The following is a 227,862-nucleotide window of genomic DNA, read 5'->3' as shown; positions in this document are numbered from 1 at the left end:
CGGGGGATCAGGCAAGCGATGATGCCTTGTCGGTTTGTTTTGACAGCGCGCCGTTACAGGCTCCGCTGGAGCTGCTGGGTCGCGCAAAACTGAAGTTTCAGTTTTCGGTGGATCGGCCTGTTGCCCAGCTTGTCGCGCGCTTGTGTGATGTTTCGCCCGACGGCGTTTCGCAACGCATCAGCTATCGGTCGCTGAATCTGTGCCATTACCGAAGCCACGAGACACCCGAAGCGCTACAACCCGGTGAGATTTACGAGGCCGAGATTGCCCTGAATGAATGTGCGCACCATTTGCGCGAGGGCCATGTGTTGCGGCTGGCTTTGTCGACGTCTTACTGGCCGATCGTTTGGCCGGGACCGAATTCTGCCGAAGTGACATTGTGCTTGCAAAACTGCGCCCTGTGTTTGCCAGTGCGCGAAGTCACGCACGAAATTCAAGCCTCCGAACCCGGTCCGGCGCAGGCGTATCCAGTTCTCGCAGTTGAGCAATTGCGCCCACCTTCAGCACAATCAGAACGCTGCGTGACCGATGATGGTCAGGTGGTTCTGGAGACATTTGATGATTACGGCAAAACCCGTGACCCCTACCATGATCTGATTGTCGGCAGCGACGTGCGAATGCACTATGGCATTCACCCTGATGATCCGGCCACTGCAAATTACAAGACCGAATGGAATTTCACCTTTGAGCGGGAGGATTGGCATGTCGCCATATCAACCGAGTGCCGCATGACCTGCGACGCTCAGAATTTCTACCTTTACCGCAAACTGCGCGCCACTGAAGGCGCAGATGAAATTGAAGTTCTGACAAAGGAATGGTCCGAAACTGTTCCGCGTGGGCTTCTCTGATTAAATCCAAGGGAGGATAACAAGAAGATTCAATGGACATAGGCCAATGTTGGTCGGCGGAGGTTTCTGAAAGGCGCAACCGCGCTGGGGGCCGTTACAGCGCTTCCGATGGGGCGGGCGAACCGCGCGTTTGCGGTAGATGATGGTGTTTTGAGGGTGCCCGCTTATCCACTGACAATATGCCCAATGCGCTGATTTGAGTATCACTACCACAGGAACTGTAAGTGGAGGGATCGACGGTATCTATGCCCGAAACGCTGATAGCGGTCTAACATCGGTTTCTGTATCGGGTGCGGTGAAAGGTGGCACCGGAGCCGGTATCGCCACGGAAACCAATGCTGGCGGTTTGACGGTGATCACCCTCAATAGCGGCGCATAGGTTTCGGCCACATCCGGTGATGCGATTACCAACAACGATGGTAACAACCAGGTCGCATTGGCGCCGGGAAATGAAACTGACATTATCATTGCGGATGGGCTGACCACGTGCATCTACGATATCCGCGGCAGCTTTGCAGATAATTTCGAGACCGAAGACTTTGGATTGAACTTGTATGAATTGGATGAATACACGTTCACCGACTACTGAATGATGAAGCAAGGAGACACCCGTGTCAGTGAAAGCTCCATAAAGTCGGAGCTTTCCAACCCAAGCTTGTTACTGCATACGCTCGCCAGACGGCTATTCCGCGAAACCAGGAACGTTCACACTGGCCGTGGTTATTGAATGATAAGTCACATAAAGCGTTTTCATAGTATTCCCACAGTTTTTCGAAAACATGGATGACAGTAGATTACAATTTGAAATAAACAGGACAAAGGCCTTGCGGATGCGCATTTCTGCCGGAAATTTCTTACTTATCAACATTCTTTTGACGGGTGCCTTTTACGTATTCAGCTTCGTCGCGCTTGGTAGCACCGTTCCAAACATCGAATCCACTGGGGCAGAAATCGCTGCGTGGTTCTCGGAGAATGGGTCCAATGCGCGAACATATGCGTGGGCTTCGACCTTCGTGTCTCTCGGCCTGATGATTTTTGCGGGTCAGGTCTCAGTCCTTCTTCCTGCGCCCCATCGTTATGTGTTCTTTGCAGGTGTCCTTGGATTTGCACTGACGGCTCAGGTGCAGGCGTGGATTTGGGCCGGGTTGGCCTATGACCCGAGCGGTTTATCCGAAGGAACAGCACAGATGATATTCGCCATTGCGGCGTTTTGGGGGCCGATTGTGAACGCATCTACGACCGCCATGGCCGGCGCGATTGCTGTGTTGGGCTTTGGCGAACATAGAATAGTTCCACACTGGCTGGCATGGCTTAGTCTGGCTTTTGGAATCGAACAGGCGATTGAAACAATTACGGTTTTTGGGCAATCTGGATTTATTGCACCCGGTGGGACGATGAACATATATCTCGGCGGCGTGTTTGGCTTCATCTGGGTGGGTGGCGTCGTCCGCTGGTCGATGCAAAAACTCAAACGCACGTAAAAGAAGGCGTTTGCCCATCAAGCGGATATGGCGATGTTATGTTCCTAAGCACCGTATGCGGAGGCACGAATATGCCGCGGATCGACACACACATTCACCTATGGGACAACATGCGTTTTGACTACCCTTGGCGTCAGAGCGGTTCATTTACCGAACTGCCTGATACCTATCAGTTGGGTGACGCGATATCCGAGTATTCGCACGCTGAAACCGCATTCATAGCTGTTCAAGCTGAAGTAAATCATACGAATGATCCTGTTGATGAGACCGCATGGATTCAGAACATGGTTGATGAGCATCCGAATGGCAATCGGACCTCGGGGTTTGTAGCCTATGCAAATCTTGCTGACACAATCATAGCACTCACTCTTGAACGGCATTAGCGACACGCAATATGCAAGGGTGTCCGACAAGAGTTCTGGTGGGAAGAATTTCCCTCGCGCCCGGATATCCTCGAAGAGGATATGCTGGCAAGCTCTGCTTGGCGCCGTGGTTTTGGTGCGTTGGCTGACGTCAATGTTTCGTTTGATCTGACGTGCAGGCACACTCAACTCAGCCCATTTGCGAAGTTCCTTTCTAAACATCCTGATATACCTGTCATCGTCGACCATTTGGGATCACCGGTCTTAGGTGACGGCCACGTGCAGGAGGTGTGGCTGGATGGGATCCAGGCGCTCGCCGCACTTCCCAATACGTTCATGAAGATATCGGGCTTGTCCCAAGCGGGATCACATTGGAGTACCAGCAGCATCAGGCCATTGGTCGATCAGGTGCTGGGAGCGTTTGGTTCTGAACGATGCATGCTGGGCAGTAATTTCACAGTCGAGAAGCTGACATCCTCCTACAATGCGGTTTGGATGGCATATTAGGATCTGTTCGCTGACTTGCCTTCGGAACAAAGAAAAACCTGTATAGCGAAACGGCGAAGAGGGCTTATCAGCTTACTACTTAAATCCGTTGTGGCAGTTCAAAAAAAACGAGCGAATGACAGAACCTTACCATCTTCGCCTCATTTCCTTCATCCAGAGCCCAAACCTATTTGATTGATCCCGGCCTCCTTTTGGAAAAATCTGGGGTGAATTGCAGATCAGACACCGAATGCGCCTGTTTTTTGCTGATCTGCCACGTGGTGAATGCGAATGCCCCATGTTTTCGGGGACCACTTCCTACGCCAACACGCGGCAACTTCCAACGAAGTGATGGATCTGAAACGGGATGCCCGTGATCTAAAGGAAGTTATTGCCCAACAGGCCCTGGAATTGCGTTTGCTTAATAAAGAATGGTCGCGGATGGGGATGACAAGGAATGAGATTTCCTGTTCCAAGAAGCTTGAGATCATCCGACTGGTGAAGGGCTCGCATCTCCCAAACATACGTACGCTGGACTGTCCGTCCTCAAGGATGCGCCCAGCTTCGCCTTGTTCATTTTCGCGCAGAGCTGCAATGCATAGGCCAGACCATTTCCAAAATTAGTTATGGACCGTCCAAATGGGGCTGCCCAATAGTTGGTTTCAGAAGCGCAACATAAGTGAGGCAGGGGGGCTTAGAGCCCGGCAACGCCGGACAGTGTCAGATCGCTGACAAGGGCAGCATAATTGCCACGTGCTTCGGCGTCGGCATCGGCGTTCCACATGTAGAACCAATTCAGCATCCCAAAGACAGACATCGTTGTCGCACGCAGCTTGGTCGCGTCCTCGCGGAACGTCTCGGGGGCGACATCTGCAATGATCTCGCTAAGGAACACCACCAAGTCTCGCTGATAACCGCGCAGCAGTTTCTGCTGTTCTTCAGGCAGTGCGGACATGCCACTGGTCTGTACCCGGTGTTCGTCATCGACGCCCTGATAGGCCATCAGAATTTCGTGCACGACCTGATGCAGACGCTCGGCGGGGCTGAGGTCCTGCAGGTTCAAGCCGCAGATTTGATCGCGCAAATGCCGCAGATAGCTGTCGAGCATGTCGAACAGAATGGCATCCTTGCTGTCGTAGTAGTGGTAGATATTGGCTTTTGATATTCCGCATTCGCGCGCCAATTGCGACATCGAGGCCCGATCGAATCCTTCCCGTGCAAACACACGCGCTGCCGATTTCAGGATGCGGGCGCGCTTGTGGTCATGGTCTTTTGCTATTGTACGGGCCAAACCCTTGCTCTCCGTTCTGCCTTACGCGTTTCGATTGTCGATCACTCGGCGGGCCTTGCCCTGACTGCGTTCGACTTCTCCGGGGTCGCCTATATTGATCTCGGTCGAGATGCCAACAACCTCTTTTATCCGGCGCGACAACATCCGCACGGCAGCGGTTTTGCTAAGCTCATCTGCCGCGTCTGGCGTTGCTTCAACGTGAATCCGCATCGCATCCATACGACCCGAGCGATACAGTTCGATCTGGTAGTAGGGCGCAAGGCCGCCAGTGGCCAGAACCTGTTCTTCGATCTGGCTGGGAAAGACATTCACGCCCCGCAAAATGATCATGTCATCCGACCGGCCGGTGATCTTCTCCATCCGCCGCATCGAACGCGCAGTACCCGGCAACAGGCGAGTCAGATCACGGGTGCGATATCGGATCATCGGCAGACCTTCTTTGGTCAGCGTGGTAAAGACGAGCTCTCCCATCTCACCATCAGGCAAAACCTCTCCTGTTACGGGGTCGATGATTTCGGGGTAGAAATGATCCTCCCAGATGACCGGGCCGTCTTTGGTTTCGACGCATTCGTTGGCCACACCGGGCCCCATGATTTCGGACAGGCCGTAAATATCGACCGCGTGCATATCGAAGGCTTGTTCGACTTCGGCTCGCATCGAATCCGTCCAGGGTTCGGCCCCAAAAACACCAACAGAAAGGGAGCATTCGCGCGGATCGAGACCAACCTTATTATACTGCTCGAGAATATTGAGCATATATGATGGCGTAACCATGATCCCGTCGGGTTTGAAGTCGGTAATCAGATCGACCTGCTTTGCCGTCTGTCCGCCGCTCATCGGTACAACCGTCGCCCCCAGACGCTCGATCCCGTAATGCGCGCCCAGCCCACCGGTAAAGAGGCCATAGCCATAGGCATTGTGCACCATGTCTCCGCGCCGCAACCCGCTGGCGCGCAAGGATCGGGCCACCAGATCGGCCCAGGTGTCAATATCGCCTTGCGTGTAGCCAACAACAGTTGGCTTGCCAGTGGTTCCTGACGAGGCATGAACGCGCACGATCTGATCGCGCGATACTGCAAAAAGGCCAAACGGGTAATTGTCGCGCAGGTCGTTTTTGTAGGTGAAGGGGAACCGGGCAAGATCACCGAGGTTTCGAAGATCATCCGGGTGCACGCCCGCCTCATCGCAGCGCTGGCGATACATTGGCACATTGTCATAGGCGTGACGCAGTGACCATTTCAACCGGTCCAGCTGGAGCGCCCGAATTTCATCGATCGAGGCGATTTCGATCGGATCAAGATCCGCCTTGTTCGGAGTAAGATCCTTCATGCTATCCCCCTCGTATCAGGTCTCATCAAAAACCGGGCCTTTGACCGCGCGGGAAAACCCACGAAACTCGGCAATCTTTTGGCCGGTCTGATTGGTTATTGTGACATCATATATGCCGCTGCGACCGGTCAGACTTTGCTCTGTCGCGCGCGCCGTCAGCAGATCGCCGGGCTGGGCGGGGGCAATGAAACTGATCACATTGTGCTGTGCGACTGTGGACTGATTGCGGCTGTTGCAGGCAAAGGCAAAGGCGCTGTCGGCCAGCATGAAGGTGACACCTCCGTGGCAGATGCCATGTCCGTTGCAATGGTGGTCGGCGACCTGCAAGGCAAGCGTCGCGGCCCCCTCGTTCACCTCTATCAGTTCCATGCCCGCCCATTTCGAGGCATTGTCCCGCCCCCACATTGCGGTAGCTGCCTTTTCGGCGCGATCCTTCGGTGTCATCTCATTCACCTCGGAAAACGGGCGCGCGCTTTTCCAGAAATGCGGTCACGCCTTCCGCATAATCTGCGCTTTGCCCGCAGGTTTTCATCGCATCCGCTTCAACCTCCAGATGGTCAGTCAAGGTATTCACGGCAGCGGTCTGAATGGTCTGTTTGGTAAGCCCCAGTCCCAGCGTTGGCCCGCTGGCAAATTTTTGCGTCAGCGCACGGGCGTCGGCCATCAGATCAGCATCGGGGACGGCTTTCCAGATCAGCCCCCAATCTGCGGCCTGTTGCGCGGGCAGGGGTTGCCCGGTCAGGGCAAGGCCTTTGGCGCGTGCTTCGCCCAATAGACGCGGCAAGTGCCAGCTTCCACCCGTATCGGGAATCAGACCGACCTTCGAAAACGACTGGATGAACCTAGAGGATTCGGCTGCGAGCACCACGTCACACGCCAGTGCAATATTCGCGCCAGCTCCTGCAGCGACACCGTTTACGGCGCATACGACCGGAAAGTTCAGAGAGCGTATCAAGCGAACCAAAGGGGCATAGAACGTGCGGACCGTATGACCCAGATCGGGTGGTCCCTCCATCGTGGCGGGATTGCGGTCACCCAAATCCTGCCCCGCACAAAACCCTCGCCCGGCGCCGGTCAACAGCACAGCTCGGGCGCCTTCATCGCGCGCCGACTCAAGCGCAGACCGCAGGGCAAGGTGCATCTCGTCGGTAAAGCTGTTCAAACGATCCGGACGGTTCAGTGTGATTTCCACCCATTGACCATGATTGTGTGAAATAATCGTATCAGACATACCCGGTTCGCTTTGCATAAGTTACAATAAATACCTTGCATAAACCGAACGGTTGGTCAATAAATTCTGTAGCTCATTGTGACTCGGCGATCAGATAAGCGCTTTAGCAGGCAAACTGCTCAGCTTTTCTCGTCGTTGATAGTTACAAAACGCACCGTTAACATGTTCACGACTTGCGCTTTTGAGGAGGAGATCCGGTCATGAAATTCACCAAGCTCACCACGCTATTGGCTTCTGCAACGCTGGCGGTGTCCGGCACCGTCGCTTTTGCGGCCGACTACACGCTGACGATTTCCAGCTGGGCACCGCCCACCCATGGCATCAACGCGAAGATGTGGCCCAAATTCGTCGAGATGGTGGAAAAGGCCACCGATGGACAGGTCACTGCGGAACTGAAGCTGGGTATCGCCCCGCCACCCGCACAGATGGACCTGATCATGGACGGCGCTGCCGATGCCTCGATCATCTTCCACGGCTACCAGCCGGGCCGCTTTGTCACCACCAAACTGATCGAGCTACCGGGTTATGAAGGCTCGGCCGAGGACGCCTCGGTGGCATACTGGCGCGCATACGACCAGCACCTCAAAGCGGCTGACGAACATCGCGGTGTAAAGGTCATTGCTTTGCACACCCATGGTCCCGCACAACTGCATTCCAGTACACCCGTAACCTCTCTGGAGGAGGTATCGGGTCTGAAGGTGCGTATCCCCGGCGGTGTAGGCGGTGACGTTGGCGCGGCACTTGGCGCAACCGGCATTCAGGTGCCTGCTCCGAAAGTCTATGAAACGCTGGCGTCCAAAGCTGCCGACGGCGTTGTCATGCCGCTGGAGTCCCGCAAAGGTTTCAAGCTGACTGAAGTGGCGCAGAACGTCTATGAAATGCCCGGTGGGCTCTATCGTGGTTCGTTTGCGTTCATCATGAACGAAGACACCTTTGCCGATCTGCCCCCAGAACTGCAGGCAGCGCTGGAGGAAAATGTGTTTGGCGAACCGCTAAGCCGAGAGATCGGTAAAATCTGGGATGAGATCGACGCTACTGGCCGCGAAGCCACTGAAGCTGCCGAAGGCAATGCCATCAACGCCGCCAGCGACGCGGATAAAGAGAAATTCTCGGCCATCGCCGAAGACATTCGTGGCAAGGTCATTGCCGAGGTTGATGCCGCAGGCGTCGATGCACAGGCCGCCTACGACATGATCAAATCGGAAATGTCCTCGAACTGATCTAATGCGGGGCGGCCACACACGCCGCCCTGACTTACCTTGCGTGAGTTTCCCATGACCCCGATAATTCAGCTTGTGCGACGCGCCAGTGCCCTTCCCGTGATCGTGGCGTGCATCGCTCTGTTCATCCTGATGGCAATGACCTTTTGCGATGTGATCCTGCGCTCGGTCTTCAACGCACCCATTGAGGCAGCGACAGAGTTAACGCGTATTCTTATGGCCATTCTGGTGTTTTCGGTTCTGCCGATTGTCTCCACGACCAACGGTCACATTGCTGTCGATCTCACGGACGGTTTTTTCAATCGCTTACACCTGTCTCATGCACGAGACGTCGTGATCTATGTGCTCAGCGGCATCATGTTGTTCTGGCCGGTTCAACGCGTCTTGGTATTGGCCGAGCGTGCGCGGGATTACGGGGATGTGACCGAGTATCTCGCGATCCCCACCTACCTGATCGGCTGGTTCATCGCACTGTCCGTCGCCATCACCGCGCTGGTGATGATCGCCACTGGGCTACTGAAAGCGTTCGCCCCCAACACCCTCTCGGAGCCCCTGCAATGACCGCTGCGCTGATTGGATTTGCGATTGTCTTGATCCTGGTGCTGGTGCGCCTTCCCATTGTCTTTGCGATGGGGCTGGTCGGCACATTGGGTTTCGCATATGAACGCGGCGGCTCGATCCTGTCCGAGCGCGGGCTGAAGGCTGCCATGTCCATGGTCGGTCGCCAGATCACCGACACCGCACAAGATTATGGTCTGTCCGTTATTCCACTGTTCATCCTGATGGGTCTGTTCGTGAATAAGGGTGGTATGGCGCGTGAGCTCTATGCGGTATCTAACGCCTTTCTGGGGCATATGCGCGGTGGCATCGCGATGGCAACCGTTGCGGCCTGCGGTGGGTTCTCTGCCATTTGCGGATCGTCACTGGCGACTGCCGCCACCATGTCCAAGGTCGCGATGCCGCAGATGCGGCGCTATGGCTATTCTGATGAACTGTCGACCGCTTCAATTGCAGCAGGTGGTACGCTGGGCATTCTGATCCCACCATCAGTCATTCTGGTCATCTACGGGCTACTGACGGAAACTTCGATCGGAAAACTGTTCATGGCGGGCATCATTCCCGGCATCCTTGGCATCCTGTTCTACCTCTTTGCTGTGCGCTGGACGGTTTGGCGCAACCCTGAGGCCGGTCCGGCAGGGGAACGCGCCACTTGGTCTGAACGCATCCGTGCGCTTGGTTCGGTCTGGGCCGTGTTGCTGCTGTTCTTTCTGGTGATTGGTGGGCTTTACGGAGCCTTCGATTTTGAGCCTCTGAACGTGACCTTCTCACCCACCGAGGCTGCAGGCATGGGTGCTGCAGGAGCCTTCCTGATCGCCCTGTTTCGCGGTGGCCTTACAGTTGGCTCAACCTTTGAGGTGTTGAAAGAGACCTGCTTTACGGCATCTGCTCTGTTTGCCGTATTGATTGGCGCGCAGATTTTCTCGAATTTCATCAACTTGGCCGGATTGCCCGAAGCATTGATCGCGATGGTCACGGCCTATGATGTGGCGCCGTTTGTTGTGATCCTGATGATCCTTGGCATCTACATCATTCTGGGCTGCGTATTCGAATCCCTCTCGATGTTGTTGCTGACTGTCCCGATCTTTTTTCCTCTGGTCACATCATTGGGATATGACCCGATCTGGTTTGGCATCGTCGTTGTGGTTGTCACCGAAATCTCTCTGATCACTCCGCCTGTTGGACTGAACGTCTTTATCCTGAAAGGCGTAGTTGGCGACGTTTCGACTGGCACCATTTTCCGCGGCGTCACACCGTTCTGGATCGCCGATATCTTCCGCCTCGCGCTAATCGTGCTGGTGCCCATCGTGGTTCTATACCTGCCGCAGCAAATGGGCGCGTTGGGGCACTAAGCCCCGCCTCATCAAACAGGAGAACACCATGTCCCTGCTTCAGATATCCAGCTTTGCCGCTGGCAATTGGGTCGCGCCCGGAGAGGGCGCACGCATCATCGCGTCCGCCATTACTGGTGCGCCGTTTGCCACCGCAGGAAACGCAACGCTTGATGTTCAGGCTATGCTGGATTACGCGCGCACCACCGGCGGTCCCGCCCTACGCAAGCTTACGTTTCATGACCGTGCGAGGATGCTCAAAGCGCTGTCACAAGAGCTCTCGACGCATAAACAAGCACTCTACGACCTGAGTTTCGAGACCGGAGCCACTCAGAAAGACCACCTGATCGACATCGACGGTGGCATCGGCACAATGTTCGTCTTTGCCTCTAAGGGTAGGCGCGAGATGCCGGACGCTCAGGTCTATCTGGACGGAGACACCGAGCAGCTCTCGCGCAATGGCACCTTTCTTGGGCAGCACATCTGCACCCCATTGCAAGGCGTGGCGGTCCATATAAACGCATTCAACTTCCCGGTCTGGGGGATGCTGGAAAAGCTGGCTCCGACCTTGTTGGCGGGCGTTCCGGCCATCGTGAAACCGGCCACCAACAGCTGCTATGTCACCGAACTGGCGGTGCGCATCATGCTGGACAGCGGCATTCTACCTGCAGGTGCGCTACAGCTGGTCTCGGGCGGGTTGGGGAACATGCTGGATCATCTGGGTTGCCAGGATGTGGTTAGCTTCACCGGCTCTTCTAGTACCGCGCTGATGCTGCGCCAGACGCCCGCAATCCTGCAGAACTCGGTCCGCTTCGTGGCGGAACAGGACAGCTTGAACGCCTCGATTCTTGGCCCGGATGCGGTTTCAGGAACACCTGAATTCGATCTGTTCGTCAAAGAGATCACTCGCGAGATGACCACCAAGGCCGGTCAGAAATGCACAGCCATCCGACGCATCATCGCACCCGATGGTCAGGTCGATGCGGTGATCACCGCGCTCTCGGGTCGGTTGGCGAAGATCACCATCGGTGACCCTCGAGCAGAGACCACGCGCATGGGGGCGCTTGTGTCGAACGGTCAAAAAGCCGACGTGTTGGAAAAAGCCGCTCTGATCGGGCAAGAGGCCGAACGAGTGTTCGGCAATCCCGACGCATTCGAACTGCATGGCCCCGAATCCGGCGCCTACGTTCCGCCAATGCTGTTTCACTGCGCTGATCCCGACAACGCGCAGCGGATCCACGATACCGAGGCGTTCGGCCCGCTCTCAACCCTCATGGGCTACCGCGATCTGGATCATGCGGTGGCGTTGGCCAATCGCGGGCAGGGGTCTCTGGTCACATCTCTGATTACCCACAACAGTGATGTTGCGCGCGACGTAGTGATGGGGGCCGCAGCCTACAATGGGCGGATTTACATCAACGACCGCGACTCGATGGCGGAATCGACCGGCCATGGCTCGCCGCTGCCGCATATGGTGCATGGCGGGCCGGGTCGCGCGGGCGGCGGCGAGGAATTGGGCGGTGTGCGCGGTGTGAAACACTATATGCAGCGCACCGCGATACAAGCCTCACCACGTATTTTGACCGAGGTTGGTTCCAAATGGGTGCCCGGTGCACCTGAAATCAAAGGCCCTGCACATCCCTTTACTCGTAAGTTCGGCGAGCTGCGATTAGGAGAGACGCTGCACACCGCCTCACGCACGATCACTCTGGAGGATATCGAACACTTCGCCAGTTTCACCGGCGATACGTTCTATGCCCACATGGACGAAGACGCGGCGGCGCGAAATCCCTTTTTCCCCGGTCGCGTAGCGCATGGCTATCTGTTGCTCAGCTTCGCGGCAGGCTTGTTCGTTGAACCGAATGAAGGGCCGGTGCTTGCCAATACCGGTCTGGATGGGTTGCGGTTCATGAAGCCTGTTGTTGCGGGCGATGACATCAAAGTTCGTCTAACGGTTAAAAACAAGACCCTGCGGAATGACGAATATGGCGAAGTGCGCTGGCACGTGACCTTGACCAATCAGGATGATGAGCCGGTAGCGGAATATAAGCTGTTGACTATGAACGCCTGCTGAGCGCTTGCATATACCTGTTTTTCTTATTGGAACTGGCAGGTTAAACTGGCCTTATGACCAAACAAACCTCGTGGTTCGAAACAGCCGTGACCGAACTGGCGGACCCGCAGGATCAGCGGGTATGGTCCATCATCGTGTCTCTGTTCGGTGATATGGCACAGGACCCAGGTGCGCAGATTTCCGGCAGCGCGTTGACGCGGATTATCGAACCGATGGGCATTAAACCTGAAGCCATCCGCGTTGCCCTGCACCGTCTGCGAAAGGATGGTTGGATTGACAGCAACCGGATCGGCCGCGTCTCGCGTCATGTGTTGAGCGAATTCGGGCGAACCCAATCGGCGGCTGTTACTCCTCGTATTTACGCCCGCGGATCAACACCCGCCGGGCGCTGGCACCTGTTGATCGCCGAAGATGGCAAGACGCAAGTGCTTGAGGACGTCATGCTGAACCACGATTACACCCCGATCAGTCGGGGGGCGGCACTGGGGCCAGGGTCTGCCCCGGATCAGTGGGATGGGCTTCTAGCACTTGATATTGCACCTCGGGCGGCGCCGGCCTGGCTGAAGGATCGTTTGTGTCCGCAAGATCTGCGTACGTCCTGTCAAGCGCTGCTGGATGCAGTAGAAAATGCCACGCGAACCCGGCCGGACGGATGGTCGCCTACACCACTTCAAAGCGCGACGCTGCGCACGTTGTTGGTGCATCGATGGCGAAGGGTAGTGCTCCGCCAACCCGACCTGCCCGAGGTCTTTTATCCGCCGGATTGGGTTGGTCCTGCGTGCCGGGATCGTGTCTTCGATCTTCTCGATGTTCTTCCGCGTCCCCCGGCCGAAACGCTCAGCGGCAGCGGTTGACTCGTAGGCAACCTGTTCAGAACATAGCTCGGTCCTGTATCATATCGGGTTAACACCCCAACGATGAATTGCGGGAGGATCTGGAACAGGTATGGCAACAAAGACCGATATGCTCATCATCGGTGCGGGATTTTCCGGGCTTACAATGGCGCTGGAGGCCTGCAGACGTGGCATCTCGGATATTGTGATACTGGAAAAGGCCGGCGACATCGGCGGCACATGGCGCGAAAACACCTATCCCGGAGTCGCCTGCGATATCCCCTCGCACCTCTATTCGATGGCAACGCATCTGAATCCGCATTGGAGCAGGGCCTATGCCGGTGGTGCAGAAATCCAGTCCTATCTACAACAGGTTGCCCGCAGCGAGCGGCTGTATGATCTGTGCAAATTCCATCAAGAGCTGAGATTGGCCCGTTGGGATGGTGCGCGTTGGCAGGTTGAAACGGTCGACGGTCATCGCTGGTCCGCCCGGTTTCTGGTTTCAGCTATTGGCGCTCTGCACATTCCCCGGATACCGGATATTCCAGGGGCTGACAGCTTTCCGGGCCCCAGCTTTCATTCGGCTGAATGGGATCACAGCATAGCGCATGACGGCAAACGGATCGCCGTTGTCGGAACCGGGGCATCAGCTGTGCAATTCGTGCCTGAGATAGCGAAATCGGCCCAGCATATCACCATCTTTCAGCGCAGCGCGCCCTATGTTCTGCCTCGCCCGGACGGGCCGATCGCGCCCTGGGTGCGACGCCTGTATCAACGCGTGTCTCTACTGCCCCGCATCCGCCGTCATCTGATATATCTGTTGTTCGAATTTCGACATCGTGTTTTTCGCGGAGAGCCTCGCGCAGTTGCGTTCGCCATGAAGATGTGGCGGCAAGCGATGGACGGCGCAATCTCCGACCCGGAGCTAAGAGCCGCTCTGACCCCGGATTACGCGATCGGCTGTAAACGTATTCTCAGTTCGAATGACTGGTACCCAGCGTTGGTGCGCGACAACGTTGAGGTTGTTCCCCATGGCGTTGCCTCGATCAATCAGGGTGAGATCACCGCAGCCGATGGCACCAAAAGCAAGGCTGACATTCTGATCTGGGGCACCGGTTTTCAGGTCACAAACGCGGTTGAGCGCTTGAACATCATTGGCGTGAATGGTCTGACGATAAAACAGGCCTGGACCGGTGGTATGGAGGCTAATCTGGGCACTGCAATTGCCGGATTTCCGAACCTGTTCATGTTATTGGGGCCACATACCGGGTTGGGCCACAACTCGGTCGTGCTGATGATCGAGGCGCAGGTCGCCCATATCGGGCGTGTTCTGGCCGCCATGAGCAGACAAGGTGTTCGTATCGTCGAGCCCGATGCTGACAAACAAGCCAGATTCACGCAAGAAATGCAGGATCGTCATGCCAGCAGTATCTGGCAAGCCGGGGGGTGTACCTCGTGGTATCAGGACGCCAATGGGCGCAACACGACGCTGTGGCCCGGGACCGTAGCCGAATTCCGAAAGCGCATGGCGCGATCAGGGTTGGAACAATACCAGCTGATCTCTGAAATGGGTGGTGATATCAAATGACAATAACACTGACGATTGCCGCTGTTCTGGCGGGTTTCCTGCTGGCCATGGCGTACTGGACACACCGCCTTACCCGTCAGGGTGTCAAAATGGTGCCGCAACTGGGTCAGATCGTTCCCGTCAAAGGAGGCAGCATCCATTACGTTGAAAAGGGCGACCCGGCCGATCCAACACTTGTCATGATTCATGGGCTGTCGGGGCAACTGCAGCATTTCACCTACGCGCTCGTGGATGACCTAGCCAGTGATTTTCACGTCCTTGCCGTGGATCGTCCAGGGTGTGGTTATTCCAGTCGCGATAACGCCGAGCTTGCAGCGCTGCCCGAGCAGGCCCGCATGATCCACGAATTCCTCGAACTCAAAGGTATCGCGAATGCTACTCTGATCGGACATTCGCTTGGCGGCGCCGTTGCTCTGGCCATGGCGTTGGACTATCCCGACCAAACCCATGCTCTGGCGCTGCTGTCGCCGCTCACTCAGGAAATGCCCGGAGCGCCCGCCGTCTTCAAGCCGCTTGAGATTCGCACCCAGTGGTTGCGAAATCTGATCGGCTACACGATCGCTGTGCCGCTGGCGCGCAAAACTGCGCCTCTGGTATTGCGTGACGTTTTCTCGCCAGAACCAGCGCCAGCAGATTTTCTGTATCGCGCGGGTGGCGCCCTCGGATTGCGCCCTTCGGCTTTCATCACCGCCTCGCAAGACGTGATCGGCGTCGAGACGAGCATAGGCGCGCTTTGCCGGCGATACAAAGACTTGCAAGTAGGCGGAGGTATCCTGTTCGGTGCCGCCGATCCGGTTTTGGCAGCGGACATACACGGCGTGAACATGACGCAATACGGGTTGGCATTGGACATCCTGAACGATCGCGGGCACATGATCCTGATCACGGCACCCGATATTTGTGCGGATTTCATCCGTCGGGTCGCGGGTAAATCTGCTGATGAGGCGACGAAAATCGACGCCTGAGCAAGTTTCTCCAAAGATTCCTTGCAGGCGTGTTTTCCCTCTTGACCCTTCCCGACCTCTCGCTTAAATCGCCTGACACTTATGGCGGAGTAGCTCAGTTGGTTAGAGCAGCGGAATCATAATCCGCGTGTCGGGGGTTCAAGTCCCTCCTCCGCTACCAAATTCCCACACAGATAAAACACCAATAAATCAAAGGCTTTATCCAACCCGGACCGCCGTCTAATGCAGGTTGGCACTGGACATTTTAGCATGTCAAAATCGTCGAAATTTTGGGTTTTCGCACATGTAGGAGTGGAAAATGAGTGGAAAATCGGACGGCTAAATGGTGGCAAAGCGACTCAGTGAGTACCCGCGTTAGTGGGATTGAGTGTCGTCACCTTCATTTCGCTCTTCTTCTGCTTCACGGTTTTCCTCTTTGTCCAAGCCACGCCGCCTGCGGATTTCATCAATCAGCGGCTTGTGGAGTCCCGTTGGGTGCGGGCGACCTTTGTAAACGTAGGTCATGTCTTTCCTCTCAATTAGTCGATCTGCGATGCCGCACGCCGTCCGCTACGGGCTGCATCGGCTGCGATCTGCTTTTGACTACGGCGGAAGCTGTCTGCATCCTTCGTCTGGATATTAAAGGTCTGCGGTTGATTGATCACGGTACCGCCGCCGCTCGTGCCACCAGCCATTTCGACGGGAATTTTGCGCCCCTTGCTGAGCGGAATTACCGCTTCATTCGGGTGCAAAACCGCTGGGATTCCTGAGGTGTTGGACGTGCCTTCGGAGAAGTGAGGCGCATGGCGGAACGCGGCTGGTGAAACCATCGGCCCGGTATTTACGGCGACAGGGCTGCTGGTCAAACCCCCTTCGGCAGCGAAGAACGAACCGATGAGCGCGCCGAAGTTGAAGCCGCCGCCACCCCCGCCCGCGACGTTGCCGCCAAGCATGCCAATCAGTTCTTTTACCGCCATGTCTGCGATAATCCGGGTAGCGGTTGAAAGGATGGACTGGCCCAGTGCCTCAAAGTCCATCTTCCCGGTCATAGCGAAGTTTGCGATGGCATCAGAAAGGGACCCAAAGACCTGCGTTTCGATCTTTTGTCCGGCTTCCGTCCAAGACGGTACGGACGCTATCCAGTCCTTTACGGGATCGCGAGCGAGACGCCGCAACTCTTCGTTCAAGACCTGCGCCGCTTCAAACTGCCGGATCATTGCGGACGTCTGACCATCAATGGCACCACCGCCCAACGACATTGCCGCTGCCATCAATTCGGCAGATTCACGTGTAGTGGCCTGCCCGGTAGCCAGAAGGTCCAGAGCCGCGTTTTCCTGACCAAGCTTGAAGATGCGGTCATTGACCTGTTTGGACAGTTTTTCGAGTTGGCGGGACTCGTCGCCCAGAGCTTCGATACGTCCACCTCCGCCTTTTCGGTCGGGCTTGTTCTGGTCACGAAGCTGCTTTTGTAGCGCCGATTGTTGTTTTGCGGCTGCTTCCAAAGCCGCAATCTCAGCCGATGCGTTGGCGATCTGGTCAAAGCTGACGCCACCACCGCTCTGAGCCGCGTTGACCATGTCCTGCAACTGCACTGTACGGTTCGCAGCAGCGGCGCTCAGACCTTCGGAAATCTGCAATTCAAGGCTGCGGTTGGTGGCGGCAATACTTGCAAGCTGACCCGTCACGCTGCCCTGCAATGTGCTGAGCGCTGAAGGCACTGAACCAAGATTGGCGAGCAAATCGGCGGCGGCATCGGCAGCGGCTCCCAACTCTGCAGACAATGTGCTTGCCGCACTGCTGCTACTGCGAGTGGCGTCGGTGTTTCCGTTGTTCGCTGCCAAGAGGCGCAGAGCTGCATCTTCGGCCTGAACAAGCTGAGCCAGTACACCCCGCGCGCCGCCTTCTGCACGGTCCAAACCGCCCGTTGTATCTTCCACGGCCTTGCGCAGCTTTGATACAGCTTCTGCCTGTTGTTCGAAAGTTCGGGCACTTTCTACTCCGCGCATGAGTTCAAGGAAGATACGCGCGCGGTCATTTGTGGTATCGAAGGCGCGACGGATGGCATCGATATCCGTGGTAAAGAGATTGCCGTCACTGGTCAGGGCATCGCGGAGGCTTGCCACCATGTCGCTGTTGGCAGTCGCCGCATTCAATTCCGCAACCTTGTGCAAGCGTTCAAGATGGGCATCCAATTCGCTGTTGAGCGCACCGTATTCCCGGCGAAGCTGACGGATGTTCCCGCCTGACATGTTGGACGTCGCACGCTGCAAATCTGAGATACGCGAATTGGCGTCAGACAGTGCGTCAGAGAATGACTTGGTTTCTTCACCGGCAGCAAAGAACCATTTCGCAATCGCGGTTCCTACGGCCACAGCGCCGACAGTCAGCAAGGTGAGAGGTGACAGGAGCGACGTAAAACCTGAAAGCAGCGTGCGGAAAACGCTACCCCCCGATGCCTTGAGCGCCGCGAACTGACTAGCGAGCTGTGAACCCTGCATGAGGGAAATTTGCCCTACGCTAGCAAATCCCATTTGAGCTTGGACAAGTACATCAGACACTTGATGCCCAACCATGATGCCCTGTTGTGTCGTGGAAGCGGAACGCTTCATGGAAGCGGTATGTTTATCGACTGCGGCGGTATTGCCTGCAAGCTGTTGCGCAGCGCGCTGACGCGCGTCACCTGCAAGCTGGGCAGAGATTGCCCCCTCACGCTCAGCAAGGGCAATCTCTTCCAGTGCATTCTCGTATTGCTTTGATGCTGAATAAAGTGGGTTGTACTTAGCCCGCAGCCGATCCAGAGACTCGGCCTTGGTCGAAGCGGCACGTGCTGCCTCTTCGGTTTGGCGCGCGAGTTGTGCTTGTTCGCCGCGCAAATGCTCGGCGGCGACGGTGTTTTGCAGCAGGCTGCTGCGCAAATCGTCAAACTGAGACTTTGCAGAGCGAACATCCAAGGTGCTTGTGGCGTTCACGAGATTGGACTGCATGCGCGTGAGCGCGGCGTCTATCTGCGCAATGCCCCGTGCATCACCGAGATCATCCATACGCAATGCAAGGCGCTGTGCGGCTTGCTCAGAGGTGCGGAGGGCCGATGCGGATGCAAGGGCGGTGCGCTGGATCGTGGCGGCGGCTTTATCGGAGGCAGTGCTGAGCTTTTCAGTTTCTGTACGTGCCCGCGTTAGCGGGGTCACATCATACTCGGGCCTGATGTTCTTGAGCTTGGTGAATGCCCCCGTCGTATCTCGCTCAAGATCGCGTACCGCCTTCTTGATCGTCGCGATTGCACCTGTGAATTCGCGGGCACCGTTCTTTGCGGCACCAGCATCAATCTTCAACCGAAGTTCGTGGGTCTCAGCCATTTAGGTTCATCTTTCTGTGTGGAAAAAGCGGCGAGGTACTTTGCACGCCCCACACGGGTGCAAAGTACCTCACCGAAGTTGGCAACATCGAAGGAGTGGGAACCCCTTTTCGACAGCCCCATTTTACCACAGAAGGGCACAAGCTCCTAAAATCGCAAACAAAAACGGGTCACAAACTTAACAGATTTTGTTAAGTCGATTTCGGGAATTTTGAAAATTTTCTGAGGCCGATTTGTGAATCAAAGATGGGGGGGGTCGGTTGCTGGTGGGTCCCTCCGGGTGCAACCTCGGGCGCTGATGTAAACTTAGTTGCTTAATAGGTTGTACAACTAGGTGCCCACAGGTACTGCAGCCCCATAATCGGGAAAGACACCCCATATATTGGGTCCCTCCGATGATTTTATACTATATATAGCACCTCATGCCGCTGACGCGGACGTTTTCCAAGTCTCATCGTCAGGTGAGACATGATGTTAACCAATCAGCACCCTAGATGTTGTCGATTCAGGTGGAATCCGACAAGATTTGGTAGCGTTTCTGGATGTTAGTGTGGCCCGCGTTAGCGGGTCGGTGTTATCCCCTGTTGCCCATGCTATACTGGCCTTCCGAGGTGCGGTGGCTAAGTCGCAGAATCTCCATTATGTTAAATATCATATTTTTTAATTTCAATAACTTAGATGAAATTGACGTGCTTTCCGCAAAGCGCACAAGATTGTTTCTCAATCGACACCATCGTAACTCGTTGTAATTGCTTTACTTTAGCGATTCTCACGGATTTCCGTAGGTGATCTGGTGCGTCCGCGTCAGCGGTTCGGCTGCGCAGTCAATCCGGTTGGTTTTGTATATACATTGGATGTGCAAATTTGAGAGTTTACACGTGCCGCGTCAGCGGCGACTGATTGGCCATAAACAATTTAGATCGGGTCAGTTACCTTTCATAAAACCAACTGCTCCCGAGACCCCGTTCCCCATAGTTTCTAGGTCTTTTTCTTCGAACTTCCTGAAGGCTCCAACGAACAATGCAACCGTTATCGTAGTGATCGAAGTGATCGGGGCCACCACCATCGCAACCGAGAAAGCCGGACTGGCGAACAGAAACGGGCCCCAAAATGCGCTGTGCACAAGATGCCAAAGGATTGCCGCCATGCCTACGATAACCACCACGCCAGAAACAACAGCAATCCACTTAATGGCGTACCTTTGGCCTATTTCACGCCTAGCGAGTTTGCTGATTGCTGCCTCGGCCTCTAGAAGCTCGTACTCTAGTTCCTCGCGGCGATTTTCACGCGAAGGTCCTTCTGGCTCCAAATCTGGGTCAATTGGCGGGATTTCATCAGACATTCGCGGCTTGCCTGTCAGCCTCCGCTCTCTTCATTACGTAGTGCTGCTTGATCAATTCGTCAGGGATGACCGCATGATACCCGCCTGATTTTGTTGCAATATCCCAAGGTCCACCGGACACATGCGTCAGATCAGAAAGCTGAAATGGCTGCAACCTTCCGTACACGTTGTACACTTGATCAAGTAGATACTCGTCACTCGGAGTGAATTGAGCATTTGGCACCTGAACGGGGCCGGTGACGTGAATTCCTTGCCGCCTGAATGCGCCATAGACGTCAGGAATCACCGGGCCATATTGCCAAGCTTCAATCCGGTTGGAAAAGAGCGGTGAGTTCTGGGTCTCAAGATGCCAACCATGGGCGATATAGGTGAGCTTGAGAAGAGACATGATGGACAGAGTTTTCCCTTCCCGCTGAGCGCGGGTCACAAACCAGTTTGCAACTTGTCGGGCGTCATAGATCATGTGTCTGAATTGGTTCCTCTCACTATCTATATACACATTTGTGGATAAGTTGTGAATAAGTTGCGGGTTAATCGAGACGATAGGGCGCATGATATAAGAAGGTTTTCAAGAAAATTCTACCCTTGCAGCGTCATTACTGGAACAAAACATGAATAGATGCTATATGTTGAGTCCCCAGACGATTCAGAGAGCAGATATGGGACTACACAAGCCAATCGAACTCGAGAACCTAGTCATTTCTAAGCCGGACCTACAACCGAGTCTAACCGACGTTATTCCGCCCGGAGAAATACCGTCTCACTATATCAATCGATATCAAGCAGAGTACAAAGTCAGATGTGCGTTCTGCGACAGCCATATGCCACACAACAGGGGCTTTACAGTACGTATGGAAGACGGGCGCACAGCCCTTTGTGGCAAAGACTGCGCCACCAAATATTTTGGCAAACAGATCGCAGATAATCACGAGCAAGAGCTTGAGAAGCAGATCAGACGTGCGACCAAGCGCAAGATAATCCAGAGGACTTTAGAAGGTGTACCTGCAGCGCTAGCACTGTTGTCTGATGATTGGATTGAAATGGAAGAGAGGGCGCTCGAAGCTTCTCACGCTTTACACATTGAGTTCAGATACAGCGGCATCCAATCCGAAATCTCGGAGCAAGGCCGATACGAGCATAAGGAATCACGTCGCAGATGGGTCGAACGTGACGACGAGTTTGGAAGGTCTAGGCGAGTCCCGATCGATGAAGAACGGGTCATCCTTAGCATTGCGGGGGCAGCAATATTGAGAGGCGGTGAGACGCGTCCACCAGTGAGATTGAGGCGCGTAAAAGAAAACCTTGAAAAATTATTAGGCGTTAACACCGAAGGAGAGCTCAGCGACTTAGTGGTCGAACGCATGTCCGAGACCCGGAGCCACTTGATCTCAGACATTCGTAACGCCGCCCGCTTTCTCAATCTATGCGCCCAGTTTTACACTAAGGAGAATATTAAGGCGTTGTCGCGCCTAACCAAGCACGTAAAGTCTACGGCGGGACAGATCGCTTTACATAAACGCCCTTATGGTTTTGATCTGATAATCACGCCCATAGATTATTCTGGAGAGGATGAAATCTTCAACTATGGTCGCGAACAAGAGACCTACCCGTTACCTGACTTTACAACCAAACCCCAAGTAGAGTCATTGCTAGCAGAACTGAAGGATGAATATGTATAGGCGCGAACCGCAGTTTAGCCGAGGTCAAGAAGTCACTTTCGGTAAACTCGGTCCTTTGCTGTTAGTCATAAGCATCGATGAAGATAGGGTGCTATGCGTTGACCCTGATTCAGGGAAAACGATGACCTGCAATGCTCGGCAGCTTTGCAAGGCTTCCTGAGATGATGTGGCTAGAAGATGCCAAATTTCGTGGACAGCTTGCAAAACTGCAAAAGGACAAACGTAAAGTAGGCGACTACTATGATCCAAAGATAGCGGCAGCGCGCGAGGCCAAGCAATGGGAACAAGAACAAATGCACTCGTCCGAAATGTTCCATGAATTGGACATGGTGGAGGCAGAAATTCGATGGCTTCAGCACAGATATGTCACTCGTCAAGCAGAAAGATTGTTGGTTCCGATCCCGAAGTTCGGCACGAAGTCCGATAGTTGGCTGCAATCCGATCACGACGGAAGGTGGCGGCTGAACGATGACGTTCTAGACGTGGTCGGTCAACGTGTCCGGCAGGAGCGCCGAGAACGCATAGAACTCTTGTTCCTTTGGCCTTCAGCGTTCATTGGTTTTATCGGCGGAGTGACCGGCATCGTATCAGCATTGTTCTTTTAAGATGCACAGCGATTGGTGCACTTCTTCAAAAAGGTGCGTGTGTAGACCCATTCGTCTACACGGGGTCTACACACGCACCTTCACGTCGTTGTTTCTGTTATAAAGCAACGACTTAAGGGGTGAGGTCGTGCGATATGTGTAGTGATGTAGACCCCGGCGGCCTTCGCCCCACAGAACAACATACGCGACGAATAGCGAGGGGTATTTGTTGAATCGTATGGAATTGGTGGTGGGGTCTACATCACTACACAGATTCAAGAAATTTTTCTTCAACACCTTGATAATAAATGGATAATGTCGCGTGTAGATGACCGTGTAGACCCTGTGTAGACGAAAGGGTCTACACGCTTTTCGCACGTTTCTCGAACTCGACGGGACCATACGCCAGAAAAGGAAAGGCCCGCTAACGCGGGCCATTATCCTTGCATCGTCGATCAGATAGCCAGTCATGCACGCTTGGCTTCAATGTCGATGACATCGGCACTGACCTTGTTTTCGCTATCTGGCGCAACAGCATTTACTTGCTGCATAGACCATTTGTAACCGTGCCTCGTGCGCGCGTCAGCGCGGGACAATTCGACCTCAATCCCGACTTCATCGTCGAGCTTGAAAATACGATCCTTATATCCAGCCAACCACTTGCCAAACGCAGCCGGGTCGTACGAAGTGGGATCATCGCGATCAATGCGCTTGATAGGCAGATAAATATTGTAGGCCTGTACGACGGACAACAACCCCGGCTTTGTATTTGGACTGTCGCCAATATCCCTAACGTACATCCCGTGCTTTTCATCCAACGAGTTGCCACGTACGTCGCTAGCCTCACTCCACCATGCAGACAAAACTTCCTGAATTGCATCATCCTCGCCAGACTCGACAACCTCAGTCTTACGATTGGCCTGCCAAGTGGTCCAGTTTCGCGCTGCTGCACCGATGATGCCACCGATAACCTTTACATAGGCTTCGTAGCCACCCCAATGGATCGCATCTGGGATTGAGGCAACATCTGGACCACCTCGCCAACTCGTAGGCGTCACAGGCTCAGGGCATCCCTTTTCGATCCAATTTTGGATCAGTACCAACGCAGCCCAAACCAGTTCGCCTCGATTTTCGCTTACCCATGCCAACAGTTCGGGATGCCGGAACCCGTTTCGCGCGCCGGGGTCGGCGCAACGAGCATCCAACCTAATACGCCCAATACGTTCTGAAAGCTCACGACTAAAAGACGGATTGTTGCCGGTCAAGGCGTGGGAACAGGTGACAGGAAGCGCACGCATTTCACTCTTTCCAAGCGTCCGACCGACATAAACCCTATCGGTCCAAAACTTCGCGAGTGTCCCACCCGAAATCTCTCCTGATACGTTGTCGAACAGATTGATAGCTGTGCCCGACATGAGAATAGCAGTGGCCCGTTTATCTCGTTCCTCTTCACTGTCCGGAAGTGTTTGGGTGCCCGAAACGCCCGAAACAACCAACTGGACGGCATTCACCAGCATGGTAGCTCCAGTGCGCGGCGATGGTTTGTGAAAAAGTGAAACCGGCAGGGGCCCATCAATCATTGGGCGTGCAAATTGCTCCAAGAGAAAACCTATAGCGTTGAGGAGAGAAGGCGGTGGTGGGTTAGTAGTACTCCCGTAACAAGCGGCTGACACAATCTCTGCTCGCGTCCACCCATCAAACGGGAAGTCACCCATGAGCTCTTCCACGATCAATCTGCGTGCCTTGCTCAAAGCCCCGCGTCCTACACGGTCGGGCAATGCCCGAATATTCAGGTCATTTGGCGGTTGATAATAGACCCAGCCGTTGGCGTTGTATCCGCGCTTGTTGATCAAAGTCTTGTCCGCTCCGTAAATCGGAACACGGATCAGAGATGCAAGATACGGCAAGTCGCGGATATTGGTATTGAACAGGTGCTTAATGGCCTCAGGCGGAGCATGCGTAGCAAAGTCGTCTCCGTCACCCGTTACATCATAGAAGCGAACACATTGCTGAACAGCAGTCTGGAATTGGTCCTTATTCAATACACCGATTTCAGTTTGACCGATTTCATCTATATGGTGGACCGCCGCAAAATTCATCCCATGCCGAAACAAAGTAGGCTCTTTTGAATGTGCGTTGATCAGCAGCTTCTGGGTGACTTCTAGCTGAGTATCGAAACCAACACCGACATTGACACCGCTGGGCAACCTATCCAAACGCTGAGTATGCAGCAGTTGGTCGACCGCCATCACAAGACCCGTCCACCATCGATCAGGCATCTTCGCGCCAATCTGCTTCATTTCCTCGAGCACGCCAGCTATCCGCAGCATGTCTTCGCCATTCTTTTTCATACCTGCGATGATTTCCGCGAATTCAACGGCGGAAGGGTCTTTCAGCTTTTTGACGGCTACTGACGCCGACACGCTTACAAGCTTCTTCGCTGATTTGATTTTCTTTTGATCCGACTCCTTGAAGGACTTCAGAATCTTCTTGGCTTCTGCCTTGCTCACGCTAGATACTCCTTGAATTTGGTGTTGTGGGGCCGCTGACGCGGCCCACAGTTAATGCGCTGTCGCGGCCTGCTTCGGATTACTTTCCTGACCCTGCGTGTCTTCACTGGCACTGCACTCGACGGGTTTCCGGTCACGCAGGATGAAGTGGTCCAATGCTTCGCGTATGTGGACCATCACGCTTTCAGGGGAAGTTTCGGGCGACAGGTAGAAGCCTGCATTGGCCAGTCGAGAAACAGCCGCTGACACATCCGAAAAGATTTCTCCAAGTGGAACGTTCGCCCAACCGTCGGCTTTGGTTCCGTTGTCCTTCAAGCTTCTCGCAGTCACGAACTGAATACGGACAAGCTTCTTTCCGGCACTGTTCGAGCAAAACTTTTCGATCATGAAGGCTGAACAAGCGCAGGTCTCGCGATCATTCCCTTCGTCGTCTTTGTCGTAAAACGCGAGTATCCCGCCAAAGTTGGAAGAATTGTCAAGCCACCATTCAAACGGGTGGCATTTGGCGCACAAACACTGCATTACGCCACCTCCGAAATAAGCGAATTCAATTCATCGCAAAGAGCCAGCAAATCCCCTTTATTGGCGACAACTTTCATATCCAGTTCAGCCGCTTCCTTAATTCTCTGACCAAGCACACAAATACGTGCCTCTTGCTGCCCATTCATTAGCTTTTCTCCTGTGTTCAATTTTCAAGTTAGTTCGATTTTCTGCGAACACGAGAGAGTTAGAGGTGAAGCTAAATTCAAGTCAACAGCCTGAAAATGTGCCATTTTCCGCGTCTATATTCACTGTTCTGGAACGGGAAACGATTTAATAGACCTTTTGTAACTTCAAGTGAGATTTCTTATGACTTGAAGTTACATTTCGACCATTCAATTACCCTGTATTCTAGGTTTTATTGCGTCATTGTTTCGAATTGGAATGGCCAAATGTGCTAAAACTTTTTTTGATATCTTTTCAGTTTTCGGTACATTTCGAAAAACATACTACTTGAAGTTATATTTCTAATGCTACGGAAGCTCGCGCCAGTCTCCAAGATCGCCGATTTTGATGACATGATTCGAATCGCCGTTACTGAAAACACCGCTTCGGGTCTCTCTCGAACCAAGCAGTTCGAGAGCGTATCGGGCTTCCGTCAGGTCGGTATCTGCGGCCTCACGCACCTCTTGCACTGACACAGCAAAGTTAACGCTATGCCCCTGTTCAATCAAACGCGTGTCGATTGCATCGGCCAAAATCAGGGCTGACGCGTAGTCGTCTTGGTCCAGATGCGTAGACAACCAAGCGCGGCGTTCAAGCATCCGGTCGCGGTTCGATTCCGGTTCGTTGGGAATGTTCAGGGCATCGATTTGGGCAAGGTACATCCGTGCCTTTTCAACATCGGTGAGCTCGATGGTCATTCTAGTTCTCGCTGTATGGAAGTGGTGTAGTGCGCCTGCCCGGTCTCGACCGGGCAGGCAACGTGCACATATCTAGGAGCGACTACGTGCTTCGGGGAAACTCAGTTTCGAGCTGCGCACTTATGGCCCGCTCGATTGCACCGATGTTTTCGCGGAACGCCTCATAGGAGCCGCTGGCCAAGCGTGCTGCGTTCCAAAGGGACAAACGCCGGTAAAAGCGGGCGTTAGCCCTACGCAGCGCACTGGCGGGCGACAAGGATCGCTTCGGCTTCGGCTTGCAACCTACGCTCTTCATCCAGTTTATCCTGTTTTGACATACTCAATCTGACCACCTCAGCCCGCTGCCATTTGGCGTCTCGCAGGCGCATTCTTTCTTCCTGTTCGGCGGTGAGTTTTGGCGGCAACGGACCGCCGCCGAAAAGGGAATGCTCAGCGGGGATCATGCTGATTTCTCCGCTCTGTCAGCCTTCCAACGAAGTTGGTTAATTCGTCGCTCTTCTTCCGTCAGGTAGCTACCATTGCCAGCACCAAAGCGACATTTGATTTCCGCATAGTCTTTATCGGTGAGCTTGTGGCCAGTTGGCAAAAACTGATGTTCGCCACCAACGATATGAAACAGCATGAACCACGCGCCGCCGTACTCGCGGCGGATAGTGTTTTCAAGTTGGTCTATAGTCATTTGATCAGCCCCCATGCTCGCCCTTTTGCGATGCGCTCGCTAGGGGACAATGTGAGCAGCCTGCGCAGCAACGTGGCTTCGTCTGCGATGCTAGATGGCTCTGCCATTGGCGTTCCACCAGTGAGACCAAGCTCCCTAGCCTTGCTCATGCGCTCTGTCGGTGACAATCTAGCAAGCTCAGCATGAGCCTGTTCTTCACCGGCTTCCAAAGCTTCACGCACTTCGTTCTTGCGTACTTGCTCTTGAGCGGCTTCGAGCTGCTTTATTTCGTCCAAATAGGATTCAGAAAGCGCCGCATCTGTAAGAGTTGCAATACGCGCTGAGGGCATCGCCACGACATCTTCGCGGCTCAGTTCTACGCCCAGCAAGCGCGAGGAGTCAGCCATTATCTTGCTGCTGACAGCCTCCCATCGGGCCTTCAGTTTGTCGTCATTGGCCACAATGGACCGGAAATTTTCGCCGTCATCCATTACGCGGCCTCCTTCTCTTCAAAGTTCAAATTCTCATATCGGGCGTTCGTAATTGCGTACGGCACAGCCCAGTGTTCAAAGGGTGGCAACGCATCCGCATCGCCAAGCACCGTCCATTTCAAAACCGGGTCCGTCAGGATCAATTTCAGGCGCAGGGCCTCAAGGTGCTCAAAGAGCACTGAGGACTGCACAGACGCGGCAAGAGCGTTGGTGAAGGTCACTCTCGCACCAAAGGCACGTTCAAGCTGTTCGCTCCTCAACCAAGCTTCGATACGGCGAGCGCGGGGCACGGCATTATCACCTGCCCAAAGCTCTTCACCGTCGTCAGCGGCCAGCTCAAAGAGCGCTGGAACGTGTTGCCGGTCCTTTGGTTTGATTGTCGGCAAAACGTCCGCCAGCCGATAACGACGCGCACCGTTTTGCCCGTGGGAATATTCGAGTCCACGCACTCGGGTAATGACTGTGTTTTGAGACCGCCCGAGTGCGTTGACCATGTCGGATTGACATACAGTCAGCACTTGTTAACCTACTCATAAATAGATATTATTTTTCTTTCGGCATTTCTGCCCTTGTAATAAGAACATAGCAGATTTCTGCGATTTCGTCAAAAATCACCGCAAAAACGGGTCACGGAATTGGGGGTAAAGAAAAAGCCCGCTATCGCGGGGCTTTGTGAAATCTAAAGCAAGTTTGATATCGTCAATACCGCGTCTATTCAGAACTCTCGCTAAACGAAAGAACGTATTCTCGTACATAGTCGATTGGACTAGACCCGAATCCCTTCGCAGCTTCTGGCTTGTCCGCAGTCCATTTATGACTGGTCCACTCCCATGATTTTGAACCTTCATACTCTTGGAAAGTACCCCACCCAGTTCGGGGTTCTATCGAATTGCAGGTCAACATGAGACATTCCGTCAGACGAGGCAGGAATACGACCTCTGAAAACAACCTACTAAGCGCCATGAATTTAGGCTCAAAGTATATACCAACATGAACGGACTTTAAATCACACCGGTTGTAGAGGGAAAAGGTCTCGTCATATTCATCCGGACCAGCCAACGCGCTCCAAGCGCCGATAGTGAGCGCCCCAAAAGGTGTTCTCCTCTTGGTTCGCTCGACATTGCTCTCGACAAACCTGTCGGAACCGCCACGCCGGTTTAGGAGATTGATTACGGAACGCTTGTTCTGAACGTTGTCAAAATTATCATATTTGACGATCCTCGTTTCGAAGAACTCACTCACCTCTGGCGTCAAGTTTGCCATCGCTACCGTTGCTTCAAACATTGAATCAACAAATGACTGGGCCTCGTCTTTGCTTGGTACTTGATCCTCGATTCCTTCGATCACTGACTTTGCCGCTGCAAATGAATCTTTAGTTGGTTTAAGTTCCTTGCCGTCAATGCCAGCAGTGTCACCAGTTACAAGATATACGTTGCGAAAGCCCGATAAGCGGTTTGCATCGTCACAAAACTTCTCTTGGGCTGTACCCTGCCTGATAAAGTGAGGCGTCTGATTGGGATTGTTCAAAAATGCATCTCTGAGCGCACTTTCAACATCAGAGTAGTAGACTGGCCCGTTGGTTTTCTGAAGACACGCTTTGATGAATTCATCTGAAAAAGCGCTGATTTCTTCACCAGCCAATGAAAACTGTGCCTCGGTGCAAGACGCTATTTGGACAAAGTTTGTGAAACCAGACTTTATTGCTCGAGCGAGTGGCGGAGTATCAGTCTTGATTAGATTTCGCCCCGCCTCACAAGCATCTATCACGACGACAGAAAGATCGGAATTAAACAGTCTTAGAAGCTCGAACGCTTCAGATCGAGATAGCCCGGTAGTGTTTGGAGAAGTTTCTTTGAAACCCTGAAAGCACATAAAAAAGTCGTCGGAGTTGGAAAGCCCGTGCCCCGTAAAGAACAGAAATATTTCATCGCATTCATCGTTTTCCTCGGCTAGCTTGCGTATCCTGTCTTTGACCGACGATACCGGTTGATCCACAAAGTCTACAATTTGACTGAACTTCTGCGTGCCACTCAAGAGCTCGTGCATCTGTTCTACGTCGTTCTTGCAGCAACCTAATGTAGACATGCTGTCGTATTGTGTATTCCCAATCAATAATGCGATGTTTTGGCTCAATGTTCCGCCCGCCTGTAGTTTTGCAAGTTTGCTGCCAAACTGGTCATTATACTGTGTGAAACGCAACCATGATTTTGCAGTCCAGCGAACCAACCCATGTTACAGGCGGACGTCCAGCTTGACCGCAGCACCGAACATCAAGCAAGCGAATCGGGTTTGGCTCATGAATCCCTTTCCGAACCGAAGTTTCGAATAAACCAACAAACCCACTTGCTTTTTCCAAACTAAACAGAAACATTTTGTAGACATGCGGAATCAGGGGTGGAAAATGAGCCACATCACTACAAAAATGGTGAAGTCCAAGGGAGACACAAAGCGCAAAGTCTACGTTGCACGATGGAAAGAAGGCTCCAAGAAGAAAGAAAAGATTTTCGAGCGCAAGCGAGATGCATCAAAGTTCCTTGAGACCGCAGGAGAAGACTCAAAACGTGAATTGGACCTATTCGGCAGCGACAAGACCTATATTGAAATATCACGCGAATACCGACTTAGTCTTGTCGAACCGACTGATGGCAGCGACCCCATCGGCGAACAAACCCATCGTACGTATAAACGCTACCTCACCTATCCGGCTTTTGTTTTACAGCATCACAAGATTGGCGAAGTGGATGACGAATGGATGCGCGATGTGCGTGACTACTGCGTCAAGAATACAAATTCGACCCGCGCCGCCTCTGAGGCGTTCCGGCTATGCAAAGCGGTCATGAGTTATGCAGAAGCACAAGGCTATATAGAACGCGCTCCGGGTCTAAAGTTGAATGTCGCTGTAAGCCGCTCAGACAGGATGCAAGAACGCATAAGGAAGACCGACCAAGTATTCACGACCGACGAAGTACGAACATTGTTGCGCGCGGCTGACGCACTGGCGCAGGACAAGCAGAAACAACGGCAGAAGGCATGGCTGTCGTACCGCGCGCTTGCCTACTTCCTTGCGTATACAGGCGCGCGGATTTCGGAAGCGCGGGGCTTCCCTCGCGTTGGATTCTTGCACAACCAAAACCTAATCAGCATACGTCAAAAGGCTACTGAGGGTGGAGAAATCGAGTATCCGAAAACACGGGACGGCATCCGCGACATTCCCCTCGTGCCCGAACTGGTAGCGCCCATGCAGGAGGCGATGCAAGCACACGACCGCGACCTCGTATTCTCAACTCGCAACGGCGATCCGCTTGAACTTCGGAACCTCTATAACCGAATGTGGAAGCCACTCATTGCCAAAGCCAATGAGATGGCGGCAGACGAAGAAAATGAGCTTTCGCCAGTACGAAAACTAGGCTTCCACGCTCTTCGCCACAGCTACGCATCACGCCTCATTGCTGCCAACGTGGACCTAAAGAGATTGCAGGTTTGGATGGGCCACCATGACCCTGCCTACACGGTCAAACAGTATGGGCACCTAGTGGAAGATAGGGCCGCTGACGCGGCGTTGATGGAAAAAATCGCCGTATAGGAGTGGAAAATAGAGTGGAAAATGAATATCGCACATCACCTAATACCTTAATAATAAATGACAATACCTCACTTTGATATGCGCTATCATAATCCGCGTGTCGGGGGTTCAAGTCCCTCCTCCGCTACCAAGCTTCCCAGACAATTCGTAAAGGTTGCAACCGCGTTTAATGAGCGACGTGTCATCTGTTCACTCACGACATGGGGGCAAATTTAGTGACGCTTGGTGCCTAAAAAAATTTATAGCTGTGGTAAGGCCCCATGTGAACAGAGCCGGATTAGCTCGTGTTCCGGCCTGCGCAAACAGACCAATCCACCTGAGACAAAACTGAAGATCACGGATGGGTGCGATCTCTGACGCCTTCGCTATGTCCGTTCGCATGTACCATAGGCTTTTGGGTGGCAATAAAAACCGAACGATTGGTCGATTATTTGGTTGAATACCAAAGCAGAGCAGTTCACTCTCCGGAAACACGGCATCAGAGAATTTGTGAAATCTCGGCTGGCACCGCAATTCGTCTGAGGAGGTAGGGTTGATGTCCCAAGTCATCGAATATGAAAAAGAGGGCGATATCGCGGTATTGTCGGCGAATAACCCTCCGGTCAACGCGCTGGGTGTCGAGGTGCGCCGGGGCCTAATGGACGGGATCGAACGTGCCGAAACCGAAGGTGTAAGGGCAGTTCTTATCTACGGGCGGGGACGAACCTATTTTGCTGGCGCTGACATTCGCGAGTTCGGCAAGCCACCGCAGGATCCATGGCTGCCCGCGATCTGTGACAGGATTGAAGCATCGCCGCTATTGGTGGTTTCAGCTTTGCACGGCACGGCCCTGGGAGGCGGTTTGGAAGTCGCCCTATCTTGTCACTACCGCATTGCGGTTCCATCCACGAAAATCGGGTTGCCCGAGGTCAATCTGGGCATCATTCCCGGCGCTGGTGGAACCCAGCGCCTGCCGCGTGTCGCCGGTGTCACAGCGGCGTTGGACGTGATCACTACCGGGCGGCATGTTCAGGCACCCGAAGCGCTTGAGATGGGAGTGCTTGACAAGGTTCAGGACGGTGACCCGCGCGAGATTGGTTTGGCTTATGCGCGCGAATTGCTAGCAGTCAAAGCGCCGCGCCGACCGATCTGTGACATGGCCAAACCGACTCCGATCGATTTTGATGCGGCCTATGACGCTGTGCTAAGAAAAGGGCGGGGCCAACTTTCTCCTGCCATTGCGGTGCGTGCGGTGCAAGCCAGCTGCGAGGCCGACGACTTCACGGCCGGACAGGCGCGTGAGCGCGAATTGTTCACTCAGTTGATGGCCTCGGATCAGCGCAAAGGATTGATCCACGCCTTCTTTGCGGAGCGCGCGGTTTCAAAACTGCCGGAATTGCAGGGGGTAAGACCACGAGACCTTCATCAGATTGGCGTCATCGGAGGGGGCACGATGGGGGCAGGGATCGCCACTTCTGCTCTGCTTGCAGGGCTTCCGGTGCTGCTGCTTGAGATGTCGTCCGAGGCAGCCAGTGCTGCCCAGGACCGGATCGCGTCGAATCTGGCCGGTGCCGTGAAACGTGGCAAGCTGAGCCCGGATGATCAGGCGGATATTCTGCGGAACAAGTTGTCTCTGGCCGTTGACTATGATGCGCTGAGCGGCGTCGATCTGGTGATCGAGGCTGTTTTTGAGAATATGGAGGTCAAAAAGCAGGTTTTTGCGCGGCTGGATGCGGTCTGCAAAAAAGGGGCAATATTGGCAACAAATACCTCTTATCTTGATATCAACGAAATTGCGCAGTCAGTCAGCAGGCCTCACGATGTGGTTGGTCTGCACTTCTTCTCGCCCGCCCATGTAATGAAGCTGCTCGAGATCGTGGTAGCGGATCACACCTCGCCCGAGGTTGTGGCGACTGGGTTTGCGCTGGGCAAGCGGCTGGGGAAGGTGTCGGTTCGGGCGGGCGTCTGCGACGGGTTTATCGGAAACCGGATTCTCAGCGCCTACCGAACCTGCGCGGATCACATGGTTCTGGACGGGGCGAGCCCTTTTCAGATCGATGTTGCATTGACCAGATTTGGCTTTGCGATGGGGCCCTTTGCAATGTCCGACCTAGCCGGTCTGGATATCGGGTGGGCGGCGCGAAAACGCAAACGGGCTGCGGGTCAGGACCCGCGCGCACGCGATAGCATTTATGCGGACAAGTTGTGCGAGGCGGGGCATTTTGGTCAGAAAACCGGTAGGGGCTATTACGTTTATGAAAAGGGTAAGCGCGGTGGACAGCCGAACCCCGACGTTTTGCCTCTGATCGAAGCGGATCGCGCAGCGCAGGGTATTTCGCCCCGCACGTTTTCGGATGAGGAAATTGTCCGTCGCTATATGGTCGCGATGGTGAACGAGGCGGCGAGGGTCGTTGGCGACGGAGTGGCGCGCAGGCCACTGGATGTGGACGTCACTCTGCTCTACGGTTACGGCTTTCCGCGCTACATGGGTGGTCCGCTGAAATGGTCTGATCTGCAGGGTTTGCCGAACGTGCTGGATGACATCCGTAAGTGGTCTGAGCAAGATGCATATTTCTGGCAGCCTGCGCCGCTGCTTGTAAAGCTGGAAGCCGAAGATCGCTGCTTTGATGATCTCAACAAAGAACGCTGAAGGCTTAAGTTAATCGCTCCCGCGCCCGCGCAACATTGGCAGTGCCAATGTTGATGCCAGGCCCAACAGGAGGAGGTGTTACGCAAGGAACGTCGACGACTGGCGGGAGCGCGCGATCAACTTAATGCGCTTTCGGCAGCCGCGCGTACCGCGTGAATGTTTTCGCCATAGACCGACGGATTGGACACCGACCCACCCTTGAATACAGCTGACCCGGCAACCAGGACGTCTGCGCCTGCGGCAGCAACCAGGGGCGCTGTTTTGGGGTCAACCCCACCATCAATCTCGATATGTACCGGGCGGTCCCCGATCATCTCACGCAGGCGTCGTATTTTTGCGCTCATGTCGATGAATTTCTGCCCCCCGAAACCGGGGTTTACAGTCATGACGCACACCAGATCGGTCAGGTCCAGCAGATGCTCGACCGCCTCGGCCGGTGTGCCGGGGTTCAAGGCAATACCAGCTTTCATCCCCGCCGCCCGGATGGCTTGCAGCGTGCGGTGCGCATGTGGTCCGGCTTCGATATGCGCAGTCAGAATATCGGCACCCGCATCTGCGTAAGCCTGAATATAAGGATCGACTGGTGTGATCATCAGATGCACGTCCATGACCGTCTTCACGTGTGGGCGAAACGCATTGACTGCCGGGGGGCCAAAGGTGAGGTTTGGAACGAAGTGCCCATCCATCACGTCCACATGAACCCAATCTGCCCCTTGCGCTTCGATGGCTTGAATTTCCTGCCCAAAATTGGCGAAATCGGCGGACAGGATCGAAGGAGCGATCTTGATGGAACGGTCAAAGCTCATGACGGACCTCATTTGGATGTACGGTTGCGAGGGCGTATATCTGCGATAGGCGCTGAGCGGTAGACCTGAGATGATGAATTCGAGCCTTGCGCCCGCATCAAGTGAACCTTACGCCGCGCTGAAGCAAAGAGCGGGATTGAGATTCGCCGGCAACTTGCCAGGCCGAGCAACAGTTACTTTGGTGCCCGCCTTTCATTAACCCTGAGGCCTGTCAGTGTAATTCTGATAACCTGTTAGGCTTGCCGGGGGCTCAGCGATGTTGCTGGAGTTTCCATCAATTGATTGCCACAGCCCCAAAGGATCACGCTGAATAGCGTGTTTGCGTTTGCGGGAATGGCGACGGTGCCAGAGCACATAGGCCAAGATGATTAGACAAAACACTGCTAATACAGCAGAATCAATAAACATAATATAAAACAACAAGATACAAAACAAAATATCTTCTACTCTTGCATAACCCAACACTGTTTCCAAGCAATTGATGCACCACAATTCCCATTTTTGGGCTTTGTGGTGCTGTGTGACCGCAGGCTTGGAATCCCCGGCTCCATTTGTGGATCAGCAGAAAGACCTGCGCACCGCGATGATAAAAAAATCAGCAGATCGTCCGAGAATTCATACTGTCGGCGCGCTCACAGTTTTCTGTCCAGCAGCATCTGGATGTGTCCCGCTTTGACGAACCAGCGGCGACCACATCAGGCCCTGTAAAACAGATACCGGTCTGGCGCGATTGTATCGGGCCCTTTGATTTGCTTGAAACCTACCAAGGGTTGTCCTGAGATCAACAACCCTCCCGGGTGCATCACTTGTTCAATCAGGGGGCTTAGTCGGGCTGCTTCTGCAATGTCTTCGCTTTTGATTCCACGTCCGAAATCATAATGGGCCAGCGCGATCATCCGGCCTGCCTCGGCCAGCTTCTGCAGCATTGGCTCTGCCTCGCCTTGCAAAAAATCCCTGGCCGGTGGTGTGCTGTCAGGGTGGCATTGCAAGACGCGATCCATAACCCAGATCCGGCGAGAGGGCAGGGTCTCGCGCAAATGGTCGTAGGTGCGCCCATTCCCCAGACCCATGTCCAGAACGTCCCCGTCCGTGTCGTTGATCTGTGCCGCTGCCCAGTTCAGACCGTCGCGTTGCGCGGTCAGGCGGCGCAGCATGGAATCCAGTCGACTCATTCGGGCTCTCCTCGTCCGTTCAGTTGCGCGGCGCGGTCCAGGGCACGCCCGGTCCATCAAGCAGCCTGTGCAACAACTCCTGTGTAAAAGTCCAGATGTCCTGATCATGGACCAGATGGTGCGTCAACACCCCGAATGCTTCGGCATTGTCCGCGCGCCCTGCGCGGCGGTCCTGCAACAGTCGCACCGTTTGCGCGATCAGCTTGCCGGGTTCAATCAGGTTTCGCGTTCCGCGCCAGTCGATTGGATCGAGGTGTGTGTTGACCTGCGCGATCCCTGATGCTGCCTTTCGTGGTGTTGCCGTTGACAGAATCCGGTAGCCCAGCCCAGGAAGGAGCGCCGTAACTTTCGGGTCGATCCGATTCCACGGGGGAACAAACATCGGGCGCAACTGATTGCCGAACAAATCCCTCAGCCGGGTCAAACCGGCGCCTGCGTCTGATGCCAAGGCATCGATCGGACGGTGCAGGCGGAACTCGGCTTTCTTTTCTCCATTGGGCGCGTGATTCTGGTGCGCCCAGCCGTGAACAACAGGGATCAATTCGGGATGGTCTGATACACAACCCACCAGCGCCGCATCAGCATCCCGAGGGATGACCGCCAGATGAACGGGCAGTCCGAGCTCTGCCGACATTGAAGCTAACCGTTCAAGCTGCGGTGTCACCGTGATTGCATCGTCATCACGCCACCATAACGGCAAGGTAAATCCGGCGTCCTGCCAGCATTGCAACTCATTCTGCAGAGGGTGCCAATCGGGGCTCATCGGTTGGCCTCGAACAAGGCTGTCGCAATCTCGATCGATCGGTGCGCGCCATCGAATCCTTCAGTCATAGGGGGGCGTCTGGAATCGGATATGACTCGGTTCAACGCGTCGGCTAATGACTGTCCCGATAGATCGGAACTGTTTAACACCTCAATTCCAGTTAGCTGCGCGAGGGACCGAGCGCGTAAACCCTGTTCGACTTCTTTGCCGTCATCGAACGGGATCAGAATCGCCGAGGCGCCGCTTTGGAGCAGATCCATGGCGGTGTTGTATCCACACATGCTGACCGAGGCACCAACAAGGGGCAGCATCTGGCGAAAATCGGGGCGTACGGTTTCCAGCAGAACCGACGTCCCCTCGGCCAGATGCGAGAGTTCTGCGATACGCGCCTCGGCATCCTGTCCGCCCACCAACAGGCGCCAACGCCTGTTGGGCATCTTTCGGGCGGCCTCGATGGCCGCGCGAAATATCGGCTGGCCAACAGATCCGCCGCCTGCACTGACCACGATCTCGCCCCGGCCCGTGCCTTCAGGATGGCTTGACGCGGCCTCTGGGGCGACGAACCCGGTATAGTGCAATCGTGATGCCAATTGCCCGGAGACGGGCCAACTGCTGTCCAGCGGTGTGATCGCCGGGTCAGAGTGGACCAGAACGCCGTCATAAAATTCTGCAATAACCACATCTGTTCGCGCTGCCTTCGCAGGTTTCGAGGGAGGTGCGAGAATATCCCGGATCGAGCTCAGGATAACAGGTGGTTGAGGCAGCTCGCGCGCGGCCTCCAATCCGGAAAGGAACTCCGCAGCCAGAGAGCGGCGGCCAAACGGATAAAGCTCGGTGATCAGAACCTGCGGTTTGAAACTGTTTATCGCCTGTGTCAGTCCGGTCGCCCGGGCAAGGAAATACGCTGGGTTCGCTACCACTCCGTCCTGATCGAGCAGACGGGTGAAATCGGTGCCGTCAGACCGCAATGGCGGCAAACCCAGTAAAGAAAGACCGCGCGTATCTAGCTGAGGCGCAGGCATCCCGCCCGAAACCACAAGGACCTCATGGCCTTGCTCTGCGAATGCACGCCCGAGGGTGAGCGCCCGGCTCAGATGTCCGGTGCCCAGCAGATGCGTAACGACGATCATCACCTTCATATTCAGACCTCGCTTATGCTCAGTCGAACCGGTTCGGGTTCGGCCCGCATCGTGTCCAGTTCTATCACATAAAGCCTGTTGCGTTTGATCCGGAACGGTGCCGGACCCGCAAAGTTCCAACCCCAGGCCTTGGCCAGTATCACGCGCATGATGCCGATGTGGCAGACCGCGAGGTTGTCGCCGCTCAAACCCTCCAGCCAGGGCTTGATCCGTGACCAGAGCTCGGCCGGGCTTTCACCGCGTGGAGGACGATAGTTCCAGCCCCATTCTTCAATATGGCGATAACCGCTGTCGGGGATTTCGATCAGTTCAGCACCGCGCTGACCCTCCCAGTCGCCCCAGTTCATCTCGGTCAAGGCCGCGGATGTTTTGGGTATTTTACCCGAAACCAACTGCGCCGTCTCAGCGGCCCGGCTGAGCGGGCTGGACCAGATTGATGCCGTGTCCCAGGGCGGCGGCAGACAGTAACCTGCAAGTTCGGCGCGCGCATCTGCGTCCAGCGGTATGTCGCTGCGCCCCTGAATCCGACCCGCACGGTTCCAGTCCGTGTGCCCATGGCGCAGCAGGGCCAGACGGTTCATGTTCTTTTCTCCAACAGGGGGTGAACGGCAGACCAGAACCGTTCGGTGGCCGACGGGATCAGGTGGCGATATTCGATATAACTCCGCGCTTGTTCGCCTTCGGAGCAACGCAGGCCAGGGTTATCCAGAAGCATCTGAATGCGAACTGCCAGTCCCTTGGCCCCCGATGCGACGGCGGGATGATCAGCAGGCATCAGGACATCGCGCACGCCGGGGCGATCCTGCGCGACAACAGGAACACCGCTGGCCTGTGCCTCAAGATAGACCATGCCGTAAGCTTCGTTTACACCCGGCCAGACCAGCATTGACGCCTGAAGGTAATGCGTCTGCAATGGGCTTCGATCCAGCTGTCCCAGAAACCGGACCCGGGTTCCAAATCGCTTCATCAGTGCCTCGACTTGCGGGCGGGCGGGGCCGTCGCCCACGATGTTCAGCGCCCAATCTCCTGTGAGATGATCCAGAGTGTCGGCCAATATGGTGTAAGAGGCCAGCTTGTCCCCCGGGCGCATCATGCCCACTGTCAGCATCGGGCCATCTCGGGTCGAGGCAGGGGGGAGTTCAGCAATGGGCAGAAAGGGCGGCAGTTCCACCAATGCCTGAGCACCGAACCGTTCGCGCTCTAGCGTAATCAGATCGTTGGCGGTGTGATAGAATATCACCTGCGCGGTGTCGCAGGCGTGATGGGCCGCGTGGGCGAAATCAGCCCATGGCCCGGCCAGCCGGCTGGTGGCACGCGTGCTTTCCAACTGCACATAGGGGATACCTCTTGCGCTGCAAACCATGGGGCCCAGCAGGTCAGGGGCCTTGTAGTAGTTGTGATAGGTCACCCACAGGTCGGTATCTGCAGGCATCTCTTTGATCAGTCGTGCGGCCTCGGCCTTAGCTTTCCGTCGCAACTCATCCTGTAAGGATTGGTCGCCTGTTTTGTCATAGATCCGCATTTGCGAGGCCAATTGAATCTTGTCGCCATGCGCTCCGATCGCCGTCATCAGATTGCGGGCCATTTCGCGGTCGCCCGACGGGTTCGGGCTGTCGGGAGATTTCATCGGCGCGTAAAAGGCAACGCGCGCCATCACAGGCCGTCCATACACAAGGCACTCAGCCGCCGGGAAAGTCGGCGGATGCCAGGGTCCATGCGAAAGTCGGCGATCAACCTGTCATATGCCGCAGTCGCCATCCGTACGGTCGCCTCCGGGTTCAGCGCCAGATCGCAAATGGCCGAGGCCAGTGAGGCCGGGTCATCCGTGGACAAAACCCCGTGGACGCCACTTTCAATGAATTCCGGAATTGCGGAAACAGGTGTCGAGAGGATCGGAAGCTTTTGAGAGGCCGCTTCCATCAGCACATTGGGCAAGCCGTCCCGGTCGCCGTCAGCGGCGATCCGGCTGGGTAAGACGAACAGATCAGTGCGGCGCATCTCGGCGATGACTTCGGGTTGATCGCACGCCCCCATCCATGTGATCCGACCGGAAATCCCGGCGACATCGGCCTGCGCTTTCAGTTCTTCACTCAGGGTTCCGCCGCCGATATGGGTCCAGTGCCAGTCCAGTGTTTCAGGAAGTAACGAAAGCGCCCTGATAAGCCGGTCGAAACCCTTCTTCTCGACCAGACGCCCGACTGAAAGCATGTGGAAGGGTTCATCTGTTGCACGTACGCGCTGCTCGGGCGGTGCAGGAAAGCGGTTCAGATCCAGACCGTGATAGATCAGTTCGACCCGCGCGGGATCATCAGCGAGTTCGCGCAGATGCGCAGCGCCAATGGCGGTGCAGGTTGCCCCGAAGGCTGCACCGTGTGTCGCCATCTGCAGCTTTTCCCGCTTTTCCCAATCGGGCGAGGTCCAAATGTCCTTGGCATGTGCCGAGAAACTCCATGGCAGGCCACGCATTATGGCGGCATAGCGCGCAACTGATGAGGGCGTGTGCATGAAATGCGCATAGAGCGCGCGCGTTTGGTCCGGCAGTTCTGCCGCCAGAACGCAGGCCTGTCCAAACCGGCGAATGCGGTTGTGACTCGGGTCACGACGCAGGTCCTGCCGCCAGACCTGATAGGCTTGGCTGTATCCCGGCAGGCCCGAGGCAATTTTGCGCGCCGCCGTCAGCCGCTCTGGTTCGTCATAGAGGTATTCCGGAAGATATCGCACTTGCCCGTCAAAGCGATCATGCAACGGGTGTCGTTTGGAATCTGTCGGATGGCGCAGCGACCAGATGTCAAAGCGATGCCCGGCCTCCTGCAGAGCTACGAGTTCCTGTGCAATGAATGTTTCAGACAGGCGTGGCCAACCTTTGACCAGCACCGCCAGTGCGGGGGCCTGTTTGGTCATCCGGTTGCGCGCTCTTGTTCCGCGCCCAGCAGCGTGTTGATGCGATGGGTGACATAGCCCAGACCGTCCAGCAATCCGGCGCGGATGGCCTGCGACGGTACCGGCTGATGGGGCAGATTGCGGATTGCCCGGATCATTGCGTCCGCCGTCAGACCGTCGCGGTTTTCATCCAGCATCCGTACAAGTCCCAAATCCTCGGCCCGGGATGCGCGAATCCATTGCTCCAGCCGGGGTGTCGTGCGCGGAACGATGACGGCGCGTTTGTCAAAAGACAGAACCTCGCAAAAGGTGTTGTAACCGCCCATGCAGACCACGCCGGCGGCTCCGGCGAACAGCGTTTCGATCTGGGATTCAAAGCCAACAGCTGTCACCCGGCCATCGAGTGCGGCGACACGGGTTTCGAAATCCTCGCGCAGTTCTCCTGACAGGAAAGGCCCGTAGACCAACACGGCGCGTGGTGACAGATCCGGATCTTTCTCATAAGCGGACAGCACCAGATTGACCATCGCCTTGCCATCGCCACCACCACCGGGGGTGATCAGGATATAGGGTTGCTCCGGCGGATCACCGACCGGGCCCAGATCGCGCCGCAGATACCCTGTCCAATGAATGCGTTGCTGCGTTGCCGGGCTGAGTGGAAGACCCTGCGTCGGATCGTAGACCGAGCGCAAGCCATATACCCAGATCTCATCATAGAATCGTTCAGTAGCCGAGATCGCGTCTTTGCGGTTCCATTCGGTGGCCAGAACTTCGGGCTCGTCCAAAACGTCACGCAGCCCCAGAATCAGCTTGGTGGTGCGCGCGCGTTCAAGGTGTTCGAGCGTTGGCAGTAGCTCGCCACGAAACCCGGTTGGCTCTTTGTCGACGATCAGGACATCGGGCTCGAACTGTTCGACCGAAGTCTGGATCAGGCTTGAGCGCAATTCGGTCACATCGTCGATGCCCATGCCGATGGTCTGCGAGGCATAAGATCCATCAGCACGTTTGGTAACGCCGGGCAAACGAACATGGTCGACCCGCCGCGGAAAGGTAAATCGCCCAGCAATGGGCGAGCCGGTCAGAATAAGGGCCGAAGCCCTCTGATCGGCTTGTGTAATAGCAGCAGCCAAAGCCCGCGATCGGCGCAGGTGACCCAGGCCGAACGTGTCATGGCTGTATAGCAGGATGCGCGGTGCGCGGCCGTGATTTTTGTTTTTGATACCTAGGCTCATGCCTTCGCCTGTTTCGGTTCCGGTGCAACTCCGCGCGTCTGCACCTGATTAACGTATTTCATCTGCGCCTGCTTGCCAAAGGCGAAGGTTTCTTCGCCCAAATGCGCCAAACATTGCGATTTGGCAACAGCACAAAGGTCCACCAACCATCAGTGCGCCATGTCTGACGCAGGACGTCGGTTCCGAATGGACGAGACAACCAGTACGCTTATCGCCTCAGGCGGTCATATTCAATTTTTGTTGACTTGAAAATACTTTATCCCGCCAGTGCGCAGGGAACACTGGCGCTCACGATGTTGATATTGTCCGCGTTGAAGATTTGTACAGCCCCCAGAGGTTCTGTAGTCTTGGCCGTAACTGTGAATTGGATGTGAAATACAATGAAAATGAATGTTCTGGCCGGACTGGGTATGTTGCTTTGGGCTATGGTTCTGGCCTGTGCGACCAGCGCCGCAGCGCAGACGTCGCTTATTCCGGGATACCCCACGGGGTCATCCGACAAAGCCGGCACGACCTCATCCGCCACAGATAGCGATCTGGCGACCGCCATCCGTTCAGCCACCGAAGCGGGGGCAAGCGTCATCGTCATAGACAGCGCCGGTCAAGTGGTGTCTGCGGCCGGAGACAACGGCGGTGCGACACCCGAGGCCAAGGGCTCGGATCCGATGGCCGAAAGCTCTCAGCTCATGAAGACGCAGGAACGGTTTTCCAAGTTCATGGATTCGGTCCGCTCGCGCTTGGAAGCCCTGCCATATTCGGTGTTCGAGGTGCAGTATATCCTCAGACAAACCAGCCCGGACGGGCGCATTCAGACCTATGCCGAGGTCTTGGGCTGGAACATTCTGTTCCTCTTGCTGGGACGCTGGCTGTCGATCGAGATCTACGGCAAGCGTTTTGCAAAACGATGGGTGGTGGCGCGAATCAAAGAGAACCCGGAGGGCTATCGTGAAAAAATGCCTTTCCTGGTCTATCGGTTCATTATGGGCATTGGTGGCACGGTCTTTGCCATGGTTCTTGCCCTTATCGTTGGTTATTTGTTCTTTGGAGAAGCCGAGGACATATCGATCCAGTTCACCGTTACGGCGATCTTCACCGCATATTTTCTGTCGCGCACGGCCTCGGACCTGTGGCGGATGGTACTGTCGCCTTACCTCAGCCAGTATCGTTTGCCGCCATTTTCGGATCGAGATGCCAAGCGTCTTTATTTCTGGGCCTCCGCACTTGCGACCTATGATATCTCGGTCGTTCTGTTCTCGATCTGGGTGGCGGATTTCGGTCTGAACTATAACGTCTATGCGATGGTCTATGGCAGCCTGACGCTGGTTGGGGCGCTGGGCAACGTGCTGATGATCCTGTTCAACGCGCGTGCGATTTCTAACGCCATCCGCGGTGGGCGCACGCCGGATCAGGTGTCTTGGATCTTGCGATTCATCTCTTTCGCCTGGGCACCGGTTCTGGTGGTTTACATGGTATTCAGCTGGTTCAAACTGGCCGTTGATCTGGTGCTTGAGGTTCAGGATTCGATCCCGATCGTGGCCAGCAGCTATGCGATCTTTATGTCGGTTGTCGTGGCCTATGGCGCGATGAACTATCTGCTTGAGCGGTATTTTGATCGCAATCGCAAGATTGAGGCGCTGAACGCGGATACCCAGAATCCGGAGTCAAGCGAAGAGGAAGCAGCAGCCGCGACGCCTGAGGCAGAGCAGCGCAAACATACGATCCTGACCTATGAAGATCTCGCCCGCCGAGTAGCGGGTATTTTGGCTTTTGTCGTGGGTCTCTATGCGCTGGTTGTCATCTGGAATCCGCAGGCAAACTGGAGCGAGGATCTGCCGATCGGGCGGGCGCTCGACGTGATAGTGATCCTGTTCATTGGCTATATCCTGTTTCATTTCTTCCGCGTGTGGATCGACAGCAAGATCGCCGAAGAGGTTGATGATGGCGCCGCCGATGCCGAGTTAGGTGATGAGGGTGGTGAAGGCGGTCAGAGCCGTCTGGCAACTCTGCTGCCATTGTTTCGAGGGGCTATTCTGGCCGTCGTTGTTGTCACCATTGCGTTGATCGCTCTGATGGAGCTGGGCATCAACGTAAGCCCTCTGTTCGCGGGCGCCGGTGTGGTTGGTCTGGCCGTTGGATTCGGGTCTCAGACCCTGGTGCGCGATATTTTTTCTGGTGCATTCTTCCTGATGGATGATGCGTTTCGCAAGGGCGAGTATATCGACATCGGGGATGTGAAGGGGACAGTCGAAAAGATCTCGATCCGGTCCTTTCAGCTTCGCCACCATCTGGGTGCGCTGAATACGATTCCCTTTGGTGAGATCAAAGTGCTGACCAACTACTCTCGTGATTGGGTAATCATGAAGCTGCCGCTGCGGGTGACCTATGACACGGATGTCGAAAAGGTTCGGAAGCTGATCAAGAAGTTGGGTCAGGAATTGCTGAACGATCCGGTGATCGGAGATAACTTTATTCAGCCGCTGAAATCTCAGGGCGTGATTGAGATGCAGGATTCGGCGATGATCATCCGGGTCAAGTTTATGACTAAACCGGGCGATCAGTGGCTGGTGCGTAAGAAAGTGTATCAGGATATTCGCGAGTTGTTCGCCCGTGAAGGCATCCGTTTCGCGCATCGGGAAGTCACCGTAAGGTTGGCTGACGGCAAAGAAACGGAGGACCTGACGCCAAAACAGCGTGAGGCGGTCACAGGAGCCGTTCAGGCCGCGATTGATGAAGACTATCTGGACGACATTGGCCCTGGCGGCGATGATCGCTAGGGCGGCTCCCGCCCCTTTGACTTGCGTCTCTGACGAGACGCCATCCAAAGCGTTGGGCCGGGCCGCGCGTTCCGCGCGGCGGAGGCTCAGGTGGCGAGCGATGGCCAGATTGGTTGTGACGTGCCCAGTTTCGGGGCGGGCAGAGACCAGCGCATCTTAGCGGACCCCACAGTCAGGGCCGGTTTCAGGCGATAGCCGCTACCCCAGCTGGATTGTTCGAGCGCATCTGCAAAATCGGCGTCTGTCGCCCCGGTGATATCTTCGTCAGTATCCCTCTTGGCGAGGGTAGCGAGCAGTTCGGCAGTGCGTGCAAGCGAAAGCCGAGCATCCATGATCGCGTGGCCGGATGCAGCCTCGGCCAAAGCCGACAATACAGTGGCGGCCATCAGGTACCCGGTCGCGTGATCCAGTGCCTGCACTGGCAGCGGGAGTGGTTTGTCAGCCTCAGCCCAATCCATACCTGCATGTGCGATCCCGGCGCTCATCTGCACAAGGCTGTCGAACCCGCGGCGCGGCGCCCATGGCCCTTGCCAGCCATAGGCGTCAAGCGTGACCTCAAACCGGTTCGGCGCAAGTTGGTCGCGCTTGGCCTTGTTCAACCCAAGTGCATCCAGAGCGCCGGGGCGATACCCATGGACAAGCACATCTGCCTGGGTCAGCAACTCTTGCAACTGCTGTATACCGTGGGACGATTTTAGGTCCAGATATGCGCAGTGTTTGCCCAGCGAAATGTCGGGAATGATGCCGGGTTCATCCCAGCCGGGCGGATCGATCCGCAGCACCTCGGCCCCGAAACCGGCAAGCGTTCTTGTGGCCACCGGCCCGGCCAGGATTCGGGTCAGATCAAGCACGCGCAATCCGGCCAGAGGCCGCTTGGTGGTTGCCTGGGGTCGGTCGCGCAGCTTGATATTGCGTGGGCCATACCACCCGATCAACGGCTCGCGGGCCAGTATGCGACCCTGCGGATGGTCCTGCCAGTCTGCGCGGCTGCGCATGGCGGCGGCGACGCCACCTTCGGCGACAATCGCGACTTCCAGCGCGGCGATTGTCCAGCCTCGGATCGCGCGCGATACCTGCGTCCGGTCGGCTTTGACCTGCAAGACCTTCAGGGCGGCGGCGCGGTGATGAGGCAGATTGGTGTGCAATCTGATCCAGCCGTCAGAGGCCTGATAGTCGCCTGCAATCGCGTCCCACAGGCTGGGCATGTCCCACCCGTCAGGCTTGAACGAGTAGCCATACCATAATGAAGCCAACCGATGATCCACAGAAACCTCTGGCGGCTCTGGCGACAGGTTAAGGGCAGTCACAACACGCGACATTTCCTGACCAACTGAGGCAAAACTGGCCGTCGCCAGTTCCGAGACCGCAAAGGCGCTGGGCCGCGCGCCCACCCCGTCGACCCGATATGTGCCAGGTGAGGGGAGGGCGGACAGCAAGCTCATTGCTGGTAGGGGTCCAGACTGTCGCGCAGCCCGTCGCCAAGGAAGTTGAAGGCCAGCACGATGACGATGATCGGCAGCATCGGGATAGCAGTCCAGGGATAGATTTCGATCGACGCGAGGTTCTGCGCGTCGTTCAACATCACTCCCCAGCTGACCGCCGGAGCCCTCAGGCCGAGGCCAAGAAAACTAAGCGCTGTCTCACCGAGGATCATCGCGGGTATCGACAGCGTGGCCGAAGCAATCAGGTGGGACATGAAGTTGGGCAGCAGGTGCTTGCGGATTACGCGGCCTGAACTTGCGCCCATCATCTCGGCTGCTCGGACATATTCCTCTTCCCGCAGTGACAGGAATTTTGCGCGCACCGATCGGGCAAGGCCAGGCCAGTCGAGTATGCCGAGGATGATCGAGATGATGAAGAACACCGCAACGGGGCTCCAGTTCGAGGGCACGGCGGCAGACAGAGCCAACCACAAAGGCAGCTCTGGCAGGGACCGCAGGATTTCGATCACACGGTTAATTACCCAGTCGATTTTGCCGCCGAAATACCCGGCGATTGACCCGAACAGGATACCCAGAAAGAACGACACCGAAATGCCGATCAGGCCCACCGTCAGCGACAGTTGTGCGCCATAAAGGATGCGGCTGAAGACGTCCCGGCCCAGGCGATCCGAGCCCCAAAGGAACAAAGTGGCGCCCTCGGGGGCACAGAACAGGTGGGTGTCAGATTTGATCAGGCCGGCCAGCTTGTATTCTGATCCTTCGCACAAGAACCGGATTGGGCGCGGATCTTCCGTATCAGGTTCGAATTTCCATTGGAATGTCTCAAGATCTGCTTCTGCGACGATGGGATAGACATATGGACCGATGAATTCCCCTTTGTGGAACCAGTTGACCGATTGAGGTGGGGCATACAGATGCTCTCCGTTCCGGTCATTTGGGCCATAGGGCGCGATAAAGCCTGCGAAGGGCAGCATCAGGTAACACAATAGCAGGAACATACCCGAAATCAGGCCCAGTTTGTGTGTTCTGAACTTGCGCCAGACCAACAACCAGTTGGGGGCATCGAGATCAGCCCGCTCAAGCTGTTGGATCGACGCTTGCGGGTCAAAGGGGGCTTCGTCGACATAGCGACCATCAGAACGTCTGTTCATGCTTCACGCCCCTCATACCGGATGCGTGGGTCGAGCATGACCAGCAGGATATCAGAAATCATCGTACCGATTAAAGTCAGCAGGGCCACAAACATCAGGATGAACGCCGACAGGAACTGATCCTGCGTTTTTAAGGCGGTCAACAGGGTCGGGCCAATGGTTTGCAGGCCCAGAACGACCGAGACCAGAACCGAACCCGAGACCATCGAAGGCAGCAGGTTGCCAATATCGGCAACGAACGGGTTGAACGCCACGCGCAGCGGGTATTTCGTCAACATCCGCGACGGGGCCATCCCCTTGGCGATGGCGGTTTCCACATAGGGTTTGCCCAATTCATCCAGCATATTGGCCCGCAGGCGCTGCATCATGGCTGATGCGCCCGATGTGCCGATTACAAAGGTCGGCACGATCAAATGCACTAGAATGGATTTCAGCTTTTCCCAACTCATTGGTAGCCCTTCGAAGGAAGGGTCCATCAACCCGCCGATAGGCAAATTGAAGTAGCGGTGGCCATAGTAGAACAGGATAAGCGCCAACAGGAAGTTTGGCGTCGCCAGACCCAGATAACCGACGAAAGCTGAAGTGTAGTCGATCCATGTTCGCGATTTAGCTGCCGCTAGAACGCCCAGCGGCAGGGCAACCGCATAAACGAACAAAATAGCTGCGAGATTGACAACGACGGTTAGCCATAGTGTGTCACCGACGATTTCTCGGACGGGGCGGTCAAATTCGAAGGACCATCCATAGTTGCCTTGCAACAGACCTTCGAACCCGTGCGGCCCGGGCCAGAATCCTATCCAGATCAGGTACTGTTCGGGCAAGGAACGATCCAGCGAGTATTCCTTGCGCAGAAACTCGGCCTTGGCCACACCAGCGGATTGACCTGAGGCCTGCAATTCGGCGATCTGGTTGCTCAGATAGTCGCCGGGCGGAAGGTTGATGATCACGAAGATCAAAATCGACACCACCCACAACGTCAGAAGCATCGTGAAAAAGCGATACACCGCATAGCGCAGCATGACCATTTAGCTGCTCCTGATCAGTCGGCGAAGAAGAACTCGTCGGGACGGTGAATGCCGAAATGCGCGCCAGGTTCCCACGCCCACATTGCCTGTTCGGGCACGTTGCGCAGGCGGTTCGACACGACGATGGGTTGCGGTGCGCCGTTTAAGATGCCGATGGCAAAAAGTTGGTCGGCGTGGATTTTCAGCATCTCGGACCAGATTGCGCTGCGTTTTTCATCAGTGGTGGCGGCCTCCCAATCCTGCGCAAGTGTCATGAGCTGTTCGGCCTCGGGCATGTCTGGTGGCTCACCTGATCCTCCTGCGGTCTGATAATACTGGCCCCATTTGGGCCAGGCCAGAAAGACCTGATCGGTGGGTGCTAGATAGGCGGGCGAGGTATGCATCTGCGGGATGCCGTCATCCCAGCCGAACCAGACCGAGGCCATCGTATTACCTGAAAACACCCGGTTGCGCAGGATGTCACGATCCAGCGGGCGCATCACAAGATCGACACCGATATCGCGCCAGGTATCCGTAACGATCTGCAGCGCGTTTTCAACCTCTTGCCGCTCGCCGGCGGTTTCGATGATCAGCTCCATCGGGCGTCCGTCAGGCAAGAGTCGAATGCCGTTTTTGTCACGTTCGATCAACCCGGCCTCATCTAACAGAGCATTCGCCATTTCGACATCATACTGTGCCCAGGCTTTCGCATTTGCTTCGTCGTAGAAAGGCGATGCGGGCAGAACCGACATGGCTCCGGGATGAGCAAGCTTGAAATAGAGCGCCTGATTGATTGTTTTGCGATCAATCGCCAGCGACAGCGCCCGGCGTACCCGAACGTCGCGCAGGGTTTCGCGCCAGACAGCATCAGTGAAATTCAGATTGGGATAGATCGCGATCTGCGAGGCAACGCCGGTTTTCCACAAAAGCGTTTTGTACCCGCCCTCAGCCTCACCCTTTTTCAGGATCGAGGCGTCGCGGAAAGCCAATCCCCGGCCTTGCAGGTCGGCCTCACCTGCGTTTGCCTTGGCCGCAACCAGCCCTGGCGCGACGATTTCCATCTCAACCACATCGATATAGGGCAGTTGCACCCCGTTTGAATCCACCCGGTGGTAGTAAGGATTACGGACGAAATTATGCCGGATTTTCTTGCCCGAGCTTGCATTGAGCCAAGGCTGCAACGTAGGCAATTCGTGATTGTCGTATTTGTAGAGATTGTCGAGCTTGTTGTGCAGCGCTGCCCAGCTTTTGACCCGGGCATCTTCAACCTGAAATGCCAGATCTTCCGCGTCGGCGAACTTCTCGTGGTATTTCTTGAGAAACTCAGAAGGGCGATAGATGAAGGGTGGACGCGCCTGCGCAAGTGATTGCAGAAAATCCGGGTTCGGGCCGTCCCACTCGAACACAACTGTAGCTTCATCGGGGAAGGTCACGGTGGGCGGATTGCCATCAACCAGCAAAAAATCAGGCGGTCCCGAGGGGCTGAGAAACTCGTTATTGGCCACGTCTTCCCACCAATAGCGGAAATCTTCAGACGTGAATGGCGTACCGTCGGACCACTTGTGGCCGGGGCGCAGGTTCAGCGTGAATTTGTGATTGTCTTCGCTTTCGACCGAGGCCAGCAGATCGGGAACGATGTTGTATTCGTGATCGAACCCGACAAGCCTTGCATAGCCATAGACTACCATCTGCCGTATGTCTTTGGACCGGGTAACCATCGTGCGTAGCGTCCCGCCGGGGGCACCGAATTCACGCCCCTTTGCAGCCAGATCAACGATCAGTGGGTCCTGAGGTATGCGTTCGGCAACCGGTGGCAGGTTACCACTGTCGACTTCGGTCTTCCAGAAAGTGCCTTCCTGAAGATTTGCGGGAATTTCTGCCGTGGCGGGCAGCATCCCTGTGACAGCCAGAAAGGCCGCCAGAAACGAACGATGAGTGGTCTTAAACATGGCAACGTACCTTATGGCCGGGCTCCAACTCTACCAACGAGGGTATCACGGTGTCGGAAAATCGAAAGGCGTCATCCCAACTGTCTGGTGAACCCGCACCCAAAGCAACCAGTTTCAAGTCAATCGGTCGATTGATATCAGGTTCAGGCTGAGCAGCGATCAATGCCTTGGTGTAGGGATGGCGTGGATTGTAAAACAGGGTTTCGGGCGGGGCTTGTTCGACCACCAGACCCCGGCGCATCACGGCCACTTCGTCGGCAATGCGCGCCACGACGGCCAGATCATGCGAGATGAACAAGTAAGACAGGTTCAGGCTGTCCTGCAGATTTTCGAGCAGCGTCAGAATCTGCTCTTGCACCGACACATCCAGCGCCGAGGTCGGTTCGTCACACACGATCAAGGCAGGGTCCAGCATCATCGCGCGGGCAATCGACAGGCGCTGTCGCTGGCCGCCCGAAAATGCATGGGGATAGCGTTTGAGCATATCTGAGTTCAGCCCGACCCGCTGCAACATCTCGGCGGCCTTGTCTCGCTGTTCGGCCGAGTTTCCGATGCGATGAATTTCGAGCGGCTCGGTCATCGCATCCTGAATGCGCATTCGCGGGCTGAGAGAACTGTAGGGGTCCTGAAACACCATCTGCGCCTTGCGCTGGAACGCTGTACGTTCGGCCCGTGTCATACTATGAACCGTTATGGGATCAGCGTCTTGGGTGGTGCGGAACAACACTTCACCACCGGGATCGGGTAATTCAGCACCCAATGCGATTCGCGCCGCTGTGGTTTTGCCCGACCCGCTTTCCCCAACAATCGCGAGCGTCTTGCCGCGCGCAAGTTTCATATCGACCCCGCGACAGGCATGGATCAGTTTGTTGGCACTCCAACCTTTGCTGGAGCGCATCGTGTAGGTCTTCGAGACCCCGGTCATTTGCAGGATCAGGTCTTCGTCGGGCATCGGCAGGCCCACCGCTTCCTGATCGGGAATCTCAGGGGCTGCATCGAACAGTTGCTGCGTGTAAGGGTGCGCAGGATTGTTGAGAATAGGTTCGGCGGGACCGGCCTCCATCACGCGGCCTTTGTGCATGACAACGACCTGCTCGGCCATGTTCGCAACCACACCCAGATCATGGGTGACCAGAATCAACGCCATGCCGGTCTCGCGCTGCAACTCTTTGATCAGGCCCAGAACCTGCGCCTGTGTCGTCACATCAAGCGCCGTTGTTGGTTCATCTGCGATCAACAGTTCCGGCTTTGACACCATTGCCATGGCGATCATTGCCCGCTGACGCATTCCGCCGGACATTTCGAACGGATAGCTGTCATAGGCGCGGGCCGGATCGGGAAAGCCCACCCGTTCGAACTGGCCAAGAACTTCTTTGCGGGCCTCAGACTCAGAAGCCCCGCGGTGGAGCCACAGAACTTCGCTGACTTGGTTTCCAATTTTGTGCAGCGGCGAAAGCGATCGCATCGGTTCCTGAAAAATCATCGAAATCCGGTTGCCACGAATGCCGCGCATCTGGCGTTCGCTGAGCTCGGTCAGATTGGCAGTACCTTTGGAATCGTTCAGAGTGATCGTGCCGCTGCGAATCTGTGCGGTGCGTGGCAGAATACGCAGCGCAGCCCGGCATGAAATCGTTTTGCCAGATCCGGATTCACCAACCAATGCAAGTGTTTGCCCCGGCTCGACATCGAAGCTGACGCCGCTGACGACGGAAGGGCCCGAGCCGAAACCGATGCTGAGATCCCGAACGGACAACAACGCACTCATGCGGGTTTTCCACCCGGCTGGCCGCTTGGTAACATCGGCTTTGTGAACTCCCTGTCTTTTTTGCACAGTTTCGCGCGGTTAGGGCGGCCTAGTCAAACACCTTCTTCACTTGAATTGTGGCGGTTTCGCGAATCTCAGGCGTTGTGACTACACAAAGTCTTGAGATTTTGTCATCAAAGGCGCAATCGGCACCCCATTCGTGTCGAACGACCAAAAAAATGAGGTTCCCCGTGTCCGAGCATCAAAGCCGTCTGGATCTGTTCATTGACCGTATGGTCTCGCAGCGCGCCTGTCTGGATTATGCGATTGCCCGGACCGCAGGTCAGTCCGGTCCGGTTTTTGAATTGGGGCTGGGCAACGGGCGCACCTATCATCACATGGTTCACCACGTTCAGGATCGCCCGGTTTATGTTTTCGAACGTGCCGTGGCTTCACATCCGGACTCGACCCCGCCCAATGATTTGGTGATATTGGGCGATGTCCGCGAGACATTGCCCGCGTCGGTTGCCCGCTTTGGCGCGTCGGCTAGCCTGGTTCACGCCGATCTGGGTGGCCACAACCGGGAAAAGAACGACGTGTTCGCCCGTCTTGTCTCTCCCTTGATTGAGCCGCTTCTGGCACCGGGCGGGCTGATGGTTTCCAGTGATCGCATGTATTTCGATACATTGACCGAGTTGTCGTTGCCTGATGGTGCCGTTGAAGGGCGCTGTTTCATCTATCAGCGCTGATCTGCCGTTGGGTCACATTGTGATCCGACTCGCTCTGTCAGGTAAGGGCGGTCTAACTTCTGAGGCGTGAAGTTTCAGGAGGGACTACCCCGATGCTGTTCTACGATTGCTCAACCGCGCCAAGCCCGCGCCGCGCCCGCATGTTCATCGCGGAAAAGGGGCTGGAGATTGAAACCCGTGAAATCTCAATCGCGAAAGGCGAACAACTAAGCGACTCGTTTCGTGGGGTGAGCCCTGCTGCAACGATACCGGTGCTGATCACGGATGAAGGCACCACTCTTACCGAGAATCTCGGCATTGCGGCCTATCTTGAGGCGCGTTTCCCCGAGCCTCCGCTGTTGGGTCGAACCGCTGAAGACAAGGGCGAAGTTCTGATGTGGAACGCCATTGCTGAACAGCAAGGCGGTGCGCCAATTGCGGAAACTCTGCGTAACACCCATCCTTCGTTCAAAGACCGCGCGATTACCGGTCCTGCGAGCTATGCCCAAATCCCGGAACTGGCACAGCGAGGGATTAAGCGGGTAGACGCCTTCTTCGATCTGCTCGAAACCCGACTGAGTGATCGCGAGTTCATCGCTGGAAACACGTTTTCTCTGGCTGATATCACCACTTATGTTTTTGTCGACTTCGCCCGTGTCATCAAGAAACGCATTCCTACAGGAAACACAGCGACACTAGCTTGGTTTGACACCATTCAAGCCCGCCCAAGTGCACAAATCTGACACCGTAAATTGTATGAATCTCGAACTGTACAGAAATGTCTAGACAGAAGTGAACAGTGCATCTAGCGTTCAAGCCGGATCACTCAGCGGAGGGCGGGATGAAATCTCAGTATCGGGTCGTAGTCATCGGTGGCGGCGTTGTGGGCGCCTCGGTTCTGTATCATCTTGCCAAGTTCGGCTGGTCCGATGTGGTCATGCTCGAACGGCGGCGTCTGGCCTCGGGGTCTTCGTGGCACGCAGCGGGAGGCATCCATGCATTGAACGCCGATCCAAACATGGCGTCACTGCAGGCCTATACCATCGATCTGCTGAGCGAGATCGAGAAGGAGTCGGGCCAGAATATCGGTCTGCACATGACCGGAGGTTTGACTTTGGCGGGCACACCCGAACGGTGGGAATGGCTGCAGTCCAATTACCGCATTTTTCAATCCATCGGCATTGATGACTGCGAGTTGCTGACCCCGGAAGAGGCTCAGAGACGTTGCCCAATCATGTCGACCGATGGCGTTCTAGGGGCTATGTGGGCTGATCGAGAAGGCTATATCGACACCACTGGCACAGTGCAGGCCTATGCAACCGCTGCAAAGAAGCGGGGCGCCGAGTATTACGAAGAAACCAAGGTCGAAGAGCTGACCCAGACCGGTGAAGGCTGGCAGGTGGTGACCGACAAGGGCACAATCACATGTGAGCATGTGGTCAATGCGGCGGGGCTATGGGCCAAGCAGGTGGGACGCATGGCAGGCGTGGAACTGCCAGTTTCACCATTGAAGCACCATTATCTAATCACCGATACCGTTCCGGAAGTGGCTGATGCTGATTTTGAGATGCCGATGACCGTGGATCTCGAAGGTTTCACCTATATGCGGCAGGACCAAAAGGGTGTGCTGGTCGGTATCTATGAGGTCGACCACGAACATTGGGCCATGGACGGAGCGCCTTGGAATTACGGCGAGGAGCTGTTTCAGGAACAGCTCGATCGGATTGAGAATGAGGTGACGCTGGGTTTTGGACGCTATCCTTCGATCCAGAACGTCGGGATCAAGACTTGGGTGAACGGCGCGTTTACCTTCTCACCTGATGGTAACCCTTTGGTCGGACCGGTGCCCGGTAAGCGTGGATACTGGTCTGCCTGTGCGGTTATGGCGGGTTTTCTGCAGGGCGGCGGCGTCGGCAAGACACTGGCCGAATGGATGATCCATGGTGAACCCGAGGCCGACGCGTGGCCTATGGACGTCGCACGTTATGGCGATTTCGCGCAGAACAAGCGGTACATCCGCGAGACAACAGGCCAGTTCTATTCCCGTCGTTTCGTGATGACCTATCCAAACGAACAACTACCCGCAGGTCGTCCGCTGAAAATTGCCCCGGCGCATGACGCGATGACAGAAGCGGGCTGCAAATGGGGTGTGAGTTGGGACCTTGAGGTACCGCTCTATTTCGCGCCGAAAGGATTCGAGGAAACGCCGACGCTGAAGCGTTCGAATGCGCATGACATCGTGGCCGAAGAATGCAGGACAATCCGCGAGGGCGTAGGCCTGCTGGATATTTCGGGCTTTTCGCGTTTTGAAGTCTGCGGACCAAATGCCGAGGCTTGGCTGGACAAGGTGATGGCCTCAAAACTACCTGCGCCAGGGCGTGCCAGGCTGGCTCCGATGTTGGGGGAGAACGGGCGACTAAAGGGCGATCTGACAGTCTTGAACTGGGGTGATGGCACTTGGTGGATCATGGGTAGCTACTACCTGCGCGCGTGGCACATGCGCTGGTTCGATGATCACATGATGGATGGTGTGACCCTACGCGATCTGGGCGAGGAATACTGCGGCTTTGCCGTCGTCGGCCCCAAGTCGCAGGCGGTGATCAAGAAGCTGGCTGAACAGGATATTTCGGGCCTGAATTTCATGGGTTGTGGGGATTTCGACATTGGCCTGGTTCGCGCTCGTGTGGCGCGTATGTCGGTGACTGGTGAAAGGGGCTATGAAATCAACTGCCGTTACGGCGATCACATCAAACTGCGCCGGATGCTTCTGGAGGCCGGAATAGATGAAGGTATCCGAGAATGTGGATTCAACGCGATGCTGTCGACGCGGCTTGAGAAAAGTTTTGGTATCTGGTCGGCAGAATTCACGCAGCTCTACACACCCGGTATGACGGGCATGGATAGGTGGATTGACTGGGACAAGGATTTTGTTGGTAAAGAGGCCGCAGTTGCCGAACGTGATGGGAATGGTCCTGCTCAGGTACAGGTGACACTGGAAATCGACGCGCTGGATGCGGATGCCAGCGGGTATGAACCCATTTGGGTCGGCAAAGAGCGTGTAGGCTTTGTTACCTCAGGTGGTTACGGTCACTATACCGGCAAGTCGCTGGCAATGGCTCTGGTCGATCGCCCCAAATCTGTGCCGGGGACCGAAGTGCGCGTGCATATCGTGGGCGTCGAACGCGTGGCCCGGATCATTGCCCCGTCACCTTACGACCCACAGGGCAAAGCGATGCGAGGCTGATCATGACAACACGGGACCGAGGAGGCCGACGGCGGGGCCGCAATCCGGACGCTTCACTGCAACCCAGTCGCGAGGTGAATTACCGCCAGTTGCGAAATCCGTTTCCCATGATGGAGGTTTTTCCGACCGACCAGATCGCGGATATGCACGAAACCGCGTTGCGTACGCTGGAAGATCTTGGGGTCAAGGTTCTGCTGCCTGAAGCGCGCCGTATCTTCGCCGAAGGCGGCGCACGGGTGGATGAGGGCAGCGAAATGGTCTTTATCGGGCGTGATATCGTCGATGCGGCGATTGCGTCAGCTCCGAAATCCATTGCTTGCCGCGCCGGGGCGCGGCGGCGGGATTTTACGCTGGAACTTGGCAGCCTGGTGTTTCAGCCCGGGGCAGGGGCGCCAAACGCCACCGATCTGGAACGCGGGCGCCGCCCGGCGACCGGACAGGACTATCTCGAGTTCCTGAAGCTGACCCATCATTTCGATGTGTTTCAGATGATCTCGCCCCAGGTCGAGCCACAGGATGTGCCGACCAACCTGCGCCACTATTTCACGACCAAGGCGCAGATGGAACTGACGGACAAATTCCCGTTTTTCTTCTCGCGCGGTACGCCGCAGGTGATGGACTGTTTCGAGATGCTCTCGACCACACGGGGGCTATCTGACGAGGAGTTCCGCGCCAACGCGCATTGCTATACCATCATCAACACCAACAGCCCGCGCACGCTGGATATCCCGATGGCGCAGGGTCTGATCGATTTTGCCCGTCACGGGCAGATGTCGATCATCACACCCTTCACACTGATGGGGGCGATGGCACCGATTACCGTGGCCGGAGCAATCACCCTGTCTCATGCCGAGGTACTGGCGGCTTTGACACTGACGCAGCTGACCAATCCTGGTGCACCTGTCTGCTATGGAACGTTCACCAGCAATGTTGACATGAAGTCAGGCGCGCCCGCCTTTGGAACGCCCTCACATTTTCAGGCTTCGCTGGCAGCCGGACAACTGGCGCGCCACCTTGGCCTGCCTTGGCGGTCAGCGGCGGGATCGGCCTCGAATATAAACGACGTACAGGCCGCAAATGAAAACCAGTTTGGCCTGTGGGGCTGTTTAATGGCCGGGGCGACCGTGATCATCCATTCGGCGGGTTGGCTCGAGGGGGGCTTAACCGTGTCATTTGAGAAAATGATCTGTGACGCCGAAGTGCTGAACATGGTGGCCGAACTCTGTGCCGGAGCACAGGCGGGCGCAGCTGAAATCGGGTTTGACACCGCCCTTCGCGAGGTCGAACCAAGCGGTCATTTCTTCGCCACCAGTCAAACGATGGAGCGTTACAGTACCGCGTTCTATGAACCACATGTGCATGACTACGCCAACTTCGGAACCTGGGCCGAGCGCGGTTCCGTAGATGCCAATCACCGCGCCACGGGGGTGTGGAAAGACATCCTGGCGAATTTCGAAGCTCCGCCTCAGGATGCGAACCGGATTGGCGCATTGCAGGATTTCATCGCGCGCCGTACGGAAGAAGGCGGCGCTCCTCCGGAGAGTTGAATGAACACAAAACCCATCCTTCACAGGGACGATCCCGAAGCTGAACCATTGGTCGGCAACATCAAGGTCACACGCGATGATTGGCTGAACGTGGCCATGGACGTGTTGATCTCGGACGGGGTTGAACAGGTCAAAGTGATGAATCTTGCCGAGAGGATGGCTGTTTCCCGGTCATCGTTCTACTGGTACTTCAAGTCCCGGCAGGAGCTGCTGGACGCCTTGCTGGCGCGATGGCAGGCGACCAATACTGTGGCATTGATCGCGCAGTCCGAATTGCCTGCCGGGACAATCACAGCGGCTGTTTGCAATGTTCAGCGCTGCGTCGTGAACACGGAACTTTTTGACACGGCACTGGATTTCGCTGTCCGGGACTGGGCGCGACGGTCAGGGAAAGTGCGGAGGATGCTGGATCAGTCCGATGCACGACGGCTGGCTGCGTTGCGCGAGATGTTCATCCGTTTCGATTATGATGAGACCGAGGCCGAGACGCGTGCCCGCGTGCTGTATTACATGCAGATCGGCTATGATTTGGCGCAGTTGAACGAACCGATGGCGATCCGCTTGTCGATGGTTCCACACTATCTTTATGTATTTACGGGGGTCGAGCCACGACCCGAAGAAATCACCGAATTCAGCGCCTATGCGAAACGCTTCTGGGAGGGGGCAGGACATGAGCCCGCCTGATGCATCATTATCAAAACCGGAGTGATAGGGGCTGCCATCGCCTTTGAGCCGCCCCATATCGGGCGACAAATCGACACCCTATTTTACGCGCGCAAGCGCCCGGTCAATACGGACAGCAGTTTCTCGGTTCTCGGTTAGGAGGTCAGCGTGCGCGCTTGTTCAAAGCTTGCGGCGCGTACCGGACCGAAACCACGTATCTGGTTCGCAGTTGCGAGCGCGTCCAACCACTGAGCTTCGGACCGGACAGATGGGGAGGTGAGGTACGCCTCCAACAGCGCTTCGTACCATGTCAGGATATCACAGTGCAGCCGCGCCTCGGCGTGGTAACCGAACGGGTTCAGGAGTTTGCCGCGCAACCACTTCGCCCGTGCAAGACAGCGCAGCAGGGGGCGCATCCAGGGGCCGAACGCGTGTTTGACTGGACGTCCTCGCCCATCCTTGCGCCAGTTGAACAGCGGCGGGGCGAAATGGTATCGGATCTTGAAATCCCCTTCGAAGGTTTGCGCCAACTCGTCTGCGAAGCTGTCGGCGATGTGCAGCCTTGCGACCTCATATTCATCTTTGTAGGCCATGAAGCGGTACAGGTTGCGGGCTATGGTTCGAATGACGGCATCGTCGCCATCAGAATGAGCTGATCGGATCGCCGCAATTCGGCAGGTGTAGCGATCGGCATAGGCGTCGTTTTGATAGCTGCGCAGGAATGCAGCGCGGCGGGTGATCATCTGATCCAGCGTTTCTTCGGTTGTTTGGGGGTCGCTGTAGCCGCTTACGCGAGAGGGGTCGGCGGCCAGAGCGCGACCAATGGCCAGTGCCAGCCGGTTTTTGCTGGCAGCAATCCCGTTAAGCAGGATCGCCTGCCCCAGCGCGCTGAGCGATACCGGCACCAGCCCCTTCTGCCACGCATAACCCAGCAGGATGACGTTGGCGAATACTGTATCCCCCAATAGGGTTTCGGACGCGGCATTTGCATTAAAGCCAGACAGATTTTCTGCACCGACCACTTCCCGGATGGCCTGTTCACGGGCTGGCACTTTCAGCTGTGCATCGCGTCGCAGCACCAAATCACCGGTCGGCATTTCAGCGAGGTTCAGGACCATTTGCGTTCCGTTCCGGTAATGGGCCGAGGCCTTGGGTGCAGAACTGACAACGACATCGCAGCCGATCACTGCGTCGGCCGCGCTTTGGTCGATGCGGACCTGATTCAATGCCTCTGGCTCTGATCCAAGCCTGATATAGCTGAGAACCGTGCCAAATTTCTGCGCAAACCCGGTGAAATCCAGAACTGACGCGCCCTTGCCCTCAATATGCGCGGCCATGGTGATCAGAGCGCCGACGGTGACGACTCCGGTACCGCCGACACCTGTTACGAGAAGATCGAATGGCGTATCAAGCGAGGGTAGCCGAGGGACCGGTAGACCCGATTCAAGCGTAGCCACATCAAGATCGGCGACACGTTTCCTACGGGTTGCGCCATCAATGGTGACGAAGCTGGGGCAAAACCCGTCCAGACAGGAGAAATCCTTGTTGCAAGAGCTGAGGTTGATCTTGCGTTTACGGCCCAGCGGCGTGTTACGGGGTTCGATGCTCAGGCAATTCGATGCGACCGAGCAATCGCCGCACCCTTCGCACACCAGATCGTTTATCCAGACAAAGCGATCCGGGTCCTGCAGCGTGCCACGCTTGCGGCGGCGACGCTTTTCGGTGGCGCAGGTCTGTTCGTAGATCAAAATCGTGACACCGGGAATGTCGCGTAAATCGCGTTGCAGAATGTCCATCTCGGCGCGGTCGTGAAACGTGGTGCCAGCCGGGAAATCAGTGCGGCTGAATTTGGTGATGTCATCCGAGACCAGCGCGATCCGCTCAACTCCCTCGGCGCGGCAGGTTTGCGCGATACCCGCGACACTGACGGGGCCGTCCACCGGCTGCCCGCCGGTCATCGCGACCGCATCATTGTAGAGGATTTTGTAGGTGATGTTCGTCCCCGCTGCGACCGCCTGACGAATCGCGAGAGAGCCCGAGTGATACCACGTTCCTTCCCCCAGATTTTGGAAGATATGCTTGCCACCATTAAACTGCGAGGCCACGACATGCGGCACGCCCTCGCCACCCATCTGCGCATAACCCACTGTTTCGCGATCCATCCACGAAGCCATGACATGGCAGCCGATCCCGCTTGCAGCCGTCGACCCCTCGGGCACTTTGGTCGAGGTGTTGTGCGGACAGCCCGAACAGAAATACGGCGTCCGCGTCGCGTCGGGCACGTTGATCACCGGCACAGGAGTTTCGGTCAGAGCGCGCGCACGAGCGGGCAGGTGTTCTTCGGGGAAGAACGTATCCAGACGTGCAGCCACGATGGGGACTAGCATCAGCGGGCTGAGTTCACCGGTCCACGGGATCAACGGCTCGCCATGGCTGTCATATTTTCCGACCATCTTGTGTGGCTTGTCGCCGGGCCAGTCATAGAAGTACTCCTTGAACTGGCTTTCGATGATGCCGCGCTTTTCCTCGACCACCAGCACCTCGGCTTTGCCCTTAACAAAGCGCAAAGCGTTGCGGCGGGCCAGCGGCCAGACCATGCCGACCTTGTAAATGTCTATACCCAGACGGCGGCAGGCGGCTTCGTCCAATCCCAGTAGACGCAGCGCCTCCATCAGATCAAGATGACCCTTGCCGGTGGTCACGAAACCGAATTTTGCGTTGTCGATGTCATAGATGCGCCGGTCGATTGGGTTATTCTCGGCAAAGGTTCGCACTGCACGCAGTTTGTACTGGATGCGGCTTTCGATCTCGGGCGAGGGCAGGTCAGCGGTCCGTACATGAAGACCGCGTTCGGGCAGATCGATTTCGGGCAGGGTAAAGCTGCGGTCGGGATGCAGCTCGACCGAGCGTGCACTTTCAACGGTTTCCGAAATCGCCTTGAACCCGACCCAAGTGCCCGAGAACCGGGATAATGCGAACCCGTATTCGCCGAATTCCAGATACTCTTCGACCGAAGCCGGGTTCAATGTCGGCATGAACCACGCCATGAAAGCCACATCCGACTGGTGCGGCATCGAGGAACTGACACAGCCATGGTCATCACCGGCCACCACCAGCACCCCGCCCTTGGGCGCAGAGCCATAGGCGTTGCCGTGTTTCAGCGCGTCCCCCGACCGGTCGACGCCGGGGCCCTTGCCATACCACATTGAAAAGATGCCTTCGACCTCGCAATGCGGGTCCAGTGTTGCTTGTTGTGCGCCCAGAACTGCAGTCGCGCCAAGATCTTCATTCACCGCAGGCATGAACGTGATGCGGTCACTCTTCAGCCTTTCCTTGGCACGCCAAAGCTCTTGGTCCAACCCGCCCAGAGGCGATCCCCGATAGCCCGAGACAAAGCCTGCCGTGTTCAGCCCCGCCTGCCGGTCGCGTCGGGCCTGATCCATCAAGACTCGCGCAAGCGCCTGTGTGCCGGTCAAAAAGACTCGCCCCCGGGTTGAGTCATACCGGTCTTCAAGCTGATAGGTGCGGGGGACGGGATCGTGATGGCTCATTATGAAGGTTCCATGGGTATCTGCCTTTGGTGTTCGGTGATTTTAACCTATGGATGCTGGATAACCATGCCAGAGTGTGTCAGCTTTCGACAAAATAAGAAAACCTCATTCGGAAAAATCAGAAAAATCGGATAAATGTGCCAACATGATTAATCTTGATGACAGAGATCGCCGCATTCTGATGCTGCTGCAGAATGACAGCCGGATGTCAAATGCCGAACTGGCAGAGGCGGTCGGGATGTCGGCCTCGGCACTCTGGCGCAGGGTGCGTGCACTGGAAGATGCGGGGGTGATAGAACGCTACGGTGCGTTGGTGCATCCACCTGCGATGGGTTTGACGTTCGAAGCGATCGTGCATGTTCACCTGACGCGTCATGACCCGGACAAGATTGTTGATTTCATCCGGGCTGTGGAAATAAGCCCCGAGGTTCAGGAATGTTATGCCACCACTGGGCAGGCGGATTATCATCTGCGCGTCCTGTGCCGGGATCTTGCGGCCTACAATACTTTTCTGGAAGATTTTCTGTTTCGCCTGCCAGCAGTCGCCAGCGCCCAAACGAACGTGGTGCTGCGCACGATCAAGCGGAACCGGCCGGTTGTCCCCTAGGATTCAGGCCGCAAACGTCACCCAAGCCCAGGCCATACCGATATAGGTCAAGTTGTGAAGCAATTGGTCGAGGCCGGCAGCCCGCCAAAAGGCAGCCTGATTGGGATGCAGCTGTTTGCGATCAGAGTAACTGGCTTTGGCAAAATCGATATGGAAATGTACGATCCACTCCAAAGCGGCAATGATCAGGATGAATTCAATCGGCGCCCGAAACAGCGCAAAAATGATGACCGAACCCACAACATGCACAGCTGCATGTTGCGCGCGTCCCACGTGGAAATACGTGCCACGCCCTGAAAGCATCTTGGGCGTCTGCAAATAATAGTCGGCGAACATGTGTTTGACCTGAAGCAGGCAGAGCAACAGAAACACCGCGCCAAAGCTGGCAGGCAAATGAATCCTCCCGATATCGTCCTGAATCAGGAGATTAGGGGGTAATGGTGTGGGGCGCAAATGAACTTGTTCACACAACGCGAAATAGGCGCATATCGGAAATTCATTTGCGTCTTAGGACACGATTGCGGTAAATTCGGGCCGTTGTATTCACATCAAAATCAGTGATTTGAGTAACGGATCAAAAGCAGGGGCGGGTTCTATAGAACGAACGATTTTTCGGTTCATTTGGAAATACTCGAAACGCGAACAGCTGATCTTGCTGGCCGTGACCACGACGCTGTTTCCATTGCTCTATCTGACGCTGGAATTGCCCAAACGCATTATCAATGACGCGATTGGTGCCACTAGTCAGATTGTTGATGTTTGGGGCTACAGCCTGTCGCAGACCTCATTCCTGATGATCCTGTGCTTTGCTTTCCTGGCGGCGGTTCTTGCGCACGGGTTGATGAAGATGCGGATCAACACCATGAAAGGTGTGCTGAGTGAGCGGATGCTGCGCCGCTTGCGTTATCAGTTGATCAACCGCGCATTGCGATTTCCGCAGCCCTATTTCGAGAGGGTGAGCCAAGGCGAGATGGTGTCGATGATCACCGCCGAAAGCGAGCCGATGGGCGGGTTGATGGGGGATGCGATCAGTCAGCCTGTATTGCAGGCCGGGCAGATGATCACCATCCTGTCGTTCCTGTTTCTGCAAAGCGTCTGGTTCGGCCTGGCGGCTGTTGCGTTGATCCCTCTGCAGGCCTGGCTGATCCCTCGGTTGCAGCGTCAAATCAATCTGTTGAACAAGCAGCGCATTCAGGAAGTGCGCGTGTTGGCCGCCCAGATTGGCGAGAATGCTGCGGGGGCTTCAACCCTGCGGGCCAATGGCGGCTGGCGGTATCGTCGGGCGATGATCTCGGACCAGTTAGGACGGCTATTTGGCATCCGGTTCGAAATCTACCAGAAAAAGTTCTTTATGAAGTTTATCAACAACTTCATCTCACAACTTACGCCTTTCATGTTTTACATGATTGGCGGTCTTCTGGTGCTGCAGGGTTCGGTCTCGTTGGGGGCGCTGGTGGCGGCGCTGGCGGCGTATAAGGACCTGAGCTCGCCTTGGAAGGAACTGCTGACCTATTACAACCAAACGCAGGACATGTCGCTGCGATGGGACGTGGTGGTCGAACGTTTCGCCCCGGACGGCATGATTGATGAAAACCTGTTTGACGGCGAACTGGTTGAGCTTCCGCAGCTTAACGGAGATATAGTGCTGAATCAGGTTTCAGTTCGCGATATCGACGGCAATCAGGTGTTGGACGATCTGAACCTGACCTTCCCAGCGGGCAAGACAATCGGTATTTCGGCCACCAGCGAAGAGGACCGCCACGCGCTGACCGAATTGTTGACCCGCGAGATCCTGCCGACCTCGGGTCGGATCGAAATCGGCGGTATTAATCTGGCGGGCCTGCATCAGAGCGTTGTTGCCGCGCGTATTGGTCTGGCAACATCACGCCCGGTCATGTTTCAGGGAACGCTGGGCGAGAACGTGATGATGCCGATGCGGTCTCGTCCCTCCATCAAGTCGACCGACGATCCTGGGTTCCTCGAAACGCAGCGGGCAGGCAACAGTGTTGATCCCTATCACGTTGATTGGCTGGACCCGGAATTAGCCGGTTTCAACGATACCGCGCTGTTGCGTGACTGGTGGCTGCAACTGATCGACGGTATGGGATCAGGTGCGGCGCTGTTTCAGCGCGGTGCCGAGCAGGTGCTTGATCCCAATGAACACCCGGAACTGGCCGCAAAGCTGATCAAATTACGGCCTTTGGTGCAAAATGCGGTACGTGAGGCTGGTCTGGGTGATCAGGCGCTGGTGTTTGACCGGTCCAGATACAACCCGGCGCTACCGGTCGCCGAGAACCTGCTGTTCGCAACCCCCTGCGTGCCGGTCACTCAGCAGCTCATGGCACAGCAGACCGTGTTTCTCGGTCAGCTGCGAGAGCTGGAACTGGATGAAACCCTGATCAGTCTGACCCGCGATGTGATTGAAATGCTGCGCCAGATCTTTGGGCTGGATGGCACCGATCACCCGCTGTTTCGCAAACTGGGGCTTGAAGCCAAAATCTACGAGGCCGCAGTCGAGCTTGTCGAGCAAACGCGCAAGGAAGGCGCGCGGGCACTGGATGACGAGCAATTGGCGAGTTTGCTGTCGGTGCCGTTCGTGATCTCGGCAGAGCAGATCGGACCCGCCTTTTCGGATGAGTTGAAGAATCGTATTCTCGAACTGCGCCACAGCCACTCGGACAGGTTGCTTGAGCCGCTGCATGACGTTTTTGTGCCGCTGGATGAGGGGGCCTTTGCGCCCGGTCTAACCGTGATGGAGAACGCGCTGTTCGGCAAGGTCAGCCAGATCGGGGGTGCCCGTACCGATGAGGCCCGCAAGCTGATTGTCGACGTGCTGGCTGAAAACGGTGCCCGTCCCATGGTGGTTGAATTGATCTACGACGTGCCGGTCTCACTGGGCGGTCAGAACTTGCCTGCGGTGTTTGCCGAGCCTCTGGCCTTTACTCGCGCGACGATTAAAAAGCCCGATATTCTGATCCTGGAAACTGCGCTTGCCAGCTATGATATGGAGACACAGGTCGCGGTTTATAAAAATCTGCGTGAGCTGTTGCCCGAAACTACAGTAATCTACCTGAATGATGCTTTTGAGAATCCGGATGTCTTCGACATGTATGTCGAAATCCGTCAGGGCCGGGTGGTGACGGGGGAAGGTCCCACCGATGTTGAAGGCGACGGTGCGGCGTCGGCCGATCTGGTGCGCAAGCTGCGCGCGTTGGAGCAGACGCCATTGTTTTCGGGTCTGGATCGCCGACAGCTCCGCCTGCTGGCCTTTGGTGCGCGTTGGTTCGAGGCCAAACCGGGTCAGGTGGTGTTTCTCAAAGATGATCAACCGACCGATGGCGCTTATGTCATCCTCGAGGGCGAAGCAGGTCTGTACCTGCCGCGTTCGGGTGAGACTGATCAGTTGATTACTACAGTTGGTGCCGGTGCGCTGGTGGGGGAGTTGGGTCTGATCCGCAAAGAGCCTCGGGCGCTGAGCATGGTAGCTGAAACGGACTTGTCTTGCCTGCGCATCGGTGAAGAAGAATTCCTGGCCGTTGTCGAGAACGACGCGGCCACAGCCTTCAAACTGCTTCAGGTGATTGCGGGATATGTCTCAAGCTGACCGGCTTTCCTTTCGGGTCGGGAGAGCGGGGCATAAGGTTCTGTGTCGCCTTCGTGCGCCTGTCAATTCGGGTATGTGGCCATCGGTACTGTGAATTCCCTGAGCTCTGCAGAGTGTTATCCTTTAGTTGCGGGCGCACCGCCCTGAAATGCATTTCCGTTTGCATAATCACAAGGCGCTTCCTGCATTTGCAGGTGCAGATCGCGACCCTTGTAGGGATGGGCGCGTGCAAGGTTTTCATCAACCGTGATGCCAAGGCCGGGTTCGGTCGGAGGTGTGACGAAACCGTTTTCAACACGGATGCTTCCCTTGATCAACTGGTCATGGAACGGGGTCTCGATACTTTCGAGAAGCAGCAGGTTCGGGATTGAAGTTGCCAGGTGGATGTTGGCGGCCCACTCGATCGGGCCTGCATAAAGATGGGGCGCCATCTGCGCGTTGAATACTTCGGCCATGGCCGCGATCTTCTTCATCTCCCATATGCCACCCGCACGGCCAAGCGCGGGTTGTAGAATCTCGGCCGCTCCGGCGCGCAAGACCGCGCCAAATTCCGCTTTGGTCGTCAATCGTTCGCCCGTTGCAACCGGGATACGGACATTGCGCGCGACTCGAGCCATATCTTCGACCATATCGGGGGGCGTGGGTTCTTCGAACCAAAGCGGGGAGTAGGGCTCCAACGCTTGCCCAAGACGAATGGCACCGGCTGTGTTGAACTGGCCGTGCGTGCCGAACAGCATGTCAGCTTTGTCGCTGACGGCCTCACGAATGGCCTTGCAGAACGCCACTGACAACGAAATGTCAGACATCGCGGGCATGTGCCCGCCGCGAATTGTATAGGGTCCAGCCGGGTCAAACTTAACCGCCGTGTAGCCGCGCCGCACCATTTCAGCCGCGCAATCTGCGGCCAGCTCCGGAGAGGTCCAGAAATCCGTCAAGTTATGCCGGGGCAGGGGGTAAAGATAAGTATAGGCTCGGATGCGGTCATTCATCCGTCCGCCCAACAACGCATAAACCGGGCGGTCGCGGTCTTTGCCGAGGATATCCCAACAGGCGATTTCGAGCCCCGAAAAAGCCCCCATGACCGTCAGGTCTGGTCGCTGTGTAAACCCGCTGGAATAGACCCGGCGGAACATCAACTCGATGTTCTCGGGGGTCTCGCCCAGCATGTGGCGTTCGAATACATCGCGGATGACGTGTTTCATAGCGTCGGGGCCGATGGATGAGGCATAGCATTCCCCCCAACCGGTCACGCCCGTATCGGTGGTGAGTTTTACCAATATCCAATAACGCCCGCCCCAGCCCGGCGCCGGAGGGGCAGTAACGATGATATCGAGGTCTTGCAGTTTCATCGGGCGTTCCTTTCCACGGGCTTAGTCGTGATTGAACAGGATTACATTGCGTTTCGCGGCACCGGTCTTGGTGTCTTCGATGGCCTCATTGATCTGCGACAGCGCCCAACGGCCCGAGATCAGCTCATCCAGTTTCAGCCGCCCTTGCTCATAGAGGTCGATCATCCACGGGATGTCGCGCTGGATAACCACATCTCCCATTTTTGAACCGATCAGGCCCTGGCCCAGTGCGGCCAGCACGACGGGTTCATAGCTGGACATATCACCGGAATGCGGCATTCCGATCATGATGGCTTTGCCGCCGCTGCCCAGATAGCGAGGCGCCTGATCATAGGCCCGAATTGCTCCCACAGTGATCAGAACCGCATCCGCACCGCGCCCGCCGAGCGCTTTGTATGCCGCTTTCCACGGCTGCTTCAGACTGGCAAGAACGCCATGTGTTGCGCCGAACTCCATTGCGATGTCCAGTTTGTCTTCGGTCATGTCGACAGCGACGATGCGGCGGGCTCCGGCGATGCGCGCGCCCTGAATGGCGTTCAACCCTACCCCCCCGGCACCGATCACAACGACATCCTGCCCGGGGCGCAGTTCGGCCGCGTTGACCGCGGCGCCAACGCCGGTAATCACGCCGCAGGACAGCAGGCTGGCAAGGTCTTTGGGCAGCGTTTCGGGAATGCGGACGATCTGTCGGTGGCTGACCACGACCTTCTCGGCGAAGGCGCCGCATGCCATGGCTTGTTCAAGTGGCCCGCCATCAACGGTCCGCAGCGGACCGTTGATCGTGTCATAGGGTGTCTCGCAAACGGTTGGCTTGCCTCCGGCACAGGACGGGCAGGACCCGCAGGCGCGGATCAACGTGACTACAACGTGATCGCCGATCCTGAAATCTCCGGCACCGTCACCGACCGCCGAAATTATCCCGGCCGCTTCGTGGCCGTATACGGCGGGCAAATGGCCGCCCCAGGCACCGCTTGCGAACGATATGTCTGAATGGCAGATCGCCACTGCGTCCAGCGTGACCTCGACCTCGCCCATTCCGGGCGGTGCTATCAGGATATCTTCGATGACCAGAGGTTCGCCGAATGCCCGGCACACGGCTGCTTTGATAGATTGCATGTCTTTTCCCGCTCTCAGTTGAGGTCACGGTGGCCCGTCGCAGCCCGGCCTGCAAGGCGGAATCCGCCAGATATGTGTCGTTGTTATGCCAATGCGGGTCGGAGGCGCAGAAAATGCAATGGCCTGAGCATCATATGAACCGACGCCCGCAAAAACGGTGCACCGGACGGATAGACCAGTGCGCTCTGGCCGGCAAAACGCGCCAGACTCTGGTCATGAGCGGTGGCGCATTGACCGTGCGACAGCGCATTGAGCGATGTGGGGGCGCCCCGCAGTTTTCTCCGCAGTCCACCATCAACAGACTCGGTACGAAACCCTTACTGAAGCTTAGCTTTCTGCGGCCTGTTTACATCCGCTGCGAGATTTGGTGCATCAATCCGGCCAGATGCTCAGGGTGTGAGAAAAACGGCGAATGAGAACTGTCGATGGTCAGGCTCATTTCGGGGGCCGCACAGCGGGCCATCTCGGCCTGATATTCGGTTGGAACGGTGCGGTCGTCGGTTGTTCTAATGTACCCTTTCGGAATGCGCGCAAAGTTCTCGCCGGTATCCAGAGGCGTGTTTTGTGGCGCGATGGCCTGCGGACAGAGGCGGCCGAGCGCATAGTTCACCACATCGCGTGGACAATCGTGATAGAACAGGTCGTGCACCCGTTCAGGCAAAACACTGTACGACAATCCATCGGCAGATTTCTCGACCGCATCACCGATCAGCTGGCGTGGTGCACGTTTGCGCATCTCAACCATCGAAAGTCCTGATTGCGGAACATAGGCACTGATGTAGATAAGGCCCCGCATTGCGTCTGGGGTGGTCTCGGCGGCGGCGCTGACGGGGTACCCGCCCCATGAGTGCCCGACAATGATTGTTTGCGGGGTCGAGGCTTTCAGAACCACATCCCTGCAGGACGCGAGCGTGACATCCCGAACAAGTGTCGGGTCTGAACCGTGGCTGGGCAGATCAATGGCGCGGGCTGTGTGTCCGAATGTAGTTAGTTCCGGGATCATGTCACGCCAGCACCAGGCACCGTGGCATGACCCGTGAACAAGCAAGAAATCCGCCAACATATTGCTCCTTCAAATATGTCCGGTTTCGGTCAGGAAACGGCCAAGCTGTTCGGCATAGTCCCCAGGGCGCTCAACGCAGGGCAAATGACCTGCCTTCCGAATCAACGCAAAGCGTGAACCCGGGATCAGATTCACCGTTTCCCGCACCAGATCGGGCGGGGTAGAGCCATCTTCGCTACCTGCAATTCCAAGGGTCGGCAGGCGCAAACCGCTGGTCGGCGTATAAAAATCCGTCCCCGAGATTGCGGCACAGCAGCCGATATAGCCCTCGACCGGTTGACGGGTCATCATGTTACGCCACAGGGCCACCTCGGGATTGGCGCGGAAAGCGCGGGAAAACCACCGGTCCATTGTAGCATCTGCCAACGCCTCTATTCCGCCGGTGCGGACAGCAGCGATGCGGTCCTGCCAGATATTGGCCGTACCGATCTTGGCAGCGGTATTCGACAGCACCAAAGCGCGGATTTGGTCCATGCGTTTCACCGCCAGACCTTGTGCAATCATGCCACCGATGGACAGTCCAACAAAAATGCTGTCTTTGACATTGAGATAATCCAGCAATTGTTCGGCATCACGCACCAAGCTCCCCATCGAGTATGGCCCCGTCGGTCGAGACGACAATCCGTGCCCGCGCTTGTCATATCTTATGACGCGCAAGCCTTTGGGCAGTATCGGAAGAACCGGGTCCCACAGACGCATATCCGTACCCAACGCATTGGCGAACACAATCGGTGCGCCATCTGCTTCGCCGTCAATTCGGTAATGTATCCTCACGTCTTTGAGGTCAGCAATGTGCATGTGTACGGTTCCCGTCTCCCCAGGGCGCAAGTCTGAGACTGCATTCGGATTTAGCACTGGTCGCTATCGATTGTCAGGTCAGGAATTCCAACGCCTGTTCGAATACCTGCGGGTCCACGTTGCCGCCCGAGGCTACGACGATCACGGCATCGCCTTTGATCTGGTCCTTACGGAACAGGGCTGCGGCCAACGCGACCGCGCCTCCTGGTTCCAGCACGATCTTGAGGCGCAGAAAGGCCAGTGCCATGGCGTGCAGGGCGTCCTGTTCCGAAACCGACAGGCCAGGACCACAGAGACGCTGCAGGATCGGAAAGGTAATCTGCCCGGGTCGTGGCGTCAGGATGGCATCGCAGATGTTCCCGGATGAGGCATCGTTGCCTTGGACGTCGCCGGTTGCCAGCGATCGTTTCACATCGTCAAACCCCTCGGGCTCGCAAGGGCGGGCGCGCAGACCGGGTGCGTGACGGTCCAGTGCCAGAGCGATGCCGGATGTCAGCCCACCGCCGCCGCAGCAGACCAGAACATCGCCTTCGGTCACACCCAATTCCCGCGCTTGACGGGCCAGCTCCAACCCTGTCGTGCCCTGGCCTGCGATCACTTGCGGCTCGTCATAGGGCCGGATCAATGTCAAACCACGCTGGGCAGCTAGCGCCTCGCCGATATCTTCACGGCTTTCGCTGGAACGATCATACAGAACAACCTCGCCTCCTAAAGCGCGGGTGTTCTCGATCTTCAGTTTAGGCGCGTCTGATGGCATGACGATGACCGAAGATATTCCATGTTGCGCCGCTGCATAGGCTACTCCCTGTGCATGATTGCCCGAGGAATAGGCGATCACGCCCCGGCACCGCGCCGCGTCATCCAGTGCTGAAATGGCCGACCAAGCGCCGCGAAATTTGAAGCTGCCGGTATGTTGCAGGCACTCCGGCTTTATCAGCACCCGGCGACCCGCGAATTCATCCAGGAAGGGCGATGATAAAAGTGGTGTCGCGCGCGCGTGACCTTTCAGTCGTTCGGCTGCTGCTTCGATCAATTCAATGCTGCTCATGTGGCGTCCAGTATCTTGCGGATCAGATCAATGGATTGCGGTTCGTTCAGGAAAGGGACGTGACCCCGGTTCGGCACTTCGGTTGAAACAAGCTCGGCGTGGCGGGAGTGCATGTTCCGTAGGGTGGCTGCACTCAACAGATCAGAGTTTGCGCCTCGGATAACGCCCGTTGGTATATCGCGCAGCGCATCAAACAGAGGCCACAGGTCCGGCGTCGGCATGACAGCAGCCTGTTCGATCAATGCCTGCCGCAATGCCGGGTCATAGCGCAGGTCCAGCCCGGTATCGGTCTGGATGTACTGGTTCTCGACTTGCTGTCTCCATATATCCAACGAGACGCCTGGAAACTGCGGCTCCATCATGGCGCTCATGACTTGTGCTGCTTCATCGTATGTTTGAAAGACAGGGCTGATACCAACATAATCCATGATCTTGGCGATACCGCCGGGCTCGATCACGGGTCCGACGTCGTTCAGAACAACCCCGGCTTGACGCTCAGGATGGCTCATGGCCAGCGCCATCGCAATCAGCCCTCCGCGCGACGTGCCCAACAGGGTCACTTTCTCCAAGCCCAGATGGTTCAGCAGCTCGATCGCATCCTGCCCCTCGCGCAGAATATTGTAGTTCATATATTCCGCATCGAAGTCGGATTTCCCACGCCCGCGATAATCCATCGTGATCATGCGAAGATCGGTCATATGAGGGACAAGATATGAAAAATCTCGGCTATTGCGGGTCAACCCGGCAAGACAAAGCAGAGGGTGGCCCGTGCCTGAATCCTCATAGAACAGACGTTTGCCGTCAGAGGTCGTAAAATAGGCCATCAAAGTCCTGCCAGTTGCGGGATCGTGGTGAGATCAGACAGGACATGCGCGGGTTTCCATGGCAGTCGATCCATCGGTTCGCCTGCGCGATTCACCCAGGCGGTCACAAAACCGTAACCGCTGGCCCCGGCTGCGTCCCAACCATTTGAACTGACGAACAATACCTCATCGCGTGCGCAGCCGAACCGGCTTGGCACCAGATCATAAACGTGGACATGGGGCTTGAAGACCCCAACGCTTTCGACGGACAGTACACCATCAAGCACATCTCCGATCCCGGCCGACTGCACCGCCCCGTTCAGCATCGGAGGTGAGCCGTTGGACAGGATGGCTGTCCGCATTCCGCCCGAATTCAGCGTTTTTAGCATCTCGGGGACTTCGGGGTAGGCTTGCAACTCCCAATAGAGATCAAGAAGGCGTTGTCGCAGTGCGGGATGTCCTTGCAGACCAGAGGCTTCGAGCGCCCAATCTAGCCCGTCCTGGGTGACATCCCAAAAGTCGCAATGCGCATCAGCCACAGCCCGCAGCCAGGTGTATTGTAGCTGCTTCAGTCGCCAGTGACCCGCCAGTTCCGGCCACGTGTTGGCCAACGCTTCGAATCCCGGTTCCGCTGCGGCTTGTCTGGCTGCAGCTGCCACATCGAATAGAGTGCCGTAAGCGTCGAATACACATGTGGTGATAGCCATCCGATCCTCCCCTGATCGGGCGCAGGTAAACACAACCACCCAGAGTGTTAAAGAGGGCAGGGTTTACAATGTCGTGGCAGACTCTAGGGTGCGCGGTTCATTCCTTTTCAGATCAGAGGCCAAGATGACCGCAATCAAAGAAGGCGACACGGTTCGCATCCACTACACCGGAACTCTGCTGGACGGCAAAGTCTTTGATAGTTCCGAGGGACGCGACCCGCTTGAGTTTGCGGTCGGATCGGGGCAGATCATACCTGGGCTGGATGCGGCGCTGCCGGGCATGGAAATTGGCGAGAAAAAGCGTGTCGAGATCGAATGCACCGATGCCTATGGGCCGATCAATCCGGGTATGCGTCAGGAAATCCCGCGTGAGGGAATTCCAGACGACATCCCACTGGAACCCGGCACACAATTGCAGATGCAGACACCTGATGGTCAGGCCCTACCGGTGACTGTTGTCGAAGTAAATGAGGCGACGGTGACCCTGGACGCCAATCATCCGCTGGCTGGCCAGGACCTGATCTTTGATATCGAGATTGTGGCGATCAACTGACCCGGTTTGGGTCAAAGACCTGGTATCTGTGACAACAAGGGTTCGACCGCCTCGCGCACGGGCGGTTGAGTCAGGAACACAAAGGCAATCAGCAGCGAAGTGAGGAGCAGCATCAAAAGACGTGCACGTCCACTCACTGATTTGCGTTTGAAAACTGGCGAACGCGCGTTGCTCGCAAGGATCTGTTCAAGTTTGCTCATGTAGCCATCCCTGCAGGGTAAAGATGGTCAAATCTTGGCGCCCGCGGGGAAAGATATGGTCACATTGCCTCGGGCTGAGGCATACCCAGAATATGATACCCGCCATCGACGCGGATGATCTCGCCCGAGGTATAGCTTCCGGCGTCAGAAGCCAGATAAACGGCCGTACCGCCAACAGCTTCCAATGTCGCATTCGAACGCATCGGCGCATTCTGGTCGCAGAACTTGTAGGTCTTGCGTGCACCGCCGATGGCGGCTCCGGCCAGCGTTTTCATCGGGCCGGGTGAGATGGCGTTCACGCGGATGCCCTCGGGACCCAGATCATTGGCCAGATAGCGGGTCGCCGATTCCAGCGCCGCTTTGGCCACGCCCATGACATTGTAGTTCGGCACCACCTTGTTCGAGCCCTGATAGGTCAGAGTCAGCAATGTGCCCCCACTGTCCTTCATCAGCGGATAGGCGCGCCGAGCGACTTCGATGAACGAATAAGCCGAGACGTCCAGCGAATGTTTGAAATTTGCCCGCGTGGTGTTCAGGAACCGCCCCGTCAACTCGGATTTGTCCGAATAGGCGATGGCATGAACCACAAAATCGATGGTTGGCCAGCGTGCAGCCAACTCGTCGAACGCGCGATCCAATGAGGCGTCATCGGTGACGTCCGCATCCACCATGAAATCGCTGCCGAGGCTCTGCGCCAGTGGCTCAAGCCGTTTGCCGAAAGCCTCGCCCTGATAGGTGAATGCCAGCTCCGCGCCCGCCTCATGCATGGCTTTGGCGATGCCCCACGCGATCGAACGGTCATTTGCCACGCCCATGATCAGGCCGCGTTTACCCTTTAGAATATCCGACATCTTGTTCACCCGTTATACTTCGACAGAATCATGGACCCGTTGGTGCCGCCAAAGCCGAAGCTGTTGGTCATCACGCTGTCCAAGCCTGCGTTTTCAACTACTTGAGTTGCAATTTCACCGGGCAGGATGCCTTCGGCTAGTGTGTCGACATTGATCGACGGAGTAATGAAATCATTGTCCAGCATCAGTAGGCAGAAGATCGCCTCGAGCGCGCCCGCCGCGCCCTGTGCGTGGCCAGTCATCGACTTGGTTGATGAGATCGGCGGCACGTTGCCTTCGCCAAAGATACGGCGCACTGCCTCGACCTCTCCGACGTCACCGACCGGGGTCGAAGTGCCATGCGCATTGATGTAGCCGACCTTGCGGCCTTCGGGCATGGTTGACAGGGCCAATCGCATCGCGCGCTCTCCGCCTTCGCCGGAGGGGGCCACCATGTCATGTCCGTCCGAGGTAGCGGCATAGCCGGTAACTTCGGCATAAATCTTGGCGCCACGGGCCACGGCGTGGTCGAGGTCTTCAAGAACCACGATGCCGCCGCCACCGGAGATCACGAACCCGTCGCGGTTCTGATCGAATGCGCGGGATGCTTTCTCGGGGGTGTCGTTGAATTTCGAGGACATTGCACCCATGGCGTCGAACAGGCAGGACAGGGTCCAGTCCAGTTCCTCGCCACCGCCTGCGAACATCACGTCCTGTTTGCCGAGCATGATCTGTTCGGCGGCATTACCAATGCAATGCAGCGAGGTCGAACAGGCCGATGTGATCGAATAGTTGATGCCTTTGATCTTGTATGCGGTCGCCAGGTTTGCGGAAATCGTCGAGCACATGCATTTAGGCACTGCAAACGGGCCAATCCGCTTGGTTGCGCCAGATTTCAGAACAGTCTGATGCGCCGTCAGCATAGCACTGGTCGACGGGCCACCCGATCCGGCCACCAGACCGGTGCGCGGATTGACAACCTGATCTTCGGTCAACCCGGAATCAGCGATTGCCTGGCTCATCGCGATATGAGCATAGGCAGCGCCCGGACCCATGAAGCGCAGTGTCCGTTTTTCCACATGCTCGGCCACGTCGATCTTCAGCGATCCGGCAATCTGACTGCGAAAGCCATGCTCGACCATCTGTTCGCTCGCCACGATGCCGGATTTGCCTGTTTTGAGAGAGGCGAGTACCTCTTCGGCATTGTTGCCGATCGAGGAAACAACCCCCAGACCGGTGACGACTACTCGACGCATGTGCGTACTCCTTGTTGCGGCCGGTCAGGCTCAGGCGTCTGACAGAACGACCTTCATGTCTTTGACGTCGTAAATCAATTCGCCATCGGCTTCGACGATGCCATCTGCCACACCCATCGTCAGGCGGCGGGTCTGGATCGCCTTTTTGAAATCAATCTTGTAGGTCAGCACCTTGCGGTCGGGGCGCACCATGCCGGTCAATTTGACCTCTCCAACACCGACTGCCATGCCGCGACCCTGCCAGCCGCGCCAACCAAGGTTAAAGCCGGTCAGCTGCCACAATCCGTCCAGACCCAGACAGCCGGGCATGATCGGATTGCCGGGAAAGTGGCATTCAAAGAACCAAAGGTCGGGCGTGATATCAAATTCAGCTAACACATGGCCTTTGCCATGCGCGCCGCCATCACCCGAAATCTCGGTGATCCGGTCCATCATCAGCATCGGCGGAGCAGGTAACTGCGCGTTGCCGGGGCCGAATAGTTCGCCTCGGGCGCATTTCAGCAGATCGTCCTTGTCAAAACTGCTCGGGAATTGGGCCATTCTGCCGCCTCTCCTGCCAGGGTCCGTTCATTACATCAGGCCTCGTCTATCACCCGTATGCAAGGTCCTGCAAGACCGGCGCGTCATATCTTGTTGTGACCACGATATTCTTTGCGAATGAAATTCATTTGAAATTGCAGGGCGGGCGCACTTATATTAAGGGCAGCAAAACACAGGTATCGGATTCATGACACCGCAGAGCCGTGACATCGCTACAACTTGGTTGGTCGACGCAGGGTTGCGGCCAACACGTCAAAGGGTTGCTTTGGCCGAACTGCTCGTGGGTGACGGGTTGCATCGTCATGTGACGGCCGAAAGCCTGTTTGATTCCGCCAAAACCAACGGAGACGCGGTATCTCTGGCGACTGTCTACAACACGCTGCGAGCCTTTTGTGAAGCCGGTGTGTTGCAGGAAATCACGGTTGACGGTTCGAAAAGCTATTTCGACACGAATACACATGATCACCCGCATTTCTTCTGGGAAGATGAAAGCCGTCTGAGTGACGCACCTTCCGAACAGTTAGTGATCCAACAGTTGCCTGAAGCGCCCGATGGCGTCGAGATCGCCTCGGTCGACGTGGTGATCCGCCTGCGTCGGAAGAAATAGCTAGGTCTTCTGTAGCCCCTTAATCAACGCGTGTTCTGCCGCCGTAATAAGAGAGTCGGTTGGCCCAGTCCCATGTCGCGCTAGCACGACGGCTTCAGTGGCTTCGGTGTCAGTAATCGGCAGGCTAACAATGTCCATCTGATCATAGCTGTATCTGTTTGTAGGGCTGGCATAGCTTATTCCGACACCTTCACCATGGGCAGCCAGACTACGCTGCAGCTCCAGCGATTCCGCCCGGTGTGAGATCGTGGGGTTCAGCCCCTTGCGTCTGCAAAGCGCAAGGACGTGTTGGGCAGACAGCCCCTCTTTGGATAGAATCAGTGGAAAGTCCGCAAGCTCAGCAAGCGTCACTTGCTGAGATTCGGCAAGCGGATGATCAACAGAAAGCAGCGCGCGCGGTGTGCTGTCGAATAGTTTTTCACATGTGAAACCAGCGTCCATACCCAGGTCATAGGTAAGCGCGCAGTCAAATCTGCCATCTATGAGGCCTGAGATCAGCCCCTCGAACGTTTCAACGCCGTGAGTCAGAACAACGTCAGGCAGGGCCTGCCGCAATTTGTGCAGAGATTGCGCCAGAAGAAACGGTGCCAGATCGATAAAGCATCCCAGCCGCAATCGACGTTCGCCGACAACGGGATGCTTTGAATTTTCCAGCAACGCCGCCCGGTTCAATAGGGCTTCGGCCTCTTCGATGAATTTGCGCCCCTGTGGGGTCAATGCCATCGCCGCGCCCCGTCTTCGTGAAAAAAGCGGATACCCCAAATGTGATTCGACCCGGGTTAGTGCATTCGACAAAGCCGGTTGCGACACGTTTACGCGCAACGCTGCTGCGGAAAGGCTGCCATGTCGACCAATCGCGCAAACATATTCGTATTGGCGGAGCGTAAGGTATAACATTATGTTAACACCTAGATCGAAAGATATGATTTGAACAGGGGTCTCATTCATGCGCAGATCAGGCGACAAATCCAAGGAGACCGCCATGACTCACCCTCTTGTTTCGCAGGCAATGATCGACGACTACCAGACGGATGGCGTTGTTCTTGTAAAAGGTCTGTTCACCGATCATGTCGAAACCCTGAGGGCCGGGGTAGCCGCAAACATGGCAGAGCCGGGGCCGTATGCTTCGGAGAACAAGAAAGAAGGTGAGACTGGTCGGTTCTTCGACGACTATTGTAATTGGTCGCGCATCCCGCAGTTTCGTGAAGTTATTGAGGCGTCTCCTGCTGCCGAAGTTGCAGCGGACCTCATGAAATCGCAATCCGTGCAGATGTTTCACGATCATGTTCTGGTAAAAGAGCCCGGAACTTCGATGGCAACGCCATGGCACCAGGATGGGCCGTATTACTTTGTTGAAGGTCAGCAGAATATCAGCTTCTGGTCGCCGCTAGATCCGGTGAAACAGGCTACTTTGCGTTGCGTTGCCGGTTCGCATCGTTGGGAAAAAGAGGTTCTGCCCACCCGCTGGGTATCCGAAGAGGGGTTCTTTGCCGATGAGGGCCAATACATGCCGATCCCTGACCCGGATGCCGAAGGGATGAAGGTTGTCGAGTTTGAGATGGAGCCGGGCGATGCCGTTGCGTTCAACTACCGCACGTTACACGGTGCACGGGGTAACACCTCTGATAGTCGGCGCCGGGCCTTCTCGCTACGCTTGGTCGGTGATGATGCGCGATATGTCGAGCGGCCGGGTCGAACCTCACCTCCATTCCCAGGACATGACATGAAGCAGGGGCAGCGCCTGCGTGAAGATTGGTTCCCGGTCCTGTTGCAGCGGTAGTGCCTAGAACCACTGGCCTGATTCAATCAGACCCAATTCCAGCAGTTGTCGCGAATCCCACTCGAAGGGAACTGAATTGCTCCAACTGAAATCGGAGATATCAAAGGTTGATCCGGCGTTGGTTTTCAACGCTTTGGCCGCCCGAAACGAACAGATCGCGGCGGTCAGATTATTGTGCCATGGGCAAGCATAGGTGTTGTATTCCGCCTCGTTGAATGTGTGATCCGGCAGCAGTTCGAGATCGGGTTTAGCTTTGAACAGCGAAATCCGATCGATGCGGCGCCGTTCATAGGGAATGTGATCCTCAAACCGCCAGCGCAGACCGCCGGACATGTCCAATTGCCGCTCCAATGGTTTGCCGGACGCATCGTGGCGGGTGTGGGCGTAGTATCCGGTCTTGTCCAACAATGCGTGATCGGGGGCCACTCCGTTTGAAAAGGCGGCCAGATCATCGGCATACAGGTCGATCACATGGATCAGCATCGCCTTGCGCCGCTCTTCTGAATGAAAGGCGAGCAATTCTCCAACCGTTCGCGTCTCGCAGAATGGGTAGAATAGGTATTCTGCATTGTAACAGTAATATACCCAGACGCCTTGAGCGGCTTGGGTGATCCGGTTGATGGCGTCAAATACGACAGTTCTGGGTGCGCAGCTCATCGCCACCCGGTGAACCCTCGCGCTCAGACCATCATCCAGCGCGAATTCCTGCGGCAGAAACGCAATCACCGATTTGAAGCCCAGTTTCAGGTGGTGATGCAACGTACTTTCTAACTCGACATCATCCTCGGCGAAGATCAGGGCGATGGGGCCTTTGTTCAGGACCTCGCTGCCGGAATTCAAAAGGTGATCAAGGGAATCGTACTGCATCGTTGGCTTTGTTTCTGCCTTGCTGGAAATTCCCGCCAAATTCGGGTAATTGCGCCAGCATTGCAAGCGGCGTTCGATACGTATAGACGACGCCGACCCAGCGAACACAAAGGCCGACCCATGTCTGAACCGAAAAAGCTGTTTATCAAGACTTATGGCTGTCAGATGAACGTCTATGACAGTGAGCGCATGGCCGAAGCGCTGGGCGGACAAGGCTATGTCGAGACCAAATCGCCCGATGATGCGGATATGATCCTGCTCAACACCTGCCACATCCGCGAGAAGGCAGCCGAGAAAGTTTATTCTGAGCTGGGCCGCTTCAAGGGGCTGAAAGCAGACAAGCCAGACCTCAAAATCGGTGTTGCAGGCTGTGTTGCACAGGCCGAAGGCGAAGAGATCATGCGCCGTCAGCCGCTGGTCGATCTGGTGGTCGGCCCGCAAAGCTATCATCGCCTGCCCGAGATGGAAGCGAAAACGCGCGAAGGTGAAAAGGCGCTGGACACTGACTTCCCCGAAGAGGACAAATTCGAAAAGCTCAAGAACCGCCCCAAGGCCAAGCGCGGGCCGACAGCGTTCCTGACAGTGCAAGAAGGGTGCGATAAGTTCTGTGCCTTTTGCGTGGTGCCTTATACCCGCGGAGCCGAAGTCAGCCGCCCGGCGGATCGCATCATTCGTGAGGCACAGGATCTGGTTGAGCGAGGCGTACGCGAGATCACGCTGCTGGGTCAAAACGTCAATGCCTATCACGGGGCCGGACCGAACGGGGACATGACCCTTGCCGGTTTGATTTGGGAGCTGAACAAGGTCGACGGGCTGGAACGCATTCGTTTTACCACGTCGCACCCCAACGACATGGACGATGCGCTGATCGAAGCGCATGGAACGTGTGACAAGCTGATGCCCTATCTACATCTGCCGGTGCAGTCTGGATCGGACAAAATCCTGAAACGGATGAACCGCAGCCATACGGCCGAAAGCTATCTGCGACTGATCGAACGTATCCGCGACGCACGCCCCGATATCCTGATGTCCGGCGACTTCATCGTGGGCTTTCCGGAAGAAACGGATGAGGATTTTCAGGCCACTCTGGATTTGGTGGAAGAGGTTAAATACGGCTACGCCTACTCTTTCAAGTATTCCACGCGCCCGGGCACCCCTGCGGCAGAACGGCCACAGGTCGATGCCGAAGTGGCTGATGAGCGTCTGCAACGTCTGCAAGCCATGATCACACGCCATCAGCGCGAGATTCAGGATTCAATGGTCGGCCAGACTGTCAGTGTTCTATTTGAAAAGCCGGGGCGGCAAACAGGCCAGATGGTTGGAAAATCCGAGTATCTTCACGCGGTTCACGTCTCGGATGCAGATGTTCTGAGTGGGGACTTACATAGGGTAAGGATAAAATCATCCGGTGCCAATTCACTGGGCGGTGAACTGGTCTGATCCATCAGGCCCGCGCGGCGAGGGTTCCCAGCCACGAAATTTAACCCTTGATTTATGGCTCGGAACTATGTTCCGAGGAGAGCCAGATTTTTCGAGGCAGGTTTTCGGGTATTGATCTGCGCATTGACCCGAACTGGCAATCCACCTTGGCGGAGGGTACGAGTAGTGAACCGGATACGTTTTCCAAGACTGGAGTTCTCCCGTTTTTTGACAGCGGTTGCAGTGCTGCTCTCGTGTTCCGCACCAACTTTGGCCGGGGATGTGGTCGGGGATGTTACCGAACCAGACGTCATCTCCGCAGGGCGCCTCGGGCGTGATGTCAATGCGTTTTATCTTGGGCTGAGTGCCGGGCACGCATCAGGGCGCGCGGATGAGTTCGGCCTGCGCGTCAATGGCGGCACTACGTTTGGCGCGGGGGAGCTCAAACCCAGCGGCAACTATGCCGGGCTGCGCGGTGGATGGCGCGGTATTCTGCCAGCCCGAGGTGGGCGCGACTATGTATACGGCCTCGAAGTCGGATACGACTTTGGCACGCTCGACGACAGCACGACCTCACGGACCGGTGGAACCGAGGTCAGTGGTAGATCTGCTATCTCTGACGTGTTGTCTATTCGCCTGCGGAACGGCCTGACCAACCGCAGCGGCAGCGTCCTTTATTTCGTAACTGTGGGATATATCTGCGGTGATATCACCACATCAGGCTCACTCTCGGATGCAAGCGGGACAAGTCGGTTTGAGAGTGAAGATCGGCGACAGGGTTTCTCGGCCAGCCTGGGCGCCGAACACAAGTTGAACGACAATTGGTCCATCACCGGTGAGATCGAGTATCTGCAGTTCGAATCAAAGTCAGTTGAACTGGGTCCAAATTTCACAACCAAGTCGACGCCCAGCTACCGCGGTCTGCGGATCGGGCTGAACTATACGTTCTGAGACCCGCATCATATATGTCCGGCAGGCTTTAGTTGCACTGATAATCGGCGCTTTTGTCATGCGCCGAACAAAAATTGAAACTGCCGCTTGCGTCCACCTTGGGATGTTGTCTACGCTCAAGGTGAAACGCCAAGACAGGAGAACGGATTGGCCATCGGTGCCCTGACCCCACCGCAAGATGACATGCCCCAGCGTGAGGCGCTTGTTGAATTCCCTGACAACAGACTATTGATCGATTTGTGCGGTGAGTATGACCGCAACCTGACCGATATCGAACAGAAGCTCTCGGTCCAGATCGTACGGCGCGGCAACCAATTGGTCGTGTTGGGCGACGAGGATGGGCAAAAGCAGGCTGTCGAGGTGCTGCAGGCGCTCTACACCAGGCTTGAAGGCGGGCGAGATGTCGTGTCTGCGGATGTTGACCGCGAGTTGCGCATGGGCAATTCCGAGGTCGGAACCGGCACGCGTGATGGCGATCAGCTTGAGATGTTCAAAGGCGGCACAGTCGAGATCAAGACACGCAAAAAGCTGGTCGAGCCGCGCACCGACGCGCAAAAGGCGTATGTGCAATCGCTGTTTAACAACGAACTGGCCTTCGGGATCGGCCCCGCAGGGACGGGCAAGACCTATCTGGCTGTTGCGGCGGGTGTCTCGATGTTCATCGGCGGGCATGTGGACCGGATCATTCTCAGCCGCCCGGCGGTCGAGGCCGGGGAAAAACTGGGCTACCTGCCCGGTGACATGAAGGACAAGGTAGATCCCTACATGCAGCCGCTGTATGACGCGCTGAACGACTTCCTTCCGGGCAAGCAGCTGGCCAAGCTGATCGAGGAAAAGCGGATCGAGATTGCCCCGCTTGCCTTCATGCGGGGTCGAACGTTGGCGAATGCTTTTGTGGTGCTGGATGAAGCGCAGAATGCCACGACCATGCAGATGAAAATGTTCCTGACGCGGCTTGGCGAGGGCAGCCGGATGGTCATCACCGGCGACCGGTCGCAGGTCGATCTGCCGCGTGGCGTCCAATCGGGACTGGCGGATGCTGAGCGGATGTTGAAGACGATCCCGAATATCAGCTTCAACTATTTCACCTCGAAAGACGTCGTACGTCATCCGCTTGTCGCCGCCATTATTGAGGCGTATGAGGCCGACGAGGGCCGCAAAACCGGATAGTTTTCACGGCCCCAAGCGTATCGGAGCCGTGGATTGTTGGTATGAATCTGGAAATCACCCTCGAGGATGACCGCTGGTGTGCGCTGGAGCCGTTGGCCACCCGCGCAATTGCCGCTGTATTGGATCATTGCGAACTGGATGCAGATATGTGCGAGATCAGCGTTCTGGGTTGTGGCGACGTTCGAATTGCCGAACTGAACGCCGAGTTTCGCGAAAAGCCAACTGCAACCAATGTGCTGAGCTGGCCAGCCGATGATCTGGCCGCAGATCAGGCCGGAGGTATCCCGCTGACCCCAGAGCCAGACTTTACCGGTGAAATCGCGCTGGGCGATGTTGCGATCTCATATGATACCTGCGCCCGTGAGGCGGGTGACGCCGGAAAGAATATGGACGATCACGTGACGCATCTGATCATTCACGGTACACTGCATTTGCTGGGTTACGATCACATTCGTGACCTGGACGCCACTTTGATGGAAGAGGTTGAGGTCGAGATACTTGGCAAACTGGGTATAGATGACCCATATAATGTATGACATGGGCAGCTTTGCCCGATCATTTGGAACAGGATAATGGGCGAAACAGACGGCAGTTCTAGGGCGGCGCAGGGCGCGCATTCCCAGAACAGCGACAATGACAGCGACGACAGAGGAGGGCTCTTTTCCCGACTGCTCGACGCATTTTCTTCTCATGGCGATGAGACCGGCCAAGTAAACGGTGCTGAGGTCACAAGCGCCCAGCCGAGGGGCATGATAAACCTGCGCAGAATGCGGGTTGAAGATGTTGCAATCCCGACGGCCGAGATCATTTCGGTTCCTTCGACGACCCCCAAGGACGAGTTGGCGCAGATATTCCGTGACAGCGGGTTGTCGCGAATCCCGGTTTATGACGGTACGCTGGATACGCCATTGGGATTTGTGCACCTCAAGGACTTTGCGCTGACCCATGGTTTCAATGGCAATTCGGCTGAGTTCGATCTGAAGTCGATGTTGCGGACTTTGCTATTCGTACCTCCCTCGATGCCGATTGGGGTGCTGTTGACCAAGATGCAGACCGAACGTCGCCACATGGCGCTGGTCATCGATGAGTATGGCGGGGTCGATGGGTTGCTGACCATCGAAGACCTGATCGAACAGGTTGTGGGTGAGATTGCCGATGAGCATGACGCCGATGAGGATCAGCTATGGATACAGGAGAAGCCCGGCTGCTATGTGGTGCAGGCCCGTGTCCCGCTTGAGGATTTCGAAGCCGAGATTGGCCGTTCTTTGACCAGCCACGAGGATGTCGATGAAGAAGAAATCGATACTTTGGGCGGCCTGGTCTTCATGCTTTCCGGTCGGGTGCCGACGCGGGGCGAAGTTGTGTGCCACCCCGAAGGACCCGAGTTCGAAGTTATTGACGCCGACCCGCGCCGCATCAAACGGTTGCGCGTCATGTTGCCGGATACTGCTGCATGAATCCTGCCCTTGGGTGGCCCCGCTGGCTGCGGTTGGTACTGGCGGCGCTGTTAGGCGTCGCCGCGGCCGCTGGTCTGGCCCCTTTGGGATACTGGCCAGCGACCTTGCTTGCTCTGACCTTTTTGGCGGGCTTGAATATGGCTTCGAAAACACCTCGCAGCGCAGCCTTGCTAGGATGGGTGTTCGCAACGGGATACTTCGCCCATGCGTTGAGCTGGATAATCGAGCCATTCCTGGTAGATGCGAAACGCCATGCCTGGATGGCACCTTTTGCGCTGATCCTTCTATCGGGCGGATTGGCCCTGTTCTGGGCTCTGGCCTTTGGGGTCGTAAGACGGATCGGGGGTGCGCCAATAGGGCAGGGGATGCTGCTTGCCGTGGTGCTGACACTGGCAGAATTTGCACGAGGATATTTGCTGACCGGTTTCCCTTGGGCCAGCATCGCGCAGGTTTGGGTAGACACCCCTTTCGCGCAACTGCTGTCACTCATAGGACCCTATGGATTGGGGGCGTTGACCTTGTTTGCCACCCTGCCGCTGGGTGCGGCATTGTTCAGCGAACAAGCGCGCCGCGATCTGGCGATACCGGTAGTAGTGACCGCGGTCTGCGCCGCATTGGCTTTGGTCTATGCTGCGACCCGGCCGCGAGTTGAATACTCTGGCAATGTTGTACGTCTGATTCAGCCTAATGCTCCACAACATCAGAAGTGGGACCCGGACTATGCTCCTTTGTTCTTTGCGCGTCAGCTTGAGTTCACGGCTACCGGGCCCAGACCAGACCTGATCGTCTGGCCGGAAACCTCGGTACCGGCATGGCTGGGCAGTGCACAGCCATATCTTGCAGCGATTGGAGAGGCGGCTCAGGGCACTCCAGTTTTTCTTGGCATCCAGCGCGCCGAAGGCCAGCGGATATTCAACTCGATGATCTATCTGAATGAGGATGGTCAGCAGGACGGGCTATACGACAAGCATCACTTGGCACCATTTGGGGAATATGTACCATTTGGCGATCTTATGGCCCGGTTTGGTATTTACGGGATGGCGACGACTACAGGCAATGGGTTCAGTGCCGGACCGGGTGCTGCGTTGATGGATGCAGGGATGTTGGGGAAGGCTCTGCCGCTAATCTGCTATGAAGCGGTTTTTCCGCAGGATGTTCTGGCGGCGCCGGATCGGGCAGACTTTCTGCTGCAGGTTACCAACGATGCATGGTTCGGCACACGGTCCGGGCCGTATCAGCATCTTGCCCAGGCACAGATGCGCGCAATTGAACAGGGGCTGCCGATGCTGCGCTCGGCCAATACCGGGGTCTCGGCGATGATTGACCCATTGGGGCGGGTCATCGAATCTTTGGCGCTGGGGCAAGCTGGGTTTATCGACGCAGATTTGCCGCGCCCTCAATCGCGCACTGTATATTTTCGGATCGGGGACAAACCGGTGTTCTTAGCCATTTTAGCCCTGTTCGCGCTGCTATGGCGCCACACACGACAGAGACCGAACTGATTACCGATTGACCCCACTTATCTGTGGCCGTATTGGATCGGACGCTCGTCACAACGGCTTCCTGACGTGATGGGGAAATCTTAATGGAGCACTTTTATGTCCCGACAGAATTTTACATTTACTTCGGAGTCCGTTTCCGAAGGTCACCCTGACAAGGTTTGCGACCGTATTTCCGACGCGGTGCTTGACGCTTTCCTGCGCGAAGAACCCGAAGCCCGCGTGGCGTGCGAGACCTTTGCCACGACTGACCGCGTGGTTATCGGTGGCGAAGTGGGGCTGTCGGATCAGGAAAAACTGCATGATTACATGGCGCATATCGATGATATTGCGCGCGCCTGTATCAAAGATATCGGGTACGAGCAGGATAAGTTTCACCACGAAACGGTCGAAGTGACTAACCTGCTGCACGAACAGTCGGCCCATATCGCTCAGGGCGTGGATGCAGCCGACAACAAGGACGAGGGCGCAGGCGATCAGGGCATCATGTTCGGTTATGCCACCACCGAGACACCAGCGCTGATGCCCGCACCGATCCAGTATTCCCATGCTATTCTTCGCCGTTTGGCTGAAGTTCGCAAAAATGGTACTGAGCCTGCACTCGGTCCGGACGCGAAATCGCAGCTTTCAGTCGTCTACCGTGACGGCAAGCCTGTCGGTGTCAGCTCAATCGTGTTGTCGACACAGCATCTGGATGAGGCGCTAACCTCGGATGATATCCGCCAGATTGTCGAACCATACATTCGCGAATCCCTGCCCGACGGCTGGCTAACCGCTAAGACCGAGTGGCATGTGAACCCCACCGGCAAGTTTGTTATCGGCGGGCCGGATGGCGATGCGGGCCTGACCGGGCGCAAGATCATCGTGGACACTTACGGTGGCGCCGCTCCGCATGGCGGCGGCGCGTTTTCGGGTAAAGACCCGACCAAAGTGGACCGCTCGGCTGCCTATGCAGCGCGCTATCTGGCCAAGAACGTCGTGGCGGCTGGCATGGCGGATCGTTGCACCATTCAGCTGAGCTATGCGATTGGCGTGTCCAAACCGCTGTCGATTTATGCAGACACGCATGGTACCGGCACTGTTGCGGATGCACAGATCGAAAAGGCGATTGATCAGGTTATGGACCTGACACCTCGCGGCATTCGTCAGCATCTGGAGCTGAACAAACCTATCTATCAACGCACTGCCGCATATGGCCATTTTGGGCGCGAGCCCGATGCGGATGGTGGATTTAGCTGGGAACGCACCGATCTGGCCGATGCTTTGAAAAAAGCGGTCTGATCAATGAACGTAGAAACGCGCCGGTTTCGGCGCGTTTTTGCATGTGGCCGACCTCTTGCAACAGCTTCAGCCCCGCAGTATGGGCTGCGCCATGAGTACACAGACCCCAAAACGCCCTCGCAGAAACTTTTATGGCCGCTTCAAGGGCAAAACCCTGAAGCCCAGCCAAAAGACCTATCTGTCCGAAGATCTGTCTGCCCTGTCTCCAGGTGACGTGGATTGGGAAGCCAATCCGGAACGCAAGGCTCTTGATCTGAATGGGTTGTTCGGCGGCAAACCGATCTGGCTGGAGATCGGGTTTGGCGGCGGCGAACATCTGGTGCACCAGGCACAACAGAATCCGGATATCGGTATCATCGGGGCTGAGCCCTATATCAACGGCGTGGCCATGCTCTTGGGCAAAATCCGTCGTGCGGGGGTCGGTAATCTTGCGGTGCATCCCGGTGATGCGCGCGACCTGTTTGATGTTCTGCCCGAGGCCAGCATCTCGCGTGCATTTCTGCTCTACCCTGATCCTTGGCCAAAAACCCGCCATCACCGCCGTAGGTTTGTGACCCCTGAACATCTGGAGCCATTGGCGCGCGCTTTGAAACCTGGTTCAGTTTTCCGCGTTGCGACCGACATTCCCGACTATGTGCGCCAAACCCTCGAAGAAGTGCCTCGCGCGGGTTTCGAGTGGTTGGCGGAGCGCCCCTCTGACTGGCGTGAACCATGGGATGACTGGATATCTACCCGCTATGAACAGAAGGCCCTGCGCGAGGGTCGTACCCCGCATTACCTGACCTTCCGACGCAAAAACTGATTGCCGCTGGACCAAACGGCCCCAATTCGCTAATCGGCCTGAGTACTGATAGCGAAAACAGGAGCCCTCATGTCCGGACACGGCACGCCCATCCCGATGACGTCACATCCCTGCGGCCCGCTGACCGGCACTGCAGAGGTGCCCGGCGACAAGTCAATCTCGCACCGGTCCCTAATTCTGGGAGCTATGGCCGTGGGAGAGACCAGAATATCGGGTCTGCTGGAAGGCGAGGATGTGCTCGACACGGCGAAGGCTATGCGTGCTTTCGGGGCGGAGGTCACAGATCATGGCGGCGGAGAATGGTCTGTGCATGGCGTAGGTGTCGGCGGCTTTGCTGAGCCCGATCAGGTGATCGACTGCGGCAATTCCGGCACCGGTGTGCGCCTGATCATGGGGGCGATGGCCACGTCGCCAATCACAGCGACCTTCACTGGCGATGCCAGCCTGAACAAACGCCCGATGGCGCGGGTGACCGATCCGCTGGCTCTGTTCGGGACGCAATCGGTGGGCCGCGAAGGCGGACGCTTGCCGATGACAATTGTTGGTGCGGCTGATCCCGTCCCGGTGCATTACAAAGTGCCCGTGCCATCGGCGCAGGTTAAATCTGCGGTGTTGTTGGCCGGTCTGAATGCACCCGGCCAGACCGTTGTGGTCGAGAAAGAGGCCACCCGCGATCATTCCGAGCGAATGCTGACGGGTTTTGGCGCTGAAATCACGGTTGAGGATACGGACGAGGGCCGTGTTATTACTCTGACCGGTCGCCCAGAGCTGAAACCCCAGGTTATCGCCGTGCCTCGCGATCCGTCGAGCGCGGCCTTCCCGGTCTGTGCGGCGCTGATCACACCGGGTTCGGACGTGTTGGTTCCGGGCATCGGCTTGAATCCCACCCGTGCGGGGCTATTTACCACGCTGCGCGAGATGGGCGCTGACTTGACCTATGAGAACGAGCGCGAAGAAGGTGGTGAGCCGGTTGCAGATCTGCGGGCAAAATACTCGCCCAACATGAAGGGGATCAGTGTTCCGGCAGAACGCGCGGCCTCGATGATTGATGAATATCCGGTGCTGTCCGTGGTGGCGGCCAATGCCGCTGGCACCACGATGATGGGCGGTGTGAAAGAACTGCGGGTCAAGGAAAGCGATCGGATCGATGCCATGGCTCGTGGCTTGCGCGCCAATGGTGTGACGGTGGATGAGGGTGATGATTGGTGGTCTGTCGAAGGTCTCGGCATTGGTGGCGTACCGGGCGGAGGGACGTGTGAGAGTTTCCTTGATCACCGCATTGCAATGTCCTTCATGGTCATGGGGATGGGCGCAACAACACCTGTCTCGGTAGATGATGGCGGACCAATCGCGACGTCTTTCCCGATCTTTGAGCCGTTGATGGCCGCATTGGGCGCGAGGGTCGAGCGTACATGAGGTTCACTGTCGCGATCGACGGCCCGGCGGCTGCCGGAAAGGGCACTATCTCGAAAGCGGTTGCCGCGCATTTCGGGTTTGCCCATCTGGATACCGGTTTGCTTTATCGCGCCGTTGGACGGCGTATGCTGCAAGGGGAAGAACCCGTGGACGCTGCGCAATCCCTGACGGCGGAAGAGTTGGAGCAGGGTGATCTGCGTACCGCAGAGATCGCGCAGGCGGCCTCGAAAGTTGCGGTTATTCCCGAAGTCCGCAGCGCGCTGATCGATTTTCAGCGTGCATTTGCCCGACGTGCCGGAGGGGCCGTGCTGGATGGGCGCGACATTGGAACCGTGATCTGCCCGGGCGCTGAGGTCAAACTGTTCGTCACTGCCAGTCCCGAAGTGCGGGCGGAACGGCGGTACCTCGAACTTGCGGCCAAAGGCGGGACCGTCACACGTGATCGGGTATTGGCGGATGTCAAAGAACGCGACGCCCGGGACGCTGAACGCAGCACAGCACCGATGAAACCCGCCGAGTATGCCGTGCAACTTGATACCTCGGATCTGAGTATCGAGGCCGCGCTTGCGCGTGCGCTCGAAATCATTGAACAGAACCTGCCCGCGACCTGAAACAGCCACGGGCAGATCGGGTCATTGAGCTTACAGCTCGCCAACGGCGATACTCTTGATGTTTGCCCACTGATCGTCAGCAGTTTTTGCGGTGCCGGTGATGTCTTTCAGGAACTCACCACGTGTGGTTGCGTTCAGGAACAGATACAACTTGCCATCTGCAATCAGATACTGGTCCGGGTCACCGTCAAACTTTTTGCCGACCGAAACACCAAACGAGCAATAGCCGCCGTGCTGCGGCAGGTAATCCGCCGGATTGGCCTCGAATGCTTCGAGGTTTTCGGCACTGGTGAAGTAGTAAGAGGCACCGTCATACGTGGCCGAGTGATTGGCAAAGCCCTCAACGGGATTTCCGCTGGTAACCATGGCCACAAGATCCACCCCATGCACCGCCAGCGGAGCACCTGCGGCTGAGATACCTTTTGAGACGTTGATCTCATCGGCGGCAAATGCAGGGACGGACAGGGCCATCGTGACGGCAAGAGCCGTAAGGGTAAGGGATTTCATTTGATTTTCCTTTCAGTCAGGGTGAGGCCGGAGTGATTGCCGACCGATGTGAACAAGTTAGGAAAAGTAATGCGGACGTGTAATAACCGTTAGGCCGGCAAACATTGCAGATCGTCCGGAAACATGCATGAATTGCGAATTAGATTCACTTACTCTTATGTGATTGACCAAGCGCCACCACAGTCAAAAATACCTGCGTTTCGATCAAAACGTGCGGGGGAGAAACGGGCTGTTCCACTTTACTGTGCAGATATTCAATGCCGTCACTCCACAATATTTGCAACAGTGCGGGCAGGTTACCGAACGAGTCACAAACGCGCCCCTAGCTGGACATAAGAAAGCTGCTATAGTCCCCGCACAAGCCAGAAGGGACAGCTGCAAAAAACCCAGAAAAGGGAAGCAGCGGTGAAATCCCTCAAGTCAACAGGGACCAAAATATGAATAATCGTCTAAGCAAGATCACCATAGTTGGTGGTGGAACAGCAGGATGGATGACTGCGCTGCTCCTCGACATGGTGTTTTCTCGCACCTCGGCGCCCAAGGATCGCCCTCGGCTCTGCCTGATCGAGAGCCCCAACATTTCCACTGTGGGCGTGGGTGAGGCGACGGTGCCGCGTATGCCGGTCACGATCCGCCAGGCCGGCATCTCTGAGCGGGAATTCTTCCGCGAGACCAATGCTTCGTTCAAACTGGGTGTGAAGTTTTGCAACTGGAACAAGGACGCCAAGGGTAATCGCATCGACTATGTGAACCCTTTTGCCCATGGTCAGATGCTGTATGGGTTGGAGGCCGCTGAATACTTCTTGCGTTTTGGCAATGGGGATCGGGATTTTACCCAGTCCATCTCTCCGCACGATCATCTGGGCCGCCTGTGCAAAGGGGCCCGGCAGTTGGGTCAGCCTGAGTTTGAGCAGCGATTTGGCTATGCCTATCATCTGGACGCTGTGAAGTTTGCTGGGATGCTCGCCAAAGTCTGTACCAAGCGCGGTGTTGAGCATATTCAGGACGAGGTGCAGTCGGTCGAGCTGGATGAGCAGGGTAATGTCAGCCATCTGATGTTAGAGCGTGCAGGCCGCCATGACATTGAGATGGTCGTGGATTGTACCGGGTTCCGCGGGTTGATTATCAACAAGGCCCTGGGCGAGCCGTTTATGGATTATTCCGATTATCTGCCCAACGATCGCGCCATGGCGTTGCAGATCGACCACCCCGACCCGGATAAGATCGAAAGCCTCACTCGGTCTACCGCGCTGGGCGCGGGATGGACTTGGCGGGTGCCGCTCTACAACCGTGTGGGCACGGGCTATGTGTTCTCATCCGCGCATCGTACAGACGATCAGGCGGCTGATGAATATCTCGAATGGCTGGGTGACAGTGGCAAGGGTGCGACGCCGCGCATAATTCCAATGCGCATCGGGCGTGTGCGCAATGCTTGGGTCAAGAATTGTGTGGCCATTGGCCTGTCTGGCGGGTTCATCGAACCTTTGGAGAGCACAGCGATCCATATGATTGATCATGCCGTGCGCTGGTTGGCCGAGCATTTGCCCACACGAGACATCGAGCCTTCGCTGCGGACACGGTACAATCGGCAGATGAACAAGCTCTATAACGAAGTTCTGGAGTTCATCTGTCTGCATTATCGGCTGGGCAACCGTACGGATGATCAATACTGGATTGATGCACGCACCGAATTGAAGTTGCCGGATCGGTTGGCCGAGAATCTGGAACTGTGGCAACATCGGCTGCCGCTGAATCACGATACCGAATTCACCACGCTGTTTGACCATCGCGTTTATCAAACGGTTCTCTTGGGTAAACAGGTTTATGATACGGGCTATGGCGCTGGCATCCGCGATCGTCTGCGACCGTTGAAGAAACCAATCTGGTTTCAGGGCATGAAGCGCGCGAAGGTGGACCTTGCGCAGATCGTCAAATCGATGCCGGATCACAAAACGCTGCTGCGCGATATCCGTGGAGAGCTTGAGCAACCAGCTTTTGGCATGGCGGCGGCGATGAAACCTACTGTGGCTATGCCGGGTGCGGAACCGGCATCTGCGACGATTCAGAACATGCCCGACCTCGCCGAAATCCAAAGCGGCACAAAGGATTTGCAACTGTTCTAGAAACTCCCTGCGCGCTGCGTCGAGGCTTTTTCTGAGCCTATGAGAGGCGGAGCTCGTAATCTCGATGCAGCGATTTCATGGCTGAATGCCATCGAACATGCGATGCTGAAGAAAGAGGTCGGAATCTGGAGCGCCAGAGTATACCCGGGCAGGTAGCAGATTTGCCCAAACCCTTGCGGAATTGGCTTTCTGCTTGCGCCTTTCGTTAAATCCGCCTATACGCGCGCTGTCGATACAAGGGCGGTCAACGTCCGGATGACGTTTCTGAGCAGGGCCGGGTTAACTCGGCCCTTTGTGTTTGTTTGCTCGGGAACGCACCGGATCACGCCCAAAGACATCATGAAACAAGACCGGCGGAGACAACCGCTCGGCCAGCAAAAATGTATGTAAAGGAAAACAACGCCAGATGGCTGATACAACTATGGAGGAATTCGAAGCCCTCCTGAACGAAAGCTTCGAAATGGACACGCCCGAAGAGGGTTCTGTTGTCAAAGGTAAGGTACTGGCAATCGAAGCCGGCCAAGCCATCATCGACGTAGGCTACAAAATGGAAGGCCGCGTTGATCTGAAAGAATTCGCAAATCCCGGCGAAGCCCCTGAGATCACTGTAGGTGACGAGGTAGAAGTTTACCTGCGCGCCGCAGAAAACGCCCGCGGCGAAGCCGTCATCTCACGCGAGATGGCCCGCCGTGAAGAGGCATGGGACCGTCTGGAAAAAGCATATGCCGACGACCAGCGTGTCGAAGGTGCAATCTTTGGTCGCGTCAAAGGTGGCTTCACCGTCGATCTGGGCGGCGCAGTTGCGTTCCTGCCCGGCTCGCAGGTTGACGTGCGCCCCGTGCGCGACGCTGGCCCGCTGATGGGTCTGAAGCAGCCGTTCCAGATTCTGAAAATGGACCGTCGCCGTGGCAACATCGTTGTTTCGCGTCGCGCAATCCTGGAAGAATCGCGTGCCGAACAGCGTGCCGAAGTTATCGGCAACCTGACCGAAGGTCAGACCGTCGAGGGTGTCGTCAAGAACATCACCGAATACGGTGCATTTGTTGACCTGGGCGGCGTTGACGGCCTGTTGCACGTCACCGACATGGCATGGCGCCGTGTGAACCACCCGTCCGAGATCCTGACGATTGGCGAGACTATCAACGTCCAAGTCATCAAGATCAACAAAGAGACCCACCGCATCAGCCTGGGCATGAAGCAGCTGCAGGACGATCCCTGGGATCTGGTTGCGGCCAAGTACCCGCTGAACTCGGTTCATCAGGGTCGCGTCACCAACATCACCGACTACGGCGCGTTCGTCGAGCTGGAAGCCGGTGTCGAAGGTCTGGTGCACGTATCCGAGATGTCCTGGACCAAGAAAAACGTCCACCCTGGCAAGATCGTTTCGACCAGCCAGGAAGTCGAGGTTATGGTTCTGGAAATCGACGGCGCCAAGCGTCGCGTGTCTCTGGGCCTGAAGCAGACCATGCGCAACCCGTGGGAAGTGTTTGCAGAAACGCACCCCGAGGGCACCGAGGTCGAAGGCGAAGTCAAGAACATCACCGAATTCGGTCTGTTCATTGGCCTCGAAGGCGACATCGATGGCATGGTTCACCTGTCCGACCTGTCATGGGACGAGCGTGGCGAAGATGCGATCCAGAACTACCGCAAAGGCGACGTCGTTCAGGCGGTTGTCTCGGAAGTTGACGTGGACAAAGAGCGTATCTCGCTGTCGATCAAAGCCCTGGGTGGTGACAAGTTCGCCGAAGCCGTGGGCGGCGTGAAGCGTGGTTCGATCGTAACCGTTGAAGTGACCGCAATCGAAGATGGCGGCATCGAGGTCGAGTACGAAGGCATGAAGTCCTTCATCCGCCGTTCCGACCTGAGCCGTGACCGCGCCGAACAGCGCCCCGAGCGTTTCTCGGTCGGTAACAAGGTCGACGTTCGCGTCACCAATGTCGACAGCAAAACCCGCCGTCTGGGCCTGTCGATCAAGGCACGCGAAATCGCCGAAGAGAAAGAGGCCGTGGAACAGTACGGTTCTTCCGACTCGGGCGCCTCGTTGGGCGATATCCTGGGTGCAGCGCTGAAATCCGGCGACTGATCCAGGGCGACCGTCCAAGCAAGAATTTCGGCCCCGTGCAAACGCACGGGGCCGTTATTGTTGCGAATCAATATGTTCCAATTATCCGAGTTATTTCCGGTGTTGTTCGCTCAATAGGTGTGGAAATCGGGCCTGTGTGCTAAAAATCGCGTTAGAATGTGGCAAAATAAAGCCAAACTGGGCAGAGTATGCGTTCCCCCGTTCCGGGTTTTTTCCTATACTGTCAAATCAGTAGACCAGACACACCGGACGCCTGGGAGGGTATTGCGCATGATCCGTTCAGAACTGATTCAAAAAATTGCCGACGAGAACCCGCATCTTTATCAGCGCGACGTCGAACGGATTGTGAATACTGTCTTCGAGGAAGTGACCGATGCCATGTCGCGTGGTGACCGTGTTGAGCTGCGTGGCTTTGGTGCGTTTTCGGTCAAGAAACGCGATGCCCGTGTCGGGCGGAATCCGCGCACCGGAGACACCGTCCAGGTCGAGGAAAAATGTGTTCCGTTTTTCAAGACTGGCAAGTTGCTAAGGGATCGTTTGAACGGTAAAGCGTAGTCTCATGATACGCTACATTCGTTATGCCTTTCTAGCGGCTCTGGGGATCATATTGGTCTCGGTTTCGCTGGCAAACCGTCAGATGGTTGAACTGAAGCTCATGCCGGATGCTCTGGCAGAGCTGCTGGGCTTTAACCTATCGGCTTCGCTGCCACTATTTCTTGTGGTCCTCGGTGGTGTGGTGGCCGGACTGGTCATCGGGTTCCTGTGGGAATGGCTGCGCGAGTACAAGCACCGCAAAGACGCGACCGTGAAAAAAGGCGAAGTGCGCAAGCTTGAGCGTGAGGTCAAAAAGCTCAAGACTAAGCAGAACGAAGGACAAGATGATGTTCTCGCTCTGTTGGATGAGGCAAGCTGAGGCCGATCCATGCCCACAGAGATCAGCGTTAAAATCTGCGGCCTGACCGCTCCTGAACATGTGCGCGATGCGGCGGATGCGGGTGCGCGCTATCTCGGCTTCAACTTCTTTGCTAGATCGCCGCGCTATGTTTCTCCGGAACAGGCGGCGACGTTGGTGCAATCCGTTCCCATCGGAGTGGCCAAGGTTGCTTTGGTTGTGAATGCGCCGGATGAATTTCTGGATAAGATTACCGCATCAGCACCGTTTGACATGCTGCAATTGCACGGCGGCGAAAGCGCCGAACGTGTGAGCGAAATCAAAGCACGGTATGGATTGCCAGTGATGAAGGTCATTGGCGTGGCTGATGCCGAAGATCTGGCTGCCATAGACCTTTACAATGATGTTGCCGATCAGATTTTGATTGATGCCAAGCCGCCCAAAAATGCGGTTTTGCCTGGTGGCAACGGGTTGGCGTTCGACTGGCGGTTGTTGGCCGGACGTAAGTACTGGCGCAAGCCGTGGATGCTGGCGGGTGGCCTGAAGCCCGAAAACGTTGCCGAGGCGATCCGCACGACCGGTGCACGTCAAGTGGATGTGGCCTCGGGTGTTGAGAGCGAACCGGGCGTCAAAGATTCGGCTTTGATCCGGGCCTTCATCGACGCAACCCGGTGATCTGACGCCCACGCCGGAAGGCAGGTTCAAAAGCGCGTTTTGCCATGGCAAATCTTGTCTCCACCTCCTATGAACAACGGGTACGACGAGGGAGACACCCATGGCCAACGATCTTTTCAATTCCTTCATGTCCGGTCCGGATGAGCAGGGCCGCTTTGGCATCTTTGGCGGACGCTTCGTCAGCGAGACGCTGATGCCGCTGATCCTGTCGCTGGAAGAGGAATACGACAAAGCCAAGGATGACCCCACCTTTTGGGCCGAGATGAATGATCTGTGGGCGAATTATGTGGGCCGCCCGTCGCCGCTGTATTATGCGGAGCGCCTGACGCAGCATCTGGGCGGCGCGAAGATTTACCTCAAACGCGATGAGTTGAACCACACCGGCGCGCATAAGATCAACAATGTGCTTGGTCAGATCATTCTGGCCCGTCGCATGGGCAAGACCCGCATTATCGCCGAGACCGGGGCAGGGCAGCATGGTGTGGCCACCGCCACGGTTTGCGCCAAGTTTGGTCTGAAATGCATCGTTTACATGGGCGCGCATGACGTTCAGCGTCAGGCTCCCAATGTCTTCCGTATGCGCCTGCTGGGGGCTGAGGTGATTCCGGTAACGTCTGGCCGTGGTACACTTAAAGACGCCATGAACGACGCTCTGCGCGATTGGGTGACCAATGTGCGCGACACGTTCTATTGTATCGGCACCGTGGCTGGTCCGCATCCGTATCCGGCGATGGTCCGCGACTTCCAGTCAATCATTGGCAAAGAAGCCAAAGAGCAGATGCAAAAGGCCGAAGGCCGTCTGCCAGATACGATCATTGCTGCCATCGGCGGAGGCTCGAACGCGATGGGCCTGTTCTATCCGTTCCTCGATGACAAGTCGGTCAACATCATCGGCGTAGAAGCGGGTGGAAAAGGCGTAAACGAGAAGATGGAGCACTGTGCTTCGCTGACCGGTGGTCGTCCGGGCGTGTTGCATGGCAACCGCACTTATCTTCTGCAGGATGATGACGGGCAGATTTTGGAAGGCTACTCGATCTCGGCCGGTCTGGACTATCCGGGTATCGGACCCGAACATTCATGGCTGCATGAAATCGGCCGCGCCAAGTATGTGTCGATCACAGACAAAGAGGCGCTGGAGGCGTTCCAGCTGTGCTGTTCCACCGAAGGCATCATCCCCGCGCTGGAACCCTGTCACGCGCTGGCGCATGTGATGAAAATCGCACCCGACCTGCCCGAAGATCACCTGATCTGCATGAACATGTGTGGTCGCGGTGACAAGGATGTGCAGACCGTGGCGAAGTATTTGAATTTCGATATGTCGGATACCGAAGGCCGCACGGCGGGCTAGTCTCTGGGCTATGCAGCCAATTTGAATTGTGTCAGGTTGCGCACATGCGCAACCAATCCCAACCAATTACTTCTGAGCGGCTTGGTCAAAAATATGATGCCGCAGCGCCCGGTTGGGCGGACAAGATGCGTTTGCTTGGATATTTTGATGCTTACCTGGGTTTTCTTTCGGCTGATCCTGTCGTGCATCACGGGCAGAACGCTTTGGATGTTGGATGCGGGACAGGCGCATTTGCAGAGGCCCGTGCGGTCGTTCAACCAAACGGTTCTGTAACTCTGCTAGAACCTTCGGAAAAGATGTTGCATCAGGCGAAAAGCGCCTTGGCCAGACGGGGCGTGGATGCGGTTATCGAGCAGTCGCGGCTGGAAGATTTCAGTGCAGGATTCCCCTATGACTGTATCCTGGCTGCTCATGTGCTTGAACACTGCCCGAAACCGGTTGATGCATTGCGTCGGATGCGCGAACTGGCGACTCCGGGCACTGATTTGTGGTTGGTTGTAAGTAAGCCGCATTGGTGCAACGCAATCATTTGGTTCCAGTGGCGGCACCGAACCTACCGACCAGAGGTCGTGGCGGATATGCTGGCGCGTTCGGGATGGGATCTGCGAACTGAGCACAGCTTTCCAACAGGCCCTCCCTCGCGTACATCGCGAGGATATAAAGCCGTCGCAATCTAGTTTTTGTCTTCGGCTCTTTGTGTCTGCAAAACACGCAGAGGAACTATATCCAGCGCCCTTTGGTGGGTGGCTTGAAGATGAACCATTGGCGCGCACCCCTCGTCAAAGGCCTGCAGGAAACGTGACGCACACAAGCACCAGCTATCACCCGGCTTAAGACCGGCAAAATCGAATTCCGGCCGTGGTGTGCTCAGATCATTGCCGACGTATTTCGAGTAGGCTAGGAATTCAGCCGTCATCACAGCGCACACCGTATGGCTACCCTGATCCTCGGGGCAGGTGTTGCAGGCCCCATCGCGAAAGAAGCCCGTCAGCGGATCGCGCGAGCAGTGTTCAAGCACTCCGCCCAATACATTGGTGCTGTCTTGCTTTTGCATGGCCCGATCTTACAGGCTTTGAGCGATTTTGCGGAACATTTCTACGTTCTGGTCGCTGACGCCGGGCTCACGGAATTTCCGGTCAGCGCCTGTTGTGGCAATCAATATACCGCGAGGCTGATCGAAATAAAGATACTGACCGTATATGCCGCGCGCCATGAATTCGCCCTCATGGGCGCCAACCGGGACCCACCATTGATACCCATAGCCAATCTTGCCGGTTTTGGTTGGTGCGCTGGGCCATGTGGATTCTCTGAGCCATTCAGCGGGCACCACCTGATCCCCGTCACGCGCGCCGTCCTGCAAGATCAATTGCCCGAACCGAGCGAAATCTCTGGTTGTGAAATTGAGCCCCCCAAGCACAAACGCCACGCCTGCACCATCTGTGATGTAGTAACCATCCCGCTCTAACCCCAGCGGCTGGATGATCTTTTCGCTCAGCAGTTCCGCTACGTTCCGCCCTGTCGCGCCACGGATAACCATCCCGATTACATGGGTGTCGATCGATACATATTGCCATGTCTCGCCGGGCGTTGTGAAACTGTCCTGCAATGAGGCCGCGAAGTCGTCCATTTCTCCGCCCAGTGCCAGGACACGACCCATCTGGTTGATATCCGAGTTATAGTCCAGATAGTCCTCGTCAAAGGTCACGCCGCTGGCCATGTTCAGTACGTTTCGGATCGTTGCGGTTTCATAGGCGCTGCCGGTCAGTTCGGGGGCATAGTTCACGACCGGATCATCCAGCGATGAAATTACACCTTCAGCCATCAGAATGCCGAACAGGGCAGACAGATAGCTTTTGGCGACAGACCATGAGATCCGTCGGTCATCGGGGCCGGTGCCCAGATAATACTCTTCAAAGCGAATCTCGCCGCCCTGCATCACCAGCAACGATGTCACAGCGCGATCCTCGATCCACTGATCCAACCCTTGCGGCAGATCGAAACCTGGGCCGTATGGCAGTTCCCATGTCGGGCCGCTACCGCGTGGCAAGCTAACGGTCAGAAACGCTTCGTCCATATGCGAGAAATTATGCACGATGTTCTCTTCCGAGAATAAAGAGTTCACCGCCATCAGTCGCTGGATTTCTTCGCGTTTCCAGATGCCTACGACCAGCACTGCCAATGCCAGAGCCAGCACAATGCGCAACAGCCATTTGAGCATGGTTTTCATGTGGCACCTCCCTTTATCCGGTATTGGACCCCGACCCGATGCATTCCGCAATCGCAACGTTACGGAACGTTTATCTGAACTTGTCCATCAGTTTCTGCATTGCCGATCGGTCATCTGGTGCCGCTTCGGCTTGGGTGGGTTTCTTCGGCTGCGTTTCCTGAGGGGGTGGCGTCTTCGAAGATCTGGGCGGCGAGGTGCGCAGCGCCACGGCATTCATGAACTTCCCGCTCTCGCCGTCGGCAAGATAAGCGGCGCCGTCCGAGACGCCACGCAGGACCTCATCCAGCCAGTCGGCATCAGCCTTCGCAAAATCGCTCAGAACATAGGGCGAGACCATCTCTTTCCGGCCCGGGTGCCCGATCCCCAGCCGCACGCGGTCATAGGCAGGGCTAATATGCTCGTGGATCGAGCGCAGCCCGTTATGACCCGCATGACCCCCACCAGCTTTCGCGCGCACTTTTCCGGGGGCCAGATCCAGCTCATCGTGGAATACGGTCACGTCGGTCGAGTCGAGCTTGTAGAACCGCATCGCCTCACCCACCGATTGACCAGACCGGTTCATGAAAGTCTGGGGCTTAAGTAGCAGCACTTTGCGCCCACCCAGGCGCCCTTCGGAAATTTCGGCCTGAAACTTAGATTTCCACGGGCCAAATCCGTGATCTCCGGCAATCTGTTCCAACGCCATGAAGCCGATATTGTGCCTGTTGCGAGCGTATTTTGATCCCGGATTACCCAAACCGACAAACAGTTTCATCGCTTTGTCCCTTACAGTCTCGCGTCGTTTCTTCATCGCATGGATCACCGGACGTTTTCCAGCCCCGTGCGGTCAAAAGAAAACGGGGTCCCAAAAGGAACCCCGCTTCAAAACCCGAAATGATCCGGATTTATTCTTCTTCCTGGCCGATGACTTCAACTTCATCTGCGGCCACGTCTTCATCTTCACCCTCATCGTCGTCGCTGGTGGACAGACCGGTGGGTGCCGAGACGTTGGCGATCACAAAGTCACGATCAATGGTCGGCTTGGTGCCGGCAGGCAGATCAACCGACGAGATGGTGACAACGTCGTTGATTTCCATTCCGGCCAGATCAACGGTGATCTTCTCAGGAATGTCGCCGGCGGTGCACAGCAGTTCCACCTCAGGGCGGACAACAGTCAGAACGCCGCCCTTCTTGATACCGGGTGCCTCTTCTTCGTTGATGAAGTCAACCGGGATGAACAGCGCGATCTTGGTGGTCCGGCGCAGGCGCATCAGGTCCAGGTGGGTCGGCAGATCTTTGACAACATCACGCTGAACGTCGCGGCAGATGACACGTACGTCTTCGTGGCCTTCAACCTTCAGGTTCCACAGAGTCGACTTGAACCGGCCTGCTTTCAGACGCTTGAACAGGACGTTGAACGGGATCTGGATCGGCAGCGGTTCTTTATCGCCACCAAAAACAATGCCCGGAACCATGCCGTCGCGGCGTGCTTGACGAGCGGCGCCCTTGCCTGTCCCCGTCCGTTCCAGAGCTTCGAGATCAGGAATCTCTCCAGCCATGATAATTCTCCAATGTTAGGGCGGGCATCCTCCAAGGCTGTATGCCCGCGTGAAGCCGCGTCCTTAGCTTGATTCACCTACTTTGGAAAGGACTTTTTGTGAGGTTGGCCTTTCGCGAACCTCTGTCTCGCGCGCCGGAGTATTTGAGGCCAGATGAAGCGCAAGCCCGTTCATTCATCTGGCCAAAAACCATGGGGTAAGCGCCCAAAGAGCAACGGTGGCAGAGCGCCTAAGTCCGCTGAGACTTTCGTCAGTTTTGCCAGCGGCCTTCAAAATCCTCTGGTATCAGCAAATTATGCCGCCCGAGGTTGGCAACACCGCGTTCACCGCACAAGGCCATAGTGGTATCGAGCTCTTTTTGAATAACCTCAAGCGCCGTGGTCACGCCCTTTTGGCCCATGGCGCCCAGGCCATAGACAAATGCTCGGCCGATGTAAGTGCCCTTAGCCCCCAAGGCCAGCGCCTTCAACACGTCCTGACCCGAGCGGATTCCGCTGTCCAGATGAACCTCGACATCGCCACCGACCGCATCCATGATCTCGGGCAGGACGCGGATCGAACTGAGCGCACCGTCCAGTTGTCGGCCGCCGTGGTTCGACACGACGATGGCGTCCGCACCCAGTTTGGCGGCCATCTTGGCGTCCTCTGCGTCCAGAATTCCCTTCAGAATCACTTTGCCGCCCCATTGTTCCATCAGCTTTTCGACTTTCTTCCAGTCGAGGCTGGGGTCGAATTGTTCGGCCGTCCATGTCCCCAGCGAAGACGTGTCTGTGATGCTGTCGACATGACCCACGATATTGCCGAATTCACGTCGTTTGGCGCCAAGCATTTCAATGCCCCAGGCCCACTTTGTCATCAGGTTTGCGATGGTTTTGGCAGTAAGCTTAGGTGGTGCCGACAATCCGTTCTTCAGATCCTTGTGCCGTTGCCCGAGAATCTGCAAGTCAAGCGTGATGACCAGAGCCGAACAACTCGCGTCCTTGGCTCGCTGAATCAGACGTCTGATGTAATCCTCATCTTTCATGGTATACAGCTGAAACCAGAATGGTGCGTTGGAGTGTTCGGCGACATCTTCGATCGAATTGATCGACATCGTAGACAAGGTGAACGGCACCCCGAATTCTTCTGCGGCTTTTGCCGCCTTCATCTCACCATCAGCGTGCTGCATTCCTGTCAGGCCGACTGGGGCAAGCGCGACCGGCATGGATACATCCTGTCCGATCATCTGTGATGCGGTTGATCGCCCGGTCATGTCCACGGCAACCCGCTGACGCAAACGAATGTCTTCAAAATCCGAGGAGTTTTCACGGAACGTCTGTTCGGTCCAGCTACCGCTTTCTGCATAGTCAAAAAACATACGCGGAACACGGCGCTCATAGATCCGTTTCAGGTCTTCGATATTCGTAATGACAGGCATTGATCAGGCTTTCGAAGGATTGGTTAAGTTTCTTTACCAATTTTTACAGCGCTCTGCAACGCCTGCTTGCTGCGGTGGGTTGCCGCGTGGCAATGCATAAAAAAATCGCAGCAAACGGAGCGCTTGCTGCGGTTGGGGGTAGACCTGAAATGGGACGATGTCGTCAGGCAGAGTGTGCGCCATCCGCCAGCGATTTAACAAAGTCGAGCACCTCGGTCGCCGGTTTTCCAGCGCCGATCTGGCTGACAATTGCTGATCCGACGACAGCTCCGTCCGATATGCTGGCGATATTGCGGGACTTTTCGGGTGTATTGATCCCGAATCCGACAATCACGGGCAAATCGGTTGCGGCTTTAATCCGTGCGACCTCGGGGCCGACATCGGTTGCCTGCGCCTCAGCGGCGCCTGTGATGCCGGTGATCGATACATAGTACACAAAGCCTGATGTGTTCTGCAGCACACGGGGTAGGCGGTTATCGTCGGTGGTCGGTGTCGCCAGGCGGATAAAGTTCAATCCAGCAGCCTGCGCGGGCAGGCAGAGTTCTTCATCTTCTTCCGGCGGCAGGTCGACGACGATCAGCCCATCGATTCCAGCAGCTTTCGCGTCGGTCAGAAAGGATTCAACCCCGCGGCTATAGATGGGATTGTAATACCCCATGAGGACGATCGGCGTGGCGTCATCGGTTTCACGGAACGCGCGGGCCAGATCCAGCGTACGCTGCAATGTCATTCCACTTTCCAACGCCCGCTGGCCGGCGGCCTGAATGGTTGGACCATCCGCCATCGGATCGGTAAAGGGCAGGCCCAGTTCGATCACGTCGACGCCTGCGCCGGGCAAGCCCCTTACGACCTCAAGCGATGTGTCATAGTCGGGATCTCCGGCCATGACATAAGCTACAAATGCCTTTTTGCCCTGTTCTTTCAAAGCGGCGAATTTGGCGTCGATACGGGTCATCGGAGATCCTTGCACTCGGGTTTGGACCTGATGTGCAGAAACTTTCGCTGAAAATCAATCCCGCTTGGTGGAATGGTGATCAGAACGCGTGGTGATACCGCAGTAGCAGGGCATTCACGCCTGGGTTATCCTCTTGCGTGCTGGCATTGGATTTATGCGTGATAGCGATCGACAGCTTATTGCCGCTGTTCAGAGTATATCCCAAGCCAAGCAGGCTGCGAATTTGAAAGCTGCCGCCGAGATCATTCCCCTCGTTGGAATCACTGTAGTATCCGGGCATTACGCTGCCTTCGACGAACCAGCGGTCAGCAAAGCTGTAAAGCCCGATCAGGCCGGCGCCGACATGTGTGTCACCGTCTGTGTCAACTGACAACGCGGCCCCCCATGTGGCGCTGAAGCGGGTAGCTTCGTAAAAGGATCGATGCTGGTACTCGAGCGAAAAGATGGCCTGATCTTCACCGTCACTGCTGGAATAATCTGCATAACCCGCGCCAAAAACAATGGATTGGGCCTGTGCCGCAGTTGCGGCCATCAGTGTGAAGGCAAGAATAACAAGGGATTTCATCGTATCTACTATGTCCGTCGTTCGTTGGTGTTTATTTTTATTGGTGACTGTAATTGCATGTTTTCTATGGGCGCAAGAACACAATGTGATGTCGATATCGTGATGTGGCAGAATAGACTCGCGGAGGTGTTCCAGCGCTATGCCTTGCGCATTGCGCCGGACCTGCCTAGAAGCGGCGTTCGAATGGTATCAGGAGGCCGTCATGGGCTTTAAAATGGGAATTGTGGGTCTGCCGAATGTGGGCAAGTCGACCCTCTTTAACGCGCTGACCAAAACCGCAGCTGCACAGGCGGCGAATTTCCCGTTTTGCACGATTGAACCCAATGTCGGTGATGTTGCGGTGCCTGATGACCGTCTGGACAAACTGGCGGCGATTGCGGGCTCGAAACAGATCATTCCGACGCGGATGACATTTGTTGATATCGCCGGTCTGGTCAAAGGGGCCTCAAAGGGCGAAGGGCTGGGCAACCAGTTTTTGGCAAATATTCGCGAGACCGATGCGATTGCCCATGTGCTGCGCTGTTTCGAAGATGGCGATGTGACCCATGTGGATGGTCGTGTGGATCCCGTCGCGGACGCCGACACGATCGAGACCGAACTGATGCTGGCCGATCTGGAAAGCATCGAAAAACGCCGTGCCAATCTGGTGCGCAAGCTTAAGGGTAACGACAAAGAGGCACAGCAGCAGGAACGCTTGCTGGCTGTGGCGCAGGCGATGCTGGAAAACGGCAAGCCCGCGCGTCTGGTCGAAGTGTCCGACGAAGACGCCAAGGCCTGGAAGATGCTGCAATTGCTGACCACCAAGCCGGTGCTTTATGTCTGCAACGTGTCCGAAGAAGAAGCCGCTGAAGGCAACGAATATTCAGCCCGTGTGGCTGAGATGGCAGCGGCGCAGGGCAATTCCCATGTCATCATCAGCGCCAAGATCGAAGAAGAGATCAGCCTTCTGGAAGCAGACGAAGCGCAGATGTTCCTCGAGGAAATGGGGCTGGAAGAGCCCGGTCTCGACCGTCTGATCCGCGCGGGTTACGACCTGCTCAAGTTGGAAACCTATTTCACGGTAGGGCCGAAAGAGGCCCGCGCCTGGACCATCCGCACCGGCACTGCCGCACCGCAGGCGGCAGGTGTGATCCATGGCGATTTTGAAAAAGGTTTCATCCGCGCCGAAACCATCGCCTATGACGATTTCATCGCCGCCAATGGCGAGCAGGGCGCGAAAGAAGCGGGCAAGATGCGGGCCGAGGGCAAGGGGTACATCGTCAAAGATGGCGATGTATTGCACTTTTTGTTCAACACCTGAGACAGCGTTGACCCTGCGCGTAGCGAACCGGTCGGATGCGTCCAGCATTGCGGCAATTTCAATTGAGGTGTGGGTCGGTACCTACCTCAAACACGGGGTTAGCGGTTTTTTCGCGGACTACGCGCTGGCCGAGTTCACGCCATCGCGTTTCGCCGACCTGATCAACGATCCAGAGGAGTTCATTCTGGTGTCGGAAAATGCGCAGGGGATCGACGGGTTCATTCGCGTCTCTCCGCTCTGCAATGCCCCTGTCGCGGGATGGTCGGGCATGGAGATTTCCACGTTCTATGTTCAGCCGCGTCATCATGGCAGAGGGATCGGCACACGCCTTCTTGCGGCAGCGTTGGCGCATTGCCGAAAGCAACGGGCAGATACCGTCTGGTTAACAACCAATGCTGAAAACGATCCGGCCATTGCCTTCTATCTGGCAAATGGGTTTGAGCATATCGGCGAGACGCAGTTCCGGATTGCGGATCAGGGCTATTTGAACAATGTATATGCATTGCGTCTGACCTGAACGCTTCGCTTCCCCTCAGCGCAAAAACGGCTAATCTGGGTTTTTGTCCTTACCTCGGAAATCCGGCAAATGATCGAAATCCGCGACCTGCAATTGCTCAGCGCCTTGGCACGGCATCGGCATTTTGCCAAAGCGGCCGCTGAATGTGGGATTTCTCAACCGGCCTTCTCAATGCGTATCCGCAATCTTGAGGACCGGTTGGGCGTTTCCATCGTGCGTCGCGCCAACCGGTTTCAGGGCCTGACCGAAGAGGGCGAGATGATCGTCCAGCGGGCGCGTCGCATTCTCGACGATACCAAGGCGCTGGAACAACAGGTGCTGGCCGCAAAGGGCGAGATCACCGGCACCCTGATCCTGGGCGTAATCCCGACGGCAATTGCCTTCACTGGGCGGCTGATCAAACGTCTTCAGCAAGCCCATCCGCGGATTCTGTCGCGGATCGAAACCATGTCGGCCTCGGCCATACAGCATCGGCTGGACGAAGGTAGTCTGGACGCAGGAATCACTTATGGCGACAGTATCGGAACCGATCTTCGACAAGTGCAGTCCCTGTACGAAGAAACCTATGTGCTGCTGGTCCCATCGCACATGACCGATGAAACCGGTCCCATTCCGTGGGCGCAGGTGGCTGAGTTTCCGATCAGCCTGCTAGAACCGCAAATGCAGAACCGTCGTATTCTGGATCGAATATTCGCAGAACAGGGGTTACACCCGCATGTGGTTGCAGAAACCAGTGGGTTTACCGCCTCAATGGTCATGGCGCGTGAGGGGCTGGCGGCTACTGTTGTGCCCCGCGTTCTGGTGCGCGCGCTGGGCGATCTGAAAGGGACGAAAATTCTGCCTCTGATCGATCCGGTTGTCAGCAAACCGATTTGTCTGGCAACCCTGACCCGAGACCCCGAATTGCCGACGGTCGAGGCTTTGCGTGCTGTGGTGACGTCTTTACGGTGATAAGGTGTCGTTATCGTGCGATTGAAATTGGCGATTTGACGATATGTTATTCTGATGAGACACGGAGCCTTAATCGGAGGGCATCATGGCACCATTAGATACCAAGCCATCAGGCGCGCCAAAGGGCGTCTGGAAGTCAGGTAAAGGCAAGGGGCGGCACACTCCCAAAGGCCGTCAGTTCACGGATGAAGCACAGGTCGAGATTGCGCGCCTGTTGGGCGACTGCCCGCGCCGCCGGGACCTGCTGATCGAATTCCTGCATTTGATCCAAGATGAGCACGGTCATATCAGTGCGGATCACATCGCCGCACTGGCGGTTGAGATGCGGATCGGTCAGGCTGAAATTTACGAAACCGCAACCTTTTATGCTCATTTCGACGTGGTGAAAGAAGATGAAACGCCCCCTCCGGCGTTGACCATCCGCGTCTGTGATTCCCTGTCCTGCGAGATGGCAGGGGCTCAGCAGCTGCAAAAGGCTCTTGAAGACGGGCTGGACGCGTCCGAGGTTCGTGTGGTGCGTGCACCTTGTATGGGTCGCTGTGACACTGCCCCAGTGTTGGAGATTGGTCACAACCATATCGACAATGCGACACCGGAAAAGGTGCAGGCCGCAATTGCTGCTGGTGACACCCACGCGCATCTACCTGATTACGAGACATTTGCGGCTTATGAGGTGAATGGTGGCTATGCCAAGCTGAAAGAACTGCGCGACAACGGCGATTGGGAGCAGGTGCAAGACGATATCCTGTCTTCAGGTCTGCGGGGCCTGGGTGGCGCTGGTTTCCCATCGGGCAAGAAATGGGGCTTTGTTCGCATGAACGAAGGTACCCGCTATCTGGCCGTGAACGGTGATGAAGGCGAGCCCGGAACGTTCAAAGACCGCTACTATCTGGAACGTACACCGCATGTCTTCCTAGAGGGCATGCTGATCGCCGCATGGGCGGTCGAGGCCGAGACTTGCTTTATCTACATGCGCGATGAATATCCGGCGGTGCTGGAAATTCTGGCGACCGAAATCGCCGCGTTGGAAAACGCCGGGATCGTCGAGGAAGGCTATATCGATCTGCGCCGGGGTGCTGGCGCCTATATCTGCGGCGAAGAATCCGCGATGATCGAGTCGATCGAAGGCAAGAAAGGCCTGCCGCGTCACCGTCCTCCGTTTGTGGCGCAGGTTGGGGTCTTTAACCGTCCGACCTTGGTGCACAATGTCGAGACGCTGTATTGGGTCACCAAAGTTTGCCGCGAAGGGCCGGAATGCCTTAACAGCACCGAAAAGAATGGTCGCAAGGGCCTGCGCAGCTATTCGGTCTCGGGTCGGGTGGCGAAGCCCGGTGTTTACCTGCTGCCCGCAGGTTCAACCATTCTGGACGTGATCGAAGCCGCTGGAGGCATGGCCGAAGGGCAAGCCTTCAAGGCGTATCAGCCCGGCGGCCCGTCTTCTGGTCTGTTACCTGCGTCAATGGACGACATCCCGCTGGATTTTGACACCCTACAACCACATGGCACCTTCATTGGTTCTGCCGCCGTGGTGGTTCTGTCTGATCAGGACACTGCCCGTGATGCGGCGCTCAACATGCTACGCTTCTTCGAGGATGAAAGCTGTGGTCAGTGCACTCCTTGCCGGGCGGGCTGCGAAAAGGCGGTGAAGCTGATGCAGGCCGACAAGTGGGATCAGGATTTGTTGGAAGACCTATGTCAGGTCATGGGCGACGCCTCGATCTGCGGTCTGGGGCAGGCGGCCCCGAACCCGATCCGCCTGGTCATGAAACATTTCGCTGACGAAATCTGAGGGAGACAGAGCCATGCTTGATGCAAGCCCAAACAAGACCGTCACCTTCAACCTGAACGGCGAGGACGTCACCGTGCCTGAAGGCTGGACCATCTGGGAAGCCGCCAAGGGGCAGGGGTTCACCATTCCGCACCTGTGTCACAAACCGCAGCCGGGCTACAAACCGGATGGCAACTGCCGTGCCTGTATGGTTGAGGTGGAAGGCGAGCGCACGCTGATCGCCTCGTGCATCCGCCCTGCTGCGGACGGCATGGTGGTCAAGACCGACAGTGATCGTGCCGAGAAATCGCGCGCCATGGTCATGGAATTGCTGGTGGCTGACCAACCCAAGGAAGCCCACGACACATCCAGCCATTTCTGGGACATGGCCAAGCTGAACCATGTCAGCGACAGCCGTTTTCCGGCGAAAGAAGCCGAGAAAATCCCGCTGCTGGATGACAGTCATGTCGCGATGCGTGTCAATCTGGACGCCTGCATCAACTGCAACCTTTGCGTTCGCGCCTGCCGCGACGTGCAGGTGAATGACGTGATCGGGATGGCCGGGCGTGGGCATACCGCGCAAGTGGTGTTCGACCAGAACGACCCAATGGGTGCATCGACCTGTGTGGCCTGCGGCGAATGCGTTCAGGCCTGCCCGACAGGTGCGCTGATGCCTGCCACAGTGCTGGACGATCAGCAGCAGGGCGACAGCAAGGATTATGACAGCGAGACCGAAAGCGTCTGCCCGTTCTGCGGCGTCGGCTGTAAGGTATCGCTGAAGGTCAAGGAGGGCAAAGTCAAATATGTCGAGGGAATCAATGGCCCCGCAAATGAAGGCCGCCTGTGCGTTAAAGGCCGGTTCGGCTTTGACTATATCCACCACCCGCACCGCCTGACCAAGCCGCTGATCCGGCGTGAAGATGCGCCGGCAAAGGGGCTGAACGTCGATCCGGGCAACCTGTCGACCCATTTCCGCGAAGCGACATGGGAAGAGGCGATGGATCTGGCGGCTACCAAGTTGAAAGCGCTGCGCGAGGACGATCCGCGCAACGTTGCAGGTTTTGGTTCGGCCAAATGCACAAACGAAGAGGCCTATCTGTTCCAGAAGTTCATTCGACAGGGGTTCAAGCACAACAACGTCGACCACTGCACACGCCTGTGCCACGCCTCTTCGGTGGCGGCTCTGATCGAGAACGTGGGCTCGGGTGCCGTGACCGCGACCTTCAACGAGGTGGAGAATTCGGATGTGGTTATCATCATCGGGGCCAACCCGATTGAAAACCATCCAGTCGCCGCGACATATTTCAAACAGTTCACCAAACGTGGTGGCAAGCTGATCGTGATGGACCCACGTGGCGTTGGTATGCGCAAGTTTGCTGATGAAATGCTGCAATTCCGGCCAGGCGCCGATGTCTCGATGCTTAATGCGATCATGAACGTGATCGTAGAGGAAGAGCTGTATGACAGTCAGTACATCCACCGCTGGACCGAGAACTGGGAGGCTGAGAAAGAACACCTGCGCGCCTTCACCCCCGAAGCGATGGCGCCGATCTGCGGCATTGAACCGGATCAGCTCCGCCGAGTCGCGCGCATCTTTGCGCAAGCCAAGGCCGGCCTGATCTTCTGGGGTATGGGGGTCAGCCAGCACATCCACGGCACCGACAACTCACGCTGCCTGATCTCGCTGGCCTTGATGACCGGCAATGTCGGCAAACCGGGTGCAGGTCTGCACCCGCTACGCGGTCAGAACAACGTGCAGGGCGCGTCCGACGCGGGTCTGATTCCGATGTTCCTGCCGGATTACCAGTCGGTGGCCGATGACAGCATCCGGGCCAAGTTCAACAATGTCTGGAACTCGGACGACTTCTCGAACGAGAAGGGTCTGACCGTCACCGAAATTATCGATCAAATTTACGTTGGCAACATCAAGGGTATGTACATTCAGGGTGAAAATCCGGCCATGTCCGACCCTGATGTCGGCCACGCGCGTGAGGCGCTGGCGAAACTGGAACTGATGATCGTGCAGGACATCTTCCTGACCGAGACAGCAAACTATGCTGACATTATCCTGCCCGCCTCGGCGCTTTATGAGAAGAACGGCACCGTCTCGAACACCAACCGTCAGGTGCAGCGCGTGCGCCCCGCCGTAACTCCTCCGGGTGAGGCGCGTGAGGACTGGAAGATCACAGTCGAGCTGGCTCAGCGGATCGGGTTGAATTGGGATTACACGGATGTGTCTGAGGTATTCAACGAGATGAAGTTGACGATGAATTCGCTCAACAACATTACGTGGGAACGTCTGAATACTGAGACAATCACTTATCCCTCACTCAGCGAGACCGACCCCGGGCAGGCTATCGTATTCGGCGACGGCTTCCCGCGTGCTGACGGCAAGGCACGGTTCACTCCGGCGAGCGTTATCCCACCGGATGAGGCCCCGGATGACGAATATCCGATGATCGCCACCACAGGACGTCAGCTGGAACACTGGCACACCGGGTCGATGACCCGACGGTCCAACGTTCTGGATGCGGTGGAGCCGGAAGCCAACTGTTCGCTGAACCCACGGACCCTCAAGCTGATGGGTATTGAGCCGGGTGAGATGATCCGCCTGACCACCCGCCGCGGTTCCATCGAGATCATGGCACGGGCTGACCGGGCGATTGCCGAGGATATGGTGTTCATCCCGTTCGCCTATGTCGAGGCGGCGGCGAATATTCTGACCAATTCGGCCATCGACCCCTATGGTAAAATCCCCGAGTTCAAGTTTTCGGCCATTCGTGTCGAAAAGATCGCGGATGCGGTCGCAGCAGAATAGGCTTTAGTGATTAGGAAACGGGCGGCTCTTCGGGGTCGCCCTTTTTCGTGATCAGTAATCGCGCTCGAAAAAGATACCCAGACCCGTTTCGCCTCGGCCATCCACGGTGCCGCGAACCGTGAAGCTGTCAGTGACGTCCAGATTCAAGTTCACCTCGGTGTCGCCTTCGGTGTTTACGGTGAAATCGGTATAGAGGTTGTCGCTCAGATAAGCGCCCGCACCCAGGCTGCCACCGCCGCCTTCCGTAGCACCAACGTCCACGGTATCAAGCCCCGTAGCCTCACGCACACCTTTGGTTGCATCCCCTCCCGCACCACTGAGCTGGGCAAGTGAAGCTGCCATCTGGGCGATGACGAAAGGCGACAACTCAGAGAAACGGTTGCCAAATAGCAGCATGGCCAACGCTTCTTCGGTCGGGCGTTCAGGGTCAGAGAACACGTCGACTTCGGGCGAATCCAGTGGTCCCGCGATTTCAATAGTGGCGGTGCCGTCCGAAGTGCTGGTCGCAGATTCAAACTCGATATAGGGTGTCAGGTCACCTTGCAGGGTGACCACTCCTTTTGTCAGCGCCAGGCGTCGGCCCAGAATGTCGATGTTACCTCGGATGAGTTCAATCTGGCCCGAGGGGACGACGGATGCGGTGGTGCCACTGATCTGAATGCGTCCTCCCAACTCGGCATTGACACCTCGGCCCCGAACAAACACGGCCTTAGGGGCGAGCAACCCGATATCCAATGACATGCGCGAGCTGCTTTTGGCCTTGTCTTCGGTTTCGACCAGATTGGCGCGTTCCCGCGTCACGAAACCGGCACGGCTTTCATTGAGATGGTCAATCGTCGGGATCGGCGCCGCACCAACAGCACCTGCCGCCGCGGCGAGGTTTATGTTGGTTTCGCCAAAATTGATTTGCCCGGCCAGAGCACTGTTTCCAGCCAATGCCCCGGTCAAAGCGATCTGGCCGTTCAATGTGGTCTCATACAACAGCTTATCGGTCAGGACGAGATTACTGAGCTTCGTGGTGATCTGGGCGTTGAAGGGCGGGGTCAGATCGACCGGGCCGTTGACGGTGAAACTGCCACCCGCGCGCAGGCCACCCTGCAGTGCAATCGTAGCGCGGCTTTGCGCGATGTTAACCGAGCCACCGATACCGGTGATCGTTTGCCCCACATCGGGCAGCGCCATCGATGCGCCGGATGTGGAAATGGTTCCGCTAAGCGCATCCAGTGCGGGTGCCCCTTTCAGGGCCAGATCAAACTTCGCAGTGCCCGCCAGATTATTGGGTGAAATAAACGCGTTGGCGATGCCGATATTGACACCACCTTGCATCTTCAGATCCGCCTCACCGCTGCCTTCGTCAAAAGTGCCAATGACGGTGCTGTTGATCTGGGCTGGACCCTCTGCCTTTGCGTCGATGGTCCACACCCCGGCATTGCGGCGGGCGTTTCCGGTGGCAGAGATGGTACCGGGAAACTCGGGTAAAAAGCGTTCAGTCCGGTTTAGGCTGGCGTCAAAGTCGAAATCGGCGGTGCCGCTGGTATCAACCGTTCCTGTAAGACTGGCGTAAGAGCTGTCTGGCCCTTGCAGGCGGGCATTGCCCTCCAATCCCGATCCTGTGGGGGCGACGTTGCCTGCCAGCTTGAGCGGGCCGGACAGCGTTGATGACAGACGACCGATATCGTCCAGCATTGCCGAGAAATCAAGACCGCCGGCTTCGCGGTCCAACCGACCCGATGCATCTGCAGTCAACGCGGTTCCGTTCAGGCTGAACGTGCGGATATTGAACCCTTCTTCATCGTTGGCAGCATCAACGTTCAACGTCGTTCGCCCCTGAACCAACGCATCGACGGCCTCGATCCCAGTGGCAAGGTCATCCGCGCTCAGGTTGCCTTTGACGTCAAATGTCTTGCTGTCTTGCGCCGCTCGGCCTGTGACATCGGCCTTGATCGCTCCGGCCAGATCAAGCCCGGCGAGGTTCGAGAACAATGACAGGTCCGGCGCGCTCAGCTTAGCACTTCCATCCACCGCGATGTTGCCGGTCGGATCATCAATGGTAGCGCCGATTTCGGCGGTCAGCGCTGGGCTTTTGACCGTAGCGCTGCGAATTACGATTTGATCGCCAGAATGTGCGCCGTCCAGATTGATTGATGTCCGCCCTTTCAGCAGCGGATCGATATCGCTTATCCCGGTTTCGATATCGGTCGCGATCACACTGGCCTGGCCGTCAAACTCCAATGTCTGCACGGTACCTTTGCCATCCAGCCGGGCCTGCACAGCACCAGCAAGGTCTCGTTTGGCGATGCCTGAGAACACCGCCAGATCAGGGGCGTTTACACTGGCTTGTCCGTCGATCGTCAGATTGCCATTCGGGGTCGTGACCGTGCCGCTGGCTTGGGCGGTCAGCGCGTCGCCATTGATGGTGAATGTGCGGATGGTCACGCCGTCGGTGCCACGTTTGCCATCCAGTACGATCTCGGTCTCACCTTTGATCATCGGATCGATGTCATCGCGCCCAGTCACCAGATCGCGCCCGTTCACCGTTACTTTGCCGTCAAAGCTGCGTTCCAGCGGTGAGCCTTTGCCCGCAACCTGGATCGAGGCTTCACCGCCAAGCTGAAGCTGGGCCAAGGCAGAGAACCGCGATAGATCGGTCGCCTGCAGCATCGCCTCGCCATCAACCTGCAATCCGGTCGCAAGCCCGCTGATAACGGCATCGGTCCCAAGGGTGTAATCGCTGCCGACCAATTCGAACCCGGACAATTGCAGAGTCTGGTCGCTGCCATATTCGAACTGCCCATCCAGCGTGATCTGATCACCGACCGCGGTGTTGAGGGCGGCGTCCGTAAGGTCGATGCCATCCAGTACCGCCTGCAGATCGCCATCCATCGACAAACCAGAGGACTGGTCCAATGTGCCTTGCCCGGTGATCCTCGCGTGATCGAGGTTCAGGTTGGATGTTTCGACGGTGTTTGTCGTCAGGCTCAGGTCCCAGAGATTGCCGTTTTCAGCATTGAACAAGGCTGAAATCTGAGCAGCACCAATGGACGTATCGCCTCCGCTGATCGGCAGCACGACCTTGTTGCCGTTAGGCGGCGTGATGCGCCCCTGCAGCGCGACCAGTTGCAGAACACCGCCCGAGGCAAGGCTCACTTCGCTTTTCAGCTCCAGCGCCTCTGAGGTGATTTCGATATCAGAAATATCCAGTGCGCCATCGGAATGGGTGCGCCCGTCGACGAATAGCCGTGTGTCAGTGCCAAAGAACGTGTCCATCTCTTCGGCCAGAAACGGAGTCAGGTCGCCGCCGACATCGGCGGTAAAGGCGATGCCGTCGGATGCGGTTCCATTCTCTTCGGCTGTCCGCAGCCGGACTTGGCCAGTCACCCGAAGCTGCTGATCACTGCTCAGCCCGATGTCTGCATTAAAGTCTGTTACCGGCCCGGAGCCTTTTGCGGTCAGCTCTATGGGAGGTGCATCGGGGATGGATAAGGCCGTTGCAATCAGCCCGCCAGAGGCTTCGGCGACAGTCAGGTCCAGATCGATCTGGCGGCTATCGTTCTGAAATCCTGCTTTTAGGTCAATCGTGTCTCCTGCGCGGTCCAGCCGGTCGATCTCCAGCGTGGTATCCAAGGTTCCGTCCGCCAATGAAAGGTTACCATTCACCGCGAGATCCGCAGCGACACCTATCAGTGGCTCACCCAAAGACAGGTCAACCACCCGCAGTTCTCCGATTTCGATGGATACCGGAAGTTCAGGCAACTGGAAGGCTTGGGTTTCGGCTGCAGCGGGCGGCGTGTCCTTGGTGGTTGTGCCCGGCGCGCGCGCGATGTCGATTTCCTGCGCCGACAGTGTGTTGACCGAGAACCGACCCCGCAGCAGCGCCAGCCGGTTCCAATCAAGTTCAGCGTCCTTGATGGTCAGCCAGACACCTTCGTCATCGGCGACGGTGATTTCTTGAATCGTCGCGCGGGAACTCAAAGCACCTTGCAGCCCGACCACCCGGACATTCTGATCATCGCCCGACAGGGTATCTTGCAGGAACTGCTCGATCATGCTGCCGCCCTCGTCCTGAGCGGCCGTTACGACTGGGACGGTGATTGCTGCTGAACTCAGCAAAAGGGGATATACGATGCGGCGCATCAAAAGGCCTGCCCGATCCCGAGGTAGAATTGCAACCCGTCGCCCGTGTTACCTTGAACTGGTACGGCAAGGTCAAAGCGCAAGGGCCCGAAACCACCCAGATCATAGCGGATTCCAAGCCCCGCGCCAGAATGCTCTTCCGCGCCGCTGCCGATGAATGAAGATGTGTCGACGACGCCATAGTCGTAGAAGCCGACCAATGAGATTGTGTCGGTGACTTTGCCGCGAACCTCAGCTGACAATCCCAAAAAGGATTTGCCCCCGGCGACACCATCACCGACAGGGATGCCGAGGCTTTCGTAAGGTTGACCACGTACCGTCCCGGCACCGCCCGAGAAGAACAGGAAATCCGGGGTCACGCCATCCGCTGGCGGCCCAAGGACAGATCCCAGTTGAACACGCCCCGCCAGCACCAGCCGGCCACCTGTGCCCAGATCGTTATAGGCCCGTCCGTCGAAGAACATCCTAAGGCCAGTGTCGGACCCGGAGAACCCGAGAAAGGGCATCACCTGCGAGTCCAGATAATAACCTCGTGTGGCGCTGACCTTGCTGTCCCGCTCATCCCATTCTGATCGGAAGGGCAGGATAAAGTAACGAAACTTGCGCCCGTCGCCATAAGCGTCATCTGCATCCGACCATTGGAAACCAGCTGATGCTTCGGCATACAAACGGTCCGAGAATGTGCGGCGCGCACCATAGGCAAGCGAGGCGACCGAGACGTTGTAGTTCTCGGTATTGCGCCGTTCCAGCAGCGCGCTCCAGAAAGTACTGTCATCAGGACCCAACCGGTCTGGTTGATCCAGACGCAAACCGATGCGCCCGTCGATATCTTCGGCCCCACCGATGTTTCGGATCGCGGCCTCGAACCGCAGCCGCTGGGCCCGCCGGAATACGTTTCGATGGGTCCAGGTGGCGGTGACGTCAACACCGTCGCGCGAGGCAATCTCGGCCCCGAAAGTCAGGCGTCGCGGTGGCAGGTCTTCGAACGTGGCGTCGAAATCCAGTGTTCCATCCGGGTTCGGCTCATCATGTTCTTTAAGAGAGACCGTACTGAACGTGCCGGTACGTCGCAGGCGGGTGCCAACTTTTTGCACCTGTTCTGGCGAGTAAACTTCACCAGAAGGAAATCCTGAGATTTTTTCGATCGACCGATGGCGGACATCTGTATCGCCCTGGATGATCATTTTGCCAAATCGCAGCCTCGGCCCCGGCGCCAGATCAATCGTGGCGTCCAGCCGTGCCTGCGCATGGCGCGCGATCACCTTTTGATCCGACACTTCTGCCTTTGCATGGCCCGTATTGCGCCAGCCTTGTACACCAGCCGAGGTTGCCTGTTGGATCGCTCCGGTGGTCGCGGTTTTTCCCCTGGCGAACTCTTCAGGCAGTTCTGTTCCGGGTGCTACAGGTTGCACGACCGCGGTGCCAAATTTGAATTTCCGGCCCGGGGTGACAAGTATCGCCGCCCGTTTGAATTGGGCAGGAACATTCAGCGAGTTGATGTTTGCGGCTTCCTGCCCGTCCAACTTGATGCTGACGACAGGGCTGAAATAACCTTCGTCATACATAATCTGAACGATGGTGCGGTAGTCTGACAGGGCCGCTGACAGGATCTCCAGTGACGTATCCAGCCCGCGCGATTCTGAGGTGAAAACAGATGAGGTCTCTTCCAGTCGGTCAACCAGATCTTCGGATGCGCCGGGGGCGGACAGGGTGGTTTCCAGCGCGGATGCAAGATTGGGAATCAAGGCCACAAGCGCGCCAAAAAGCAAACGTCTCAGATCGCCACGCGGTCTGCTCCCTGTCATTGTCTGGCTCCAACTGCCCCAAGTCGAAATCACTGTGGCCGCGAAATAGAAAGGATGCGGCTTGTTGAATTCATTTAGAGCATTTGGCGACGCCAAGGGGAAGAACTAAACCAAGTTCTATTGTTATTATTGGATCACCCGCGTTTCAATTCGCTACAGATTGGCATTTCGGAACCACCTAATGATCGCATCGCGATCTTCGGGTTCCATATAAGTGACGTTCGCGGGGGGCATGGCGTGGGTGACGCCGGATTGCATATAAATCTGCTGTGCGTTCTGCGCAATGTCGGCCTCGGTTTCCAGCAGAACACCTTTGGGTGCCCATAAGATGCCTTCCCAGACAGGCTCACGCGCGTGGCACATGGAACAGCGCCCCAGAACAATGTCATGCGCTTCTTCAAAGCCATCCGCTGATGCGAATTTCTGTTCATAAGGGGTTAGCTGCTGCGCTTCAGCCTCTTCCAACGGGTCATGCATCGCGGCGGTCGACAACCACATGATTGTAAGGAACAACAGAGCGGTCACGGCCCATGTCCAGGTTGGATTGCCGGCGCGCGCGTGGCGGGTGTTGAAATAGTGCCGGATGGTGACACCCATCAGGAAGACCAGCGCGGCAATGATCCAGTTGTATTGGGTCGCGAAGGCCAGCGGGTAATGGTTCGACAGCATCAGGAACACGACCGGTAAAGTCAGATAGTTGTTATGAGTCGAGCGCAGCTTGGCGATCTTGCCATATTTCGGATCAGGCGTACGCCCATTTTTAAGGTCATCCACCACGATGCGCTGGTTTGGCATGATGATAAAGAACACATTCGCCGTCATGATCGTGGCCGTGAACGCGCCCAGATGCAGCATCATCGCGCGGCCGGTGAAAATCTGGTTATAGCCCCAGCCCATTGCCACCAGCAGAACAAACAGCAAAACCATCAGCAATGTCGGGCGTTCGCCGAGGCCGGATTTGCATAGGAAATCATAGGCCAGCCAACCAATGGTCAGCGAGGCGGCCGAGATCAGGATACCCTGCCACAGCGCCAGATCGGCCTTATGGGCGTCGATCAGATACAGCTCGCCTCCGACCCAATAGACGATCATCAAAAGCGCAGCGCCGCTGAGCCATGTGGCATAGCTTTCCCATTTGAACCAGGTCAGATGGTCCGGCATCCGTTCCGGAGCGACCAGATATTTCTGGATGTGATAAAAACCACCGCCATGGACCTGCCATTCTTCACCGTCAGCGGGGCCGGGGATATCGCGGTTCAGGCCAAGGTCCAGCGCGATAAAATAGAAGGATGATCCGATCCAGGCGATCGCAGTGATAACGTGCAACCAGCGCACGCCAAAACCAATCCAATCCCAGAACACGGCGAAGTCGTACATGCTAATGTCTCCGATTGCGTTGTGCCACACTAGGCAAGCGGGCTTTTCTTCGGTATTCCCGTATATTGTCAAACTGTATCAAAAAAAACGATAAGATGTCCTATCTCGACAATATTCGCACCTTCGTCCGGGTTTATGATCTCGGCAGCATGTCTGCCGCAGGTCGTGATATGCGGATATCCCCTGCGGTGACCTCGGCACGGATTTCGCAACTTGAAGATCATCTGGGGGTACGCCTGTTTCAGCGGACGACGCGTAACCTGACGCCGACCGAACAGGGACGGGCGTTCTACCCCGGTGCGGTCGCGGTTCTGGATGCGGTTGATGAGGCTGAAGCGCAAGTAACGCATCTGACAGAAGCGCCGCGCGGATCGCTGTTTGTGGCCGCGCCTCTGGGGGTGGGGCGCCGGTTGCTGGCACCCCATGTACCTGATTTTCTGGCAAAATACCCTGAAATCGATGTGCGGTTGAGGTTGACAGACCGCTCGGTTGATCTGACCACTGAAGGGTTGGATCTGGCCTTTTTCATCGGCCAGCCTGAAGACAGCACATTGCGCATCCGCAAGATCGCAGATTGCCAACGCGTGTCATGCGCGGCCCCTGAATACGTGAACCGATGCGGTATGCCGGAATCTGGAACTGATCTGATTTCAGGCAAGCATGAGTGTTTAAACCTGCGCTTCCCCGGCGCGTCGGAGTTTCAGTGGATGTTGGAAACACCCGATGGTCCAAAACGGTTCGCTGTCTCAGGCCGCTATGAGTGCGACGATGGCGATGTGCTGACCGACTGGGCGTTGTCCGGTCAGGGGATCGCTATGAAGCCCGTCTTTGAAGTGTCCGAACACCTAAAGGCAGGACGGTTGATCCCGGTTGCGGTGCAAACCCCCCCGGTTCCAGTGCAGATGGCCTGTCTATATACCCATCGACGCCATCAGGATCCCAAGGCGCGGCTGTTCATGGATTTCATGATTGACCGGATCAGCAAGGTGGTCCGCAGCGTTGAAACCTGAAACTAGCTGCCCCGGTAGGTTGAATACCCGAAGGGCGACAGAAGCAGGGGCACATGGTAATGTGCATCCGGATCGGACATGCCAAAGCGGATTGGAACCTGATCCAGGAACAGCGGATCATCCTCGTCTTGACCCGTCGTCCGCAGGTAATCTCCGGCGAAGAAAATCAGTTCATACGTGCCGGTCTTGAAGTCGTCTTGCGGCAGGATCGGACTGTTGGTGCGACCATCCGCGTTGGTCTCCATCTCAACCAGTTTGCGATGAGAATTTCCCGACACTTGATAAAGTGCGATTTTCAAACCCTCAGCAGGGCAGCCGCGTGCCGTATCCAGAACGTGGGTCGTAAGATAGCCAGCCAAAGGTCTCTCCTATGCGTTTCTTTTGATGTGCCACAGTTTGGGCCAAACCACAAAACGGTTGAAATGCCGAAAGAACCGGAAACAGTGTTCGGATTGATTTGATAATCTATGGGCCGTATCTGGGGTAATGCTGTCAAAACACCTAATCGGACTGGAAGACCCTATGCAGCCGCCTCGTTACCCCCGCGATATGATCGGATACGGAGCCAACCCGCCTGACGCCGCATGGCCCGGCGGGGCAAAACTGGCTGTGCAGATCGTATTGAACTACGAAGAGGGCGGCGAAAACTGTGTTCTGCATGGGGATGCGGCATCCGAGGCGTTCTTGTCCGAGATTGTTGGGGCGGCGCAGTGGACGGGCCAGCGTCATTGGAACATGGAATCGATCTATGAATACGGCTCGCGGGCCGGGTTCTGGCGTCTGCATCGCCTGATGAAAGACTTGCCGATTACCGTTTATGGCGTGGCCACAGCTCTGGCGCGTTCGCCGGATCAAGTCGCAGCAATGAAATCCGCAGGGTGGGAGATCGCCAGCCATGGCCTGAAATGGGTCGAGCACAAGGACATGCCCGAAGATGAAGAGCGCGCCCAGATCGCTGAGGCGATCCGCCTGCATACCGAAGTCGTAGGGGATCGCCCTCGCGGTTGGTATACTGGGCGTTGTTCGGAAAACACCGTGCGTCTGGTCGCCGAAGAAGCTGGCTTTGCCTATGTCGCGGATACCTACGCAGACGATCTACCCTATTGGATGCGGTCCAGCGGGCGGGATCAACTGATTGTCCCATATACGCTGGACTGCAACGATATGCGTTTTGCCACGCCGCAAGGGTTCAACGCAGGGGATCAATTCTATTCCTACCTGAAAGACAGTTTCGATGCGCTTTATGCAGAAGGCGAAGCAGGCGCACCCAAGATGCTGTCGATCGGCCTGCACTGTCGCCTGATTGGGCGTCCGGGACGGGTCGTGGCGCTGAAACGGTTTCTGGATTATGCGCGCGGGTTCTCGGACGTGTGGTTCGCAACGCGGCTGCAGATTGCGGAACACTGGGCTGAAACGCACCCATCGGTTGAGCGCGCATCGCCTTCACAGATGGGGCGTGACGAATTCGTTTCTGCTTATGGTGGTATCTTTGAGCATTCAGCGTGGATCGCCGAACGGGCATATGTTCTGGAATTGGGCGCGGCGCATGATACTGCTGGCGGATTGCACAATGCACTGGCGCGCATGTTCCGATCTGCCTCACCCGAGGAGCGGTTGGGCGTTCTGACGGCCCACCCCGATCTTGCGGGAAAGCTGGCGCAGGCCAAGCGGCTGACACAGGAAAGCACGTCCGAGCAGGCCTCGGCTGGGCTTGATGCGCTGACGGATAACGAGCGCACCGCGTTCACCGAATTGAACCAACGCTACATCGACAAATTTGGCTTTCCGTTCATCATCGCAGTTCGTGACCACACCAAGGCCTCGATCCTGCGCGCGTTTGAGCGGCGGATCGAACAGGATCGCGAAACCGAGTTCGCCGAGGCCTGCCGACAGGTTGAACGGATCGCCGAGTTCCGTCTGTGTGATGTGCTGCCTTCATGAAACGGATTGTCGCTGAACCGATCTCGGCCGAAGCTTTCGCATCGTTTGGCGATCTGATCGATATCGCAGGCGCGCCTGACAAGATTATCAATCAAGGCCAGTGTGAGCGCTATCACGACCGAGCTAATTTGGATTTTGGTGATGCGCGCGCCGGTATCAGCCTGTTCAATGCCAACCCACGCGAAATGCCTTACCTGCTGGAGATGGTCGAGCGTCATCCCGACGGCAGTCAGGCATTCATCCCGATGACCCACCAGTCATTTCTGGTGATAGTCGCCCCCGATGAGGGAGGTCAACCGGGTCAGCCACGTGCCTTTATCACGTATCCCGGACAGGCTGTGAACTATCATCGAGGCACCTGGCATGGGGTCCTGACACCATTGCATGGGCCCGGGCTGTTCGCGGTCGTCGATCGGATCGGAGAGAGCCCGAATTTGGAAGAATACTGGTTCAGCACACCTTACGAGGTGGTCGAGCGCTGAAACCAGAACCGAAGCCGCCAGAGAAGCGGCAAGAACCCCATTGGATCTTAGGGAGGACAATGAGATCATGGCCGAAACTTCAATAGGGACGCCCGAGCAGCTTCGGGACCCGAACTACACACCCGCCTTACACAAGGCGATACCGCTGGGCATTCAGCACGTTCTGGCGATGTTCGTCTCAAACGTTACCCCGGCCATTATCGTGGCCGGAGCCGCCGGGTTTGGATTTGGTTCAAATTCCCCAGATTTTCCCGAACTGCTCTACCTGATCCAGATGTCGATGCTGTTCGCGGGCCTGGCGACCCTGCTGCAAACCGTAACGATTGGCCCGGTTGGAGCGGCTTTGCCAATTGTTCAGGGAACAAGCTTTGCGTTCCTTCCCATCATGATCCCGCTTGTCGCCGGAAAAGGCGTGGATGCATTGGCGGCACTGTTTGGTGGCGTCCTGATCGGTGGCCTGTTTCACGCCTTTCTCGGCCTGTTCATCGGCAAGATACGATTTGCACTACCGCCGTTGGTGACCGGGCTGGTCGTGACAATGATCGGTTTGGCGCTGGTCAAGGTCGGCATTCAGTATTCTGCGGGTGGTGTGCCTGCGATTGGTACGCCGGAATACGGATCGCTGCTCAACTGGTCGGCGGCGCTGGTCGTGGTTGTCGTGACGCTGGGGCTTAAGTTCTTTGCGCGCGGTATGCTGTCGGTGTCTGCTGTACTGGCCGGATTGGCCGTTGGGTATGTCTATGCCCTGATGGTGGGAATGGTGACGTTCGAGGCCATTGGCACAAGCTGGTCGCGGGCCTCGGCTTTCGCACTGCCGGTCCCTTTCAAATATGGTTTTGAGTTCTCGTTGGCCGCCGTGATCGGGTTTGCTCTGATGTCCTTCGTCTCTGCCATTGAGACCGTCGGTGACGTATCGGGGATCACCAAGGGTGGCGCGGGTCGAGAAGCAACCGACAAGGAAATCGCGGGTGCGACCTACGCTGATGGCGTTGGAACTGCGCTTGCTGGTATGTTCGGCGGGTTTCCGAATACATCGTTCAGCCAGAATGTCGGGTTGATCGCGATGACAGGCGTCATGAGCCGCCACGTTGTGACCTGCGGCGCCCTGTTCCTGATCTTGTGTGGCCTTATTCCAAAGGTCGGCGCCATCATCCGGACCATTCCGATCGAAGTTCTGGGCGGCGGTGTGATCGTCATGTTTGGCATGGTCGTCGCGGCAGGCATCTCGATGCTGTCCGACGTGGATTGGAACCGCCGCAACATGGTGATTTTTGCGATTTCGCTGTCGATTGGCCTTGGTCTGCAACTGGAACCGGGTGCGGTTCAGCACTTGCCGGACACACTCCGCATTCTAATGACCAGCGGTCTGTTGCCAGCAGCCCTGATTGCTATCGTGCTGAACCTGATCCTGCCAGAAGAATTGGCCGAGGAATCGACTGAAGAGGTTTCGGGTGGAATGGCCGGTCACGGGTCCGGCAGTTTGCCCCACGATTGAGGCTTGTAAACAACCCCGCAGCGCGGTTAAGCGCTGCGGGTTATCCCGCTTGGGCCATCAGGCGTGCAACATCCAGCATGCGGGCGGAGAACCCCCATTCATTGTCATACCAGCCAAAGACCCTGATCTGATGCTCTCCGATCATGCGCGTCTCGGGTCCGGCCAGAACAAGTGACTCGGGGCGGGACCGCAAATCGGATGAAACCAGAGGCAGTTCGGTCCAGCCCAACACGGCTGAAGCGGCGATCGCCTTGCGAAGCGCCTGTTCGAATTGGTCCGCGTTCATGCCGCGTTCAAGCGTGGCGATGAGATCGACGGCAGAGACGCTGGCGGTTGGGACACGCACGGCGGCCCCTGAAATGCGTCCGGCCAGTTCAGGCAGGACAACATCAATCAGATGCGTCGCACTGGAGGTCGTAGGCACCATCGACAGCGCTCCTGCGCGTGAGCGGGCGAGATCACCACGCGGCGCATCAACCATTGGTTGGCTGTTGGTGTAGCAGTGGATTGTGGTCATGTGCCCGCAGACAAGCCCGCCGATTTCATTGATCAGCTTGACCAGCGGAGCGAGCCCATTGGTGGTGCATGACGCATTCGATACGATCCGTGCGTTGCCCAATTGATCTTCGTTTGCCCCCAGCACAACCGTGACCTCGGCCGCGGGCGAGGGGCCGGAAATCAGCACTTTGCCCGCGCCAGCGGTCAACCCCCGGCTGGCCACATCCGATGTGCGCGCGATGCCGGTGCAATCCAGTATGACATCAACGCCGGACAGATCGACCTGCGCCAAATCCGCGCTGTGGGACATTGGAACAAACCGGCCATCGATGTTCAGAACAGCATCTTCAGCTGCCACTGATCCCGGATAGGGACCAAACGTGCTGTCGTATTTGAACAGATATGCGCAGGTTTCAAGCGGTGCGATGTCGTTGATCAGCACCAGTTCGATATCCGAATGCTGCGACAGGCCCAGGATCTGACGCAGGATGGTGCGGCCGATACGGCCGAATCCGTTGATCGCGATTTTCATGGGCAAGCTATGGCAGGCAGATCAGGTGATCTCAATAAAAGTATTGTACCAATTTCAGTTGCAGCTGACCTGCGAGAAAAACTGGCCCGAGATGTTCTGGTACATGCTGGTATAGATCGCCTTGCATCCGGTTGCCTGTTGTATAGCGGCCATTGCCTGGATGGTGCGTAGACGCGGCGGGGGCCCAAATGGGTTCAAATTGTTGTTGTCCCGGGTCGCCCGATAGACCACTGGCGCGTCCGAAACCTGTGTCACCGCCCAGGTGCGGCTCATGACAAAAACGGACTTGGTTTCTTCCTTGGCTGCGACCGGGGCAGCATTAAACGCCGAAAGGCCTAGGGTGGCAACCAGTGCAATCATCGTTCCGCGCAGTAACATCGAACAATCTCCAGTGCTGAAATCTCATGTGATTTCATCAGATTCCAGCGATTTTGTGAACCCCTCAAGGGAAATTTGATCGATGATACGGCAACCACTTGTCAGCGAGACGCAAGGGACAGCGGCATATGGCGGTTCACATCCTTATAGAGCAGATAGCGAAACCGTCCCGGTCCGCCAGCGTAACACGCTTGCGGGCAGAACGCGCGCAACCACATATAGTCACCCGCCTCGACCTCGACCCAGTCCTGATTGAGTCGATAGACCGCTTTGCCCTCAAGCACATAAAGCCCGTGCTCCATCACGTGGGTTTCTGCGAAGGGGATTACGCCGCCGGGTTCGAAATTGACAATGTTGACATGCATATCGTGACGCAGATCTTGGGGATCGGTAAAGCGGGTGGTGGACCAGCGGCCTTGGGTGCCGGGCATCTCGGTTGGAATCACGTCGCGTTCATTGGTGATGATCGGATTAGGGGCAGGCAGGCCCGACACAGCCTGATAGGCTTTGCGCACCCAGTGGAACCGGGCCACGGCATCGGCGCGGTTATGTAGTGCCCAGTCACTGTCGGGTGGAATATATGCATATCCGCCTTCCTCCAGCACATGTTCCGCATCGTTCAAGGTCAGGGTAACGACCCCTTCGACCACAAAGATCACACCTTGCGCGATTGGATCGGTTTCCGGCGTGTCACTACCGCCACCGGGCTGCACCTCCATGATGTATTGCGAGAATGTCTCGGCAAATCCACTCAGAGGCCGCGACAGGACCCAAAGGCGCGTGCCCTCCCAAAATGGCAGAAAGCTGGTAACGATGTCGCGCATCGTGCCTTTTGGGATCACCGCATAGGCGTCTGTGAACATGGCGCGGTCGGTCAATAGCTGCTCTTGCCCCGGGTGCCCGCCTGTGGGTGCGTAATACTTGGGATGTGTCATCAAATGCCTCTGGTTCGTCTTGGGACAATATGAGGCGAACAGGCGGGCGGACCTAGCACCTGCGTTGCAAAAGGTTTGTTCGGGATAATTTGAAGGTGGCCAAGTGGGGCTTGGCCGCACACGCATAGAGGTATATCTATGGGCGTGAAATCTATTCAGATCGGCGAGGCCCGTCCATGAAAGCCTATGTTTATACAGCGCTGGTTGCTGCTCTGTCTTTTGGGACAGGGGGAATCGCTCAGGCCAAATCACTTTCCCGAATCATTGCCGAAATGGGATTGAGCCCTGCCGATTTCGAGGTGCTAAGCGCCACCTCAAACGCGTTGCTGTCATCTGGCTCACCTTCCATCGGGCAAGAAAGGGCGTGGCTCAATCAGGATACCGGATCAAAAGGGACGGTCCGGGTGCAGAATGTTCAGGATAATTGTGTGATCCTTCAGCATGTTGTGCAGCCCGAAGGCGCCGAGCAGACCCGCGACATCAGAACCCGCCGCTGCAAGACCGCTGATGGCAACTGGATACTGACGCCCTAATTGGCGTCTTTGCAGCAGTCGGCTGGTTTCGCGCCGCGACGATGCTGAAGGCCGGGGCCAATAGTCTGAATGACGTTCCGTCACCCAACTGGACAGCAGTGCGGCCGCTGAGCCATCCTCGTAGCAAAGCCAAGAGCGCGCTGTGCTACTGAGAGGGATACACATGGCCATGACATTCGGTATGCGCGAAGAGAACCGCGCCCTGTTACAACGGGTCGTCGACATGATCCGCGATGAGGTCATGCCGCTTGAACAGGAATATCAGGCCGAGATCAGCAAGGGCGATCGCTGGCAATATACTGAGCGTCAGGCCGACATCCTTGAAGGCCTCAAATCAAGGGCCAAGGCCGCAGGGCTCTGGAACTTCTGGTTGACCGACAGCGACAAGGGCTTTGGTCTCAGCACGGTTGAATACGCTTTTTTCGCCGAAGAAATGGGCAAAACCCCTTTGGGGGCCGAAGTATTCAACTGCTCGGCGCCTGATACCGGGAATATGGAAGTTTTCGAACGTTACGGCACTGACGCGATGAAAGAACAATGGCTTAAGCCGTTACTCGACGGGCAGATCAGATCGGCCTATCTGATGACCGAACCGGATGTCGCCTCGTCTGATGCCACCAATATCTCGATGTCCTGCGTGCGCGACGGGAATGATTATGTCCTTAATGGTGAGAAATGGTGGTCGTCAGGCGCCGGCGATCCGCGCTGCAGGGTCTATATCGTGATGGTGAAAACCGGCGGAGACGATCTGCCCAAACACCAGCGCCAGTCGATGATCGTGGTGCCGGCTGACGTGCCCGGGATCGAGGTGCTGCGCCCGATGGAGGTCTATGGTCACGACGATGCCCCTCATGGGCACATGCATATCCGGTTCACTGATGTTCGCGTGCCGGCCGAAAATATCCTGCTGGGCGAAGGGCGCGGGTTCGAGATTGCGCAGGGCCGTCTGGGACCGGGCCGTATTCACCACTGTATGCGCGCCATTGGTCAGGCCGAAATGGCGCTGGAACAGATGTGCAAGCGGTCGCTGCAGCGCGAGGCCTTCGGGAAGAAACTGGCCCAGCTGGGTGCAAACTATGACATCATTGCCGAATGTCGGATGGAGGTCGAAATGGCCCGTTTGTTGTGCCTCAAAACGGCGTGGTATATGGATCAGGGTGATGCGCGGGAGGCGGCGCCTTGGATCAGCCAGATTAAGGTTGTGGCACCCAGAGTTGCGCTGAAAGTGATTGATGAAGCCGTGCAGATGTTCGGTGCGCAGGGGATAAGTCAGGATGTACCTCTGGCCAATGCCTGGACCCATGTGCGTACCCTTCGCTTGGCTGACGGGCCGGATGCGGTGCACCGCCGTCAGGTCGCGCGGGCTGAATTGAAGAAATACACGCAGGAAAAAATCTGAGGCGACCGTAATAAGATGACATTGGATAGGCTGGGGCAGGCGTATTTTCACCAAAATGCGCAGGGTGTGTTTGTGGGCAATGATCCGGCGCGCGGGCCCTGGTCTGCGGATCACTGCCATGCCGGGCCCGTCAGCGGCCTTATCGTGCGCGCAGCCGAAGCCGAGGTCGGCCCCGCGAAGATGTTGACCCGGCTGACTGTTGATCTGTTGCGCCCATTGCCTCTGGCCGGGCTTAGTGTGACAGCCGAGACCATGCGCCACACCAAAACGCTCGCGACTACCCGGGTCACGGTGCATGATCTCGACGAAACGCTTTGTGCCACCGCGACGACCATGCACATGATGCGCAGGGATCTCGGGGCTGTGCCTAATGTCGACCTGCCTGCACTGCGTTTTGATGACGTGGTTGGCGGGCCGTTCCCAATTGGTGAAATGCGCCATGATCTGCCCGGTTTCGCCCATCATTCGCAGATCGCCTATCCCGAAGGCGGCAATCAGAGCGCAGGCCCCAAAACTGTCTGGATGCGCACGCCCCCCATACTAGAGGGGGAAGACCCGTCGCCGATTCAGGCGCTGTGTCCGCTGGCCGATTGTGGCAATGGCATTTCCTGGAATGCGCCCACCACCGAGATGGGGTTCATGAACACCGACCTGACCGTACAGATTCACCGGGAACCGGTGTCGGAATGGCTGGCTTCAGATTCGGTTTCGCATTGGCAGCCTTCGGGGATCGGCATGTCTCAGTCCGTGCTGTTTGACACGCAGGGGCCGATTGGGACCGCGCTGCAGACGCTGGTCCTGTTTCCACCCGGCTGAAGCGGCAGCTTTTTGCTCCATTGAATACAACCGGATTGCCGATACCGGCCCGGCACCCTATCTTCGCGCCATGCGTTGGCTTGCCACTTTTCTGACCTGCTGCCTGCCGTTTCCGGCCTTGGCTCACCCGCATGTCTTCATCGACACCGGGTTGGAGTTCGTGGTCGATGAGGCAGGCAAACTGACCCATGTGCAGGTTACATGGGCCTATGACGAGTTCTACTCGCTGTTGGTGCTGGAAGATATGCGTCTGGATCAGGATGGCGACGGCGTGCTGACTGCCTCCGAAGAACAGCTTCTGAGTGGTTTCGATGCCCAATGGGTCGAAGGCTACAATGGCGATCTGGTCATCCGCATGGGGGATAATTTGGTCCCCCTTTCTGGTCCGCTGGAGCCGCAAGCCACGACCGAGGATGCCCGCATCGTGACCACCCATCTGCGCGCGGTCGAGGGCGCACCGGTACCTGCCAGCGCCCTGTCGATCAAAGCCTTTGATGAGAGCTTTTACACCGCCTACGAAATGTCCCGCCCTGTGACCGTCTCGGGGCCTGTTGTCTGCCAGATCGAACGTACAGACCCTGATATCGACGCAGAGCTGGCGCAGATGCAGGCGTTCTTGCGGACGCTGGACGCCGATTATGACCTTGAGGAAAACGATATCCCCCTGGTTGGTGAGAAATTCGCAACCGAGATCAGGCTTTCATGTCCCGCTACCTGATTGTTCCCGTCGCCATTGCCTGCGGGTTGCTTCTATGGTTCTGGGGCAGCGGTGGCTTTGACCATCTGGCTGCCTGGGCCGCCGGAGAGCAGCGGGATTTCCAGAACCAGATCGCCCGCGCCTTGCGCGCTGCACGCGCCGAACAGCCTGAAGCCATCGCTACGCTACTGACCGTCTGTTTTGCCTATGGGTTTTTCCATGCCATCGGGCCGGGTCATGGCAAGGTTCTGATCGGAGGTTATGGGTTGGGCCGTCGGGTCGCGTTCTGGCGCCTGTCCGCTATCAGTGTCCTGTCGAGCCTTGGTCAAGCCGTCACTGCTGTTGCGCTGGTTTATGCGGGCGCGCTGGTGTTCGAGATGTCGCGCGAATCGCTGGTGGATACCACTGAACAGGTCATGGCGCCGTTCAGCTATGGCGCTATTGCTGCGATTGGTTTGTGGCTGATCTTTCGCGCGCTCCGCAGCTTTGTTCGACGCCACAAAGGTCAGGCTGCACACAGCCACGACCACCATCATCACGTGCATGATCATGACCATGATCACGAACATGGGGTCTGCTCGGATTGCGGCCACCGCCATGGCCCAACTGCTGAAGAGGTCGCTCAGGTTGGTAACCTGCGCGAGGCATTGGTTTTGATCGCAGGCATCGCTGCACGCCCCTGTACCGGGGCGTTATTTGTGCTGATCCTGACATGGCAGATGGGTATCGCGATGGTTGGTATCGCCGGAGCGTTCGCCATGGCGCTGGGCACCGCAATGGTCACCACGCTGGTCGGTTGGACGTCGTTCGGATTGCGTGGTGGGTTGCTAGCCTCGGCCTCGGCCACACGATTTGCGTCAGTACTGGCACCGACCATCGAACTGGTGGCAGGCCTCATCATTGCTGTGATCGCAAGCGGCTTGCTTCTTCGAGCCTTGTAACTTCAGCTAAACACCGGTTCAGGATACCCGACCCGTGCCAGATAGAGCCCCTGTGGCGGACAAACTGGCCCGCAGGCGGCACGGTCGACTGCCTCAAGAGCATTGCGTACGTCGTCGGGTGACCAAGACCCGGCTCCCACACGTTCCAGCGTTCCAACGAAGCTGCGCACCTGATTGTGCAGGAACGATCGGGCGCGAACGTGAAAATGGATTTCAGGACCCGAGAAACCCTGCACCTGCTCGACTCGCAACTCATCCAGCGTTTTGACCGGGCTGGCCGCCTGACAGATGGTGGATCGGAAAGTGGTGAAATCATGCCGCCCAATTAGCATATCCGCCCCAGCCTGCATCGCTGCGACATCCAGCTCATGACTAATCTGCCAAACCTGCCCCCGTTCATGGGTTGCAGGCGCACGGCGCATCAAGATGCGGAACAGATACTGCCGTTCCAGCGCTGAAAAGCGCGCGTGCCAGTCGTCATCAACCCGCGCGGCCCTGACGATGGCGACTGGCTGCGGTTTGAGGTGATAGTTCAACGCCTCGGACAAGCGGAACGGATCCCACTCTTTGACCAGATCGCAATGGGCTATTTGGCCCAGCGCATGAACGCCCGCATCCGTGCGACCAGCGGCGGCGATTGTGTGTTCACCAGGTTCGATCCGTGAAAGCGCAGCCTCGATTGCCCCCTGAACCGTGGGCAGCTCTTTCTGCCGCTGCCATCCGGCGAACGGTTTCCCTTGGTATTCGACTTTCAACGCGTATCTGGGCATAGGGCGCTGGTATCGCGCCTTGTGCGGACGAGCAAGAGGAGGCGAAAGCTCTGGCAAGTGCTGCAACCGCTACCTATCTTGGAAAAAACGATAATTGCGAGGCGACAGCTTGGTCATCTCATCATTGGCAGACAGTATTGTGCGCGGCGTCGAATCTGTGGGCGATCGCGTGTCCGAGACATTCTTCGAGCCAGTCATAAGGTTGGGCGTCACCGGATTGGCACGCTCTGGCAAGACCGTGTTTATCACATCCCTGGTCGCCAACCTGCTGGATCGAGGCCGCATGACTGGCCTTGTGGCGAAGCAAGAAGGGCGGATTACCGCCAGCTATCTGCAGCCGCAACCCGACGATACTGTGCCCCGGTTCGATTTTGAATCCCACCTGTCAGCGCTCACCGGCCCGACACCCCACTGGCCGGACAGCACGCGTGCCGTGTCAGAATTGCGCCTGTCTTTCAAAGTTCAGCCCGCAGGTTTGTTGTCCGGGCTGCAGGGGCCGCGTACTCTGCACTTGGACATCGTGGACTATCCGGGTGAATGGCTACTGGATCTGGCCCTGTTGGACAAATCATACGAGGATTGGTCGCGGGATACGCTGGAGCATATTGCCAATCGTCCACAGGCCGAAGCCTTTCTGGCAAAAGCTCGGGTGATCGACCCAACCGCATCGCATGATGAGCCTCTGGCGCAGGAGCTTGCTCACAGATTCACCGATTACCTGAATGCCGCGCGTGAGGCTGGGTTCTATGATTGCACCCCTGGTCGGTTTCTTTTGCCTGGGGATCTCGCCGGGTCGCCGGTGTTGACCTTTGCGCCTTTGCCTGTGTCCGGTGCATCACGACGTCGCTCGCTGCACCGCGAGATGGAGCGGCGGTATGAGGCCTATAAGGCAAGTGTGGTCAAGCCGTTCTTTCGCGATCACTTCGCCCGGATCGACCGTCAGATCGTTCTGGTCGACGCGTTGGGGGCGATTCACAAAGGCCCTCAGGCGGTCGAAGATATGCGCCGTGCGATGGCGGATATCCTGTCGACCTTCCGCCCTGGCCGTAATGCATGGCTGAACAGGTTGCTGCTGGGCAAACGCGTCGAGCGAATTCTGTTCGCCGCCACCAAGGCCGATCATCTGCACCATCTGCAGCACCCGCGCCTGACCGCGATCATCGAGGCTCTGACCCGTGACGCCCGTGATCGCGCCAGCTTTGCCGGGGCCGAGACAGCAGCCCTGTCTCTGGCCTCGCTTCGGACCACGACGGAAGAGATGCGCCACCACAACGGTGACGAATTGCCCTGCGTGCGCGGTACCGTGTTGGACAGCGGCAAGCAGGCAGCCTTTTACCCCGGCGATCTGCCAGAAGATCCGTCCCATTTGCTGGGACCCGCGCGTAAAGGCGCCGAGGGATGGCTGGGCGAAGATTATGGCAATATGGTCTTTGCACCTGCGCATCTGACGCTGAACCCTGGCGATGGTCCACCGCATATTCGGCTTGACCGGGCCGCGCAGTTTCTGATCGGAGACCGGTTGTGACTGTGAACCTCCGCCCCGCCCGCAGCCTTGATGCCGGTGCCACCGGCGAAATCCTGCACGGGTTCGCCCGTGAAAACGACTGGATGCCGGACCTGCATTCCAAAGCGGAAACCATCGCCTTTTGCGGCCGGATGATTGATCTGGGTTGGGTCACCGTGGCCATGCAGCAGGATAAGGTAGTCGGCTTTCTGGCGCTTAACGAGGCCGAGATTCATTCACTTTATCTTGCGATCCCGGCGCGCGGGCAGGGGATCGGACGGCAGTTGCTGGATCACGCCAAGTCGAAACGATCCGAACTTAGCCTATTCGCTTTTCAGGCCAATCACCCTGCGCGCCGATTCTATGAACGCAATGGCTTTGCCGAGGTCGCGCGCAGCGACGGGGCGGACAATGACGAAAACCTGCCGGATATCAAATATATCTGGAAACGTGAGGCAGAACGCGATGGCTAAGGGACCGGTACTGATCGACCTTGAGGATGACGTGCCGGTTGCCGATGTCGCGAACGCTCCTCCGGTGCCAGATGTTGCCCCACCGCAGGGGCAGGCGATGCAAGCGGCAGTGCGATTTGCGGCTCGTAGACCCTCGGCGCTGGCTAAATGGTTCTGGGGACTCGCACTTGCAGTCGTGGGTGCGGTGATTTCGGTTGCGGCTTGGGATTTCGCCCTCTCTCTGCTGGACCGTGCGCCGGTCTTGGGGTGGATTGTCACGGGATTGATTGCTGCGCTCTTGTTCGTCGTGGCGATCATATCTCTGCGCGAACTGGCCGCGATCAGTCGCCTTTCGCGCGTGGACGATATGCGCCGCGCTGCCGATACCGCACTGACCGAGGATGACCTGACGCAAGCCCGCGCGGTCACCAACCGCCTGATTGCATTTTACAAAGGGCGCGACGAAACCCGTTGGGGCCGTGACCGACTGTCGGAACGCATGGGCGAGCAGTTCGATGCGGAAACCCTGCTGGCGCTGGCCGAAGACGAAGTTCTGGCCACGCTCGATGCCGCTGCCAGCCGAGAGGTCGAGGCTGCTGCGCGTCAGGTGGCGATGGTGACGGCGCTGGTGCCTCTGGCGCTGGCGGATGTCGTGGCGGCATTGGCAAGCTCACTGCGGATGATCCGGCGAATTGCCGAAATTTACGGCGGGCGTGCGGGGTTCTTGGGCAGCTGGCGCCTGACCCGGGCTGTATTTGTCCATCTGATTGCGACCGGAGCTGTGGCGATCGGGGATGATCTGCTTGAACCTGTCCTGGGGGGCTCGGTCCTTAGCAAGCTGTCCCGCCGGTTCGGTGAGGGCCTTGTCAACGGTGCGCTCAGTGCCCGCGTCGGGGTTGCCGCAATGGAGGTTTGTCGCCCTTTGCCATTTTCGGCACGCCACAAACCCTCGACCAGAGGTATGATCAAACGCGCGCTCAGCGGTTTGTTCTCGAAGACTTGATCTGACGCAAAGCCTCGGTCGCTTGCGCCCTGCATAAACAGGACGGAGCAAGCCATGACCGATCACGGCCACAGCCAGCAAGAGATCATTGAACGCATCAACGCTCCGCCGGGGCGCGGGGTGCTGCGGGATGTTATCTATGGTGGCATCGATGGATCGGTGACAACCTTTGCAATTGTCGCTGGCGTTGCAGGTGCCGGGCTTTCCCCATTTGTCATCGTCGCACTCGGGTTGGCCAATGTGCTGGCTGATGGATTTTCCATGGCGGCGGGCAATTATTCCGGCACCAAGGCCGAGCTTGATAACATCCGCCGCATCCGTGCCATCGAAGAACGGCATATCTCGCTCTATCCCGGTGGTGAACGGCGCGAGGTTCGGGAAATCCTTGCTCAGAAAGGTTTGTCGGGACGAGTTCTAGACCAGGCGACGGATGAGATCACGTCCGATCAGGACAACTGGATCAACCTGATGATCGAAAGCGAATACGGCCTGGGCAGCGTTGACCCGAACCCGATCAAAGCGGCGATGGCAACCTTCCTGGCCTTTCTTGTTGCCGGTCTGATCCCGTTATTGCCATTCCTGCTATCGGTCGAGCACGCCTTTGCCACCTCGGCTTGGATGACCGGGGGCATGTTCTTTGCCATCGGAGCGATCAAAAGCAGGTGGTCGCTTGCGCCGTGGTGGCGATCAGGAGGGGAAACATTGCTGATCGGTGGTCTGGCAGCCGGGATCGCCTATTGGGTCGGTTCTCTGTTTCACCCCTGAGTGGTCCAGATTTCAACGTTATTAACAATACGCCAAGTATAAGGGTGCAGATCAGCCCCGGGATTCTACCAGCTTTCCGTCACGCAGTTCGAGCGTATCCGGTGCCAGTGCCTGACGAAACGAAGGGGTGTGGCTGACAAGCAGAATTGCCTGTGGCAAATCTTTCAAAATCTCCAGCAGGCGCGACTCATTCTTGGTATCAAGTGCATTGGTGGGCTCATCCAACAGCAGCGCTTCGGGCTCCATTGCCAATACGGTTGCCAGCGTCACAAGCCGCTTTTCGCCGCCGGACAACTTGTGCGTAATCCGATCACGCAGGTGCATCAGTTCCAGATCGGTCAGGGTTCTATCAACGATGGCCAGCGCTTCGTCTTTACTGCGCCCAAGGTTGAGCGGGCCAAAGGCGATATCCTCGGCCACGGTCGGGCAAAACAATTGGTCATCGGGGTCCTGGAACACCAACCCGATCCTGCGGCGTACGTCGTGAAAATCAGCCTCGACGCGACGTTCCTTGCCGAAGACGATCACGCGCCCGGAGGATGGCGTCTGAAGGCCAAGCGCAATGCGAAGGAGAGTGGACTTGCCCGAACCATTTGGCCCCGCAATCGACAGGCGCTGCCCGGGTTCAAGCTGGAACGATGCACCTTCCAACACCGGAGCGTGGCCCGGATAGGCGAAACATATCTCTTCAAGCGCGAGGATCGTCATAGAAGATCCAGTAACAAAAGACCAAGGCAAATCGCAGATAACATGGCGGCAAACATCACGTCTCGACGGGTCAGATTGAAGCTTTGCAGTAACACAAGCCGTCCGGAAAATCCCCGGCATTTCATCGCATCCAGAATACGCTCGGACCGTTCGATGGCACGTACCAGCATCATGCCAACAAGATACCCAAAGCTGCGGTAGGTGTGCCAGTTGGTACCCGGGCGGAAACCGCGGATTTTCATGGCGCCGCGCAGGCGAAGGTATTCCTCACGCAGCACTTCGATATATCGGATGGTAAACATCAAAAGATGCACCAACCCTTCGGGGCAACGCAATTTGTGCAGCGCGTGGCCCAGTGTAACGGGCTCGAGCGTTCCGACCAGAACCATCAGGGTCAAAATCACCGCATTGGCGGTCAGTGCGATCTCGATGGCTTTCCAGAGACCCTGCCAACTGGCCGGAAAGCCAAAGACGGTAAACATCGCATCTCCGGGCATGGAAAAAGGTAAGAGCACCAGCATGAAAATGATAAAGCTGTCCATCATCGCCATACGTTTCAGAGAGCGGCGGATCGGCAATCGTGACATCAGTAAAAGTCCGATTGATACAGCGAGGGCCACGGTCAGCGCCGGAATGGTGCTTAGGGCAACGGTGATAATGGCAAACACACAGGCCATCACGATGCGCATTCGGGGATCATAGTCGTTGATCAATCCGAAGGACGCTTCTCCACCAGCCTCGGCCAGCGTCTTGGCGTGGGGTTCCAGCGCATGAGCCATCAGGCGGCCATCTTGTTGCGCGCAGCAAAGTAAAAGCCGAGACCGAATAGGCCGGCGATATAGCCGAGGCCACCCAATATGCTCTGCAGGTCGTTGTGTTCGCGGTAGGCGGCGATCTCGCGGCGCAGTGGCCGGGTTTCGTCACGCACCACCTTGGCGATTGCAGCGCGTTCTTCGTCCGAGAGAGAGGCGACCGTTACGGTTGCGGAACCGTCGACCGGCGCTGCCGGAGCGGTCATTTTCACAACCTCGGCGGCAACCCCCATGATCTGCGCCACTTCTTCGGCGGGCATGACGATTTCCGCCACATGGCCTGCGCCAAGGTCGGCTTTGAACGTGTGTGCCACGGGTTTTGTGGGGCTGTAGAGGAAAAAGCCATCAGCGTCGGTTACGGTCCGGCCCAGCTCGGCACCGTCTGGGCTGTAGACGATGACCTCGTGATCTGTGGCCATGTCGCCATTTGAGAAACCCAGTTCGCCCTCAATCGCATTCCCTGCGGGAAAAACACCGGCAATCACCTTATGGGCCAGCGCTGGAAGCGGGGCCAGCATCAACGACAGAACGAGGAACAGCTGTTTCATGTGGAAGCGACCTTTGGAAAGAGTTCCGGTTTAACCTTGCGCGCCAGCAAAACGGCAAAGCCAGTGAGCACGGCTTCGATGACCATGACCGGGATATGGGCAAAGAGCACAAGCTTGGCGGCGGGCAGAAACTCGTCACCAGACAGTGCAAGAGAAAAAGCGACAAAGGCGGTTGTAGCCGCTATGGAAAAGGCACCACCCACACCACCCCAGATTGCCCCCTGAAAGGGAGAGCCGCGTGCGATCAGGCGGCCGAAAATCATCCAGGTCAGCGCCGCCGGAAGGGCAATGTTGACCGTGTTGATCCCCAGCACGGTCAACCCGCCGAAACCGAAGAACACGGCCTGAAGCAGTAAACCGACAAACAGGGCGGGAAAGGCGGCCCAGCCGAGCAGAAGCCCGGCCAAACCGTTCAGGATCAGATGAACAGAAGACGGGCCAATCGGCACATGGATCAACGAGGCGACAAAGAAACTGGCCGAGAGAACACCCGCAGTGGGAATGCGATCAAGGTCCAGCGATTTCAGCCCCAGGGCGATCCCGCCTGCCGCGGCGACTGCGCCGCCGATCACGACAGGGTTGGCAAGGGCTCCGTCTACGATGTGCATATGGGCTTACTCCAGATCCCAGGCGCGGATCCAGATCACCGCATCCTGGCTCAGTTCTTTCCCCTCATGCTCGGTCTTCGGGCCAGAGCCCAGAGCAGCAAAGCCCCAGTAGCCTGCTTTGGGTACGCCAAAGCTAAAATAGCCGTTGTCGTCCGAGATCGTGACCAGCGCCCCCCCCGGCAGAGGCGACACAGTTGCCTCATGTGCGCCGGTGCCAGTCATGTCAGGCGCTGCGGCGATGTATTCGATTTCGATTTCTGCGCCAGCAACAGGCTTGCCTTCGCTCAGCACTCGACCGGAAAAAGTTGAACCTGCGATAATGTTGTAAGGCTTGTTCAGTGGCAGAATTTCAGTGACCAGACCTTGCGGCTGATCCCAGTCAGTGGGCAGTCCGTTGCGGTTCAGATAGGCCTTGGTGATCTGCTGGATGTAGATATCCTCGGACTCTTCGTGGTAGGGCGCAGGCACTGTCACCACAACGTAATCACCCGAGCGTTTCACCGGTACCGAACCCAGGAAGGCTTTGGCGCTGTTGTCCGGGCCTTCAAATGAGGTTTCTTGCAGCGTGTCCATCAGATCGGTCTTTTCGCCGTTGTGGATCACAAAGAACTCTTCCGGCTTTTCCAGGGCCATCACGTGACCGGCTTCAAACGGGTGCCAGAACACCAGTTTCACCGGAACGTCTCCGGGGCGTTCAATGATAGTGTCAGTGGTGTATTCCAGCAGAAAGTGCGCTTGTGCCATAATTGGCATCGTCAGAGCAGCCGTCGCTGCCAAGAGCAGTTTTTTCATCAAATCAGTCCTTTTCACATCGCGCTTTCCCCGGCGCATATTTGTTTTGACTTAGGGGAACGCGATGCCGCTTGTCCGAAATGACAAACGGATACGGCGCGCACCCCGTCGCCGATGATGAACACCCCTTCCGAGGGCGCATGTCCGGCAGGTTTCCTGACTTGCGGGTCAAAGCGCTCAACTGGCCTTCCCGGGATGTCCCAGTGGCATTGTCAGCCGCGCTCGCCGCCTACAGTTGCGGGGGCAGTTGCAGAGTTGGCCCTTAATGTGCCGCACTGCATTCCCTATTGCTTCCGGGGGTGCCCCCGGAACCGAACATGGCGCGTTCATGCCAGAACATATGTAACGCGGTCAACTACGATTGCGGCATCGAATGGGTCATTTGCGAAAGCAGGAAACTTGCCCGCAAGAGCACACTTCAGAGCTTTGCCTCGCTGGCCTTGCATCGGTAAAGAAGGACAGCTTCGGCAAGTAACCACTGGGACGAGGATTCCGGCAAAGTTCTGATACCGGACACCAAAGGAAACGCAGGGAGGTGAGCTGCCCGCCCGCATACAGGCGCATTTTAACCGATGCGAAACCACCGGGGTGCCATCGTGGTGCTACCTGCACGGGGACGGAAAATACCGTCTGGCAAGGATGCCACTGAACAAAGGCGCCGCGAGCTATGCGATGGGTGGCAATTCCGCCGCGCGCCGCTGGCTGGGCCGGTCACCTTCTGCTGAGGTGGGATGGATTTCGAATGTCCAGTTGCCAACCAAGCAAGCCTTCAACGGATCGAGCGAATGCGAGTGCAAACCTGCTATCGAAGGCCTTGAGGTCTCAAAGTGACTTTGTTCTTCAGCAACATTTATGTGATTGCTGCAATTCGGTCTCTTTTCTGCCCATTTTTTCGTTGATACACAGGCTTGGTAATGGTGGGATGAGTAACAGTGCGGGCGGACAGATGAGAACCGGTTGTAACGGTCAGATAGCGATATTTTGGACTCAGACGGAAATCGACGGGCTTGAGGCGGCGCCTCTTGCCCATTTGGGCGTCGGGAGAACCTGGTCCTGGAGAGGGCGTGGAATACAGTTGACAGCTGAGGCCGAGCAGATGGCTCGACTAGCTGATCACGACAGCGTGGCAGCGGTTTTGGCTGCCAGAGCGAATATGGCCATCAATGGGGAAATCATCAGCGAACGCGCCAGAATCGAGTTTTCAAATGGCGCACAGACGTTTGCTGCCGAATTGGTTCGGGTTGTGGGTGAAACTTCGCTGATGCTGGTGTTTGAAAACGGATGCCCTGAGCCGGGCCACGAGTTCTGGATCAGCGCAGCCGATCAGCAAATCGAACCCCTTGAGATTGATCGCGCCGATAACAACAAGGTTGTCGCGTTTCCTGTAGCACAGGCAGGTACGCGGTCAGCGCTTGTTGATCTGCCAAAGATCGCCAGTTGGGCCGCTGAGTAACGTCTCTTTTCGGAAAGCTCCCAAGCATCAGTGAAAATCATATTGGATTGATGCAGCGGCGTGTTGACTCTGGAAACAGCAAGGATATAAGCGCGGCTTCATTGGTGTTGGTGGCCCCCGCAAGGGGATACCTGTCATGGGGGAAACCTCAAGAGGACAACGCCCTTCATAGTGGCCTGCATGGCCTCGACCTAACGAAGGAGATCAGCCGTGACCAAACGCACGTCTGCCAAGTACAAAATTGACCGCCGGATGGGCGAAAACATCTGGGGTCGTCCGAAATCCCCGGTCAACCGTCGCGAATACGGCCCCGGCCAACACGGTCAGCGCCGTAAGGGCAAACTGTCTGACTTTGGTCTGCAGCTGCGCGCCAAGCAGAAGCTGAAAGGCTACTATGGCGATCTGACCGAGAAACAGTTCCGCCGCATCTACGCGGAAGCTGTGCGTGTAAACGGCGACACGGGTGAAAACCTGGTTGGTCTGCTGGAGCGCCGCCTGGACGCGGTTGTTTACCGCGCCAAGTTTGTTGCGACTGTCTTTGCTGCACGTCAGTTCGTGAATCACGGCCATGTCAAAGTGAACGGCAAGCGGGTCAACATCCCAAGCTACCGTGTCAAAGAAGGCGACGTGATCGAAGTGCGTGACAAGTCCAAGCAATTGGCTGTTGTTCTCGAGGCCGCGGCTCTGGCCGAGCGTGATGTGCCTGATTACATCGACGCAGACCACTCGAAAATGACCGCGACTTTCGTGCGCGCACCGGGTCTGGGCGATGTGCCTTATCCGGTCGTCATGGAACCGAACCTGGTCGTCGAATTCTACGCGAAGAACTAATCTTCGCTGCCATCGAATTCCAAAGGCCGCGCTTTCAGCGCGGTCTTTTTTTGTTTGTAAGGGGCTCTGAGCCCATCGCTTTGCGACACCCCTGGCATAGTTTTACCAGATGAAGGGGCGGATCAAAGGGGAAGGGGCCGCCCTTCGGCGATGGCTTCCATGGCGAAGTACGATGTGACGCTGTCGAGTTCGACTTTTTCGATGAGGCGCTGATAGACCTTATCGTAAGAGGTCATATCCTGCGTCACGACCTTGAGCTGATAATCGTAATCTCCGCCGATGCGATGAAAATCAACCACTTCAGGAATCGTCAGGACATGGCTGCGAAAGGCCTGCAGCCACTCGGCAGAATGGTGACGGGTACGCAGCATGACGAAGACCACGAGGTTCAGCCCCAGCTTCTCACGAGCGATGCGTGCAGTTGAACCCTGCAGTACACCCTCGTCGTTCAGGGCTTTCAGTCTCCGCCAACAGGCGTTTTGGGACAAGCCGACCCGATCAGCCAACTCACGCTGGGACAGCGTGGCTTCTTTTTGCAGCTCCTTCAAGAGCAGTGTATCAATTCGATCTAATTTCTTCGCCATATCAAATCATATGACACAAAAATTAACTTAGAAAGAATAAAATAGAGAAGGTTTCCACGCCTTGCATCAATCATATTGAACTTACCAATATGGAGCCTGTGTTATGACCTTGTCCAACTTTCGCGCAGAAATACGATCTGCAGCTCACGGAAATACTCTGCGCGATGGACTGATCGGTGAGGGGGTGCTCATCCCGGGTCTGCACGGGGACGTGCCGCTTGTGTATGCGGATTACGTTGCTTCGGGCCGCGCGTTGCGGCAGGTCGAGGATTTTGTGGCTGCGCATGTGTTGCCGTTTTATGCTAACAGCCACACCGAAGCTTCCTATTGCGGCTCATACATGACCCGTCTGCGCCGCGAGGCGCGGGCCGAGATTGCCCGCATCGTTGGCGCCGGGGAAGAAGACGCGGTGATCTTCACCGGGTCCGGTGCCACGGCGGGGCTCAACCGATTGGTCAGTCTGCTGGGTGTGCAAGAAGCCGATCAGCCGGTCGTTTTGATCGGGCCGTACGAGCATCATTCGAATATTCTGCCATGGCGTGAAAGCAAGGCGCAGGTGATCGAGATTCCCGAGGCCACAGATGGTGGACCGGATATGCAGGCGTTGAAGGCTGCGCTGATTGATCACGCAGGTTCCGATCTTGTGATCGGGTCTTTTTCAGCAGCGTCAAACGTCACCGGCATTATCACCGACCCCGACCCGGTGACCCAGATGCTGAAAGACCATGGTGCGTTTGCGGTTTGGGATTATGCAGGTGGTGGGCCTTATCTGCCAATGGATATGGGACCGGAGAATGCGCGTAAGGACGCTATTGTTGTCTCCCCGCACAAATTTCCCGGCGGGCCGGGGGCCTCAGGCGTTCTGGTGGTCAACCAGTGTGCAGTAAAGCGAACCTGCCCAAGTTGGCCCGGCGGAGGGACGGTCAGCTTTGTTTCACCGTGGCGGCACGATTATAGCGCCGATCTGGCAACCCGCGAGGAGGCTGGTACGCCGAATGTGATCGGCGATATTCGTGCCGCTTTGGCTTTCATCGTGAAAGACGAGGTCGGAACGGACGAGATTGCAAAGCGTGAGGCGCTCTATAACCGTATGGCGTTCGATGGATGGTCCAACAATCCGCATCTGACATTGCTTGGAGCCGAGAATGCACATCGCTTGCCGATTTTCTCGTTCCTTGTGCGGGATCGGGATGGGCAACCGGTGCACCAACAACTGTTTACCCGAATGCTCAGCGACATCTATGGTATTCAAGCGCGTGGCGGGTGTGCTTGTGCCGGGCCTTATGCGCACCGTTTGCTGGAAATTGACCGTGAAACCTCAGAAGAATTGCACGCGGCCTTGTCCGCAGGCGAAGAGATGAAGAAACCCGGCTGGGTGCGGCTGAACTTCTCGTATCTCATGAGTGAAGAGACCGTTCAGTTCATCATCGACAGCGTCAATGATCTGTCGCGCCGGACCGAGGAGTTCGTGTCATTCTACGATGCCGACCCGGCGACGGCGCGTTTCAAGGCGGCCTGAGAGAATTGCCGCTTTTCTCAACCCGTTGAGACAGGTATGAGGGGCCAAGTTAAGGGAGCCCCTCATGACCCAAATTACCCCACAACCCGGCATCATGGACATCGCGCTGTATCAGGGCGGGCAGTCTCATGTCGCCGGGGTGGCGGACGTCATCAAGCTGAGTTCTAACGAAAACCCTTTTGGGCCTAGTCCCAAAGCGATCGAAGCGGTTCGCGATAGCGCCGCTGCTCTGCATCGATACCCAAGTACCGACCATGCGGGCCTGCGCAGCGCGATTGCTGGGCGTCATGATCTGGATGCAGACCGTATTATCTGTGGTGTCGGCAGTGATGAAGTGTTGCAGTTTGTGGCGCAAGCCTACGCCGGGCCAGGGGATCAGGTCATCTATACCGAACATGGATTTTCCATGTATCCCATCATCGCGCGGATGGCTGGGGCGACACCGGTCATGGTGCCTGAGCGGGATCGCCGCGTCGACGTGGATATTATCCTTGCTGCGGTCACCGAACAGACGAAGATCGTCTTTGTGACCAATCCGGGCAACCCGACTTCAACCATGATCTCTGAGGGTGAATTAGAACGGTTGGCCCAGGGTTTGCCGGGGGATTGTCTGTTGGTGCTGGATGGTGCTTATGCCGAATTCGTGGAGGGTTTCGATGGTGGGGCAGGGTTGGTGGATCGGTTCAGCAACGTCATCATGACGCGGACCTTCTCAAAGGTATTTGGCCTTGGTGGAATGCGGGTTGGCTGGGGCTATGCTGCCAGCGAAATCATCGATGTTCTGAACCGTGTCCGGCAACCGTTCAACCTGTCTTCGACGGCACTGACAGCCGCCGAAGCCGCCATACAGGATGAGGAATATCTGCGTTTCTGTCAGTCCGAGAACGCGCGCCTTCGCACCTGGTTGTCAGAAGAACTGGCGAAGGTGGGCGTGGCGTCCGACGCGTCCTGCACCAATTTCATCCTTGCTCGCTTTGCCGACCAAACCGAGGCAGAGGCATGTGATGATTATCTGAAGACGCAGGGTTTGATCGTTCGTAAGGTTGCAGGCTACAACTTGCCAAACGCCCTGCGGATCACCGTAGGCGATGAAGAGGCCTGTCGCCGGGTGGTTGCAGCCATCACCGCGTTTAAAGGGGGCAATACATGAGCCAGATTTACGACCGGGTCGCGCTGATCGGGCTGGGCCTGATTGCCTCGTCTATGTACTGGGCTGTTAAACGGGCGGGGCTTGCGGGTGAGGTCACAGGTTTTGCACGATCTGAAACCACCCGCGAGACTGCGCGTCGTATCGGTTTGTGCGATCGGGTTTGCGATACGGTTCAAGAGGCAGTTGAAGGCGCTGACCTGGTGGTCCTTTGTGTCCCCGTCGGAGCAATGGAAGGCGTGGCGCAGCAGATCGCTCCGGTTCTGAAACCGGGGGCAACGGTTTCGGATGTAGGCTCGGTCAAGCGTCATGTGATCGAAGCCGTTTCGGCCCATATCCCTGAGGGCGTTCATTTTATTCCCGCTCACCCGTTGGCCGGGACTGAGCATTCGGGACCGGAATCCGGTTTTGCCGAGTTGTTTGACAACCGCTGGTGTCTGCTGGTGCCGGTCGAAGGCTCGGACGTTGACGCCATCTCCGGTTTGCGTGCGTTATGGGAAGGGATGGGATCGAATGTCGATGAAATGGACGCCGATCACCATGATCTGGTACTGGCTGTCACCTCGCACGCGCCACACCTGATTGCGTACACGATGGTGGGTGTCGCGGATGATTTGCGGCGTGTGACGGATACCGAAGTCATCAAGTACTCGGCTGCGGGTTTCCGGGATTTCACCCGGATTGCAGCCTCTGACCCGACGATGTGGCGGGATGTATTCCTGACCAACAAAGATGCGACGCTGGAAATACTGGGCCGTTTCACCGAAGAATTGTTTGCGCTGCAACGCGCCATTCGTACAGGTGACGGAGAGCAGCTATTCGACTACTTTACGCGCACAAGGGCGATCCGCCGCGGAATCATCGACGCGGGGCAGGATACGGACGCACCTGACTTTGGACGGGGGAAAACCTAGGCATGACAGGATTCGGACGTTGCTTTTGGATGTGCCTTGCTGTGTGGGTGGCAACAACGGCAAATGCAGCAGCACCTGAATCTTCGCTAGTTCCGCTGACACGCCCAGGAAATTACGAGGTGGTCGCGGCAATACCAACCCCAAAGATACGCCCGGTCCTGCGGCCGGCTTCACCGCAAGTTACAGCTGCGGCGATCCGCCCGACTGAGTTACCGCTTCTGGGGCCTGAAAACTCGATCCGGCCATTTCTGCGCCCGGAAGAACTTGAGCAGCAGATCTTTTTCAAGAAACGCAAACTCCGCAAGACCTCGGTCTGTGGCGATATCGACATTCAGGGCAAACCCGTCGGGCAAGTAAAAGGCAAGATCAAAGCCTGCGGGATCAAGGACGCGGTGCAGATCACCTCGGTATCGGGGGTCAGGCTCAGCCGACCTTCGACTATGGATTGCGGCACGGCGCAGGCGCTGAACAAGTGGGTCGACAAGACCGTTATACCGACATTCAAGCGGCGTGGCCCCGTGGTCGAGCTTCAGGTTGCCGCGCATTACGCCTGTCGCACCCGGAACAACCGCAAAGGCGCGCGAATATCCGAGCATGGAAAGGGACGCGCCATCGATATCTCGGGCTTCAAGATGGCTGATGGCGAAGTGGTGATGGTGCTGAATGGCTGGCGCAAGAATCCATCTAAGAAGCAGCTGACCAAAATCTGGCGCGGAGCCTGCGGGCCGTTTGGCACGGTTTTAGGGCCAAACTCAGACCGCTATCATCGGGATCATTTCCACCTTGATACCGCACGCTATCGCAGCGGTGCCTATTGCCGCTAGCGCAGGACCAGCCGTGGCGCGGGGCCAAGTGGTAACGGCCCCAAGGCAACGAACCCGTCACGGAAATTCAGTTGCAGATCCAGCGCATTGGGGTTGCCGCCCAGACCGGCCATGAAGCCCAAGGCGCGCGTCACAGGATCAACCGCCTGATCGGGCAGCGCGCCTGCGGCATTCGCCATGGCAATCATGTCACGCCAGTTTTCAGCCTTCATCGCGATCTCACCGGTTGGAATGCCCTGTTCGTCAACATCCAGCTCTCCGGCGGCGAATAGGCGAAGCTCACCCCATTTCATCTCGGCCAGACGCAGATCTATTGCGACGGGCTGGGGGCGGCGTTGCTCAAGCGCGGTGCGGTCCCACGGTTTGTCAAACGTGACAAACATGTCCATTTCCAGCGTTTCAAATGCTTGCGGCAAGGTCGAGGCCGAGCGCATCAGATGCCGCAGGTCCTCGCCGGGTGTGAACCCGTCGATCCTGGCCGCAATCCCATAGCTTTCGGGCGCGCCGGATTGCTCCATCACTAGGCTCAGCGTCTTGCCACCCGCCTGAGGGTCACCCTCGGTCGTCAGCAACCAGCGTTCAGACGTCAGTGCCATTTTCTCAAGAACCAGGGCAACGCCGGGTTGCAGGTGCAGTTCGGCCTGTAACTCTTCGGCCTGAATGGTGGTTGTCTGATCGAAATAGGACAGGCGCTGCGGTGTGCTGGCAAAGCGCAGCATCTGGCGACCGGGCCAGATCGCAGGGCTTTGGAATTCGATCCAGTCTGCGCTCCACGCGGTTCCGTTGACCGGATCGGCCAGCGCGGGATTGTCCAGGCGGGTGGTGTGTTGAAACGGATAGCCCGCAGTTGCAACACCCGAAAAATCGGCCTGCCAGCCAAGTTCCTGTTGCCTGTCGAACCAGCCGGTCAGGGCATTGCGTAGCCCGTAACCGGCGATAAACCAGTACGCGCTCCACGCAAGTGCGACGAATACAAAAACGCGTATCAGACGGCGCATGATGAATGGCCCTTTTTCCTGCCTCGGATTTGATGTTTATAGGGCCAAACGGGCAAGGACCAGTGCAATGACGATGTGGGTATTCGGATATGGATCGCTGCTGTGGAATCCGGGCTTTCCGGTGGCCCGCAGCGAACGTGCGACATTGCACGGATATGCGCGGTCGTTCTGTATGCACTCGATCCACCATCGCGGCACCGAAAAAGAACCCGGCCTGGTCCTGGCACTGGACGAGCAACCCGACGCACTTTGCACCGGGCTGGCGCTTGCAGTTGAGGCAGGGCACGAAGAGCGTACGTTGGCGGAACTGCGCGAACGCGAACTGATTTCATCGGCGTATCTGGAACGGATGCTGGATGTGCATCTGGATTGCGGGCAGATCGTGAACGCGGTGACTTATGTCATCGACGCGCATCACGTTCAATATTGCGGTGGTCTGCCTTTGGAAGAACAGGCCCAGATCATCGCCCGTGCGGTGGGCGGACGTGGACCAAATACCGAGTATCTCTATAACACCGCCTCGCATCTGACCGAGATTGGGTTGCACGATTCCGACCTTGAGTGGTTGTCGCAACGGGTGCGGACAATCAGCGCATAAACTCTTGGCGTCACGGGGCGAACTTCGATAGGTTCAGCCCAGAGCAGACAATACCAGGAGCCACGCGCATGGCGCAGGCACAACAGGGCGTGAGACCGCATTTCTCACAACCGATCCGTCAAATCTTGATGATGCTGATCGCAATCGGGCTATCAGGGTTTGGGGTCTTCATGGCGCTGCCCTACGTGTTGCCAGTTATTCAGGCCAATCTGTACCTTAACGGATTCATCCTGCTGGTCTTTGTCATTGGTGTGGCAGCTTGTTTCCTGCAGGTTACACAACTAATCGGATCGGTTCGCTGGATCGAAGCCTTTGCAGGCGGGGTCGAACGGGACGATGTGAGCCCACCACAATTGCTTGCCCCGTTGGCTTCGTTGCTAAGGGAACGTGGGGCGCGCTCACAGATCAGTTCCAGTTCCACAAGGTCGATCCTCGATTCTGTCGCCGAACGGGTCGAAGAAGAGCGTGAGATCACCCGCTACATCACCAACGTGCTGATCTACCTTGGCCTTTTGGGTACATTCTTTGGTCTTGCCACCACCGTACCGGCCATCGTTGACACGATCCGCAGCCTGAACCCACAGGAAGGCGAAGAGGGTCTCGCCGTCTTCAACCGTTTGATGACGGGGTTGGAGGCGCAACTACAGGGTATGGGGGTCGCTTTCGGTTCGTCCCTTCTGGGGTTGGCCGGGTCACTGATCGTAGGGCTTTTGGAGCTGTTTGCCGGTCACGGACAGAATCGGTTCTATCGTGAATTGGAAGAGTGGCTGTCCTCGATCACTCGTGTCGGCTTTACTGCGGGTGACGAAGGCGGTGCAGAACTGGCGGTGCTGACGCCGGTTTTGGACGCGATGTCAGAGCAGATGGACGCACTGCAGGATATGTTCTCGGCGCAGGAGTCTGATCGTGCGGACGTGTCTGCCAATCTGGGGCAGCTGGTGGGTGCAATTGGCGAAATGAACAAGCGTCAGGCTCAGACCGAAGGCGTTACGGCTGCACTAGAGCGCGTGGCACTGGGGCAGGATGCGTTGCTCGATCACATGCGCGAACATGGTGCGGGCGAGGGTATTGATGCCGAAAGTCGGATGCGGCTGCGGTCGATGGATGTTCAACTGCTGCGTATCCTCGAAGAAATTTCTGCCGGGCGACAAGACAGTATGAATGAGTTGCGCAAGGATTTCGAACTTCTGGTCAAGGCGCTGACCCTTCCACGCGGCGCGGTGCGTACCCCCCCGGAAGGAGAGTAACGGATGGCGCTGTCCCGCCGCACAGGTCAACGATTCTCGGGCTCGGTCTGGCCCGGTTTTGTGGACGCGATGACGGGACTGTTGATGGTACTAACCTTTGTGCTGACCATCTTCATGATCGTACAGTTCGTGCTGCGCGAGACCATCTCGGGGCAACAGGATGAACTGACTGCACTGTCCGACGAAATCGCCGCTCTGGCCGGGGCGCTTGGTTTGGAGGAGCGTGAGAACAGCCGCCTTCAAGCGCGTCTTGGAACTTTGAATACGACGCTGAACCGGGTCGAAGATGATCTGGCGCAGGCACAAAGCCGCATTACCGATTTTGAAGCGCAGGTTGCGGCGCTGCTGGCCGATCAGGAGCGCGCGCAGGGTGATATCGCAACGCTGGAGACACAGCGCGAAGAACTGCTAAGTGAACAAGAAGCGCTGAACCTGGCGCTTGCCCAAAGCCGTGACGAAATCGACGCTCAGACCGAAGCTGCACGCCTGACTGCAGCGCGGCGTGAAGCGCTTGAGGCATTGGTGGCAGATCTTCAAGCCAACAAGGATACGCAAACGGCTCAGATTACCGAGTTGGAACAGCAATTGACCGAGGAAGAGGCGGCCCGCCTCGCCGAGGCCGCCGCCGCCGAGTCGTTGCGAAATCGCCTGCAGAACGCGGATGCAGAGCTGACCGCGATGACACTGGCGCTGGAAGCACAGCGCAAAGAGGCTGAGGAAACCCTGACATTGTTGGCCGCCGCGCAGGTTGCAAAAGCAGAGTTGGAACGTCAGTTCGGTGAGATAAATGCCGAAGAACTGAAGGCACAGTTACAGGCCGCATTGGATGCGCAGTCGCAAACGCAGGCCAACGCAGACGAACAAAGATCACTGGCCGAGGAACGCGCAGCGCTGCTGGCCATAGCCCGCGATGCGCTTGCGTCCGAAAAAGAAGTCTCCACCGAGGCGCAACGTCAAACTGCGCTGTTGAACCAGCAGATGGCGGCCCTGCGCAGTCAATTGGGCTCGCTGCAGGCATTGCTGGACGACTACGAAGACCGCAATGCAGCGGCCGAAATCCAGATCCAGACGCTCGGGCAAGACCTGAACGCCGCATTGGCTCGTGCGGCTTCGGAAGAACGTCGCCGCCGCCTGCTGGAAGAGGCAGAACGTATCCGGCTGGAAGCCGAGGCTGAGAAGCTGGCAGGCCAGAACCAGGAACTGACCGCGCAAGCAGAGGATCTGCAGCGGTATCGCTCAGAGTTTTTTGGGCGGTTGCGGGATGTGCTGGGCGATCAAGCCGGTGTGCGGATTGAAGGCGATCGCTTCGTCTTTTCCTCAGAAGTTTTATTTGCAACCGGATCGGCAACCCTGTCTGCCGAAGGTCGTCAGGAGGTCGCGAAGGTGGCCAATATCCTGCGGAGCGTTGCCGCCGAAATACCCGAGGGTTTGAACTGGGTCATCAGGGTTGATGGACACACCGATAACGTGCCGCTTGCTGGCAGCGGACGGTATCGCGACAATTGGGAACTCAGCCAGGGTCGCGCCTTGTCAGTGGTACGCTATATGGTTGACGCGCTGGGCATTCCGCCAGATCGGCTGGCTGCGAACGGGTTCGGAGAATTCCAGCCCGTCAACCCGGCAGACACCCCCGAAGCGCGCGCCCAAAACCGCCGGATCGAGCTAAAGCTGACAGAGCGGTAAAACGCAGTTTGAATTCAGACCAACCTGTGAACGTGGGCAAAGGGATCGCGGGTTTTGTCCCTATGCCACGAATACTCGCACCACGTGGCGACTTGCTCGGCTCGGTCCTGCCCGTGCATCAGGGCGATTGCCCCAAGCGTCATGTCCATGCCGGCAGAGACTCCGGATGAGGTCAGAATGGTGCCGTCTTCGACCCATCGCGCCTGAGCCACCCAGTCGACATTTGGTCCTTGTTCACGGACCCATGAAAAGGCCGCCTTGTTGGTGGTGGCGCGGCGGTTGTTCAAAACACCTGCCTTGGCCAAAAGGGCGCTTCCTGTGCAAACGCTCAGAGTATATTCGGCGATTTCTGCGCTGCGCGAGATCCAGTCCAGCAAGCGATGATTGCCGATCTCATGGCGCGTCCCGGCGCCGCCGGGGACAAAAAGGATATCATAAGCAGTTTCGTCATCGATCGAATGCTCTGCATATGCCTTTAGCTGTTGATTGCTTGAAATTGGTCCCGGTGTTTCAGCGACCAATTCCAACTGAAAATCGTCTGTGAGAAGGCCGAACATCTCCATCGGGCCGAAGACATCCAGCAACTCGAATCCGGGAAAAATTAACGCTCCAATTCTGCGCATTCCTGATCTCCTTTTGGCTGGTTGCCATCAATAAAAACGCCCACCAACCGAGGTTGGCGGGCGCATCAGAGATTGCAATCTTCAGGTCAATCCGCCGTCAACAATGGCGGTTTGTCTCCGGGAATTCGCGGTTGATCGGGGCCGAGGATTTCCAGGTTCAACTCACCTTTCTTGACCGAGACGCGGACCACTCCGCCTTTGGCCAGCTTGCCAAACAGCAGCTCCTCGGCCAGAGGTTTCTTGATGTGTTCCTGAATGACACGACCCAGCGGGCGCGCACCCATCTTGTCATCATAACCTTTGTCGGCCAGCCACTCGGCTGCTCTGGGGGTCAGATCGATGGTCACGCCACGATCCAGCAACTGAGCCTCAAGCTGCAGGACGAACTTTTCAACAACCTGCAGAATAACCTCTTTCGGCAGCGGCGCGAACGAGATCACGGCATCCAGGCGGTTGCGGAATTCCGGGGTGAACATACGCTCGATTGCAGCGGTATCTTCGCCCTCGCGCCGGTCGCGGGCAAAGCCGATGGCAGCCTTGGCCTGTTCCTGAGCGCCGGCATTCGACGTCATAATCAAGACCACGTTGCGGAAATTCACCGTGCGACCATTGTGGTCGGTCAATTCGCCGTGGTCCATCACTTGCAACAGGATGTTGAATACGTCCGGATGCGCCTTTTCGATCTCGTCCAGCAACAGCACACAGTGCGGATGCTGATCAACGCCGTCGGTCAACAGACCGCCTTGATCAAACCCGACATAGCCCGGAGGCGCGCCGATCAGACGGCTGACGGCGTGTTTCTCCATGTACTCCGACATGTCAAAGCGCAGCAATTCCACGCCAAGCGTATCGGCCAGCTGTTTCGCTACCTCGGTTTTACCCACACCAGTAGGCCCGGCGAACAGATAGTTCCCGATGGGTTTTTCTGGCTCGCGCAGCCCGGCGCGGGCCAATTTGATAGCACTCGCCAGCGCACCGATGGCTTCGTCCTGTCCAAACACCACCCGTTTCAGCGAGGTTTCGAGGTCTTTTAGAAGTTCGGCATCGTCCTTGGTGACGTTTTTGGGTGGAATGCGCGCAATCTTGGCGACTACCGCCTCGATCTCTTTCACGCCAATGGTTTTACGGCGTTTGCTTTCCGCGACCAGATGCTGCGCTGCACCGGCCTCATCGATGACATCAATGGCCTTGTCGGGCAGTTTGCGGTCGTTGATATAGCGCGCGGCCAGTTCAACGGCCGTCTTGATCGCATCGGCGGTATATTTGATCTCGTGGTGTTCTTCGAAATAGGGCTTGAGGCCACGCAGAATTTTGACGCTGTCCTCAACCGAAGGCTCATTCACGTCAATCTTCTGGAACCGGCGCGCAAGGGCGCGGTCCTTTTCGAAATGCTGACGGAACTCCTTATAGGTAGTCGAACCCATGGTGCGCAGCTTGCCGCCCTGAAGTGCGGGTTTCAGCAGGTTCGATGCATCCATCGCCCCGCCCGAGGTCGCACCGGCACCAATCACGGTGTGAATTTCGTCGATGAAGAGTACCGCATCGGGGTGCTCTTCCAGCTCGGTCACAACCGCTTTCAGCCGTTCCTCGAAATCGCCACGATAGCGGGTTCCCGCAAGCAAAGCACCCATATCCAGCGAATAGATTGTGGTTTCCGACAAAACGTCCGGTGCTTCGCCTGCGACAATCTTGTGCGCCAGACCTTCGGCGATGGCGGTCTTGCCGACACCGGGATCCCCCACCAGCAGTGGGTTGTTCTTACGACGGCGGCACAGCACCTGAATGCAACGCTCAACCTCGTCCGAGCGTCCGATCAGGGGATCGACGTCTCCGGCACGCGATTTTGCGTTCAGGTCGATGCAATACTTGCCAAGCGCGCTTTCCTTCTGGTCGGCTTCGCTGGCTGCAATCTGCGCTTCTTCTTCGGCTTCATCCGCACCGGTCACCGGGCGGTTTTCACCATAGGCGGGGTCTTTTGCGACACCGTGCGCGATAAAGTTCACCGCGTCGTAACGGGTCATATCCTGTTCCTGCAGGAAATAGGCTGCGTTGCTTTCGCGTTCAGCAAAAATCGCGACCAACACATTGGCCCCGGTCACTTCGGTTCTGCCTGAGCTTTGAACATGGATCGCTGCGCGCTGAATGACACGCTGGAAGGCCGCCGTAGGTACGGCTTCGGACCCGTCGATATCGGTGACGAGGTTGGATAGGTCTTCGTCGATGAATTCGACCAGCGTACTGCGTAATTCATCCAGATCAACGCTGCACGCTTTCATGACGCGTACCGCATCGGGTTCTTCCAGCAGCGCCAGCAGCAGATGCTCAAGCGTTGCGAATTCATGTCGCCGTTCATTCGCAGCTGCAAGGGCCGCGTGGATGGCTTGTTCCAGTGTGCTCGAGAATGAAGGCACGCGGGTGCTCCTCTGTATTGGGCCGGAAGGGGGTCGAGTATTCGGCAGGATCCCCATCCCAACCATGTCCTCATACTATTAGAGTTTGGTTGATCGACGCCCGGCTTCAAGGGTTTTCTTGCTCTTGACAGTCACATTTGTTGTGACCGTGGCCGTGAAGAGGGCTTGAAACGGCTTAAAAGCGGTCTTTTCGGGTGCGAATCTCAGTAAAAACTGACGCTGGGTCAGAACCTTCCATGCCAAGATGCGCCTGAATCGCTGGGTCAGTAGCCCGCAGAAACGGGTTTGTGGCCTTTTCCAGTGCCAGATTGGACGGAACAGTGGGCTCTCCGGCGGCGCGGGCGCGGTTGATGTCGGCCACGCGATCCAGCAGCGCGGCATTGTCCGGGTCCACAGTTAGGGCGAATTTGGCATTTGACTGCGTGTATTCGTGACCAGAGCACACGATTGTTTCGTCCGGAAGGGCGGCAAGCTTGCAGAGCGATGCCCACATTTGCGCAGGCTTGCCCTCAAACAGCCGCCCGCATCCCAGTGCCATCAGGCTATCTGCGGTGAATACGGCACCGGTTTGCGGCATATAAAATGCGATATGGCCCACCGTGTGACCCGAAACATCCAGAACCTTGACCGGTTCGCCACCAATATAGAAGGTGTCGCCCTCGACCACGGCTTGATCGAGTTTTGGCAACCGGTGTTCGTCCGCTTTGGCGCCAATCACGCGCGCGGGGTGCTTTTCGAGAATACCGTCCAGCCCATCCACATGGTCCCAGTGATGGTGTGTCAGAAGAACGTGGCTCAGCCGCCAGCCCCGCGATTCCAGTTCGGCCAGAATCGGAGCCGCCTCGGGCGCGTCGACCAATGCGGTCTCGCCGCTGGCCGGGTCATGCGTGAGAAAGGCGTAATTGTCGCTGAGGCAGGGGACGGTAACGATCTCAAGAGGCATGGCCTTTTGCCCTTTCATTGCTAGACTGCGCCCAGCTAAGCCGATTGACCGGGTGTCCGCAATGCATCTTGATGTGCAGGATCTGAGGAATTTTTATTATCGCAGCACCCTGGGCCGGGCGGCTCAGGCTGCGATCCGTGGCCGGATGGTGGATCTTTGGCCTGAAGCCAAGGGGCAAACCGTTGTCGGCTTTGGTTTTGCTGTCCCTTTGCTGCGGCCCTATCTGGCGGATGCCCGACGTGTGATCGGTTTAATGCCGGGGCCGCAAGGGGTGATGCCTTGGCCAGCAGGTATGCCGAACGTCTCGGTTCTGACAGAAGAGACGATGTGGCCGATCGAAACCGGCCATGTGGACAAACTGGTTGTGATGCACGGTTTGGAAACGTCGAACCGGCCTAACCAGCTGCTCGAAGAGTGCTGGCGTGTATTGGGCCCCGGCGGCAGGGCATTGTTTGTCGTGCCCAACCGCACCGGGCTTTGGTCGCGATCGGACCGGACGCCGTTTGGCTTTGGTCAGCCTTATTCAACGACACAGCTTGAGAAACAGTTGCGGGCACATCACTTCGTGCCTGAAAACCATTGTTCGGCACTTTATTTGCCACCTTCTTTCCGTCGGTTCTGGCTGAAATCTGGCAGCCTGATCGAAAAAACCGGGCAGCGTATTCCAACCGTCATGGCCGGTGGTGTGCTGATGATCGAAGCAAGCAAACTCATCCGCCCACCCAGCGGAAACGTGGCCAAAGATGCAGTGAAACGTCCGATCAAGGCGTTGGATGGTTTGTTGAAGCCTGCGTAACAATCCTAAGCTGTGGACCAGGAAATATTGCGGGAAAAAAGTCACAGGAATCGCAAAAACCTGCATATTCGTAACATTTTTCAACTGCCACAACCGGTCCAAAGGGTCGCACTTGGCTTAAGTGTATGAAATTTAAAGATTTGTGGATAAATCTGTTACCGCTATAGCGTATTGCTTGGTTGGAACACCTCTGCTACATCCCCGGTGATTTTGATCCCCGCCCTTTAAGGACGGGGTTTCTTCACGCCCCCGGGGTAGCTGCCGCACGCGAATTCGGGGCCTCAAATATCGGAAGGGTGGACGTGTCCGAACCAGCTTCGATTTCCACAGGCATCGCTATGCGCTATGCCACTGCGATCTTCGAGATCGCCAAAGAGAATAATGACCTTGCAGGTCTGGAAACCGGAATCAATGATCTGGCAGCAGCTTTGGGTGAAAGCGCAGATTTGCGCGACCTGATCGCATCGCCTCTGATTTCACGCGCTGAACAGGAATCGGCGATTTCTGCAGTTGCAGACAAGATGGACCTTCATGCCATCCTGCGCAACACGTTGGCCCTGATGGCGCAAAAGCGCCGCCTGTTCGTTGTGCCGCAGTTAGTGCAGGTTCTGCGCAACATGCTCGCAGATGAGCGCGGCGAAGTGACCGCTGATGTCGCCTCGGCCAAGGCGTTGACCAAGACACAATTGGAAAAACTGTCCAAGACGCTGTCCGAGCGTGTGGGCAAGACCGTGACAATCAATGCGACCGTTGATGAAAGCCTCATCGGCGGTCTTGTCGTTAAAGTGGGCTCGAAAATGATCGATAGCTCGATCCGCTCCAAGCTCAACTCCCTACAGAATGCAATGAAAGAGGTCGGATAAATGGGAATCCAAGCTGCAGAGATTTCTGCAATCCTAAAGGACCAGATCAAAAATTTTGGTCAGGAAGCCGAAGTAGCCGAAATCGGTCGCGTGCTGAGCGTCGGTGACGGGATTGCCCGTGTATACGGTCTGGACAACGTGCAAGCCGGTGAGATGGTTGAATTCCCCGGCGGCATCATGGGCATGGCGCTGAACCTGGAAAGCGACAACGTCGGTGTTGTTATCTTCGGTTCTGACCGTGACATCAAAGAAGGTGACACTGTTAAGCGCACCAACTCGATCGTGGACGTTCCGATTGGTAACGGTCTTCTGGGTCGTGTTGTTGACGGTCTGGGTAACCCGCTGGACGGCAAAGGCCCCATCGAATCCACCGAGCGTGGTGTTGCAGACGTCAAAGCGCCGGGCATCATTCCGCGTAAATCGGTGCATGAACCGATGGCAACCGGCCTGAAATCGGTTGACGCGATGATCCCGATTGGCCGTGGCCAGCGTGAGCTGATCATTGGTGACCGTCAGACCGGTAAAACAGCCGTGGCGCTGGATGCGATCCTGAACCAGAAGACCTACAACGAAGCCGCAGGCGACGATGAGTCGAAGAAACTGTATTGCGTATACGTCGCGATCGGTCAAAAGCGTTCGACCGTTGCGCAGTTGGTGAAGAAGCTGGAAGAGTCCGGCGCGATCGACTATTCGATCGTCGTGGCTGCAACCGCATCCGACCCGGCCCCGATGCAGTTTCTGGCGCCCTACGCCGCAACTGCCATGGCTGAATTCTTCCGCGACAACGGCCGCCACGCGCTGATCATCTATGATGACCTGTCGAAACAGGCCGTGTCCTATCGTCAGATGTCGCTGCTGCTGCGCCGTCCGCCCGGACGCGAAGCCTATCCCGGCGACGTTTTCTATCTCCACTCGCGCCTGTTGGAGCGTTCGGCGAAGCTGAACGAAGACTTCGGTGCTGGCTCGCTGACCGCTCTGCCGGTTATCGAAACCCAAGGCGGTGACGTTTCGGCGTTTATTCCGACCAACGTGATCTCGATCACCGACGGCCAGATCTTCCTGGAAACCGAGCTGTTCTATCAGGGTATCCGTCCTGCTGTGAACACCGGTCTGTCGGTTTCGCGTGTGGGCTCTTCGGCTCAGACCAACTCGATGAAGTCGGTTGCTGGTCCGGTGAAACTGGAACTGGCTCAGTACCGTGAAATGGCTGCGTTTGCGCAGTTTGGTTCCGACCTTGACGCCGCAACCCAGCAGCTGCTGAACCGTGGTGCGCGTCTGACCGAGCTGATGAAACAGCCGCAGTACTCGCCGCTGACCAACGCCGAAATCGTCTGCGTCATCTTCGCCGGCACCAATGGCTACCTCGACAAGATCGAAGTGTCCGATGTTGGTCGCTACGAGGCTGGCCTGTTGTCGCACCTGCGCGGCAAACACGCTGACCTGCTTCAGTGGATCACCGACGAAGATCCCAAGATCAAGGGCGACGCTTCCGACAGGATCAAGGCTGCGATTGACGAATACGCCGCAACCTTCGCATAAGGGAGAGGCGGGCACATGCCAAATCTTAAGGATCTTAAAAACAGGATCGAGTCGGTCAAATCGACCCGCAAGATCACCAAGGCCATGCAGATGGTCGCGGCTGCAAAACTGCGCCGCGCTCAGGAATCTGCCGAAGCCTCGCGCCCCTATGCCGAGCGGTTCAATGCCGTGATGGCGGGGTTGGCGGCATCGGTCGGGGGCAGCGACAGCGCCCCCAAGCTGCTCCGTGGTACGGGCAGTGATGATGTCCATCTGCTGGTTGTCATGACAGCTGAACGCGGCCTGTGTGGCGGCTTCAACTCGAACATTGCCAAACTGGCCCGTGCCAAAGCTTACGAGCTGAAGGCACAGGGGAAGACGGTCAAAATTCTGACTGTCGGCAAAAAAGGTCGCGATGCGATCAAGCGTGACCATGGCGACCTGTTCGTGGGCCATGTTGACCTGAGCGAGGTCAAGCGTCTGGGTTACACCAACGCACAGGACATCGCCAAGGACATCCTGTCCCGTTTCGACGGGGCCGAATTCGACGTTGCAACGATCTTCTACTCGAAGTTCGTCAACGTTGTGACCCAGATCCCCACCGCACAGCAGATTATCCCGGCCTCGTTCGAGGAAACGGAAGATGCTCAGGGTGACGACAGCGGTGCGGTCTTCGATTACGAGCCCAGCGAAGAGGCCATTCTGGCCGACTTGCTACCCAAGGGGGTTGCGACCGCGATCTTCTCAGGGCTGCTCGAAAACGGAGCCTCGGAACAGGGTGCACGGATGTCTGCAATGGACAACGCGACACGCAACGCGGGTGAGATGATCGACAAACTGACCATCCAGTTCAACCGCTCGCGTCAAGCCGTGATCACCAACGAGCTGATTGAAATCATTTCCGGCGCCGAAGCGCTGTAGAGACTAACCGGAGACGAAACATGGCGAATGCAAAAGGCAAAGTCACTCAGATCATCGGGGCCGTCGTTGACGTGCACTTCGATGATGAGCTGCCTGAAATTCTGAACGCGCTGGATACCACCAACAACGGCAAGAAGCTGGTTTTGGAAGTGGCTCAGCATCTGGGCGAAAACACTGTCCGCACCATTGCGATGGACGCGACCGAAGGTCTGGTTCGTGGCGAAGAAGTCACCGACACCGGCGCACCAATCGCGGTTCCGGTCGGTAACGCAACACTGGGCCGTATTCTGAACGTTGTGGGTGAGCCCATCGACGAAAAAGGCCCGGTAGAAACCACCGAAACCCGCTCCATCCACCAGGATGCGCCGGATTTCGCGGATCAGGCAACTGAATCCGAAGTTCTGGTTACCGGGATCAAGGTTGTTGACCTGCTGGCCCCTTACGCCAAAGGCGGTAAGATCGGCCTGTTCGGCGGTGCCGGTGTTGGCAAAACCGTTCTGATCATGGAACTGATCAACAACATCGCCAAAGTGCACTCGGGCGTGTCCGTGTTCGCCGGTGTTGGTGAGCGGACCCGTGAAGGCAACGACCTGTACCACGAGATGATCGAATCCGGCGTTATCGTTCCTGACAAGCTGGAAGATTCGAAAATCGCACTGGTTTACGGCCAGATGAACGAGCCTCCGGGTGCGCGTATGCGGATCGCTCTGTCGGGTCTGACCCTGGCGGAACAGTTCCGCGATTCGACTGGTGCCGACGTTCTGTTCTTTGTCGATAACATCTTCCGCTTCACGCAGGCCGGTTCCGAAGTGTCCGCTCTGCTGGGTCGTATTCCTTCGGCTGTGGGCTATCAGCCGACACTGGCGACCGACATGGGCGCGATGCAGGAACGCATCACCTCGACCAAGTCCGGCTCGATCACGTCCGTTCAAGCCGTGTACGTGCCTGCAGATGACTTGACCGACCCTGCGCCGGCAACTTCGTTCGCTCACTTGGATGCGACCACCGTTCTGAACCGTGCGATCTCGGAAAAGGGTATCTACCCGGCTGTTGACCCGCTCGACTCGACTTCGCGCCTGCTTGACCCGGCCATCGTTGGTGAAGAGCACTATACCGTCGCAACCGATGTTCAGCAGATTCTTCAGCGCTACAAGTCGCTGCAGGACATCATCGCCATCCTCGGCATGGACGAACTGTCGGAAGAGGACAAGCTGACCGTGGCACGCGCCCGTAAGATCGAACGCTTCATGTCGCAGCCGTTCGACGTGGCGCAGGTCTTCACCGGCAGCCCTGGTGTTCAGGTTCCTCTGGATGTCACCATCGCGTCGTTCAAGGCCGTTGTCGCCGGCGAATACGATCACCTGCCCGAAGCGGCCTTCCTGATGGTTGGCGGCATCGACGACGTGATCGCAAAAGCGGAAAAGATGGCCGCAGAAGCCGCCTAAGGAGCACACCTGATGGCAAACACGATGCAATTCGACCTCGTCAGCCCCGAGCGCAGCCTTGCTTCGCTTGAGGCCACCGCGGTCCAGATTCCCGGTGCGGACGGGGACATGACGGCGATGCCCGATCATGCCCCCACCATCACCACGCTGCGTCCGGGCATCCTGAAGGTCGAGGCACCCGAGGGGTCCAGTGAATATCTGGTCACCGGTGGGTTTGCCCAGATCAACGGCGATGCCCTTTCGGTGCTGGCTGAAAAGGCCATTCCGGTGGCCGAAGTGACCCGGTCGCATCTGGACGACCTGATCACCGAGGCCCGCGAGTCGCACGAAGCGGCCAAAGCGGGCGAAGATCAATCGATCGTCGACGATGCGGCTAAGCTTCTGGCAGACATGGAAGCTCTTGGAACGCATATGAGCCTGTAAAGGTTCATCTCAGTTTATTTGAAACGGCCCTGCATTGCGGGGCCGTTTTTTGTCGTGATTTCATCAAGGGCACAGGGTAAGGTGCCGGAATTGAATAAAAAGACGACACAATGAAGAAATTTCAAACCCACCCCATAGGCATCGATCAGGGCGAGACAGTTCTGTTCTCGGACTTCGCAGATGGCGGAGATATGTGGATCGGAGAAGGCCCTCGCGAACGACGCACGGCAATTCGATTCAACGAACCGTTTCGATCGGTACCAATCGTACAGATCGGTGTAGCGCTCTGGGATGTGGATACGTCCTCTGCCTTGCGGGCTGAGGTGCAGGCCGAAGGCATAACTCCGGAAGGGTTTGATGCGGTGTTTCGCACTTGGTCCGACACCCGTATTGCCCGTATCCGAGTGACATGGACCGCAATCGGCGAGGTCGCGCATGAAGATGATTGGGACATCTCCTGACTCAAATTTGTTCGCGGGAGTAGATTGTAACGATTGCCATGTCGATCCATAAACAAACCTGTAGGGATCACTAAACCGGAGGACCCGCGGGTGTTTGCACGAGAGCATATCGAATACGAAGCCCTGGATCTTCCCGATCGCGTGGAATTGTCTGATGAGCAGACGTTGGCCCAGGCTTTGGCATTTTATGATAGGATGAAACGCCGTCATACAGTGCGTGACTATTCTGATCGACCTGTAGCGCGCTCGGCCATCGAAGAATGTATTCGCGCGGCTGGAACTGCACCTTCGGGGGCTAATCATCAGCCCTGGCACTTTGTTGCAATCTCGAACCCCGAGATGAAGCGTCGCATCCGGGAAGAAGCGGAAGAAGAAGAGCGCAAGTTTTATGAAGGTGGGGCAGGGGATGAATGGCTGAAAGCGCTTGAGCCGATTGGCACCAACGATCAGAAGCCGCACCTTGAAGATGCACCATGGCTGATTGTGATTTTCGCCCAACGTTGGGGTCATTTCGATGATGGGGTTCGGTTCAAGAATTATTATGTGCCCGAAAGCACAGGCATCGCGACGGGCTTTCTGCTGACTGCGCTGCACCATGCTGGGCTGGTGTCACTTACTCATACGCCTAATCCAATGAAATTCTTAAATAAACTACTAAACCGCCCGGATCATGAAAAGCCGATAATGATCGTCGCGGTCGGTCATCCGCGCGACGATGCAAAGGTGCCTAAGGTGGCCAAGATGAAAAAGCCGCTGGACGAGATCATGACGGTTGCTGAATAGGCAGGCCGTCATGATTGCAATCTACAGATACGCTGATCAATCCATGTGATAGAGCGACTCATAAATCGGCGTCAGCGTCTTGTCTTCGAATAGCGAGGATACGCTCGTACCGTTCCAGATATTCAGGATTGCCTGCGTGAAGATAGGCGCCGTGGGTACGATGCGAATATTCGCCGCCTTTTCGATCTCGGCTGTTGGCTGGATCGTGTCCGAAAGAACCAGAGATTTCATGACCGAATTGGTCACACGCTCAACCGCCGGGCCGCTCATGACCCCATGCGTGATATAGGAATGCACCTCTTTGGCGCCGTTATCCATCAGCACCTGGGCCGCTTTACACAAGGTGCCAGCCGTATCACAGATGTCGTCCACGATCAGGCAGATCTTGCCCTTCACGTCGCCGATCACTGTCATCTCAGCAATTTCACCGGCTTTTTCGCGGCGCTTGTCAACGATCGACAAAGGCGCGTTGATCCGCTTGGCCAGCTCGCGCGCGCGCGCCACGCCTCCGACATCGGGTGACACCACCATCAGGTCGTCCATCTGGTCGCGGAATTGCTTTTTCACATCCAGCGCAAAAATGGGTGAAGCATAGAGGTTATCGACCGGCATATCGAAAAAGCCCTGAATCTGGGCGGCGTGCAGATCCATGGTCAGGATGCGCTCGATACCCGCGCCTGTCAGCATATTGGCTACCAGCTTGGCGCTGATCGGCGTGCGCGCCTTGGTGCGGCGGTCCTGACGGGCGTAGCCGAAATAGGGGATCACTGCAGTGATCCGCTGTGCCGATGAACGGCGCAGGGCGTCGGCAATGATCAGCAACTCCATCAGGTTGTCATTGGCCGGGTTCGAGGTCGGCTGGATGATGAACATATCCTCGCCCCGCACGTTTTCGAACACCTCGACGAAAATCTCGCCGTCGTTGAACCGTTCGACCCGCGCATCGACCAGACCCTGGTCAACGCCGCGATGCAGGCTCATGCGGCGGGCAATGGTTTCGGCAAGCGGAAGATTGGCGTTCCCAGCGATAAGCTTGGGTTCGTGAAGTGTCGGCATCGGCTGAATTTCCCCGGGCAGCAGTGGCAATGTGACAGATTCGTGATGTTGACACCGCTTAGCATGGGCTTACCGTTCAGCAAAGATAACCCGGCGGAGAAAGTGAACATGGCACAGATTGACTACTTTTTTGCGACACTCTCACCCTATTCCTATCTGGCGGGGATGCGCCTTGAAGAGATCGCGGCAAAGCACGGCGCGACGATCAATTACAAACCTCTGGACATAATTGCCTTGTTCGGTCGGACCGGGGGTGTGCCACCCAAGGACCGTCACATTTCTCGCATCGAATATCGTGCGCAAGAGCTTTTGCGCCAGTCACGTAATCTGGACATGCCGTTCAACCTGCAACCTGCCCACTGGCCAACCAATATGGCGCCGTCCTCGTATGCAATAATCGCTGCGGTTCGGGACGGGTCAGGAGATGTTGGAAAACTGTGTCACCTGTTCCTACACGCGTGCTGGGCCGAGGAAAAAGACATCGCCGATGATGGCGTCATTCGGGCGTGTCTGGAACAGGCTGGCTTCGATCCGAACCTTGCCGATAGTGGCTTGCTTGTGGGGGCAGAAACCTATGCTGCCAACCTCGAAGAAGCCGTGGATCGGGGCGTGTTTGGTGCGCCGTTCTACATCACGCCGGACGATCAGAGATTCTGGGGCCAGGATCGGTTGGACGATCTAGACCGCCATCTTGCCGAGATGAAATAGACGAGTAGATGGGATAGGTCAGAGGAGATTCAGAAATCGATCGATCTGATCAGAGTCGATGGACCAATCGCAGACAAGGCGGCAGGCCAGCATCTCTTCGTTGTCCTCGCCGTCCAGCGTATCACCCCACAGGTGATAGACTGCGCCGGCCTCGTGCAGGCGCTTGTGCTGGCTGCGGGGAATGCTGGCGAATATCATGTTGGCCTGCGGTTCATGCAGGAACTTCGCCCCAACCGCACGCAACCCATCCGCCAACCGTGCGCAGTTGGCGTTGGCCTTACGGGCTGATTTCAACCACAGATCATCCTGCAGATAGGCGGCCATCTGCGCCGACAGATAGCGGTGTTTGGAAAACAAATGTGCACCGCGTTTGCGTCGCAGCTCGAACTCCCAAGCCTTACTTTCATCAAAGAAGATTACGGCTTCGACGCCCATCAGGCCGTTTTTAGTGCCACCAAAGCTGACTACATCGACACCGGCTTTCCACGTCATCTCTGCGGGTGAACAATTCAGGGCAACCAGCGCGTTGGTGAAACGCGCACCGTCCATATGCACCGGCAGGCCATAGGTCTTGGCAACGCCACACAAAGCTTGCAACTCGGTTAGTGAATAGACCGACCCGCGCTCTGTCACTTGGGTGATTGATACAGGGCCGCGCTGAGGGCCATGCACACCACGGTTTTCTTCTCCGTCAATGGATGCGTTCAACGCCTCAGCGGTCATCTTGTCACCGCCCGAAACCAGCGTCAGCTTTGCGCCGCTGTAGAACTCTGGCGCGTTGCACTCATCTTCGTGGATATGCGCAACGGGTGAGCAGAAGATGGTTTCCCACGGATTGCTCAGGGTTGCCAGCGCCAGAGAATTCGCAGCCGTCCCCGTGGCCACCAGATAAACAGCCGCACCCGGTGCCTCGAATATACCGCGGATCTGATCGCGGACTTTGTTCATCAAGGTATCGGCGCCATAAGCCATCTGATAGCTCTGATTGGCCTCGGCCAGCGCGGCCAGAACTTCGGGATGAACAGGCCCGGAATTGTCAGAGGCAAAATACATCAGTTTGGCTCCTCAATAATGTAGTCTTCCCACTCTTCCATCGGCGTTTCGAATTCGGACACGGTACGCCCTTGAACGGAAACTCCGGCCTGATGAACACTGGCTGGCGTACCAGACAGCAACGGGTGCCAGTCGTAAAGCGGTTTCCCTTGCCAGAGCAGCCGATAGGCGCAGGTCTGCGGCAGCCAATATGCGTGGTCGTCGATATTGTCGGGCGTCATGACGATACATTCAGGGACGAACTGGTGCCGAATGTCGTATTGAGTGCACCGGCAGGTTTCGTCATCCAGCAGGCGGCAGGCCACACAGGTCAGGGCGACTTCGCCCGTGTCCTCGTCTTCCAGTTTGTTCAGGCAGCATTTCCCGCAGCCATCACACAGGGCCTCCCACTCGTGTTGGTTCATCTTGCGCAATGGCTTGCGCTCCCAGAAGCGGGGCGCGAGGCCAGCGCGATCAATCGGGTCTGAAGTCATGGGTTGGCCAGTATCTTTCGGGCACGCGCGCAATCGGCATCCATCTGCGAGATCAGCCCGTCAAGGCCATCGAATGTCAGCTCGGGGCGCAGATAGTCGACAAGCCCAACGGACAGGGTTGCGCCGTAAAGATCGCCCGAGAAGTCGAACAGAAACGTCTCGACATTGGGAATCTCGCCATGAAACATCGGCCGGGTCCCAACCGATGCCGCACCACGATAGCTGCCCCGGTGCGGGCCATCCAGAACATCAACCAGCACCGCATACACTCCGAATTTCGGCGGGTGCAGCCCCTCTATTGACATATTGGCTGTTGGATATCCCAATTCACGCCCGCGCTGCTCTCCTCCGACGACCTCGCCCTCGATCCGGTGCCAGTGCCCCAGCATTGTCGCCGCATCGCGCGGGCGTCCTTCGGACAGAGCAGTTCGGATCGCAGTTGATGAGACCACATTCTCGGATCGTTCCATAAGGGGGGCGATGGTAACGCCGAATCCCAGGTCCTCGCCAAAGCGGAGCAGGTCCTGAGGGTTTCCACTTCGCCCTTTGCCGAAACAGAAATCGGCTCCGACAACAACATGAGACAGGCCCAGCCCGTCAGAAATCACGTTTTTGGCGAACGCCTCGGGTGTCAAACCTGCCAACGCGGCATTGAATGGCAGCTCATATAGCTTTTGCACGCCGAGTTTTTCCAGCCGGTGCGCCCGCGCATTTCCTCGCATCAGACGAAAAGGCGGCGTATCAGGTGCAAAATACTCGCGTGGATGAGGTTCGAACGTCATCACCCCTAGGGGCGCATCCGGCGCGGCGCGGCGTGCCAGATCAATGACTGACTGGTGCCCGAGATGAACGCCATCAAAGTTCCCTATGGCAACACTCGCGCCACGGTCTTCTGGGTCGATAAACTGGAAGTCCCGGATGATCTGCATGTGGCTTGCCTAGCGGGACTATCGCGCAGGTTCAAGCCACAGATCGGGTGGCGCCGGTGATCAATCGAACTTGCGGCTGGGCGCCAGCACCATTGCCTCGCCCACCAGCACCTTCTTTCCGTCGACGGCGCAGTGGCAATCAAGCTTAACCCGGCGCTTGGCGAAATCGATATCGATCACCTTAACCTCGGCATAAACCATGTCACCGGGACGCACAGGGGCCAGGAATTTGAGAGATTGACCCATGTAGACGGTTCCGTGTCCGGGCAATTGCTCTCCGATAACGGCCGAGATCAGGCCAGCCGTCAGCATACCGTGCGCAATACGCCCTTCGAATATCGTATCACGGGCATAGTCATCATCCAGATGAACCGGATTGCGGTCGGTCGAGACCTGGGCGAACATCTCGATATCTTCATCGGTCACCACTTTGCGCAAGTGCCGCGACATGCCCATTTCGATGTCTTCGATGCAAATCGTTCCGCGTGGAAGGTTGTCCAACATGCTGCCCTCATCCGAGATCATTGGAGTAACAAAAAATCATCAATCGCTGCTCGTCGGCAACTTTATTACTTCGCAGTCGCAGAAAATCAAGTCTTTTTTATTACCTCAATCGGCCTATCGAAAAGGTAGGATTGATCTGTTCGTGTTCGTTATGGGCCCTTAATGCGTCTTCATCTGGATGGTGCGACGTCTTGGTCTCTGCGGCAGCCAGCCCGCCTGTGATGAACAAGGTATCAATGCCTTCACCCATGCCCCCCGCGATGTCGGTTTGTGGTCCATCGCCAATTGCCAAAATTTCGGAATCCGACGCATCGACTCCAAGTTCTTGTAACCTGCGGCGCGCGAGATCGTAGATTGGCGGGTGCGGTTTGCCAAAATACAAGCTTTCTCCGCCCATTTCAGTATAGAGCTGCGCCAGCGCGCCAGCGCACCATTCGCGCGTTTCACCGCGATCCACAACGATATCGGGATTGGCACATAGCAATTTCAGCCCCTTCTGCTTGGCATACAGAAAGTCCGGCCGGTTCACATCCGGATCCGCCATCGGGTCGAACGGGCCGCAACATACAATGCCCTCGGCCTCGTCCAACGAAACGCATTCAATCCGGATCGGATGATCCAGAAGCTTCAGGGGTTCGAAAAAACCAGCGTCGCGCTGCCATTCCCCCATGAAATAGACCTTTTCGCCAACAGCGCCGCGATACATCGCCGAGCGGGCAGAATCACCGCTTGTGGCGATTGTGTCATAGGCGTCTGAGGGCACGTTGAACTGCGACAGTTGTGTTGCAACACCCGCGCGCGGTTTCGGGGAATTGGTTACAAGAACCACGATGCCCCCCTTTTGGCGATAGGCCTGCAGCGCCGCCACGGCCTCGGGGTACGCCGTGATTCCGTTGTGAACGCACCCCCACAAATCCACGAACAGCGCTTTGTAGCGGTCGGAGATTTCGGCAAGTGTAGAAACGATCTGGGTCATGGCGCGCCTCGTGAAGAATGGAATGCGAGTTGCCAATGCCTATGGCAGAGCCCGGCCGGTTTTGCCAGAGGCGGGCCCCGAGGCTGGGCAGATGAAAACCAACCCGCTCGTTCATCTTGCTAAAATTATTCCAGAGCGCGAGGTAGAGCCTCGCCAAAAAAGAAGAGCGCCCGGATCGAGCGCCCTTTGTGTTCCAAAGTGTTCCAAAATCAAACCTTGAGGTTCGGAATGATCTGCTTCTTTCGACTCATGAGACCCGGCAACACCACAGCATCACCGTCCACGACCGCGCCAAAGCTTTTCTCGGCGACACCTTTGACCAGATCGTTCGGAACCAACAAGGTCGCCTCTTCGTTCAGGATGTCGACCACGAACAGCAATACCTGATCAACGCCATCTTCCTCGGCAACATCGACCATCGAGGCCACGAGGCTGTCCTTGCGGTCCAGCACAATGCCGGGTGCGGTAGTTTCCAGCACCGACACGCGAAACTTGGTGCCGTCAACTTCGTATTCCTTGCTGTCCATGCGGATCAGTTCGGCATCTGAAAAGGACGACACATCCGATTTTGCCGCAAACATATCCGCTGCATATGCGGAGACTTCCAGGCCCAGCTCGGCGGCCAGTTTCTCGGCCACAGTCCGGTCATATGCGGTTGTAGTGGGCGATCGGAACTCCAGCGTGTCCGATAGGATGCAGGTCAGGGCTGCACCTTTGATCGCGTCAGGCATCTTGGCCGCATCGTCACCCATCAGATCGACCATGATGGTAGCCGTACAGGCCAGCGGGCGCACGGTAATATCGATCGGACCTTTGGTTTCAAGCCCACCAACCAGCTTGTGGTGGTCGATGATGGCGCGGATGTTGGCGCTGTTGATATTGGCGGGCAACTCGGCCGGGTTGTTGGTGTCTACGATGACAACAGGCGCACCTTCGGCCACATCCTCGATGATCTGCGGTTTAGGCAGGTCCCAGCGCTCCAACATAAAGGCAGCTTCGGTGTTGGGCTCACCCAGCAACACGGGCTGCGCCTGCTCACCCTTCACTTCGTTCAGATACCATGACCACAGAATCGCAGAACCTGTGGAATCGGTGTCAGGGGATTTGTGGCCAAATACAAGCGTTGTCATGTCTCGTGTCCTGAGGAATATGGATTTGCGCGCCTTATAGGGCGGTCAAACCCGGTTGTCACCCGGAAGGAAAGCTGCTGCGACCCTTGGTCTGACACGCTAGAACTTCGCGCGCTCCAGATTGTACCCAGCCTGCTGCAACTGGTTCAATAGCCCGTAATCATTGCTCAGGTGTCCGGCCCCCACGGCGATAACAACGGTCTGATCTTTCAGTTTCAGAATCTTCTCCATCCATTTCGCATTGCGCTGCACCAAAAGCTGGTCCTCAAAGTTCTGCCATTCGGTATCGAACTCTTCGGGCGTCAGGCCGGATGCCTCAAGCCCCTGTATCTTGGCCAGTTCCATGATCGCGGCGTGCTGCTCGTCGATATAGGCGTTGGCCATGGTGATCATCTGGTCATCTCCGGCCTGCAGCGCACCGGACAGCCGGGTCAGAGAGGCGACCTGCTCCTCCAGCGAGTGGCTGTCAAACAGAGCAATCAGGTCTTCGATCCGCTCCAGCGAATACTGAGGAATGTCGTGTTCTTCTGCCAACTCGGTCAGGCGCGTGTCCATGCCCCGGTCGAAATTGGGTGTTTTCATGAGACAGGGAGGGATGCCCAGCATCATGCTTAAGAACCACGGGCGCATCTTGGCAGCCATCCAGCTTGGAATGCCACGCTCGGCCAGTGTTGCCGACAGCGCGGCCCAGTCTTCTTCCGACATCAGGTCAACCAGCGTGGGGCCAGAGGTGATCAGAACCGGGCTGAAATCATTGGCCAGATCTTTCTCGAACGCGTCCATCTCGTCTTTTATGACTTCGAAATAAAACGCATCGGCCTGACTCAGAACGGGCGCCAAACGGTCGACCACTGGTCCCATCCGTTCATCGTTGGTGTGCAATGTCCCGATCAGGTGCAGGACGGTGCCATCTTTTGTTGCGATCCAGTGGTTGCCTTCCGGAAAGGGAATATTGCTGAGCGTGTCGTCCAACTTGGCCTGAGTTTCGGTCGACAGATCAAGCCTCAGATCGCGCCCCTCACAGGCGGCATGGGCTGTAAGCGGAAGCAACAGGCCGAGAAAAATGCTGAGCAGACGCATGAGATACCTTTTGGAATGGGCGCATATGCCCAAGTCATACCCTTGCCTTCTGATGACGCGCAATCTGCTTTGTTCCAATACGGCGGCTGGCAATCCGTGCGAAACTGCATAGCATGGCCGCATGAAGCGCGAACAAGACCTCTATCCTCCTATAAAAGAACTGTTGGAACGTCAGGGCTATACTGTGAAAGGAGAGGTTGGTGCTGCTGACATTGTGGCGCTGCGCGAGGGGCAGGAGCCAGTGGTCGTCGAGCTCAAGCTGGGTTTCAGTTTGGCGCTGTTCCATCAAGCGATTGCGCGCCTGAGGATGACGGATCAGGTTTATATAGGCGTTTGCAAACCCAAAGGCCGGACGGCACGCCGGGCGCTGAAGGACAATCTGGCGCTGTGCCGTCGTTTGGGGCTGGGCCTGATCACCGTGCGTTCTGATGGCACGGTCGAGGTACAGTGCGATCCTGGCCCTTATGCGCCGCGAAAGGACAAGACCCGCACCAAGCGGTTGCTGCGAGAGTTTGAGAGGTTGCAGGGTGATCCAAACGCAGGCGGGGCTACCCGCCACGGGATCGTAACAGCCTATCGGCAGGATGCGCTCAGATGCGCGGCTCATCTGGCTGAACACGGGGCGACCAAAGGAGCCGATGTTGCGAAAGCCACCGGCGTTACTGCAGCCACCCGTTTGATGTACGACAATCACTACGGTTGGTTTGAGAAAGTGGAAAAGGGCGTCTACGCATTGTCCGTAGCGGGTCAGGAAGGTCTGAAACACTGGGCTTATAGCTGGGAGCTGCCAGACTAGGTGTCTTGCTGCAGCCTGCCCATCGGATGAGAAAAAAACTTTCACATATTATTGACTCGCTTCATACGACTCCCTAGCTATGCGTCGTTATCACTCATGAGATCCGAGTGCTAACGCCTCGCCGTTCGGCGAGGGGAGGATAACAAACTTTGAGCCCAAGGAGCTGCAAAGATGGCATTGAAACCGCTTCATGACCGCGTGCTGGTTCGCCGTACCGAAAGCGACGAAAAAACCGCTGGTGGTCTGATCATTCCCGATAGCGCAAAAGAAAAGCCCAGCGAAGGCGAAGTCGTCGCAACCGGCGAAGGCGCACGCAAAGACAGCGGCGAGTTGATCGCAATGGCTGTAACAGCTGGCGACAAGATCCTGTTCGGCAAATGGTCGGGCACTGAAGTTCAGGTCAACGGCGAAGAGCTGTTGATGATGAAAGAAAGCGACATCATGGGGATCATCGAGTAAGCCGCGCGCTTTCTCTGATCTTCATCTCAATACATTTTCTCAAGGAGAGACAACATGTCTGCAAAGGACGTCAAATTTGACACCGATGCCCGTAACCGCATGCTGGCCGGTGTAAATGTTCTGGCCGATGCTGTTAAAGTGACCCTGGGCCCCAAAGGCCGTAACGTGGTACTGGACAAATCCTTCGGCGCACCGCGCATCACCAAAGACGGTGTTTCGGTTGCCAAGGAAATCGAACTGGAAGACAAGTTCGAAAACATGGGCGCGCAAATGGTGAAAGAAGTCGCCAGCCGCACCAATGACGAAGCTGGCGACGGCACCACCACTGCAACTGTTCTGGCTCAGTCGATCGTCAAAGAAGGTCTGAAGCAGGTTGCTGCTGGCCTGAACCCGATGGACCTGAAGCGCGGCATCGACCTGGCAACTGCCAAGGTTGTTGAAGGCATCAAAGAGATGGCGCGTGAAGTCAAAGACTCGGCAGAAGTCGCTCAGGTTGGCACCATCTCGGCCAACGGCGAAGCCGAAATCGGTCAGCAGATCGCGGACGCGATGCAGAAGGTTGGCAACGAAGGCGTTATCACCGTCGAAGAAAACAAAGGTCTGGAAACCGAGACCGATGTTGTCGAAGGTATGCAGTTCGACCGTGGCTACCTGTCGCCTTACTTCGTCACCAACGCTGACAAGATGATCGCAGATCTCGACGACTGCATGATCCTGCTGCACGAAAAGAAACTGTCCTCGCTGCAGCCGATGGTTCCGCTGCTCGAGCAGGTGATCCAGTCGCAAAAGCCTCTGCTGATCATTGCCGAAGATGTTGAAGGCGAAGCGCTGGCAACTCTGGTTGTCAACAAACTGCGCGGCGGCCTGAAAATTGCTGCTGTCAAAGCACCGGGCTTCGGCGATCGCCGTAAGGCCATGCTGCAGGACATCGCAATCCTGACCGGTGGTCAGGTCATCAGCGAAGATCTGGGCATGAAGCTTGAGTCCGTCACCATGGACATGCTGGGCACCGCCAAGAAAATCGAAATCACCAAAGACGAAACCACCATCGTCGACGGTGCTGGCGAGAAAGCCGAGATCGAAGCGCGTGTTACACAGATCCGTGCTCAGATCGAAGAAACCTCGTCGGACTACGACCGTGAGAAGCTGCAAGAGCGTGTTGCCAAACTGGCAGGCGGTGTTGCTGTTATCCGCGTTGGCGGCATGACCGAAGTTGAAGTGAAAGAGCGTAAGGACCGTGTGGACGATGCTCTGAACGCAACGCGCGCTGCTGTTCAGGAAGGCGTTGTCGTTGGCGGCGGTGTTTCTCTGGTTCAGGCCGGTAAAGCACTGGATACTCTGAAAGGCGCAAACGCTGATCAGGATGCGGGCATCAACATCGTGCGCAAGGCAATTGAATCGCCCCTGCGCCAGATTGCTGAAAACGCAGGCGTCGACGGCGCGGTTGTTGCAGGCAAAGTTCGCGAAAGCGACGAAGCAGCGTTCGGCTTCAACGCACAGACCGAAGAATATGGCGACATGTTCTCGTTCGGTGTGATCGACCCTGCCAAAGTTGTTCGTACAGCTCTGGAAGATGCGGCATCGGTTGCTGGCCTGCTGGTCACCACCGAAGCAATGGTTGCCGACAAGCCCGCCAAAGAAGGCGCGGCACCTGGTGGCGGCATGCCCGACATGGGCGGCATGGGCGGCATGATGTAAGCTGCTTAAGCTTTAGAGCTTTAAGACGGGGTCGCCTTCGGGCGGCCCCGTTTCTGTTGGAGTGCCCGCTATGTGGCTGGGTGAGTTTCCATTGAAAAAGAAGAGCAGACTTTGCACCCGAACGTGAGTGTGCAATCCCTATCTAATCCGCTAGGTGTTTGATATGCGACTGTTTCTTTTGACCGCTCTGACCATGTGTGCCTTTGCGGCGAATTCGATCCTGAATCGGCTGGCTATCGATAGCGGTGCCAGTGATCCTGCGGGATTTGCGATCATTCGGGTATTGTCAGGTGCGTTGGTTTTGGTTGCTCTGGTTTTGTTACGGGGTGGCTCGGTCCCTGTGTTCAGTCGTCGACGCGTCGCTGGCGCTGGATCCTTGTCACTCTACATGGTGGGGTTTTCGGTTGCGTATCTAACACTCGATGCAGGGCTCGGGGCGTTGATCCTGTTTGGTGTCGTGCAGATTTCTATGTTTGCGATTGGAGCGGTGTCGGGTTCCGCGCCCACGTTGCGGCAGGTTTCAGGGGCCGGTATCGCGCTGGGGGGCTTGGCGTTTGTTCTTTGGCCCACCGAGGCACTGCACATTGATCCAACCGGTGTCAGCCTGATGACGGCTGCCGGGATCGGATGGGCAATCTATTCCATCGTAGGACGATCTGAACCCGATGCTTTGTCGGGAACGGCTGCAAATTTCATAGTTGCATTGCCCGTTACGGGATTGTCCCTGTTCGTGTTTGGCATCGATTGGCAGATGTCTTTGTTTGGCTATGCACTGGCTGCACTATCTGGGGGTGTGACGTCCGGTTTGGGCTATGCGCTATGGTACCGTGTCGTGCCGCAGCTTTCACCAGCCATCGCTGCGATCGTGCAGCTCAGCGTGCCGGTCATTGCCATTGCGGCAGGGGTTTTACTTCTGGCTGAGGTCGCAAGCCTGCGGTTGCTGCTGGGCGCAGGCTTTGTTCTGGGCGGTATTGCATTGGCCGTGATGCGCCGAAGCCGTGGCTAGGGGTTTTCTCGGCTTCAGTTAGGTCTTATTTGGCGGGTATGAAGTTTCTTGCAGCCCTCTTTCTGTGCCTCGCGCCTGCAATGGTCCACGCAAAATGCGTTGTCCTGCTTCACGGTCTTGCGCGTACTGAGGCCTCGTTCACCGTCATGGAGCAGCTCTTTCATGCTCACGACTATACCGTGGTGCGGCCCGGTTACCCCTCGACCGACTTGCCAATACCGGAACTTGCCGACCAAACACTGCCCAATGCCTTTGCAGCTTGCGGCGACGATACAGTGAACGTCGTGGCCCATTCGATGGGCGGTATTTTGCTACGGTATTGGTTGCAGGATAACGACCCTGATAATTTGGGGCGCGTCGTGATGCTTGGCCCCCCAAATCAGGGCAGTCAACTGGTGGACGAGCTTGGGGCCTGGGAAGTATTCGGCTTATTGAACGGCCCAGCCGGGCTGGCGTTGGGTACGGGCCCCGAGGGTATTCCCCGCCGCTTGCCGCCCGTGGATTTTGATCTTGGAGTAGTCGCGGGCGAAAACTCGTTGAACCCGTTATTCTCGTCTCTGATCGATGGGCCGGATGATGGAAAGGTATCGATTGAGAGCACCAAGGTTGACGGCATGTCGGATCACATCGTCCTGCCGGTGACGCATACGTTTATGATGAACAACCCACGTGTCATGGCGCAGACCCTGCATTTCATCGAGTTTGGGCAATTCGACCCCCAGATAACCTGGCTGGATGGCGTGACGGATATCATCGACCAGATATGCCTAGGAGAAGACTGCTCGGAACCCGACTCGGAGCCTACGCGATGATCCCTTTGGAACTCACCATGACTGGGGCAGAGGTGCTGCTGCCGGGCCAGGGGCTTTCGCGTACTGAGCTGTTCATCGCGGATGGTGTCGTGCAATCCGACAGGGCAGGGCGGCAGGTCGATCTGTCAGGTTACCTTGTCCTGCCGGGTATCATTGATTTGCATGGTGACGGGTTTGAACGCCATATCGCACCGCGCCGCGGCGCTATGAAACAGATGGCAGAGGGTATCCTGTCGGTCGAGGCTGAACTGGCCGCGAATGGTATTACCACCGCCGTTCTGGCACAGTTCCATAGTTGGGAGGGCGGCGTACGCGGGCCCGAGTTTGCCGGGCAGGTTTTTGATGCCATCGTCTCGGTCCGGGATGACGTGGTGACCGATCTGATCCCGCAACTGCGCTTTGAAACCCATATGCTGGACGATTATGAGGGGCTGGCTGCGCGTATCGCCGGCTGGCAGGTTCCTTATGTGGTCCTGAACGATCACCTGCCGCATGATCGGTTGGCGCAAGGGCGTAAACCGCCGCGCTTGACAGGGCAGGCGTTGAAGGCCGGACGCAACCCCGACGCCCATTTCGAGTTGCTGCAATCCATGCACGCACGCCGGGCCGAAGTACCAGCCGCGCTGGATACGCTTTGCGCCGATCTGGTGAATCGCGGTATCCGACTGGGCAGCCACGATGATTCTACTGCTCAGACACGGGCAGAGTGGCGCGAACGCGGTGTGATGATCTCGGAATTCCCTGAATCACTCGAAGCAGCCGAGGCTGCAAAAGCGGCCGGGGATCATATTATTCTCGGTTCGCCCAATGTCGTGCGAGGCGGTTCGCACAAGGGCAATGCCAGCGCTGTGGATCTAATAGCCATGGGGTTATGCGATGCGTTGGCATCGGATTATCACTACCCGAGCCCGCGCCGCGCCGCGCTGATGCTAGCAAAATCCGGCCTGCTGGATCTTGCAAGGGCATGGGAGATGGTCTCCTCCGGTCCTGCGCGGGTCTTGGGTCTCGAGGATCGCGGAATACTGCACCCCGGAAAACGCGCTGATCTGGCGATACTGGACGCCAAAACATACCGGGTTGCGGCTACCTTGTCGGGTGGGCGCGTCAGCTATATGTCTGGTGATATCGCAATGCGATTTCTAAGTTGATCCCAGCTTCATCTGGCTAAAAATACCTCCGCCGGAGGCATCGCGTGTCAGCGCGATTATCCCTTGCGCACGATCCGGTTGAAATGCCCCATCTTGCGGCCAGCCTTGACCTCGGCCTTGCCGTAGAGATGCAGTGCCACATCCCGTTCGCGCGCCAGCTCAGGCACGCGATCCATGTCATATCCGATCAGGTTTTCCATCACGACGTCCGAGTGCCGCTGACCGTCGCCCAGAGACCATCCAGCCACCGCGCGAATGTGTTGCTCGAACTGATCCACGGCGCAGCCATTCTGCGTCCAGTGACCCGAGTTATGAACGCGCGGTGCGATTTCGTTCACTATTAAACCTTGTGGTGTCACGAACAGCTCGACTCCCATGACGCCGACATAATCCAGCGCGTTCAGGATGTTTGCTGCCAGAAGCACCGCATCCGTTCGCTGGGCAGGAGACAAGCGCGCAGGGATCGTAGTCGTATGCAGGATGCCATCGCGATGCACGTTCTCGCCGGGATCGAAACAGGCAACCTGACCATCCAGACCCCGTGCTGCGATGACCGAGACCTCATGGCTGAAATCCACAAACCCTTCCAGAATGGAAGGAGCACCAGCCATATCGGCCAAGGCTGTCTCGGCGTCTCCGGGCGAGCGCAGGCGGGCTTGCCCCTTTCCGTCATAACCAAAGCGGCGGGTTTTCAGGATTGCAGGTGTCCCGATCTCGTCAATTGCGCTATGCAGGCTTTCCAGATTGGTGATGTCGGCAAAGGGTGCGGTTTGAAGGCCCAATCCCTGAAGGAAAGCTTTTTCTGTCAACCGGTCTTGGCTAACTCGCAACGCCTCGCGACCGGGGCGTATAGGGCAGTGCACTTCAAGCAGATCCAGCGCCTGCGTGGGGATGTTTTCGAACTCATAGGTGATCACGTTCACCGAATCCGCAAAGGTCTTCAGCGCATTCTCATCGTCGTAAGCAGCGGTGGTGACGTGATCTGCCACCTGTCCGGCCGGCGGGTTGGCACCGGGCTCAAAGATATGGGTCTTGAACCCAAGCCGCGCTGCCGCGACCGAAAGCATCCGGCCCAATTGACCTCCGCCCAGTATCCCGATCGTAGCACCAGGGGTGAGCATTTCTGCCATCTTTAGGCCTCCAATCGTTTGCCAATTGCGGTCAGGGCGGTGCGTAACGCATCATGTGCGCCCTCGGACTGCAAAGTATCTGTCATCTGAAGACTTAACGTGCCCTCGGTCGCAAGCGCGTCCCGCTCTTTAGCCAGCTGACCCGTCTTGTTTTTTTCAATCGTTGCCAGAAAACCTGACATCAGTTGGGCCACATAGAATTCAGCCCCGTCTTTATCGCCTGTCCGATCGGCCAGCCATTCGGCACCGGTCGCCATCAGGTCCAGAAGACCCGGAACCATGGCGCAGATGGCAAAATGGGCGCTCAATGCGGCCTCGTCTGCTACTTTCACCACGGGGTTTTCGGGCTCAAACAGCTCTGCCAACAGGCGAGCGTTGCCAAAGGCTGCCAGAGGGCAGCCTCCGGTCTGCAGAAAACCCAGCGGGATGGTTTGCACAAAATCCGAGGCAGGTGCGCAGAGCGTGGAAAGCTGGGCCTCGGACACTGCAGCCATCACCGAAACGATTTGCTGGTCTGCGCGAAAGGCAAGTGGTGTCAGAACGTCCGCTGCGATTTGAGGACGCAGGCAGAGGAATATGATTTCCGAGGCATCAATCACCTCCTGCGAAGTGCCGATACTCACACCAAGCTCGTCCTGAAGGGCCGAGGACACCTGCGCATTGCGCTCGGTGACATAGACCTCATGCCCTTTCGAAGCAATCAACCGCGCGATTGGGGCTGCGATGTGACCTGTGCCGATCAAACCGATGCGGCTCATCCTTGCGGCTCTTCGGGAATCGAAGCCGAAAGGGCCTCACGCCAGGCATCCAAGCGATCCGCCAGCGCTGCGTCCTGCAACGACAGAATGCCTGCGGCCATCAGCCCGGCATTTGCGCCACCGGCTGAGCCGATTGCCATAGTCGCAACCGGAAACCCTTTGGGCATCTGCACGATGGAATAGAGCGAATCCACGCCCGACAATGCGCGCGTCTGTACCGGGACGCCAATCACTGGCACCCGAGTTTTCGAGGCCATCATACCGGGCAAATGTGCCGCCCCGCCTGCACCTGCGATAATAACCTGCAGGCCACGTGAAACAGCGGTTTTACCGTAATCCCAAAGGCGATCAGGCGTGCGGTGGGCCGAGACGATGCGCGCCTCATAGGCGATACCCAATTCATCCAGAATATCGGCGGCTTCTTTCATGGTGGGCCAGTCCGACTGGCTGCCCATGATAATCCCTACTTTCACATCGCTCATAGCTACTGCGCCCCTGCCTTCGGAAAGAGCGCGCACTATAGCCAAATCCGCTTATGTGGCAATGCGGTACACGCGCCTCAGGCGATGATATCCGGGGTCAGACGGTCCTCGATCAGACGGATGATGTCTTTCAGCCGCAATTTCTGCTTTTTTAGCCGCTTGATAGTCAATTGATCCGCCGTACCCTTCGCCTGTAACGCCTCAATCGCTTCGTCCAGATCGCGGTGCTGGCGACGAAAAACCTCCAACTCCACCCGTAGGACTTCATCGGTTTTCATCGAAAGGTCGGTAGGCGCATTCATGGGCGACTCAGTGTTTCAAGTGGTGCTTTCCACACAAGATAGTGTGTCAGGCTTTATCCGGCCAGACCTTGTGGACATCCCTGTATCTTCCCATATTCTATTACACGCGGTTGCCGATAGCGGGGCCGCAGAATACGTCGCTTTGACAATGAAGGACGAATATACGTGTCGAAACTTACCTTGGGCTCATACCCGCATCTTTTGGGGTTCGAGCAATTGGAACGCCTTCTGGAGCGGTCTGCAAAGGCCGGAAATGAAGGGTACCCGCCCTACAATATCGAACAGACCTCGGATTTTTCCTATCGGATCACCTTGGCCGTGGCCGGATTCGCGGAAGAGGATCTGTCGATCACCATCGAGGATCGCCAACTGGTGATCCGGGGCCGTCAACGCGACGACAGCGAGGGGCGCATTTTCCTGCACCGCGGCATCGCGGCGCGCCAGTTCCAGCGCATGTTTGTGCTGGCCGATGGCGTCGAGGTGGGCGAGGCGATCATGGAGAACGGTCTGCTGCATGTGGACCTGACCCGCGCTGTGCCTGAAACCGTTGTGCAAACGATCAATATAAAAAAGGGGTAAGAGCAATGAACACACCGATTGAAATCAACACCGAAGGTAACCGGATCGTTTATGTCAAAGCCGTTGATGTGGCTGATTTGCCGCGCGACGTGCGCGAACAGGCTGGTGATCTGAATCAGCTTTATGCCGTCCACGATTCTGACGGGCAGCAACTGGCTTTGGTGGCCGACCGCAAGATGGCTTTTATTCTGGCGCGTGAGCACGACCTGTCTCCGGTGGCCGTTCACTGAAACGGCTCGGCACCTCTGCTGAAACAACGTGACAATTGCCGCCGCTGCGGTGATCTTGCTGCAGAATGCTAAGCGGGAGGGTGTTGCATGGGCTGGTATGATTTCGAATGGGTAGACGCCTTCAGCGATCGGGCCTTCGGTGGCAACGGCTGCGCGGTTGTGCATGGCGGGGCAGGGCTGCCGGACGAGGTCTGCATGTCCTATGTACGCGAGACCTCACTTGTTGAATGCACGTTCACCGGGCCGTCAGATTTGGCCGATATTCGGGTTCGGTACTTTCTCGCCAGCCGAGAAATCCCCTTCGCCGGGCATCCAACGATTGCAACGGTTGCAGCGATGCAGGCGCGGGGCCTGATCAATGGCGACGCGCTGACCCTTGAAACTGGCGCCGGGATCGTATCGATCCGTCTGGATGGGGGTGACATCGAGATGACACAGGTTGCCCCACAGTTTGGTGCGCTTGTGCAGCCTGCACTGGTGGCCGCTGCTGTAGGATTGCACGAATCCGCGATTATCTCTCCGCCTCAGATGGTCTCGACCGGGCTGCCGTTCTGCATCACCGTACTTCGTGATCATGAGGCTCTGCGTGCGGCGAATCTGGTCGAAGGCCCGTTGCGCGAGGTTGCTGCAAAAGCAGGGTTTACCGGTAGCGATATGGCCGAACCGTTTCTGGTAACACTGAAAGGTGCAACCGGTCTGGGCGACACCTTCTCGCGCCTGTTGCTGGCGCCACCCAGCCCGCCCGAAGATCCGTTCACCGGCTCAGCGACCGGGGCGATGGCAGCCTATATATGGAAGTATGGATTGATTAAGAAGGACTCGTTCATTGCCGAACAGGGGCACGATATGGGCCGTCCGGGGCAGGCACGGGTCACTCGTGTGGGGCTCGCCGAAGCCATGACCGGGATCAAGGTCGCTGGTCGCGGCTATGTTCTGATGCGGGGCCAGGTCGCGCTGACGGACTGAAACACGCAATATAATGAATCAAAAAAGGCCCGCGGTTCGCCGAGGGCCTTTTACATGTCTGGCGACTGATCGCGATTAAGACGCGGCAATCAATCCCATGCTTTCCAATTTCAGCAGAACCTGATGGGCGCAGTGATCGACCTCGACATTCTCGGTCTCGACGCTCAGTTCCGGGCTATCAGGCACATCATAGGGGTCGGAAATCCCTGTGAATTCTTTGATTTTGCCCTCACGCGCCAGTTTGTACAGCCCCTTGCGGTCGCGGCGTTCGCATTCTTCGATCGTGGTCGCGACATGCACTTCGCAGAAGGCACCGAATTGCTCGATTTCTTCTCGAACGGCACGGCGCGTTGTGGCGTAAGGCGCAATCGGCGCGCAGATTGCGATACCGCCGTTTTTGGTGATTTCGCTGGCCACATAACCGATGCGACGGATGTTCAGGTCGCGGTGCTCTTTCGAGAATCCCAACTCTGAGGACAGGTTCTTACGCACGATATCCCCGTCAAGCAAGGTGACGGGACGATCCCCGGTTTCCATCAGCTTTACCATCAAAGCATTGGCAATGGTCGATTTCCCGGAGCCCGAGAAACCTGTGAAAAACACTGTGAAACCCTGTTGAGACCGTGGTGGGAAGCGGTTGCGCAGCTCTTTCACCACTTCGGAGAACGAAAACCATTCCGGGATCTCCAGCCCCTCACGCAGACGGCGACGCAATTCAGTGCCCGAGATGTTCAGGATGGTGACGTTATCCTTGTCCAGAATCTCATCATTCGGTTCATATTGGGCGCGCTCTTGCACATAGACCATATGTTTGAAATCGACCATCTCGATGCCGATCTCGTCCTGATACTTGCGGAACAGGTCTTGTGCATCATAGGGGCCATAAAAATCTTCACCGGCCGAGTTTTTTCCCGGACCCGCATGATCACGACCAACAATGAAATGGGTGCAGCCATGGTTGGCGCGGATCAACCCATGCCAGACGGCCTCGCGCGGGCCGGCCATGCGCATGGCCAAATTCAGCAGGGACATCGAGGTGGTCGAGGCCGGGTACTTGTCCAGCACCGCCTCATAGCAGCGCACGCGGGTAAAATGATCCACATCGCCGGGTTTGGTCATGCCCACAACCGGATGGATCAGCAGGTTGGCTTGTGCCTCTTTCGCGGCGCGGAAGGTCAGTTCCTGATGCGCGCGGTGCAGAGGGTTGCGGGTCTGGAACGCGACGATCCGGCGCCATCCCAGTTTGCGAAAATAGGCGCGCAATTCATTCGGCGTGTCACGGCGCGCTTTGAAATCATAGTGAACGGGCTGCTGGATACCGGTGACTGGGCCACCCAGATAAACCTTGCCCGCCACGTTATGCAGGTAGTTCACAGCTGGATGAGCATCGTCGTCGGCGCCAAATACCTTTTCAGCCTCGCGTGCCTTATCAGGTGTCCAACGGTCGGTCACGGTCATGGTGCCCAGAATGACGCCTTCCTGATCGCGCAGAGCAATATCCTGCCCCAATTCGATCGTTGCGGCAAAATCCTCATCGACATCCAGAGTGATCGGCATGGGCCACAGCGTCCCATCGGCGAGACGCATGTTTTCCACCACATTGTCGTAGTCGGCCTCGCTCAGGAATCCTTTGAGGGGATTGAAGCCACCGTTCATCAGCAGATCCAGATCGCAGATCTGGCGGGGCTTGAGATCCCAGCTGGTCAGATCTGCTGCTTCGACCTTCAGCTTCTGTGCAGATTCGTAAGAAACATATAGTTCAGGGATCGGGGCCAGATTGCTTAACATCGTCATCAGAAATCTCTTGTCACAGTGTTGTTTGCTTTGGTTTCATCGGCGTTGGCGAGGCATTTGCCCCGACCTGTGTATGAAGTCCATAGACTGTCAGAAACAAAGGATGATATGCGCGGTTTTTTCCCGAAATGGAACGATTTTCCGGGTTTTGTTTCACCCTGTTGAAAAAAATCCCACTACCCTTGGCCAAAAGGGGGCTTCTCAGGCAATCTGTTCCAGTGGCGAGGTGTGAGATCCGAGGTCGGCGGCGTGTTTGACCGGCAAAGCGGGCACAAGTTCGGAAACGCCACGCAAACTGAATTCGCGCAATTCACCGGGGTCACATTGCATTCCCGCGGCCTGCAGTGCTTTGTCCGAAACAAGAAGCTCGACGCTCAGCGCCTTGGTTTCGGCTTCCAAACGGCTGGCTACATTCACGGCATCGCCGATAATGGTGCGCGGGGCGTGTTTTGCAGCGCCGATTTCGCCCAGAACAAGATCGCCTAGATGCAGGCCCATACCGATGCGAACGGGAGGGCTGCCTTCTGCCTCGAGCCGTTGATTGAAACGTTCCAGCGCACGCCCGATCTCTGAAGCCGCCTTCAGGCCCGCTCGTGCTGAACTCTGGGCGGTGGCCGTTTCGAACATCGCCAGCAATCCATCGCCCATGTATTTGTCGACCACACCTCCGTGGGCCGTGATCGCCGGGACAATCGCGTCGAAGAAACGATTCAGCAGAAATACGATGTCATAGGGTAGCTGCCCGGTCGTGCGGGCAGTAAATCCACGCATGTCGAGAAACAGAACCGCCAATTGCCGCTCTTGCCCCTGGCTGGCATGTGCCCGATCGCGCGCTCCGTCCGGACGAAACACACGGAACACCGTGACCGGATCGGTCGGGCGTATCTGGCAGGCCAACCGTGTGCCCCGGGGCGCACTGACCGCCTTGAGACTGCGGGCCTCGACCTCGGTGGGGGGATGCAGCTGATCGGCCCCGTTTTCTACGACAACACGACAGGTCGTGCAGCGCCCTTTGCCGCCACATAATGCGGTATGAGGGATACCGTTCGCACGCGACATTTCCAGCAGGGTCATGCCTTTCTCGGACACAACCTCGGGGCCATCCACATAGCGCACCCGAACCGCATGCCTCCGCCGCCAATACTTGCGCCCGAGATAGATTAGCCCGGTCAGGGCGAGGGCGAACCAGAACACCATCATGGTATTGTCCTTGACCGCGAACAAAGCGTCGAATTCCTGGGGCGAGGGCCAGTCGTAGTGCTCGATATACTGTTCACGCAGATCCGGGTCGGCAAAATCCATCCAGAGGCGCCGCCCCTCGGTGAGCAGCCCTGCAAGGGCAAAGCCGGGCACGAAGACGGCGGCACCGATCAGATAGGGCACCAACCTGCGCCACCATCCGGTCAGCCGTAGCCACATGTGCAACCCGATGCATCCGTGCACCCATACCAGCAACAGCAGCAGACTTTGCATCCAGACCGCAGTGCTGGGCCACATCAGGATGATGATGTAGCCCATTTCGTCGTTCACACCAAAAATCTCGTGTGCGTATCGGGTCTGAACTAGATGCGAGATAAGTTGCAGTGGAATCAGCAGCCCCAGAACCACCTGCAAGGCGACACTGAATGGCATCCTGAGCGTACGGCGCCGCGCAATCGAGATCAGAGCTAAACCCATATGGATCAGCAACGCGCCATATATCAGAATGCCGCCGATAGCATGACGGCTGACAGCTTTCCGCCCGTCCTGCATTCCATGCAGCAAGTCGGTATGAAACAGGCCGAGACCGATATTGATGAAATGAAAGAACGCAAAGACAAACAGCACCAGGCCGCTTGCGATTCTGAGCCGGCTCATCCATCCGCCGCGCCAAAGAGCGTTTTCCAAAAGCCCACCTGTTCTTTGCGTTTCTTGGATCGATCCTGATACGGCACTGTGCGTCGGTCAAGACGCGCCAAAGCACCTTTCCGGGAACCAGTCATCCGCTGCGCTTGTTGCTTCTATCAACGCGGGGCGAGCGTTGAATAGCACGAGATGGCTGAGTTCAGGTCGCGATCGCGAGCTGTACAACAACCCGTCTGCCCCTTTTGACCGAGCATCATCAGAGTATTTCCATGTTGGGGACAGGGCACCAGATTCCCGCATGCCCTGCCAGACGACAGAGGCGGATGCCTGACCGCGAACATCCAGCATCTGCGCTTTTGAAATTTGAAACTGCTGAATCACCCGGGGCGGATCATCTTTTGAAATATAGCGCCGAATGGCGACTCCAACGCCCTCCATGCTCAGCGAGGCATAAAGAGCGAATTGGCCGGAATGATGGAACCGGCCTTCGGATGCGCGGGCCGGTATAAGTGGATCACTTAAGTTGGCGCGAAACAGAACTCTCCAGACCGGGCCGGAGAATTCTATCATCATCCTAGTCGTTCTCCGCCAGGAACCGCTCGGCATCCAGCGCGGCCATACATCCCATTCCGGCGCTTGTGACAGCCTGACGATACACGTGATCGGTCAGATCACCTGCTGCAAACACGCCCGGAACCGAGGTTTCAGTTGTTCCCGGCTTGGTCACGACGTAACCACCCATATGGGTTTCCAGCGTGTCCTTGACCAACTCATTTGCAGGTGCATGGCCGATGGCGACAAAAACACCTTTACAGGGAATTTCAGTGACCTCGCCGGTTTTGACATTCTTGACGCGCACGCCCTCGACACCCAGCGGAGCATCAGTACCGACAACTTCTTCCAACTGGTGAAACCATAGCGGTTCGATCTTGTCGTTCTTCATCAGGCGGTCCTGCAGGATTTTCTCGGCCCGCAATTCGTCACGGCGGTGGATCAAGGTAACCTTGCTGGCAAAGTTGGTCAGGAACAGCGCCTCTTCCACGGCGGTATTGCCACCACCAATCACGACGATCTCTTGACCGCGATAGAAGAACCCATCACAGGTGGCGCAAGCCGAGACGCCAAAGCCTTTGAATTTCTCTTCGGATGGAAGGCCCAGCCATTTGGCGCGTGCGCCTGTAGCCAGAATCACCGCATCAGCTGTGTAAACTGTGCCGCTGTCACCCTTGGCCGTGAAGGGGCGTTGGCTCAGGTCTAAATCGCTGATGATGTCGCCGATGACTTCGCATCCCATGGCCTTTGCGTGGTCTTGCATACGTACCATTAGGTCGGGGCCTTGCACCTCTGTATCGCCAGGCCAGTTTTCGACCTCGGTTGTGGTTGTCAGCTGCCCGCCGGGCTCGATCCCCTGAACCAGAATCGGTTCCAGCATGGCGCGGCTGGCATAGACGCCCGCAGTGTATCCGGCCGGTCCCGACCCAATGATCAGAACCTTTGTGTGTCGTGTCTCGGCCATGCTACCCTCATTCAATCTGCTTTTTTTGGACAATGATCCAATGCGGATCGATATAGCGACCACCGGTCAGAGCTTAAAGCCCCTTCATGTCGCAAGCCCGTGATGCATCCGGGGGTTGACTTGGCGGACAAACATATATCAGAGATAACGAATATTGCGTGGCTGTGAAATATTATTGCGCCCAACGGGGCTGCTGTTATAACAACCGAAAAACTCAGGAGCATTTGATGGTCACGACCCGGCTGGATGAAATCGACCGCAAGATTCTTGCGGAGCTACAGGCCGATGGCCGTATGACCAATGTTGAACTTGCCAAGCGTGTCGGAATTTCGGCCCCGCCCTGCCTGCGCCGGGTGCGGACGTTGGAGGATTCGGGCTATATCCACGGCTATCATGCCGAGGTGAACGCCCGCGAACTGGGGTTTGAGGTGCAAGTCTTCGCTATGGTCGGGCTCGAGAGTCAGGCGGAATCCGAACTCAGCGCCTTTGAAGGCCGTTGCCGGGACTGGCCTCTGGTCCGCGAATGTCACATGCTGAACGGCGAGGTGGATTTCATCCTGAAATGCGTCGCACCGGATCTCAGCAGTTTTCAGCAATTTCTGACGGGCGAGTTGCTGACCACGCCGAACGTGGCCAGCGTCAAAACCTCGCTTGTTATCCGAGGCGCAAAAGACGAGCCAGGCGTACCATTTGACGTACTGGAAGACCGGATGAACCGGACGGCCTGAACCTGACCCCAGATTGATCCACCGCGCAAGGTGACAGCATGGCTGCCACGGCCAGGGATAGTGCCCAACTTAGTAAAATCTGCATGATGCCCCCACATTGCAGTACTGTTTAACAAAACTTACGCTGTCAAAGCGTCAATTTCCCCATCACCGGCACGCGGCATGAGCAATGGTCCAAAATCATTCAGCGATTCGATATGAGCGAACAGGTTCAGATAGATCGAACGCAGGGAATGGCTGATCATCCGCACCGCGTTAACACCCGGATGGTAGGTTTCGAACTGCAGCCCATCGACTCGAATAACGGAATGGCGCGCGACGCAGATGTGAAACAGTTCCACCGGCGTGGGCGGCAGTGTTTCAATGACGCTGGTTCCATCATGGAACTCGCTGACAGGTGTCAGCATAGGCTGGCCATCGTTCAAGTGGCGCATATGCGCAGGTGTGCCAAGTAGCCGGGCGGCAGGCCCCGTGATGACACCTGACATCGGCTTTTGCATCCCGAACGTGTCGGCCATGATCCTTGTAAGCGGCCGGGTCCGGCCACGTGTATCCTCGCGCCCGGGGATCAGTGTGACAGACCCTTTCCAAAGCACGGTTTCAGATGATCCGTCCTGAGTGAGAACGTCGTCACCGGGTAGCAGGTCTTCGATGGCCATGGGGCCTTGCGGCGTATCGACCAGCGATCCGCGAGTGAAAGCACAGAACGCATCTTCGAACATCGGTAAAGCGGGCGCGATGTGGCGCGTCTGTGAAATATCCCCGTTTTTCAGCAGAGTGCACACTTCGTACCGTCGAAGCTGAGCCTTTTGTGTTGTCGTCGGTCGAGGCGCTTGGCGCAACAGCGCTGACGTCTCGATCGCGTTTCTGGCAGCGCGGGCCAGAGAATTTGGAATAGGCATAGTATTCCGTCCCCTCTAATGTCCGTCCGGGCGGTTTGAACCCCCGTGCAAGCCCGCCAGACGACTGTATTCTTTGTCTTTAATCAAAGGGAAAAACACACGATGGCCGCCGCGAATGAACAGCGCCGAAAAAGAAAACACCAGTGTTTTGGCCAAGTTCATGACCCCCCAGACAAACTCGTAAACCGCAGGCTGCAATTGCCTGCACACACGCTCCGAAACATGGTCGCAATCCTGATTGCGACCGCACATATCGAACCGGAGCTACATCCGACATGTGTTGTGCCCGTTGAGACCGGCAGCTGGTCTCATGGGGTTGCTGTGTCAGCGTTTAGCCGCCAGACGGCGCGCAACTCTGACAGAGTGACTTGAAACCCGCTTCCAGGGCATTTCCGGTTCCTGATCTTTGACAGCCGCGAATACGGCACTGAGAAAGCGTGATTTCGATTTCATGTTCATTGTCCTGCTTCGATAGGGCGGTATGCCCTGTTCCCGTTTATGAACCTAATGTGACGCTGATTTGAGGCGCCTATAAGGCTGATCCGGGATGAATTGAGGACAAAATGAAGGTTGCAGATACCTCTTTGTTAATGTTGCTAACGCGCTGGGGTCCCAAATCAGGGTAACCGCCTGAGCATCGGCTAAAATTTGATACGATTCTGATTCAGATAAACACAAGAAATGTGGCAAAAACTGGGCGAAATGACCTCAATTTGGACTAGATTCACAGTCGGATTGCGGAAATCAATCTACCGTAGTCGACCTCATTGGCGTGGGTAGACCGCCGATAGGAATAAAACCTGTCTGGATCGGAATAAGTGCAATGACGAATCCACTCGGCCTTGCCGACTCCGGCCTCACGCAGTCGGTGCAGGCCAAAGGCAGGTAGGTCGAACTGTAATCTGTCACCATTGCCATTCGCAAAGAAGCGCGCATTCTCGGGTGCGTCCGCAAGAAAGCCGTCCATAAACTCGGAGCCCACTTCGTACGCGCGTTGCGAAATTGTTGGACCAATCACGGCAACGATTTCTTTTCTGCGGGCTCCCAATGCCTCCATTGCGTCTAGCGTTGCCTCAAGCACACCGTTCAAAGCGCCGCGCCATCCCGCATGTGCCGCACCGATCACATTGGCGCCAGGATCGGCAAACAACACTGGCTGGCAATCAGCGGTCAGAATCGTCAACGCCAGGCCCGGCGTCGAAGTTACCACTGCATCCGCCTTGGGTTTGTCACCGGTCATCGGCTCATCGACCGTAACTACGGTTGGGGAATGCACCTGGTGCACACCAATCATCGCCTCAGGGGCCACCTCCATCGCTTCGGCAACGCGGCGACGGTTCAATGCCACGGCCTCGGCCAAATCCGATGATCCGGTGCCGCAATTCAATCCATGGAAAATGCCAGACGACGCGCCACCCTGACGGCTGAAAAAACCATGTCGCACGGGCGACAGTATGTCTGAGGTGAAAATTTCCAGTGTCATGCTTCCAGTCCCGGTGGCGGCGCGGCGTTTTGTGGATACAGGCCCAGTACTTTGAACAGGTTTCCCATTTCATCGGGATGCGTCAACCGTCGATGTGCAGCGATCAGCGTCTCAAGCTGTGGTCCGCTGAGTGGGGCCGCAAGCGACTGCGCGCGCGGCGTGATCCCAAGGCGTTCAAGGAATACGCCTTGTGGTGTCAACTTTGTATGGGTGCAACCCGAGGCACGAACCGCATCTGCCAAAATTTCAAAATCGACATGCGCGGTCAGATCTGCCTGGCCAGGCTGGCCCAACGGGTCGGCCGATTTATGTGCCTGCAATGCTTGCAGAGTGTCTCCAAGCGATCGCCAGTCACCATAATCGATGATCAACGCAGCCCCGCCATTGCGTGAAATTTGCCCGGCGACGGTGCTCAGTATAGGGATCGCGGCGGGGCACAGCTCTACCAGATCGCCATCCTGCGTGTCCTTCAAGCGTTCACTCAGCGAGGCATGAACCGATTGCGGCCCAAGGCCGAAGGCAAGCGAGGTTCCGTCGCTGCCGACCAGCCGCTCGCGCCAGCCCGCGCCATCGCGCAGGAACTGGCGGATCGGAAGAGCGTCAAAGAACTCGTTCGCCACCAGCAGTAAAGGCAGGTCCGGGAGGTCAGAAATGGCTTTGATCCACCGGGGCTCGAACCCCTGCAGCGTCTCGGATTGAATGCTGCGCAGGGTTGGTGAGGCTTCGAGCAATGCGATCTCCGCCGCGTTGTGGAAGCCAGGAACCCCTTTTGTGGCGCGCAGGATATCCGCCATCAGGGTGCCCCGACCGGGACCAAGCTCGGCCAGCACGAACCGTTCGGGTTTGCCTTGCCCGAGCCAGGCTTGCGCCAAACAAATGCCGATGAGTTCTCCGAACATCTGGCTGATCTCGGGGGCGGTGATGAAATCACCCTGCGCACCCAGCGGATCGCGGGTCGTATAATATCCATGGTCAGGGTGCATCAGACACTCTGTCATGTAGTCAGCGACGGTCATAGGGCCATCATTTTGAATGCGGAGGAGCAGAAGTTCCTTCAGATTCATGATCTGTGCCGCGCCCGTAGCGCAAACCAAAGGCCAAGCGCTATCATCGGCAGCGACAGAAGCTGCCCCATGGTCAGACCATACCCGCCAACATGCCATGCCAGCCCCAGTGGGTTGCCGGGCGTTACGAATTGCGCGTCGGGCTGGCGAAAGAATTCGACCAAGAACCGCGAAGCCCCGTAGCCTGCAAGGAAAATACCCATAATCAGACCAGGTTTCTGAAACGCGCCGCGCCGATAGGCCAACCAGATCAGAAGTGCACCGAGGATCACCCCCTCAAGCGCGGCCTCATATAGTTGCGAAGGGTGTCGGGCACACATTCCGGCGATAACGTCAGGGCAATCCTGGGCGGCAGCACCGGGGAAGATCACTGCCCACGGTACCTCGGTGGGTCGGCCCCAAAGCTCGGCATTGGTGAAATTCGCCAATCGACCCAATAGCAACCCGGGCGGCACGGTGTGGGCGACAAGATCGCCCAAAGAGAGAATCGATATCTTGTGGCGTTTGCCGTACAGATAGCTGGCGATGATCACGCCCAGCAGGCCGCCGTGAAACGCCATACCACCCTGCCAGACCTTTAAGATATCCTGTGGGTGCGACAGGTAATATGCAGGTTGATAGAACAGGACGAATCCCAATCTGCCCCCAAGGATGACGCCCAGAATGATCCAGGTGATCAAATCCTCAAGCTGTTCGGGGCGCATTGGTGGCGTTTCGCCCGCCCAAAGCGCAGTTCGCCGCAGTGCCGTCAGCGCCATGCGCCACGCGATCAGGATGCCGACAATATAGGCCAACGCATACCAGCGCAGCGCAAATTCCATCCCGAACAGTGAGATTGTGAACAATTCGGGTGACAAATCGGGGAAATTCAGAACAGCCTGCATGTGCGTCTCATTGCCCGGGGTTAGTGGGGCAAGTCAACCTTGAGCCCGGGCCATTCTTTACCCATATAGAGAGCAATCGTGAAATCGGAGAAAGCCCATGCAAACCCGTAACAAGATTCTGGACGATATGTCTCAACTCATGACCAACGCCATGGGCGTGGCGCAAGGGGCGCGGGAAGAAGCTGAAAATGCGATGAAATCGATGATGGACCGCTGGTTGGCGGATCGCGATTTTGTCACCCGTGAAGAGTTTGATGCTGTTCGGGCCATGGCGCAGAAAGCACGCGAAGAAAATGCCGCGCTGGAACAGCGCATCGCCGCGCTTGAGGCGAAGCTCGACAAGTAACGTCGGCAGAAGTTCAAATTTTCAGGCAAAGTGCATTCGCCGCGCAATCCGATCTTGGATTGGTCGGTGTTGTGTATTTTGCCGCTCTGCAGAAATTAATCAAGACAAAGCTGCGTTTAGTGCCAATATTTTGATAGGCGTTGCCAACAGTCCACAACTTATTGCTGTTATCCCCAACAAATAGGGTTGCCAGAACTCTGCTCGCGTCGCACCATATTTAGTACAGGCAGACTGGGGAAGCCCGGCTTGTAGAGCAGGCAACTAGCGCTGGGGCGCTGCCAGCCCCAAAATGCTAGAGATTAGTGAGGTGGCATTATGGCCCTTTCCGAGCAGTATCTCGAAGAAGACCTTCATCCGATCGACATTGTTGAACATCTTGCAGAGCATCACGACTGGGATTTTGACCGGATCGGTGATGATCAGATTGCCATGGCTGTCGAAGGACAGTGGCGCACATACTCGATTACATTGGCCTGGTCTAACTATGATGAGACCCTGCGGATGGTGTGTTCCTTCGAGATGGAGCCTCCGGCTGAGCGTGAAAGCGAGCTTTATGAGCTGCTGAACAAGATGAACGATCAGTGTTGGGCCGGGGCATTTACCTACTGGGCCAATCAGAAACTGATGGTCTATCGCTATGGTCTGGTTCTGACTGGTGGGCAAACGGCCAGCCCGGAACAGATCGACACAATGATCACCGCCGCTGTGCTGAGCGCCGAGCGCTATTACCCTGCGATTCAGCTGGTCACATGGGGAAACCGCGACCCCGAAGATGCAATGCAAGTCGCCATTGCAGAGGCCTACGGCCGCGCGTAATGCTTTGCCCCGAACCAAAGGGGAGGGGCAAATATGGATATCTCACGCGTCGCAGAACAGGGCTTGGTGCTTCTGGGATGTGGCAAGATGGGTTCGGCGATGCTTGCGGGCTGGATGGAACATGGCCTGCCTGCAGCATCGGTTTGGGTGATTGATCCCCATCCCTCGGACTGGCTGAAGGCGCAGGGCGTCAACATCAACACCCCCCTTCCCGAAGCCCCCGCAGTTGTCTTGGTTGCAGTAAAGCCGCAGATGATGGGTGAGGCTTTGCCTGCGATTCAGGCGTTGGGCGGTGGTGACAGCCTGTTCATTTCGGTCGCTGCAGGTACGTCATTGGCTACTTTCGAAGACGTTCTGGGGCCAGGCACACCGATCATCCGTGCAATGCCAAATACACCTGCGGCGGTTCGGAAAGGGATTACGGCGCTGATTGGGAACTCGGAAGCCTCGGATGCGGATATTGTGTTAGCCGAGGGATTACTTTCCACCATTGGCGAAACGGTGCGCCTTGATGATGAGACTCAGATGGATGCCGTCACCGGGGTCAGTGGCTCGGGCCCGGCTTATGTATTCCACCTGATCGAAGCACTGGCGCAGGCAGGCGAGGCACATGGCTTGCCTCCGGAACTTGCGATGAAGTTGGCAAAATCAACGGTCGCTGGGGCAGGGGCGTTGGCGATGGCCGCAGATGAACACCCCTCGCAATTGCGGGTCAACGTTACCTCTCCCAACGGCACCACACAGGCCGCGCTTGAAATTCTGATGCACGAAGAAGAAGGTTTTCCTGACCTGCTGCACCGCGCCGTCAAAGCCGCAACCAACAGATCCAAGGAGCTGTCCCGTGAGTGAGATCACATTTGACGATTTTCTCAAAGTCGACATTCGTGTTGGCGAGGTCGTCCGCGCGGAGCCTTACCCAGAGGCCCGCAAACCCGCGATCAAAATGTGGATCGACTTTGGTGATGAAATTGGTGAGCGCAGAACCTCGGCGCAGATCACCCGGCATTACGACCCGACGATACTGATCGGAAAGCAAGTGATGGCTGTGGTAAACTTTCCGCCACGTCAGATCGGTAAGTTCATGTCTGAGGTTCTGGTTCTGGGCCTGCCCGATGAAAATGGAGAAATCGTTTTGATCGGCCCGGATGGCGAGGTTCCGACCGGCGGGCGGATGCACTGATGAAGCTGCTGATCGCTCGCCCCATGACCGAGGCTGTCGAAGCCCGTGCCCGAGCGGAGTTCGATGTAGAACTCCGTGAGGTGACTACGCCCCTGACACAATCAGAGATGGTACGCGCGTTAACCGAGTTTGATGTCGTGATCCCAACACTCGGGGATCAGTTTTCCGCACACATATTTGCCCAAACGTCTGAACCACGCTGTAAGTTGTTGGCAAATTTCGGGGTTGGCTACAATCACATTGATGTGGGCGCCGCGCAGGCAGCAGGCCTTCTGGTGACTAATACGCCCGGCGCTGTCACGGATGCCACGGCCGATATAGCCATGACGCTGTTGCTGACCACTGCGCGCCGTGCGGGCGAGGGGGAGCGCCTGGTCAGATCAGGCCAGTGGGAAGGATGGCATCCAACGCAGATGCTGGGCCAGCATGTAACCGGTAAAAAAGTGGGAATCGTCGGATTGGGCCGGATTGGGCAAGCCATTGCCCGACGTTGCCATTTCGGGTTCGGCATGCGTATCGCGTATCAATCACGCAGCCCGAAGCAGGTGGATTTTCCGGCTCAGTACATTCCTAATCTGAGCGCCTTGGCGGCGACAGTGGATTTCCTTGTTGTAGCTGTCCCCGGAGGGGCGGAGACCCGCCACCTGATTAACGCCGAAATGTTAGAGGCCATGAACCCCACGGGCATTCTGGTCAACATCGCCCGTGGTGAAGTCATTGATGAATCTGCCTTGATCTCGGCTTTGCAAGCGGGCCAGATCGCAGGTGCAGGGCTGGATGTCTACGAGTTCGAACCCAGGGTTCCGCAAACCTTGCGCGAAATGGAAAATGTGACCTTGCTGCCCCATCTGGGCACCGCTACCGAAGAGGTGCGCACCGACATGGGTCATATGGCATTGGACAATGTGGCGGCGTTTGTTGCCGGGCGATCCTTGCCAAACCCGATCTAACCGCCGACGGCCTCACGCCAATGTTTGCGGCAGAGCGAGACATAGGTCTCGTTCCCGCCAATCTGGACCTGAGCCCCTTCTGTGATGGTATTCCCGTTTTCATCCTGACGAATCACCATTGTCGCCTTGCGACCGCATTCGCAGATGGTGCGGACCTCACGCATCTCGTCGGCTAATGCCAACAGGGCCGCAGACCCAGGGAACAGCTTGCCCTGAAAATCCACACGCAATCCGTATGTCAGCACTGGAACTCCGAGATCGTCAACAGCGCTTACTAGTTGCCAGACCTGCGCTTCAGTCAGGAACTGGGCCTCATCGATGAACACGCAGGCAATCTGCCCCTGTTTCAGACGGTTTTCAATCATGGCAAACACATCGTCTGTGGGGTGGAACATTTCCGCTCTCTCGGAAATGCCGATTCGTGAGGCGATTTGCCCCTCACCAGCACGCCCATCAATGGCGGCGGTCATAAGATAGGTGTCCATGCCGCGTTCGCGGTAGTTGTGCGACGCCTGCAGCAATACTGTCGATTTGCCCGCGTTCATGGTCGAATAGTTGAAATATAGTTTTGCCATGCTGAGGGTCTAATTCGCCTGATCCACTTGAGCAAGCCGTCAGAGAGAGTCGGGTTAAGTGACGCCGCCATCGCGGTAGCCGAGGCCGAGCAGATGCTCTTGGGGATGGATAACCTCGTCTCCGCAACAACGGCGTCTTCGGCCTACATGCGGCCTATACATTGCAAGGCTATAATCTTGCCCCGCATTCACTCATTACCGGCACGAATGGCCGCCACTCACTCACAAAACCCCTGCATATCTGAGGGATAGTCAATTTATGCCATTTCAATTATGTATCGAATATGGGAAATTTCCCTACCCTTTCCCCCGGCAAGGACAGACGGGGGGCGGGAGAGCAGGTAACAAGGGTAGCAAAATGGCAGATATCGGGGCCTATCTGAAAAAGCATACCGAGGCATTGGTTAAGGATGTCGGAATCGAAGCAGCATGTGAGATCACTGGAAAATCCAAGGCAACGTTGGGTCGGTACTATTCCGACAACGCAGAACATGCTGACAGGTTCATGCCAGTGGACGCCGTTGCACGGCTGGAAAATGCGGCGGCCTATCCACATGTGACCGCCGCCCTGGCGGATTTGAAGAACATCACGCTGTCCTATGACGGGCGAAACTCGGACAGTCCGCGAACTGGCGGAGTGAACTCGGACGTCATAGCGCTGAGCCAGCGGTTCGCCATGCTGATGACAGAGTATCAGTCGGCCATCGAAGATGGCATCATCACCGTGAACGAGGCGAAACGGTTGCTTAGAGAAACCAGTATGTTGCAACAGGTGTTGATCGAAATGAAATTGCATCTGGAAGAAGAAAGCGTAAGCTGACTGACCCGATCCTGATACGATCGCGGGTGCGATTTCCAGATAAACAGGTTCAACCCTTGTCTTGGCTGCTGAACTGAGCCGACCAGGCGGCTCAGTGTGCAAGACGACTCGTATTCAGGGTGGTCTACTTTTTTCCTTTTCCACCACCCTTGCCGGGTTTGTCGCCTCCGCCGTGGCCGCCTTTACCGCCACCCTTGCCGGGTTTGTCGCCTCCGCCGTGGCCGCCTTTACCACCACCCTTGCCGGGTTTGTCGCCTCCGCCGTGGCCGCCTTTACCACCACCCTTGCCGGGTTTGTCGCCTCCGCCGTGGCCGCCTTTGCCACCACCCTTGCCGGGTTTGTCGCCTCCGCCGTGGTCGCCTTTACCACCGCCCTTGCCGGGTGTGTCTCCACTATCACCGGGTTGGTCTCCGCCACCACCCGCATCACTTCTGTCGCCCGGTTTGCCGCCGTCATTGCCGGATTTCCCGGATCTGGACGAGCCGGTTGACTGCGAGGCAGGATCGCTGCTGCGGTCTTCCCCGCGATTTGTGCTGGCAATCGATGCAGTCGGCAGATCGCTCAACAGCTGGGTCAGACCCGGACATTGTGCTGATGTGTTTTGCAGGATCGAAGCAAAATCCGAACGCTTCTGCAGATGCGTGACAAATCCCCTGGTGACATGCGAACAGCCGCAAAGCGTATCGAAATCACCTTCATTCGCCGCCGCGCGCGCGGTGTTGACCGTGCAGACCTGTGGCTCGGCGATGGCGCCGGTTGCTGTGAAACCGATAAATGGCGCGACAACCAGCGCGGCCATTCCAACTCGAATCTTATTTCCCATAACAGAGGGCTCCCATAGCTACATCACTCGAATGCACAGGGCATCCGATTCCCGATGTGATGGGCGAAGATGAAGGAGCTGTTGCGCCTGTCTGAAGAAATCTTGAGAAACCGGGGTGGCCGATCAATGCCGTTTGACGATAACGGACCCGACTGAATATCCTGCACCGAACGAACAAATCAGACCTACATCACCCGCTTCCAGATCATCAGAGTGTTTTGAGAACGCAATGATAGAACCGGCGGATGAAGTGTTCGCGTAGTCCTGCAGGATGTTGGGCTGTTCGTCTGAATCGGGTTCGCGACCCAGTACTTTCTTGCCAATGAAGTCGTTCATCGTCTTGTTGGCCTGGTGCAGCCACAGACGTTTCAGATCGCCGCTGTTGATACCTTCGGCCTGCATGTGGTCGCTGATGTGCTTGCTGACCATCGGCAGCACTTCCTTGAACACTTTGCGGCCGTTCTGCATGAATTGCATGTCGCGGCGATCATTCAGCCCATCAGGGCGAAAGCGGCGCAGGAAGCCGTTGTTGTTGCGGATGTTGTTTGAGAACGCGGTGGCGCAGCGGGTTGAGATGATCTCGAAATGCGGTCCCTGAGCGTTCTCGGCGCGCTCGATCAGCGTCGCGGTGGCCACATCGCCGAAGATGAAGTGACAATCCCGGTCGCGCCATTCCAGATGGCCCGAGCAAATTTCGGGATTGACCACCAGCGCCGCCTTCACCGAGCCGGATCGCACCATATCCGCAGCCGCCTGAATGCCGAACGTGGCAGACGAGCAGGCCACGTTCATGTCGAACCCAAAGCCTTCAATCCCCAGAGCCTGCTGAATTTCGATGGCAATTGCCGGATAAGCCCGTTCATGGTTCGAGGCCGCGCAGATCACCAGATCGACATCCGCGGCGCTGCGTCCTGCTTGTGTCAACGCTTTCTGGCAGGCATCTACCGCCATTTCGGTCATGATCCCCGGTTCATCATCGCTGCGCTGTCGCAGCAAAGGGTGCATGATCTCAGCGTTCAGAACACCGGCTTTGTCCATCACATAGCGGTTCTCGATGCCCGACGCCTTTACGATGAACTCTTCCGAAGAACGTTGCATCGGCTCCAGTTGTCCTGCCTCGATGGCTTCGGCGTTTTCAGCATTCATCCGGTCGGCATAGGCGTTGAATGCCTCAACCAGTTCGGCATTGGTGATGACATTTTCTGGCGTATAGACACCGGTACCGGTGATGGCGGGGGTATACATGGCGGGTCCTGATTTCGTGATCTGCACAAAATGCAGCCGCGGACGCTGTTGATCAAGGTGTGTTGACCCAAGGGAATGCTGGGTCATCAAGTTCAGTACTTGAATAGTTCATAATCTGAAATATATGTCGCCACGATTCGAACGGAGCGGTTTCATGTCAGATGATGTCAGCGCCAGATTGGGACGCCTCAGCCCTGAGATTCAGGCGATGATGGGGGTCTATGCGCTTTATTGGAAACTGGAAGAGAGTTTTGACAGTATCGAAACGGACCTGAGTCATCAGGAATGTCACATGCTGATCAAGCTGGATGCGCCCAAACGTATGGGTGTGCTTGCAGCGGATATGTTAACAGTTCCCTCAACAATCACCGCAACAGCCGACGCGCTTGAGCAGGCTGGGTATTTGACCCGTCAACGTGATCCCGAAGATCGCCGCGCCTGGCTGTTGGTCCTGACGGAGCAGGGTGAAGAGGCGCGCAACATGTTGGTTGCCACCGCCGGAGAGCTGTTTCGCAGTGCGTCTGGCTTGAACAGCGATGAAACCGCCGTGTTCGCTCGCCTCGCGCGTAAAATTCGCGACAATATTGTGAAAACCGGAATTCCCGAGGGATTGAAGAAATGCGACTCCTGACCTCTCTGAGCCTGATCCTTGCTGTATTTGTGGTACCCGCTGCAGCGCAAGACGTGCCAAAGCCTGTGAAACTGATGCAGGTAAGTGAAACAACGCCCGGCTTTTCGCGCCAGTTCTTCGGTCGTGTTGCCGCCCGCCAGACCGTAGATCTGGCTTTTCAGGTGGCCGGGCAGATCGTCGAGATGCCGGTGACCGAAGGTTTTGTCATTCCAAAAGGCGGACTGATTGCCCGTTTGGATCAGGAACCGTTTGAACTGGCGCGCGACCGGGCAAGCCTTCAAAAGGATCAGGCAAACCGCACACTTGCGCGCCTGTCTCGTCTGCGCGGCACTGCGGCCAGCCAGGTCGCGGTAGATGATGCCGAGACCGCCGCACAGCTGGCAGCGATTGCCGAAAGGGATGCCGAATACGCCCTGGAACACGCAACCCTGACCGCGCCGTTCGACGCGCTGGTTTCCAGCCGCGCGGTCGAAGCGTTTACGACCGTAGCGGGAGGTACCCCGATCGTGCGTATCCACGATATGTCCGAACTGCGGATCGAGGTCGACGTGCCTGAGATTCTGTTTCAACGGTCGGGCCGGGAAGATGACATTACCATTACGGCCAAGTTTCCGGTCAGTGATGAAGTCTTTCCGTTGGAGATTCGGGAATTCGACGCAGAAACCTCGAGCGTGGGGCAAACCTTTCGCATCCAGTTTGGGCTCACTCCCCCCGAGGGGCTGCAGATTTTGCCGGGTTCATCCGTAACTGTGACGGTTCAGGTGCAGGATGAACGGGTCGGGATTTTCGTCCCGCCAACCGCTGTCGTAGCGGATGCGAGTGGTGATCTCGGGGTATGGGTGTTTTCGCCCGTCGGTGCGGACGAAGGCGCAGTCAGGCGCGTGCCTGTCACTATCGAACCGACACAAACCGGTGATGTCCGTGTGCTCACGGGATTGTCGGATGGTGACGAAATCGTTGTGGCCGGCGGTGGGGCGCTTACAGATGGGCAGACTGTCCGGCGCTTCTCTGGCTTTGCGAACTAAGGACGGATCGGATGAACATCGCCCGCACTTCGATTGACCGGCCGCTCTATACGTGGCTGTTTATTCTGATCGCCTTGTTTGGCGGAATCTGGGGTTTCCTGTCGCTGGGCCGTCTGGAAGATCCTGCTTTCACAATCAAAAATGCGGTCATCGCCACACAATACCCCGGTGCCACCGCCGAGCAAGTCGCACTGGAGGTTTCGGAACCTCTTGAATCCGCCATTCAGCAGATGGGCGAGGTGGATGTTATCACTTCGGTCAACCAACCTGGCCATTCCCTGATCGAGGTCGAGATCAAATCCACCTATGACGGGAGCGAGCTACCCAACGTCTGGACACGCCTGCGCGCCAAGGTGCGTGATGCGGCGCGAAGTCTGCCCCCGGGCGTTGGTGTACCTTTTGTAAATGATGGGTTCGGCGATGTGTTCGGCCTGTTCTATGCGGTGACGGCAGATGGGTATTCGGACGCGGAAAAACATGAACTGGCAACCTTCCTGCGGCGCGAATTGTTGACAGTCAATGGCGTTGCCGATGTCGAGGTGCAGGGCCTGCCCGAAGAGGCGATTTTTATTGAGCCTGATCTTTCGATTTCTGTGAACCAGAACGTTCCGTTGCAGGCGATAAACGATGCTATTGCGAACGCGGATTCGGTTAACTCGTCGGGTTCGCTGAGGTCGCAGAGTGACCGGACGACCATTCTGACGGCTGAAGGGTCTGACAGCGTGTCGGCGATTGCCGGGCTGTCGGTCGGGTCGCAGGGGCAGGTGATCAACCTCTTTGATATGTCCGATGTCTATCGTGGCAGGCAGACCGATCCCGATATCATGATCCGGTTCAACGGGGTTGAGGCCTTTACTTTGGGCATTGCCGGGCTTGCCACCGAAAACATCGTTGAGGTTGGCAAACGCGCCGATGCAAAATTGGCTGAACTGGATAGCGAAATTCCATTTGGTGTCGAAGTCTTGCCCGTTTATCAGCAGCATGTGGTGGTCGAACAAGCCTCGAACGATTTCCTTATGAACCTTGCCATGTCGGTCACCATCGTAGTGGCGGTTCTTGCCATCTTCATGGGTTGGCGCGCGGCTGTTGTTGTGGGTTCAACCCTGTTGTTGACGGTGGTTGGCACGCTACTGTTCATGTCGCTCTTTTCGATTGAAATGGAGCGTATCTCATTGGGGGCGCTGATCATCGCGATGGGGATGCTGGTCGACAATGCAATCGTGGTTGCTGAGGGGATGCAGATTTCCATGTTGGGTGGCAAGGCATCGCGCGATGCGGCCGAAGATGTCGCGTCGAGAACACAAATTCCTCTGCTGGGTGCGACGGTGATCGGGATCATGGCTTTCGCCGGGATTGGGCTCAGCCCTGATGCAACCGGAGAGTTCTTGTTTTCGCTGTTTGCGGTCATTGGCATTTCGCTGCTGCTAAGCTGGGTTCTGGCAATCACGGTGACACCGTTGCTGGGGCATTATTTCTTCAAGCAGGGCAAAGAGGGTGAGGTTGATGCTTATGGCGGCATCCTGTTCCGTATCTATGGCGCGATCCTGAACTGGGCGCTGCGCTTCCGCTGGCTTGTGGTTGCTGGGTTGGTCAGCGTGACCTTTGTCTGTTTCGCGGGTTTTGGGTTGATGAAACAACAATTCTTCCCCGACTCGAACACGCCTCTGTTCTTTGTGCATTACAAACTGCCGCAGGGCACACCGATTGCACGAACCGCCGAAGACATGGCCGTATTCGAGAAATGGCTCGCAGAACGGGATGACGTCGTATCGGTCGCCACCTTTGTTGGGCAGGGGGCGACACGGTTTATGCTGACCTATTCCGCCGAGAAGCCAAACCCCAGCTATGGCCACATGATCATCCGCACCGAGACGCTGGACGATATCCCCGCTCTGCGGGCAGATCTCGAGGCGTTCGGCTCGGTCCAGTTCCCCGAGGGCGAGTTCCGCACCAAGCGGCTGGTGTTCGGCCCGGGTGGGGGTGACCCGATTCAGGCCCGGTTCTCGGGCAGTGATCCCGTCGTGCTGCGTCAGTTAGCCGAGGAAGCCGTACGGCGCATGTCGGCCGCGTCCCCGAATGCGCTGCATGTCCACTATGACTGGCGCGAACAAGAACTTGCGGTGCAACCGATCTATGCCACTGAACGCGCCCAAACTGCAGGTGTCACGCGCGAAGATATCGCCGCCACGCTGCAATTCTCGACCGATGGCATCACCGGGGGTGTGCTGCGTGAACGCGATCGCCAGATCCCGATTATCCTGCGCCGCCCGGCGGACGGACAGTATTCGATCGTGGATCAGGTCGTATATTCGGATCAGTCTCAGCGTTTTGTCCCGATCGAACAGATGGTGGACGGGTTTGAGTATAAGGCGCTCAATACACTGGTGCATCGTCGCGATCGGGTGCTGACCATCACGGTCGGCGCAGACATCCCGCCAGAACTGACTGCCGCGCAGGTGCATTCCGAAGTGCGCAGCGCCATAGAAGAGATAGAACTGCCCATCGGTTATACAATGGAATGGGGCGGTGAGTTCGAGGATTCGGGCGATGCACAGGCCAGTCTCGGACGGCAATTGCCGCTGAGCCTGTTGATCATGGTGTTGATCTCGGTGCTATTGTTCAACGCAATCCGACAACCGGTCATCATCTGGTTGCTGGTGCCGATGTCTGTGAATGGCGTGGTGATCGGCCTGCTGGGCACTGGCTTGCCGTTTACCTTCACGGCGCTGCTGGGACTGCTGAGCCTGTCGGGCATGTTGATCAAGAACGGCATCGTACTGGTCGAGGAAATCGATCTGGTCCGTGCCACTGGAAAGGCCTTGCGCCCCGCGATTGTCGAAGCCTCGGTATCGCGTCTGCGCCCTGTAATGCTGGCAGCGATCACGACCATTCTGGGTATGGCGCCGCTGCTCACGGATGCGTTCTTTGTGTCGATGGCGGTCACAATCATGGGTGGTTTGGCCTTTGCGACTGTCCTGACCATGGTCGCAGCACCGGTGTTTTACCTGCTGTTTTTTGCAAGGGACGAGCGGCAGCAACCGGCGCCACAGCCGGTTCTGTAAACAAAAAAAGCCCCGGCTGCTGGCCGGGGCTTTTCAATTCTGTCGGGTGCGGGACTAGCCCTGCAAAGACTTAACTTCGACATCGCCCTCAGCCTGCACCTGGATCGCCAGTGCTGCAGCATTCGATCCCGCGGCCGTGGTGAAGTAGGGGATCTTATCATAAAGCGCGATGGAGCGGATGGCTTTGCTGTCCTCGACCGCCTGCGCGCCTTCGGTGGTGTTCATCACCAACTGGACTTGACCGTCTTTCAGCATATCCACCACGTCCGGGCGGCCTTCATAAACCTTGTTGACGACCTCGCAGACAACGCCTTGTTCTTCCAGCCAGCCCTGCGTGCCGCGGGTTGCGACCAGCGTAAAGCCTTGTTCGACCAGCACTTGCGCTGCTTCAAGCATGGCCTTGCCCTTGTCCGCATCCTTGATCGAGATGAACGCACGGCCCGAGGATGGCAGAACCATGCCAGCGCCCATCTGCGCCTTGAGGAAGGCGCGCGGGAAATCGCGGTCCCAGCCCATGACCTCGCCTGTCGAACGCATTTCCGGGCCAAGAATAGTGTCGACACCGGGGAATCGGGCGAAGGGCATCACGGCCTCTTTCACCGAGAACCACGGCATGTCCGGGTCGGCCAATGTCATCTGATCGGCGATCTTGGTGTCGTCGACGGTCTTATAAGCCGGGCGCAGAGGGAAGTTCGAAAGCTTTTCACCCGCCATCAGCCGCGCTGCGATGGATGCTATCGCACTGTCGGTCGCCTTGGCCACGAATGGTACGGTGCGGCTGGCGCGGGGGTTCACTTCGATCAGGTAGATCTCATTATCCTTGATCGCGAACTGGACATTCATCAGGCCGACAACGTTCAGGGCCTTGGCCAGTTTGAACGCCTGATCCTTGATCTGCCCGATGATCTCTTTCGACAGTGAATAGGGCGGTAGCGAACAAGCACTATCGCCCGAGTGAACGCCAGCCTCTTCGATATGCTGCATGATGCCAGCAACATGCACGTCGGTGCCATCGCACAATGCGTCAACGTCCAGCTCAACCGCACCCGACAGATAGCTGTCCAGCAGCACGGGACTGTCGCCCGAAACCACGACGGCCTCGTTGATATAGCGGCGCAACTGATCCATATCGCGTACGATTTCCATCGCGCGACCGCCCAGAACGTAAGACGGGCGGATGACCAGTGGGAAACCGATTTCCTCGGCGATTTCCAACGCCTGTTCGTCGGTCGAGGCGATGCCGTTTCTGGGCTGTTTCAGACCCAGCTCGTTAACCAGCGCCTGGAACCGCTCGCGGTCTTCGGCCAGATCGATGGCGTCCGGTGTGGTGCCGAGGATCGGAATACCTTCGGCCTCCAACGCGTTGGCCAGTTTCAGCGGGGTCTGGCCGCCGAACTGAACGATCACACCATGCAGCGTGCCGTTTTCCTGTTCCTTCGTCAGGATTTCCATGACGTGCTCGAAAGTCAGCGGCTCAAAATACAGCCGGTCCGAGGTGTCATAGTCGGTCGAGACTGTTTCAGGGTTGCAGTTGACCATGATGGTCTCATACCCCGCCTCGGTCAGCGCGTAACAGGCGTGACAGCAGCAATAGTCAAACTCGATGCCCTGACCGATCCGGTTCGGTCCACCGCCCAGAATGACGACCTTCTTGCGGTCAGAAGGGCGGGCCTCGCATTCAACCTCGCCCATCATCGGGGCCTCATAGGTGGAATACATGTAGGGCGTCTGCGCCTCAAACTCGGCGGCGCATGTGTCGATACGCTTGAATACGGCCGCAACCCCAAGGTTTCGACGGGCACGGCGAACATTGTCTTCGTCACGACCGGTCAGATTGCCCAGACGCGCATCGGTAAAGCCCAGCATCTTCAGCTTGCGAATGCCGTCTTCGGTCAGCGGCAGGCCGTCTTTGCGCAGCTGGCTTTCGGCTTCGATGATCTCGCGGATGCGAGCCAGGAACCACGGGTCGAACTTTGTGACACCGAATATTTCATCGTCAGTCAAACCGTGGCGCATGGCCTGCGCAATGGTGCGCAAACGGTCCGGAGTCTGCTGACTGATCGCCTTGATCACAGCCGCCTTGTCGTCCGCTTCGTCCCAGACGCCAACATTCAGACCGGGGATTTCAATCTCATCAAACCCGGTCAGCCCGGATTCCATCGAGGCCAGCGCCTTTTGCATCGATTCGTGGATCGTGCGACCGATAGACATTGCCTCACCCACCGACTTCATCGCGGTGGTTAGGTAGGGTTCAGAGCCGGGGAATTTCTCAAAAGCGAATTTCGGGATCTTGGTGACCACATAGTCGATGGTCGGTTCAAACGACGCAGGCGTGACCTTGGTGATGTCATTGTCCAACTCGTCCAGCGTATAACCGACGGCCAGTTTCGCGGCGATCTTGGCAATCGGGAAACCGGTTGCTTTCGACGCCAGCGCCGAGGACCGCGACACGCGCGGGTTCATCTCGATCACGACCATGCGGCCATCATCGGGGTTGATCGCCCATTGTACGTTCGAACCGCCGGTTTCGACGCCGATCTCGCGCAGCACGGCGATCGAGCCGTTGCGCATGATCTGGTATTCCTTGTCGGTCAGCGTCAGGGCAGGGGCCACGGTGATTGAGTCACCGGTATGCACGCCCATCGGGTCTATGTTCTCGATTGAACAGACGATGATGGCATTGTCCGCTTTGTCGCGGACGACCTCCATTTCGAATTCTTTCCAGCCCAGCAGCGATTCATCTACCAGAATCTGGTTTACCGGCGAGGCGTCCATGCCGGTACGGCAGAAGTGGATATAGTCCTCGCGATTGTAAGCCACACCACCGCCAGTGCCTCCCATGGTAAAGGCGGGGCGGATGATCGCGGGCAGGCCGATGTCCTCCAGATCGCCCAATGCGATTTGAACGCCTGCATCCAGATCGGTGCTACCGTCTTCGCGTTTGGGGGCGGTGACGATTGTGGCTTTTGGATTCTCGATGCCCAGCCGGTCCATCGCTTCGCGGAACAATTTGCGGTCTTCGGCCATTTCGATGGCGTCGCGGGTCGCGCCAATCATTTCGACGCCGAATTTCTCCAGCACACCCATCTCTTCCAGCGCCAGCGAGGTGTTCAGGCCGGTTTGCCCGCCCATGGTGGGCAGCAGGGCGTCGGGGCGTTCTTTCTCGATGATCTTGGCGACAACCTCGGGCGTGATCGGCTCGATATAGGTCGCGTCGGCCAAACCGGGGTCGGTCATGATCGTGGCAGGGTTCGAATTCACCAGAATGACCCGATAGCCTTCTTCGCGAAGCGCCTTGCAGGCCTGAGCGCCGGAATAGTCGAACTCACAGGCCTGACCGATGACAATGGGGCCCGCCCCGATGATCATGATCGACTGAATGTCGGTTCTTCTCGGCATGGCCTTGTTCCTTCGATTGTCCGCGAGTCAGGGCACCGCCCATGCGCCCAAATTGTCCTGCGTTATAGGGACCGCGCGAAAAGGTGCAAGAGGGATCGGAATCAGGAACGAAATTGCCGCTTTCCCCTCTTTCCCTTAACAGCGTATTCTCTATACCGCGCAGCACGACAAATGAGGATGCACGTGCGTATTCGTTTCGATCAGGGACCAGCCGGGCGAGGAACCCGGTTTGAGTGTCCGTCTCAGCTCATCCGCGCAGACAATGCGGAAGACGTGCCGCAGGCTTTGGCAGCGCTGGATGAGGCGCGCGCGCAGGGTGGTTGGCTGGCCGGATATGCCAGCTATGAGCTTGGGTACGTCCTGGAGCCGCGCCTGGCGAAACGCCTGCCCGAAAAACGACGCCTGCCATTGCTGTGTTTTGGGGTTTACGATGCGCCGGACCGGTGCGCTTTGCCAACAGCAGACGGTGAGCTAACCGGGTTTGAGCCGTGTTGGGACGAAGCCCGATACACGCAGGCCTTTCAAACCGTTCACGATGCGATTGGCGCGGGTGACATTTATCAGGCCAATCTGACCTTTCCGATAGACATAACTTTTAAGGGCAGCAGTGGCGGCTTGTATGCTGCGCTGGCGGCCAATCAACCCGTTGGGCATGGTGCGCTGGTTGAACAGGATGGTTTGCCTGATCTGCTGAGCCGTTCGCCCGAACTGTTCTTTCGCACCGACGCCGATGGCCGTATCGAGACACGGCCCATGAAGGGTACTCAGCCGCGTAGCGAAGACATGGCCGAAGATGCCCACCGCCGAGCCTTCCTGACTACGGATGAAAAGAACCGGGCGGAAAACCTGATGATTGTCGACCTGCTGCGCAACGATATCAGCCGCGTTGCACTTGCCGGATCGGTAAAAGTACCCGAACTGTTCAAGGTCGAAACCTATGCCACAGTGCATCAGATGGTCTCGCTGGTGCGGGCGCAACTGCATCTGGGCGTGGGGCTATCCGATATCCTGACGGCGCTGTTTCCTTGTGGCTCTATTACAGGCGCACCAAAAATCCGCGCGATGGAAATCCTGTCCGAGTTGGAGCCCTGGCCGCGTGATGCCTATTGCGGCACCATTGGTTGGGCCGCGCCGGATGGCCGATCCGAATTCAACGTGGCGATCAGGACCTTGATGGTTGAAGACGGGAAGGCCACCCTGAATGTCGGAGGTGGCGTCATTTGGGACAGTACCGCCCCATCTGAATATGAGGAGGCGCTATGGAAAGCCCGCTTCGCGCACCAACTGAACCTGATTTCCGTCTGATCGAAACGCTGGCTTTTCGGCCCGGGCAAGGTTTCGTTCGGTTGGCTCGTCATCTGGGGCGCATGGCGCGTTCTGCCAAAACCTTTGGAATTCCGTTTAGCGCGGAAATTGCCGCCCGGATGTTGAATGCCGCGCGCGGGGATTCCCCGCTAAGATGCCGTTTGACGCTGGATACCGCAGGCCAATTCGATCTGACGACAGGCCCATTGGCTAAAAACCCGGATCTCTGGAGATTAGCCATTTCAGACATCCGGCTGACCGCATCCGACATCTGGTTGCGCCACAAATCCACCCGGCGTGCTGTCTACGACACTGCTCGCGCGTCAATACCGACGGGTGTCGACGAATTGGTCTTCCTCAATGAGCGTGACGAGCTTTGTGAAGGCACAATCACCAACCTTTTTCTGGAAATGCCAGATGGCCGCTACCTGACACCTTCATTATCCAGCGGGGTATTGCCAGGGATCTTGCGCGAAGAATATTTGGAAAACAAACGGGTTACCCAAGCCACACTGTCCTTGACTGATCTTCGGGATGCGCAAATGGTCCATGTAGGGAATTCCCTGCGAGGATTGATCCGGGCGGAGCTTGCAGTAACGTGAACAGACAAAGCAATTGGTCCGAGACATCGGCCATGCAGCACCGCTTGAGACTGGAATTCGGGCTTTTTTTCATCGCCGTTCCGGTAGTGATTGCGGTATTTTTTCCACCGGACTGGATGTTCCCATCACTGTTCACCTTTACCGCCATCGGGATTGTGCTGCTGCATTTTACGCCGGGCTTTGCTTGGGCTGAGTTGCGTTACAACTGGCGCAATTGGTCGTGGCGCGAGCTTGCTGTCTTTGCTGTCGCCATGATCGCGATTTGTTCGGCTTTGGTTCTGATCACGCGACCAGGTGCTGCGTTCTCACTTTTGCTGAACCATCCAAAATTGTTGGCGTTCATCTGGATCGGCTATCCCCTGGCCTCGGCCCTTCCCCAAGAGCTATTGTTTCGATCCCTGTTTTTTCGACGCTACCGGTCGATCCTGCCCAATGGTCGAGCGGTCTATCTTCTGAACGCGGGATTGTTCTCGCTGGCCCACCTTATGTACTGGAGCTGGATCGTCGCCATCATGACATTCGGTGGCGGGCTGTTGTTTTCCTGGGCGTACCGGCAGCGTGGCTCTTTTTTCTATGCGGTTTTGCTGCATGCGATTGCAGGTAACATCATCTTTGCGGCGGGGCTGGGCATCTATTTCTACTCGGGCAATGTGCAAAGGCCGTTTTGACGGCGCGACCCGCCTTGACTTTCCAAGCCTGACAGGGTGTATCGGCGCGACGAATTCTGCGCCCGAAGGGATATCTCCATGCACGCCTACCGCAGCCATACCTGCGCCGCACTGACTGCCGCCAATGTTGGCGAAACCGTTCGCCTGTCCGGTTGGGTGCATCGGGTCCGAGATCACGGTGGCGTCTTGTTCATCGACCTGCGCGACCACTTTGGTGTAACGCAAGTTCTGTGCGACGGCGATAGCGCCGCCTTTGCCGAGTTGGAAAAGGTGCGGTCAGAATGGTGTATCCGTATCGACGGCACCGTCAAAGCGCGTGCCGCAGATTTGGTAAACTCGAAACTGCCCACCGGTGAAATCGAGGTTTACGTGCGTGAGCTTGAGGTTCTGGGTGCCGCTGACGAACTGCCTCTGATGGTGTTCGGCGATCAGGAATACCCCGAGGAAACCCGCCTGCGCTATCGTTATCTGGACCTGCGCCGCGAGGCGATGCAGCAGAACATGACCCTGCGCTCGGATGTTGTCGCTTCAATGCGCCGCCGGATGTGGGATCTGGATTTCCGCGAGTATCAGACGCCGATCATCACGGCGTCCTCGCCCGAAGGCGCGCGCGACTTTCTGGTGCCGTCGCGCCTGCATCCCGGCAAGTTCTACGCCCTGCCGCAGGCCCCGCAGCAGTTCAAACAGCTGATCATGGTGTCAGGCTTCGACAAGTATTTCCAGATCGCGCCTTGCTTTCGCGACGAAGACCCACGTGCCGACCGCTCGCCCACCGATTTCTACCAGCTTGACCTTGAGATGTCGTTTGTCGAACAGCAAGACGTGTTCGACACCATCCAGCCCGTTCTGACTGGCGTGTTCGAAGAGTTCGGCGGCGGCCGCAAGGTCGATCAGGAGTGGCCGCAGATTTCCTACAAGGACGCGGCCCTATGGTACGGTTCCGACAAGCCGGACCTGCGCAACCCTATTAAAATGCAAGTGGTCTCTGACCACTTCCGCGATAGTGGCTTCGCGATTTTCGCGAAGCTGTTGGAGCAGGACGGCACCGAAATCCGCGCCATCCCGGCGCCCAGCGGCGGCAGCCGTAAGTTCTGTGACCGCATGAACGCGTTTGCCCAGAAAGAGGGTCTGCCCGGTATGGGCTACATCTTCTGGCGCGATCAGGGCGAAGGGATGGAAGCCGCTGGCCCGCTGGCTAAAAACATCGGTCCAGAACGTACCGAGGCGATCCGACAGCAGTTGGGTCTGGGCGTTGGCGACGCAGCGTTTTTCCTGGGTGGGAAACCCAAAGCCTTTGAAAAGGTTGCCGGCAAGGCGCGTGACGTGATTGGCGACGAACTGAACCTTACCGAAAAAGACCGGTTCGCCTTTGCTTGGATTGTCGATTTTCCTATCTACGAGCAGGACGAAGAAACCGGCGCGATCGATTTTGAACACAATCCGTTCTCGATGCCGCAAGGCGGTATGGAGGCGCTGCAAGGCAACCCGCTGGATGTGCGCGGTTATCAGTACGATCTGGCCTGTAACGGGTATGAGCTGGTCTCGGGCGCGATCCGGAACCACAAGCCTGAGATTATGCTGAAGGCGTTTGAGCTGGCCGGATACGGTGAGGATGAGGTCAAATCCCGCTTTGGCGCGCTCTTCAGTGCTTTCCACTACGGTGCCCCGCCACACGGTGGTTGCGCTGCAGGGATCGACCGTATCGTGATGTTGCTGGCTGATGAAGCCAACATCCGAGAGGTCATGATGTTCCCGATGAACCAGCGCGCCGAGGACCTGATGATGGATGCCCCGTCTGATCCGACTTCGGATCAGTTGATGGAACTGGGCCTCAGGATCATCCCGCAGGAGTAATACCAACCGCCCGCCTTGTGCGGGCGGTTCGCGTTCAGGAGTAGCGGACTGACAGATGTTGCCGCTGCCCGATGCATGTGCACCGGTCTCAAGAAATTAACACACCCGGGGGTCAATCCAGCGGATTTGCTATGTTCCGACGGTTGCTGCGAATGCTCTTAGCGGCGTGGCGAGTCTGACGGTACATCCAGATGCAAAGGATCGCGGAGGTTATGAAATAGGCGGTCAGCATGTCAGATCGCCTCTTGCCGCTCCAGCCGATCCTGCACTAATCCGGCAACCCTTGCGGCTTGCGCCGTTACGGGGCTGCCCTTTGCGCGCGACTGGGCAAGCTCATGGGCGGCTTCGGCAAGAACTGCATCTTCTGCATCCCTTGCGACGCTTTGCAGGAACTGTGCAACATAATCCAATGTGTGCTGATCGGTGGGGCCGGTCAGTACATCGGCGATATGCGCCATATCATCCTGATAGGCGAGTGGGTCCGGGCGAACGATATCCTCTCTGACGGCATTCAGATCGCCAGGACGGCGATCTTCGGGCAACAATTCAAGAATGGTTCTTTGGAAATAGGCGACAGATGTCAGTGGTTTTGCCAGAAACCCGTCTGCACCTGCGCGCAGGGCTAACGCCCGGGCGTTGTCGTCCCCTGACAAGCCAATGATGGCGCCAATACGCGGCACGGCATGAGTCAGTTCGGCGATCAGGTCGGCGCCTGAACCATCCGGTAGTCCCATATCGGCGATCAGGACCGAAGGGCGGTAGATTTGCAGATGCCGCCGTGCCGATTTCAAACAATCTGCCCGCCGGATACGCGCGCCGCTGTGCAGGCACATCAATCGAATTGCATCGCAGGCATAGCGGCTGTCTTCGACCACAAGAATGGTCTGGCCCAACAGCGGCCGCATCTTGGTGGGCAGGGCCGGAGAGGCGAAAGGTCCCGAATCGTCCATGGCAGAACTCCTGTTTAGCAGATGCCTCACGCTAGGAACTTCTGGCTAATACAGGGTTAACGTGCGCTTTGGCCCACTTGCCCTTCGATCCGACAGCCCCCATAAGCGCGGCAACGCAGAATGAAGGAGAGTTTCATGATCGGTCGCCTGAACCATGTAGCCATTGCCGTTCCCGACCTCGAAGCCGCGTCGGCCCAGTATCGCAACGCTTTGGGCGCCAAGGTCGGCGCGCCGCAGGACGAGCCAGATCATGGGGTCACAGTGGTGTTCATCGAACTTCCCAACACCAAGATCGAGCTCCTGTACCCTCTGGGTGAGAACAGCCCGATCAACGGGTTTCTGGAAAAGAACCCATCAGGTGGCATCCATCATGTCTGCTATGAGGTCGAAGATATCATCGCAGCCCGTGATCATCTGAAAGAGACTGGCGCGCGTGTTCTGGGTTCAGGCGAGCCCAAGATCGGCGCGCATGGCAAGCCGGTATTGTTCCTGCATCCGAAGGATTTCAACGGCTGTCTGGTCGAGCTGGAACAGGTCTGAAGCTGATGACAATCACCGCCGCTCTGGTTTTGTTCGCAGTCATTTGGTTTCTGACCCTGCTGATTGTTCTGCCAGTTCGCATCAAGACGCAGGGTGATCTGGGCGATATTGTTCCGGGCACTCACGCGGGTGCACCGGAAGTCCATCACATGAAGAAAAAGTTGTGGATCACCACCGGGATTTCGGTGGTGTTATGGGGGATCATTGCGGCCATTATCATCTCGGGTGTGATCAGCATTCGGGACTTCGATTGGTTGAACCAGTTGGAGCCCCGCGATTAACTCAGGGTCGGTTATCTGACAGGCCGTGGTAGATATGGGTGAACGTCGCCGCGCCAAGGATCGGGATCAGCAGGTTGACCAGCGGAACCGAAAGGGGGATTGCCATAAGGATGCCTGCGACCCAGATGGTTGTCGCATGTTTTGCCCGCAGCTTTTTTGCGCCTTCACGACCCAACCTGCGCATGGCTGCCAGGGTGAAGTATTCTCGCCCCAGAAGAAATCCGTTCATACCCCAGAAAATGAACAGCGCGAATGGCGCAAAAAACGCATAAAGGATCAAAGCCAGCAGGTTGGCGACAATCAGGACACCCAAAAAGCTGAGCGTATCCTGTAGCGCGTCGCCAAAAGGAATACGCTTCGCGGGCGCGAGGTCGGGGTAGTGTTGATCCTCAACCGCCTGTGCGACCTCATCCAGAAACATCGATGTGATGGCCGAGGCAACAGGCACCATCAGAAATACCGACAAGATCATCATCAGCAGGAAAGACGAGACGCTGAGCAGATCATTCAGCCATGTCACCTCACCCAATATCGGCAGAGTGGCCTGTTCACCGACCAACACGTTGATCAGCCACAGGAATCCGGCGTAGGCAGCGACCAGCAGTGTGAATGTCAGACCGACGCCCAAAAGCAGAACCTTGCGGAACCGGGGGTCGCCGATCTGGCCAAGTGCTTGCAGAAATGACTGGATGATGATCATTCCGAAACCCATCGGGTCAGCGCCGTCACATCTGGGCGCGGTCGCTCTGGTGGCGCATTGCCCTCGGTTGCGATGTGGATGAAACCCGCAATCTTCTCGCTGTCAGCCAAGCCCAATCCTTGCGTGCAGAAACTGCGGTCATGGGATTGCCAGCCGGACAGCCAGTTCGCACCCCATCCTGCAGCCAGCGCGGCGTTCAGCAATGCCAGACAAACGGCGCCCGCCGAATAGGTCTGCTCAATCGCTGGAATCTTGTCAGACGGTTTCTGCACTTCGATGACAGCAACGGCCAGATGACCCATGTCGAACTGGCTGCGTGCCCTGGCGATATCCTCGGGGCTTTTGCCCAACGCCTTGCCGCAGGTTTCGGTGAGATCAGCTAGGCGTTTCATCGCGCCCTGCTCGATAACAATAAATCGCCAGGGCTCAAGCTTTCCATGGTCCGGGCTACGTGCGGCGGCGGTCAGCAAAGGTATCAATTCGTCCCTTCTTGGGGCCGGTGCCACCAGCGTTTTGGCCGGGCGGGAACGGCGCGCGTGCAGAAAGTCCAGCGCGGCTTGGTTCTTCAGGGACATATGTTAACTTTCTTCACATGGGCGGTTTGTATGTTGGGGAGATGTCGCCCCGTTTCAAGGGCAAACTGCCTTTTGAAGCATATCAATTTCAACTGTAATTTCTGCACAGGTATCGTGTGCCCGGATCGGCACAGCCGCGTGGCGCCTACAAGCCAGATCGATCGGTTTCGCGTATCTGGTAAACGCCTTCGGGCAGGTCCAGTGCGGCGGCCAGATCACGAACCTGCTCGGGAGACAGAGTGATTTTCTGAATCTGATCTGTTCGCGGGTCCAACTGCTCGAGCGTGACGCATTCGGCGAAGTTGTTGATGACGACATCCTCTTGCAAAGGCTTTGCGCCTTCGTCCACCAGCGTAATGACCGTCGAGTCGAATTCGTGTTCAATTGAAAACATATCGGCAGAGTGCCGGGCCAGAGATCGCAATGCAACCCATCGCAGGCGCATTCGACTGTGGCCCAGCCAGGTTAGGCGCGCTATGCTTGTCTGCCGGCAGGTTGAGTGAAAGGAATGTAAATGCACCGTCTTGCCCTGTTGCTGGTGTTGCTGTTGGCGGCGTGTGCGACCCATTCGATGATGGTCGTCCCGGCCACACAATGGCAGCCAAAAGACCCGGCGCTGCAGGAAAAGGCGCGCGTGTTGAGGCAGGTCAGCCGCTCTGTAGGAGAAGCCGCCGCTCGGGAATGTCGCCGCCGCTTGCGATCTGCCAATTGTGATTTCGTGATTCTGGTCGATCCCTCCTCTAAAGCCCCTGCTAATGCGTTCCTGACATTGGACGAGGATGGGCGACCGCTGATCATTTTCACACAACCGATGATCGCTTCGGCGCAGAACGCAGAGGAGATGGCCTTTGTCATGGGGCATGAAGTTGCCCACCATATTCTGGGTCACATCGCCCGACAGGCCGAGAATTCGAGAGAGAGTGCGCGGATATTCGGCGAACTCGCCCGTGAGCAGGGGAAAGACGACGCAGGGGTAGAGAGCGCGCAAGCGCTGGGAGCAGAGGTTGGCGCGCAGAATTACACGCGCGAGTTCGAACTGGAGGCAGATCGGCTGGGGACAAAAATCACTCATGCGGCGGGATATGACCCACTGGTCGGGATGGTTTTCTTTCAGCGTATCCCCGATCCTGGTGACCGCTTTCTGGCAACGCATCCGCCTAATGCAAAACGGGTCGAGGTGGTATTACAAACCGCGCGTCAGCTGGGGCTGAGGTGATGAGCGGATTGAACCGTCTAGGCGTTGTACTCAGCGATCGAGGATCGAAATACGCCGTGACGGGCGCGCGGGTCATTACTCGTTCGGATGTTGATGCGGTACTGGCCGAGCTGAAATCCGACAAAACCTATGCCAAGGCGACCCACAACACCTGGGCCGCAACTTTGCCGGCTGGTGCGCTCAAGGCAGATGATGGGGAATCCGGAGCCGCAATGGTCATTCTGCGGATGATGGAGCGCGCCGGGCTCACCGATCATGTCATCATCGTGACCCGTTGGTACGGTGGCAAGAAACTGGGCGGAGACCGGTTCCGTCGTGTGCAGGATGCCACGCGGGCCTATCTTGACCAGCTGGAAACAGATCATTGACCTGAGTCAAAGGCGTTCTCGGCGGCATGGGTTACCTTTTTTCTCGTGTGAAACGAAAAGGAAGCCGCATGTCTGACCGTAAAACGCTGCGACGTCACGCCGATCTTTTGGACAGGATGGCCACAACGCTGGGCGTTGATTTGCAAGAAGTCGCCATCGGGGGGACTTTGCGGTTCGATGAAATATCGGACGCTGTGCTGCGCTGCACCGAATGCCCCAATCCGGGTCACTGCGAAACGTATCTGGCCCAAAACTCAGCAACGCCCAAGGCACCCGAGTACTGTCGCAATCATGAGTTGCTGAGCAGGTTGTTATCGTAACATCAGGATGATGTCTTGCTGCAACTCGGACAGATCATGACCCACCTCCGGCTTGCGCTGCGGATGGCTGAGGCGACGGGAACCGACCTGACGACCGCGCATCGCGATGGGCGTCTGAGCCAGCAGGACTGGGCTGAGATGATCCAGCTTTGCCGTGGATGTGAGTGGGCGAACGCCTGCCCGGACTGGTTGAATGAGAATGAAACTGCCGAGCAGGCCCCCTGCACTTGTCCAAACCGGCACAGATACGCCGCCCTGAAGGTCGTAAACCATGAGTAAACAAATGCTTCCGGGACAATTGGGTGAGATCGAAGAACACTTTTGGCTGACCCGTTCAGTCGCGCGTTGTATGGGGATTTCTCTGTCCGAGGCTATGGCCGAGAACAAACTGTCTCCTTACGATTATGCGCAGATGGTGACCCGCTGCCGTGGGGCAGCCTGCAACGAACACTGTCAGATCTGGCTGGCCGCACAGCAGGCGCAGGCAGCCACCGCCCCCGAATTCTGTGTTAATGCTGAGGTGTTGAACAGCCTTACCTAACGTCAGAGTTTTGCGTGCGTCCCATCGCACAAGGGCGGTTTTGCGCTGTGTTTGCAGCCACAAAAGAAGACTTTTTTACTGGCCTCGGCGGTGTATTTTACAGGTTCGAATGCGGTGCCCTTATGCGAACCATCGCAGAAGGGTTGGCGCTGAGATTTTCCGCAGGCGCACCAGAAATAGGTTTTTCCTTCGGTCACTTCGATTGGATATGGCGATTTCTGCGCAATCGTCGGTGCGTCTGACATGTGGCTACTCCGTCTTTGGCTGATGTCGAAGACAGAGTTTAGAGCGCTTCAGCAAAAAGGATAGCCCGGCTTTGACAACCCGTTTTCCAGCATGGTTTCGCCTTAATTCACAACAACGTTATCGATTCGGTTGCCATATGAAAATCTTGGTCTTATTCTAATACCGGCCCCGAAAAACTGGGCAATATCAGAAAAGTAATAGAGGATTGATGGACATGAAACTGAAATTTGCTGCTATCTGCGCCACAGCCGTTGTATTGACTGCATGCTCGCAGCAAGAGGAGCCGACCCCGGTCTACATCCAACCCGACTATGACAAGTACGGAACACCCAGCTGCTCGGCAGGCTATGAACTGGCCACAACCGAAGCAGGCCAGACCGTATGTAACCCGGTCGCTCAATAAGCATTCCGCGGGTGGTCCCTTTTGGGACCGCCCGCACATTCCCGATGCAGAATGCCGCCCGAGAGGCGGTTTTTTCTTGCCTTTCTGCTGCGGGTCGCGAACGTCATCTTTCAGAAAGACTGATCGGAAAGACGTATGCGCAAACTCTATGACCACCTGAAAGATCGTACCCGTTGGAGCTGGCAAGGCCTGTCCGCCACCTGGCAGCAGGAGTACTCGTTTCGTGCATGGGTCTGGGCAAACCTGATCTCGGCTCTGCTGGCGGTGTCGCTGCCGCTGGGCACGACCGAAAGGGCATTGATCCTAGCGCTTGGTATCCTGGTGCTAGTGGCCGAACTGTTCAATACGGCCATCGAACGCGCGGTGGATCATACGTCAACGGACCACCATACCTTGGCCGGGCAGGCCAAGGATGCAGCAAGCGCTGCTGTGGCTTTGTCTGCCGTTGCCGGATGTGTGGCCTGGGTTGTGATTCTGGTCGGCCTGTTTCAGGCGTAGAGGCATTCCCTAAGCCGAAGGGCGCAATCGTCCCCACAGATCGTACTCACCAGCCTCGTCCACCTCGACAGTAACGATATCCCCGGTTTTCAAGCCCTCAAAGCCTTCATCGATAAACAGGTTGCCATCGATCTCGGGCGCGTCGGATTTGGTGCGGCAAGTCGCAGCCTCGCCATCCACCTCGTCCACGATGACCTCAATGGTTTGACCGACCTTCGCAGCCAGCTTGGCCTCGGAGATGGCCTGAGCTTTCTCCATGAACCGCTCCCAACGGTCTTGCTTGACCTCGGATGGAACATGATCCGGAAGGTCGTTCGACCGCGCGCCATCGACATTTTCATATTGAAAACAGCCGATCCGATCCAGTTGAGCCTCATCCATCCAGTCCAGCAAGGTTTGGAATTCGGCCTCGGTTTCCCCGGGATAACCCACGATGAAGGTCGAGCGCAGGGTGATATCGGGGCAGGTCGCACGCCATGCTGCAATCTCGTCCAGAGTTTTGGCGCCCGCGGCCGGGCGGGCCATGCGTTTCAACACATCCGGATGCGCATGTTGGAATGGGATGTCGAGATAGGGAAGCACGTTGCACCCTGCGTCCGCCATCAGTGGAATCAAATCGCGCACATGTGGATAGGGATAGACGTAATGCAGACGCACCCAGGCGTCGAACTGACCCAGTTCTCGTGCCAGATCGGTGATATGGCTGCGCACCTCACGGTCTTTCCACGGATTGACGTCATATTTGCGATCCAACCCGTAGGCAGAGGTATCCTGCGAGATCACCAGCAATTCCCGCACGCCGTTGTCGACCAGCTTCTCGGCCTCACGCAGCACTGCATGTGCCGGTCGGCTGGCCAGTTTGCCGCGCATGTCGGGAATGATGCAGAACTTGCACTTGTGATCGCAGCCCTCGGAAATCTTGAGATAGCTGTAGTGGCGCGGTGTCAATTTCACACCTGAGGCAGGTAGCAGGTCTACAAACGGGTCGGGGTCCGGAGGCACGGCGCTGTGAACTGCATCCAGCACCTGTTCATACTGATGCGGCCCGGTGACTGCCAGAATGCGCGGGTGATGTTCCCGGATGTAATCCGGTTCCGCCCCCAGACAGCCTGTCACGATGACCTTGCCATTCTCGACCAATGCCTCGCCGATGGCGTCCAGAGACTCGGCTTTTGCGCTGTCCAGAAACCCGCAAGTGTTCACAATAACGGCATCAGCGCCCGCATAATCCGGCGAGATACCATAGCCCTCGGCGCGCAACCGCGTCAGTATACGTTCGCTGTCGACCAAGGCTTTGGGACAGCCCAGCGACACCATTCCAAGTGTTGGCTGGCCGCGGCGCGGTGTCTCGGATATCCGGGCCTCAGGGGCCAGATCCGGGCGGAGGTTCGGTGGGTTTGTGCTCATTGCGGGGCGTATAGAGGGGAAAGCTTCCCCTTGCAAATTTTGCCCGCACAGGGCTGAATCTGAATCAGAGCAGATAAGCCGGAAAGGCACGATTATATCATGAAATGGCTATTTCGTATCCTGTTCATTCTCGTCGCCGCCTTCGGGTTGGTGATTGGAGCTTTGTTGCTGATGCCGGGCGACAAGCTGGCGGCGATTTTGGCCGAGCAGGTTAAGGCGCAGACAGGGCGCGATCTTGAGCTGTCGGGTGACGTCAAATTGTCCTTTTGGCCGGTTCTGGGAATGGAAACTGGTCCCGTGACCTTTGGCAATGCCCCTTGGGCTGGACCCGAACCGATGCTCAGCGCCCAAAGTCTGGCGGTGGGGGTCGATGCTTCGGCGCTGTTGTCGGGGGATATCCGGATCAAGAGGGTGCTTGCCGACAACCCGGTTCTTCGGCTGGAGCGCGCAGACGGGCGTGGGAATTGGGAACTGCACCAACCCGGCAATTCTTCGGAGACGGGTTCCTCGGCGCAAACTGTTGATAGCCGACCCATCACGCTCGAACGGTTGGAGTTGACCAATGCCCGCCTGATCTATCTTGAAAACGGCGCAGTCAGCATGGACTTCGCCGATGTCGACCTTTCAGCCCGCTGGCCCGATGTAACGGCTCCGATGGAAATGCAAGCCAGCATGTCTGTCCCCGGAGGCACCGTCGCTGTGGATCTGAACATCCCCGACTTGCCTGCCTTTTCCAGCGGTGTTGTCACACCTCTGGAACTCAGTCTCACGGCACCCGGCGGGGACATACAATATGCCGGTCGGGTAAATCTGGCCGGCGAATTGGATGGCAAAACCACTATCACGGCAAAGGATACACACAAGATGCTGGCCGCCTTTGGTCAGGGCGGCGTCGCTGTGCCCGAGGGGCTGGGGCAGGTTGCGAATGTCTCAGGGCAGATGACCTATACCCGGGACGGGCGGATTTCATTGCGGAACATGATCGCTGTTTTGGATCAAAACCGGCTTGAGGGCGAAGCGGATATCCAGATTTCCGATCCACCCAGGATCACCGCACGCCTGAACGCGGGTGATCTAGATTTGTCGAAATTCGGTGGAAGCGATACTTCAGACGTTGGATCTGAGGTCGAGGGTTGGTCAAAAGCCCCCATTGACGCATCATTTCTTGCGTTGGCAAACGGAACGATCCGGCTGCAGGCCAATTCGATTGCCGTTCCGGGGATGCGTTTTGGCAAAAGCGACCTGACGCTCGGCCTTGACCGTTCGCGGGCGGTGCTGAAGATGCATCCGGCTTCGTTGTTTTCGGGTCAGTTGAATGGTCAGGTGGTTGCCAACAATCGCAACGGTCTGTCTGTCGGTGGAAATCTGAAAGCCGACAATATCGATATTAAAGAAGCCCTTGAAACGCTTGGGGATATCAAGCGCCTGTCGGGCACCGGATCGGGTAATATTGAGTTTCTCGGTGTTGGTCAGAGCGAAAATCAAATCATGCGGTCTCTTAGTGGTAAGGGTAACATCGAGGTCGGTAAGGGGGTCATTTCCGGGCTGGATCTCGATAACCTCATGGGCCGTGGTAAGGGATCAGGTGGCACGACGGTATTCAATAGCCTCACCGCCAGCTTTACGATTCAAAATGGCGATCTCAACAACAAGGATCTGTTGATGAAGCTGGATAATTTCCGCGCCGATGGTACCGGACGGATCGGGCTGGGTGCGCGCGATATCGATTATCTGTTCACGCCGGTCGCGCTGCGCGCCAACTCGGGGCAGGGGATATCGGTGCCGGTCCGAATCAAAGGCCCCTGGAGCAATCCGTCGATCAAGCCGGACCTCACCAAAGTCATTGAGGCAGCAGCCGAAGGTAAGGTCAAAGAGCTGGAAGATGATGCCAAGAAGCAGGTTCTGGAAAAGGTTGGAAAAGAACTGGATACTACCGTCACAGACACCGATCAGATCGAAGACGCGCTGAAAGATAAGCTGGAGGAAGAGGCCAAGAAAAGTCTGCTCAAGCTGTTCGGCGGCGATTGAATTGAATACAGAACGAAGGGCGCTTCACCGGACGCCCTTCTTTGAATTTCTTAGATTGTCTGATCGTAGTCGCCCACGCCGGGCTCGGTGCGAATAACAGCGTCGATATCGGCGAAAATCGCCCGCAATTCATCCTCGCTTTCGCTGCTTTCACAGACCACGACCAGATTGGGCGTATTAGACGACGCGCGCACCAATCCCCAACTGCCATTATCCAGAATGACACGTGCGCCATTGACGGTCACAACCTCTTTGATCGCGCGGCCCGCAAAGCTTTCTCCTGCGTCGGCCTTTGCGACCAATTTATCGACCAGACGTTTCAGAATATCGTATTTTTCGGTATCAGCAGCGTAAGGTGACATGGTGGGTGTCGACCATGTCTTGGGCAGTGCTTTCCGCAGGTCCGACATGCTCTGGCTCGGGTTGCGGTCCATCAGCTTGCAGATTTCCACGGCCACGCGCATCCCGCAGTCATACCCGCGCCCGACCGGTTCAGCCAGAAAGTAATGACCCGATTTCTCAAACCCGGCAAGCGCGCCGATCTCCTTTACCCGGCGTTTCATATGGCTGTGGCCGGTCTTCCAGTAATCGGCCTTGACACCCAGGGCCTTCAATTCAGGGTCACTGGCGAACAGCCCGGTGGATTTCACGTCGGCCACAAAGGTTGAACCCGGATACAGTTTGGCCAGATCACGGGCCATGATGACGCCAACCTTGTCGGCGAAAATCTCTTCACCTTCATCGTCCACGACGCCACAACGGTCCCCATCACCGTCAAATCCCAGTGCCAGATCGGCACCGCTGGCTTTGACCGAAGCAGCCATATCGTGCAACATTTCCATCGCTTCGGGGTTCGGGTTGTAGTTGGGGAATGTGTAATCCAGACGTGTGTGGCTGGGCACGACCTCGACCCCGATCCGCTCAAAGAGCTCGGGTGCGAAGGCGGCGGCAGTTCCATTACCGGTGGCGCAGACCACTTTCAACGGACGGGACATTTTGAAATCACCGACCAGATCGTCGAGATAGGCCTCTTTCACCCCATCAACAAATTTATACGATCCGCCCGGGCGTGCGACGCCTTCGCCATTCAATACGATATCGCGCAGTTCCGACATCTCATCCGGACCATGGGTCAGGGGGCGGTCGAAGCCCATTTTTACACCGGTCCAGCCGTTGGGGTTGTGGCTGGCGGTGACCATCGCAACTGCGGGCACATCCAAGTGAAACTGCGCGAAATACGCCATCGGGCTGAGCGCCGGGCCGATATCCTTGACCTGAATACCAGCTTGCATAAGCCCCAGCATCAGCGCGTTTTTGATCGACAAAGAATAGTCGCGATAGTCATTACCGACCGCAATGACCGGTTCAATCCCGCGTTTGTGCATCTGGGTACCCAGACCCAGACCAAGGGCGGTCATGCCCGGCAGATTGATCTCATCGGGGTATTTCCAGCGCGCGTCATATTCCCGGAACCCGGTGGGTCTGATCATCGGATCGCGCAGAAAGCTCCAGGTGTTCGGCGTTACCTCGGGGAGGGGTTTAGTCATTACAAATCTCAATCGTTAAATCTGAATGGGGTTTTCTTTGGCGAGCGCATCGAAGCGCATCAAAGTGTCAATGAGGTCGCCCATTTGGTCGAGGTAAATCATGTTGGGACCATCACAGGGTGCGTTATCTGGATCCTGGTGGGTTTCCATGAAAACAGCAGCCGCGCCAACTGCAACTGCTGCACGCGCCATCACAGGTGCAAATTCTCGCTGCCCACCGGATGAGCCACCTTGCCCGCCGGGCTGCTGTACCGAATGGGTGGCGTCCATCACAACCGGATAACCAGTTTTTGCCATTTGCGGCAAAGAACGCATGTCAGCAACCAACGTGTTGTAGCCAAACGATGTGCCGCGCTCAGTTAGCAGGATATTTTGATTTCCTGTGCTCTCAATCTTGGAAACGATATTGGGCATTTCCCAGGGCGCAAGAAACTGTCCCTTCTTGACGTTGATAACAGCACCTGAATTGCCAGCAGCCAGCAACATATCCGTTTGGCGGCATAGGAAAGCGGGGATCTGGAGGACGTCAACCGCCTCGGCAGCAATCGCGCATTGGGCTTCAGTATGTACATCAGTCAGGACGGGAATACCCATCGTCTTGCGGATGTCGTCCAACACCTGCAATCCGGAATCGATACCCAAGCCGCGCTTGCCGGACAATGATGTCCGGTTTGCTTTGTCATATGAGGCCTTGAAGACATACTGCGCCCCGGCGGCGTCGCAGGCCTCTTTCATGGTGCCTGCGATCATCTGGGCATGATCGGCAGTCTCAAGCTGGCAGGGGCCAGCGATGATGGTCAGCGGAAGGTCGTTGCCAACCGTCAGATCGGCGATTTTTACATGTTTCATGAGTCTTACGAGGATACCTGTTCACGAAGGACCGACGCAGTAAGCGAGATCATCAGGTAGATACCAGCAAATAACAGGAAAGCCAAAATCGTATTTTCGAACTTGCGCGGATAACTGGGTTCCTGGCTTGGGACCGGATTCACCGAGACGGTCAGATAGCGTACTTTTCGGTTGGCTTCGGTTCGTGTGGATTCCATTTGCTGCATTGCCGTTTGCAGCATCATGTCACGGGCCGCTAGGTCGGCTTGTGCCATCTGAATTCGGACGCTTAAACGCGCAAGCGAGTTTTCGCCCGCCGAGGCATCCAGCATCTCGGCATTCAACTCTGCTAAAACCGCCTCAAGCCGTTCGATATCCGCGCGGGTACCCTCTACCTTGGCACTGTTGGGGCGCGAGTTATCGAGAAGGGCGGCCAGTTGAAGTTCTCTGTCCTGTAGCTCAATTTCAAACTGATCGATCCTGCCGCGCAGGCTGGCGATCACGCTTTGCGGGTCGAGTACGGCCCCCTGCAACTGCAGTTCGATCAGGTCTTCCTGCGCCTGTCTGCGTGCCTCTTGCGCGGCCTCAAAACTCGACAGAGCGTCGCGCATCTGGTCTTCGCGTTTCAATTCGGTCAGACCATTAATCCGCTCTTCAGCGTAGGATATAAGCCGTTTGGACCAATCGACTGAAATTTCGGGGCTTGGGGCTACAACCTCCATACGGATGACACCGTCGCTGGGGTCATATCCTATTGTGATCATGCGACTAAATAGTTTGTAGGCTTCTTCAAGCGTTGCATTGGCGGGCAACCGCTGGATCGGATCCATGCCATCTTGCTGAAAGAATTCGGCAAACCCGACATCCCGCTCGAGCCTTTCCAACGCGTCCTTGGATTCCAGAAACTCCTGCGTGGCAACGGAATCCTGCGCTGTGGCAAACTGGGTACCTGCCAGAAAACCACCAAAAGATGCCCCGCCACCGTCGGCTTGCAGGATCGAAAACACCGAGTCGCTGGCATACATGGGCGTTGCGACGCGATAAAAATAATATCCCACAATGAACGTAGGCAGAATGACAAAAACGGCCAATCGCGCGAACAATGCCGCAAGCTTGCGGCGGCGACGGCGGGCAATGTCTTTCTGGATTTGCCCGATCTCATATTCACGCCGTTCAGCGGGGCTGAGCTCCGGGCCGGGCAGGTTTTTCTGAGATTCTTTTGTCGTCTGAGGCAGGTTTATCTTGATGTTATCCTGCGCCGCGTCGTCACCGGTTGACTTGTTTTGTCCGGAACTCGCCAGATCCAGCAGGTTGGTGCGCTGAAACGGATCGATACCCTTTTTGCGCAACAGTCGGACCGCATCATAATCCGAGGTCGCCGCCAGCCCGTTCTTATGCGCAAGCCGCCGCGCAACACGCAATTGCCGCCCTGTAAGACCTTCGTGTTTGATTGCGTCCAACTCGGTGCCAGGCTGCTTGGCGTCGCCCTCCGCGTCCGCCCCCTGTGTCGCCTTGCGGATACGGGAAATGGCGTCCGAGCGCGCCTCGGCGGTGCCGGAACCGCGTGCCGCGCGGTCGGGATTATATTTCCTAGCCTTGGGTTTGGTAGTCATAGAGTTGCTTCGCCTCTTCCAAGGTTTCAAACATATAAAGCTGCCCGTCCACCAGAACAGCAGCCTGCCGCGCGAATTTCTCAAGAATCGAAGGGTTGTGCGATACGATCACCAATGTGGTTGTCCGCAGCTTCTCTTTCAGGATGTCGCCCGCTTTCTTGTTGAATTCCACATCGGTTGTCGAGGGCATCCCCTCGTCGATCAGGTACATGTCGAAGTCCAGAGCCAACATCAGCGCAAAGGTGAACCGTGCCCGCATCCCGGACGAATAGGTGCCAACCGGCTGACTGAAATACTCACCCAGATTGCACAACCAGCTACAATAGGCTTCGACATAATCGGGGTCCATGCCATAAATCTTGGCGATATAGCGCGCGTTCTCCAGCGCGGACAGGCGTTTGGCCACGCCGCCGGTGAAGCCCATGGGGAAGGATACCCGGCAGTCACGCCGGATTACGCCTTCATCAGGTTTCTCCAGACCCGCCATCATGTTGATCAACGTGGTCTTTCCGGTGCCGTTCGGGGCCAGAACACCAAGAGACGTACCCAGTTCAACCCGGAATGACACCCGATCCAGAATCACCTTGCGCCGTGTTCCGGTCCAGAAAGACTTACTGACATTGTCGAATTCCAGCATGTGGGGCCTGTGGTCGTTCCGTCTCAGTATGGTCCGAAGGCGTGAGTGCTACCGATCCATGTTGGCCACATTATGTCGAAATATGAAACAAATGATCAATGCGCATCCGGCGATATGACGTTGAAGTGTTGCTAATTCAGGTTTCGTTTGTGCACGAGCCGTCCATACCTATCTTGTTCAAATAGAAGTTTCGGAAACCCGATGGACCTATGATGTCGCTTACCAAGGAAATCCAAGCGTGCCGTCTGTGCACGGACAGATTTGCGCAGACCGCCACCGCGCATAAGCCGAGGCCGGTGGTCTGGTTTCGGCCCGGCGCGCGCATTTTGATTGCGGGGCAGGCGCCCGGTGCCCGGGTGCATGCATCGGGAAAGCCTTTCACCGATCCTTCGGGAGACCGGCTTCGGGACTGGTTGGGGTTGGATGAAAAGGGGTTTTACGACCAATCCCAAGTGGCGATCGTGCCGATGGCATTCTGTTTTCCTGGATATAACGAACGCAAGGCCGATCTGCCTCCGCCTCCGATATGCGGGCGCACCTGGCATGACAGGGTGATGAACGCGCTGGGCGATGTGCCGTTGACGATTCTCGTCGGGGGGCACGCGCATAAATATCATCTTGGCGCGCAATCCCCGGTCACCGAAACCGTCAGCCGTTGGCGAGACCATGCGCCGCGGGTCTTTGCCTTGCCTCACCCGTCCTGGCGCAATACGGCTTGGTTAAAGAAAAACCCCTGGTTCGAAACTGACCTGTTGCCGGTTCTGCAGCAGCGGGTGCAAGAGGTTCTGAATGACTGAGACCACCGCCCTGGATGCTGCACATGCCGCGATGCAGGCAGCCCCACAAGACGATACGGCGCGATTGCGGTTCTTTGAACGGCTTGCCGATAGCGAGTTGTTTCTGATGCTCACTGAAGAGGCCCAGGACGAGAATATTTCCCCGGAACTATTCGATGTGGCTGATGGCCGTTTCGTGCTGGTCTTCGATCTTGAGGAACGAATGGCAGAATTCGCAGGGTGTCCAGTTCCGTATGTCGCTCTGTCAGGGCGTGTTTTATCCGGAATGTTATCAGGTCAGGGGGTCGGGTTGGGCCTGAACCTCGAGACTGCGCCGTCGTCGATGTTGATCCCGGCCGAGGCGCTGGGCTGGTTGTCCAGCACGCTGCAGCACGGCCCGCAAGAGGTGCGGCAACGGTTGGCTGAATTTCACCCGCCCACAGGTTTGCCAGACAATTTGCTGACTGCGCTTGATGCCAAGCTGGCGACGGCGGCAGGCCTCGCCTCAGCGGCCTTTCTGGTTGGAACGAAGACCGAGGATGGTGGTCGGGGCCACCTTTTGGGTTTTGTCTCGGCGGTTGAAGACGCGCAGTCTGCGCTGGCGCGCGCTGTCTCTGAGGCTCTGACCTTTTCGGGGATTGAGGCGGGCGCACTGGATGTCGGTTTCTTTGAAGCGGACGAGCCGGCCGCCACCGCGCTGGCCAAGGCCGGACTTCGGTTCGATTTACCTCAGCCACAGAAGCCCCATATTGAAAGGGTCGCTCCGGGTAGTGATCCCGAGCGGCCCCCAATCCTGAAGTAACCAAGGGCGTTAGTCTGCCGCTTCCAATTTGTCCTGTGTGCGCGTTTCAAAGTCGCTTGCGTCGTGGCGTTCATGCAATTGCGTATGCGGTTCGCCAAAGGGACGGTTGACCATCCGGCCACGCTGAACCGCCGGGCGCGCGTCGATTGCTTTGGCCCATCGCATTACGTTCTTATAGCTTTCGACATCGAGGAATTCTGCCGCATCGTACAGGCGGCCCAGAACCAGTTGCCCGTACCACGGCCAGATCGCCATGTCGGCAATCGTATAGTCTTCGCCCGCGATATAGGTTTTTTCGGCCAATTCCCGATCCAGAACGTCCAACTGGCGTTTGGCTTCCATCGCGAAACGGTCAATCGGGTATTGCCATTTTTCGGGCGCATAGGCGTAGAAGTGACCAAAACCACCGCCCAGATATGGCGCGCTGCCCATCTGCCAGAACACCCAGTTCATCACCTCAGTCCGCTCGGCACCGCTTTTGGGCAGGAACTCACCGAATTTCTCGGCTAAGTGGAAAAGGATCGAGGCGCTTTCGAACACACGCACTGGGGTTTCACCAGAACGATCCCACAGCGCCGGGATTTTCGAGTTGGGATTGGCACCGACAAAGCCTGCGCTGAACTGATCCCCTTCGCCGATATTGACGAGCCACGCGTTGTACTCGGCACCTGTGTGGCCAAGCGCCAGCAATTCTTCGAGCATAACGGTGACCTTAACGCCGTTGGGTGTCGCCAGAGAATAAAGCTGCAAAGGATGCTTCCCTATTGGAAGGTCTTTGTCATGAGTGGCACCGGCAATGGGCCGGTTGATATTGGCAAATTGGCCGCCGCTTTCGCTGTCCCATGTCCAAACCTTCGGAGGGGTATAGGTCGATTCTTCGCTCATTTCGTGCCTTTCCTGCGTTACCGGCCAATGGACCGCTGTTGTCACAGCTAATGTTGCAGAACTTAAAGTCCAACCCCGAACGCAGCGAGAAATTTGTAACAATCCGCCCGGTACGCCTCACAATTCCTCGTTCATTTTCACAGCGGCGCGAGCGGGCCTTCGCGCCAGCCCAAAATTACCTATTGTCTGAACAGGCCCGCAGTTCGGGTGCCCAGTAACCGATAGGACATGAGGACAAATCACATGAAACGCTTTGCGCTGACCCTTGCCGCGACGATGGCCTTTGCCATGCCCGCTTTTGCCGGCGATCAATATGTTGATGGCACCGGGTTTGCTGTGTCAGGGTACGACGTCGTTGCCTATCGCGGCCTGAATCAGGTCTCCGTAGGTCAATCGCAGCCCGCGCCCGTTCGTGGCCGCAATGACATCACCGCAGAATACAATGGCGCAACCTGGGCTTTCGCGACCGAGGAAAACCGCGACAAGTTCCTTGAGAATCCCGCCCATTATGCACCACAATATGATGGCCACTGCGCCTATGGTGTATCTAAGGGCGGCAAGGTTCCCGCCAACCCGAACCTGTGGCGGATCGTCGATGACAAGCTGTATCTGAACATCACCGATGTCGTTGCTGGTTTTTGGGAAGAAGACGTTCCCGGCAACATCAATCTGGCGGAAGGCAATTGGCCGGGTATCGAGGCTGATGCCGCCTCGACCAGTGTGATCCCGAAATTCACGTCAGATGGCCCGATCTCAAACTGATTCTGTTGGATGCAAGAAAGCCCGGTCTCTGAGGCCGGGCTTTTTCGCTGGCGGGTTCTCTCACCCCGCCAATTCGAACATGTCCCGCATCTCTTGATCCGCCTTAAAGCGAATTCTCACGCTCGTGGCGCCGGGAAATTTTCGCTCTCGTATCGGGTCGGGAATGATAATTTCACCCGAGCCTGAACCCTTGGATCGAAAGGTCACGACCTCGGTCTCTGCTTTTCGGCAGCTGGCCAGTACCGACGTTGGCAATGCAACGCGATTTGCACCTTCGCAGACCGGGGAGGCGACGAAATAGGTCAGATCGCGTCCGAAACATCCGATCGCATCAGGCACATGGTCTGAAGCGGTGTCAGCACCATCGGTTGGGCCGGACCTCTCCGGATTAGAGAAATCTGCCAGCGTACGGCCAGGGTTCAACAGATCATGGCAGGCTTTGATCTCTTCAGCTGCCAGTTCTATGATGCGTTTCTTCAGGCGTGGGCGACGTGGCACGGAAGTATCCGAAGATCCCGTGCGGGTCATTCCTTCGCGGCGCAAGAAATCATAGGCAGCTTTGGCTTGTGAAAACCCTGAGTAATCGCCGCCGGTATGATCGGGATGGTCA

The 227,862-nt window shown here is 56.9% G+C and carries 225 protein-coding genes, 1 tRNA gene, 2 pseudogenes and 2 riboswitches (2 of these 230 cut by a window edge); of the genes and pseudogenes, 121 read left to right on the top strand and 107 right to left on the bottom strand.

Translation table 11 applies throughout. The annotated features are described in order from the left end of the window. The 8 genes and pseudogenes from BLU89_RS08520 to BLU89_RS21680 all read left to right on the top strand — a co-directional run. Positions 1-848: the 3' end of a CocE/NonD family hydrolase gene (locus BLU89_RS08520; RefSeq protein ID WP_074736040.1), read on the top strand. It extends 1,129 nt beyond the left edge of the window; the window shows 848 of its 1,977 coding nt (coding positions 1,130-1,977); its start codon lies off the left edge, out of view; its stop codon occupies positions 846-848. Positions 849-899: 51 nt separating this feature from the next. Continuing rightward, positions 900-1,043: pseudogene (locus BLU89_RS21940) on the top strand (twin-arginine translocation signal domain-containing protein); the annotation flags it as partial. 1 nt (position 1,044) lies between these two features. After that, positions 1,045-1,227 (top strand): hypothetical protein, encoded by a 183-nt coding sequence (locus tag BLU89_RS21230; RefSeq protein ID WP_143030529.1) that lies wholly within the window; start codon positions 1,045-1,047, stop codon positions 1,225-1,227. Between the two features lie 57 nt (positions 1,228-1,284). Further along, positions 1,285-1,437, top strand: a complete 153-nt coding sequence (locus tag BLU89_RS21530; protein ID WP_176797672.1) for a hypothetical protein — start codon at positions 1,285-1,287, stop codon at positions 1,435-1,437. 235 nt (positions 1,438-1,672) lie between these two features. After that, on the top strand, positions 1,673-2,329 hold the full coding sequence (locus tag BLU89_RS08515) for a hypothetical protein (RefSeq protein WP_143030528.1): 657 nt from the start codon (positions 1,673-1,675) through the stop codon (positions 2,327-2,329). A 71-nt stretch (positions 2,330-2,400) separates the two neighbouring features. Further along, positions 2,401-2,712 carry a hypothetical protein gene (locus BLU89_RS08510; RefSeq protein WP_074736036.1) on the top strand — a complete coding sequence of 104 codons (312 nt, stop codon included), beginning with the start codon at positions 2,401-2,403 and terminating at the stop codon, positions 2,710-2,712. Between the two features lie 81 nt (positions 2,713-2,793). Next, complete coding sequence (locus BLU89_RS08505; protein ID WP_074736035.1) at positions 2,794-3,198, top strand: amidohydrolase family protein; 405 nt, start codon at positions 2,794-2,796, stop codon at positions 3,196-3,198. A gap of 309 nt (positions 3,199-3,507) precedes the next feature. After that, positions 3,508-3,714, top strand: a pseudogene (locus tag BLU89_RS21680) (IS3 family transposase); the annotation flags it as partial. Between the two features lie 157 nt (positions 3,715-3,871). Here the strand turns inward: BLU89_RS21680 and BLU89_RS08495 are convergent. Genes BLU89_RS08495 through paaG form a run of 4 tightly spaced genes read right to left on the bottom strand, consistent with a single transcriptional unit; the run spans position 3,872 to position 7,028 of the window. Then, positions 3,872-4,468 (bottom strand): TetR/AcrR family transcriptional regulator, encoded by a 597-nt coding sequence (locus BLU89_RS08495; protein ID WP_074736033.1) that lies wholly within the window; start codon positions 4,466-4,468, stop codon positions 3,872-3,874. A gap of 21 nt (positions 4,469-4,489) precedes the next feature. Beyond that, entirely contained in the window at positions 4,490-5,797 is a 1,308-nt protein-coding gene (gene paaK / locus BLU89_RS08490; protein WP_074736032.1) for a phenylacetate--CoA ligase PaaK, read from the bottom strand. Between the two features lie 15 nt (positions 5,798-5,812). After that, complete coding sequence (gene paaI, locus BLU89_RS08485; RefSeq protein ID WP_074736030.1) at positions 5,813-6,241, bottom strand: hydroxyphenylacetyl-CoA thioesterase PaaI; 429 nt, start codon at positions 6,239-6,241, stop codon at positions 5,813-5,815. Between the two features lies 1 nt (position 6,242). Continuing rightward, positions 6,243-7,028 carry a 2-(1,2-epoxy-1,2-dihydrophenyl)acetyl-CoA isomerase PaaG gene (paaG, locus tag BLU89_RS08480; RefSeq protein WP_074736506.1) on the bottom strand — a complete coding sequence of 262 codons (786 nt, stop codon included), beginning with the start codon at positions 7,026-7,028 and terminating at the stop codon, positions 6,243-6,245. A 200-nt stretch (positions 7,029-7,228) separates the two neighbouring features. Here paaG and BLU89_RS08475 point away from each other — a divergent pair, with 200 nt between their 5' ends. From BLU89_RS08475 to BLU89_RS08440, 8 genes are all read left to right on the top strand, one after another. Beyond that, on the top strand, positions 7,229-8,248 hold the full coding sequence (locus BLU89_RS08475) for a TRAP transporter substrate-binding protein (RefSeq protein WP_074736029.1): 1,020 nt from the start codon (positions 7,229-7,231) through the stop codon (positions 8,246-8,248). A 54-nt stretch (positions 8,249-8,302) separates the two neighbouring features. Continuing rightward, complete coding sequence (locus tag BLU89_RS08470) at positions 8,303-8,809, top strand: TRAP transporter small permease (RefSeq protein ID WP_074736027.1); 507 nt, start codon at positions 8,303-8,305, stop codon at positions 8,807-8,809. Beyond that, a complete protein-coding gene (locus BLU89_RS08465; RefSeq protein WP_074736026.1) occupies positions 8,806-10,158 on the top strand; it encodes a TRAP transporter large permease in 1,353 nt (450 codons plus the stop codon). Before BLU89_RS08470 ends, BLU89_RS08465 begins: the two co-directional genes overlap by 4 nt. A 28-nt stretch (positions 10,159-10,186) precedes the next feature. Continuing rightward, positions 10,187-12,211, top strand: a complete 2,025-nt coding sequence (paaZ, locus tag BLU89_RS08460; RefSeq protein WP_074736024.1) for a phenylacetic acid degradation bifunctional protein PaaZ — start codon at positions 10,187-10,189, stop codon at positions 12,209-12,211. Positions 12,212-12,264: 53 nt separating this feature from the next. Next, on the top strand, positions 12,265-13,065 hold the full coding sequence (locus BLU89_RS08455; RefSeq protein WP_074736023.1) for a PaaX family transcriptional regulator C-terminal domain-containing protein: 801 nt from the start codon (positions 12,265-12,267) through the stop codon (positions 13,063-13,065). A 91-nt stretch (positions 13,066-13,156) separates the two neighbouring features. Beyond that, a complete protein-coding gene (locus BLU89_RS08450; RefSeq protein WP_074736021.1) occupies positions 13,157-14,632 on the top strand; it encodes a flavin-containing monooxygenase in 1,476 nt (491 codons plus the stop codon). Continuing rightward, positions 14,629-15,597: an alpha/beta fold hydrolase gene (locus BLU89_RS08445; RefSeq protein WP_074736020.1), complete on the top strand. Its 969-nt coding sequence runs from the start codon at positions 14,629-14,631 to the stop codon at positions 15,595-15,597. Before BLU89_RS08450 ends, BLU89_RS08445 begins: the two co-directional genes overlap by 4 nt. An 83-nt stretch (positions 15,598-15,680) precedes the next feature. Beyond that, positions 15,681-15,757: transfer RNA gene (locus BLU89_RS08440), tRNA-Met, on the top strand. Between the two features lie 194 nt (positions 15,758-15,951). On the opposite strand, the gene BLU89_RS21525 is transcribed toward BLU89_RS08440, so the two are convergent. The 4 genes from BLU89_RS21525 to BLU89_RS08425 all read right to left on the bottom strand — a co-directional run bounded on the left by BLU89_RS21525 (position 15,952) and on the right by BLU89_RS08425 (position 20,736). Next, entirely contained in the window at positions 15,952-16,101 is a 150-nt protein-coding gene (locus BLU89_RS21525) for a hypothetical protein (RefSeq protein WP_176797671.1), read from the bottom strand. 14 nt (positions 16,102-16,115) lie between these two features. After that, entirely contained in the window at positions 16,116-18,932 is a 2,817-nt protein-coding gene (locus tag BLU89_RS08435; RefSeq protein ID WP_074736018.1) for a phage tail tape measure C-terminal domain-containing protein, read from the bottom strand. Positions 18,933-19,856: 924 nt separating this feature from the next. Continuing rightward, on the bottom strand, positions 19,857-20,273 hold the full coding sequence (locus tag BLU89_RS08430) for a hypothetical protein (RefSeq protein ID WP_074736017.1): 417 nt from the start codon (positions 20,271-20,273) through the stop codon (positions 19,857-19,859). Then, positions 20,266-20,736, bottom strand: a complete 471-nt coding sequence (locus BLU89_RS08425; protein ID WP_074736504.1) for a Panacea domain-containing protein — start codon at positions 20,734-20,736, stop codon at positions 20,266-20,268. Before BLU89_RS08425 ends, BLU89_RS08430 begins: the two co-directional genes overlap by 8 nt. 196 nt (positions 20,737-20,932) lie before the next feature. Between BLU89_RS08425 and BLU89_RS08420 the strand changes: the two genes are divergently transcribed. Beyond that, the gene (locus BLU89_RS08420; protein ID WP_143030527.1) at positions 20,933-21,952 is read left to right on the top strand and encodes a hypothetical protein; all 1,020 of its coding nucleotides are present in this window, start codon (positions 20,933-20,935) and stop codon (positions 21,950-21,952) included. Between the two features lie 131 nt (positions 21,953-22,083). Further along, positions 22,084-22,557 carry a hypothetical protein gene (locus BLU89_RS08415; RefSeq protein ID WP_074736014.1) on the top strand — a complete coding sequence of 158 codons (474 nt, stop codon included), beginning with the start codon at positions 22,084-22,086 and terminating at the stop codon, positions 22,555-22,557. 446 nt (positions 22,558-23,003) lie between these two features. On the opposite strand, the gene BLU89_RS08405 is transcribed toward BLU89_RS08415, so the two are convergent. The 9 genes from BLU89_RS08405 to BLU89_RS08370 form a co-directional block, all read right to left on the bottom strand. After that, positions 23,004-25,046, bottom strand: coding sequence for a hypothetical protein (locus BLU89_RS08405; RefSeq protein ID WP_074736011.1), 2,043 nt, complete (start codon positions 25,044-25,046; stop codon positions 23,004-23,006). Positions 25,047-25,097: 51 nt separating this feature from the next. Further along, positions 25,098-25,568, bottom strand: coding sequence for a hypothetical protein (locus BLU89_RS08400; protein ID WP_074736009.1), 471 nt, complete (start codon positions 25,566-25,568; stop codon positions 25,098-25,100). Beyond that, positions 25,568-25,714: a hypothetical protein gene (locus tag BLU89_RS21520; protein ID WP_176797670.1), complete on the bottom strand. Its 147-nt coding sequence runs from the start codon at positions 25,712-25,714 to the stop codon at positions 25,568-25,570. Before BLU89_RS21520 ends, BLU89_RS08400 begins: the two co-directional genes overlap by 1 nt. A gap of 345 nt (positions 25,715-26,059) precedes the next feature. Further along, a complete protein-coding gene (locus tag BLU89_RS08395; protein ID WP_074736007.1) occupies positions 26,060-26,449 on the bottom strand; it encodes a hypothetical protein in 390 nt (129 codons plus the stop codon). A 230-nt stretch (positions 26,450-26,679) separates the two neighbouring features. Further along, positions 26,680-26,892 carry a hypothetical protein gene (locus BLU89_RS08390; protein ID WP_074736006.1) on the bottom strand — a complete coding sequence of 71 codons (213 nt, stop codon included), beginning with the start codon at positions 26,890-26,892 and terminating at the stop codon, positions 26,680-26,682. Further along, the gene (locus BLU89_RS08385) at positions 26,889-27,128 is read right to left on the bottom strand and encodes a hypothetical protein (protein ID WP_074736004.1); all 240 of its coding nucleotides are present in this window, start codon (positions 27,126-27,128) and stop codon (positions 26,889-26,891) included. Before BLU89_RS08385 ends, BLU89_RS08390 begins: the two co-directional genes overlap by 4 nt. Further along, positions 27,125-27,598, bottom strand: coding sequence for a hypothetical protein (locus BLU89_RS08380; RefSeq protein WP_074736003.1), 474 nt, complete (start codon positions 27,596-27,598; stop codon positions 27,125-27,127). Before BLU89_RS08380 ends, BLU89_RS08385 begins: the two co-directional genes overlap by 4 nt. Beyond that, positions 27,598-28,092 carry a hypothetical protein gene (locus BLU89_RS08375; protein WP_143030526.1) on the bottom strand — a complete coding sequence of 165 codons (495 nt, stop codon included), beginning with the start codon at positions 28,090-28,092 and terminating at the stop codon, positions 27,598-27,600. The genes BLU89_RS08380 and BLU89_RS08375 overlap by 1 nt, the downstream gene beginning before the upstream one ends. Positions 28,093-28,309: 217 nt before the next feature. After that, entirely contained in the window at positions 28,310-29,824 is a 1,515-nt protein-coding gene (locus BLU89_RS08370; protein WP_143030525.1) for a caspase family protein, read from the bottom strand. 175 nt (positions 29,825-29,999) lie between these two features. Here BLU89_RS08370 and BLU89_RS08365 point away from each other — a divergent pair, with 175 nt between their 5' ends. Together BLU89_RS08365 and BLU89_RS08360 are read left to right on the top strand one after the other, a co-directional pair. Next, complete coding sequence (locus BLU89_RS08365; RefSeq protein WP_176797669.1) at positions 30,000-31,181, top strand: tyrosine-type recombinase/integrase; 1,182 nt, start codon at positions 30,000-30,002, stop codon at positions 31,179-31,181. Positions 31,182-31,716: 535 nt separating this feature from the next. Further along, entirely contained in the window at positions 31,717-33,810 is a 2,094-nt protein-coding gene (locus BLU89_RS08360; RefSeq protein WP_074735997.1) for a 3-hydroxyacyl-CoA dehydrogenase NAD-binding domain-containing protein, read from the top strand. A 116-nt stretch (positions 33,811-33,926) separates the two neighbouring features. Here the strand turns inward: BLU89_RS08360 and rpe are convergent, their stop codons facing one another. From rpe to BLU89_RS08320, 8 genes are all read right to left on the bottom strand, one after another. After that, positions 33,927-34,616, bottom strand: a complete 690-nt coding sequence (gene rpe / locus BLU89_RS08355) for a ribulose-phosphate 3-epimerase (protein WP_074735995.1) — start codon at positions 34,614-34,616, stop codon at positions 33,927-33,929. 695 nt (positions 34,617-35,311) lie between these two features. Beyond that, complete coding sequence (locus BLU89_RS08350) at positions 35,312-35,788, bottom strand: class I SAM-dependent methyltransferase (RefSeq protein ID WP_074735994.1); 477 nt, start codon at positions 35,786-35,788, stop codon at positions 35,312-35,314. A gap of 19 nt (positions 35,789-35,807) precedes the next feature. Next, positions 35,808-36,551: a polysaccharide deacetylase family protein gene (locus tag BLU89_RS08345; RefSeq protein WP_074735992.1), complete on the bottom strand. Its 744-nt coding sequence runs from the start codon at positions 36,549-36,551 to the stop codon at positions 35,808-35,810. Continuing rightward, positions 36,548-37,690 (bottom strand): glycosyltransferase family protein, encoded by a 1,143-nt coding sequence (locus BLU89_RS08340; protein ID WP_074735990.1) that lies wholly within the window; start codon positions 37,688-37,690, stop codon positions 36,548-36,550. The genes BLU89_RS08345 and BLU89_RS08340 overlap by 4 nt, the downstream gene beginning before the upstream one ends. Before the next feature lie 2 nt (positions 37,691-37,692). Next, entirely contained in the window at positions 37,693-38,271 is a 579-nt protein-coding gene (locus BLU89_RS08335; RefSeq protein WP_074735989.1) for a histidine phosphatase family protein, read from the bottom strand. After that, on the bottom strand, positions 38,268-39,344 hold the full coding sequence (locus tag BLU89_RS08330) for a glycosyltransferase family 4 protein (RefSeq protein WP_074735987.1): 1,077 nt from the start codon (positions 39,342-39,344) through the stop codon (positions 38,268-38,270). The genes BLU89_RS08335 and BLU89_RS08330 overlap by 4 nt, the downstream gene beginning before the upstream one ends. After that, a complete protein-coding gene (locus BLU89_RS08325) occupies positions 39,344-40,591 on the bottom strand; it encodes a glycosyltransferase family 4 protein (protein ID WP_074735985.1) in 1,248 nt (415 codons plus the stop codon). The genes BLU89_RS08330 and BLU89_RS08325 overlap by 1 nt, the downstream gene beginning before the upstream one ends. Next, entirely contained in the window at positions 40,588-41,802 is a 1,215-nt protein-coding gene (locus BLU89_RS08320; protein WP_074735984.1) for a glycosyltransferase family protein, read from the bottom strand. The genes BLU89_RS08325 and BLU89_RS08320 overlap by 4 nt, the downstream gene beginning before the upstream one ends. 380 nt (positions 41,803-42,182) lie before the next feature. On the opposite strand from BLU89_RS08320, the gene BLU89_RS08315 reads away from it, so the two are divergent. Continuing rightward, a complete protein-coding gene (locus tag BLU89_RS08315; protein ID WP_074735982.1) occupies positions 42,183-44,576 on the top strand; it encodes a mechanosensitive ion channel domain-containing protein in 2,394 nt (797 codons plus the stop codon). Between the two features lie 86 nt (positions 44,577-44,662). On the opposite strand, the gene BLU89_RS08310 is transcribed toward BLU89_RS08315, so the two are convergent. Genes BLU89_RS08310 through BLU89_RS08290 form a run of 5 tightly spaced genes read right to left on the bottom strand, consistent with a single transcriptional unit; the run spans position 44,663 to position 51,887 of the window. After that, entirely contained in the window at positions 44,663-46,018 is a 1,356-nt protein-coding gene (locus BLU89_RS08310; RefSeq protein ID WP_074735980.1) for a CoA transferase, read from the bottom strand. Then, positions 46,015-47,169, bottom strand: coding sequence for an ABC transporter permease (locus BLU89_RS08305; protein ID WP_074735979.1), 1,155 nt, complete (start codon positions 47,167-47,169; stop codon positions 46,015-46,017). Before BLU89_RS08305 ends, BLU89_RS08310 begins: the two co-directional genes overlap by 4 nt. After that, on the bottom strand, positions 47,166-48,194 hold the full coding sequence (locus tag BLU89_RS08300; RefSeq protein WP_074735977.1) for an ABC transporter permease: 1,029 nt from the start codon (positions 48,192-48,194) through the stop codon (positions 47,166-47,168). Before BLU89_RS08300 ends, BLU89_RS08305 begins: the two co-directional genes overlap by 4 nt. Before the next feature lie 14 nt (positions 48,195-48,208). Then, entirely contained in the window at positions 48,209-50,122 is a 1,914-nt protein-coding gene (locus tag BLU89_RS08295) for an ABC transporter substrate-binding protein (protein ID WP_074735975.1), read from the bottom strand. Continuing rightward, a complete protein-coding gene (locus BLU89_RS08290) occupies positions 50,115-51,887 on the bottom strand; it encodes an ABC transporter ATP-binding protein (RefSeq protein ID WP_074735974.1) in 1,773 nt (590 codons plus the stop codon). Before BLU89_RS08290 ends, BLU89_RS08295 begins: the two co-directional genes overlap by 8 nt. Before the next feature lie 218 nt (positions 51,888-52,105). On the opposite strand from BLU89_RS08290, the gene BLU89_RS08285 reads away from it, so the two are divergent. The 5 genes from BLU89_RS08285 (at position 52,106) to BLU89_RS08265 (ending at position 58,069) form a co-directional block, all read left to right on the top strand. Continuing rightward, positions 52,106-52,615, top strand: a complete 510-nt coding sequence (locus tag BLU89_RS08285) for a class I SAM-dependent methyltransferase (RefSeq protein ID WP_143030524.1) — start codon at positions 52,106-52,108, stop codon at positions 52,613-52,615. A 92-nt stretch (positions 52,616-52,707) separates the two neighbouring features. Then, positions 52,708-53,337 carry a glutathione S-transferase family protein gene (locus BLU89_RS08280; protein ID WP_074735970.1) on the top strand — a complete coding sequence of 210 codons (630 nt, stop codon included), beginning with the start codon at positions 52,708-52,710 and terminating at the stop codon, positions 53,335-53,337. A gap of 98 nt (positions 53,338-53,435) precedes the next feature. Then, the gene (locus tag BLU89_RS08275) at positions 53,436-55,838 is read left to right on the top strand and encodes a GcvT family protein (RefSeq protein WP_074735968.1); all 2,403 of its coding nucleotides are present in this window, start codon (positions 53,436-53,438) and stop codon (positions 55,836-55,838) included. A gap of 2 nt (positions 55,839-55,840) precedes the next feature. Then, positions 55,841-57,385, top strand: a complete 1,545-nt coding sequence (locus tag BLU89_RS08270) for a trimethylamine methyltransferase family protein (protein ID WP_074735967.1) — start codon at positions 55,841-55,843, stop codon at positions 57,383-57,385. Continuing rightward, positions 57,386-58,069: a TetR/AcrR family transcriptional regulator gene (locus BLU89_RS08265; protein ID WP_074735965.1), complete on the top strand. Its 684-nt coding sequence runs from the start codon at positions 57,386-57,388 to the stop codon at positions 58,067-58,069. A gap of 134 nt (positions 58,070-58,203) precedes the next feature. On the opposite strand, the gene BLU89_RS08260 is transcribed toward BLU89_RS08265, so the two are convergent. Next, a complete protein-coding gene (locus BLU89_RS08260) occupies positions 58,204-61,599 on the bottom strand; it encodes an indolepyruvate ferredoxin oxidoreductase family protein (protein WP_074735964.1) in 3,396 nt (1,131 codons plus the stop codon). 145 nt (positions 61,600-61,744) lie between these two features. Here BLU89_RS08260 and BLU89_RS08255 point away from each other — a divergent pair, with 145 nt between their 5' ends. Then, positions 61,745-62,206, top strand: coding sequence for an Lrp/AsnC family transcriptional regulator (locus tag BLU89_RS08255; RefSeq protein ID WP_074735962.1), 462 nt, complete (start codon positions 61,745-61,747; stop codon positions 62,204-62,206). A 3-nt stretch (positions 62,207-62,209) separates the two neighbouring features. Here the strand turns inward: BLU89_RS08255 and BLU89_RS08250 are convergent, their stop codons facing one another. Further along, positions 62,210-62,599 (bottom strand): DUF3307 domain-containing protein, encoded by a 390-nt coding sequence (locus BLU89_RS08250; RefSeq protein WP_074735961.1) that lies wholly within the window; start codon positions 62,597-62,599, stop codon positions 62,210-62,212. Between the two features lie 169 nt (positions 62,600-62,768). On the opposite strand from BLU89_RS08250, the gene BLU89_RS08245 reads away from it, so the two are divergent. Next, entirely contained in the window at positions 62,769-65,810 is a 3,042-nt protein-coding gene (locus BLU89_RS08245; protein WP_176797668.1) for an ABC transporter transmembrane domain-containing protein, read from the top strand. Between the two features lie 116 nt (positions 65,811-65,926). On the opposite strand, the gene BLU89_RS08240 is transcribed toward BLU89_RS08245, so the two are convergent. From BLU89_RS08240 to BLU89_RS08210, 7 genes are all read right to left on the bottom strand, one after another. Next, positions 65,927-67,159, bottom strand: a complete 1,233-nt coding sequence (locus BLU89_RS08240) for a mandelate racemase/muconate lactonizing enzyme family protein (RefSeq protein WP_074735960.1) — start codon at positions 67,157-67,159, stop codon at positions 65,927-65,929. A 21-nt stretch (positions 67,160-67,180) separates the two neighbouring features. Further along, positions 67,181-68,275 (bottom strand): Zn-dependent alcohol dehydrogenase, encoded by a 1,095-nt coding sequence (locus tag BLU89_RS08235; RefSeq protein ID WP_074735958.1) that lies wholly within the window; start codon positions 68,273-68,275, stop codon positions 67,181-67,183. 346 nt (positions 68,276-68,621) lie between these two features. Next, on the bottom strand, positions 68,622-69,335 hold the full coding sequence (locus tag BLU89_RS08230) for an alpha/beta fold hydrolase (protein WP_074736500.1): 714 nt from the start codon (positions 69,333-69,335) through the stop codon (positions 68,622-68,624). Positions 69,336-69,347: 12 nt separating this feature from the next. After that, positions 69,348-70,136, bottom strand: coding sequence for a 3-oxoadipate enol-lactonase (gene pcaD, locus BLU89_RS08225; protein WP_074735957.1), 789 nt, complete (start codon positions 70,134-70,136; stop codon positions 69,348-69,350). Between the two features lie 73 nt (positions 70,137-70,209). Further along, positions 70,210-71,184, bottom strand: a complete 975-nt coding sequence (locus BLU89_RS08220) for a threonine ammonia-lyase (RefSeq protein WP_074735955.1) — start codon at positions 71,182-71,184, stop codon at positions 70,210-70,212. Continuing rightward, on the bottom strand, positions 71,181-72,008 hold the full coding sequence (locus tag BLU89_RS08215) for an alpha/beta fold hydrolase (RefSeq protein ID WP_074735954.1): 828 nt from the start codon (positions 72,006-72,008) through the stop codon (positions 71,181-71,183). Before BLU89_RS08215 ends, BLU89_RS08220 begins: the two co-directional genes overlap by 4 nt. Further along, a complete protein-coding gene (locus tag BLU89_RS08210) occupies positions 72,008-72,694 on the bottom strand; it encodes a haloacid dehalogenase type II (protein ID WP_074735952.1) in 687 nt (228 codons plus the stop codon). Before BLU89_RS08210 ends, BLU89_RS08215 begins: the two co-directional genes overlap by 1 nt. Positions 72,695-72,818: 124 nt before the next feature. Here BLU89_RS08210 and BLU89_RS08205 point away from each other — a divergent pair, with 124 nt between their 5' ends. After that, the gene (locus BLU89_RS08205) at positions 72,819-73,247 is read left to right on the top strand and encodes an FKBP-type peptidyl-prolyl cis-trans isomerase (RefSeq protein WP_074736498.1); all 429 of its coding nucleotides are present in this window, start codon (positions 72,819-72,821) and stop codon (positions 73,245-73,247) included. Positions 73,248-73,258: 11 nt separating this feature from the next. Here the strand turns inward: BLU89_RS08205 and BLU89_RS08200 are convergent, their stop codons facing one another. The 4 genes from BLU89_RS08200 to fabA are packed head-to-tail and all read right to left on the bottom strand — an operon-like array spanning position 73,259 to position 76,073. Next, complete coding sequence (locus BLU89_RS08200) at positions 73,259-73,447, bottom strand: hypothetical protein (protein WP_074735950.1); 189 nt, start codon at positions 73,445-73,447, stop codon at positions 73,259-73,261. A gap of 59 nt (positions 73,448-73,506) precedes the next feature. Further along, positions 73,507-74,298: an enoyl-ACP reductase FabI gene (locus tag BLU89_RS08195; protein WP_074735949.1), complete on the bottom strand. Its 792-nt coding sequence runs from the start codon at positions 74,296-74,298 to the stop codon at positions 73,507-73,509. Between the two features lie 5 nt (positions 74,299-74,303). Further along, positions 74,304-75,533, bottom strand: coding sequence for a beta-ketoacyl-ACP synthase I (gene fabB, locus BLU89_RS08190; protein WP_074735947.1), 1,230 nt, complete (start codon positions 75,531-75,533; stop codon positions 74,304-74,306). A gap of 30 nt (positions 75,534-75,563) precedes the next feature. Then, positions 75,564-76,073: a bifunctional 3-hydroxydecanoyl-ACP dehydratase/trans-2-decenoyl-ACP isomerase gene (gene fabA / locus BLU89_RS08185; RefSeq protein WP_074735945.1), complete on the bottom strand. Its 510-nt coding sequence runs from the start codon at positions 76,071-76,073 to the stop codon at positions 75,564-75,566. A 187-nt stretch (positions 76,074-76,260) separates the two neighbouring features. Between fabA and irrA the strand changes: the two genes are divergently transcribed. Then, entirely contained in the window at positions 76,261-76,680 is a 420-nt protein-coding gene (gene irrA / locus BLU89_RS08180) for an iron response transcriptional regulator IrrA (protein ID WP_074735944.1), read from the top strand. Here irrA and BLU89_RS08175 read toward each other — a convergent pair whose 3' ends face one another. After that, positions 76,681-77,577 carry a LysR family transcriptional regulator gene (locus BLU89_RS08175; protein ID WP_074736496.1) on the bottom strand — a complete coding sequence of 299 codons (897 nt, stop codon included), beginning with the start codon at positions 77,575-77,577 and terminating at the stop codon, positions 76,681-76,683. It abuts the gene before it with no gap. A gap of 85 nt (positions 77,578-77,662) precedes the next feature. Between BLU89_RS08175 and BLU89_RS08170 the strand changes: the two genes are divergently transcribed. After that, positions 77,663-78,460, top strand: coding sequence for a phytanoyl-CoA dioxygenase family protein (locus BLU89_RS08170; protein WP_074735942.1), 798 nt, complete (start codon positions 77,663-77,665; stop codon positions 78,458-78,460). 3 nt (positions 78,461-78,463) lie between these two features. On the opposite strand, the gene BLU89_RS08165 is transcribed toward BLU89_RS08170, so the two are convergent. Beyond that, on the bottom strand, positions 78,464-79,327 hold the full coding sequence (locus BLU89_RS08165) for a hypothetical protein (RefSeq protein WP_074735941.1): 864 nt from the start codon (positions 79,325-79,327) through the stop codon (positions 78,464-78,466). Positions 79,328-79,447: 120 nt separating this feature from the next. On the opposite strand from BLU89_RS08165, the gene miaB reads away from it, so the two are divergent. From miaB to BLU89_RS08115, 10 genes are all read left to right on the top strand, one after another. Beyond that, on the top strand, positions 79,448-80,767 hold the full coding sequence (gene miaB, locus BLU89_RS08160; protein ID WP_074735939.1) for a tRNA (N6-isopentenyl adenosine(37)-C2)-methylthiotransferase MiaB: 1,320 nt from the start codon (positions 79,448-79,450) through the stop codon (positions 80,765-80,767). 207 nt (positions 80,768-80,974) lie between these two features. After that, positions 80,975-81,697 (top strand): outer membrane protein, encoded by a 723-nt coding sequence (locus BLU89_RS08155; RefSeq protein WP_245709681.1) that lies wholly within the window; start codon positions 80,975-80,977, stop codon positions 81,695-81,697. Positions 81,698-81,844: 147 nt separating this feature from the next. Continuing rightward, the gene (locus BLU89_RS08150) at positions 81,845-82,867 is read left to right on the top strand and encodes a PhoH family protein (protein WP_074735936.1); all 1,023 of its coding nucleotides are present in this window, start codon (positions 81,845-81,847) and stop codon (positions 82,865-82,867) included. Between the two features lie 41 nt (positions 82,868-82,908). Further along, positions 82,909-83,403 (top strand): rRNA maturation RNase YbeY, encoded by a 495-nt coding sequence (ybeY, locus tag BLU89_RS08145; RefSeq protein ID WP_074735935.1) that lies wholly within the window; start codon positions 82,909-82,911, stop codon positions 83,401-83,403. A gap of 36 nt (positions 83,404-83,439) precedes the next feature. Further along, positions 83,440-84,324, top strand: coding sequence for a hemolysin family protein (locus BLU89_RS08140; RefSeq protein WP_074735933.1), 885 nt, complete (start codon positions 83,440-83,442; stop codon positions 84,322-84,324). Beyond that, positions 84,321-85,826: an apolipoprotein N-acyltransferase gene (lnt, locus tag BLU89_RS08135; protein WP_074735932.1), complete on the top strand. Its 1,506-nt coding sequence runs from the start codon at positions 84,321-84,323 to the stop codon at positions 85,824-85,826. Before BLU89_RS08140 ends, lnt begins: the two co-directional genes overlap by 4 nt. 42 nt (positions 85,827-85,868) lie before the next feature. Next, positions 85,869-85,917: riboswitch (SAM-SAH riboswitch) on the top strand. Between the two features lie 5 nt (positions 85,918-85,922). Then, a complete protein-coding gene (metK, locus tag BLU89_RS08130; RefSeq protein WP_074735930.1) occupies positions 85,923-87,104 on the top strand; it encodes a methionine adenosyltransferase in 1,182 nt (393 codons plus the stop codon). A gap of 91 nt (positions 87,105-87,195) precedes the next feature. Continuing rightward, positions 87,196-87,906, top strand: coding sequence for a tRNA (guanosine(46)-N7)-methyltransferase TrmB (gene trmB, locus BLU89_RS08125; RefSeq protein WP_143030523.1), 711 nt, complete (start codon positions 87,196-87,198; stop codon positions 87,904-87,906). A 69-nt stretch (positions 87,907-87,975) separates the two neighbouring features. After that, a complete protein-coding gene (gene aroA, locus BLU89_RS08120) occupies positions 87,976-89,322 on the top strand; it encodes a 3-phosphoshikimate 1-carboxyvinyltransferase (RefSeq protein ID WP_074735927.1) in 1,347 nt (448 codons plus the stop codon). Beyond that, entirely contained in the window at positions 89,319-89,933 is a 615-nt protein-coding gene (locus BLU89_RS08115; RefSeq protein ID WP_074735925.1) for a (d)CMP kinase, read from the top strand. Before aroA ends, BLU89_RS08115 begins: the two co-directional genes overlap by 4 nt. A 30-nt stretch (positions 89,934-89,963) precedes the next feature. On the opposite strand, the gene BLU89_RS08110 is transcribed toward BLU89_RS08115, so the two are convergent. Then, positions 89,964-90,440, bottom strand: coding sequence for a YHS domain-containing (seleno)protein (locus BLU89_RS08110; RefSeq protein ID WP_074735924.1), 477 nt, complete (start codon positions 90,438-90,440; stop codon positions 89,964-89,966). A 437-nt stretch (positions 90,441-90,877) separates the two neighbouring features. Here BLU89_RS08110 and BLU89_RS08105 point away from each other — a divergent pair, with 437 nt between their 5' ends. The 7 genes from BLU89_RS08105 (at position 90,878) to BLU89_RS08075 (ending at position 98,238) form a co-directional block, all read left to right on the top strand. Continuing rightward, positions 90,878-92,563, top strand: a complete 1,686-nt coding sequence (locus BLU89_RS08105) for a tryptophan halogenase family protein (RefSeq protein ID WP_074735922.1) — start codon at positions 90,878-90,880, stop codon at positions 92,561-92,563. 406 nt (positions 92,564-92,969) lie between these two features. Beyond that, entirely contained in the window at positions 92,970-94,646 is a 1,677-nt protein-coding gene (gene rpsA, locus BLU89_RS08100) for a 30S ribosomal protein S1 (protein WP_074735920.1), read from the top strand. A 270-nt stretch (positions 94,647-94,916) separates the two neighbouring features. Next, complete coding sequence (gene ihfB / locus BLU89_RS08095) at positions 94,917-95,201, top strand: integration host factor subunit beta (RefSeq protein ID WP_074735918.1); 285 nt, start codon at positions 94,917-94,919, stop codon at positions 95,199-95,201. A 4-nt stretch (positions 95,202-95,205) separates the two neighbouring features. Beyond that, entirely contained in the window at positions 95,206-95,559 is a 354-nt protein-coding gene (locus tag BLU89_RS08090) for a lipopolysaccharide assembly protein LapA domain-containing protein (protein WP_083347686.1), read from the top strand. A 9-nt stretch (positions 95,560-95,568) separates the two neighbouring features. Beyond that, positions 95,569-96,213 carry a phosphoribosylanthranilate isomerase gene (locus BLU89_RS08085; protein ID WP_074735916.1) on the top strand — a complete coding sequence of 215 codons (645 nt, stop codon included), beginning with the start codon at positions 95,569-95,571 and terminating at the stop codon, positions 96,211-96,213. Between the two features lie 100 nt (positions 96,214-96,313). Then, positions 96,314-97,561, top strand: a complete 1,248-nt coding sequence (gene trpB / locus BLU89_RS08080) for a tryptophan synthase subunit beta (protein WP_074735915.1) — start codon at positions 96,314-96,316, stop codon at positions 97,559-97,561. Positions 97,562-97,605: 44 nt separating this feature from the next. Beyond that, a complete protein-coding gene (locus BLU89_RS08075; RefSeq protein WP_074735913.1) occupies positions 97,606-98,238 on the top strand; it encodes a class I SAM-dependent methyltransferase in 633 nt (210 codons plus the stop codon). On the opposite strand, the gene BLU89_RS08070 is transcribed toward BLU89_RS08075, so the two are convergent. From BLU89_RS08070 to BLU89_RS08040, 7 genes are all read right to left on the bottom strand, one after another. Then, a complete protein-coding gene (locus tag BLU89_RS08070) occupies positions 98,235-98,615 on the bottom strand; it encodes a DUF2237 family protein (RefSeq protein ID WP_074735911.1) in 381 nt (126 codons plus the stop codon). The genes BLU89_RS08075 and BLU89_RS08070 overlap by 4 nt on opposite strands. Before the next feature lie 9 nt (positions 98,616-98,624). Next, on the bottom strand, positions 98,625-99,788 hold the full coding sequence (locus BLU89_RS08065; RefSeq protein ID WP_074735910.1) for a serine hydrolase domain-containing protein: 1,164 nt from the start codon (positions 99,786-99,788) through the stop codon (positions 98,625-98,627). A gap of 70 nt (positions 99,789-99,858) precedes the next feature. Then, positions 99,859-100,542, bottom strand: a complete 684-nt coding sequence (gene pth / locus BLU89_RS08060; protein WP_074736492.1) for an aminoacyl-tRNA hydrolase — start codon at positions 100,540-100,542, stop codon at positions 99,859-99,861. Positions 100,543-100,672: 130 nt separating this feature from the next. Further along, positions 100,673-101,326 (bottom strand): 50S ribosomal protein L25/general stress protein Ctc, encoded by a 654-nt coding sequence (locus tag BLU89_RS08055; protein WP_074735908.1) that lies wholly within the window; start codon positions 101,324-101,326, stop codon positions 100,673-100,675. A gap of 250 nt (positions 101,327-101,576) precedes the next feature. Then, positions 101,577-102,743 (bottom strand): alpha-hydroxy acid oxidase, encoded by a 1,167-nt coding sequence (locus BLU89_RS08050; RefSeq protein ID WP_074735906.1) that lies wholly within the window; start codon positions 102,741-102,743, stop codon positions 101,577-101,579. Between the two features lie 163 nt (positions 102,744-102,906). Then, complete coding sequence (gene trpA / locus BLU89_RS08045; RefSeq protein ID WP_074735905.1) at positions 102,907-103,698, bottom strand: tryptophan synthase subunit alpha; 792 nt, start codon at positions 103,696-103,698, stop codon at positions 102,907-102,909. Between the two features lie 79 nt (positions 103,699-103,777). Further along, positions 103,778-104,263: an acyloxyacyl hydrolase gene (locus tag BLU89_RS08040; RefSeq protein WP_074735903.1), complete on the bottom strand. Its 486-nt coding sequence runs from the start codon at positions 104,261-104,263 to the stop codon at positions 103,778-103,780. Positions 104,264-104,465: 202 nt separating this feature from the next. Here BLU89_RS08040 and ychF point away from each other — a divergent pair, with 202 nt between their 5' ends. The 5 genes from ychF (at position 104,466) to fdhF (ending at position 111,617) form a co-directional block, all read left to right on the top strand. After that, complete coding sequence (gene ychF, locus BLU89_RS08035) at positions 104,466-105,563, top strand: redox-regulated ATPase YchF (protein ID WP_074736490.1); 1,098 nt, start codon at positions 104,466-104,468, stop codon at positions 105,561-105,563. A gap of 7 nt (positions 105,564-105,570) precedes the next feature. Next, entirely contained in the window at positions 105,571-106,080 is a 510-nt protein-coding gene (locus BLU89_RS08030) for a GNAT family N-acetyltransferase (RefSeq protein WP_245709680.1), read from the top strand. Between the two features lie 69 nt (positions 106,081-106,149). After that, on the top strand, positions 106,150-107,031 hold the full coding sequence (locus tag BLU89_RS08025; protein WP_074735899.1) for a LysR family transcriptional regulator: 882 nt from the start codon (positions 106,150-106,152) through the stop codon (positions 107,029-107,031). 85 nt (positions 107,032-107,116) lie between these two features. Further along, on the top strand, positions 107,117-108,820 hold the full coding sequence (locus BLU89_RS08020; protein WP_074735897.1) for an NAD(P)H-dependent oxidoreductase subunit E: 1,704 nt from the start codon (positions 107,117-107,119) through the stop codon (positions 108,818-108,820). A gap of 13 nt (positions 108,821-108,833) precedes the next feature. Further along, complete coding sequence (gene fdhF / locus BLU89_RS08015; protein ID WP_074735895.1) at positions 108,834-111,617, top strand: formate dehydrogenase subunit alpha; 2,784 nt, start codon at positions 108,834-108,836, stop codon at positions 111,615-111,617. 51 nt (positions 111,618-111,668) lie between these two features. Here fdhF and BLU89_RS08010 read toward each other — a convergent pair whose 3' ends face one another. From BLU89_RS08010 to BLU89_RS08000, 3 genes are all read right to left on the bottom strand, one after another. Beyond that, a complete protein-coding gene (locus BLU89_RS08010) occupies positions 111,669-115,751 on the bottom strand; it encodes a translocation/assembly module TamB domain-containing protein (protein ID WP_074735893.1) in 4,083 nt (1,360 codons plus the stop codon). Next, positions 115,751-117,556: an autotransporter assembly complex protein TamA gene (locus BLU89_RS08005; protein WP_074735891.1), complete on the bottom strand. Its 1,806-nt coding sequence runs from the start codon at positions 117,554-117,556 to the stop codon at positions 115,751-115,753. Before BLU89_RS08005 ends, BLU89_RS08010 begins: the two co-directional genes overlap by 1 nt. Positions 117,557-117,709: 153 nt before the next feature. Then, the gene (locus BLU89_RS08000; RefSeq protein WP_074735889.1) at positions 117,710-118,933 is read right to left on the bottom strand and encodes a urate hydroxylase PuuD; all 1,224 of its coding nucleotides are present in this window, start codon (positions 118,931-118,933) and stop codon (positions 117,710-117,712) included. 95 nt (positions 118,934-119,028) lie between these two features. On the opposite strand from BLU89_RS08000, the gene BLU89_RS07995 reads away from it, so the two are divergent. Further along, positions 119,029-119,943, top strand: coding sequence for a LysR family transcriptional regulator (locus BLU89_RS07995; protein WP_074735887.1), 915 nt, complete (start codon positions 119,029-119,031; stop codon positions 119,941-119,943). Between the two features lie 2 nt (positions 119,944-119,945). Here BLU89_RS07995 and uraH read toward each other — a convergent pair whose 3' ends face one another. Next, complete coding sequence (gene uraH / locus BLU89_RS07990; RefSeq protein ID WP_074735885.1) at positions 119,946-120,302, bottom strand: hydroxyisourate hydrolase; 357 nt, start codon at positions 120,300-120,302, stop codon at positions 119,946-119,948. Between the two features lie 163 nt (positions 120,303-120,465). Between uraH and puuE the strand changes: the two genes are divergently transcribed. From puuE to BLU89_RS07975, 3 genes are all read left to right on the top strand, one after another. Continuing rightward, positions 120,466-121,884: an allantoinase PuuE gene (gene puuE / locus BLU89_RS07985; protein WP_074735884.1), complete on the top strand. Its 1,419-nt coding sequence runs from the start codon at positions 120,466-120,468 to the stop codon at positions 121,882-121,884. Further along, on the top strand, positions 121,881-122,366 hold the full coding sequence (locus BLU89_RS07980; protein ID WP_074735882.1) for an ureidoglycolate lyase: 486 nt from the start codon (positions 121,881-121,883) through the stop codon (positions 122,364-122,366). The genes puuE and BLU89_RS07980 overlap by 4 nt, the downstream gene beginning before the upstream one ends. A 67-nt stretch (positions 122,367-122,433) precedes the next feature. Next, positions 122,434-123,861, top strand: a complete 1,428-nt coding sequence (locus BLU89_RS07975) for a nucleobase:cation symporter-2 family protein (RefSeq protein WP_074735880.1) — start codon at positions 122,434-122,436, stop codon at positions 123,859-123,861. 40 nt (positions 123,862-123,901) lie between these two features. Here BLU89_RS07975 and BLU89_RS07970 read toward each other — a convergent pair whose 3' ends face one another. From BLU89_RS07970 to BLU89_RS07960, 3 genes are all read right to left on the bottom strand, one after another. Next, a complete protein-coding gene (locus BLU89_RS07970; protein WP_176797667.1) occupies positions 123,902-124,891 on the bottom strand; it encodes a type I glyceraldehyde-3-phosphate dehydrogenase in 990 nt (329 codons plus the stop codon). Between the two features lie 54 nt (positions 124,892-124,945). Then, entirely contained in the window at positions 124,946-125,269 is a 324-nt protein-coding gene (locus BLU89_RS07965) for a hypothetical protein (RefSeq protein ID WP_074735876.1), read from the bottom strand. Positions 125,270-125,370: 101 nt separating this feature from the next. Beyond that, positions 125,371-126,204, bottom strand: a complete 834-nt coding sequence (locus BLU89_RS07960; RefSeq protein WP_074735874.1) for a bifunctional allantoicase/(S)-ureidoglycine aminohydrolase — start codon at positions 126,202-126,204, stop codon at positions 125,371-125,373. 176 nt (positions 126,205-126,380) lie between these two features. Here BLU89_RS07960 and BLU89_RS07955 point away from each other — a divergent pair, with 176 nt between their 5' ends. The 5 genes from BLU89_RS07955 (at position 126,381) to BLU89_RS07935 (ending at position 130,590) form a co-directional block, all read left to right on the top strand. Next, the gene (locus tag BLU89_RS07955; RefSeq protein ID WP_074735872.1) at positions 126,381-126,737 is read left to right on the top strand and encodes a hypothetical protein; all 357 of its coding nucleotides are present in this window, start codon (positions 126,381-126,383) and stop codon (positions 126,735-126,737) included. A 163-nt stretch (positions 126,738-126,900) separates the two neighbouring features. Beyond that, entirely contained in the window at positions 126,901-128,136 is a 1,236-nt protein-coding gene (locus tag BLU89_RS07950) for an acyl-CoA dehydrogenase family protein (protein WP_074735870.1), read from the top strand. Between the two features lie 15 nt (positions 128,137-128,151). Continuing rightward, positions 128,152-128,952: a thioesterase family protein gene (locus BLU89_RS07945; RefSeq protein ID WP_074735868.1), complete on the top strand. Its 801-nt coding sequence runs from the start codon at positions 128,152-128,154 to the stop codon at positions 128,950-128,952. Then, positions 128,909-129,670, top strand: coding sequence for a DUF1007 family protein (locus BLU89_RS07940; RefSeq protein ID WP_245709679.1), 762 nt, complete (start codon positions 128,909-128,911; stop codon positions 129,668-129,670). The genes BLU89_RS07945 and BLU89_RS07940 overlap by 44 nt, the downstream gene beginning before the upstream one ends. Further along, positions 129,655-130,590, top strand: coding sequence for a nickel/cobalt transporter (locus tag BLU89_RS07935; RefSeq protein ID WP_074735864.1), 936 nt, complete (start codon positions 129,655-129,657; stop codon positions 130,588-130,590). Before BLU89_RS07940 ends, BLU89_RS07935 begins: the two co-directional genes overlap by 16 nt. 2 nt (positions 130,591-130,592) lie before the next feature. Here BLU89_RS07935 and truA read toward each other — a convergent pair whose 3' ends face one another. Then, positions 130,593-131,360, bottom strand: a complete 768-nt coding sequence (gene truA, locus BLU89_RS07930) for a tRNA pseudouridine(38-40) synthase TruA (protein WP_074735862.1) — start codon at positions 131,358-131,360, stop codon at positions 130,593-130,595. A gap of 109 nt (positions 131,361-131,469) precedes the next feature. On the opposite strand from truA, the gene BLU89_RS07925 reads away from it, so the two are divergent. The 4 genes from BLU89_RS07925 to BLU89_RS07910 are packed head-to-tail and all read left to right on the top strand — an operon-like array spanning position 131,470 to position 135,084. Next, a complete protein-coding gene (locus tag BLU89_RS07925) occupies positions 131,470-132,885 on the top strand; it encodes a YcjX family GTP-binding protein (RefSeq protein WP_074736488.1) in 1,416 nt (471 codons plus the stop codon). Next, entirely contained in the window at positions 132,882-133,337 is a 456-nt protein-coding gene (locus tag BLU89_RS07920; RefSeq protein ID WP_074735860.1) for a GNAT family N-acetyltransferase, read from the top strand. Before BLU89_RS07925 ends, BLU89_RS07920 begins: the two co-directional genes overlap by 4 nt. Then, a complete protein-coding gene (locus BLU89_RS07915) occupies positions 133,330-134,319 on the top strand; it encodes a YcjF family protein (RefSeq protein ID WP_074735858.1) in 990 nt (329 codons plus the stop codon). Before BLU89_RS07920 ends, BLU89_RS07915 begins: the two co-directional genes overlap by 8 nt. A 54-nt stretch (positions 134,320-134,373) precedes the next feature. Continuing rightward, positions 134,374-135,084: a VIT1/CCC1 transporter family protein gene (locus BLU89_RS07910; RefSeq protein ID WP_074735856.1), complete on the top strand. Its 711-nt coding sequence runs from the start codon at positions 134,374-134,376 to the stop codon at positions 135,082-135,084. A gap of 51 nt (positions 135,085-135,135) precedes the next feature. Here the strand turns inward: BLU89_RS07910 and BLU89_RS07905 are convergent, their stop codons facing one another. From BLU89_RS07905 to BLU89_RS07885, 5 genes are read right to left on the bottom strand one after another with little or no spacing between them, the layout of a single operon-like run. Continuing rightward, positions 135,136-135,792 carry an energy-coupling factor ABC transporter ATP-binding protein gene (locus BLU89_RS07905; RefSeq protein ID WP_074735854.1) on the bottom strand — a complete coding sequence of 219 codons (657 nt, stop codon included), beginning with the start codon at positions 135,790-135,792 and terminating at the stop codon, positions 135,136-135,138. Further along, positions 135,789-136,571 (bottom strand): cobalt ECF transporter T component CbiQ, encoded by a 783-nt coding sequence (gene cbiQ / locus BLU89_RS07900; RefSeq protein ID WP_074735852.1) that lies wholly within the window; start codon positions 136,569-136,571, stop codon positions 135,789-135,791. The genes BLU89_RS07905 and cbiQ overlap by 4 nt, the downstream gene beginning before the upstream one ends. Beyond that, positions 136,571-137,152, bottom strand: coding sequence for a cobalt ABC transporter permease (locus BLU89_RS07895; protein WP_074735850.1), 582 nt, complete (start codon positions 137,150-137,152; stop codon positions 136,571-136,573). Before BLU89_RS07895 ends, cbiQ begins: the two co-directional genes overlap by 1 nt. Next, on the bottom strand, positions 137,149-137,760 hold the full coding sequence (gene cbiM / locus BLU89_RS07890) for a cobalt transporter CbiM (RefSeq protein WP_074735848.1): 612 nt from the start codon (positions 137,758-137,760) through the stop codon (positions 137,149-137,151). The genes BLU89_RS07895 and cbiM overlap by 4 nt, the downstream gene beginning before the upstream one ends. Positions 137,761-137,766: 6 nt before the next feature. Then, positions 137,767-138,552 (bottom strand): DUF4198 domain-containing protein, encoded by a 786-nt coding sequence (locus BLU89_RS07885; RefSeq protein WP_074736486.1) that lies wholly within the window; start codon positions 138,550-138,552, stop codon positions 137,767-137,769. Between the two features lie 129 nt (positions 138,553-138,681). Then, positions 138,682-138,883, bottom strand: a riboswitch (cobalamin riboswitch). A gap of 308 nt (positions 138,884-139,191) precedes the next feature. On the opposite strand from BLU89_RS07885, the gene BLU89_RS07880 reads away from it, so the two are divergent. From BLU89_RS07880 to rpsD, 3 genes are all read left to right on the top strand, one after another. Continuing rightward, positions 139,192-139,383: a hypothetical protein gene (locus BLU89_RS07880; RefSeq protein ID WP_074735846.1), complete on the top strand. Its 192-nt coding sequence runs from the start codon at positions 139,192-139,194 to the stop codon at positions 139,381-139,383. A gap of 265 nt (positions 139,384-139,648) precedes the next feature. Beyond that, the gene (locus BLU89_RS07875) at positions 139,649-140,005 is read left to right on the top strand and encodes a hypothetical protein (RefSeq protein ID WP_245709677.1); all 357 of its coding nucleotides are present in this window, start codon (positions 139,649-139,651) and stop codon (positions 140,003-140,005) included. A 210-nt stretch (positions 140,006-140,215) separates the two neighbouring features. Next, positions 140,216-140,836, top strand: coding sequence for a 30S ribosomal protein S4 (rpsD, locus tag BLU89_RS07870; RefSeq protein WP_074735842.1), 621 nt, complete (start codon positions 140,216-140,218; stop codon positions 140,834-140,836). A 122-nt stretch (positions 140,837-140,958) separates the two neighbouring features. On the opposite strand, the gene BLU89_RS07865 is transcribed toward rpsD, so the two are convergent. Then, a complete protein-coding gene (locus BLU89_RS07865; RefSeq protein WP_074735840.1) occupies positions 140,959-141,420 on the bottom strand; it encodes an Lrp/AsnC family transcriptional regulator in 462 nt (153 codons plus the stop codon). Positions 141,421-141,523: 103 nt separating this feature from the next. Here BLU89_RS07865 and BLU89_RS07860 point away from each other — a divergent pair, with 103 nt between their 5' ends. The 4 genes from BLU89_RS07860 (at position 141,524) to BLU89_RS07845 (ending at position 145,824) form a co-directional block, all read left to right on the top strand. Next, complete coding sequence (locus BLU89_RS07860) at positions 141,524-142,939, top strand: aminotransferase class V-fold PLP-dependent enzyme (protein ID WP_074735838.1); 1,416 nt, start codon at positions 141,524-141,526, stop codon at positions 142,937-142,939. A 64-nt stretch (positions 142,940-143,003) separates the two neighbouring features. After that, positions 143,004-144,089: a histidinol-phosphate transaminase gene (gene hisC / locus BLU89_RS07855; protein WP_074735836.1), complete on the top strand. Its 1,086-nt coding sequence runs from the start codon at positions 143,004-143,006 to the stop codon at positions 144,087-144,089. Beyond that, a complete protein-coding gene (locus BLU89_RS07850) occupies positions 144,086-145,000 on the top strand; it encodes a prephenate/arogenate dehydrogenase family protein (protein WP_074735834.1) in 915 nt (304 codons plus the stop codon). Before hisC ends, BLU89_RS07850 begins: the two co-directional genes overlap by 4 nt. A 2-nt stretch (positions 145,001-145,002) precedes the next feature. Beyond that, positions 145,003-145,824 (top strand): extensin-like domain-containing protein, encoded by an 822-nt coding sequence (locus tag BLU89_RS07845; protein WP_074735832.1) that lies wholly within the window; start codon positions 145,003-145,005, stop codon positions 145,822-145,824. On the opposite strand, the gene BLU89_RS07840 is transcribed toward BLU89_RS07845, so the two are convergent. After that, on the bottom strand, positions 145,821-146,822 hold the full coding sequence (locus tag BLU89_RS07840) for a DUF2125 domain-containing protein (protein ID WP_074735830.1): 1,002 nt from the start codon (positions 146,820-146,822) through the stop codon (positions 145,821-145,823). The two genes, BLU89_RS07845 and BLU89_RS07840, sit on opposite strands and share 4 nt — an antisense overlap. 67 nt (positions 146,823-146,889) lie before the next feature. Between BLU89_RS07840 and BLU89_RS07835 the strand changes: the two genes are divergently transcribed. The 3 genes from BLU89_RS07835 (at position 146,890) to BLU89_RS07825 (ending at position 150,350) form a co-directional block, all read left to right on the top strand. Next, on the top strand, positions 146,890-147,420 hold the full coding sequence (locus tag BLU89_RS07835; RefSeq protein WP_074736484.1) for a gamma-glutamylcyclotransferase: 531 nt from the start codon (positions 146,890-146,892) through the stop codon (positions 147,418-147,420). A gap of 68 nt (positions 147,421-147,488) precedes the next feature. Continuing rightward, entirely contained in the window at positions 147,489-148,667 is a 1,179-nt protein-coding gene (locus tag BLU89_RS07830) for a biopolymer transporter ExbB (protein ID WP_074735828.1), read from the top strand. A 3-nt stretch (positions 148,668-148,670) separates the two neighbouring features. Next, the gene (locus tag BLU89_RS07825; RefSeq protein ID WP_074735827.1) at positions 148,671-150,350 is read left to right on the top strand and encodes a peptidoglycan -binding protein; all 1,680 of its coding nucleotides are present in this window, start codon (positions 148,671-148,673) and stop codon (positions 150,348-150,350) included. A 14-nt stretch (positions 150,351-150,364) separates the two neighbouring features. Here the strand turns inward: BLU89_RS07825 and BLU89_RS07820 are convergent, their stop codons facing one another. The 3 genes from BLU89_RS07820 to gloB all read right to left on the bottom strand — a co-directional run bounded on the left by BLU89_RS07820 (position 150,365) and on the right by gloB (position 154,345). Then, positions 150,365-150,973 (bottom strand): DJ-1/PfpI family protein, encoded by a 609-nt coding sequence (locus BLU89_RS07820; RefSeq protein WP_074735825.1) that lies wholly within the window; start codon positions 150,971-150,973, stop codon positions 150,365-150,367. An 86-nt stretch (positions 150,974-151,059) separates the two neighbouring features. Continuing rightward, positions 151,060-153,384 carry an ATP-dependent Clp protease ATP-binding subunit ClpA gene (gene clpA / locus BLU89_RS07815; protein ID WP_074735823.1) on the bottom strand — a complete coding sequence of 775 codons (2,325 nt, stop codon included), beginning with the start codon at positions 153,382-153,384 and terminating at the stop codon, positions 151,060-151,062. A gap of 175 nt (positions 153,385-153,559) precedes the next feature. Beyond that, a complete protein-coding gene (gloB, locus tag BLU89_RS07810; RefSeq protein WP_074735821.1) occupies positions 153,560-154,345 on the bottom strand; it encodes a hydroxyacylglutathione hydrolase in 786 nt (261 codons plus the stop codon). Between the two features lie 43 nt (positions 154,346-154,388). Between gloB and BLU89_RS07805 the strand changes: the two genes are divergently transcribed. From BLU89_RS07805 to BLU89_RS07770, 8 genes are all read left to right on the top strand, one after another. Further along, complete coding sequence (locus BLU89_RS07805) at positions 154,389-155,123, top strand: class I SAM-dependent methyltransferase (protein WP_074735819.1); 735 nt, start codon at positions 154,389-154,391, stop codon at positions 155,121-155,123. Between the two features lie 302 nt (positions 155,124-155,425). Then, positions 155,426-155,986 (top strand): F0F1 ATP synthase subunit delta, encoded by a 561-nt coding sequence (locus BLU89_RS07800; protein WP_074735817.1) that lies wholly within the window; start codon positions 155,426-155,428, stop codon positions 155,984-155,986. After that, positions 155,987-157,525, top strand: coding sequence for a F0F1 ATP synthase subunit alpha (atpA, locus tag BLU89_RS07795; RefSeq protein ID WP_074735815.1), 1,539 nt, complete (start codon positions 155,987-155,989; stop codon positions 157,523-157,525). A 15-nt stretch (positions 157,526-157,540) separates the two neighbouring features. Continuing rightward, positions 157,541-158,425 (top strand): F0F1 ATP synthase subunit gamma, encoded by an 885-nt coding sequence (locus tag BLU89_RS07790; RefSeq protein WP_074735813.1) that lies wholly within the window; start codon positions 157,541-157,543, stop codon positions 158,423-158,425. Positions 158,426-158,445: 20 nt separating this feature from the next. Then, positions 158,446-159,870, top strand: coding sequence for a F0F1 ATP synthase subunit beta (gene atpD / locus BLU89_RS07785; protein ID WP_074735811.1), 1,425 nt, complete (start codon positions 158,446-158,448; stop codon positions 159,868-159,870). Between the two features lie 12 nt (positions 159,871-159,882). Next, a complete protein-coding gene (locus BLU89_RS07780) occupies positions 159,883-160,293 on the top strand; it encodes a F0F1 ATP synthase subunit epsilon (protein ID WP_074735809.1) in 411 nt (136 codons plus the stop codon). Positions 160,294-160,403: 110 nt separating this feature from the next. Next, the gene (locus BLU89_RS07775) at positions 160,404-160,754 is read left to right on the top strand and encodes an H-type lectin domain-containing protein (protein ID WP_074735807.1); all 351 of its coding nucleotides are present in this window, start codon (positions 160,404-160,406) and stop codon (positions 160,752-160,754) included. A gap of 90 nt (positions 160,755-160,844) precedes the next feature. After that, positions 160,845-161,537, top strand: a complete 693-nt coding sequence (locus tag BLU89_RS07770) for a nitroreductase family protein (protein ID WP_074735806.1) — start codon at positions 160,845-160,847, stop codon at positions 161,535-161,537. A 36-nt stretch (positions 161,538-161,573) separates the two neighbouring features. Here the strand turns inward: BLU89_RS07770 and BLU89_RS07765 are convergent, their stop codons facing one another. Then, entirely contained in the window at positions 161,574-162,593 is a 1,020-nt protein-coding gene (locus BLU89_RS07765) for a ribose-phosphate pyrophosphokinase (RefSeq protein WP_074735804.1), read from the bottom strand. A 108-nt stretch (positions 162,594-162,701) separates the two neighbouring features. On the opposite strand from BLU89_RS07765, the gene BLU89_RS07760 reads away from it, so the two are divergent. Beyond that, positions 162,702-163,301, top strand: coding sequence for a 2-hydroxychromene-2-carboxylate isomerase (locus BLU89_RS07760; protein WP_074735802.1), 600 nt, complete (start codon positions 162,702-162,704; stop codon positions 163,299-163,301). An 18-nt stretch (positions 163,302-163,319) separates the two neighbouring features. Here the strand turns inward: BLU89_RS07760 and BLU89_RS07755 are convergent, their stop codons facing one another. From BLU89_RS07755 to BLU89_RS07725, 7 genes are all read right to left on the bottom strand, one after another. Beyond that, positions 163,320-164,354, bottom strand: a complete 1,035-nt coding sequence (locus BLU89_RS07755; protein ID WP_074735800.1) for a threonine aldolase family protein — start codon at positions 164,352-164,354, stop codon at positions 163,320-163,322. After that, positions 164,354-164,827 (bottom strand): YcgN family cysteine cluster protein, encoded by a 474-nt coding sequence (locus tag BLU89_RS07750; protein WP_074735798.1) that lies wholly within the window; start codon positions 164,825-164,827, stop codon positions 164,354-164,356. Before BLU89_RS07750 ends, BLU89_RS07755 begins: the two co-directional genes overlap by 1 nt. Continuing rightward, the gene (locus BLU89_RS07745; RefSeq protein WP_074735796.1) at positions 164,824-165,756 is read right to left on the bottom strand and encodes a bifunctional riboflavin kinase/FAD synthetase; all 933 of its coding nucleotides are present in this window, start codon (positions 165,754-165,756) and stop codon (positions 164,824-164,826) included. Before BLU89_RS07745 ends, BLU89_RS07750 begins: the two co-directional genes overlap by 4 nt. A 60-nt stretch (positions 165,757-165,816) precedes the next feature. After that, on the bottom strand, positions 165,817-166,260 hold the full coding sequence (locus BLU89_RS07740; RefSeq protein ID WP_074736482.1) for a MaoC family dehydratase: 444 nt from the start codon (positions 166,258-166,260) through the stop codon (positions 165,817-165,819). 100 nt (positions 166,261-166,360) lie between these two features. After that, positions 166,361-167,236, bottom strand: coding sequence for a TIGR01459 family HAD-type hydrolase (locus BLU89_RS07735; RefSeq protein ID WP_074735795.1), 876 nt, complete (start codon positions 167,234-167,236; stop codon positions 166,361-166,363). Between the two features lie 209 nt (positions 167,237-167,445). Beyond that, a complete protein-coding gene (locus BLU89_RS07730; RefSeq protein ID WP_074735794.1) occupies positions 167,446-168,366 on the bottom strand; it encodes a manganese-dependent inorganic pyrophosphatase in 921 nt (306 codons plus the stop codon). Between the two features lie 99 nt (positions 168,367-168,465). Then, the gene (locus BLU89_RS07725; protein ID WP_074735793.1) at positions 168,466-169,446 is read right to left on the bottom strand and encodes a TraB/GumN family protein; all 981 of its coding nucleotides are present in this window, start codon (positions 169,444-169,446) and stop codon (positions 168,466-168,468) included. A gap of 121 nt (positions 169,447-169,567) precedes the next feature. On the opposite strand from BLU89_RS07725, the gene BLU89_RS07720 reads away from it, so the two are divergent. The 6 genes from BLU89_RS07720 (at position 169,568) to BLU89_RS07695 (ending at position 175,365) form a co-directional block, all read left to right on the top strand. Next, entirely contained in the window at positions 169,568-170,242 is a 675-nt protein-coding gene (locus tag BLU89_RS07720; protein WP_074735792.1) for a DUF2161 domain-containing phosphodiesterase, read from the top strand. Between the two features lie 171 nt (positions 170,243-170,413). Continuing rightward, the gene (locus BLU89_RS07715) at positions 170,414-170,701 is read left to right on the top strand and encodes a co-chaperone GroES (RefSeq protein WP_074735790.1); all 288 of its coding nucleotides are present in this window, start codon (positions 170,414-170,416) and stop codon (positions 170,699-170,701) included. Between the two features lie 54 nt (positions 170,702-170,755). After that, complete coding sequence (gene groL, locus BLU89_RS07710; RefSeq protein ID WP_074735783.1) at positions 170,756-172,399, top strand: chaperonin GroEL; 1,644 nt, start codon at positions 170,756-170,758, stop codon at positions 172,397-172,399. 163 nt (positions 172,400-172,562) lie between these two features. After that, positions 172,563-173,405 (top strand): DMT family transporter, encoded by an 843-nt coding sequence (locus tag BLU89_RS07705; RefSeq protein ID WP_074735781.1) that lies wholly within the window; start codon positions 172,563-172,565, stop codon positions 173,403-173,405. Between the two features lie 38 nt (positions 173,406-173,443). Next, a complete protein-coding gene (locus BLU89_RS07700) occupies positions 173,444-174,217 on the top strand; it encodes an esterase/lipase family protein (protein WP_074735779.1) in 774 nt (257 codons plus the stop codon). Beyond that, on the top strand, positions 174,214-175,365 hold the full coding sequence (locus tag BLU89_RS07695; protein WP_074735777.1) for an alpha-D-ribose 1-methylphosphonate 5-triphosphate diphosphatase: 1,152 nt from the start codon (positions 174,214-174,216) through the stop codon (positions 175,363-175,365). The genes BLU89_RS07700 and BLU89_RS07695 overlap by 4 nt, the downstream gene beginning before the upstream one ends. Positions 175,366-175,421: 56 nt before the next feature. On the opposite strand, the gene BLU89_RS07690 is transcribed toward BLU89_RS07695, so the two are convergent. The 4 genes from BLU89_RS07690 to BLU89_RS07675 form a co-directional block, all read right to left on the bottom strand. Then, positions 175,422-176,495 carry a 5-(carboxyamino)imidazole ribonucleotide synthase gene (locus BLU89_RS07690; protein WP_074735776.1) on the bottom strand — a complete coding sequence of 358 codons (1,074 nt, stop codon included), beginning with the start codon at positions 176,493-176,495 and terminating at the stop codon, positions 175,422-175,424. A gap of 2 nt (positions 176,496-176,497) precedes the next feature. Beyond that, a complete protein-coding gene (locus BLU89_RS07685) occupies positions 176,498-177,253 on the bottom strand; it encodes an NAD(P)-binding domain-containing protein (protein ID WP_074735774.1) in 756 nt (251 codons plus the stop codon). Continuing rightward, complete coding sequence (gene purE / locus BLU89_RS07680; protein ID WP_074735772.1) at positions 177,250-177,735, bottom strand: 5-(carboxyamino)imidazole ribonucleotide mutase; 486 nt, start codon at positions 177,733-177,735, stop codon at positions 177,250-177,252. The genes BLU89_RS07685 and purE overlap by 4 nt, the downstream gene beginning before the upstream one ends. Before the next feature lie 77 nt (positions 177,736-177,812). Continuing rightward, positions 177,813-178,037 (bottom strand): YdcH family protein, encoded by a 225-nt coding sequence (locus BLU89_RS07675; protein ID WP_074735770.1) that lies wholly within the window; start codon positions 178,035-178,037, stop codon positions 177,813-177,815. Positions 178,038-178,202: 165 nt separating this feature from the next. On the opposite strand from BLU89_RS07675, the gene BLU89_RS07670 reads away from it, so the two are divergent. The 3 genes from BLU89_RS07670 (at position 178,203) to BLU89_RS07660 (ending at position 179,812) form a co-directional block, all read left to right on the top strand. Continuing rightward, positions 178,203-178,616 (top strand): Hsp20 family protein, encoded by a 414-nt coding sequence (locus tag BLU89_RS07670; RefSeq protein WP_010441788.1) that lies wholly within the window; start codon positions 178,203-178,205, stop codon positions 178,614-178,616. 5 nt (positions 178,617-178,621) lie between these two features. Continuing rightward, complete coding sequence (locus BLU89_RS07665) at positions 178,622-178,846, top strand: DUF1150 family protein (RefSeq protein WP_074735768.1); 225 nt, start codon at positions 178,622-178,624, stop codon at positions 178,844-178,846. A gap of 87 nt (positions 178,847-178,933) precedes the next feature. Further along, positions 178,934-179,812: a PhzF family phenazine biosynthesis protein gene (locus tag BLU89_RS07660; RefSeq protein WP_074735766.1), complete on the top strand. Its 879-nt coding sequence runs from the start codon at positions 178,934-178,936 to the stop codon at positions 179,810-179,812. Positions 179,813-179,887: 75 nt separating this feature from the next. Here the strand turns inward: BLU89_RS07660 and BLU89_RS07655 are convergent, their stop codons facing one another. The 4 genes from BLU89_RS07655 to trxB all read right to left on the bottom strand — a co-directional run bounded on the left by BLU89_RS07655 (position 179,888) and on the right by trxB (position 184,967). Further along, entirely contained in the window at positions 179,888-181,606 is a 1,719-nt protein-coding gene (locus BLU89_RS07655) for a bifunctional sulfate adenylyltransferase/adenylylsulfate kinase (RefSeq protein WP_074735764.1), read from the bottom strand. A 201-nt stretch (positions 181,607-181,807) separates the two neighbouring features. Then, on the bottom strand, positions 181,808-183,463 hold the full coding sequence (locus BLU89_RS07650) for an adenylate/guanylate cyclase domain-containing protein (protein ID WP_074735762.1): 1,656 nt from the start codon (positions 183,461-183,463) through the stop codon (positions 181,808-181,810). An 87-nt stretch (positions 183,464-183,550) separates the two neighbouring features. Beyond that, a complete protein-coding gene (locus BLU89_RS07645; RefSeq protein ID WP_074735761.1) occupies positions 183,551-184,024 on the bottom strand; it encodes an RES family NAD+ phosphorylase in 474 nt (157 codons plus the stop codon). A 1-nt stretch (position 184,025) separates the two neighbouring features. Then, positions 184,026-184,967, bottom strand: coding sequence for a thioredoxin-disulfide reductase (gene trxB, locus BLU89_RS07640; protein ID WP_074735759.1), 942 nt, complete (start codon positions 184,965-184,967; stop codon positions 184,026-184,028). A 227-nt stretch (positions 184,968-185,194) separates the two neighbouring features. On the opposite strand from trxB, the gene BLU89_RS07635 reads away from it, so the two are divergent. After that, positions 185,195-185,695: an Lrp/AsnC family transcriptional regulator gene (locus BLU89_RS07635; RefSeq protein WP_074735754.1), complete on the top strand. Its 501-nt coding sequence runs from the start codon at positions 185,195-185,197 to the stop codon at positions 185,693-185,695. A gap of 119 nt (positions 185,696-185,814) precedes the next feature. On the opposite strand, the gene BLU89_RS07630 is transcribed toward BLU89_RS07635, so the two are convergent. From BLU89_RS07630 to lgt, 4 genes are all read right to left on the bottom strand, one after another. Beyond that, positions 185,815-186,597, bottom strand: a complete 783-nt coding sequence (locus BLU89_RS07630) for a Hint domain-containing protein (RefSeq protein WP_074735752.1) — start codon at positions 186,595-186,597, stop codon at positions 185,815-185,817. 724 nt (positions 186,598-187,321) lie between these two features. Beyond that, positions 187,322-188,080, bottom strand: coding sequence for a peptidoglycan editing factor PgeF (gene pgeF, locus BLU89_RS07620; RefSeq protein WP_074735748.1), 759 nt, complete (start codon positions 188,078-188,080; stop codon positions 187,322-187,324). Further along, positions 188,077-189,144: a class I SAM-dependent methyltransferase gene (locus BLU89_RS07615; RefSeq protein ID WP_074735746.1), complete on the bottom strand. Its 1,068-nt coding sequence runs from the start codon at positions 189,142-189,144 to the stop codon at positions 188,077-188,079. Before BLU89_RS07615 ends, pgeF begins: the two co-directional genes overlap by 4 nt. Further along, complete coding sequence (gene lgt / locus BLU89_RS07610; RefSeq protein ID WP_074735744.1) at positions 189,141-190,028, bottom strand: prolipoprotein diacylglyceryl transferase; 888 nt, start codon at positions 190,026-190,028, stop codon at positions 189,141-189,143. The genes BLU89_RS07615 and lgt overlap by 4 nt, the downstream gene beginning before the upstream one ends. Positions 190,029-190,125: 97 nt before the next feature. On the opposite strand from lgt, the gene BLU89_RS07605 reads away from it, so the two are divergent. The 5 genes from BLU89_RS07605 (at position 190,126) to BLU89_RS07585 (ending at position 193,320) form a co-directional block, all read left to right on the top strand. Next, the gene (locus BLU89_RS07605; protein WP_010441801.1) at positions 190,126-190,374 is read left to right on the top strand and encodes an accessory factor UbiK family protein; all 249 of its coding nucleotides are present in this window, start codon (positions 190,126-190,128) and stop codon (positions 190,372-190,374) included. Between the two features lie 315 nt (positions 190,375-190,689). Then, positions 190,690-191,190 (top strand): type III secretion system chaperone family protein, encoded by a 501-nt coding sequence (locus BLU89_RS07600; RefSeq protein WP_074735742.1) that lies wholly within the window; start codon positions 190,690-190,692, stop codon positions 191,188-191,190. A gap of 33 nt (positions 191,191-191,223) precedes the next feature. After that, entirely contained in the window at positions 191,224-192,039 is an 816-nt protein-coding gene (proC, locus tag BLU89_RS07595) for a pyrroline-5-carboxylate reductase (RefSeq protein ID WP_074735740.1), read from the top strand. Further along, positions 192,032-192,370: a tRNA-binding protein gene (locus tag BLU89_RS07590; protein ID WP_074735739.1), complete on the top strand. Its 339-nt coding sequence runs from the start codon at positions 192,032-192,034 to the stop codon at positions 192,368-192,370. The genes proC and BLU89_RS07590 overlap by 8 nt, the downstream gene beginning before the upstream one ends. Then, a complete protein-coding gene (locus BLU89_RS07585; protein ID WP_074735737.1) occupies positions 192,370-193,320 on the top strand; it encodes a 2-hydroxyacid dehydrogenase in 951 nt (316 codons plus the stop codon). Before BLU89_RS07590 ends, BLU89_RS07585 begins: the two co-directional genes overlap by 1 nt. On the opposite strand, the gene BLU89_RS07580 is transcribed toward BLU89_RS07585, so the two are convergent. After that, entirely contained in the window at positions 193,317-193,895 is a 579-nt protein-coding gene (locus tag BLU89_RS07580) for a thymidine kinase (RefSeq protein ID WP_074735736.1), read from the bottom strand. The genes BLU89_RS07585 and BLU89_RS07580 overlap by 4 nt on opposite strands. Before the next feature lie 358 nt (positions 193,896-194,253). Between BLU89_RS07580 and BLU89_RS07575 the strand changes: the two genes are divergently transcribed. Continuing rightward, entirely contained in the window at positions 194,254-194,715 is a 462-nt protein-coding gene (locus tag BLU89_RS07575) for a hypothetical protein (protein ID WP_074735734.1), read from the top strand. 124 nt (positions 194,716-194,839) lie between these two features. On the opposite strand, the gene BLU89_RS21225 is transcribed toward BLU89_RS07575, so the two are convergent. Both BLU89_RS21225 and BLU89_RS07565 read right to left on the bottom strand, forming a co-directional pair. Beyond that, the gene (locus BLU89_RS21225; RefSeq protein ID WP_143030521.1) at positions 194,840-195,538 is read right to left on the bottom strand and encodes a hypothetical protein; all 699 of its coding nucleotides are present in this window, start codon (positions 195,536-195,538) and stop codon (positions 194,840-194,842) included. Between the two features lie 123 nt (positions 195,539-195,661). Next, positions 195,662-196,783: a beta-ketoacyl-ACP synthase III gene (locus BLU89_RS07565; protein ID WP_074736480.1), complete on the bottom strand. Its 1,122-nt coding sequence runs from the start codon at positions 196,781-196,783 to the stop codon at positions 195,662-195,664. A 154-nt stretch (positions 196,784-196,937) separates the two neighbouring features. Between BLU89_RS07565 and BLU89_RS07560 the strand changes: the two genes are divergently transcribed. Genes BLU89_RS07560 through BLU89_RS07550 form a run of 3 tightly spaced genes read left to right on the top strand, consistent with a single transcriptional unit; the run spans position 196,938 to position 201,501 of the window. Continuing rightward, complete coding sequence (locus tag BLU89_RS07560; protein ID WP_074735731.1) at positions 196,938-197,414, top strand: MarR family winged helix-turn-helix transcriptional regulator; 477 nt, start codon at positions 196,938-196,940, stop codon at positions 197,412-197,414. Continuing rightward, entirely contained in the window at positions 197,402-198,439 is a 1,038-nt protein-coding gene (locus BLU89_RS07555) for an efflux RND transporter periplasmic adaptor subunit (protein ID WP_074735730.1), read from the top strand. The genes BLU89_RS07560 and BLU89_RS07555 overlap by 13 nt, the downstream gene beginning before the upstream one ends. 11 nt (positions 198,440-198,450) lie before the next feature. Next, positions 198,451-201,501, top strand: coding sequence for an efflux RND transporter permease subunit (locus tag BLU89_RS07550; RefSeq protein WP_074735728.1), 3,051 nt, complete (start codon positions 198,451-198,453; stop codon positions 201,499-201,501). A gap of 54 nt (positions 201,502-201,555) precedes the next feature. Here the strand turns inward: BLU89_RS07550 and carB are convergent, their stop codons facing one another. After that, entirely contained in the window at positions 201,556-204,900 is a 3,345-nt protein-coding gene (gene carB / locus BLU89_RS07545; RefSeq protein ID WP_074735726.1) for a carbamoyl-phosphate synthase large subunit, read from the bottom strand. A 177-nt stretch (positions 204,901-205,077) separates the two neighbouring features. Here carB and BLU89_RS07540 point away from each other — a divergent pair, with 177 nt between their 5' ends. The 4 genes from BLU89_RS07540 to aspS all read left to right on the top strand — a co-directional run bounded on the left by BLU89_RS07540 (position 205,078) and on the right by aspS (position 209,329). Continuing rightward, the gene (locus tag BLU89_RS07540) at positions 205,078-206,205 is read left to right on the top strand and encodes an aminodeoxychorismate synthase component I (RefSeq protein WP_074735725.1); all 1,128 of its coding nucleotides are present in this window, start codon (positions 205,078-205,080) and stop codon (positions 206,203-206,205) included. Further along, on the top strand, positions 206,160-206,807 hold the full coding sequence (locus BLU89_RS07535; protein ID WP_074735723.1) for an aminotransferase class IV family protein: 648 nt from the start codon (positions 206,160-206,162) through the stop codon (positions 206,805-206,807). The genes BLU89_RS07540 and BLU89_RS07535 overlap by 46 nt, the downstream gene beginning before the upstream one ends. Then, positions 206,804-207,475 carry a CPBP family intramembrane glutamic endopeptidase gene (locus tag BLU89_RS07530; protein ID WP_074735721.1) on the top strand — a complete coding sequence of 224 codons (672 nt, stop codon included), beginning with the start codon at positions 206,804-206,806 and terminating at the stop codon, positions 207,473-207,475. The genes BLU89_RS07535 and BLU89_RS07530 overlap by 4 nt, the downstream gene beginning before the upstream one ends. A 78-nt stretch (positions 207,476-207,553) precedes the next feature. Then, entirely contained in the window at positions 207,554-209,329 is a 1,776-nt protein-coding gene (aspS, locus tag BLU89_RS07525; protein ID WP_074735720.1) for an aspartate--tRNA ligase, read from the top strand. A 233-nt stretch (positions 209,330-209,562) separates the two neighbouring features. Here aspS and BLU89_RS07520 read toward each other — a convergent pair whose 3' ends face one another. Next, positions 209,563-210,279, bottom strand: a complete 717-nt coding sequence (locus BLU89_RS07520; protein WP_074735718.1) for a response regulator — start codon at positions 210,277-210,279, stop codon at positions 209,563-209,565. A 135-nt stretch (positions 210,280-210,414) separates the two neighbouring features. Between BLU89_RS07520 and mce the strand changes: the two genes are divergently transcribed. Together mce and BLU89_RS07510 are read left to right on the top strand one after the other, a co-directional pair. Then, the gene (gene mce / locus BLU89_RS07515) at positions 210,415-210,819 is read left to right on the top strand and encodes a methylmalonyl-CoA epimerase (protein WP_010441821.1); all 405 of its coding nucleotides are present in this window, start codon (positions 210,415-210,417) and stop codon (positions 210,817-210,819) included. 5 nt (positions 210,820-210,824) lie between these two features. After that, a complete protein-coding gene (locus BLU89_RS07510; protein WP_074735717.1) occupies positions 210,825-211,100 on the top strand; it encodes a DUF1467 family protein in 276 nt (91 codons plus the stop codon). 1 nt (position 211,101) lies between these two features. On the opposite strand, the gene BLU89_RS07505 is transcribed toward BLU89_RS07510, so the two are convergent. From BLU89_RS07505 to BLU89_RS07495, 3 genes are all read right to left on the bottom strand, one after another. Continuing rightward, positions 211,102-211,800 (bottom strand): EI24 domain-containing protein, encoded by a 699-nt coding sequence (locus BLU89_RS07505; RefSeq protein WP_176797666.1) that lies wholly within the window; start codon positions 211,798-211,800, stop codon positions 211,102-211,104. Continuing rightward, positions 211,797-212,375, bottom strand: a complete 579-nt coding sequence (locus tag BLU89_RS07500) for a nitroreductase family protein (protein ID WP_074735715.1) — start codon at positions 212,373-212,375, stop codon at positions 211,797-211,799. The genes BLU89_RS07505 and BLU89_RS07500 overlap by 4 nt, the downstream gene beginning before the upstream one ends. Positions 212,376-212,520: 145 nt before the next feature. Then, positions 212,521-212,769, bottom strand: a complete 249-nt coding sequence (locus BLU89_RS07495; RefSeq protein ID WP_074736476.1) for a hypothetical protein — start codon at positions 212,767-212,769, stop codon at positions 212,521-212,523. Positions 212,770-212,889: 120 nt separating this feature from the next. Here BLU89_RS07495 and BLU89_RS07490 point away from each other — a divergent pair, with 120 nt between their 5' ends. From BLU89_RS07490 to BLU89_RS07470, 5 genes are all read left to right on the top strand, one after another. Next, on the top strand, positions 212,890-213,591 hold the full coding sequence (locus tag BLU89_RS07490) for a M48 family metallopeptidase (protein ID WP_074735714.1): 702 nt from the start codon (positions 212,890-212,892) through the stop codon (positions 213,589-213,591). Next, positions 213,591-213,959, top strand: coding sequence for a YigZ family protein (locus BLU89_RS07485; protein WP_074735712.1), 369 nt, complete (start codon positions 213,591-213,593; stop codon positions 213,957-213,959). The genes BLU89_RS07490 and BLU89_RS07485 overlap by 1 nt, the downstream gene beginning before the upstream one ends. A 68-nt stretch (positions 213,960-214,027) precedes the next feature. Then, positions 214,028-214,279 (top strand): DUF6455 family protein, encoded by a 252-nt coding sequence (locus BLU89_RS07480; protein ID WP_074735711.1) that lies wholly within the window; start codon positions 214,028-214,030, stop codon positions 214,277-214,279. A gap of 15 nt (positions 214,280-214,294) precedes the next feature. Continuing rightward, the gene (locus tag BLU89_RS07475) at positions 214,295-214,558 is read left to right on the top strand and encodes a DUF6455 family protein (protein WP_074735709.1); all 264 of its coding nucleotides are present in this window, start codon (positions 214,295-214,297) and stop codon (positions 214,556-214,558) included. Then, positions 214,551-214,820 (top strand): DUF6455 family protein, encoded by a 270-nt coding sequence (locus tag BLU89_RS07470; RefSeq protein ID WP_245709676.1) that lies wholly within the window; start codon positions 214,551-214,553, stop codon positions 214,818-214,820. The genes BLU89_RS07475 and BLU89_RS07470 overlap by 8 nt, the downstream gene beginning before the upstream one ends. 2 nt (positions 214,821-214,822) lie before the next feature. Here BLU89_RS07470 and BLU89_RS07465 read toward each other — a convergent pair whose 3' ends face one another. Further along, positions 214,823-215,065 (bottom strand): CDGSH iron-sulfur domain-containing protein, encoded by a 243-nt coding sequence (locus BLU89_RS07465; protein ID WP_074735706.1) that lies wholly within the window; start codon positions 215,063-215,065, stop codon positions 214,823-214,825. Positions 215,066-215,280: 215 nt separating this feature from the next. On the opposite strand from BLU89_RS07465, the gene BLU89_RS07460 reads away from it, so the two are divergent. Both BLU89_RS07460 and BLU89_RS07455 read left to right on the top strand, forming a co-directional pair. Next, positions 215,281-215,469 carry a hypothetical protein gene (locus BLU89_RS07460; protein WP_245709675.1) on the top strand — a complete coding sequence of 63 codons (189 nt, stop codon included), beginning with the start codon at positions 215,281-215,283 and terminating at the stop codon, positions 215,467-215,469. A gap of 135 nt (positions 215,470-215,604) precedes the next feature. Next, on the top strand, positions 215,605-215,967 hold the full coding sequence (locus BLU89_RS07455) for a diacylglycerol kinase (RefSeq protein WP_074735702.1): 363 nt from the start codon (positions 215,605-215,607) through the stop codon (positions 215,965-215,967). A gap of 9 nt (positions 215,968-215,976) precedes the next feature. Here the strand turns inward: BLU89_RS07455 and rimO are convergent, their stop codons facing one another. Then, positions 215,977-217,374: a 30S ribosomal protein S12 methylthiotransferase RimO gene (rimO, locus tag BLU89_RS07450; protein ID WP_074735692.1), complete on the bottom strand. Its 1,398-nt coding sequence runs from the start codon at positions 217,372-217,374 to the stop codon at positions 215,977-215,979. 99 nt (positions 217,375-217,473) lie between these two features. On the opposite strand from rimO, the gene BLU89_RS07445 reads away from it, so the two are divergent. After that, complete coding sequence (locus tag BLU89_RS07445; RefSeq protein ID WP_074735690.1) at positions 217,474-219,402, top strand: AsmA family protein; 1,929 nt, start codon at positions 217,474-217,476, stop codon at positions 219,400-219,402. Between the two features lie 50 nt (positions 219,403-219,452). On the opposite strand, the gene BLU89_RS07440 is transcribed toward BLU89_RS07445, so the two are convergent. From BLU89_RS07440 to BLU89_RS07425, 4 genes are read right to left on the bottom strand one after another with little or no spacing between them, the layout of a single operon-like run. Further along, positions 219,453-220,949, bottom strand: a complete 1,497-nt coding sequence (locus BLU89_RS07440) for a phosphomannomutase/phosphoglucomutase (protein ID WP_074735688.1) — start codon at positions 220,947-220,949, stop codon at positions 219,453-219,455. A gap of 15 nt (positions 220,950-220,964) precedes the next feature. Beyond that, on the bottom strand, positions 220,965-221,798 hold the full coding sequence (gene kdsA, locus BLU89_RS07435) for a 3-deoxy-8-phosphooctulonate synthase (protein ID WP_074735686.1): 834 nt from the start codon (positions 221,796-221,798) through the stop codon (positions 220,965-220,967). A gap of 5 nt (positions 221,799-221,803) precedes the next feature. After that, positions 221,804-223,390: a KpsE/RkpR family capsule polysaccharide export protein gene (locus BLU89_RS07430; protein WP_074735684.1), complete on the bottom strand. Its 1,587-nt coding sequence runs from the start codon at positions 223,388-223,390 to the stop codon at positions 221,804-221,806. Continuing rightward, positions 223,368-224,027 (bottom strand): ABC transporter ATP-binding protein, encoded by a 660-nt coding sequence (locus tag BLU89_RS07425; protein ID WP_074735682.1) that lies wholly within the window; start codon positions 224,025-224,027, stop codon positions 223,368-223,370. The genes BLU89_RS07430 and BLU89_RS07425 overlap by 23 nt, the downstream gene beginning before the upstream one ends. Before the next feature lie 209 nt (positions 224,028-224,236). On the opposite strand from BLU89_RS07425, the gene BLU89_RS07420 reads away from it, so the two are divergent. Further along, on the top strand, positions 224,237-224,824 hold the full coding sequence (locus BLU89_RS07420; RefSeq protein ID WP_074735679.1) for a uracil-DNA glycosylase family protein: 588 nt from the start codon (positions 224,237-224,239) through the stop codon (positions 224,822-224,824). Further along, on the top strand, positions 224,817-225,605 hold the full coding sequence (locus BLU89_RS07415) for an SseB family protein (RefSeq protein WP_074735677.1): 789 nt from the start codon (positions 224,817-224,819) through the stop codon (positions 225,603-225,605). Before BLU89_RS07420 ends, BLU89_RS07415 begins: the two co-directional genes overlap by 8 nt. 9 nt (positions 225,606-225,614) lie before the next feature. Here the strand turns inward: BLU89_RS07415 and yghU are convergent, their stop codons facing one another. After that, on the bottom strand, positions 225,615-226,490 hold the full coding sequence (gene yghU, locus BLU89_RS07410; RefSeq protein ID WP_074735676.1) for a glutathione-dependent disulfide-bond oxidoreductase: 876 nt from the start codon (positions 226,488-226,490) through the stop codon (positions 225,615-225,617). A gap of 243 nt (positions 226,491-226,733) precedes the next feature. Here yghU and BLU89_RS07405 point away from each other — a divergent pair, with 243 nt between their 5' ends. Further along, positions 226,734-227,252, top strand: a complete 519-nt coding sequence (locus BLU89_RS07405; protein WP_074735674.1) for a YHS domain-containing (seleno)protein — start codon at positions 226,734-226,736, stop codon at positions 227,250-227,252. A gap of 60 nt (positions 227,253-227,312) precedes the next feature. On the opposite strand, the gene BLU89_RS07400 is transcribed toward BLU89_RS07405, so the two are convergent. After that, positions 227,313-227,862: the 3' portion of a J domain-containing protein gene (locus BLU89_RS07400; RefSeq protein ID WP_074735672.1), read on the bottom strand. The gene runs 113 nt beyond the window's last position; the window shows 550 of its 663 coding nt (coding positions 114-663); its start codon lies beyond the right edge, outside the window — the gene reads right to left on this strand; the stop codon is at positions 227,313-227,315.

It is taken from the genome of Ruegeria halocynthiae, assembly GCF_900106805.1.
GTDB lineage: Bacteria > Pseudomonadota > Alphaproteobacteria > Rhodobacterales > Rhodobacteraceae > Ruegeria > Ruegeria halocynthiae.
The sequence above is the reverse complement of the archived record's forward strand: the minus strand, read 5'-3'. Positions and strand labels throughout refer to the sequence as shown.

Bases quoted from the DNA above. Each gene is read 5' to 3' on its own strand.
- aroA (WP_074735927.1), top strand. From the start codon at position 87,976: ATGTCCGGACACGGCACGCCCATCCCGATGACGTCACATCCCTGCGGC.
- BLU89_RS07690 (WP_074735776.1), bottom strand. From the start codon at position 176,495: ATGGCAGAAATGCTCACCCCTGGTGCTACGATCGGGATACTGGGCGGA.
- BLU89_RS08200 (WP_074735950.1), bottom strand. From the start codon at position 73,447: ATGAGCAAACTTGAACAGATCCTTGCGAGCAACGCGCGTTCGCCAGTT.
- BLU89_RS07945 (WP_074735868.1), top strand. From the start codon at position 128,152: ATGACATTGGATAGGCTGGGGCAGGCGTATTTTCACCAAAATGCGCAG.
- BLU89_RS07470 (WP_245709676.1), top strand. From the start codon at position 214,551: ATGAGTAAACAAATGCTTCCGGGACAATTGGGTGAGATCGAAGAACAC.
- BLU89_RS08300 (WP_074735977.1), bottom strand. From the start codon at position 48,194: ATGGTCATGCTGCGCTATGCGGTGTATCGCTTTTTCACGATGCTTCTG.
- BLU89_RS08340 (WP_074735990.1), bottom strand. From the start codon at position 37,690: ATGAAGGTGATGATCGTCGTTACGCATCTGCTGGGCACCGGACATCTG.
- BLU89_RS07720 (WP_074735792.1), top strand. From the start codon at position 169,568: ATGAAGCGCGAACAAGACCTCTATCCTCCTATAAAAGAACTGTTGGAA.
- BLU89_RS07755 (WP_074735800.1), bottom strand. From the start codon at position 164,354: ATGTATTTTGCCTCTGACAATTCCGGGCCTGTTCATCCCGAAGTTCTG.
- proC (WP_074735740.1), top strand. From the start codon at position 191,224: ATGGATATCTCACGCGTCGCAGAACAGGGCTTGGTGCTTCTGGGATGT.
- atpA (WP_074735815.1), top strand. From the start codon at position 155,987: ATGGGAATCCAAGCTGCAGAGATTTCTGCAATCCTAAAGGACCAGATC.
- BLU89_RS08400 (WP_074736009.1), bottom strand. From the start codon at position 25,568: ATGCAGTGTTTGTGCGCCAAATGCCACCCGTTTGAATGGTGGCTTGAC.
- BLU89_RS08330 (WP_074735987.1), bottom strand. From the start codon at position 39,344: ATGGCGCGCGTTGCCTTTTACGCGCCGATGAAATCTCCCGACAGCCCG.
- aspS (WP_074735720.1), top strand. From the start codon at position 207,554: ATGCACGCCTACCGCAGCCATACCTGCGCCGCACTGACTGCCGCCAAT.
- BLU89_RS08285 (WP_143030524.1), top strand. From the start codon at position 52,106: ATGAGGTTCCCCGTGTCCGAGCATCAAAGCCGTCTGGATCTGTTCATT.
- BLU89_RS08435 (WP_074736018.1), bottom strand. From the start codon at position 18,932: ATGGCTGAGACCCACGAACTTCGGTTGAAGATTGATGCTGGTGCCGCA.
- BLU89_RS07445 (WP_074735690.1), top strand. From the start codon at position 217,474: ATGAAATGGCTATTTCGTATCCTGTTCATTCTCGTCGCCGCCTTCGGG.
- BLU89_RS07630 (WP_074735752.1), bottom strand. From the start codon at position 186,597: ATGCCTATTCCAAATTCTCTGGCCCGCGCTGCCAGAAACGCGATCGAG.
- BLU89_RS08165 (WP_074735941.1), bottom strand. From the start codon at position 79,327: ATGCAGTACGATTCCCTTGATCACCTTTTGAATTCCGGCAGCGAGGTC.
- BLU89_RS07825 (WP_074735827.1), top strand. From the start codon at position 148,671: ATGGCGCTGTCCCGCCGCACAGGTCAACGATTCTCGGGCTCGGTCTGG.
- BLU89_RS07585 (WP_074735737.1), top strand. From the start codon at position 192,370: ATGAAGCTGCTGATCGCTCGCCCCATGACCGAGGCTGTCGAAGCCCGT.
- BLU89_RS07550 (WP_074735728.1), top strand. From the start codon at position 198,451: ATGAACATCGCCCGCACTTCGATTGACCGGCCGCTCTATACGTGGCTG.
- BLU89_RS08065 (WP_074735910.1), bottom strand. From the start codon at position 99,788: ATGAAAACCATGCTCAAATGGCTGTTGCGCATTGTGCTGGCTCTGGCA.
- BLU89_RS08345 (WP_074735992.1), bottom strand. From the start codon at position 36,551: ATGAGCCCCGATTGGCACCCTCTGCAGAATGAGTTGCAATGCTGGCAG.
- lnt (WP_074735932.1), top strand. From the start codon at position 84,321: ATGAATCCTGCCCTTGGGTGGCCCCGCTGGCTGCGGTTGGTACTGGCG.
- BLU89_RS07480 (WP_074735711.1), top strand. From the start codon at position 214,028: ATGTCTGACCGTAAAACGCTGCGACGTCACGCCGATCTTTTGGACAGG.
- BLU89_RS08385 (WP_074736004.1), bottom strand. From the start codon at position 27,128: ATGACTATAGACCAACTTGAAAACACTATCCGCCGCGAGTACGGCGGC.
- BLU89_RS07430 (WP_074735684.1), bottom strand. From the start codon at position 223,390: ATGACTACCAAACCCAAGGCTAGGAAATATAATCCCGACCGCGCGGCA.
- BLU89_RS08445 (WP_074736020.1), top strand. From the start codon at position 14,629: ATGACAATAACACTGACGATTGCCGCTGTTCTGGCGGGTTTCCTGCTG.
- BLU89_RS07405 (WP_074735674.1), top strand. From the start codon at position 226,734: ATGAAACGCTTTGCGCTGACCCTTGCCGCGACGATGGCCTTTGCCATG.
- BLU89_RS08175 (WP_074736496.1), bottom strand. From the start codon at position 77,577: ATGTTATACCTTACGCTCCGCCAATACGAATATGTTTGCGCGATTGGT.
- BLU89_RS07580 (WP_074735736.1), bottom strand. From the start codon at position 193,895: ATGGCAAAACTATATTTCAACTATTCGACCATGAACGCGGGCAAATCG.
- BLU89_RS07455 (WP_074735702.1), top strand. From the start codon at position 215,605: ATGCGCAAACTCTATGACCACCTGAAAGATCGTACCCGTTGGAGCTGG.
- BLU89_RS08010 (WP_074735893.1), bottom strand. From the start codon at position 115,751: ATGCGCCGCATCGTATATCCCCTTTTGCTGAGTTCAGCAGCAATCACC.
- pgeF (WP_074735748.1), bottom strand. From the start codon at position 188,080: ATGACACTGGAAATTTTCACCTCAGACATACTGTCGCCCGTGCGACAT.
- BLU89_RS07650 (WP_074735762.1), bottom strand. From the start codon at position 183,463: ATGAGCCGGCTCAGAATCGCAAGCGGCCTGGTGCTGTTTGTCTTTGCG.
- metK (WP_074735930.1), top strand. From the start codon at position 85,923: ATGTCCCGACAGAATTTTACATTTACTTCGGAGTCCGTTTCCGAAGGT.
- BLU89_RS07460 (WP_245709675.1), top strand. From the start codon at position 215,281: ATGAAACTGAAATTTGCTGCTATCTGCGCCACAGCCGTTGTATTGACT.
- BLU89_RS08475 (WP_074736029.1), top strand. From the start codon at position 7,229: ATGAAATTCACCAAGCTCACCACGCTATTGGCTTCTGCAACGCTGGCG.
- paaI (WP_074736030.1), bottom strand. From the start codon at position 6,241: ATGACACCGAAGGATCGCGCCGAAAAGGCAGCTACCGCAATGTGGGGG.
- BLU89_RS07605 (WP_010441801.1), top strand. From the start codon at position 190,126: ATGCAAACCCGTAACAAGATTCTGGACGATATGTCTCAACTCATGACC.
- BLU89_RS07500 (WP_074735715.1), bottom strand. From the start codon at position 212,375: ATGTCCCTGAAGAACCAAGCCGCGCTGGACTTTCTGCACGCGCGCCGT.
- BLU89_RS07970 (WP_176797667.1), bottom strand. From the start codon at position 124,891: ATGAAAATCGCGATCAACGGATTCGGCCGTATCGGCCGCACCATCCTG.
- BLU89_RS07645 (WP_074735761.1), bottom strand. From the start codon at position 184,024: ATGATGATAGAATTCTCCGGCCCGGTCTGGAGAGTTCTGTTTCGCGCC.
- miaB (WP_074735939.1), top strand. From the start codon at position 79,448: ATGTCTGAACCGAAAAAGCTGTTTATCAAGACTTATGGCTGTCAGATG.
- yghU (WP_074735676.1), bottom strand. From the start codon at position 226,490: ATGAGCGAAGAATCGACCTATACCCCTCCGAAGGTTTGGACATGGGAC.
- gloB (WP_074735821.1), bottom strand. From the start codon at position 154,345: ATGAAAGGGCAAAAGGCCATGCCTCTTGAGATCGTTACCGTCCCCTGC.
- BLU89_RS07740 (WP_074736482.1), bottom strand. From the start codon at position 166,260: ATGTTGGACAACCTTCCACGCGGAACGATTTGCATCGAAGACATCGAA.
- kdsA (WP_074735686.1), bottom strand. From the start codon at position 221,798: ATGAAACATGTAAAAATCGCCGATCTGACGGTTGGCAACGACCTTCCG.
- BLU89_RS07895 (WP_074735850.1), bottom strand. From the start codon at position 137,152: ATGAAACAGCTGTTCCTCGTTCTGTCGTTGATGCTGGCCCCGCTTCCA.
- BLU89_RS07880 (WP_074735846.1), top strand. From the start codon at position 139,192: ATGCCACTGAACAAAGGCGCCGCGAGCTATGCGATGGGTGGCAATTCC.
- ybeY (WP_074735935.1), top strand. From the start codon at position 82,909: ATGAATCTGGAAATCACCCTCGAGGATGACCGCTGGTGTGCGCTGGAG.
- BLU89_RS07635 (WP_074735754.1), top strand. From the start codon at position 185,195: ATGGTCACGACCCGGCTGGATGAAATCGACCGCAAGATTCTTGCGGAG.
- BLU89_RS08360 (WP_074735997.1), top strand. From the start codon at position 31,717: ATGTCCCAAGTCATCGAATATGAAAAAGAGGGCGATATCGCGGTATTG.
- cbiM (WP_074735848.1), bottom strand. From the start codon at position 137,760: ATGCACATCGTAGACGGAGCCCTTGCCAACCCTGTCGTGATCGGCGGC.
- BLU89_RS07565 (WP_074736480.1), bottom strand. From the start codon at position 196,783: ATGTATACCCCCGCCATCACCGGTACCGGTGTCTATACGCCAGAAAAT.
- rpsA (WP_074735920.1), top strand. From the start codon at position 92,970: ATGGCTGATACAACTATGGAGGAATTCGAAGCCCTCCTGAACGAAAGC.
- BLU89_RS07730 (WP_074735794.1), bottom strand. From the start codon at position 168,366: ATGACAACGCTTGTATTTGGCCACAAATCCCCTGACACCGATTCCACA.
- BLU89_RS08280 (WP_074735970.1), top strand. From the start codon at position 52,708: ATGCTGTTCTACGATTGCTCAACCGCGCCAAGCCCGCGCCGCGCCCGC.
- trmB (WP_143030523.1), top strand. From the start codon at position 87,196: ATGAGTACACAGACCCCAAAACGCCCTCGCAGAAACTTTTATGGCCGC.
- irrA (WP_074735944.1), top strand. From the start codon at position 76,261: ATGACACCGCAGAGCCGTGACATCGCTACAACTTGGTTGGTCGACGCA.
- BLU89_RS08415 (WP_074736014.1), top strand. From the start codon at position 22,084: ATGCTCGGCAGCTTTGCAAGGCTTCCTGAGATGATGTGGCTAGAAGAT.
- purE (WP_074735772.1), bottom strand. From the start codon at position 177,735: ATGAGCGATGTGAAAGTAGGGATTATCATGGGCAGCCAGTCGGACTGG.
- BLU89_RS08320 (WP_074735984.1), bottom strand. From the start codon at position 41,802: ATGAGCCTAGGTATCAAAAACAAAAATCACGGCCGCGCACCGCGCATC.
- BLU89_RS08020 (WP_074735897.1), top strand. From the start codon at position 107,117: ATGGCACCATTAGATACCAAGCCATCAGGCGCGCCAAAGGGCGTCTGG.
- BLU89_RS08295 (WP_074735975.1), bottom strand. From the start codon at position 50,122: ATGTTTAAGACCACTCATCGTTCGTTTCTGGCGGCCTTTCTGGCTGTC.
- fdhF (WP_074735895.1), top strand. From the start codon at position 108,834: ATGCTTGATGCAAGCCCAAACAAGACCGTCACCTTCAACCTGAACGGC.
- BLU89_RS07950 (WP_074735870.1), top strand. From the start codon at position 126,901: ATGGCCATGACATTCGGTATGCGCGAAGAGAACCGCGCCCTGTTACAA.
- BLU89_RS08305 (WP_074735979.1), bottom strand. From the start codon at position 47,169: ATGAACAGACGTTCTGATGGTCGCTATGTCGACGAAGCCCCCTTTGAC.
- BLU89_RS07655 (WP_074735764.1), bottom strand. From the start codon at position 181,606: ATGACGATGTTAAGCAATCTGGCCCCGATCCCTGAACTATATGTTTCT.
- BLU89_RS07555 (WP_074735730.1), top strand. From the start codon at position 197,402: ATGCGACTCCTGACCTCTCTGAGCCTGATCCTTGCTGTATTTGTGGTA.
- ychF (WP_074736490.1), top strand. From the start codon at position 104,466: ATGGGCTTTAAAATGGGAATTGTGGGTCTGCCGAATGTGGGCAAGTCG.
- BLU89_RS08420 (WP_143030527.1), top strand. From the start codon at position 20,933: ATGGGACTACACAAGCCAATCGAACTCGAGAACCTAGTCATTTCTAAG.
- BLU89_RS08425 (WP_074736504.1), bottom strand. From the start codon at position 20,736: ATGATCTATGACGCCCGACAAGTTGCAAACTGGTTTGTGACCCGCGCT.
- BLU89_RS07615 (WP_074735746.1), bottom strand. From the start codon at position 189,144: ATGAATCTGAAGGAACTTCTGCTCCTCCGCATTCAAAATGATGGCCCT.
- BLU89_RS07490 (WP_074735714.1), top strand. From the start codon at position 212,890: ATGCACCGTCTTGCCCTGTTGCTGGTGTTGCTGTTGGCGGCGTGTGCG.
- BLU89_RS08040 (WP_074735903.1), bottom strand. From the start codon at position 104,263: ATGAAATCCCTTGTTATTCTTGCCTTCACACTGATGGCCGCAACTGCG.
- lgt (WP_074735744.1), bottom strand. From the start codon at position 190,028: ATGCAGGCTGTTCTGAATTTCCCCGATTTGTCACCCGAATTGTTCACA.
- carB (WP_074735726.1), bottom strand. From the start codon at position 204,900: ATGCCGAGAAGAACCGACATTCAGTCGATCATGATCATCGGGGCGGGC.
- BLU89_RS07780 (WP_074735809.1), top strand. From the start codon at position 159,883: ATGGCAAACACGATGCAATTCGACCTCGTCAGCCCCGAGCGCAGCCTT.
- BLU89_RS07765 (WP_074735804.1), bottom strand. From the start codon at position 162,593: ATGCCGACACTTCACGAACCCAAGCTTATCGCTGGGAACGCCAATCTT.
- BLU89_RS07865 (WP_074735840.1), bottom strand. From the start codon at position 141,420: ATGGCGAAGAAATTAGATCGAATTGATACACTGCTCTTGAAGGAGCTG.
- BLU89_RS08205 (WP_074736498.1), top strand. From the start codon at position 72,819: ATGACCGCAATCAAAGAAGGCGACACGGTTCGCATCCACTACACCGGA.
- BLU89_RS07885 (WP_074736486.1), bottom strand. From the start codon at position 138,552: ATGAAAAAACTGCTCTTGGCAGCGACGGCTGCTCTGACGATGCCAATT.
- BLU89_RS08210 (WP_074735952.1), bottom strand. From the start codon at position 72,694: ATGGCTATCACCACATGTGTATTCGACGCTTACGGCACTCTATTCGAT.
- BLU89_RS07905 (WP_074735854.1), bottom strand. From the start codon at position 135,792: ATGACGATCCTCGCGCTTGAAGAGATATGTTTCGCCTATCCGGGCCAC.
- BLU89_RS07845 (WP_074735832.1), top strand. From the start codon at position 145,003: ATGACAGGATTCGGACGTTGCTTTTGGATGTGCCTTGCTGTGTGGGTG.
- BLU89_RS07440 (WP_074735688.1), bottom strand. From the start codon at position 220,949: ATGACTAAACCCCTCCCCGAGGTAACGCCGAACACCTGGAGCTTTCTG.
- BLU89_RS07960 (WP_074735874.1), bottom strand. From the start codon at position 126,204: ATGACACATCCCAAGTATTACGCACCCACAGGCGGGCACCCGGGGCAA.
- BLU89_RS07910 (WP_074735856.1), top strand. From the start codon at position 134,374: ATGACCGATCACGGCCACAGCCAGCAAGAGATCATTGAACGCATCAAC.
- BLU89_RS07955 (WP_074735872.1), top strand. From the start codon at position 126,381: ATGAAAGCCTATGTTTATACAGCGCTGGTTGCTGCTCTGTCTTTTGGG.
- BLU89_RS08430 (WP_074736017.1), bottom strand. From the start codon at position 20,273: ATGTCTGATGAAATCCCGCCAATTGACCCAGATTTGGAGCCAGAAGGA.
- BLU89_RS08390 (WP_074736006.1), bottom strand. From the start codon at position 26,892: ATGATCCCCGCTGAGCATTCCCTTTTCGGCGGCGGTCCGTTGCCGCCA.
- BLU89_RS07850 (WP_074735834.1), top strand. From the start codon at position 144,086: ATGAGCCAGATTTACGACCGGGTCGCGCTGATCGGGCTGGGCCTGATT.
- BLU89_RS21520 (WP_176797670.1), bottom strand. From the start codon at position 25,714: ATGAATGGGCAGCAAGAGGCACGTATTTGTGTGCTTGGTCAGAGAATT.
- BLU89_RS07705 (WP_074735781.1), top strand. From the start codon at position 172,563: ATGCGACTGTTTCTTTTGACCGCTCTGACCATGTGTGCCTTTGCGGCG.
- BLU89_RS08005 (WP_074735891.1), bottom strand. From the start codon at position 117,556: ATGACAGGGAGCAGACCGCGTGGCGATCTGAGACGTTTGCTTTTTGGC.
- BLU89_RS08350 (WP_074735994.1), bottom strand. From the start codon at position 35,788: ATGAGTCGACTGGATTCCATGCTGCGCCGCCTGACCGCGCAACGCGAC.
- BLU89_RS07935 (WP_074735864.1), top strand. From the start codon at position 129,655: ATGTCCCGCTACCTGATTGTTCCCGTCGCCATTGCCTGCGGGTTGCTT.
- BLU89_RS07540 (WP_074735725.1), top strand. From the start codon at position 205,078: ATGCACGTGCGTATTCGTTTCGATCAGGGACCAGCCGGGCGAGGAACC.
- BLU89_RS07685 (WP_074735774.1), bottom strand. From the start codon at position 177,253: ATGAGCCGCATCGGTTTGATCGGCACAGGTCACATCGCAGCCCCAATC.
- BLU89_RS08025 (WP_074735899.1), top strand. From the start codon at position 106,150: ATGATCGAAATCCGCGACCTGCAATTGCTCAGCGCCTTGGCACGGCAT.
- paaZ (WP_074736024.1), top strand. From the start codon at position 10,187: ATGTCCCTGCTTCAGATATCCAGCTTTGCCGCTGGCAATTGGGTCGCG.
- BLU89_RS08275 (WP_074735968.1), top strand. From the start codon at position 53,436: ATGAAATCTCAGTATCGGGTCGTAGTCATCGGTGGCGGCGTTGTGGGC.
- BLU89_RS08260 (WP_074735964.1), bottom strand. From the start codon at position 61,599: ATGAGCCATCACGATCCCGTCCCCCGCACCTATCAGCTTGAAGACCGG.
- BLU89_RS08050 (WP_074735906.1), bottom strand. From the start codon at position 102,743: ATGCCTGTCATTACGAATATCGAAGACCTGAAACGGATCTATGAGCGC.
- BLU89_RS07520 (WP_074735718.1), bottom strand. From the start codon at position 210,279: ATGGACGATTCGGGACCTTTCGCCTCTCCGGCCCTGCCCACCAAGATG.
- BLU89_RS08255 (WP_074735962.1), top strand. From the start codon at position 61,745: ATGATTAATCTTGATGACAGAGATCGCCGCATTCTGATGCTGCTGCAG.
- BLU89_RS07775 (WP_074735807.1), top strand. From the start codon at position 160,404: ATGAAGAAATTTCAAACCCACCCCATAGGCATCGATCAGGGCGAGACA.
- BLU89_RS08240 (WP_074735960.1), bottom strand. From the start codon at position 67,159: ATGAAACTGCAAGACCTCGATATCATCGTTACTGCCCCTCCGGCGCCG.
- BLU89_RS07420 (WP_074735679.1), top strand. From the start codon at position 224,237: ATGATGTCGCTTACCAAGGAAATCCAAGCGTGCCGTCTGTGCACGGAC.
- BLU89_RS07745 (WP_074735796.1), bottom strand. From the start codon at position 165,756: ATGCAGATCATCCGGGACTTCCAGTTTATCGACCCAGAAGACCGTGGC.
- puuE (WP_074735884.1), top strand. From the start codon at position 120,466: ATGCAGCCGCCTCGTTACCCCCGCGATATGATCGGATACGGAGCCAAC.
- BLU89_RS07860 (WP_074735838.1), top strand. From the start codon at position 141,524: ATGACCTTGTCCAACTTTCGCGCAGAAATACGATCTGCAGCTCACGGA.
- BLU89_RS08055 (WP_074735908.1), bottom strand. From the start codon at position 101,326: ATGGCTGGAGAGATTCCTGATCTCGAAGCTCTGGAACGGACGGGGACA.
- BLU89_RS07665 (WP_074735768.1), top strand. From the start codon at position 178,622: ATGAACACACCGATTGAAATCAACACCGAAGGTAACCGGATCGTTTAT.
- BLU89_RS07820 (WP_074735825.1), bottom strand. From the start codon at position 150,973: ATGCGCAGAATTGGAGCGTTAATTTTTCCCGGATTCGAGTTGCTGGAT.
- BLU89_RS08110 (WP_074735924.1), bottom strand. From the start codon at position 90,440: ATGAAATCCCTTACCCTTACGGCTCTTGCCGTCACGATGGCCCTGTCC.
- BLU89_RS07495 (WP_074736476.1), bottom strand. From the start codon at position 212,769: ATGTTTTCAATTGAACACGAATTCGACTCGACGGTCATTACGCTGGTG.
- BLU89_RS08170 (WP_074735942.1), top strand. From the start codon at position 77,663: ATGACTCACCCTCTTGTTTCGCAGGCAATGATCGACGACTACCAGACG.
- BLU89_RS08000 (WP_074735889.1), bottom strand. From the start codon at position 118,933: ATGTACGACTTCGCCGTGTTCTGGGATTGGATTGGTTTTGGCGTGCGC.
- BLU89_RS07715 (WP_074735790.1), top strand. From the start codon at position 170,414: ATGGCATTGAAACCGCTTCATGACCGCGTGCTGGTTCGCCGTACCGAA.
- BLU89_RS08470 (WP_074736027.1), top strand. From the start codon at position 8,303: ATGACCCCGATAATTCAGCTTGTGCGACGCGCCAGTGCCCTTCCCGTG.
- trxB (WP_074735759.1), bottom strand. From the start codon at position 184,967: ATGGCCGAGACACGACACACAAAGGTTCTGATCATTGGGTCGGGACCG.
- BLU89_RS08070 (WP_074735911.1), bottom strand. From the start codon at position 98,615: ATGCAAAAGCAAGACAGCACCAATGTATTGGGCGGAGTGCTTGAACAC.
- BLU89_RS08510 (WP_074736036.1), top strand. From the start codon at position 2,401: ATGCCGCGGATCGACACACACATTCACCTATGGGACAACATGCGTTTT.
- BLU89_RS08105 (WP_074735922.1), top strand. From the start codon at position 90,878: ATGAATAATCGTCTAAGCAAGATCACCATAGTTGGTGGTGGAACAGCA.
- BLU89_RS08215 (WP_074735954.1), bottom strand. From the start codon at position 72,008: ATGGCCTATTTTACGACCTCTGACGGCAAACGTCTGTTCTATGAGGAT.
- BLU89_RS08315 (WP_074735982.1), top strand. From the start codon at position 42,183: ATGAAAATGAATGTTCTGGCCGGACTGGGTATGTTGCTTTGGGCTATG.
- hisC (WP_074735836.1), top strand. From the start codon at position 143,004: ATGACCCAAATTACCCCACAACCCGGCATCATGGACATCGCGCTGTAT.
- BLU89_RS07560 (WP_074735731.1), top strand. From the start codon at position 196,938: ATGTCAGATGATGTCAGCGCCAGATTGGGACGCCTCAGCCCTGAGATT.
- rimO (WP_074735692.1), bottom strand. From the start codon at position 217,374: ATGAGCACAAACCCACCGAACCTCCGCCCGGATCTGGCCCCTGAGGCC.
- trpA (WP_074735905.1), bottom strand. From the start codon at position 103,698: ATGACCCGTATCGACGCCAAATTCGCCGCTTTGAAAGAACAGGGCAAA.
- BLU89_RS08220 (WP_074735955.1), bottom strand. From the start codon at position 71,184: ATGAGCAGCATTGAATTGATCGAAGCAGCAGCCGAACGACTGAAAGGT.
- fabB (WP_074735947.1), bottom strand. From the start codon at position 75,533: ATGCGTCGAGTAGTCGTCACCGGTCTGGGGGTTGTTTCCTCGATCGGC.
- BLU89_RS07575 (WP_074735734.1), top strand. From the start codon at position 194,254: ATGGCAGATATCGGGGCCTATCTGAAAAAGCATACCGAGGCATTGGTT.
- BLU89_RS08455 (WP_074736023.1), top strand. From the start codon at position 12,265: ATGACCAAACAAACCTCGTGGTTCGAAACAGCCGTGACCGAACTGGCG.
- BLU89_RS07840 (WP_074735830.1), bottom strand. From the start codon at position 146,822: ATGCGCCGTCTGATACGCGTTTTTGTATTCGTCGCACTTGCGTGGAGC.
- BLU89_RS08310 (WP_074735980.1), bottom strand. From the start codon at position 46,018: ATGAGCTTGCTGTCCGCCCTCCCCTCACCTGGCACATATCGGGTCGAC.
- BLU89_RS07660 (WP_074735766.1), top strand. From the start codon at position 178,934: ATGGGCTGGTATGATTTCGAATGGGTAGACGCCTTCAGCGATCGGGCC.
- BLU89_RS08115 (WP_074735925.1), top strand. From the start codon at position 89,319: ATGAGGTTCACTGTCGCGATCGACGGCCCGGCGGCTGCCGGAAAGGGC.
- mce (WP_010441821.1), top strand. From the start codon at position 210,415: ATGATCGGTCGCCTGAACCATGTAGCCATTGCCGTTCCCGACCTCGAA.
- BLU89_RS07980 (WP_074735882.1), top strand. From the start codon at position 121,881: ATGAAACGGATTGTCGCTGAACCGATCTCGGCCGAAGCTTTCGCATCG.
- BLU89_RS07875 (WP_245709677.1), top strand. From the start codon at position 139,649: ATGGCTCGACTAGCTGATCACGACAGCGTGGCAGCGGTTTTGGCTGCC.
- BLU89_RS07465 (WP_074735706.1), bottom strand. From the start codon at position 215,065: ATGTCAGACGCACCGACGATTGCGCAGAAATCGCCATATCCAATCGAA.
- BLU89_RS07835 (WP_074736484.1), top strand. From the start codon at position 146,890: ATGACGATGTGGGTATTCGGATATGGATCGCTGCTGTGGAATCCGGGC.
- fabA (WP_074735945.1), bottom strand. From the start codon at position 76,073: ATGGCCCAATTCCCGAGCAGTTTTGACAAGGACGATCTGCTGAAATGC.
- atpD (WP_074735811.1), top strand. From the start codon at position 158,446: ATGGCGAATGCAAAAGGCAAAGTCACTCAGATCATCGGGGCCGTCGTT.
- BLU89_RS07700 (WP_074735779.1), top strand. From the start codon at position 173,444: ATGAAGTTTCTTGCAGCCCTCTTTCTGTGCCTCGCGCCTGCAATGGTC.
- BLU89_RS21225 (WP_143030521.1), bottom strand. From the start codon at position 195,538: ATGGGAAATAAGATTCGAGTTGGAATGGCCGCGCTGGTTGTCGCGCCA.
- BLU89_RS08195 (WP_074735949.1), bottom strand. From the start codon at position 74,298: ATGTCGGATATTCTAAAGGGTAAACGCGGCCTGATCATGGGCGTGGCA.
- BLU89_RS07750 (WP_074735798.1), bottom strand. From the start codon at position 164,827: ATGACTTCAGACCCGATTGATCGCGCTGGCCTCGCGCCCCGCTTCTGG.
- BLU89_RS07415 (WP_074735677.1), top strand. From the start codon at position 224,817: ATGACTGAGACCACCGCCCTGGATGCTGCACATGCCGCGATGCAGGCA.
- cbiQ (WP_074735852.1), bottom strand. From the start codon at position 136,571: ATGGCTCATGCGCTGGAACCCCACGCCAAGACGCTGGCCGAGGCTGGT.
- BLU89_RS08265 (WP_074735965.1), top strand. From the start codon at position 57,386: ATGAACACAAAACCCATCCTTCACAGGGACGATCCCGAAGCTGAACCA.
- BLU89_RS07805 (WP_074735819.1), top strand. From the start codon at position 154,389: ATGCATCTTGATGTGCAGGATCTGAGGAATTTTTATTATCGCAGCACC.
- BLU89_RS07735 (WP_074735795.1), bottom strand. From the start codon at position 167,236: ATGACCCAGATCGTTTCTACACTTGCCGAAATCTCCGACCGCTACAAA.
- BLU89_RS07485 (WP_074735712.1), top strand. From the start codon at position 213,591: ATGAGCGGATTGAACCGTCTAGGCGTTGTACTCAGCGATCGAGGATCG.
- BLU89_RS07975 (WP_074735880.1), top strand. From the start codon at position 122,434: ATGGCCGAAACTTCAATAGGGACGCCCGAGCAGCTTCGGGACCCGAAC.
- rpe (WP_074735995.1), bottom strand. From the start codon at position 34,616: ATGAGCTTTGACCGTTCCATCAAGATCGCTCCTTCGATCCTGTCCGCC.
- truA (WP_074735862.1), bottom strand. From the start codon at position 131,360: ATGCCCAGATACGCGTTGAAAGTCGAATACCAAGGGAAACCGTTCGCC.
- BLU89_RS08085 (WP_074735916.1), top strand. From the start codon at position 95,569: ATGCCCACAGAGATCAGCGTTAAAATCTGCGGCCTGACCGCTCCTGAA.
- BLU89_RS07510 (WP_074735717.1), top strand. From the start codon at position 210,825: ATGACAATCACCGCCGCTCTGGTTTTGTTCGCAGTCATTTGGTTTCTG.
- BLU89_RS08375 (WP_143030526.1), bottom strand. From the start codon at position 28,092: ATGGTCAACGCACTCGGGCGGTCTCAAAACACAGTCATTACCCGAGTG.
- BLU89_RS08270 (WP_074735967.1), top strand. From the start codon at position 55,841: ATGACAACACGGGACCGAGGAGGCCGACGGCGGGGCCGCAATCCGGAC.
- BLU89_RS08465 (WP_074736026.1), top strand. From the start codon at position 8,806: ATGACCGCTGCGCTGATTGGATTTGCGATTGTCTTGATCCTGGTGCTG.
- BLU89_RS07760 (WP_074735802.1), top strand. From the start codon at position 162,702: ATGGCACAGATTGACTACTTTTTTGCGACACTCTCACCCTATTCCTAT.
- paaK (WP_074736032.1), bottom strand. From the start codon at position 5,797: ATGAAGGATCTTACTCCGAACAAGGCGGATCTTGATCCGATCGAAATC.
- BLU89_RS08335 (WP_074735989.1), bottom strand. From the start codon at position 38,271: ATGAACCGTCTGGCCCTGCTGCGCCATGGGCACACGGACTGGAACCGT.
- BLU89_RS07995 (WP_074735887.1), top strand. From the start codon at position 119,029: ATGTCCTATCTCGACAATATTCGCACCTTCGTCCGGGTTTATGATCTC.
- BLU89_RS08235 (WP_074735958.1), bottom strand. From the start codon at position 68,275: ATGCAATCTATCAAAGCAGCCGTGTGCCGGGCATTCGGCGAACCTCTG.
- BLU89_RS07915 (WP_074735858.1), top strand. From the start codon at position 133,330: ATGGCTAAGGGACCGGTACTGATCGACCTTGAGGATGACGTGCCGGTT.
- BLU89_RS07535 (WP_074735723.1), top strand. From the start codon at position 206,160: ATGGAAAGCCCGCTTCGCGCACCAACTGAACCTGATTTCCGTCTGATC.
- paaG (WP_074736506.1), bottom strand. From the start codon at position 7,028: ATGTCTGATACGATTATTTCACACAATCATGGTCAATGGGTGGAAATC.
- groL (WP_074735783.1), top strand. From the start codon at position 170,756: ATGTCTGCAAAGGACGTCAAATTTGACACCGATGCCCGTAACCGCATG.
- BLU89_RS07675 (WP_074735770.1), bottom strand. From the start codon at position 178,037: ATGAATGCGCCTACCGACCTTTCGATGAAAACCGATGAAGTCCTACGG.
- BLU89_RS08090 (WP_083347686.1), top strand. From the start codon at position 95,206: ATGATACGCTACATTCGTTATGCCTTTCTAGCGGCTCTGGGGATCATA.
- BLU89_RS08380 (WP_074736003.1), bottom strand. From the start codon at position 27,598: ATGGATGACGGCGAAAATTTCCGGTCCATTGTGGCCAATGACGACAAA.
- BLU89_RS08365 (WP_176797669.1), top strand. From the start codon at position 30,000: ATGAGCCACATCACTACAAAAATGGTGAAGTCCAAGGGAGACACAAAG.
- BLU89_RS07830 (WP_074735828.1), top strand. From the start codon at position 147,489: ATGGCGCAGGCACAACAGGGCGTGAGACCGCATTTCTCACAACCGATC.
- BLU89_RS07505 (WP_176797666.1), bottom strand. From the start codon at position 211,800: ATGATCATCATCCAGTCATTTCTGCAAGCACTTGGCCAGATCGGCGAC.
- BLU89_RS07965 (WP_074735876.1), bottom strand. From the start codon at position 125,269: ATGTTACTGCGCGGAACGATGATTGCACTGGTTGCCACCCTAGGCCTT.
- BLU89_RS08140 (WP_074735933.1), top strand. From the start codon at position 83,440: ATGGGCGAAACAGACGGCAGTTCTAGGGCGGCGCAGGGCGCGCATTCC.
- BLU89_RS07790 (WP_074735813.1), top strand. From the start codon at position 157,541: ATGCCAAATCTTAAGGATCTTAAAAACAGGATCGAGTCGGTCAAATCG.
- trpB (WP_074735915.1), top strand. From the start codon at position 96,314: ATGGCCAACGATCTTTTCAATTCCTTCATGTCCGGTCCGGATGAGCAG.
- BLU89_RS21525 (WP_176797671.1), bottom strand. From the start codon at position 16,101: ATGACCTACGTTTACAAAGGTCGCCCGCACCCAACGGGACTCCACAAG.
- BLU89_RS08450 (WP_074736021.1), top strand. From the start codon at position 13,157: ATGGCAACAAAGACCGATATGCTCATCATCGGTGCGGGATTTTCCGGG.
- pcaD (WP_074735957.1), bottom strand. From the start codon at position 70,136: ATGCACATTGCTGACCTCAAAGACGTGAGGATACATTACCGAATTGAC.
- BLU89_RS08395 (WP_074736007.1), bottom strand. From the start codon at position 26,449: ATGACCATCGAGCTCACCGATGTTGAAAAGGCACGGATGTACCTTGCC.
- BLU89_RS08290 (WP_074735974.1), bottom strand. From the start codon at position 51,887: ATGAGTGCGTTGTTGTCCGTTCGGGATCTCAGCATCGGTTTCGGCTCG.
- BLU89_RS07425 (WP_074735682.1), bottom strand. From the start codon at position 224,027: ATGCTGGAATTCGACAATGTCAGTAAGTCTTTCTGGACCGGAACACGG.
- BLU89_RS07725 (WP_074735793.1), bottom strand. From the start codon at position 169,446: ATGCGTCTGCTCAGCATTTTTCTCGGCCTGTTGCTTCCGCTTACAGCC.
- BLU89_RS07695 (WP_074735777.1), top strand. From the start codon at position 174,214: ATGATCCCTTTGGAACTCACCATGACTGGGGCAGAGGTGCTGCTGCCG.
- BLU89_RS08505 (WP_074736035.1), top strand. From the start codon at position 2,794: ATGCTGGCAAGCTCTGCTTGGCGCCGTGGTTTTGGTGCGTTGGCTGAC.
- ihfB (WP_074735918.1), top strand. From the start codon at position 94,917: ATGATCCGTTCAGAACTGATTCAAAAAATTGCCGACGAGAACCCGCAT.
- pth (WP_074736492.1), bottom strand. From the start codon at position 100,542: ATGAAACTGTTTGTCGGTTTGGGTAATCCGGGATCAAAATACGCTCGC.
- BLU89_RS07600 (WP_074735742.1), top strand. From the start codon at position 190,690: ATGGCCCTTTCCGAGCAGTATCTCGAAGAAGACCTTCATCCGATCGAC.
- BLU89_RS08075 (WP_074735913.1), top strand. From the start codon at position 97,606: ATGCGCAACCAATCCCAACCAATTACTTCTGAGCGGCTTGGTCAAAAA.
- BLU89_RS08325 (WP_074735985.1), bottom strand. From the start codon at position 40,591: ATGACCAAACAGGCCCCCGCACTGGCGGTGCTGGTCAAAGGTTGGCCA.